Source organism: Streptomyces sp. NPDC059895, from assembly GCF_042731035.1.
Taxonomy (GTDB): Bacteria; Actinomycetota; Actinomycetes; order Streptomycetales; family Streptomycetaceae; genus Streptomyces.
Genome location: NZ_JBHWKO010000004.1, coordinates 57,333 through 288,018, shown reverse-complemented (window position 1 = coordinate 288,018; position 230,686 = coordinate 57,333). Strand labels below are relative to the sequence as shown.

Annotated in this window: 196 protein-coding genes, 7 tRNA genes and 1 riboswitch (2 of these 204 only partly in view); of the genes, 94 read left to right on the top strand and 109 right to left on the bottom strand. The window is 71.0% G+C overall.

Going from position 1 to position 230,686, the window contains the following annotated elements; genetic code table 11:
• A protein-coding gene (paaN, locus tag ACFV9M_RS07080) for a phenylacetic acid degradation protein PaaN (RefSeq protein ID WP_385069397.1) crosses the window boundary here: on the top strand, positions 1–1,240 show its 3' portion. 452 nt of this gene lie to the left of the window's left edge; only the last 1,240 of its 1,692 coding nucleotides appear in the window; its start codon lies off the left edge, out of view; the stop codon is at positions 1,238–1,240.
• Between the two features lie 11 nt (positions 1,241–1,251).
• On the opposite strand, the gene ACFV9M_RS07075 is transcribed toward paaN, so the two are convergent.
• From ACFV9M_RS07075 to ACFV9M_RS07065, 3 genes are read right to left on the bottom strand one after another with little or no spacing between them, the layout of a single operon-like run.
• Positions 1,252–2,034, bottom strand: a complete 783-nt coding sequence (locus tag ACFV9M_RS07075) for a TrmH family RNA methyltransferase (protein ID WP_385069395.1) — start codon at positions 2,032–2,034, stop codon at positions 1,252–1,254.
• Positions 2,031–3,251 (bottom strand): HTTM domain-containing protein, encoded by a 1,221-nt coding sequence (locus ACFV9M_RS07070; protein WP_385069394.1) that lies wholly within the window; start codon positions 3,249–3,251, stop codon positions 2,031–2,033. Before ACFV9M_RS07070 ends, ACFV9M_RS07075 begins: the two co-directional genes overlap by 4 nt.
• Positions 3,248–4,249 (bottom strand): DUF5819 family protein, encoded by a 1,002-nt coding sequence (locus ACFV9M_RS07065; RefSeq protein WP_385069392.1) that lies wholly within the window; start codon positions 4,247–4,249, stop codon positions 3,248–3,250. The genes ACFV9M_RS07070 and ACFV9M_RS07065 overlap by 4 nt, the downstream gene beginning before the upstream one ends.
• A gap of 550 nt (positions 4,250–4,799) precedes the next feature.
• Here ACFV9M_RS07065 and paaA point away from each other — a divergent pair.
• Genes paaA through ACFV9M_RS07040 form a run of 5 tightly spaced genes read left to right on the top strand, consistent with a single transcriptional unit; the run spans position 4,800 to position 8,473 of the window.
• Positions 4,800–5,855, top strand: a complete 1,056-nt coding sequence (paaA, locus tag ACFV9M_RS07060) for a 1,2-phenylacetyl-CoA epoxidase subunit PaaA (protein ID WP_385069391.1) — start codon at positions 4,800–4,802, stop codon at positions 5,853–5,855.
• Positions 5,852–6,139: a 1,2-phenylacetyl-CoA epoxidase subunit PaaB gene (paaB, locus tag ACFV9M_RS07055; RefSeq protein WP_385069389.1), complete on the top strand. Its 288-nt coding sequence runs from the start codon at positions 5,852–5,854 to the stop codon at positions 6,137–6,139. The genes paaA and paaB overlap by 4 nt, the downstream gene beginning before the upstream one ends.
• Positions 6,136–6,858, top strand: coding sequence for a 1,2-phenylacetyl-CoA epoxidase subunit PaaC (gene paaC, locus ACFV9M_RS07050; RefSeq protein ID WP_385069388.1), 723 nt, complete (start codon positions 6,136–6,138; stop codon positions 6,856–6,858). Before paaB ends, paaC begins: the two co-directional genes overlap by 4 nt.
• On the top strand, positions 6,852–7,394 hold the full coding sequence (gene paaD / locus ACFV9M_RS07045) for a 1,2-phenylacetyl-CoA epoxidase subunit PaaD (RefSeq protein WP_385069386.1): 543 nt from the start codon (positions 6,852–6,854) through the stop codon (positions 7,392–7,394). The genes paaC and paaD overlap by 7 nt, the downstream gene beginning before the upstream one ends.
• Positions 7,394–8,473, top strand: coding sequence for a 2Fe-2S iron-sulfur cluster-binding protein (locus ACFV9M_RS07040; RefSeq protein WP_385069385.1), 1,080 nt, complete (start codon positions 7,394–7,396; stop codon positions 8,471–8,473). Before paaD ends, ACFV9M_RS07040 begins: the two co-directional genes overlap by 1 nt.
• Before the next feature lie 234 nt (positions 8,474–8,707).
• Here ACFV9M_RS07040 and ACFV9M_RS07035 read toward each other — a convergent pair whose 3' ends face one another.
• The 4 genes from ACFV9M_RS07035 to ACFV9M_RS07020 all read right to left on the bottom strand — a co-directional run bounded on the left by ACFV9M_RS07035 (position 8,708) and on the right by ACFV9M_RS07020 (position 12,032).
• The gene (locus ACFV9M_RS07035; RefSeq protein ID WP_385069489.1) at positions 8,708–9,037 is read right to left on the bottom strand and encodes a rhodanese-like domain-containing protein; all 330 of its coding nucleotides are present in this window, start codon (positions 9,035–9,037) and stop codon (positions 8,708–8,710) included.
• A 161-nt stretch (positions 9,038–9,198) separates the two neighbouring features.
• On the bottom strand, positions 9,199–9,996 hold the full coding sequence (locus ACFV9M_RS07030; RefSeq protein ID WP_385069383.1) for a hypothetical protein: 798 nt from the start codon (positions 9,994–9,996) through the stop codon (positions 9,199–9,201).
• A 45-nt stretch (positions 9,997–10,041) separates the two neighbouring features.
• Positions 10,042–11,547: a DUF2252 domain-containing protein gene (locus ACFV9M_RS07025; protein WP_385069382.1), complete on the bottom strand. Its 1,506-nt coding sequence runs from the start codon at positions 11,545–11,547 to the stop codon at positions 10,042–10,044.
• 401 nt (positions 11,548–11,948) lie between these two features.
• Positions 11,949–12,032: transfer RNA gene (locus ACFV9M_RS07020), tRNA-Leu, on the bottom strand.
• A 482-nt stretch (positions 12,033–12,514) separates the two neighbouring features.
• Here ACFV9M_RS07020 and ACFV9M_RS07015 point away from each other — a divergent pair.
• The 6 genes from ACFV9M_RS07015 (at position 12,515) to pknB (ending at position 20,680) form a co-directional block, all read left to right on the top strand.
• Positions 12,515–13,393, top strand: coding sequence for an FhaA domain-containing protein (locus tag ACFV9M_RS07015; protein WP_385102350.1), 879 nt, complete (start codon positions 12,515–12,517; stop codon positions 13,391–13,393).
• Positions 13,394–13,403: 10 nt separating this feature from the next.
• Positions 13,404–13,916: an FHA domain-containing protein gene (locus tag ACFV9M_RS07010; protein WP_385063435.1), complete on the top strand. Its 513-nt coding sequence runs from the start codon at positions 13,404–13,406 to the stop codon at positions 13,914–13,916.
• Between the two features lie 140 nt (positions 13,917–14,056).
• A complete protein-coding gene (locus ACFV9M_RS07005; protein WP_385063437.1) occupies positions 14,057–15,589 on the top strand; it encodes a Stp1/IreP family PP2C-type Ser/Thr phosphatase in 1,533 nt (510 codons plus the stop codon).
• A 27-nt stretch (positions 15,590–15,616) separates the two neighbouring features.
• Entirely contained in the window at positions 15,617–17,056 is a 1,440-nt protein-coding gene (locus tag ACFV9M_RS07000; RefSeq protein WP_385063439.1) for an FtsW/RodA/SpoVE family cell cycle protein, read from the top strand.
• Positions 17,053–18,519 carry a peptidoglycan D,D-transpeptidase FtsI family protein gene (locus tag ACFV9M_RS06995; RefSeq protein ID WP_385063441.1) on the top strand — a complete coding sequence of 489 codons (1,467 nt, stop codon included), beginning with the start codon at positions 17,053–17,055 and terminating at the stop codon, positions 18,517–18,519. Before ACFV9M_RS07000 ends, ACFV9M_RS06995 begins: the two co-directional genes overlap by 4 nt.
• 169 nt (positions 18,520–18,688) lie before the next feature.
• On the top strand, positions 18,689–20,680 hold the full coding sequence (pknB, locus tag ACFV9M_RS06990) for a Stk1 family PASTA domain-containing Ser/Thr kinase (protein ID WP_385063443.1): 1,992 nt from the start codon (positions 18,689–18,691) through the stop codon (positions 20,678–20,680).
• A 110-nt stretch (positions 20,681–20,790) separates the two neighbouring features.
• On the opposite strand, the gene ACFV9M_RS06985 is transcribed toward pknB, so the two are convergent.
• The 6 genes from ACFV9M_RS06985 to ACFV9M_RS06960 all read right to left on the bottom strand — a co-directional run bounded on the left by ACFV9M_RS06985 (position 20,791) and on the right by ACFV9M_RS06960 (position 25,185).
• On the bottom strand, positions 20,791–21,567 hold the full coding sequence (locus tag ACFV9M_RS06985; protein ID WP_385063445.1) for a class E sortase: 777 nt from the start codon (positions 21,565–21,567) through the stop codon (positions 20,791–20,793).
• Positions 21,568–21,573: 6 nt separating this feature from the next.
• The gene (locus ACFV9M_RS06980) at positions 21,574–22,572 is read right to left on the bottom strand and encodes a class E sortase (protein ID WP_385063447.1); all 999 of its coding nucleotides are present in this window, start codon (positions 22,570–22,572) and stop codon (positions 21,574–21,576) included.
• The gene (locus tag ACFV9M_RS06975) at positions 22,569–23,207 is read right to left on the bottom strand and encodes an aminodeoxychorismate/anthranilate synthase component II (RefSeq protein ID WP_385063449.1); all 639 of its coding nucleotides are present in this window, start codon (positions 23,205–23,207) and stop codon (positions 22,569–22,571) included. The genes ACFV9M_RS06980 and ACFV9M_RS06975 overlap by 4 nt, the downstream gene beginning before the upstream one ends.
• Entirely contained in the window at positions 23,204–23,401 is a 198-nt protein-coding gene (locus tag ACFV9M_RS06970; RefSeq protein WP_385063694.1) for a hypothetical protein, read from the bottom strand. The genes ACFV9M_RS06975 and ACFV9M_RS06970 overlap by 4 nt, the downstream gene beginning before the upstream one ends.
• 202 nt (positions 23,402–23,603) lie before the next feature.
• Positions 23,604–24,329 (bottom strand): class E sortase, encoded by a 726-nt coding sequence (locus tag ACFV9M_RS06965; RefSeq protein ID WP_385063451.1) that lies wholly within the window; start codon positions 24,327–24,329, stop codon positions 23,604–23,606.
• Between the two features lie 67 nt (positions 24,330–24,396).
• Positions 24,397–25,185, bottom strand: a complete 789-nt coding sequence (locus tag ACFV9M_RS06960) for a DUF881 domain-containing protein (protein WP_385063453.1) — start codon at positions 25,183–25,185, stop codon at positions 24,397–24,399.
• Positions 25,186–25,325: 140 nt separating this feature from the next.
• Here ACFV9M_RS06960 and crgA point away from each other — a divergent pair, with 140 nt between their 5' ends.
• Entirely contained in the window at positions 25,326–25,580 is a 255-nt protein-coding gene (gene crgA, locus ACFV9M_RS06955; RefSeq protein ID WP_385063455.1) for a cell division protein CrgA, read from the top strand.
• A gap of 269 nt (positions 25,581–25,849) precedes the next feature.
• Here crgA and ACFV9M_RS06950 read toward each other — a convergent pair whose 3' ends face one another.
• Both ACFV9M_RS06950 and ACFV9M_RS06945 read right to left on the bottom strand, forming a co-directional pair.
• On the bottom strand, positions 25,850–26,743 hold the full coding sequence (locus ACFV9M_RS06950; protein ID WP_385063457.1) for a rhomboid family intramembrane serine protease: 894 nt from the start codon (positions 26,741–26,743) through the stop codon (positions 25,850–25,852).
• A 98-nt stretch (positions 26,744–26,841) separates the two neighbouring features.
• Positions 26,842–27,369: a peptidylprolyl isomerase gene (locus ACFV9M_RS06945; RefSeq protein ID WP_385063459.1), complete on the bottom strand. Its 528-nt coding sequence runs from the start codon at positions 27,367–27,369 to the stop codon at positions 26,842–26,844.
• A 336-nt stretch (positions 27,370–27,705) separates the two neighbouring features.
• Here ACFV9M_RS06945 and ACFV9M_RS06940 point away from each other — a divergent pair, with 336 nt between their 5' ends.
• Positions 27,706–28,410 (top strand): DUF5324 family protein, encoded by a 705-nt coding sequence (locus ACFV9M_RS06940; protein ID WP_385063461.1) that lies wholly within the window; start codon positions 27,706–27,708, stop codon positions 28,408–28,410.
• Between the two features lie 376 nt (positions 28,411–28,786).
• Here the strand turns inward: ACFV9M_RS06940 and ACFV9M_RS06935 are convergent.
• Positions 28,787–28,859 (bottom strand) — tRNA-Ala (locus ACFV9M_RS06935).
• Between the two features lie 184 nt (positions 28,860–29,043).
• Between ACFV9M_RS06935 and ACFV9M_RS06930 the strand changes: the two genes are divergently transcribed.
• Positions 29,044–29,592: a helix-turn-helix domain-containing protein gene (locus tag ACFV9M_RS06930; RefSeq protein WP_385063463.1), complete on the top strand. Its 549-nt coding sequence runs from the start codon at positions 29,044–29,046 to the stop codon at positions 29,590–29,592.
• Positions 29,593–29,806: 214 nt separating this feature from the next.
• Complete coding sequence (locus ACFV9M_RS06925; RefSeq protein ID WP_385063465.1) at positions 29,807–31,432, top strand: serine/threonine-protein kinase; 1,626 nt, start codon at positions 29,807–29,809, stop codon at positions 31,430–31,432.
• Here the strand turns inward: ACFV9M_RS06925 and ACFV9M_RS06920 are convergent.
• Complete coding sequence (locus ACFV9M_RS06920) at positions 31,396–32,742, bottom strand: hypothetical protein (RefSeq protein ID WP_385063467.1); 1,347 nt, start codon at positions 32,740–32,742, stop codon at positions 31,396–31,398. The two genes, ACFV9M_RS06925 and ACFV9M_RS06920, sit on opposite strands and share 37 nt — an antisense overlap.
• A 342-nt stretch (positions 32,743–33,084) precedes the next feature.
• On the bottom strand, positions 33,085–33,213 hold the full coding sequence (locus ACFV9M_RS06915) for a DLW-39 family protein (protein WP_003999697.1): 129 nt from the start codon (positions 33,211–33,213) through the stop codon (positions 33,085–33,087).
• Between the two features lie 349 nt (positions 33,214–33,562).
• On the opposite strand from ACFV9M_RS06915, the gene ACFV9M_RS06910 reads away from it, so the two are divergent.
• Positions 33,563–33,988 (top strand): DUF6344 domain-containing protein, encoded by a 426-nt coding sequence (locus tag ACFV9M_RS06910; RefSeq protein ID WP_385063469.1) that lies wholly within the window; start codon positions 33,563–33,565, stop codon positions 33,986–33,988.
• A 213-nt stretch (positions 33,989–34,201) separates the two neighbouring features.
• On the opposite strand, the gene ACFV9M_RS06905 is transcribed toward ACFV9M_RS06910, so the two are convergent.
• Positions 34,202–35,017, bottom strand: a complete 816-nt coding sequence (locus ACFV9M_RS06905; RefSeq protein WP_385063471.1) for a lipase family protein — start codon at positions 35,015–35,017, stop codon at positions 34,202–34,204.
• 426 nt (positions 35,018–35,443) lie between these two features.
• On the opposite strand from ACFV9M_RS06905, the gene ACFV9M_RS06900 reads away from it, so the two are divergent.
• Positions 35,444–36,208 (top strand): glycosyltransferase family 2 protein, encoded by a 765-nt coding sequence (locus ACFV9M_RS06900; RefSeq protein ID WP_385063473.1) that lies wholly within the window; start codon positions 35,444–35,446, stop codon positions 36,206–36,208.
• 92 nt (positions 36,209–36,300) lie between these two features.
• Here ACFV9M_RS06900 and ACFV9M_RS06895 read toward each other — a convergent pair whose 3' ends face one another.
• Positions 36,301–36,498, bottom strand: coding sequence for a ferredoxin (locus ACFV9M_RS06895; RefSeq protein WP_385063475.1), 198 nt, complete (start codon positions 36,496–36,498; stop codon positions 36,301–36,303).
• A 665-nt stretch (positions 36,499–37,163) separates the two neighbouring features.
• On the opposite strand from ACFV9M_RS06895, the gene ACFV9M_RS06890 reads away from it, so the two are divergent.
• Positions 37,164–41,357, top strand: coding sequence for a hypothetical protein (locus ACFV9M_RS06890; RefSeq protein ID WP_385063477.1), 4,194 nt, complete (start codon positions 37,164–37,166; stop codon positions 41,355–41,357).
• A 269-nt stretch (positions 41,358–41,626) separates the two neighbouring features.
• Here the strand turns inward: ACFV9M_RS06890 and ACFV9M_RS06885 are convergent.
• The 9 genes from ACFV9M_RS06885 to dnaA form a co-directional block, all read right to left on the bottom strand.
• Positions 41,627–41,703 (bottom strand) — tRNA-Ile (locus ACFV9M_RS06885).
• A gap of 88 nt (positions 41,704–41,791) precedes the next feature.
• Positions 41,792–42,604 (bottom strand): DUF3566 domain-containing protein, encoded by an 813-nt coding sequence (locus ACFV9M_RS06880; RefSeq protein ID WP_385063479.1) that lies wholly within the window; start codon positions 42,602–42,604, stop codon positions 41,792–41,794.
• A gap of 18 nt (positions 42,605–42,622) precedes the next feature.
• Complete coding sequence (gene gyrA, locus ACFV9M_RS06875) at positions 42,623–45,232, bottom strand: DNA gyrase subunit A (protein WP_385063481.1); 2,610 nt, start codon at positions 45,230–45,232, stop codon at positions 42,623–42,625.
• A 42-nt stretch (positions 45,233–45,274) separates the two neighbouring features.
• Entirely contained in the window at positions 45,275–47,359 is a 2,085-nt protein-coding gene (gyrB, locus tag ACFV9M_RS06870) for a DNA topoisomerase (ATP-hydrolyzing) subunit B (protein ID WP_385063483.1), read from the bottom strand.
• A gap of 402 nt (positions 47,360–47,761) precedes the next feature.
• Positions 47,762–48,292 carry a DUF721 domain-containing protein gene (locus tag ACFV9M_RS06865; RefSeq protein WP_385063485.1) on the bottom strand — a complete coding sequence of 177 codons (531 nt, stop codon included), beginning with the start codon at positions 48,290–48,292 and terminating at the stop codon, positions 47,762–47,764.
• Positions 48,293–48,311: 19 nt separating this feature from the next.
• Entirely contained in the window at positions 48,312–49,433 is a 1,122-nt protein-coding gene (gene recF, locus ACFV9M_RS06860; protein ID WP_385063488.1) for a DNA replication/repair protein RecF, read from the bottom strand.
• A gap of 53 nt (positions 49,434–49,486) precedes the next feature.
• Positions 49,487–50,362: a phosphogluconate dehydrogenase (NAD(+)-dependent, decarboxylating) gene (gnd, locus tag ACFV9M_RS06855; protein ID WP_385063490.1), complete on the bottom strand. Its 876-nt coding sequence runs from the start codon at positions 50,360–50,362 to the stop codon at positions 49,487–49,489.
• A gap of 191 nt (positions 50,363–50,553) precedes the next feature.
• Positions 50,554–51,684 (bottom strand): DNA polymerase III subunit beta, encoded by a 1,131-nt coding sequence (gene dnaN / locus ACFV9M_RS06850; protein ID WP_385063492.1) that lies wholly within the window; start codon positions 51,682–51,684, stop codon positions 50,554–50,556.
• A gap of 994 nt (positions 51,685–52,678) precedes the next feature.
• Positions 52,679–54,619 (bottom strand): chromosomal replication initiator protein DnaA, encoded by a 1,941-nt coding sequence (gene dnaA / locus ACFV9M_RS06845; RefSeq protein ID WP_385063494.1) that lies wholly within the window; start codon positions 54,617–54,619, stop codon positions 52,679–52,681.
• A gap of 378 nt (positions 54,620–54,997) precedes the next feature.
• Between dnaA and rpmH the strand changes: the two genes are divergently transcribed.
• The 9 genes from rpmH to ACFV9M_RS06800 all read left to right on the top strand — a co-directional run bounded on the left by rpmH (position 54,998) and on the right by ACFV9M_RS06800 (position 61,943).
• Positions 54,998–55,135, top strand: a complete 138-nt coding sequence (gene rpmH / locus ACFV9M_RS06840) for a 50S ribosomal protein L34 (RefSeq protein WP_003956500.1) — start codon at positions 54,998–55,000, stop codon at positions 55,133–55,135.
• 21 nt (positions 55,136–55,156) lie between these two features.
• Positions 55,157–55,528, top strand: coding sequence for a ribonuclease P protein component (rnpA, locus tag ACFV9M_RS06835; RefSeq protein ID WP_264932766.1), 372 nt, complete (start codon positions 55,157–55,159; stop codon positions 55,526–55,528).
• Positions 55,525–55,878: a membrane protein insertion efficiency factor YidD gene (gene yidD, locus ACFV9M_RS06830; RefSeq protein WP_385063496.1), complete on the top strand. Its 354-nt coding sequence runs from the start codon at positions 55,525–55,527 to the stop codon at positions 55,876–55,878. The genes rnpA and yidD overlap by 4 nt, the downstream gene beginning before the upstream one ends.
• 3 nt (positions 55,879–55,881) lie before the next feature.
• A complete protein-coding gene (gene yidC, locus ACFV9M_RS06825) occupies positions 55,882–57,144 on the top strand; it encodes a membrane protein insertase YidC (protein ID WP_385063498.1) in 1,263 nt (420 codons plus the stop codon).
• Between the two features lie 15 nt (positions 57,145–57,159).
• A complete protein-coding gene (locus tag ACFV9M_RS06820; RefSeq protein ID WP_385063500.1) occupies positions 57,160–57,672 on the top strand; it encodes a protein jag in 513 nt (170 codons plus the stop codon).
• Between the two features lie 118 nt (positions 57,673–57,790).
• Positions 57,791–58,507, top strand: a complete 717-nt coding sequence (rsmG, locus tag ACFV9M_RS06815; RefSeq protein ID WP_385063501.1) for a 16S rRNA (guanine(527)-N(7))-methyltransferase RsmG — start codon at positions 57,791–57,793, stop codon at positions 58,505–58,507.
• A gap of 263 nt (positions 58,508–58,770) precedes the next feature.
• The gene (locus ACFV9M_RS06810; protein WP_385063687.1) at positions 58,771–59,841 is read left to right on the top strand and encodes a ParA family protein; all 1,071 of its coding nucleotides are present in this window, start codon (positions 58,771–58,773) and stop codon (positions 59,839–59,841) included.
• Positions 59,838–60,938, top strand: coding sequence for a ParB/RepB/Spo0J family partition protein (locus ACFV9M_RS06805; RefSeq protein ID WP_385063502.1), 1,101 nt, complete (start codon positions 59,838–59,840; stop codon positions 60,936–60,938). The genes ACFV9M_RS06810 and ACFV9M_RS06805 overlap by 4 nt, the downstream gene beginning before the upstream one ends.
• A 387-nt stretch (positions 60,939–61,325) precedes the next feature.
• Positions 61,326–61,943, top strand: a complete 618-nt coding sequence (locus ACFV9M_RS06800; RefSeq protein ID WP_385063504.1) for a GNAT family N-acetyltransferase — start codon at positions 61,326–61,328, stop codon at positions 61,941–61,943.
• Positions 61,944–62,105: 162 nt separating this feature from the next.
• On the opposite strand, the gene trxA is transcribed toward ACFV9M_RS06800, so the two are convergent.
• The 7 genes from trxA to ACFV9M_RS06765 all read right to left on the bottom strand — a co-directional run bounded on the left by trxA (position 62,106) and on the right by ACFV9M_RS06765 (position 71,898).
• Entirely contained in the window at positions 62,106–62,435 is a 330-nt protein-coding gene (gene trxA, locus ACFV9M_RS06795; protein ID WP_189931557.1) for a thioredoxin, read from the bottom strand.
• A gap of 41 nt (positions 62,436–62,476) precedes the next feature.
• Positions 62,477–63,445 (bottom strand): thioredoxin-disulfide reductase, encoded by a 969-nt coding sequence (trxB, locus tag ACFV9M_RS06790; protein ID WP_385063506.1) that lies wholly within the window; start codon positions 63,443–63,445, stop codon positions 62,477–62,479.
• A gap of 167 nt (positions 63,446–63,612) precedes the next feature.
• A complete protein-coding gene (locus ACFV9M_RS06785; protein ID WP_385063508.1) occupies positions 63,613–64,578 on the bottom strand; it encodes a hypothetical protein in 966 nt (321 codons plus the stop codon).
• Positions 64,575–65,300 (bottom strand): RNA polymerase sigma factor SigM, encoded by a 726-nt coding sequence (gene sigM / locus ACFV9M_RS06780; protein ID WP_385063509.1) that lies wholly within the window; start codon positions 65,298–65,300, stop codon positions 64,575–64,577. The genes ACFV9M_RS06785 and sigM overlap by 4 nt, the downstream gene beginning before the upstream one ends.
• Before the next feature lie 19 nt (positions 65,301–65,319).
• Positions 65,320–67,008 (bottom strand): protein kinase family protein, encoded by a 1,689-nt coding sequence (locus ACFV9M_RS06775; protein ID WP_385063511.1) that lies wholly within the window; start codon positions 67,006–67,008, stop codon positions 65,320–65,322.
• 138 nt (positions 67,009–67,146) lie between these two features.
• Positions 67,147–69,468 (bottom strand): murein biosynthesis integral membrane protein MurJ, encoded by a 2,322-nt coding sequence (murJ, locus tag ACFV9M_RS06770; protein ID WP_385063513.1) that lies wholly within the window; start codon positions 69,466–69,468, stop codon positions 67,147–67,149.
• Positions 69,469–69,510: 42 nt separating this feature from the next.
• Positions 69,511–71,898, bottom strand: a complete 2,388-nt coding sequence (locus ACFV9M_RS06765; protein WP_385063514.1) for a DUF6049 family protein — start codon at positions 71,896–71,898, stop codon at positions 69,511–69,513.
• A 257-nt stretch (positions 71,899–72,155) separates the two neighbouring features.
• Between ACFV9M_RS06765 and ACFV9M_RS06760 the strand changes: the two genes are divergently transcribed.
• Positions 72,156–73,622, top strand: a complete 1,467-nt coding sequence (locus tag ACFV9M_RS06760) for a CCA tRNA nucleotidyltransferase (RefSeq protein WP_385063516.1) — start codon at positions 72,156–72,158, stop codon at positions 73,620–73,622.
• A gap of 127 nt (positions 73,623–73,749) precedes the next feature.
• On the opposite strand, the gene ACFV9M_RS06755 is transcribed toward ACFV9M_RS06760, so the two are convergent.
• From ACFV9M_RS06755 to ACFV9M_RS06740, 4 genes are all read right to left on the bottom strand, one after another.
• Positions 73,750–74,241, bottom strand: a complete 492-nt coding sequence (locus tag ACFV9M_RS06755) for a hypothetical protein (RefSeq protein WP_385063518.1) — start codon at positions 74,239–74,241, stop codon at positions 73,750–73,752.
• 122 nt (positions 74,242–74,363) lie between these two features.
• Positions 74,364–75,626, bottom strand: a complete 1,263-nt coding sequence (locus ACFV9M_RS06750; protein WP_385063519.1) for an MFS transporter — start codon at positions 75,624–75,626, stop codon at positions 74,364–74,366.
• A gap of 90 nt (positions 75,627–75,716) precedes the next feature.
• Positions 75,717–76,799, bottom strand: a complete 1,083-nt coding sequence (locus ACFV9M_RS06745) for an inositol-3-phosphate synthase (protein WP_385063521.1) — start codon at positions 76,797–76,799, stop codon at positions 75,717–75,719.
• A 44-nt stretch (positions 76,800–76,843) separates the two neighbouring features.
• Positions 76,844–77,527: a helix-turn-helix transcriptional regulator gene (locus ACFV9M_RS06740; protein WP_385063522.1), complete on the bottom strand. Its 684-nt coding sequence runs from the start codon at positions 77,525–77,527 to the stop codon at positions 76,844–76,846.
• A 384-nt stretch (positions 77,528–77,911) separates the two neighbouring features.
• On the opposite strand from ACFV9M_RS06740, the gene ACFV9M_RS06735 reads away from it, so the two are divergent.
• Complete coding sequence (locus tag ACFV9M_RS06735; protein WP_385063524.1) at positions 77,912–80,563, top strand: transglycosylase domain-containing protein; 2,652 nt, start codon at positions 77,912–77,914, stop codon at positions 80,561–80,563.
• A 122-nt stretch (positions 80,564–80,685) separates the two neighbouring features.
• Positions 80,686–82,194: a glycosyltransferase family 87 protein gene (locus tag ACFV9M_RS06730; protein WP_385063526.1), complete on the top strand. Its 1,509-nt coding sequence runs from the start codon at positions 80,686–80,688 to the stop codon at positions 82,192–82,194.
• A 76-nt stretch (positions 82,195–82,270) separates the two neighbouring features.
• Here the strand turns inward: ACFV9M_RS06730 and ACFV9M_RS06725 are convergent, their stop codons facing one another.
• The 3 genes from ACFV9M_RS06725 to ACFV9M_RS06715 all read right to left on the bottom strand — a co-directional run bounded on the left by ACFV9M_RS06725 (position 82,271) and on the right by ACFV9M_RS06715 (position 85,078).
• Positions 82,271–83,302: an alanine racemase gene (locus ACFV9M_RS06725; RefSeq protein WP_385063528.1), complete on the bottom strand. Its 1,032-nt coding sequence runs from the start codon at positions 83,300–83,302 to the stop codon at positions 82,271–82,273.
• 130 nt (positions 83,303–83,432) lie between these two features.
• A complete protein-coding gene (gene femX / locus ACFV9M_RS06720; protein ID WP_385063530.1) occupies positions 83,433–84,554 on the bottom strand; it encodes a peptidoglycan bridge formation glycyltransferase FemX in 1,122 nt (373 codons plus the stop codon).
• 212 nt (positions 84,555–84,766) lie between these two features.
• Positions 84,767–85,078 carry a hypothetical protein gene (locus ACFV9M_RS06715; RefSeq protein ID WP_385063532.1) on the bottom strand — a complete coding sequence of 104 codons (312 nt, stop codon included), beginning with the start codon at positions 85,076–85,078 and terminating at the stop codon, positions 84,767–84,769.
• Between the two features lie 286 nt (positions 85,079–85,364).
• Between ACFV9M_RS06715 and rpsF the strand changes: the two genes are divergently transcribed.
• The 4 genes from rpsF to rplI all read left to right on the top strand — a co-directional run bounded on the left by rpsF (position 85,365) and on the right by rplI (position 87,116).
• Positions 85,365–85,655: a 30S ribosomal protein S6 gene (gene rpsF, locus ACFV9M_RS06710; RefSeq protein WP_004950685.1), complete on the top strand. Its 291-nt coding sequence runs from the start codon at positions 85,365–85,367 to the stop codon at positions 85,653–85,655.
• 81 nt (positions 85,656–85,736) lie between these two features.
• Positions 85,737–86,327, top strand: a complete 591-nt coding sequence (locus tag ACFV9M_RS06705) for a single-stranded DNA-binding protein (RefSeq protein ID WP_385063534.1) — start codon at positions 85,737–85,739, stop codon at positions 86,325–86,327.
• An 87-nt stretch (positions 86,328–86,414) separates the two neighbouring features.
• Positions 86,415–86,651, top strand: a complete 237-nt coding sequence (gene rpsR / locus ACFV9M_RS06700; RefSeq protein WP_003949403.1) for a 30S ribosomal protein S18 — start codon at positions 86,415–86,417, stop codon at positions 86,649–86,651.
• A gap of 18 nt (positions 86,652–86,669) precedes the next feature.
• Entirely contained in the window at positions 86,670–87,116 is a 447-nt protein-coding gene (gene rplI / locus ACFV9M_RS06695; protein ID WP_385063536.1) for a 50S ribosomal protein L9, read from the top strand.
• Positions 87,117–87,363: 247 nt separating this feature from the next.
• Here rplI and ACFV9M_RS06690 read toward each other — a convergent pair whose 3' ends face one another.
• Positions 87,364–88,701: an MATE family efflux transporter gene (locus tag ACFV9M_RS06690; RefSeq protein ID WP_385063538.1), complete on the bottom strand. Its 1,338-nt coding sequence runs from the start codon at positions 88,699–88,701 to the stop codon at positions 87,364–87,366.
• Between the two features lie 470 nt (positions 88,702–89,171).
• Between ACFV9M_RS06690 and dnaB the strand changes: the two genes are divergently transcribed.
• The 6 genes from dnaB (at position 89,172) to ACFV9M_RS06660 (ending at position 97,461) form a co-directional block, all read left to right on the top strand.
• On the top strand, positions 89,172–90,647 hold the full coding sequence (dnaB, locus tag ACFV9M_RS06685) for a replicative DNA helicase (protein WP_385063540.1): 1,476 nt from the start codon (positions 89,172–89,174) through the stop codon (positions 90,645–90,647).
• Between the two features lie 197 nt (positions 90,648–90,844).
• Complete coding sequence (locus tag ACFV9M_RS06680; protein WP_385063542.1) at positions 90,845–91,564, top strand: TnsA-like heteromeric transposase endonuclease subunit; 720 nt, start codon at positions 90,845–90,847, stop codon at positions 91,562–91,564.
• Complete coding sequence (locus ACFV9M_RS06675; RefSeq protein ID WP_385063544.1) at positions 91,561–93,690, top strand: helix-turn-helix domain-containing protein; 2,130 nt, start codon at positions 91,561–91,563, stop codon at positions 93,688–93,690. Before ACFV9M_RS06680 ends, ACFV9M_RS06675 begins: the two co-directional genes overlap by 4 nt.
• Positions 93,687–94,130, top strand: coding sequence for a hypothetical protein (locus tag ACFV9M_RS06670; RefSeq protein ID WP_385063546.1), 444 nt, complete (start codon positions 93,687–93,689; stop codon positions 94,128–94,130). Before ACFV9M_RS06675 ends, ACFV9M_RS06670 begins: the two co-directional genes overlap by 4 nt.
• The gene (locus tag ACFV9M_RS06665) at positions 94,127–94,804 is read left to right on the top strand and encodes a TniB family NTP-binding protein (protein ID WP_385063548.1); all 678 of its coding nucleotides are present in this window, start codon (positions 94,127–94,129) and stop codon (positions 94,802–94,804) included. Before ACFV9M_RS06670 ends, ACFV9M_RS06665 begins: the two co-directional genes overlap by 4 nt.
• Positions 94,801–97,461: a TniQ family protein gene (locus tag ACFV9M_RS06660; protein WP_385063549.1), complete on the top strand. Its 2,661-nt coding sequence runs from the start codon at positions 94,801–94,803 to the stop codon at positions 97,459–97,461. Before ACFV9M_RS06665 ends, ACFV9M_RS06660 begins: the two co-directional genes overlap by 4 nt.
• A 37-nt stretch (positions 97,462–97,498) precedes the next feature.
• On the opposite strand, the gene ACFV9M_RS06655 is transcribed toward ACFV9M_RS06660, so the two are convergent.
• Entirely contained in the window at positions 97,499–98,344 is an 846-nt protein-coding gene (locus ACFV9M_RS06655; RefSeq protein ID WP_385063551.1) for an oxidoreductase, read from the bottom strand.
• Positions 98,345–98,449: 105 nt separating this feature from the next.
• On the opposite strand from ACFV9M_RS06655, the gene ACFV9M_RS06650 reads away from it, so the two are divergent.
• The gene (locus tag ACFV9M_RS06650) at positions 98,450–99,364 is read left to right on the top strand and encodes a LysR substrate-binding domain-containing protein (RefSeq protein WP_385063553.1); all 915 of its coding nucleotides are present in this window, start codon (positions 98,450–98,452) and stop codon (positions 99,362–99,364) included.
• A gap of 344 nt (positions 99,365–99,708) precedes the next feature.
• On the opposite strand, the gene ACFV9M_RS06645 is transcribed toward ACFV9M_RS06650, so the two are convergent.
• Positions 99,709–100,275, bottom strand: coding sequence for a dihydrofolate reductase family protein (locus ACFV9M_RS06645; RefSeq protein WP_385063555.1), 567 nt, complete (start codon positions 100,273–100,275; stop codon positions 99,709–99,711).
• A 321-nt stretch (positions 100,276–100,596) separates the two neighbouring features.
• Between ACFV9M_RS06645 and ACFV9M_RS06640 the strand changes: the two genes are divergently transcribed.
• A complete protein-coding gene (locus tag ACFV9M_RS06640; RefSeq protein ID WP_385063556.1) occupies positions 100,597–101,979 on the top strand; it encodes a serine hydrolase domain-containing protein in 1,383 nt (460 codons plus the stop codon).
• Positions 101,980–102,105: 126 nt separating this feature from the next.
• Here the strand turns inward: ACFV9M_RS06640 and ACFV9M_RS06635 are convergent, their stop codons facing one another.
• Complete coding sequence (locus tag ACFV9M_RS06635; protein ID WP_385063558.1) at positions 102,106–102,558, bottom strand: GNAT family N-acetyltransferase; 453 nt, start codon at positions 102,556–102,558, stop codon at positions 102,106–102,108.
• On the bottom strand, positions 102,545–103,036 hold the full coding sequence (locus ACFV9M_RS06630; protein ID WP_385063560.1) for a MarR family winged helix-turn-helix transcriptional regulator: 492 nt from the start codon (positions 103,034–103,036) through the stop codon (positions 102,545–102,547). The genes ACFV9M_RS06635 and ACFV9M_RS06630 overlap by 14 nt, the downstream gene beginning before the upstream one ends.
• Positions 103,037–103,179: 143 nt before the next feature.
• Here ACFV9M_RS06630 and ACFV9M_RS06625 point away from each other — a divergent pair, with 143 nt between their 5' ends.
• Positions 103,180–104,388: an MFS transporter gene (locus ACFV9M_RS06625; RefSeq protein ID WP_385063562.1), complete on the top strand. Its 1,209-nt coding sequence runs from the start codon at positions 103,180–103,182 to the stop codon at positions 104,386–104,388.
• An 83-nt stretch (positions 104,389–104,471) separates the two neighbouring features.
• Positions 104,472–104,891, top strand: coding sequence for a heme-binding protein (locus ACFV9M_RS06620; RefSeq protein ID WP_385063564.1), 420 nt, complete (start codon positions 104,472–104,474; stop codon positions 104,889–104,891).
• A gap of 82 nt (positions 104,892–104,973) precedes the next feature.
• Here ACFV9M_RS06620 and ACFV9M_RS06615 read toward each other — a convergent pair whose 3' ends face one another.
• The gene (locus ACFV9M_RS06615) at positions 104,974–105,840 is read right to left on the bottom strand and encodes a GNAT family N-acetyltransferase (RefSeq protein WP_385063566.1); all 867 of its coding nucleotides are present in this window, start codon (positions 105,838–105,840) and stop codon (positions 104,974–104,976) included.
• A gap of 683 nt (positions 105,841–106,523) precedes the next feature.
• Between ACFV9M_RS06615 and ACFV9M_RS06610 the strand changes: the two genes are divergently transcribed.
• Positions 106,524–108,062 carry a globin domain-containing protein gene (locus ACFV9M_RS06610; protein WP_385063568.1) on the top strand — a complete coding sequence of 513 codons (1,539 nt, stop codon included), beginning with the start codon at positions 106,524–106,526 and terminating at the stop codon, positions 108,060–108,062.
• A gap of 36 nt (positions 108,063–108,098) precedes the next feature.
• Here the strand turns inward: ACFV9M_RS06610 and ACFV9M_RS06605 are convergent, their stop codons facing one another.
• The 5 genes from ACFV9M_RS06605 to ACFV9M_RS06585 all read right to left on the bottom strand — a co-directional run bounded on the left by ACFV9M_RS06605 (position 108,099) and on the right by ACFV9M_RS06585 (position 111,826).
• The gene (locus tag ACFV9M_RS06605) at positions 108,099–108,581 is read right to left on the bottom strand and encodes an NUDIX domain-containing protein (protein ID WP_385063570.1); all 483 of its coding nucleotides are present in this window, start codon (positions 108,579–108,581) and stop codon (positions 108,099–108,101) included.
• Between the two features lie 87 nt (positions 108,582–108,668).
• On the bottom strand, positions 108,669–109,574 hold the full coding sequence (locus tag ACFV9M_RS06600) for a LysR family transcriptional regulator (protein WP_385063572.1): 906 nt from the start codon (positions 109,572–109,574) through the stop codon (positions 108,669–108,671).
• Between the two features lie 228 nt (positions 109,575–109,802).
• Positions 109,803–110,954, bottom strand: coding sequence for a cystathionine gamma-lyase (locus ACFV9M_RS06595; RefSeq protein WP_385063574.1), 1,152 nt, complete (start codon positions 110,952–110,954; stop codon positions 109,803–109,805).
• A complete protein-coding gene (locus ACFV9M_RS06590) occupies positions 110,951–111,442 on the bottom strand; it encodes a low molecular weight protein-tyrosine-phosphatase (protein WP_385063576.1) in 492 nt (163 codons plus the stop codon). Before ACFV9M_RS06590 ends, ACFV9M_RS06595 begins: the two co-directional genes overlap by 4 nt.
• Before the next feature lie 6 nt (positions 111,443–111,448).
• Positions 111,449–111,826, bottom strand: a complete 378-nt coding sequence (locus ACFV9M_RS06585; protein ID WP_385063578.1) for a phage holin family protein — start codon at positions 111,824–111,826, stop codon at positions 111,449–111,451.
• Positions 111,827–111,874: 48 nt separating this feature from the next.
• Here ACFV9M_RS06585 and ACFV9M_RS06580 point away from each other — a divergent pair, with 48 nt between their 5' ends.
• From ACFV9M_RS06580 to ACFV9M_RS06565, 4 genes are all read left to right on the top strand, one after another.
• On the top strand, positions 111,875–112,192 hold the full coding sequence (locus ACFV9M_RS06580) for a cupin domain-containing protein (protein WP_385063580.1): 318 nt from the start codon (positions 111,875–111,877) through the stop codon (positions 112,190–112,192).
• 184 nt (positions 112,193–112,376) lie between these two features.
• Positions 112,377–112,589: a DUF5326 family protein gene (locus ACFV9M_RS06575; RefSeq protein ID WP_385063582.1), complete on the top strand. Its 213-nt coding sequence runs from the start codon at positions 112,377–112,379 to the stop codon at positions 112,587–112,589.
• Between the two features lie 200 nt (positions 112,590–112,789).
• Positions 112,790–113,653: an IclR family transcriptional regulator gene (locus ACFV9M_RS06570; RefSeq protein WP_385063584.1), complete on the top strand. Its 864-nt coding sequence runs from the start codon at positions 112,790–112,792 to the stop codon at positions 113,651–113,653.
• A 98-nt stretch (positions 113,654–113,751) separates the two neighbouring features.
• Positions 113,752–114,198 carry an SsgA family sporulation/cell division regulator gene (locus ACFV9M_RS06565; protein ID WP_385063586.1) on the top strand — a complete coding sequence of 149 codons (447 nt, stop codon included), beginning with the start codon at positions 113,752–113,754 and terminating at the stop codon, positions 114,196–114,198.
• A gap of 116 nt (positions 114,199–114,314) precedes the next feature.
• Here ACFV9M_RS06565 and ACFV9M_RS06560 read toward each other — a convergent pair whose 3' ends face one another.
• On the bottom strand, positions 114,315–116,087 hold the full coding sequence (locus ACFV9M_RS06560) for a YibE/F family protein (protein ID WP_385063588.1): 1,773 nt from the start codon (positions 116,085–116,087) through the stop codon (positions 114,315–114,317).
• Positions 116,088–116,159: 72 nt separating this feature from the next.
• A riboswitch (TPP riboswitch) is annotated at positions 116,160–116,349 on the top strand.
• Between ACFV9M_RS06560 and thiC the strand changes: the two genes are divergently transcribed.
• Positions 116,342–118,138, top strand: a complete 1,797-nt coding sequence (thiC, locus tag ACFV9M_RS06555) for a phosphomethylpyrimidine synthase ThiC (protein WP_385063590.1) — start codon at positions 116,342–116,344, stop codon at positions 118,136–118,138. Its footprint overlaps the riboswitch before it by 8 nt.
• 132 nt (positions 118,139–118,270) lie before the next feature.
• Here thiC and ACFV9M_RS06550 read toward each other — a convergent pair whose 3' ends face one another.
• The 3 genes from ACFV9M_RS06550 to ACFV9M_RS06540 all read right to left on the bottom strand — a co-directional run bounded on the left by ACFV9M_RS06550 (position 118,271) and on the right by ACFV9M_RS06540 (position 122,066).
• A complete protein-coding gene (locus tag ACFV9M_RS06550; protein ID WP_385063592.1) occupies positions 118,271–119,155 on the bottom strand; it encodes a hypothetical protein in 885 nt (294 codons plus the stop codon).
• Between the two features lie 193 nt (positions 119,156–119,348).
• Positions 119,349–120,431, bottom strand: a complete 1,083-nt coding sequence (locus tag ACFV9M_RS06545) for a metallophosphoesterase (RefSeq protein WP_385063593.1) — start codon at positions 120,429–120,431, stop codon at positions 119,349–119,351.
• Positions 120,432–120,953: 522 nt separating this feature from the next.
• A complete protein-coding gene (locus tag ACFV9M_RS06540) occupies positions 120,954–122,066 on the bottom strand; it encodes a LacI family DNA-binding transcriptional regulator (protein WP_385063595.1) in 1,113 nt (370 codons plus the stop codon).
• Between the two features lie 440 nt (positions 122,067–122,506).
• Here ACFV9M_RS06540 and hisC point away from each other — a divergent pair, with 440 nt between their 5' ends.
• The 5 genes from hisC to ACFV9M_RS06515 all read left to right on the top strand — a co-directional run bounded on the left by hisC (position 122,507) and on the right by ACFV9M_RS06515 (position 131,301).
• Entirely contained in the window at positions 122,507–123,586 is a 1,080-nt protein-coding gene (gene hisC / locus ACFV9M_RS06535; RefSeq protein ID WP_385063597.1) for a histidinol-phosphate transaminase, read from the top strand.
• 308 nt (positions 123,587–123,894) lie between these two features.
• On the top strand, positions 123,895–125,400 hold the full coding sequence (locus ACFV9M_RS06530) for a cytochrome ubiquinol oxidase subunit I (protein WP_385063599.1): 1,506 nt from the start codon (positions 123,895–123,897) through the stop codon (positions 125,398–125,400).
• A gap of 20 nt (positions 125,401–125,420) precedes the next feature.
• Positions 125,421–126,425, top strand: coding sequence for a cytochrome d ubiquinol oxidase subunit II (cydB, locus tag ACFV9M_RS06525; protein WP_385063600.1), 1,005 nt, complete (start codon positions 125,421–125,423; stop codon positions 126,423–126,425).
• A gap of 59 nt (positions 126,426–126,484) precedes the next feature.
• Positions 126,485–130,024, top strand: a complete 3,540-nt coding sequence (cydD, locus tag ACFV9M_RS06520; protein ID WP_385063602.1) for a thiol reductant ABC exporter subunit CydD — start codon at positions 126,485–126,487, stop codon at positions 130,022–130,024.
• A gap of 212 nt (positions 130,025–130,236) precedes the next feature.
• Entirely contained in the window at positions 130,237–131,301 is a 1,065-nt protein-coding gene (locus ACFV9M_RS06515) for a peptidoglycan DD-metalloendopeptidase family protein (protein WP_385063603.1), read from the top strand.
• A 22-nt stretch (positions 131,302–131,323) separates the two neighbouring features.
• On the opposite strand, the gene ACFV9M_RS06510 is transcribed toward ACFV9M_RS06515, so the two are convergent.
• From ACFV9M_RS06510 to ACFV9M_RS06495, 4 genes are all read right to left on the bottom strand, one after another.
• Complete coding sequence (locus ACFV9M_RS06510) at positions 131,324–132,223, bottom strand: HAD hydrolase family protein (protein WP_385063605.1); 900 nt, start codon at positions 132,221–132,223, stop codon at positions 131,324–131,326.
• A gap of 214 nt (positions 132,224–132,437) precedes the next feature.
• Positions 132,438–133,340: an LLM class flavin-dependent oxidoreductase gene (locus ACFV9M_RS06505; protein ID WP_385063607.1), complete on the bottom strand. Its 903-nt coding sequence runs from the start codon at positions 133,338–133,340 to the stop codon at positions 132,438–132,440.
• A gap of 113 nt (positions 133,341–133,453) precedes the next feature.
• On the bottom strand, positions 133,454–134,002 hold the full coding sequence (locus ACFV9M_RS06500) for an RNA 2'-phosphotransferase (RefSeq protein WP_385063608.1): 549 nt from the start codon (positions 134,000–134,002) through the stop codon (positions 133,454–133,456).
• Positions 134,003–134,187: 185 nt separating this feature from the next.
• The gene (locus ACFV9M_RS06495; RefSeq protein ID WP_385063609.1) at positions 134,188–135,975 is read right to left on the bottom strand and encodes an SDR family oxidoreductase; all 1,788 of its coding nucleotides are present in this window, start codon (positions 135,973–135,975) and stop codon (positions 134,188–134,190) included.
• Between the two features lie 277 nt (positions 135,976–136,252).
• Here ACFV9M_RS06495 and ACFV9M_RS06490 point away from each other — a divergent pair, with 277 nt between their 5' ends.
• From ACFV9M_RS06490 to ACFV9M_RS06470, 5 genes are all read left to right on the top strand, one after another.
• Entirely contained in the window at positions 136,253–137,218 is a 966-nt protein-coding gene (locus ACFV9M_RS06490) for an ABC transporter ATP-binding protein (RefSeq protein WP_385063611.1), read from the top strand.
• Complete coding sequence (locus ACFV9M_RS06485; RefSeq protein ID WP_385063613.1) at positions 137,208–138,119, top strand: ABC transporter permease; 912 nt, start codon at positions 137,208–137,210, stop codon at positions 138,117–138,119. The genes ACFV9M_RS06490 and ACFV9M_RS06485 overlap by 11 nt, the downstream gene beginning before the upstream one ends.
• Positions 138,116–139,027 carry an ABC transporter ATP-binding protein gene (locus tag ACFV9M_RS06480; RefSeq protein WP_385063615.1) on the top strand — a complete coding sequence of 304 codons (912 nt, stop codon included), beginning with the start codon at positions 138,116–138,118 and terminating at the stop codon, positions 139,025–139,027. The genes ACFV9M_RS06485 and ACFV9M_RS06480 overlap by 4 nt, the downstream gene beginning before the upstream one ends.
• 10 nt (positions 139,028–139,037) lie before the next feature.
• A complete protein-coding gene (locus ACFV9M_RS06475) occupies positions 139,038–139,757 on the top strand; it encodes an ABC transporter permease subunit (protein WP_385063616.1) in 720 nt (239 codons plus the stop codon).
• A 380-nt stretch (positions 139,758–140,137) separates the two neighbouring features.
• A tRNA-Ser gene (locus ACFV9M_RS06470) sits at positions 140,138–140,224 on the top strand.
• 286 nt (positions 140,225–140,510) lie between these two features.
• Here the strand turns inward: ACFV9M_RS06470 and ACFV9M_RS06465 are convergent.
• The 9 genes from ACFV9M_RS06465 to ACFV9M_RS06425 all read right to left on the bottom strand — a co-directional run bounded on the left by ACFV9M_RS06465 (position 140,511) and on the right by ACFV9M_RS06425 (position 150,677).
• Positions 140,511–141,326, bottom strand: a complete 816-nt coding sequence (locus ACFV9M_RS06465; protein ID WP_385063618.1) for an HAD family hydrolase — start codon at positions 141,324–141,326, stop codon at positions 140,511–140,513.
• Positions 141,323–142,603 (bottom strand): serine--tRNA ligase, encoded by a 1,281-nt coding sequence (serS, locus tag ACFV9M_RS06460; protein WP_385063619.1) that lies wholly within the window; start codon positions 142,601–142,603, stop codon positions 141,323–141,325. Before serS ends, ACFV9M_RS06465 begins: the two co-directional genes overlap by 4 nt.
• A 545-nt stretch (positions 142,604–143,148) precedes the next feature.
• Positions 143,149–144,081: a prephenate dehydratase gene (pheA, locus tag ACFV9M_RS06455; RefSeq protein WP_385063621.1), complete on the bottom strand. Its 933-nt coding sequence runs from the start codon at positions 144,079–144,081 to the stop codon at positions 143,149–143,151.
• Between the two features lie 155 nt (positions 144,082–144,236).
• Positions 144,237–145,685: an iron uptake transporter deferrochelatase/peroxidase subunit gene (gene efeB / locus ACFV9M_RS06450; RefSeq protein WP_385063623.1), complete on the bottom strand. Its 1,449-nt coding sequence runs from the start codon at positions 145,683–145,685 to the stop codon at positions 144,237–144,239.
• Positions 145,686–145,693: 8 nt separating this feature from the next.
• Positions 145,694–147,643: a copper resistance CopC/CopD family protein gene (locus ACFV9M_RS06445; RefSeq protein WP_385063689.1), complete on the bottom strand. Its 1,950-nt coding sequence runs from the start codon at positions 147,641–147,643 to the stop codon at positions 145,694–145,696.
• A 110-nt stretch (positions 147,644–147,753) separates the two neighbouring features.
• Entirely contained in the window at positions 147,754–148,206 is a 453-nt protein-coding gene (locus ACFV9M_RS06440; protein ID WP_385063625.1) for a copper chaperone PCu(A)C, read from the bottom strand.
• The gene (locus ACFV9M_RS06435; protein ID WP_385063627.1) at positions 148,203–148,856 is read right to left on the bottom strand and encodes an SCO family protein; all 654 of its coding nucleotides are present in this window, start codon (positions 148,854–148,856) and stop codon (positions 148,203–148,205) included. Before ACFV9M_RS06435 ends, ACFV9M_RS06440 begins: the two co-directional genes overlap by 4 nt.
• Positions 148,857–148,934: 78 nt before the next feature.
• Complete coding sequence (locus ACFV9M_RS06430; protein WP_385063629.1) at positions 148,935–149,693, bottom strand: YcnI family protein; 759 nt, start codon at positions 149,691–149,693, stop codon at positions 148,935–148,937.
• 132 nt (positions 149,694–149,825) lie between these two features.
• Positions 149,826–150,677: a hypothetical protein gene (locus ACFV9M_RS06425; RefSeq protein ID WP_385063631.1), complete on the bottom strand. Its 852-nt coding sequence runs from the start codon at positions 150,675–150,677 to the stop codon at positions 149,826–149,828.
• A 300-nt stretch (positions 150,678–150,977) separates the two neighbouring features.
• On the opposite strand from ACFV9M_RS06425, the gene ACFV9M_RS06420 reads away from it, so the two are divergent.
• From ACFV9M_RS06420 to ACFV9M_RS06410, 3 genes are all read left to right on the top strand, one after another.
• A complete protein-coding gene (locus tag ACFV9M_RS06420; RefSeq protein WP_385063633.1) occupies positions 150,978–151,439 on the top strand; it encodes an ATP-binding protein in 462 nt (153 codons plus the stop codon).
• Between the two features lie 106 nt (positions 151,440–151,545).
• Entirely contained in the window at positions 151,546–152,493 is a 948-nt protein-coding gene (locus tag ACFV9M_RS06415) for an intradiol ring-cleavage dioxygenase (protein ID WP_385063635.1), read from the top strand.
• Positions 152,494–152,502: 9 nt separating this feature from the next.
• The gene (locus tag ACFV9M_RS06410) at positions 152,503–153,336 is read left to right on the top strand and encodes a triphosphoribosyl-dephospho-CoA synthase (RefSeq protein ID WP_385063637.1); all 834 of its coding nucleotides are present in this window, start codon (positions 152,503–152,505) and stop codon (positions 153,334–153,336) included.
• A gap of 334 nt (positions 153,337–153,670) precedes the next feature.
• Here ACFV9M_RS06410 and ACFV9M_RS06405 read toward each other — a convergent pair whose 3' ends face one another.
• The 3 genes from ACFV9M_RS06405 to ACFV9M_RS06395 all read right to left on the bottom strand — a co-directional run bounded on the left by ACFV9M_RS06405 (position 153,671) and on the right by ACFV9M_RS06395 (position 158,560).
• Positions 153,671–155,053 carry a PLP-dependent aminotransferase family protein gene (locus ACFV9M_RS06405; RefSeq protein WP_385063639.1) on the bottom strand — a complete coding sequence of 461 codons (1,383 nt, stop codon included), beginning with the start codon at positions 155,051–155,053 and terminating at the stop codon, positions 153,671–153,673.
• Positions 155,054–155,389: 336 nt separating this feature from the next.
• Positions 155,390–156,880, bottom strand: coding sequence for an aminopeptidase P family protein (locus ACFV9M_RS06400; protein WP_385063641.1), 1,491 nt, complete (start codon positions 156,878–156,880; stop codon positions 155,390–155,392).
• Positions 156,881–157,054: 174 nt separating this feature from the next.
• A complete protein-coding gene (locus ACFV9M_RS06395) occupies positions 157,055–158,560 on the bottom strand; it encodes a PP2C family protein-serine/threonine phosphatase (RefSeq protein ID WP_385063691.1) in 1,506 nt (501 codons plus the stop codon).
• A 512-nt stretch (positions 158,561–159,072) separates the two neighbouring features.
• Here ACFV9M_RS06395 and ACFV9M_RS06390 point away from each other — a divergent pair.
• Positions 159,073–159,738, top strand: a complete 666-nt coding sequence (locus ACFV9M_RS06390; protein WP_385063643.1) for a bifunctional DNA primase/polymerase — start codon at positions 159,073–159,075, stop codon at positions 159,736–159,738.
• A gap of 193 nt (positions 159,739–159,931) precedes the next feature.
• On the top strand, positions 159,932–160,636 hold the full coding sequence (locus ACFV9M_RS06385) for a hypothetical protein (protein ID WP_385063693.1): 705 nt from the start codon (positions 159,932–159,934) through the stop codon (positions 160,634–160,636).
• Between the two features lie 276 nt (positions 160,637–160,912).
• On the opposite strand, the gene ACFV9M_RS06380 is transcribed toward ACFV9M_RS06385, so the two are convergent.
• The 3 genes from ACFV9M_RS06380 to ACFV9M_RS06370 all read right to left on the bottom strand — a co-directional run bounded on the left by ACFV9M_RS06380 (position 160,913) and on the right by ACFV9M_RS06370 (position 163,974).
• Positions 160,913–161,878, bottom strand: a complete 966-nt coding sequence (locus ACFV9M_RS06380; protein WP_385063645.1) for a DUF5926 family protein — start codon at positions 161,876–161,878, stop codon at positions 160,913–160,915.
• A gap of 440 nt (positions 161,879–162,318) precedes the next feature.
• Positions 162,319–162,870 (bottom strand): ATP-binding protein, encoded by a 552-nt coding sequence (locus ACFV9M_RS06375; RefSeq protein ID WP_385063647.1) that lies wholly within the window; start codon positions 162,868–162,870, stop codon positions 162,319–162,321.
• A gap of 282 nt (positions 162,871–163,152) precedes the next feature.
• Positions 163,153–163,974 carry a glycerophosphodiester phosphodiesterase gene (locus tag ACFV9M_RS06370; protein WP_385063648.1) on the bottom strand — a complete coding sequence of 274 codons (822 nt, stop codon included), beginning with the start codon at positions 163,972–163,974 and terminating at the stop codon, positions 163,153–163,155.
• Positions 163,975–164,286: 312 nt separating this feature from the next.
• On the opposite strand from ACFV9M_RS06370, the gene ACFV9M_RS06365 reads away from it, so the two are divergent.
• The 4 genes from ACFV9M_RS06365 to ACFV9M_RS06350 all read left to right on the top strand — a co-directional run bounded on the left by ACFV9M_RS06365 (position 164,287) and on the right by ACFV9M_RS06350 (position 168,493).
• Positions 164,287–165,990, top strand: coding sequence for a trypsin-like peptidase domain-containing protein (locus tag ACFV9M_RS06365; protein WP_385063650.1), 1,704 nt, complete (start codon positions 164,287–164,289; stop codon positions 165,988–165,990).
• Between the two features lie 107 nt (positions 165,991–166,097).
• Positions 166,098–166,184, top strand: a tRNA-Ser gene (locus ACFV9M_RS06360).
• Positions 166,185–166,763: 579 nt separating this feature from the next.
• Complete coding sequence (locus ACFV9M_RS06355; RefSeq protein ID WP_385063651.1) at positions 166,764–166,886, top strand: hypothetical protein; 123 nt, start codon at positions 166,764–166,766, stop codon at positions 166,884–166,886.
• A 317-nt stretch (positions 166,887–167,203) separates the two neighbouring features.
• A complete protein-coding gene (locus ACFV9M_RS06350; RefSeq protein WP_385063653.1) occupies positions 167,204–168,493 on the top strand; it encodes a helix-turn-helix transcriptional regulator in 1,290 nt (429 codons plus the stop codon).
• A 430-nt stretch (positions 168,494–168,923) separates the two neighbouring features.
• On the opposite strand, the gene ACFV9M_RS06345 is transcribed toward ACFV9M_RS06350, so the two are convergent.
• Entirely contained in the window at positions 168,924–169,622 is a 699-nt protein-coding gene (locus ACFV9M_RS06345; RefSeq protein ID WP_385063655.1) for a tectonin domain-containing protein, read from the bottom strand.
• 309 nt (positions 169,623–169,931) lie between these two features.
• Here ACFV9M_RS06345 and ACFV9M_RS06340 point away from each other — a divergent pair, with 309 nt between their 5' ends.
• Positions 169,932–170,504, top strand: coding sequence for a GNAT family N-acetyltransferase (locus ACFV9M_RS06340; protein ID WP_385063657.1), 573 nt, complete (start codon positions 169,932–169,934; stop codon positions 170,502–170,504).
• A gap of 17 nt (positions 170,505–170,521) precedes the next feature.
• Here the strand turns inward: ACFV9M_RS06340 and ACFV9M_RS06335 are convergent, their stop codons facing one another.
• On the bottom strand, positions 170,522–171,406 hold the full coding sequence (locus ACFV9M_RS06335; RefSeq protein WP_385063659.1) for a bifunctional DNA primase/polymerase: 885 nt from the start codon (positions 171,404–171,406) through the stop codon (positions 170,522–170,524).
• Between the two features lie 338 nt (positions 171,407–171,744).
• Here ACFV9M_RS06335 and ACFV9M_RS06330 point away from each other — a divergent pair, with 338 nt between their 5' ends.
• From ACFV9M_RS06330 to ACFV9M_RS06320, 3 genes are all read left to right on the top strand, one after another.
• Positions 171,745–172,059: a hypothetical protein gene (locus ACFV9M_RS06330; protein WP_385063660.1), complete on the top strand. Its 315-nt coding sequence runs from the start codon at positions 171,745–171,747 to the stop codon at positions 172,057–172,059.
• Between the two features lie 386 nt (positions 172,060–172,445).
• A complete protein-coding gene (locus ACFV9M_RS06325) occupies positions 172,446–172,994 on the top strand; it encodes a SigE family RNA polymerase sigma factor (RefSeq protein ID WP_385063661.1) in 549 nt (182 codons plus the stop codon).
• Between the two features lie 144 nt (positions 172,995–173,138).
• Positions 173,139–174,794, top strand: coding sequence for a long-chain fatty acid--CoA ligase (locus ACFV9M_RS06320; protein ID WP_385063663.1), 1,656 nt, complete (start codon positions 173,139–173,141; stop codon positions 174,792–174,794).
• Between the two features lie 209 nt (positions 174,795–175,003).
• On the opposite strand, the gene ACFV9M_RS06315 is transcribed toward ACFV9M_RS06320, so the two are convergent.
• On the bottom strand, positions 175,004–176,269 hold the full coding sequence (locus tag ACFV9M_RS06315; RefSeq protein ID WP_385063665.1) for an MFS transporter: 1,266 nt from the start codon (positions 176,267–176,269) through the stop codon (positions 175,004–175,006).
• 181 nt (positions 176,270–176,450) lie between these two features.
• Between ACFV9M_RS06315 and ACFV9M_RS06310 the strand changes: the two genes are divergently transcribed.
• Entirely contained in the window at positions 176,451–177,053 is a 603-nt protein-coding gene (locus ACFV9M_RS06310; protein ID WP_385063667.1) for a TetR family transcriptional regulator, read from the top strand.
• A gap of 13 nt (positions 177,054–177,066) precedes the next feature.
• Here the strand turns inward: ACFV9M_RS06310 and ACFV9M_RS06305 are convergent, their stop codons facing one another.
• Positions 177,067–182,073: a PAS domain-containing protein gene (locus tag ACFV9M_RS06305; protein WP_385063669.1), complete on the bottom strand. Its 5,007-nt coding sequence runs from the start codon at positions 182,071–182,073 to the stop codon at positions 177,067–177,069.
• Between the two features lie 286 nt (positions 182,074–182,359).
• Entirely contained in the window at positions 182,360–182,839 is a 480-nt protein-coding gene (locus tag ACFV9M_RS06300) for an SSI family serine proteinase inhibitor (RefSeq protein WP_385063671.1), read from the bottom strand.
• Positions 182,840–182,995: 156 nt separating this feature from the next.
• On the opposite strand from ACFV9M_RS06300, the gene ACFV9M_RS06295 reads away from it, so the two are divergent.
• Both ACFV9M_RS06295 and ACFV9M_RS06290 read left to right on the top strand, forming a co-directional pair.
• Positions 182,996–183,086 (top strand) — tRNA-Ser (locus ACFV9M_RS06295).
• A gap of 208 nt (positions 183,087–183,294) precedes the next feature.
• A tRNA-Arg gene (locus ACFV9M_RS06290) sits at positions 183,295–183,367 on the top strand.
• A gap of 90 nt (positions 183,368–183,457) precedes the next feature.
• On the opposite strand, the gene xerC is transcribed toward ACFV9M_RS06290, so the two are convergent.
• The 7 genes from xerC to ACFV9M_RS06255 all read right to left on the bottom strand — a co-directional run bounded on the left by xerC (position 183,458) and on the right by ACFV9M_RS06255 (position 189,274).
• Positions 183,458–184,741: a tyrosine recombinase XerC gene (gene xerC / locus ACFV9M_RS06285; protein WP_385063673.1), complete on the bottom strand. Its 1,284-nt coding sequence runs from the start codon at positions 184,739–184,741 to the stop codon at positions 183,458–183,460.
• Positions 184,741–184,923 (bottom strand): helix-turn-helix domain-containing protein, encoded by a 183-nt coding sequence (locus ACFV9M_RS06280; protein ID WP_360723721.1) that lies wholly within the window; start codon positions 184,921–184,923, stop codon positions 184,741–184,743. The genes xerC and ACFV9M_RS06280 overlap by 1 nt, the downstream gene beginning before the upstream one ends.
• Positions 184,920–186,383, bottom strand: a complete 1,464-nt coding sequence (locus tag ACFV9M_RS06275; RefSeq protein ID WP_385063675.1) for a replication initiator — start codon at positions 186,381–186,383, stop codon at positions 184,920–184,922. The genes ACFV9M_RS06280 and ACFV9M_RS06275 overlap by 4 nt, the downstream gene beginning before the upstream one ends.
• 150 nt (positions 186,384–186,533) lie before the next feature.
• Entirely contained in the window at positions 186,534–187,241 is a 708-nt protein-coding gene (locus ACFV9M_RS06270) for a DUF2637 domain-containing protein (protein WP_385063677.1), read from the bottom strand.
• Positions 187,242–187,293: 52 nt separating this feature from the next.
• Positions 187,294–188,718 carry a cell division protein FtsK gene (locus tag ACFV9M_RS06265; RefSeq protein ID WP_385063679.1) on the bottom strand — a complete coding sequence of 475 codons (1,425 nt, stop codon included), beginning with the start codon at positions 188,716–188,718 and terminating at the stop codon, positions 187,294–187,296.
• Positions 188,715–188,927, bottom strand: a complete 213-nt coding sequence (locus ACFV9M_RS06260; RefSeq protein WP_385063681.1) for a hypothetical protein — start codon at positions 188,925–188,927, stop codon at positions 188,715–188,717. Before ACFV9M_RS06260 ends, ACFV9M_RS06265 begins: the two co-directional genes overlap by 4 nt.
• Positions 188,924–189,274 carry a hypothetical protein gene (locus ACFV9M_RS06255; RefSeq protein ID WP_385063683.1) on the bottom strand — a complete coding sequence of 117 codons (351 nt, stop codon included), beginning with the start codon at positions 189,272–189,274 and terminating at the stop codon, positions 188,924–188,926. Before ACFV9M_RS06255 ends, ACFV9M_RS06260 begins: the two co-directional genes overlap by 4 nt.
• A 171-nt stretch (positions 189,275–189,445) precedes the next feature.
• On the opposite strand from ACFV9M_RS06255, the gene ACFV9M_RS06250 reads away from it, so the two are divergent.
• Entirely contained in the window at positions 189,446–189,928 is a 483-nt protein-coding gene (locus ACFV9M_RS06250; protein ID WP_385063685.1) for a GntR family transcriptional regulator, read from the top strand.
• A 1,045-nt stretch (positions 189,929–190,973) separates the two neighbouring features.
• Here ACFV9M_RS06250 and ACFV9M_RS06245 read toward each other — a convergent pair.
• The 5 genes from ACFV9M_RS06245 to ACFV9M_RS06225 all read right to left on the bottom strand — a co-directional run bounded on the left by ACFV9M_RS06245 (position 190,974) and on the right by ACFV9M_RS06225 (position 197,761).
• Positions 190,974–191,333, bottom strand: a complete 360-nt coding sequence (locus ACFV9M_RS06245; protein WP_385069857.1) for an ASCH domain-containing protein — start codon at positions 191,331–191,333, stop codon at positions 190,974–190,976.
• Positions 191,330–192,445 carry a hypothetical protein gene (locus ACFV9M_RS06240; protein ID WP_385069855.1) on the bottom strand — a complete coding sequence of 372 codons (1,116 nt, stop codon included), beginning with the start codon at positions 192,443–192,445 and terminating at the stop codon, positions 191,330–191,332. Before ACFV9M_RS06240 ends, ACFV9M_RS06245 begins: the two co-directional genes overlap by 4 nt.
• A 651-nt stretch (positions 192,446–193,096) precedes the next feature.
• Complete coding sequence (locus ACFV9M_RS06235) at positions 193,097–193,537, bottom strand: hypothetical protein (protein WP_385069852.1); 441 nt, start codon at positions 193,535–193,537, stop codon at positions 193,097–193,099.
• 55 nt (positions 193,538–193,592) lie between these two features.
• On the bottom strand, positions 193,593–194,825 hold the full coding sequence (locus ACFV9M_RS06230; protein WP_385069850.1) for a helix-turn-helix domain-containing protein: 1,233 nt from the start codon (positions 194,823–194,825) through the stop codon (positions 193,593–193,595).
• 404 nt (positions 194,826–195,229) lie between these two features.
• Entirely contained in the window at positions 195,230–197,761 is a 2,532-nt protein-coding gene (locus tag ACFV9M_RS06225; RefSeq protein ID WP_385069847.1) for a helicase-associated domain-containing protein, read from the bottom strand.
• 75 nt (positions 197,762–197,836) lie between these two features.
• Between ACFV9M_RS06225 and ACFV9M_RS06220 the strand changes: the two genes are divergently transcribed.
• Entirely contained in the window at positions 197,837–198,865 is a 1,029-nt protein-coding gene (locus ACFV9M_RS06220) for a hypothetical protein (RefSeq protein WP_385069845.1), read from the top strand.
• A 56-nt stretch (positions 198,866–198,921) separates the two neighbouring features.
• On the top strand, positions 198,922–199,551 hold the full coding sequence (locus ACFV9M_RS06215; protein WP_385069842.1) for an HAD family hydrolase: 630 nt from the start codon (positions 198,922–198,924) through the stop codon (positions 199,549–199,551).
• Between the two features lie 136 nt (positions 199,552–199,687).
• Here ACFV9M_RS06215 and ACFV9M_RS06210 read toward each other — a convergent pair whose 3' ends face one another.
• Positions 199,688–199,939, bottom strand: coding sequence for a hypothetical protein (locus tag ACFV9M_RS06210; RefSeq protein WP_385069840.1), 252 nt, complete (start codon positions 199,937–199,939; stop codon positions 199,688–199,690).
• 165 nt (positions 199,940–200,104) lie between these two features.
• Between ACFV9M_RS06210 and ACFV9M_RS06205 the strand changes: the two genes are divergently transcribed.
• Positions 200,105–200,488 carry a cold-shock protein gene (locus tag ACFV9M_RS06205; protein ID WP_385069837.1) on the top strand — a complete coding sequence of 128 codons (384 nt, stop codon included), beginning with the start codon at positions 200,105–200,107 and terminating at the stop codon, positions 200,486–200,488.
• Positions 200,489–200,510: 22 nt separating this feature from the next.
• Here ACFV9M_RS06205 and ACFV9M_RS06200 read toward each other — a convergent pair whose 3' ends face one another.
• From ACFV9M_RS06200 to ACFV9M_RS06185, 4 genes are all read right to left on the bottom strand, one after another.
• The gene (locus tag ACFV9M_RS06200; protein ID WP_385069835.1) at positions 200,511–201,362 is read right to left on the bottom strand and encodes a 1,4-dihydroxy-6-naphthoate synthase; all 852 of its coding nucleotides are present in this window, start codon (positions 201,360–201,362) and stop codon (positions 200,511–200,513) included.
• Positions 201,352–202,071 (bottom strand): futalosine hydrolase, encoded by a 720-nt coding sequence (locus ACFV9M_RS06195; RefSeq protein ID WP_385069833.1) that lies wholly within the window; start codon positions 202,069–202,071, stop codon positions 201,352–201,354. Before ACFV9M_RS06195 ends, ACFV9M_RS06200 begins: the two co-directional genes overlap by 11 nt.
• 14 nt (positions 202,072–202,085) lie before the next feature.
• Entirely contained in the window at positions 202,086–202,598 is a 513-nt protein-coding gene (locus tag ACFV9M_RS06190) for a DUF2771 domain-containing protein (protein ID WP_385069830.1), read from the bottom strand.
• A gap of 100 nt (positions 202,599–202,698) precedes the next feature.
• Entirely contained in the window at positions 202,699–204,132 is a 1,434-nt protein-coding gene (locus ACFV9M_RS06185; RefSeq protein WP_385069827.1) for an MFS transporter, read from the bottom strand.
• A 301-nt stretch (positions 204,133–204,433) separates the two neighbouring features.
• Between ACFV9M_RS06185 and ACFV9M_RS06180 the strand changes: the two genes are divergently transcribed.
• The 3 genes from ACFV9M_RS06180 (at position 204,434) to ACFV9M_RS06170 (ending at position 210,516) form a co-directional block, all read left to right on the top strand.
• Positions 204,434–205,360 (top strand): DUF3027 domain-containing protein, encoded by a 927-nt coding sequence (locus ACFV9M_RS06180; protein WP_385069825.1) that lies wholly within the window; start codon positions 204,434–204,436, stop codon positions 205,358–205,360.
• A 614-nt stretch (positions 205,361–205,974) separates the two neighbouring features.
• A complete protein-coding gene (locus tag ACFV9M_RS06175) occupies positions 205,975–209,121 on the top strand; it encodes a sacsin N-terminal ATP-binding-like domain-containing protein (RefSeq protein ID WP_385069822.1) in 3,147 nt (1,048 codons plus the stop codon).
• A gap of 471 nt (positions 209,122–209,592) precedes the next feature.
• A complete protein-coding gene (locus tag ACFV9M_RS06170; protein WP_385069821.1) occupies positions 209,593–210,516 on the top strand; it encodes a hypothetical protein in 924 nt (307 codons plus the stop codon).
• 175 nt (positions 210,517–210,691) lie between these two features.
• Here ACFV9M_RS06170 and ACFV9M_RS06165 read toward each other — a convergent pair whose 3' ends face one another.
• Positions 210,692–213,058: an HAD-IC family P-type ATPase gene (locus ACFV9M_RS06165; protein ID WP_385070722.1), complete on the bottom strand. Its 2,367-nt coding sequence runs from the start codon at positions 213,056–213,058 to the stop codon at positions 210,692–210,694.
• A gap of 97 nt (positions 213,059–213,155) precedes the next feature.
• Positions 213,156–213,440 carry a DUF2530 domain-containing protein gene (locus ACFV9M_RS06160; protein ID WP_385070724.1) on the bottom strand — a complete coding sequence of 95 codons (285 nt, stop codon included), beginning with the start codon at positions 213,438–213,440 and terminating at the stop codon, positions 213,156–213,158.
• Between the two features lie 287 nt (positions 213,441–213,727).
• Here ACFV9M_RS06160 and ACFV9M_RS06155 point away from each other — a divergent pair, with 287 nt between their 5' ends.
• Complete coding sequence (locus ACFV9M_RS06155; protein WP_385070726.1) at positions 213,728–215,179, top strand: NCS2 family permease; 1,452 nt, start codon at positions 213,728–213,730, stop codon at positions 215,177–215,179.
• Between the two features lie 128 nt (positions 215,180–215,307).
• Here the strand turns inward: ACFV9M_RS06155 and ACFV9M_RS06150 are convergent, their stop codons facing one another.
• On the bottom strand, positions 215,308–215,490 hold the full coding sequence (locus ACFV9M_RS06150) for a ribbon-helix-helix protein, CopG family (protein WP_385070729.1): 183 nt from the start codon (positions 215,488–215,490) through the stop codon (positions 215,308–215,310).
• Positions 215,491–215,654: 164 nt separating this feature from the next.
• On the opposite strand from ACFV9M_RS06150, the gene ACFV9M_RS06145 reads away from it, so the two are divergent.
• Positions 215,655–216,092 carry a MarR family winged helix-turn-helix transcriptional regulator gene (locus ACFV9M_RS06145; protein ID WP_385070732.1) on the top strand — a complete coding sequence of 146 codons (438 nt, stop codon included), beginning with the start codon at positions 215,655–215,657 and terminating at the stop codon, positions 216,090–216,092.
• Between the two features lie 25 nt (positions 216,093–216,117).
• Entirely contained in the window at positions 216,118–217,479 is a 1,362-nt protein-coding gene (locus ACFV9M_RS06140) for an MFS transporter (RefSeq protein WP_385070735.1), read from the top strand.
• Positions 217,480–217,491: 12 nt separating this feature from the next.
• Here the strand turns inward: ACFV9M_RS06140 and ACFV9M_RS06135 are convergent, their stop codons facing one another.
• The gene (locus ACFV9M_RS06135; RefSeq protein ID WP_385070737.1) at positions 217,492–218,079 is read right to left on the bottom strand and encodes a Uma2 family endonuclease; all 588 of its coding nucleotides are present in this window, start codon (positions 218,077–218,079) and stop codon (positions 217,492–217,494) included.
• A 121-nt stretch (positions 218,080–218,200) separates the two neighbouring features.
• Here ACFV9M_RS06135 and thpR point away from each other — a divergent pair, with 121 nt between their 5' ends.
• Positions 218,201–218,773 (top strand): RNA 2',3'-cyclic phosphodiesterase, encoded by a 573-nt coding sequence (gene thpR / locus ACFV9M_RS06130; RefSeq protein WP_385070740.1) that lies wholly within the window; start codon positions 218,201–218,203, stop codon positions 218,771–218,773.
• Between the two features lie 288 nt (positions 218,774–219,061).
• Here the strand turns inward: thpR and ACFV9M_RS06125 are convergent, their stop codons facing one another.
• The 3 genes from ACFV9M_RS06125 to ACFV9M_RS06115 form a co-directional block, all read right to left on the bottom strand.
• Entirely contained in the window at positions 219,062–220,054 is a 993-nt protein-coding gene (locus ACFV9M_RS06125; RefSeq protein WP_385070743.1) for an aldo/keto reductase, read from the bottom strand.
• A 48-nt stretch (positions 220,055–220,102) separates the two neighbouring features.
• Positions 220,103–220,690, bottom strand: a complete 588-nt coding sequence (locus tag ACFV9M_RS06120; protein WP_385070746.1) for a Uma2 family endonuclease — start codon at positions 220,688–220,690, stop codon at positions 220,103–220,105.
• 138 nt (positions 220,691–220,828) lie between these two features.
• Entirely contained in the window at positions 220,829–221,506 is a 678-nt protein-coding gene (locus tag ACFV9M_RS06115; protein WP_385070749.1) for a GDSL-type esterase/lipase family protein, read from the bottom strand.
• Between the two features lie 88 nt (positions 221,507–221,594).
• Between ACFV9M_RS06115 and ACFV9M_RS06110 the strand changes: the two genes are divergently transcribed.
• The 6 genes from ACFV9M_RS06110 to ACFV9M_RS06085 all read left to right on the top strand — a co-directional run bounded on the left by ACFV9M_RS06110 (position 221,595) and on the right by ACFV9M_RS06085 (position 229,074).
• Positions 221,595–222,593: a WD40 repeat domain-containing protein gene (locus tag ACFV9M_RS06110; RefSeq protein WP_385070752.1), complete on the top strand. Its 999-nt coding sequence runs from the start codon at positions 221,595–221,597 to the stop codon at positions 222,591–222,593.
• A gap of 115 nt (positions 222,594–222,708) precedes the next feature.
• Positions 222,709–223,311, top strand: coding sequence for an MSMEG_1061 family FMN-dependent PPOX-type flavoprotein (locus ACFV9M_RS06105; RefSeq protein ID WP_385070753.1), 603 nt, complete (start codon positions 222,709–222,711; stop codon positions 223,309–223,311).
• A gap of 142 nt (positions 223,312–223,453) precedes the next feature.
• On the top strand, positions 223,454–224,332 hold the full coding sequence (locus ACFV9M_RS06100) for an ABC transporter ATP-binding protein (RefSeq protein ID WP_385070756.1): 879 nt from the start codon (positions 223,454–223,456) through the stop codon (positions 224,330–224,332).
• Positions 224,329–225,309 (top strand): ABC transporter substrate-binding protein, encoded by a 981-nt coding sequence (locus ACFV9M_RS06095; RefSeq protein ID WP_385070759.1) that lies wholly within the window; start codon positions 224,329–224,331, stop codon positions 225,307–225,309. Before ACFV9M_RS06100 ends, ACFV9M_RS06095 begins: the two co-directional genes overlap by 4 nt.
• 8 nt (positions 225,310–225,317) lie before the next feature.
• Complete coding sequence (locus ACFV9M_RS06090) at positions 225,318–227,384, top strand: iron ABC transporter permease (protein ID WP_385070762.1); 2,067 nt, start codon at positions 225,318–225,320, stop codon at positions 227,382–227,384.
• Between the two features lie 148 nt (positions 227,385–227,532).
• Complete coding sequence (locus ACFV9M_RS06085; RefSeq protein ID WP_385070765.1) at positions 227,533–229,074, top strand: cellulase family glycosylhydrolase; 1,542 nt, start codon at positions 227,533–227,535, stop codon at positions 229,072–229,074.
• Between the two features lie 38 nt (positions 229,075–229,112).
• Here the strand turns inward: ACFV9M_RS06085 and ACFV9M_RS06080 are convergent, their stop codons facing one another.
• The 3 genes from ACFV9M_RS06080 to ACFV9M_RS06070 form a co-directional block, all read right to left on the bottom strand.
• Positions 229,113–229,583 (bottom strand): hypothetical protein, encoded by a 471-nt coding sequence (locus ACFV9M_RS06080; protein ID WP_385070768.1) that lies wholly within the window; start codon positions 229,581–229,583, stop codon positions 229,113–229,115.
• Positions 229,584–229,790: 207 nt separating this feature from the next.
• A complete protein-coding gene (locus ACFV9M_RS06075) occupies positions 229,791–230,393 on the bottom strand; it encodes a 2'-5' RNA ligase family protein (protein WP_385070887.1) in 603 nt (200 codons plus the stop codon).
• A gap of 35 nt (positions 230,394–230,428) precedes the next feature.
• Positions 230,429–230,686, bottom strand: partial view of an XRE family transcriptional regulator gene (locus tag ACFV9M_RS06070; RefSeq protein ID WP_385070771.1) — the final stretch only. The gene runs 1,212 nt beyond the window's last position; 258 of the gene's 1,470 nt are visible here — the last part of the coding sequence; its start codon lies off the right edge, out of view — the gene reads right to left on this strand; its stop codon occupies positions 230,429–230,431.

Below are 230,686 nucleotides of genomic sequence, written 5' to 3'. Positions count from 1 at the left end.
CCAGGCGGGCGGCCCCCACGCCCAGGACCGCGGTCTGGAGGCGGTGGCGTACGCGTACGCCGAGCAGGCCCGCACCCCCGACGCCGCCGAGTGGACCAAGCCGCAGGGCAAGCGCGACCCGCTCGCGCTGAGCAAGCGGTTCACGCCCGTCCCGCGCGGCGTCGCCCTGCTCATCGGCTGCAACACGTTCCCGACGTGGAACGGCTATCCGGGCCTGTTCGCCTCCCTCGCCACCGGCAACGCGGTCCTGGTCAAGCCCCACCCGCGCGCGGTGCTGCCGCTCGCGCTCACCGTGCGGATCGCCCGCGAGGTGCTCGCCGAGACCGGCTTCGCCCCCGACCTGGTCGCGCTGGCCGCCGAACGGCCCGGCGAGGGCATCGCCAAAACCCTCGCCCTCCGGCCCGAGGTCAAGATCATCGACTACACCGGTTCGACGGCCTTCGGCGACTGGCTGGAGGCCAACGCCCGGCAGGCGCAGGTCTACACGGAGAAGGCCGGCGTCAACACGGTCCTCGTGGACTCCACCGACGACTACCAGGGCATGCTCTCCAACCTGGCCTTCTCGCTGTCCCTGTACAGCGGCCAGATGTGCACCACCCCGCAGAACCTGCTGATCCCCCGCGACGGCATCCGCACCGACGAGGGCCCCCGCGGCTACGACGAGGTCGTCACCGACCTGGCCCGCTCGGTCGGCGCTCTCCTCGGCGACGACGCGCGCGCGAACGCCCTGCTCGGCGCCATCGTCAACCCCGACGTCAAGGCCCGGCTCGAGGCGGCGGCCGGGCTCGGCGAGGTGGCTCTCGCCTCCCGCGAGGTGACCAACCCGGACTTCCCCGGCGCGGTCGTGCGCACCCCCGTGATCGTGAAGCTGGACGGCGCCAAGCCCGACGACGAGGCCGCCTACATGAGCGAGTGCTTCGGACCGGTCTCCTTCGCCGTCGCCGTCGACTCGTCGGCGGAGGGCGTCGAGCTGCTGCGGCGCACCATCCGCGACAAGGGCTCGATGACGGTCGGCGCGTACACCACGGACGCGGAGGTGGAGCGGGCCGTCGAGGAGGTCTGCCTGGAGGAGGCCGCCCAGCTGTCCCTGAACCTCACCGGCGGGGTCTACGTCAACCAGACGGCCGCCTTCTCCGACTTCCACGGCTCGGGCGGCAACCCGGCGGCCAGCGCCGCCCTCACCGACGGCGCGTTCGTCGCGAACCGCTTCCGGGTGGTGGAGGTGCGCCGGGAGGCCTGAGCCAGACCTGGCTAGACCAAGTCCGGCCCGGGACGGCCGGCCCGGAGATCCGTGCCCCCGCCGCCGGCGCTCCAGTGGTACAGCGTCATGGCCACGCTGGTGGCGAGGTTGTAGCTGGAGACCTGGGGGCGCATCGGCAGGGCGAGCAGCTGGTCGGCCCGCGCGCGGAGCGCGGCGGACAGCCCGCTGCGCTCCGAACCGAAGGCGAGGACGGCGTCGTCCGGGAGCTTCACACCCCGGAGGTCCTCGCCCTCCGGGTCGAGCGCGAACACCGGGCCGGGCGGCAGTTCGTCGACGGCCAGCCGCTCCACGGCGGTCGCGAAGTGCAGCCCCGCACCGCCGCGCACCACGGTCGGATGCCAGGGGTCGAGCGTGCCGGTGGTGACCACGCCGGTCGCCCCGAAACCGGCCGCCAGCCGGATCACGGCCCCCGCGTTGCCCAGGTTGCGCGGCTCGTCGAGCACCACGACCGGCGCGGTGCGCGGCAACCGGACCAGCGCCCGCAGACGCGCCTCCCGGGAGGGCCGTACGGCCAGGGCGGCCACGGCGGTGGGATGCGGTCGCGGCACCAGTGAGGCGTACGTCGCCTCCGGCACCTCCGTCAGCAGCCCGTCCAGCGTCCGCCGTACGTCGGGGGCGAGCTCGTCGGCGAGGGCGAGCGCCGCCCGCCGGTCGACGGCGACCGCCACCGGGATCTCGGCCCCGAACCGCACGGCGTGCTTCACGGCGTGGAAGCCGTCGAGGAGCACGGAGGCGTCCGCCGTACGGCGCCACAGGGCGAGGGGGTCGGTCATGCCGTGAAGCCTACGCGGCTGGGCTCGGCCTCCTCGGGCGTCCGCGCGCCCGGCAGCGGCTCCGCCGCGACCGCCCGGTCCCGCGACACGATGGCCACGCCCACGCGTGCCGCCCATCCGCCGAGCCGGCGCAGGAAGGACGTCGGCAGGAAGACCGCGTCCGCCGCGATCATCGCGAGCGAGAAGAACGGCAGCCCGAGGACCACGGCGATCGCCGCGTGCTCGATCATCATCACCACCAGCAGGACGTTCTTCACACGCCGGTTGAACAGGGTGAAGGGGAAGGCGACCTGCACGGCCACCGTCCCATAGGTCACCAGCATGACCATGGTGCCGCTGGAGGACAGCAGGTCGCCCAGGGCGGGCCAGGGCGAGAAGTAGTCCAGGTGCAGGGGGTAGTAGACGGCGGTGCCGTCCTGCCAGCGGGAGCCCTGGACCTTGTACCAGCCGGCCGTCGCGTAGATCAGACAGGCCTCCGCCATGATCACCAGCAGGGCGCCGTTGTGCAGGATGTTGGCGACGACGTCCAGCAGGATCCTGGGTTCCGCGGACCGCGTCAGGCGCCCCACGGCCCACCACAGGCCCTGCGCGGCCCACATCGCCCACAGGATCACCGGCACGACCGGATCGCCCTCCAGGCGTCCCGTCCCGGTCGCCACGACCAGCGCCAGCCCGAACACACCCCACAGGGCGGGCCCCACCCGGTCCGTGACCCGCTCACCCCGCGCGCGTGCCTCGGCCGCGCGCCTCGCCCGCCGCGCGTCCAGCGACCACACCTGGGCGCAGCGCGTGAACACGAGGTAGAGGGACATCAGGTGCATCACGTTGTCGCCGCCGTCGCCCACGAAGACACTGCGGTTCTGCAGCGACAGCACGCCCGCCATGAACAGCACCGACACCGTGCGGGTGCGCCAGCCGAGCAGCAGCAGCGCGCTCGCCAGCACCCCGCACGCGTAGACGAACTCGAACCAGACCCGCCCGTCCGACCACATCAGGGCCGAGAAGGCGCCGTTGCCGTCGATCAGCCGCCGGGCCAGCTCCCAGCTCCAGGGGCCGTCGGGGCCGTAGAGCTCCTCGCGGTGCGGGTACTCACGCAGCAGGAACAGCAGCCAGGTCAGGCTGAAGCCGATACGGACCACGGCGCTCTGGTACGGCCCGAGCGCGGTCCCCGTCACACGGGCTATCGCGGCGGACACCGAGAGGGACAACCGGTTCACCGCGCACCTCCCTCGGCGGCCGGAACCGACCACCAGGGCAGCACGCGGTACACCGGCCGCGAGGTGACCTGGTCGGAGACCCAGGGGGGCGCCGGCACGTTGGTGGTGCGGGAGCGGACCTGGACCCGCTCGACCACGCCGCCCTCCCCGGCCGCGCCGCCACGCTCCAGGCGACCGACGACGATACGGCGCAGGTACTCCTCGGACAGGGAGCTGCGCGTACCCACCGAGCGGTCGTCGGCGTCGTGCGAGCCCAGGTAGAAGTCCCAGGCGCGGCGCAGCTCGTTCTGCTGGGTGTGGCTGGGCACCAGGTTGCCGTCGATGGCCCGGCCGTCCTGCGCGGAGAGGTCGTACCAGCCGGTGGTGCGCGAGGAGCCGTCCGCCGTGCGGACGTCGGCGCGGACCTGTACGGCGATGTTCTGCTGGAGCGGGTTCGGCGCGAACAGCTTCCAGTTCTGCTCGAACTCCGGGTAGATCCAGTCGTCGATCGCCTCGCCGTGCGCCTTGGTGACCGTGTTGGACGGCGCCACGTGCAGGAACACCATGCCGACGTGCACACAGACGGTGACCGCGACGACCGCGAGCGCCAGGGCGGCAGCGATCTGGTAGCGGGGGGAGAGGGCGGCCACACCGGTGCGGGGGTCGGCTTCGCGGGCCGGGCCGGGGCGGTCGTCGGGACTTGAGCCGGGGCCGGGACGGGACTCGGGGCCCGGGCTTGAGCCGAGGCCGGGACGGGAGTCGGGGCCCGGGCCGGGGGCGTGGTCGCGCTCGGCAGGGGGCGTGAGGGCCGCCGCATCCTTGGCGGAGGCGCCGGGGCGGCCCCGGGGTATTCCGGCGGCGGGCAGGTGGCCCTCGCCCTCGGTGCCGGTGGCGGCCGGGTGGTGCTCGGGCGGTGGCCCTTCCGCGGGCCTGCCCGTCTCCGGACCCCGCACCGCCTCCACCTCCGCCTCCACCTCCGCCTCCCGCGGAGCGTCAGAGCCTCCGTCGTACGCGTTCATTCCGCCCCGTTCCCCGAATCCGGTCCGTGTTGACTGTGCGGCGTCGACTGCGCCGCGTCGACTGTGCGCCGCCGCGGCGGCCGATCCGGCCCTCCGTACGACCGCGGCCCCGTGGGCTCGACCGCACCCCCGGGATCGACCGCACCCCCGGGCACCCGCGCACGACCGCGCACAGCCGGACGGCTTTCGCACGACCGCGCACAGCGGGACGGCATTCGCACCACCGCGCACAGCCGGACGGCCTTCACACGGCCGTCGCACAGTCGTCGCACGGAACGGTACTCAGCCCCACCCGCTCCGCGCAGCCCTCCCCCCGGACCGACCCGTCCGGACTCGGGCGAAAGGCGTCCGCGGCACACCCCGGCGTCCACAACACCCAGGCGTCCACAGCGCCCGGCGCAGGGCGTCCGGCCGCACGTTGTCCACAGGCGGCCTCGCGGGTTTTCCACAGCGGTTGACACCTTACGACGGCCGTCTCACCATGGAATCGCACGAACCGAACGATCGGTCGGGAGAAGACCCGGCAAGAGCCCGAGTCGAGGGGGACCGCATGGCGACAGCAGCCGCACACCAGCCGGCCCGCACACACGAACAGACGGCCCATGGCACGACAACCGGCAGGGCCGACACCGGCGACCCCGGTGACACCACGGACGGCCGCCTGCGCGCCTTCGACGCCGCCGTGGCCGCCGACGAGCGCATCGAGCCGCGTGACTGGATGCCCGACGCCTACCGCGCCACCCTGGTTCGCCAGATCGCCCAGCACGCCCACTCCGAGATCATCGGCATGCAGCCGGAGGCCAACTGGATCACCCGCGCGCCGTCCCTGCGCCGCAAGGCGATCCTGATGGCCAAGGTCCAGGACGAGGCGGGCCACGGGCTGTACCTGTACAGCGCCGCCGAGACGCTCGGCACCGGCCGTGACGAACTGCTCGACAAGCTGCACACCGGCCGCCAGAAGTACTCCTCGATCTTCAACTACCCCACGCTCACCTGGGCGGACGTCGGCGCGATCGGCTGGCTGGTGGACGGCGCCGCCATCACCAACCAGGTCCCGCTGTGCCGCTGCTCCTACGGCCCGTACGCGCGCGCGATGGTCCGCGTCTGCAAGGAGGAGTCCTTCCACCAGCGCCAGGGGTACGAACTGCTGCTCGCCCTCAGCCGCGGCACCCCGGAACAGCACGCGATGGCGCAGGACGCGGTGGACCGCTGGTGGTGGCCGTCGCTGATGATGTTCGGTCCGCCCGACGACGAGTCCGCGCACTCGGCACAGTCCATGGCCTGGAAGATCAAGCGCCACTCCAACGACGGACTGCGCCAGCGCTTCGTCGACATCTGCGTCCCCCAGGCCGAGTCCCTGGGCCTCACCCTGCCCGACCCTCACCTGCGGTGGAACGAGGAGCGGGGCCACCACGACTTCGGCCCGATCGACTGGACCGAGTTCAAGGAGGTCCTCCGGGGCAACGGACCGTGCAACGAGCAACGGATCACCCAGCGCACACGGGCACACGACGAGGGCGCCTGGGTACGGGACGCCGCCACGGCCTACGCGGCCAAGCACAGCGGTGCCGCGGGCACCGGCGGGACGGGAGCACAGCGGGCATGACACACACCGACTGGCCCCTGTGGGAGGTCTTCGTACGCTCCCGTCGCGGCCTGGCCCACACCCATGCCGGCAGCCTGCACGCGCCGGACGCGGAGTTCGCGCTGCGCAACGCCCGCGACCTCTACACCCGGCGCGGCGAGGGCGTCTCGGTCTGGGTGGTCCCGTCCGCGGCGGTCACCGCGTCCTCGCCGGACGAGAAGGACCCGTTCTTCGAACCGGCCGCCGACAAGCCGTACCGGCACCCGACGTTCTACGAGATCCCCGAGGGGGTGAAGCACCTGTGACGACGACCGCGCATCCGCAGACCGCCGCCCTCGCCCTCGGTGACGACGCCTTGGTGCTCTCCCACCGCCTGGGGGAGTGGATGGGCCACGCGCCCGTGCTGGAGGAGGAGGTCGCCCTCGCCAACATCGCCCTCGACCTGCTGGGCCAGGCCCGCGTCCTGCTGTCGATGGCCGGTGACGAGGACGACCTCGCCTACCTGCGCGAGGAACGCGCCTTCCGCAACGTGCAGTTGGTCGAGCAGCCCAACGGCGACTTCGCCCACACCATCGCCCGCCAGCTGTACTTCTCCACCTACCAGCACCTGCTGTACGACCGGCTCGCCGCCGCGGAGGGCCCGTTCGCGGGGCTCGCGGCGAAGGCGGTCAAGGAGGTCGCCTACCACCGCGACCATGCCGAGCAGTGGACCCTGCGGCTCGGTGACGGCACGGACGTCAGCCACCGGCGGATGGGTCGGGCCTGCACGGCCCTGTGGCGGTTCACCGCGGAGATGTTCCAGCCGGTGGAGGGCGTCGACATCGACTGGCGGGGCTTGGAGACGGCCTGGCTGGAGTCGGTCGGGGACGTGCTGGGCCGGGCCGGTGTCGGTCTGCCCGAAGGGCCGCGGACCGGGGCGTGGAGCGCCGGCGCGGGCCGCCAGGGCCTGCACACCGAGCCCTTCGGGCGGATGCTCGCCGAGATGCAGCACCTGCACCGCAGCCACCCGGGGGCGTCATGGTGACGTCCACCCCGCTGGAGGCGGAACTCCTCGCGATCGCCGGCTCGGTGCCCGACCCCGAGCTGCCCGTGCTCACGCTCCAGGAGCTCGGCGTCCTGCGCGCGGTGCGCGTACGGGACGGGGACGCCGTCGAGGTCGAACTGACCCCGACCTACACCGGCTGCCCGGCCGTGGAGGCGATGTCCCTGGACATCGAGCGGGCCCTGCGCGACCACGGCGTGCGGGAGATCACCGTCCGCACGGTCCTCACGCCCGCCTGGTCGACGGACGACATCTCCGCCGAAGGGCGCCGCAAACTGCGGGAGTTCGGCATAGCTCCCCCACGCACCCGGCCGGCGTCTCCGCCCGAACCGGTCCCCCTCACCCTCGGCCCGACCCGCGGCCACCCACCGGCGCGCCCTGCCGACGACCCGATCCACTGCCCGCACTGCGGATCCGCCGACACCGAGCTGCTCAGCCGCTTCTCCTCCACCGCCTGCAAGGCGCTGCGGCGCTGCCTCGGCTGCCGGGAACCCTTCGACCACTTCAAGGAGTTGTGATGGCCCGCTTCCACCCGCTCCCCGTGGCCGCGGTGGACCGGCTCACCGACGACTCCGTCGCCCTCACCCTCGCGGTCCCCGCCGAGCTGCGCGCGGAGTACCGCCACGCCCCCGGCCAGCACCTGGCCCTCCGGCGCACCGTCGACGGCGCCGAGGTCCGGCGGACGTACTCCATCTGCTCACCCGCACCCGACCCGGGCGGCACCGGCCCGCTCGCCCTGCGGGTGGGCGTGCGACTGGTCGAGGGCGGCGCCTTCTCGGCGTACGCGCTCAAGGAGATCGCCGTCGGTGACGAGGTGGAGGTGATGACACCGGCGGGCCGCTTCACCCTGGAGCCGGCGCCCGGACTCTACGCGGCGATCGTCGGCGGCAGCGGCATCACCCCCGTGCTGTCGATCGTCTCCACCCTGCTGGCGCGTGAGCCCAACGCCCGGTTCTGCCTCGTACGCAGCGACCGCACGGCCGCCTCGACGATGTTCCTGGAGGAGGTCGCCGACCTCAAGGACCGGTATCCGGACCGGTTCCAGCTGGTCACCGTGCTCTCCCGGGAGGAGCAGCAGGCGGGGCTGCCGTCCGGGCGGCTCGACCGGGAGCGGCTGGCTGCACTGCTGCCGGCACTGCTGCCCGTGGCGGACGTGGCCGGGTGGTTCCTGTGCGGGCCGTACGGGCTGGTCGAAGGTGCGGAACGGGCGCTGCGCGAGCTCGGCGTCCCGCGCTCCCGCGTCCACCAGGAGATCTTCCACGTCGATCCCACCGCCTCCACCCGCGCCCCGGGCGGCAAGGGCGGGCTGGGCGCCCCCGCCCACGCCACGGTCACCGCCCGCCTCGACGGCCGCGGCGGCAGCTGGCCCGTGCGGGACGGGGAGTCGCTGCTGGAGGCGGTGCTGCGCAACCGCCCCGACGCCCCCTACGCCTGCAAGGGCGGCGTGTGCGGGACCTGCCGGGCCTTCCTGGTCTCCGGAGAGGTGCGGATGGACCGCAACTTCGCGCTGGAACCGGAGGAGACGCGGGCGGGCTATGTCCTCGCCTGCCAGTCGCACCCTCTGACGGAGACGGTGGAGGTGGACTTCGACCGCTGAACGGGCCGGGGCGAGGCGCCGGCCACGCCGGACCCTCTCCCGAACTCCGGCCGCCAGGAGGACTCATGACACTCCGTCATCTCCGCCCACCCCGTCACCCGACGGAGGAACACCGAAGGAACACCGGAGGAAGACCCGAGAAACACCGGAGAAACCAGCGGAACCCGCCTTAGAGGTGCCCAGAGGTGCCCTGGAGATGCCCCAGAGGTGCCCCAGAGGTGCCCTGGAGATGCCCTAGAGGACGAACCCCGGCTGCCCCTCGTCGGTCACGACCGGACGGCCGACCGCCGCCCAGTACTGCATGCCGCCGTCGACGTTCACCGCGTCGATGCCCTGCTGCACCAGGTACATCGTGACCTGGGCCGAACGGCCGCCGGAGCGGCAGATCACATGGACCCGACCGTCCTGCGGAGCCGCCTCGGTCAGCTCGCCGTACCGCGCGACGAACTCGCTGATGGGAATGTGCAGTGCCCCCTCGGCATGACCCGCCTGCCACTCGTCGTCCTCGCGGACGTCCAGCAGGAAGTCGTCGTCCTTGAGATCCCCGACCTCGACCGTGGGCACACCAGCTCCGAAACTCATACTCCCGACGCTACCGGACGGCACCCGCCCCCGACCGGCCCGCCGCCACCGCCCCGCTCCAGCGTGACCACCGCCACGCCGTCACCCTCACCGCCGTCACGGCCACCGCCGTCACGGCCACCGCCCCTCCCGGGCCCGGGCGACTACGCCACCAGCTCCGCCAGCTCGGCCTCCTTCTTCGCGACCTCCGCCAGCAGCTGGTCGGCGATCTCGTCGAGGAGACGGTCGGGATCGTCGGGGGCCAGCCGGAGCATCCCGCCGATCGCGCTCTCCTCCAGCTCGCGGGCGAGCATCGCGAGCAGTTCCTTGCGCTCGGCGAGCCACTCCAGGCGGACGTAGAGCTCCTCGCTGGGGCTCGGCTTGCGCTCCGCGGGCGCCGGACCGGCCGCCCACTCCTCGGCCAGGGCCCGCAGCGCGGCCTCGTCGCCACGGGCGTAGGCGGCGTTGACGCGGGTGATGAACTCCTCGCGCCGCGCCCGCTCCCTCTCCTCCTGTGCCAGGTCCGGGTGGGCCTTGCGGGCCAGCTCGCGGTACAGCTTGCGGGCCTCGTCGCTGGGCCGTACCCGCTCCGGGGGCCGCACGGGCTGCTCCGTGAGCATCGCCGCGGCCTCGGGGAACAGCCCGTCACCGTCCATCCAGCCGTGGAACAGCTCCTCGACCCCCGGCATCGGCAGCACCCTCGCCCGCGCCTCGGCCGCCTTGCGCGCGTCCTCCGGATCACCGCTGCGGGCGGCCCGGGCCTCGGCTATCTGTGCCTCCAGCTCGTCGAGCCGGGTGTACATCGGACCGAGTTTCTGGTGGTGGAGCCGCGAGAAGTTCTCGACCTCGACGCGGAAGGTCTCCACCGCGATCTCGAACTCGATCAGCGCCTGCTCAGCGGCCCGCACGGCCTGCTCGAGCCGCTCCTCGGGCCGCGCCTGCTCAGCTTCGGGGGTCGTCACCCGACCAGCGTAGGCCACGGGCGGGCGGGCGCCGTGACCCTCGCCTCACACGCCCGTCTCCGCCGCGATCCTCCCCGCCCGTACCGCCGCCACCAGGTCCGCGTGGTCCGCCTCCGTGCGGTCGGCGTACGCGACGGCGAACGCCGCCACCGCCTCGTCCAGCTCGTCGTTCTTGCCGCAGTAGCCGGCGACGAGGCGGGGGTCGGCGCTGTGGGAGTGGGCGCGGGCCAGGAGGGCACCGGTCATCCGGCCGTAGTCGTCGATCTGGTCGACGGCGAGGGCGGTGGGGTCGACGCTGCCCTTGCGGTTGCGGAACTGGCGGACCTGGAAGGGGCGGCCGTCGACGGTGGTCCAGCCGAGCAGGATGTCGCTGACGACCTGCATCCGCTTCTGGCCGAGGACCACCCGCCGCCCCTCGTGGCCCGCGTCCGGGGCGTCGAGGCCGGTGGCCGGCAGGTGCGGCAGCAGCGCCGACGGGCGGGCCTCCTTCACCTGGAGCACCAGCGGCTCTCCCCGGTGGTCCAGCAGCAGGACGACGTACGACCGGGTGCCCACGCTGCCCGTGCCGACGATGCGGAAGGCGACGTCGTGCACCGCGTACCGGGCGAGGAGGGGCGGGCGGTCCTCGGGGAGCGTGGTCACGTAGTGCTCCAGGGACGCGGCGACCGCCGCCGCCTCCGCGTCGGACACGCGCCGCAGCACCGGTGGGGCGTCGACGAAGCGGCGCCCCCCGTCGGGTGTGGGCTCGGTCGACTTCGCCGCGAACCGCCCGCTGGTGTTGGCCCGCGCCTTCTCCGAGACCCGCTCGAGGGTGCCGAGCAGGTCGTGGGCGTCGGTGTGGGAGACCAACTCCTCGTCGGCGATGGCGTTCCACGCGTCCAGCGCGGGCAGCTTCGCCAGCAGGCGCATGGTGCGACGGTAGGCGCCGGCCGCGTCGTGGGCCGCGCTGCGGCAGGTGTCCTCGTCGGCGCCGACCTCCCGGCCCGCGAGCACCAGTGAGGCCGCGAGCCGCTTGAGGTCCCATTCCCAGGGGCCGTCGACGGTCTCGTCGAAGTCGTTCAGGTCGATGACCAGGCGGCCGCGGGCATCGCCGTACAGACCGAAGTTGGCCGCGTGCGCGTCGCCGCAGATCCTGGCCCGGATGCCGGTCGTGGGGGTGCGGGCCAGGTCGTACGCCATGAGGCCCGCCGAGCCGCGCAGGAACGCGAACGGCGTGGCCGCCATCCGTCCCACCCGTATCGGGGTGAGTTCGGGGATGCGGCCCCGGTTGGACTCCTGGACCGCCGTCACCGCGTCCGGGCGGGAGGCGTCCAGGTCGAGTGCGGCGTGGGCCGCGCGCGGCACCCGGTCGCGCAGCGCCTTGCCGTCCTCCTTGGGAGAGCCCGCGGCGGGCCACTCGGCGAACCCGGGCACCCGCGGCAACCGCTCGTTCCCGCCCGCACCGGCCACCGCGGCCGCCCCGGTCCCGGCGCCCACGGCGTCGCCCGCGTCCGCACCCGGGGTCTCACCCACGGCCCGTCCCGCTCCGCCCTCGGTCACCTCGGCCACCATGACCGCCTCCCCCGCACGTCACGCGTCGTTCGTACACCGGCTCGTCGAGCCGAACATCAACTCGTGCCGACCGTACAGCTCGACGACGGAACCGCGTCAGGCCTTGTGGACAACTCCCGTCTGTGGACAACTCACCTCCCCCACACGGCTCACACCGGTGGACAACACCCCGCCCACCCCGCCGCCCGTCCCGTGAGATACCTCACGCGCGCGTACCCGCGCGCTGCCCCCGCGCCCGCCCACCACCCACCCACACCCACACCCACCACCCACCACCCACCGGGAACGGCTCGCCCTAGAACCCGATGTCCGGCCCCGAACACGGCGTCCGGCCCCCGGACCGAATCCGGCCCCGAACACGAAGAAGCCCCGCAGGTCTGAGACCTGCGGGGCTTCCGCTGTGCGCGAGGGGGGAGTTGAACCCCCACGCCCTTGCGGGCACTGGAACCTGAATCCAGCGCGTCTGCCTATTCCGCCACCCGCGCATTGGGTGTGTCCTCGGGCTTGTGGGCTTTTCGGCCCGGCGCCTTCCGACATGCAGAACATTAGCACGCTGGCGAGGGTGCGTTCACATCCCTTCTCCCTGGGCAGGGGGCCCTGGGCAGGGGTGCTCTGGGCAGCGGCGCCAGGACGCGCGGCAACCCGGGACGTCTCGGCGGCGACCGGTTCACGTATCAACCTCGTACCTATGACGGCCGTCTCCCCGGCAGCCGGGCCAGGTCCACAGTCAGGTGCGGGACACTGGTCCTCGGCCGCCTCTACGATCCTGGGCAGCAACAGGTACGGCCCCCGACCGAAGCAGGGGAACGGATCCTGGGCAGAAGCAGGTATGGAGGAGGGTGTCGACACCCGTCGACGGGGCCGACAGGGGGAACCAGCCGATTCACCGGCGCGTGGATACGATCAGTAAGCAGTACCAGGTAAGCAGCAGGACGCGGGACGCAAGTCACGACGGAGGAGGTGCCCCATGGGAGTCCTGAAGAAGTTCGAGCAGCGTCTCGAGGGTCTGGTCAACGGCACCTTCGCCAAGGTCTTCAAGTCCGAGGTCCAGCCCGTGGAGATCGCCGGAGCGCTCCAGCGGGAGTGCGACAACAACGCGACGATCTGGAACCGCGACCGCACGGTCGTACCCAACGACTTCATCGTGGAGCTGAGCGCGCCGGACTACGAGCGCCTCAGCCCCTACTCCGGCCAGCTCGGCGACGAGCTCGCCGGCATGGTGCGCGACTACGCCAAGCAGCAGCGCTACACCTTCATGGGCGGGATCAAGGTCAACCTGGAGAAGGCGGACGACCTCGACACCGGTCTGTACCGCGTGCGCAGCCGTACGCTCGCCTCCTCCAGCAGCCAGGCCCCCGAGCGGGCGCCCGCGGCCGGCGGCCAGCGCCCCGGCGGCCCCGGCTACCCGCCGGCCGCCTCGTCCGCCGCGCCGCCCATGCCGTCCTCCCCGCCGCCCGGCGCCCCCGGCGCCCGGCCCGGCGGCTACGGCTACCCGCCCGCGGCGGCCGGCCAGCGCCCCGGCGCGGCCGGCGGCGGCCCGGTCGGCGCACCGCAGCCCGGTTCCCGCACCCGCCACTGGATCGAGATCAACGGCACCCGCCACCAGATCTCCCGCGCCACGCTCGTGCTGGGCCGCAGCACCGAGGCCGATGTGCGGATCGACGACCCCGGCGTCTCCCGCCGGCACTGCGAGATCCGGACCGGTTCGCCCTCGACGATCCAGGATCTCGGCTCCACCAACGGCATCGTGGTGGACGGGCAGCACACCACCCGCGCTACGCTCCGCGACGGCTCGCGGATCGTCGTGGGCAGCACCACCGTTATCTATAGGCAAGCCGAAGGGTGAAGCGGGGGCAATGTCAGAGCTGACCCTCACGGTCATGCGGCTGGGTTTCCTGGCCGTACTGTGGCTGTTCGTGATCGTGGCCGTGCAGGTCATCCGCAGCGACCTGTTCGGTACGCGTGTCACCCAGCGCGGTTCGCGCCGGGAGAACGGACGGGCGCAGCAGGCCGCCCGGCAGGCCGCGCCCCCGCAGCAGCGCCAGCAGACCGGCGGCGGCCGCCAGCGCCGTAACGCCCCCTCCAAGCTGGTGGTGACCGAAGGCACCCTCACCGGCACCACCGTCGCGCTGCAGGGCCAGACGATCTCGCTGGGCCGCGCGCACGACAGCACGATCGTGCTGGACGACGACTACGCCTCCAGCCGCCATGCCAGGATCTACCCGGACCGCGACGGCCAGTGGATCGTCGAGGACCTGGGCTCCACCAACGGCACGTATCTCGACCGAACGCGGCTGACGACCCCCACACCGATCCCGCTGGGCGCGCCGATCCGTATCGGCAAGACCGTCATCGAGCTGCGGAAGTAGTGCTACATCATGAGTGAGCGCGAGCGGAGCGAGCACGCAGCGGCGGCCGGCACCCCGGGCCCCGGCGCGCTCCCGACCGGAGGGTGGGCAGTGTGGCTCGACACGACCGGCTGTACCCGGGGCCGACGGGCGAGGTGGGCATGAGTCTGTCACTGCGCTTCGCCGCCGGATCGCACAAGGGGATGATCCGGGAGGGCAACGAGGACTCCGGTTACGCCGGTCCGCGCCTGCTCGCCATCGCCGACGGCATGGGCGGCGCCGCCGCCGGTGAGGTCGCCTCCTCCGAGGCGATCTCCACGATCGTCGCGCTCGACGACGACGTGCCCGGCTCCGACGTCCTCACCTCGCTCGGTACGGCCGTGCAGCGCGCCAACGACCAGTTGCGCGCCCTGGTCGAGGAGGACCCCCAGCTCGAAGGCATGGGGACGACGCTCACCGCCCTGCTGTGGACGGGCCAGCGGCTCGGCCTGGTGCACGTCGGCGACTCGCGCGCCTATCTGCTGCGCGACGGGGTGCTGACGCAGATCACCCAGGACCACACCTGGGTCCAGCGGCTGGTCGACGAGGGCCGCATCACCGAGGAAGAGGCCACCACCCACCCCCAGCGCTCCCTGCTGATGCGGGCGCTCGGCAGCGGCGAGCACGTCGAGCCCGACCTGTCGATCCGCGAGGTCCGGGCCGGCGACCGCTACCTGATCTGCTCCGACGGCCTCTCCGGCGTCGTCTCCCACCAGACCCTCGAGGACACCCTCGCCAGCTACCAGGGCCCGCAGGAGACCGTGCAGGAGCTGATCCAGCTCGCGCTGCGCGGCGGCGGACCCGACAACATCACGGTGATCGTCGCCGACGTCCTGGACCTGGACACCGGTGACACCCTGGCCGGGCAGCTGTCCGACACCCCGGTCGTGGTCGGCGCCGTCGCCGAGAACCAGCACCAGCTGCACGACAACGGCATCATGCAGACCCCCGCCGGCCGCGCCGCGGGCCTCGGCCGCCGCGGCAACGGACAGGGCGGGGGCGGCGAGTTCGGCCCGCCCGGCTCCGGCGACGTGACCGGGTTCATCCCCACCGGCGGCTTCGGCGACTACACCGACGACGACTTCGTCAAACCGCGCAAGGGCCGCAGGTGGCTGAAGAGATCCCTCTACGGCGGTCTCGCCCTCGCCGTCATCGGCGGCGGCCTGTACGGCGGCTGGCGCTGGACGCAGACGCAGTACTACGTCGGCACCGCGGGCGAGCACGTCGCGCTGTACCGGGGCATCAGCCAGGACCTGGCCTGGGTGTCGCTGTCGAAGGTGGAGAAGGACCACCCCGAGATCGAACTCAAGTACCTCCCCGAGTACCAGCAGAAGCTGGTCGAGGCGACGATCGCCGAAGGCAGTCTGTCCACCGCCCGGAAGAAGATCGACGAACTCGCCGTGCAGGCCTCCGCGTGCCGCAAGCAGGCGGAGTCGGCCGAGCAGGCCACGAGCCCGAGCGAGAAGACCTCCAAGACCGGCGAGGGCGAGGCCGGAGGCACCACGGGAACCACTCCCTCCTCCCTCACGTCCAAGGCGACACCGAGCCCCTCGGTGTCCGCGTCCCCGTCCGCAACCGCGACCGCCACTCCCAGCCCCGGCCCCAGCCTCTCGGAGGAGGAGCAGAAGGTCGTCTCGCTGTGCGGTAAGCAGTAGGAAAGCCGTGAGAGGCCCCGTCACACGATGAGCAGTACAACCAACCCGCCGACGCACCACACGTCCACGATCGGCTCGATCGGTACGCCGAGCCGGCGCAACACCGAGCTCGCGCTGCTGGTGTTCGCCGTCGCCATCCCGGTGTTCGCCTACGCCAACGTGGGCCTCGCCATCGACGAGCAGGTGCCGTCCGGCCTGCTCAGCTACGGCCTGGGCCTCGGCCTGCTGGCCGGCGTCGCCCACCTCGTGGTGCGCAAGTTCGCGCCGTACGCCGACCCGCTGCTGCTGCCGCTGGCCACCCTGCTGAACGGACTCGGGCTCGTCGCGATCTGGCGGCTGGACCAGTCCGAGCTGCTGCAGTCCATCCAGCAGGCGGGCACCGCCGCGCCGCGCCAGCTGATGTACACGGCGATGGGCATCGCCTTCTTCATCGCCGTGCTGATCTTCCTCAAGGACCACCGCGTCCTTCAGCGCTACACCTACATCTCCATGGTCGGCGCGCTGATCCTGCTGCTGCTCCCGCTGGTGCCGGGCCTCGGCAAGAACATCTACGGCGCCAAGATCTGGATCCAGGTCGGCAGCTTCTCCATCCAGCCCGGCGAGTTCGCGAAGATCGTCCTGGCGATCTTCTTCGCCGGCTACCTGATGGTGAAGCGGGACGCGCTCGCGCTCGCCAGCCGCCGTTTCATGGGCCTGTACCTGCCGCGCGGCCGCGACCTCGGCCCGATCCTGGTGGTCTGGTTCATCTCGATCCTGATCCTGGTCTTCGAGACCGACCTCGGCACCTCGCTGCTGTTCTTCGGAATGTTCGTCATCATGCTGTACGTCGCCACCGAGCGGACCAGCTGGATCGTCTTCGGTCTGCTGATGTCCGCGGCCGGCGCGGTCGGCGTGGCCAGTTTTGAACCGCACGTCCAGCAGCGTGTCCAGGCCTGGCTCGACCCGATGAAGGAGTACTCGCTCTCCCGTGAGGGCGTCGTCGGCCACTCCGAGCAGGCCATGCAGGCGCTGTGGGCGTTCGGCTCCGGCGGCACCCTCGGCACCGGCTGGGGCCAGGGCCACTCCGAGCTGATCCGGTTCGCCGCCAACTCCGACTTCATCCTCGCCACCTTCGGCGAGGAACTGGGCCTGGCGGGCATCATGGCGCTGCTGCTGCTGTACGGCCTGATCGCCGAGCGCGGTGTGCGCACCGCCCTCGCCGCCCGCGACCCGTTCGGCAAGCTGCTCGCCATCGGCCTGTCCGGCGCCTTCGCGCTCCAGGTCTTCGTCGTCGCCGGCGGTGTGATGGGCCTCATCCCGCTCACCGGTATGACGATGCCGTTCCTGGCGTACGGCGGTTCCTCCGTCATCGCCAACTGGGCGCTCATCGGCATCCTGATCAGAATCAGCGACACCGCGCGCCGCCCCGCCCCGGCCCCCGCCGCCAACCCCGACGCCGAGATGACCCAGGTGGTCCGCCCGTCATGAACAAGCCCCTGCGCCGGATCGCGATCTTCTGCGGACTTCTGATCCTGACCCTGCTCATCCGCGACAACTGGCTCCAGTACGCCAAGGCCGAAGACCTGGCCACCGACGACGAGAACCGCCGCGTCAACATCGCGCGGTACGCCACCCCGCGCGGCGACATCATCGTCGACGGCAAGGCGATCACCGGCTCCGTCGAGACCACCAGCGGCGACTACAAGTACAAGCGCACCTGGACGAACGGCGCCATGTGGGCGCCCGTCACCGGCTACTCCTCGCAGGCCTTCGGCGCCAACCAGCTGGAGAAGCTGGAGGACGGCATCCTCACCGGCAACGACGACCGGCTCTTCTTCCGCAACACGCTCGACATGATCACGGGCAAGAAGAAGGAGGGCGGCAGCGTCGTCACCACCCTCAACGCCGCCGCCCAGAAGGCCGCGTACAACGAACTGGGCGACAGGAAGGGCGCCGTCGCCGCGATCGACCCGACCACCGGCAAGATCCTCGCGCTGGTCTCCACGCCGTCGTACGACCCGTCGAAGTTCGCGGGGACGTCCGACTCGGACGCCGAGGCTTGGCAGGCCGTCCAGAAGGAGAACAACGAGGACGACCCGATGCTGAACCGGGCGCTGCGCGAGACGTACCCGCCGGGTTCCACCTTCAAGGTCGTCACCGCGGCCGCCGCGCTGGAGAACGGCGTCGTCTCGGGCATCGACGAGGCCACCGACACGCCGGACCCGTACCAGCTGCCGCAGACCACCACGGACCTCACCAACGAGCACGGCGACTGCGAGAACGCCACCCTGCGCGAGGCCCTGCGGGTCTCCTGCAACACCGTCTTCGCGAAGCTGGCCGACACCGTGGGCAGCGAGAAGATGATCGAGCAGGCGGAGAAGTTCGGCTACAACAACCCGGAGCTGGACACCCCGGTCCGCGCCTCGGAGAGCGTCTACCCCGAGGACAACCGCCCGCAGAACGCGATGGACGGCATCGGCCAGGCCTCCAACGCGGCCACCCCGCTCCAGATGGCGATGGTCGCCTCGGCCGTCGCCAACGACGGCAAGCTGATGAAGCCGTACATGGTCGACCAGCTCAAGGCCGCCAACCTCGACACCATCGAGACGACCGAGCCGCAGGAGCTGTCCCAGGCGGTGTCGTCGGAGACCGCGCAGAAGCTCCAGCAGATGATGGAGACGGTCGTGAAGACCGGTACCGGTACGAACGCGCAGATCAAGGGCGTCACCGTCGGCGGCAAGACCGGTACCGCCCAGCACGGCCTGAACAACAGCGAGAAGCCGTACGCCTGGTTCATCTCCTACGCCAAGCTGTCCGACGGCAGCTCGCCGGTCGCCGTCGCCGTGGTCGTCGAGGACGGCTCCGCCAACCGTGACGACATCAGCGGTGGCGGTCTGGCCGCGCCGATCGCGAAGAAAGTGATGCAGGCAGTCATCGACAGCAAGAAGTGACCCCGATCACGTCGCCTACACATCGGTGCACGTTGCGATACCGGTCCTGTATCGGGTGACGGGCTTGGCCAGGTCACGCAGCGCCGTCCGGGTACGGTATGCCCGGACGGCAGCCTCCGGCCGCACATGTGTGCCGGTCGGGACCGACGGAGAGGGCTGGTAGGTAGCTATGGAAGAGCCGCGTCGCCTCGGCGGCCGGTACGAGCTGGGCCACGTGCTCGGCCGTGGTGGCATGGCCGAGGTCTACCTCGCGCATGACACCCGCCTCGGCCGCACCGTGGCGGTGAAGACGCTGCGCGCGGACCTCGCGCGCGACCCTTCCTTCCAGGCCCGGTTCCGCCGGGAGGCCCAGTCGGCCGCCTCGCTCAACCACCCCGCGATCGTCGCGGTCTACGACACGGGCGAGGACTACATCGACGGGGTGTCGATCCCGTACATCGTCATGGAGTACGTCGACGGCTCCACCCTGCGTGAGCTGCTCCACTCCGGCCGCAAGCTGCTGCCGGAGCGGACGCTGGAGATGACCATCGGCATCCTCCAGGCCCTGGAGTACTCGCACCGGGCCGGCATCGTCCACCGCGACATCAAGCCGGCGAACGTCATGCTGACGCGCAACGGCCAGGTCAAGGTGATGGACTTCGGCATCGCCCGCGCCATGGGCGACGCCGGCATGACGATGACCCAGACGGCCGCGGTCATCGGCACCGCCCAGTACCTCTCCCCGGAGCAGGCGAAGGGCGAGCAGGTGGACGCCCGCTCGGACCTCTACTCCACGGGCTGCCTCCTCTACGAGCTGCTGACCGTCCGGCCGCCGTTCGTCGGCGACTCCCCGGTCGCGGTCGCCTACCAGCACGTCCGCGAGGAGCCGCAGGCGCCCAGCGTCTTCGACCCCGAGATCACCCCCGAGATGGACGCCATCGTCCTGAAGGCGCTGGTCAAGGACCCGAACTACCGCTACCAGTCCGCTGACGAGATGCGCGCCGACATCGAGGCCTGCCTCGACGGCCAGCCGGTCGCGGCCACGGCGTCGATGGGCGCCGTCGGCTACGGGGGCTACCCCGACGACCAGGCCACCACGGCCCTGCGCTCCACGGACGCCGGCGCCACCACGATGCTGCCCCCGATGAGCCCGGACGACGGCGGCTTCGGCTACGACGACCGCCCCGACCGGCGCCGCCAGAAGAAGTCCAACACCTCGACGATCCTGCTGGTCGTCGCGGCGGTGCTGGTGCTCGTCGGCGCGATCCTGATCGGCAAGTGGGCGTTCACCGGCAGTGCCGAGGACCAGCCGTTCGAGGCACCGAACTTCGTCGGGCAGACCGCGGCACAGGCCCAGACGATGGCCACCAACGTCGACCTGAAGCTGGTGACCACCAAGGAAGCCTGCGAGGACACGCCGAAGGACAGCGTCTGCGAGCAGGACCCCGAGGCCGGCACCGAAGTCAACAAGGGCGACACGGTCAACATCGTCGTCTCGACCGGTGCGCCGAAGGTCGCCGTGCCCAGTGTCCTCGGCAAGACCCTCGAGGAGGCCAAGTCGACGCTGGAGGGCGACAAGTACCAGCTGGTCGTCGAGACCAAGGAAGAGGTCTCCTCGGAGGAGGCGGGCACGGTCATCGGACAGGACCCGGAGCTGGGCAAGGAGGTGGAGAAGGGGTCCACGATCACCCTCACCATCGCCAAGGCCGAGGAGAAGGCCACCGTCCCCGACGTCTCCGGCAAGACCTGTGACGAGGCCAAGGCGCAGATGGAGGCCAACAACCTCGTCGGCAGCTGCACCGAGGTCGACACCCAGGACCAGAACCAGGTCGGCAAGGTCATCCAGACCACGCCGTCGGCCAACTCCCAGGCCGACAAGGGCTCCACGGTCCAGATCCAGATCGGCCGCAGCACCCAGACCCAGGTCCCGGGCAACCTCCAGAGCCTGAGCCTGAAGGACGCCAAGAAGGCCATCGAGGACGCCGGCCTCACCGTCGGCAGCGTCACCGGCTCCAGCGACGACAACGCAGTCGTCGTCAGCTCCGACCCGCAGCCGGGCACCACGGTGAACAAGGGTCAGACGGTCAACCTGGTCGCCGCCGGCGGGAACAACGGCAACAACGACGGCGGGAACGGCGACGGCGGGACGATCTTCTTCGGCGGAAACGACGGGGAGGACTGACCCCGCTCCCACCGACGCGTCGGGCCCTGCCGGTCGATCCGGCAGGGCCCGTGTCGTTCGTGGTCAGCCGCTTTCCCCGGCGTTCCCTCGCAGGCGGCGCTGTCGCGAGGTCAGCGCAGTTCCTTCGGCGGCGTCCGGTCCGCGTCCACCTTCTCCACGCGCTCCAGCTCGCCCCACACCACGTACCGGTACCGGCTCGTGTAGACCGGCGTGCAGGTGGTCAGCGTGATGTACTTGCCGGCCTTCTTCCGGCCCGACTCCTTCGGGACGGCGCCGAGGACCTCGACGTTGTACTTCGACGTCTCCGGAAGGACGGCGTACACCGTGTAGACGTACCAGTTGTCCCGCGTCTCGAAGACGATCGGGTCGCCCTTCTTCAGCTTGTCGATGTTGTGGAACTTCGCGCCGTGGCCGTCGCGGTGGGCGGCCAGGGAGAAGTTGCCGTCCTTGCCGCTGGTGGGGAGCGTGGCCTTGACGGGGTCGGTGTAGTAGCCGGCGACGCCGTCGTTGAGGATCTTCGAGGAGGTGCCCTTCTCGACCAGGACCTCGCCGTTCTTCATGGCGGGCACGTGGAGGAAGCCGATGCCGTTCTTGGTGTCGAGCGCACCGGGGCCGGTGTCCTCGGCGGCCCAGGTGTCCCGGACCTTGTCGCCCTGCTGGTCCGCCCTGCGGTCGGCTATGACGTTGGTCCACCACAGGGAGTAGACGACGAACAGGCCGAGCACCAGCCCGGCCGTGATGAGGAGTTCACCGAAGACGCTCACCGCCAGGGCGATCCGGCCGCGGCGCCGCGGCGCGGGCGGGGACGTGTCGGTGTGCTCCGCGTGTTCGGCGTGTTCCGCGTGTTCCGCGTGCTCAGTGTCGTCGGTGGTCGCTGCCACGGTCATCTGCCCCTACTCGACGAGCGCATCCGGCTTGCCCTTGCTGCGCGGCCGTTCCTCGACCATCTTGCCCCAGACGATCAACCGGTACTTGCTGGTGAACTCCGGCGTGCACGTCGTCAAGGTGATGTACCGGCCCGGTCCGGTGAATCCGGAGCCCACCGGCACGGGTTCGAGGACGCTCACGTTGCTCGGCGAGGTCACCGGCAGCATCGACGCCATCTTGTAGACGTAGTACTCGTCCTGCGTCTCGACGACGATCGCGTCGCCGGGCTGGAGCTTGTTGATGTACCGGAACGGTTCGCCGTGCGTGTTGCGGTGGCCCGCGAGGCCGAAGTTGCCGGTCTTCGCGTCGGGCATGGCCGTCTCCAGCGCGCCCTCGCCGTAGTGCCCGACCATGCCCTTGTCGAGCACCTTCTTGTTGCTGATGCCCTCGGCGATCGGCACCACCACGTCCAGCTTGGGGATGTGCAGGATGGCGAATCCCTGCCCCGGCGAGAACGTCCCCGGGTTGCGTTTGCCGTTCGCCCAGTCGTCCTGGAGGCTGTTGGCCTCCTGGTCCGCCTGCGCGTGCGCCCGGACGTTCGTCCACCACAGCTGGTAGGTGACGAACAGCAGCATCAGCACGCCCGTGGTGATGAACACCTCGCCGACCGCGCGGCTGGCGATCACGGCCGCGCCGGGCTTGCGCGCCCGCGCCTGCCGGCGGGCCTCCACCCGGGAGAGCGGCCGCGACGGCGACTCCTCGGACCGAGTGGGCTCGGGGACCGCGCCCCCGCCGCCACGACGCCCGTGACGGCGCTTGGCGGCCTTTCTGCGGGCCGCTCGGCCACCGGCAGGGGTTCCAGGAGCCGGAGAGGCCGCCGAGGCTCCAGAACCGACCATGGGCTCGCCGCCGAACGCGGAGTCCGGTGACCGCGGTATCCGCAGGGCCACCGTCTCGTCGTCCAGGGGAGGCTCGTACGGCGGGCCGCCGTAGAGATCCTCGCGCTCGGGGCGCAGCGCGGTCACGCCGTGGCCCTGCCCACCACCGGCGCCAGGCCCGCCGACCTCGTCACCGCACCCTCGTCGCCGCACTCCACCAGCCAGTTGGCGAGCATCCGGTGCCCGTGCTCGGTCAGCACCGACTCCGGGTGGAACTGCACGCCCTCGACCGGCAGTTCCCGGTGGCGCAGGCCCATGATGATGCCGTCGTGGGTGCGGGCCGTGACCCGCAGCTCGTCGGGGACCGTCGCCGGCTCGGCCGCCAGGGAGTGGTAGCGGGTCGCCGTGAAGGGTGAGGGCAGCCCGGCGAAGACGCCCTCGCCCTCGTGCTCGACCGGCGACGTCTTGCCGTGCAGCAGTTCCGGGGCCCTGTCCACCACGCCGCCGTACGCCACCTGCATCGACTGCATGCCGAGGCAGACGCCGAAGACGGGTACGCCGGTCGTCGCGCAGTGGCGGACCATGTCGACGCAGACGCCGGCCTGCTCCGGCGTGCCCGGGCCCGGGGAGAGCAGGACGCCGTCGAAGCCGTCCTGCGCGTGGGCCGTGGAGACCTCGTCGTTGCGCAGGACCTCGCACTCGGCGCCCAGCTGGTACAGGTACTGGACCAGGTTGAAGACGAAGCTGTCGTAGTTGTCGACGACGAGAATGCGCGCGCTCACTGGTTGTCCACCGTCACATCGTTGAAGGGAAGCAGCGGTTCGGCCCACGGGAAGACGTACTGGAACAGGACGTACACCACAGCCAGAACCAGCACGATCGAGATCAGCGCCCTCACCAAGGCGTTTCCCGGCAGATGCCGCCAGATCCAGCCGTACATGCCGTCCCTTCCGTCGCACCACGGCACCAGACTCACGCCGTACACCACCAGACTAGGGCCTGTCGTTCGGATCAGGTCGCGGGATGCCGACGGTGCCGTGTCAACCGGGCGAGCGGGGTCTGGTGCGTGCGGCTGCAAGGCGGAGGAGGGCGGCGACGCGGAGCGTCGGCAACCGACGACAACGCCGCAGACGTGCGTGCCAGACCCCGCGTCCGCGGCGTGATCCGAACGACAGGCCCTAACGGCGCAGGGCCCCCGGTTCGCCTGCCTCCACGGGCTGGGTGGAGTCCAGGTGCGCCCAGACGATCAGCCGGTGACTGTGCCCCCACTCGGGGTCGCACGTGGTCAGCGTCAGATAGCGCCCGGGACGCGTGTACCCCGATTTACGGGGCACCGGATCGATCACCTCGACGTCCGTCGGCACGGTCCGGTAGGGCCCCCGGTCGATCCGGTACGTGAACCAGGTCGTCCCGTCCGTCAGCACCACCGCGTCCCCGGACCGCAGCTTCGGGAAGTCCTTGAAGGGGTCGCCGTAGGTGCGGCGGTGCCCGGCGACGGAGAAGTTCCCGGTCTGCCCCAGCCCCGCGGTGCCCGCGTAGTGGCCGAGCCCCTTCTTCAGGGTGCCGGTGTCCGTCCCTTCGAGCACGGGCTTGTTCCACGTGAAACCGAGCCGCGGGATGTACATGATCGCGAAGGGGCTGCCCGGCCGGTACGCGGCGGGCGGCACCGGGACGGACGAGGCACTCGGGGACTGCGGGGACGGTGAGGGCCGCGGGGACTGCGGGGACCGGGAGGAGTCCTGCGCCGGGTGCCGCGCCCACTGGTCGCGGAGGCGGTCGACCTGCTCGTCCATCACGTGGTCGGCCCGTACGCCTGTCCAGAAGAGCACGTAGACGACGAAGAGCACGATCACTGTGCCCAGGGTGACGCACAGCTCGCTGACGGTCCGGACGATCACGCGCACCGGCGGCTCCCAGGGAACGGCTACTCCGGCTGCTCCGCTTCTTCCGGGTGGTCCCGGCTGCCCGCGGCTACTCCACCGGCTCGGCGTAGTGCAGGTCCACTGTGCCCGAGTAACCCGGCAGCGTCACCGTCCCATCCTCGGTGACGTTCCAGCCGAGGCCGTAGACATTGACGTAGACCATGTAGTTCTGGATCGCCTGCGAGTCGGCGAGCGCCTTCTGGAGCTTCCCCGGGTCCCCGACCGCCTGGATCTTGTACGGCGGGGAGTAGACCCGGCCCTGGAGGATCAGGGTGTTGCCCACGCAGCGCACGGCGCTGGTGGAGATCAGCCGCTGGTCCATGACCTTGATGCCCTGGGCGCCGCCCTGCCAGAGGGCGTTCACCACGGCCTGGAGGTCCTGCTGGTGGATCACCAGGTAGTCGGGCTGCGGCTCGGGATAACCGGGGAGCTTGGCGGTGGCGTCCGGCGGGGCGTCGTTGAGCGTGACCGTGATCGCCTCGCCCTTGAGCTCCTGCGTGCCCGCCTGCGCCTCCAACCGGGCGAGTTTCTCGTCCTCGGCCTTGGTGCTGCCGTCGTCGGCCTCGGCCAGCGACTCCACGTCGTCGCGCAGGGCGGCGTTGGACTCGTCCAGTTCGCCGTTCTCGCGGCTGCGCTCCTGGATCAGGTCGGAGAGCTGCAGCAAGGACGCGTCCGTGCGGATGTTGGTGCCCTTGGCCGTGTTGAAACTGGTGACGAAGAGGAGTCCCGCAAGAGCGAACACACCCACGGTGAGCACCCGCACCGGCCGGAAACGGGGCCGGTGGCCGGGAGCGGAACCCGTTGAACCCGTCCCGGGGAAGTCGGCAGAATTGCTCAACGTACCCTTATCTCCTTCGGCGCCGTAGAAGCACTACGCTAACGGACGCCCGGGGGAGCCTCAGTGTCCCCTTGTACGCTGCCCCGAGCCCGACCCAGTTCCCTGCGCGGCCACGCAGCGCATCGACAGGAGAGACCCTCGTGCCGAAGTCACGTATCCGCAAGAAGGCCGATTACACGCCGCCGCCGGTGAAGCAGGCGACCGCGATCAAGCTGAACAGCCGTGCCTGGGTCGCGCCGGTGATGCTGGCCATGTTCCTCATCGGGCTCGCCTGGATCGTCGTGTTCTACGTGACCGACGGCTCCCTGCCCCTCGACCAGCTCGGCAACTGGAACATCGTGGTGGGCTTCGGCTTCATCGCCGCCGGATTCGGCGTCTCCACCCAGTGGAAGTAGCGGGCGGAAGCAGCAGGCGGACCACCCCTCCGCCCACCTCTGCCCAGGGGTATCCACCGAGTTATCCACAGCCGTTTTCCACAGTGGGGAAAAAGAACGACGATCTGTGGATAACCGGCCCGAGGTTGACGCCGGTGTGACGAACCCCAGCCCCTCGAAAAGCTGTTCGCCCCCTGCCTGACCTGCGAGAACACCGGTCAGTGACAGGGGGCACAGCTGTTCCCCCACCGTGTGCACAAGATCGGGCACACGCTGTGGACAACCTGCGCTCAAGTGAGCTGGCCGGTCCTCAAGAGGGTCATCACCACGGCCGCCACGAGCACCACCGCACAGGTGCCGAACTGCACCAGGGCACGCCGCTCACGCGGGGCGTGGACCATGCCGTAGCCGATGGCGACTCCGGCCACGAAACCGCCGACGTGGGCCTGCCAGGCGATGCTGCTCCACCCGAAGGTGATGATCCCGTTGATCACCAGCAGGGCGATGATCGGCCGCATGTCGTAGCGCATACGACGCATCAGGACGGCGGTGGCGCCGAACAGGCCGAAGATCGCGCCGGAGGCACCGAGCGAGGGCTGGTTCGGGGCCGCGAGGAGGTAGGTCAGGGCGCTGCCCGCGAGACCCGAGACGAAGTAGAGCGCGAGGTAGCGGACCCGGCCGAGGGCCTGTTCCAGAGGACCGCCGAGCCACCACAGGCTGAGCATGTTGAACAGGATGTGCATATAGCTGCTGTGCAGGAACATCGAGGTCAGCAGCCGGTACCACTGGCCCTGCGCGACACCCTGGACATCCTGGAGGGCCGGCACATAGGCCTGTCCGAGCAGATCGAACCGGTCGGTGAAGCGGTCGCCGACCGAGAGCTGCACCAGGAACGCGGCGAGGCAGAGGCCCATCAGGACCTTGGTGACGAGGCGGGGGTCGGCGGCGACGGTGCCGCCCGCGAGGGTCCGCGGCTGGGACGCCGAGGGCGCGTGCCCCGTGCCGGAACCGGTGCGGACGCAGTCCGGGCACTGGAAACCGACGGAGGCGCTGACCATGCACTCGGGGCAGATCGGGCGCTCGCACCGGGTGCAGCGCACGCCCGTCTCACGGTCGGCGTGCCGGTAGCAAGCGGGCAGGCCGCCGTGGGCGTCGTCCTGGCGGGTGCCCGGCGCCTGGTCCATGGGGTCCCCCAACGTCGTCGTCTGCAAGGCTGTGCCCCGCTCGTCACTACGGACGAGCGGGGCAGATGGTTCCCGACGGGAACCGGAGCGTCCTGCCGTCAGCGCTGCTCGACGACGACCGACTCGATGACGACGTCGTTGAGCGGGCGGTCGGTGCGCGGGTTGGTCTGCGTGCTCGCGATGGCGTCCACGATCTTCTGGCCGGCCGGGTCGGTGACCTCGCCGAAGATGGTGTGCTTGCGGGTCAGCCAGGCCGTCGGCGCGACGGTGATGAAGAACTGCGAGCCGTTGGTGCCCGGACCGGCGTTGGCCATGGCCAGCAGGTAGGGCTTGTCGAAGCGCAGGTCCGGGTGGAACTCGTCCTCGAACTGGTAGCCGGGACCGCCGGTGCCGTTGCCCAGCGGGTCACCGCCCTGAATCATGAATCCGCTGATCACCCGGTGGAAGACCGTGCCGTCGTAAAGCTTCGCCGAGGACTTCTCGCCAGTGGCGGGGTTGGTCCACTCGCGCCCGCCGGTGGCGAGCTCGACGAAGTTCTTGACCGTCTTGGGGGCGTGGTCCGGGAAGAGCCGGACCTCGATGTCGCCGTGGTTGGTCTTCAGGGTGGCGTACAGCTGCTCGGCCACGATCTGCCTTCCGTTGTCTTCCTGTAACACCCCGATCCTCGCACGCCCGGGACCGTACGTCGTCCGGCGCCCGTGTCCCGCGTCGGAAGAGGTCGCTCCGGGCACGCAAACGCGCCCCGGCCGTCCGGGGCGGGAGCGGGCGGAGCCGATCCGTGGCATTGTCGACGACAAGCTCCTGTTGCCCCGTATTCACCCCCTCTTGTATCCGATCACTACGACTCGGGACGTCCGGCAACCCGTATGCCTGTCCGCGCATGCCGAGGCGGCCGTCGGCAGGCATGATCCGTAAAAGGGTGGAAAGTCGAAATACCGTACGCCACCGAGGAGGAGGAACCCGTGACCCGCATCGACAGCGTGCGCGCCGCGACCGGTTCGGCGAAGGACAGCGTGCTGCACGCCGCGGAAGTGGTGGCGCCCTACGCCGACACGGCCAAGGAGAGGGCCGCGCTCTATGCGCAGGAGGCCCGCGTACGGCTCGCGCCCAAGGTGTCCCAGGCCGCCGTACAGGCCCGCGTGCAGTACGGCGCCCATGTCGCGCCCCGCCTGGAGCAGGCACGGGCGCATGTGCCGCCGAAGGTCGACCATGCCGCTCATGAGGCGGCCGCCCGGACGCGCCTGGCCGCTCGGCAGGCCGCCGAATACTCCCGGCCGAGGATCGAGCAGGCGAAGGCCGCGGCCGGGCCCGTGAAGGACGAGGCCGCCGCCCGGGGCATCGCCGCGCTGGCCGCGCTCCGCGGTCAGGTGACGCCCAAGGAGATCGAGAAACTGGTCCGCAAGCACCGGCGGCGGGCCCGGGCGGGCAAGCTCGCCAAGGCCTTGGCCGTGGCGGGCCTCGTCGGCTCGGGCGCTTACGCGGCCTGGAAGTGGTGGGACAAGCAGGCCAACCCGGACTGGCTGGTCGAGCCGCCCGCCGCCACGGAGGTCCCGGCCGCAGGCGGCCTGAACTCGGTGGGCGGTACCGGCGAGACGTCCGCCCTCGACCCCGAGGTCCAGGCCAAGGAGGCCGAGGAGGAGGCCGCGAACCGCGAGGACCGCAGCTGAGGCCTCGTCGTATACGACACGACGGACACAGTGACGACGTGGTGCCTACGCCGTACGGCGCGGTGCCGACGGTGTGGGGCGTCATGCCGGCGGTGTGCGGCGTGGCGCTGACGGTGTGCGGCGATCACGGAGGACCACAGCGACGTTTCACGTGAAACACCCCTTTGACCGCGTTTACGTGGCCGGAGGGGTGTTTCACGTGCGGGACGGTGACGCAGCGCGCTCGGGGCGACCCGTGGCGTATCCATGGCGAATCCGTGGCGCAGGGGCGCGTGCAGGAGCCGCATGCGGAGCTGTCACGCGGGGGCTGCCCCCGCGAAGAGCACGAAAAATGCCCTCCGAGCTGCGTTTCCGCAGTTCGGAGGGCATCTCCAGGTGGAGCCTAGGGGAGTCGAACCCCTGACATCTGCCATGCAAAGACAGCGCTCTACCAACTGAGCTAAGGCCCCTGGAAGAGAAGCGTCCAGCCGGAGAAACCCCATACCGGCGGGCGCCGCAGACCAGAGTACCGGGTCACCCCCCTGATTCCGCAAAAAGATTGGGGGTCCCCGCGCATGACCACGCTCCGTAAGATGCTCGGCGTGGTTCGCGGCAGCGAACCACGGTTTCTGGGGAAGCGATGGGGAGACGCACATGGACGCCGCACAGCAGGAAGCCACCGCGAGAGCGCGGGAACTGCAGCGGAACTGGTACGGAGAGCCGCTGGGGGCGCTCTTCCGCAAGCTCATCGACGATCTCGGTCTCAACCAGGCTCGTCTCGCGGGGGTACTGGGACTGTCGGCGCCGATGCTGTCGCAGCTGATGAGCGGTCAGCGGGCGAAGATCGGCAATCCGGCGGTGGTGCAGCGGGTGCAGCTGCTTCAGGAGCTGGCGGCCCAGGTCGCCGACGGCAGCGTCAGCGCCGCCGAGGCGACCGAGCGCATGGACGAGATCAAGAGGTCGCAGGGAGGCTCGGTGCTCAACAACACCACGCAGACCACCAGCGGTTCGGGGGCACCGACGGTCAAGCGCGTGGTCCGCGAGATCCAGTCGCTGCTGCGCTCGGTCGCCGCCGCCGGCGACATCATCGAGGCCGCCGACACCCTCGCCCCGACCCACCCGGAGCTGGCAGAGTTCCTCCGGGTGTACGGCGCCGGCCGCACCTCCGACGCGGTCGCGCACTACCAGTCCCACCAGAGCTGAGCCGACGGCCCGGAGACCGAAGGGGGTTCGGCGACCGGGCCGGCGGCAGGCAGGAGGGCGTCATCGCCCGTCACGGGGGTCCTGCCGCCCGGAAGGGGACGCACCACGCGTCCAGGGGGTCGAGTCACTCATCACGGAGGGGGTCCTGTCGCTCGTCTCGGGGGTAGCGAGGGACAGGAGGGGGAAACCGCAGGGGGAGGAGCGACGCACTGCCATGGGTGAGGTCTTCGCCGGACGGTACGAACTCGCCGACCCGATCGGCCGTGGAGGGGTGGGCGCCGTCTGGCGTGCCTGGGACCACCGGCGCCGGCGCTACGTGGCCGCCAAGGTGCTCCAGCAGCGCGACGCCCACGCCCTGCTGCGTTTCGTGCGCGAGCAGGCGCTGCGCATCGACCACCCCCATGTGCTCGCCCCCGCCAGCTGGGCCGCCGACGACGACAAGGTCCTGTTCACCATGGACCTGGTCGGCGGCGGGTCGTTGGTCCACCTCGTCGGCGACTACGGTCCGCTGCCTCCCGTCTTCGTCTGCACGCTCCTCGACCAGCTCCTGTCCGGGCTCGCCGCGGTCCACGCGGAGGGGGTCGTGCACCGTGACGTCAAGCCCGCCAACGTGCTCCTGGAGGCCACCGGCACGGCCCGGCCGCGGCTGCGGCTGTCCGACTTCGGCATCGCGATGCGCCTGGGCGAACCCCGCCTGACCGAGACCAACCTCGTGGTGGGTACGCCCGGTTACCTCGCGCCCGAACAGATGCTGGGCTTCGACCCCGACTTCCCCGCCGACCTGTTCGCCGTCGGCCTGGTGGCGCTCTATCTGCTGGAAGGTGCCAAGCCCGACGCCAAGGCACTCGTCCAGTACTTCACGGAACACGGCACACCCGGCGCGCCCCAGAACATCCCCGAGCCGCTGTGGCAGGTGGTGGCCACGCTGCTGCAACCGGATCCGCAGGCCCGCTTCCGTACGGCCACCGGGGTGCGCAAGGCGCTGGCGGCGGCCGCCGAGCTGCTGCCCGAGCCCGGCCCGGACGACGAGCAGATCGAGATCTTCGACCAACTCGGGCCGCTGCCGCCGGGATTCGGTCCCGAGGGCCCGCTGAAGCGCGCCTCCGGCATCACCGTGGCTCCGTCGGCCTTCGAAGGCGTCGAGGGCGCCTCACCGCAGCACGGCCCGGGTACGGGGTCCGTGGCGTACGGCCGGGGCACCGGCTCCAGCACGTCCTCCGCAGCGAGCGATCCGCGTCAGCCCGGTGGCCCGCCGGCCTCCGCGCCCACGCCCGGCACACCCGTCCCCTCCATGTCGGACACCGGCAGCTTCCATCTGCCGCCCCCTCAGCCCACCCGGACCCCCACGCCGACGCCCACGCCGGCTTCCACCTCCGAGCCCCCTCCCGCTCTCCCTCCACGACAGCACCACGCCACGGGCTCCCCGGACGTCTCCGCGGACGTCTCCGCGTACCACTCCGCGTACGACTCCACGTACGACTCCACGTACGCGCTGCACTCGGGTGGTCGGCGCACCGGCGCCTCCACCACGGCTGCGTACACGGCCCAGGACCCGCAGCCGCAGTCGCAGGCCAGGCCGTCGGGGCAGCCGGAGCCGGCGCCGCGGACCTTCTCGCCGCATCCGCATCCGCATCCGCCTTCGCCGCCCGCTTCGGCCGAAGGCCCCGCGTCCGCCGAGGTCCCCGCGTCCTCCTCCGGAAGGGCAGGGGCTAATCACCGGGGTCACCGCCGTGCCCGTGCGCCGCGCCGGCCCGGCCCGCCCGCGAAGGTGGCGCTGCCGCTGCTGCTGCTCGCGCTGGCCTGTTACGCCGTGGGGTTCTGGGCGTTGGCCCGGATCTGAGCGGAGGCCCGGCGCCGGGCCGTGACCGTCCACACGCCGAGCACCAGCAGCAGCGCGCTGCCTGTGCCGATACCGCCCACGGCGACCGCCCTCATGGCGGTGGCGCCGCCCCCGCCCGCGGCCGCGGTGCCCTCCGGCGCGCGGGCCGGGTCCCGCGCCCCGGCGTCGAAGACGTCACGCGGCACCGACTGCCCGGCGTACCCCGGCCCGGACCGGCCTGCCGCTCCGTCGACGCGGACGCGCAGCCTCAAGCCGTGGGGCCCGTCGCCGAAACGTTCGGCGACCTGCGCGGACAGATGCAGCACGAGGTAGTAGGAGCCGGCGAACCGCAGGCTGTCGGCGGGGTCGGTGGGGGCGTACCGGTTGCCGTACCGGACCGGCGGCACGGGGGCGAGGGAGGTCGACGTCTGTCTGCCGCCGTAGCCGACGCTCGTGTGTACGACCTCGGCGCGCACCGGGTTGTAGAGCGTCATGTCGAGCGCGGGCACCACGAACCCGTTGTCCTGCCCGGCGCTGTCCAGGTCGACGGTCGCGTACACCTGCTGCCCCCAGCCGACGGGCACCTTGTAGAAGAGGGTCTGGCCGGGGGTGAGCTCGTCGCGCCAGACGCCCTGTGACAGCGGGGTCGCCCCGGCGAAGCCCGATCCGCCCCGTAGGCGCACCGGCTCGGCGGCGAGCGGGGCAGGGGTGGCGGAGTTCCACGTCTCGGGCACACCCGTGGCTCCGGCCTTCTCCAGGGGCGGCTCGGAGACGGGCACCAGCTCCAGTTGCCAGGGCCGGTCGGACTCGGTGCCGGTGCCGGTGTCGGTGCGCTCGACGACGACGTAGTAGGTGCCTGCTTCCTGGCACAGTCCCAGGCCCGGCTGGATTTCCCGGGCGGCCCAGGCGGTGATCGGGTGCGGGCTGCGGGAGGCGCCGGTGGTCACGGAGTCGTAGGAACAGCCGACGCTGTCGGCGTTCTGCACGGAGACGCTGATCCCGTCGCCGCTCGCCAAGGTGGCGCCGGGGCGGGGGACGGCCGTGACGGAGACGTAGGTGTTCGAGGTGGCGTCGAGTTCGAGGCGGTAGTAGGCCTTGCCGCGGCCCGTGAAGGAGCTCCGGTAGGTGGTACCGGGTTCCAGGCGTACGGCGTCACCGGTGCCCGTCGCGGCCTCGGCGCTCCGAGCGGCGTCGTCGAAACCGTAGCCGTATGCGGAGTCGCGGTCGTTGTCGTCGCCGTGGCCGTAGGGCTGGGAGGGGACGGCCGCCACGGCAGCGGTCCCGGGGAGCAGCACCGACGCCACAAGGGTCACCGCCGTCACTGCCGTCACAGCAGCCACACGAGCCATGGCTGCCACAGCAACCGTCACCGCAGTCGCCACAGCGGTCGCCACAGCGGTCGTCGCAGCGGTCACACGGGGCATCGCGGCCGCTCGCCCTCCGGCGGTCCGCCGTCCCGCACGCCGGCCCATCCGCACGCCCCCTCGCCCTCGCCGGCACCGGGTCCAGCCAGACCCGGCCGTGGGCCATCCTGCCCCGTCGGCCCGGGCACCACCCGCGCATTCCGTACGGTCGTCCGAAACGTCCGCCCCTACACGGGGTCGGGATCCCGTGCAACACAAAACCCCGACCGCTGAGGCGGCCGGGGTCTGCTCAGTTTTCGGTGTCGGTGTTCACGAACCCGTGGGCACGGAGTCGGTCGCCTCCGTCCACAGATCCTGCTCGGCGCGATCCGCCTGGATCTGGCGGTACACGAGGAGCCCGCCGATGGCGGCCAGTGCGACCAGGAGAAGCTTCTTCACCGCGCGACCTCGTCTTTCGTTGACGTTGGGGACCTCTGGCGCCCGACTATACACACCGACCGATATCGATCGGTGACCTGCGTCGGCCCCTCAACTACCGCCCTCCGCGGCGCAGTCGCCGGGCCCGAGGAGGCCGGATCACCCCATCGAACCGGAGGGTGACCACCCCTCCACGGAGGGTGATTTCGCCCCACCTGCGCCGGACTCCCACGCTTTTCTTCACTTATGCGGCCATCCGAGTGGTGTTCATCCGAACATCGCGGCGGCGCGAGCGTTGCTCCACCACTTCGTTCCCCTCATACACATCATGAGGAAAGTACGCAAATCGCTCGACCCGAAAGTGAGGGACATGACCGAGAACCGGGTCATGAAGCTGTGGACCGCCATCGTCACCGCCTTCTTCGCCGTGTGCGCCGCGCTCGGATTCGTCACGACGACCGCCACGACGGCGGTGGCACAGACCGAGCCGGCACGCAACAGCGACAACGGAGGGCGCACCGTCCACCCGGCCGTGCCGGCGGTGTCCCCCTGGGCCTGGCTCCACGCGCGGTCCCTTCCCCCCACGATGAAACAGCGCATCCGCGCCGAGGCCCACGGCAAGTCGCCCAGCTGCCGCACCCGCCCCCTCCCGGAAGCGGACCCGGCCGAACCCGTCGCCGACGCGGCAGCCGCCCCGGCCGCCGTCCCGGACCAGCCGACCGAGCCCGCCACGACGTCCTGCGAGCCCGAAGTCCTCCCGAGCGGCCCCAAGGCGCCGATCCCGCTCCAGCGCTGAGGACGCGGCACCACCACCGACACGATGTAACGGCGACTTGCGTACAGCCTTACAGCGCGCACGAAGCAGGCCCGGCGGCTCCCAGGAGCCACCGGGCCTTCGCCGTGCCTGCCGGGCGGTGGGGCGGTGGCGGGCGATGGGGCGGTAGGGGGGTGGGGCGGTAGGGGGTGGGGCGTGGGCCGGGGCCCGGGGGCGCCGGGCGGGCCCCTCACATCAGCGCAGGTTCTTCTCCAGCAGGGCGACGTAGTGGTCGATGAAGTGGTCGCGAATGCCGTCGCCGGCCGGCGCGAACGGATCCGCGGTCGCGCCCCGCACCTTGTCGGCGAGCAGGCCGACCGTGGGAATGCGGTCGTGCAGCCTGCCGTCGGCGTCGAAGTAGCGGAGGGCCTCGACGTGGCGGAACGGCGTCGGCGGGACCTGGGGCACGATGTCGTTGTTGTTGACGAACCGGAACGTGCGTCCCTTGAGGGCGGTGTCGTAGGCGGTGGCCAGGGTGGCGTCGCAGGTACGCGGCTGGCCGTAGGTGTAGACGCCGTGCGGGGTCAGGTTGGGCGCCTCGAAGTACATGCGCGCGCCGGACAGCATCGCCAGGGCTCCGCCGAGGCTGTGCCCGGTGAACCACACCGACTGACCGTTGTCCTTGAACTCCGCGACCGTCTCGCGGATGTGCGGGTGCACGACGTCGAGCGCACGGTGGAATCCGACGTGCACATGCCCCTTCCCGGCCGGTCCGGGTACGGGCGGGGCGGTGGTGTCGGTGAGCCAGTCGCGGATCTGCTCCGGCTCGGTGCCGCGGAACGCGACGAGGACCATGTGCTCGCTGGCGGCGACGTAGGCCTGGGTGTCCTCGATCGGGAAGGGCATCGTGTGGGGCGCCGAGAAGTGGCGGAACCGGTCGAACTTCCACTCGCGGGCGAGCTGCTCGGCCTTCTGCGGGGGCTGGTAGGCGGCACGGGCGGCGTGCGCGAGCCAGTAGGCGTGCGTCGGCGAGTAGCCGGAAGCGGAGTGGTCCAGGGGCGCGACGGACACGGGCGTCTGCCTTTCGACGGTGTGGGGGGTGAGGGAGGAAAGGGACGGTCCGTGATGCTGGCAGGGCCTCGCGCCCCGGTCCGTGCGCGACATCCGGCTCCGTGGGCGGCGCGCGAAGCAGATCAGGGGCGTACGGGTACGCCTACGGGGCGCGCACAGGCACGCCTACGGGCACGCCTACGGGCACGCACAGGCACGCCCACGGTGCGCGTATGGGTCCGGCTGCAGGCCGCGTACGGGTCCGCCTACGGGGCCGCGGTACGGGTCCACCTACGGGGCCGCGGTACGGGTCCGCGGTACGGATGAGCCCACGACGCGTCCGTGTACGGGGAACACCCCGAGTACTCGCCCCTTCTGACGCCCCATAGGCTGGAAGAACGTGACGGAGTCACCCGTGACCACGCTCCCGGAAAGGTGGTGAGTGCCGTGAGTGCCGCCGTGAGCCGGCGCATCGTCGTCGTCACCGCAGTGCACGCCCCGTCCGCCCCGTACCTGCCGGAGGCCTACGCGTCGCTGTGCGACCAGGAGCTGCCCGACGGCTGGGAGTGGCACTGGGTGGTCCAGGAGGACGGCACCACGGACGAGGTCGCCCCGCACCTGCCGGAGGGCGACCCGCGCGTGACCTTCCGTCAGGGACGCCGGGGCGGACCGGGTGTCGCCCGCACCATCGCGCTCGCCCACGCCGAGGGCGAGTACGTGAAGGTCCTGGACGCCGACGACCGGCTCGCCCCGGGCGCCCTGGCCCGCGACCTGGCCGCTCTCGAAGGCGATCCGACGATCGGATGGGCGACGTCGCGCGTCCTGGACCTCCTGCCGGACGGCACGACGGCCGGCTTCCCGGGCGACCCGTCCGACGGGCCGATCGAACGCGGCGAGATAGTGGCCCACTGGACGGCGAACGACTTCCGGGCGCAGGTGCATCCGGCGACCCTGTGCGTACGGCGTGATCTGCTGCTCGCGCTGGGCGGCTGGATGGCGCTGCCGGCGTCGGAGGACACCGGACTGCTGCTGGCGCTCGACTCGGTGAGCCGCGGATGGTTCTCGGCGGAGGTCGGGCTCCTGTACCGGAAGTGGAACGGCCAGGCCACGGGGCAGGCGGCACACGTCGACCCGATCGAACGGGCGGCCCGCATGGCCGTCGTGGCGGCCCGGGCGCGAGCGCTGACGTCGCTGACGTGGAGCGGCCCCTGAGGGCGTCCCCGGGGTCTCCTCCCGGAACTCACCCGGGTTTTGACGGCCGGTTCCCGGGGGGTCTCCCTCGGCGGGGTCCTCGGCTCCTCCCCCTACGTTCCCGTCTCCTTGATGGCGATGGCCTGGGACGGGCACCGCTCGGCCGCCTCCCGCACCTCCGGTTCGTCCCCGGTCTCCTCGCGGCCCGGCAGGACGGCCCCGAGACCGTCGACCGCCGTGAAGACGGACGGCACCCGGTAGACGCACTCGCCGGAGCCGTAGCAGAGGTCGGGGTCCACGGAGATCCTCATGTGCCCTCCCGTCACGATGCGAACCAAGTGGCCTACAGGCGTGACTGCCCTCCACGCGGCTCCCTCAACCGACCGCGACCCCGATCCCCGACCTCGGCCCACGACCCCGATCCCCGACCTCGGCCCACGACCCCGATCCCCGACCGCGACCCGCGACCCGCGACCGCAGTCCACGACCGCGCGCCCCCGGCGGCGCCCCACCGGCGCCCGGTCAGCTCCCCACCGGCTCCCACACGCCGCACCGTTCGGCACCGGTCCCTCCCCTCGTGCGGACCGCTGCCGAACGGTGCGGGTGACGTCGGCCCGCGCCGTTGAGGCGTGAACCGAGGTAAGCCGGGAACCCGTGGCCCGGGTGGGGCAGCAGTCCGGTCGGGGGACTGCTTCTCGGGTCCCCGCGCGCTCAGGCGACGGGGATGTCGCGACCGTATGGGAACTCTGGCGAAATTTGGCCGGGAACATGCGGCGCCCTGGGCCGTCCCCGACCGCTGAGCTGGTGGCCTGTGCGGGCGACATCCGGTTGATGCGCCACTGCGACGCGATCCTGCCATTTTCGGCTCGCGCGGGGGGAGGTTCCGGCATCCGGTCTCCGGCTTAACCGCAGGTCAGCCATATAAAGTGAGTTTTCCGGACCGGATGCCGACTGCGGGGGAGTAAGGGGTGGAGACTTGGGTTCCGGCTCAGGGGCGCGCACGGCCTTCGCGGAACGTCTCGCGCTGCTGTACAGGGAGGCCGGCAACCCGCCGCTCAAGCGCGTGTCCGAAGCGGTCGCCCGCCTTCAGCGGGTCGACGAACGGGGGCGGCCCGTACGGGTGTCCGCCCAGCGGATCAGCGACTGGCGGCGGGCCCGCAACGTGCCCGCACAGTTCGCCGCCCTGGCGGCCGTCCTGCACGTGCTCATCCCCGAGGCGCGCCGTCTGCGCCCCGTACCGGTGTCCACGGGACTCTACGACCTGACCCAGTGGCAGCGTCTGTGGGAGCGCGCGGTGGCCGACCCGGTCGTCGACGGTCCCGAGACGGCCGAGGAGGAGAACCCCCCGGGCGACCCCCCGCCCGTCCCCGGCGGCGTCTGCCCGTACCGAGGGCTGGCCTCGTACCGCCAGGAGGACGCCCGCTGGTTCTTCGGCCGGGAGCGGAGCACGGAGGCCCTGGTCGCCCAACTCCGCGCGGCAGAGGAGACCGGGGGCCTGGTGATGCTCGTGGGCGCCTCGGGGGCGGGCAAGTCCTCCCTGCTGAGCGCCGGCCTGGTGCCCGCGCTGCGCGACGGCGCGCCGGGCGACGAGGGCAGCCGGAGCAGAAAGGTCCTCCACCTCGTACCGGGCGCCGATCCCCTCGCGGAGCTGACCCGCTCCCTCCCGGAACTCGCCCGGGCCCTCCCCGGCCTCCCCCAGCCCCCTCCCGACCCGGCCCGGGCCGCCCCGCCCGCACGGGACACCCCGGAGCCGGCGGCGCACGAACCCGGCACCCCGCACTTCGCCCGGACGGTACGCGCCGCCGTCACGGCCTGGGCGACGACGACGCACACCGCCCCCACGCCACCCCAGCCCACACCACCCCCGCCCGCGCCCTCCCCGGCCGCCACCGATCCCACGGCCTCCCCCACGCCCCCCACCCCGTCCACCCCTTCCCCTCCCTCCACCCCCTGCACCTCATCCACCCCCTCCACCACCTCCCCCCGCCCGGTCCTGATCGTCGACCAGTTCGAGGAGACCTTCACCCTCTGCCCCGACGAGACGGCCCGGCGGACCTTCATCCAGCTCCTCCACGCCGCCTGCACCCCCGACGCCCCGGGCGAACGGGCCCCCGTCCTCGTCATCCTCGGCATCCGCGCCGACTTCTACGAGCAGTGCCTGGGCTATCCCGAACTGGCCGACGCCCTGCAGCACCGGCACATGGTGCTCGGCCCGCTGACCACCGCGGAGCTGCGCGAGGCGGTCACCGGTCCCGCCAAAGCCGTGGGACTGGAACTCGAGCCCGGCCTGGCCGAACTGATCGTCCGTGAGGTCAGCGCCGACGGTCCTCGCGGCGCGCACGACGCGGGCGTGCTGCCGCTCCTCTCCCACGCGCTGCTCGCCACCTGGCAGCGACGGAAGGCGGGCAGGCTGACGCTGGCGGGCTACCGCGCGGCCGGCGGCATCCAGGGAGCGGTGGCGGCGACCGCCGAACGCGCGTGGTCCGGACTCGACCCGGCGGCCCGCACGGCGGCGCGGCTGCTCCTGCTCCGGCTGGTCCGGCTGAGCGAGGACACCCAGGCCACCCGCCGGCGCGGGACACGGCGCCAGCTGGCGTCCGAGTCGACGGACCCCGGCAAGACCGAGGAGTCCCTGGAGGCGCTGGTGCGGGCCCGGCTGGTGACGCTCGACGCGGAGACCGTGGAGATCACCCACGAGGCACTGCTGCACGCCTGGCCGCGACTGCGGGACTGGATCGACGAGGACCGCAACGGCAACCTGCTGCGCCAGCGCCTGGAGGAGGACGGCAGGGCCTGGGAGGAGTCCCAGCGCGACGCGTCGCTGCTCTACCGGGGTTCCCGTCTGGAACAGGCCCGCGCGTGGGCGCGGTCCGCCGGCGACACCTACCTGACCCGCGGCGCGGTGGAGTTCCTGGCCGCCTCGGTCAGGCTGCGCAGACGTATCGTCCTGCTCAGCCGTGCCGCGGTGTCGACCCTGGTCGTCCTCGCGATCCTGGCCGTCGGCGCGGCGGTCGTCGCCTGGCAGCAGCGCAACGACGCCGTGTTCGAGCAGGTCGTCGCCGAGGCCGACCGCGTCCAGTACACGGACCCCTCGCTGTCCGCGCAGCTCGACCTGGTCGCGCACCGCCTGCGACCGGACGACAAGGGCACCGTCAACCGGCTGGTCTCCATCGTCAACGCCCCGCTGGCCACCCCCCTCCTCGGCCACACCGGCGCCGTCTACCTCACCTCGTTCAGCCCGGACGGACGGCTCCTGGCGACCGCCAGCTACGACCGGACCGTACGGCTGTGGGACGTACACGACCCCGAACGCCCCGAACCGCTGGGCAAGCCCCTCACCGGTCACACCAGTTGGGTGAGCAGCGCGGTCTTCAGCCCGGACGGCCACACCCTCGCCAGCGCCGGCGACGACGGCACGATCCGGCTGTGGGACGTCACCGAACCCCGCCGCCCGAAATTGCTCGGCGCTCCCCTGACCGGCCACAAGGGCACCATCTACCTGCTCGCCTTCAGCCCGGACGGGCGGACCCTGGCCTCCGCCGGCGAGGACCGCACCGTACGGCTGTGGAACATGGCCGACCCGGCACGGCCGAAGGCGCTGGGCGCCCTGACCGGCCACACCGCCGCGGTGCGGTCGGTGGCGTTCAGTCCCGACGGACGGACGCTGGCGTCCGGCGGTGACGACGACACGGTCCGGCTGTGGGACGTGGCCGAACCGGCCCGGCCCGAGGCGCTCCGCACGCTGACCGGCCACACGGACCTCGTGCACTCCGTGGCGTTCAGCCCCGACGGGCGCGTCCTCGCCAGCGGCGGCGCGGACGACACCATCCGCCTCTGGGACGTCTCCGCCCCCCGCCGCGCCACCCAGCTCGGGCCGCCGCTCACCGGGCACACGGCGCCGATCTGGTCGGTGGCGTTCAACCCCGACGGCACCACGCTCGCGGCGGCCAGCGCCGACAGCACGGCGAGCCTGTGGAACGTCAGCGACCCGGCGTACCCGTCCCAGGTCGGTGAACCCCTGGCCGGGAGCAGCGGCGAGATGTACGCCCTGGGCTTCAGCCCCGACGGCCGGACCCTCGCCACCGGGAGCGGCGACAGCAAGGTCCGCCTGTGGTCGATCCCGACGTCCGACATGATCGGCCGCAGCGGGGCGTTCCGCCCGGACGGGCGGGTGTTCGCCACGGCCGCGCGCGACGGCAGCGTCCGGCTGTGGAACGTGGAGAGACCGCAACGGCCCGTCCTGCTCAACGAGCCGTTCATGCCCGGTGACGGCGGCCAGCGCTCACTGGTCTTCTCCCCCGACGGCCACACCCTCGCCGTGCTCACCGGCAGCCGCGCGGTGTACCTGTGGAACGTCACCGACCCGACCCGACCGGTCTCCTACGGCGCTCCCCTCACCCTGCGCACCCGCTTCATGGGCCCCGAGGCACTGGCGTTCAGCCCCGACGGCCACACCCTCGCCACCGCCTACGACGACCGCACCTTCCAGCTCTGGAACATCACCGACCCGTCCCGCCCCACCCACTACGGCACCCCCCTCACCGGCCACAAGGGCTATGTCAACGCCCTCACCTTCAGCCCGGACGGCCGGACCCTGGCGAGCGCCAGCGCGGACGGCACGATCCGCCTGTGGGACGTGACCGCCCCTCGCCGCGCCGCTCTCCTCGGCACGCCCCTCACCGGGCACCACGGCCCGGTCAACACCCTGGCGTACAGCCCCGACGGCCACACGCTGGCCAGCGGCAGCGACGACGACACGGTCCGCCTGTGGAACGTCACCGACCCCGACCGGGCCACTCGGCTGGACGCCACCCTCACCGGGCACACGGAAGCGGTCGTGTCCCTGACCTTCAGCCCGGACGGCCGCACCCTGGCGAGCGGCGGCAACGACAACACCGTCCGCCTGTGGAACGTCGCCGACCCCTCCACGGCGGCCCCCATCGGCCAGTCGATGAGCCCCAACGCCAAGACGGGCAACTTCCTCTCCTTCAGCCCCCAGAGCCCCATGCTCGGCGTCTCGAGCGGCACGGACACCGTGCGCCTGTGGAACCTGGACGTCGACGACGCCATCCGCCACATCTGCGCGACCACCCGCGGCGTCCTGACCGAGGCCAAGTGGCGGGAGTACCTCCCCCGCCTCTCCTACGAACCTCCCTGTGAAGACCCCTGACAGTGAAGTGATACCCGTCACAACGCCTGGCCGTGGAAGAGAGTTCCTCCCCCCGGCCAACCACCCTTGTTAGCCTTGGCCATAGCCCGGTCGCTGGTGCATCCCCCGTCGCCAGCGACCGGGCCTTCGCATGGCCGGGCCCGGCAGCTGTCCGCGCGACCGTCCTTGCGGACGCCGTCCAGGTGGACGCGGACGCAACCATCGAGGCCGTTGGTGTCAGCCGCATACGCAGAAGACCCCCAACCATAATCGGTTGGGGGTCTTCTCGCTGGTGGGGCTAACAGGATTTGAACCTGTGGCCTCATCCTTATCAGGGATGCGCTCTAACCAACTGAGCTATAGCCCCGCCGCGCTTTGCGGTGTGTGTTCCGCGCGCTGACTCCTGAAGATTAGCGCACGACCGGGGCAGTCCCAAAATCGGTGGTCGGGGCAGGTCACTCGTCCTCGGCCAGCGTCAGCTCGATGCCGCCCACGAAGCCCGCGGAGAGGTTGTAGATGAAGGCGCCGAGGGTCGCGAGGGCCGTCGCGAGGACGACGTCGATGACCGCGATGATCGACGTGAACATCAGGACGTGGGGGAGCGACAGGAACGACTGGAGGTCGAATCCGTTCGACTCGTTGGAGCCGGTCGCCTGCGAGATGGTGCCGCCGACCGTCGCGAAGACGCCCATCGCGTCCATGACCATCCACAGGACTGCGGCCGCGACGATGGTGCAGACGCCGAGCGCGATGGAGAGCAGGAAGCTCACCTTCATGACCGACCAGGGGTCGGCCTTGGCCACCCGCAGCCGGGCCTTGCGGACCCGGGGCGTGGTGCGGGCGCCGGTGCGCGGACGGCGTACCGCGCCGGCCGGGGCCGGCGTCTGGTACGCCTGCGGTGGGTGGTACGGCCCGGTGGGCTGCTTCTGCTGCCGCTCACCGGGCAACGGGGAGGCCCCCTTCTGGGTCTGCGGGCCTCGGGTGTCCGTCACGGTTCCCCCCTGGGATCCCTGGGATGACTGCGCTCCCTGTCCGTCGGACGAGGGCGAGTCGGCCGGGGACGCCTTGACCGGCTTCAGCTGGGTGGTGTGCGTGTCCGCCCCCCGCCCGTCGGCGCTCCGCGCATCGGTGGGATGCGCGTCCCCCGCCGGCGCGGCGGAGCCACGGCCGCCGTCGTCCGTCGCCTTGCCGGCAGACGTACCGGTGGAAGGGCCGTCAGAGGTGCCGGTCGGTGTACCGACCGAACCGGCGCCCGTGGCTCCGCTCACGATGACTCACTCCTCGTGCTACTCGGCCGAGGGCGCCTCACCCTCGTCCGTGCCGCTGGTCGCGGCGTCCTCGGCGGTCTCGTCGACGACGATGTCGCCGTCGACCTCCTCCGCCTCGCGCCCCGCCTCGGCGTTACGTGCGATGCCGACGACGGCATCGCGCTTGCCCAGGTTGATCAGTTGGACGCCCATGGTGTCACGGCCCGTCTCCCTGACCTCGTTGACTCGCGTACGAATCACACCGCCACCGAGCGTGATGGCGAGGATCTCATCGGTCTCCTCGACCACCAGCGCTCCGACGAGCGAACCACGGTCCTCGACGATCTTGGCGGCCTTGATGCCGAGGCCGCCGCGACCCTGGACGCGGTACTCGTCGACGGCGGTCCGCTTCGCGTACCCGCCGTCCGTGGCAGTGAACACGAACGTACCGGGTCGAACGACATTCATCGAGAGCAGTTCGTCGCCCTCACGGAAGCTCATGCCCTTGACGCCCGAGGTGGCGCGGCCCATCGGGCGCAGGGTGTCGTCCGTAGCGGTGAACCTGATCGACTGCGCCTTCCTGCTGATCAGAAGCAGATCGTCGTCGGCGGAGACGAGCTCGGCGCCGATCAGTTCGTCGTCGGAACCGTCCTCCCGCTCCCGCAGGTTGATCGCGATCACGCCGCCGGAGCGGGGCGAATCGTAATCCTTCAGCGGCGTCTTCTTGACCAGGCCGGCCTTGGTGGCCAGGACCAGGTACGGCGCGGCCTCGTAGTCGCGGATGGCGAGGATCTCGGCGATCGCCTCGTCCGGCTGGAACGCCAGCAGGTTCGCGACGTGCTGGCCCCGCGCGTCCCGGCCGGCGTCGGGCAGCTCGTAGGCCTTGGCGCGGTAGACGCGGCCCTTGTTGGTGAAGAACAGCAGCCAGTGGTGCGTGGTCGACACGAAGAAGTGGTCGACGATGTCGTCTTCCTTGAGCTTCGCGCCGCGGACGCCCTTGCCGCCGCGCTTCTGGGCGCGGTAGTCGTCCGTCTTGGTGCGCTTGACGTAGCCGCCGCGCGTGACGGTGACGACGATGTCCTCCTCGGCGATCAGGTCCTCGATGGACATGTCACCGTCGTAGGGCACCAGCTTGGTCTTGCGGTCGTCGCCGTACTTCTCGACGATCGCCGCCAGCTCCTCGCTGACGATGCCGCGCTGACGGACCGGGGAGGCGAGGATCTCGTTGTACTCGTTGATCTTCGCCTGGAGTTCGTCGTGCTCCTGGACGATCTTCCGGCGCTCCAGGGCGGCCAGCCGGCGCAGCTGCATCTCGAGGATGGCGTTGGCCTGGATCTCGTCGATCTCCAGCAGGCCCATCAGGCCCGTACGGGCGATATCGACGGTGTCGCTGCGCCGGATCAGCGCGATGACCTCGTCGATGGCGTCCAGGGCCTTCAGCAGGCCGCGCAGGATGTGGGCGCGCTCCTCCGCCTTGCGCAGGCGGAAACGCGTCCGGCGGACGATGACCTCGATCTGGTGCGTCACCCAGTGGCGGATGAACGCGTCCAGCGAGAGCGTGCGCGGCACACCGTCGACCAGCGCCAGCATGTTGGCGCCGAAGTTGGTCTGGAGGTCGGTGTGCTTGTAGAGGTTGTTCAGGACGACCTTGGCGACGGCGTCCCGCTTGAGCACGATCACCAGGCGCTGGCCGGTGCGCGACGAGGTCTCGTCACGGACGTCGGCGATGCCGCCGATCCTGCCGTCCTTGACCAGGTCGGCGATCTTCTGCGCGAGGTTGTCGGGGTTGACCTGGTAGGGGAGCTCCGTGACCACCAGGCACTGGCGGTTCTGGATCTCCTCGACCTCGACGACCGCGCGCATGGTGATCGAGCCGCGGCCCGTGCGGTAGGCCTCCTCGATGCCCTTGCGGCCCACCACCAGGGCGCCGGTCGGGAAGTCGGGGCCCTTGATGCGCTCGATCAGCGCGTCCAGCAGCTCCTCGTGGGAGGCCTCGGGGTTCTCCAGGTACCACTGGGCGCCGGCCGCGACCTCGCGCAGGTTGTGCGACGGGATGTTGGTCGCCATGCCGACCGCGATGCCGGCCGAGCCGTTGATCAGCAGGTTCGGGAAGCGGGCGGGCAGGACGGTCGGCTCCTGGGAGCGGCCGTCGTAGTTGTCCGTGAAGTCGACGGTCTCCTCGTCGATGTCGCGGACCATCTCCATCGACAGCGGCGCCATCTTGCACTCGGTGTACCGCATGGCCGCGGCCGGGTCGTTGCCCGGCGAGCCGAAGTTGCCGTTGGAGTCGACGAGCGGCATGCGCATCGCCCACGGCTGGGCGAGGCGGACCAGCGCGTCGTAGATCGAGGAGTCGCCGTGGGGGTGGTAGTTGCCCATGACGTCGCCGACGACGCGGGCGCACTTGTAGAAGCCGCGCTCGGGGCGGTAGCCGCCGTCGTACATGGCGTACAGCACGCGGCGGTGGACGGGCTTGAGACCGTCCCGGACGTCCGGCAGCGCGCGCGAGACGATGACGGACATCGCGTAGTCGAGGTACGAGCGCTGCATCTCCGTCTCGAGCCCGACGGGCTCGATGCGCATGGCGATCTCGCCGCCCTCGTCGGGGGTGACGGGGCCAGTGGGAAGATTCGGGGTCTCGTCGGCCATTGCTGGTGAGGATCCTTCCTGGTGCGGTCAGCTGAGACCGACTCAGATGTCGAGGAAGCGGACGTCCTTGGCGTTGCGCTGGATGAAGGCGCGGCGGGCCTCGACGTCCTCGCCCATGAGGACCGAGAACAGGTCGTCGGCCTGGGCGGCGTCGTCGAGGGTGACCTGGCCGAGGACGCGGTGCTCCTGGTCCATGGTCGTGATGCGCAGCTCCTCGGCGTTCATCTCGCCGAGGCCCTTGAAGCGCTGGATCGAGTCCTCGCGGATGCGCTTGCCGCGCTGGCGGCCCAGCTCGATCAGGGCGTCGCGCTCGCGGTCGGAGTACGCGTACTCCACGTCCTCGCGGCCCCACTTGATCTTGTAGAGGGGCGGGCGGGACAGGAACACGTGACCGGCCTCGACCAGCGGCCGCATGAAGCGGAACAGGAAGGTCAGCAGCAGGGTGTTGATGTGCTGGCCGTCGACGTCGGCGTCCGCCATCAAGATGATCTTGTGGTAGCGGAGCTTCTCGATGTCGAAGTCCTCGTGCACGCCGGTGCCGAAGGCGGAGATCAGCGCCTGGATCTCCTGGTTCTGCAGGATCTTGTCGATCCGGGCCTTCTCGACGTTGAGGATCTTGCCTCGGATCGGGAGGATCGCCTGGTACTGCGGATTGCGGCCGGACTTGGCCGAGCCGCCGGCGGAGTCACCCTCGACGATGAAGATCTCGCACTTGGTGGGGTCGTTCGACTGGCAGTCGGAGAGCTTGCCCGGCAGGGAGGCCGACTCCAGCAGGCCCTTGCGGCGGGTGAGGTCGCGGGCCTTGCGGGCCGCCACGCGCGCGGTGGCCGCCTGGATGCCCTTGCGGATGATGTCCGCCGCCTCGTTCGGGTTGCGGTCCAGCCAGTCGTTGAGGTGCTCGTAGACCGCCTTCTGGACGAAGGTCTTGGCCTCGGTGTTGCCCAGCTTGGTCTTGGTCTGACCCTCGAACTGGGGTTCGCTCAGCTTGACCGAGATGATCGCGGTCAGACCCTCGCGGATGTCGTCACCCGTGAGGTTGTCGTCCTTCTCGCGGAGCAGCTTCTTGTCGCGCGCGTACTTGTTGACCAGGTTGGTCAGTGCAGCGCGGAAGCCCTCCTCGTGGGTGCCGCCCTCGTGCGTGTGGATGATGTTCGCGAACGAGTACACGCCCTCGGTGTAACCGCTGTTCCACTGCATGGCGACTTCGAGGGAGAGGCTCTTCTCCTTGTCCTCCGCCTCCAGGTCGATGACCGTCGGGTGCACCACGTCCCCCTTGCGGGAGTTGAGGTACTTCACGAAGTCGACGATGCCGCCCTCGTAGTGGTACATGACGGTCTTGACCTCGGCGGTCTCGTCCGCGCCCGCCTCGTCCGCCCCGGACGTGGCCTTCGCCGACTCGCGCTCGTCAGTGAGTTTGATCGTCAAACCCTTGTTGAGGAACGCCATCTCCTGGAAACGCCGCGACAGCGTCTCGAAGGAGTACTCCGTGGTCTCGAAGATGTCGCCGTCGGCCCAGAAGGTGACCGACGTACCGGTCTCCTCGATCGCCTCGTGCCGGGCGAGCGGTGCCGTCGGGACGCCCATCTTGTAGTCCTGGGTCCAGCGGTGGCCGTCGGTGCGGACCTCGACCGACACCTTGGACGACAGGGCGTTCACGACGGACACGCCCACGCCGTGCAGACCGCCGGAGACCGCGTAGCCGCCGCCGCCGAACTTGCCGCCCGCGTGCAGCACGGTCAGCACGACCTCGACGGCCGGCTTGCCCTCGGAGGGCACGATGCCGACCGGGATGCCCCGGCCGTTGTCGACGACCCGTACGCCGCCGTCGGCCAGGATCGTCACGTCGATGGTGTCCGCGTGGCCGGCCAGCGCCTCGTCGACCGAGTTGTCGACGACCTCGTACACGAGGTGGTGCAGACCGCGCTCACCGGTGGAGCCGATGTACATACCGGGTCGCTTGCGGACCGCGTCCAGACCCTCGAGGACGGTGATGGCGCTGGCGTCGTACGAGGCCGTGACCTCGCCGTTCGAGGTCACGGCCTCGGCGTTGGCGCCGGCGTCGGTGGACGGGATGTTCTCGTTGGGGTTGCCGGAATCGGCCACGAAGCGCCCTTTCTGGCACAGCACGAGCCGAGCTCTGGGGGTCGCCCCTCTGGGGGAGGGTCGCCGGAGCGGCTGCGGCATGTTGCGTTGGTAAGCCTTGATCAGCGTTGCTCAGCTTGTCCCGGACGGTCCCCACGTTTGGGGGCGGGATTGGCTTCCAGTCTACCGGTAGCGCCGACAGTGATGGGGGTTTGCCGGTACCTGAGTCCGCATGTGCCGCCCTCAACCGGTCTCGCCCGACTCCCGATATACGGATGGGGGCTCCAAGAGGCTCACAGAGGCACTCAGCGCTTCCGGGTGTCAACCCTTGGCTACCGCACAGTCACGTCCGTATTCGCAACCGCGTGCGAGCCGTGCGCGCCCGGACGCGACGACGGCCGGGACGGTACGGACGGACCACCCCGGCCGGTGAAGAAGTGAGGTACGTCACCCGTAGGTGTCGCCGGGACCCGTACTGCCCGGGGCCCGCAGCGGGCCGTACCGACGGGCGGGGCCGCCGGGGCCCTGCACCCTGATCTGCCGCACCCTGCCGTGCCCCAGATCCTCGTTGAGGCGCGCGACCAGCGTCGGGGCGAGCAGCCGCAGGTTCGTCGCCCACGCCGTGGAGTCGCACCGCACGACCAGGACGCGTTCGTCCTCGTCGTACCGCTCCGGCACACAGTGGTTGGCCACGTCCTCGCCGACGATCTGCGGCCAGCGGCCCATCACGCCGCCCACCGCGGCCGGCGCCTCCCAGCCGCGTTCGGTGAGCAGCCGGTTGATCGCGGCGCCGAGCGCCATGGGATCGCGGCCGTCCGCCCGCGCGCCGGAGCGCAGGCCGCCCCCGCGCCGCGCCTGTTTCTTCTGCTGCGCCGCGTCCCCCCGCGCGCGTGCCTGCTCGCGCGCCGCCCGGAGCGCCACCCGGGCCAGGTCGACTCCGGAGGGCTGCGGGGCCTTCTTCGGTTCCTCGTCGCTCATACGCGTTCCACCGTGTCGCTCATACGCGTGCCACCGTCCCGTCCGACACGGCGTACCGGGCCCCCGTGAGGACGTGCGGCACGTCGTCGTCGACGGCGGCCGTCACGAGGACCTGCTCACCGGGCGCGACGAACTCCGCCAGCCGCTCACGACGGCGGGCGTCCAGCTCGGCGAAGACGTCGTCGAGCACCAGCACCGGCTCGTTGCCCTCGGCGCGCAGCAGGTCGTAGGAGGCCAGCCGCAGCGCGAGCGCGTAGGACCACGACTCCCCGTGGGAGGCGTACCCCTTGGCCGGCAGCTCACCGAGTTTCAGGACCAGGTCGTCCCGGTGGGGGCCCACGAGGGTGACGCCCCGTTCGATCTCCTGTTTGCGCACGTCGGCGAGCGCGGCCATCAGCTGTTCGTAGAGGTGCTCGCGCGTGTGCGCCTCGCCCGGCGCCGACGGCCTGTACTCCAGGGTGACCGGTCCGCCGCCCGGGGCCAGCTGCTCGTACGCCTTGTCGGCGAGCGGCTGGACCGCGGCCACCAGGTCGAGCCGCTGGGCGAGCAGCTCGGCGCCCACGCGCGCGAGGTGCTGGTCCCACACGTCGAGCGTGGACAGGTCCATGGTGCGGCCGCCGTGGCGGCGGGCCAGCGCGGCCGACTTCAGCAGGGTGTTGCGCTGCTTCAGCACGCGCTCGTAGTCGGAGCGCACGCCCGCCATGCGCGGGGAGCGGGCGGTGATCAGCTCGTCGAGGAAGCGGCGCCGCTCACCGGGGTCGCCCTTCACCAGCGCGAGATCCTCGGGCGCGAACAGTACGGTCCGTACGATGCCCAGCACGTCACGGGGCTTGACCTGCGAGGACCGGTTGATGCGGGCGCGGTTGGCCCGGCCCGGGTTCAGCTCCAGCTCGACCAGCTGCTGCCGCTCGCCCTGCCGCACCTGCGCCCGGATGACGGCGCGGTCGGCGCCCATGCGCACCAGGGGCGCGTCGGAGGCGACGCGGTGGCTGCCGAGGGTGGCGAGGTAGCCGACCGCCTCGACCAGGTTCGTCTTGCCCTGCCCGTTGGGGCCGACGAATGCCGTGACGCCCGGGTCGAGCGGGACCTCGACCCGGGCGTAGGAGCGGAAGTCGGCCAGCGACAGATGCGTGACGTGCATGGTCGTTCACCGACCTTCCCCGGGGGTTGTGGACCGCCGGGCGGCCCTGTGGACTACTTCTTCTCGACCGCGTGGCCGCCGAACTGGTTGCGCAGCGCCGCGATCATCTTCATCTGCGGCGAGTCCTCCTGGCGGGAGGCGAACCGCGCGAACAGCGAGGCGGTGATCGCCGGGAGCGGTACGGCGTTGTCGATGGCGGCCTCGACGGTCCAGCGGCCCTCGCCGGAGTCCTGGGCGAAGCCGCGCAGCTTGTCCAGGTGCTCGTCCTCGTCGAGGGCGTTGACCGCCAGGTCCAGCAGCCAGGAACGGATGACCGTGCCCTCCTGCCAGGAGCGGAACACCTCGCGCACGTCGGTGACCGAGTCGACCTTCTCCAGCAGCTCCCAGCCCTCGGCGTAGGCCTGCATCATGGCGTACTCGATGCCGTTGTGGACCATCTTCGCGAAGTGGCCCGCGCCGACCTTGCCGGCGTGCACGGAGCCGAAGTCACCCTCGGGCTTGAGCGCGTCGAAGATCGGCTGCACCTTGGCGACGTTCTCGGCGTCGCCGCCGTACATCAGCGCGTAGCCGTTCTCCAGGCCCCAGACGCCGCCGGAGACTCCGCAGTCGACGAAGCCGATGCCCTTGGCGGCCAGCTCCTCGGCGTGCTTCTCGTCGTCGGTCCAGCGGGAGTTGCCGCCGTCCACGACGACGTCACCGGGCTCCAGCAGCTCGGCGAGCTCGTCGATGGTCGACTGGGTGGCCGGGCCGGCCGGGACCATCACCCAGACGACACGCGGGCCCTCGAGCTTGCCCACAAGCTCTTGCAGGCTGTGGACATCGGCGAGGTCCGCATTGCGGTCGTATCCGATGACGGTGTGGCCTGCGCGGCGAATCCGCTCGCGCATGTTGCCGCCCATCTTGCCGAGGCCGACGAGACCGAGCTCCATCAGTTGTTCCTTAGGTCGCTGTGTGGCGTGTGAGGCACCTTCGTACCCCTGTCCGAGCCTAAACCCGGACCGTCACGCACACCTGTGGGCATACGCGCTCAGACGTACGGCTCCACCTGCGGCTTCTCCCCCACGGCCCGGCGGGTTGTCCACCGGTCTGTGGACAACCCGCCGGGCCCGGGAATCCGGTCTCAGCCGCTCAGACGCACCGGCATGATCAGGTACTTGTATGCCTCGTCCGCCTCGGCGTCCACGGCCGGCTTGCCGCTGAGCAGCGCGGGCTTGGTGGACGTCGTGAAGGAGAGCTGGGCCACCGGGGAGTCGATGGCGCTCAGGCCGTCCAGCAGGAAGGTCGGGTTGAAGGCGATCGAGATGTCGTCGCCCTCCAGCTGGGCGTCGACCCTTTCCACAGCCTGTGCGTCGTCGCTGGAGCCGGCCTCCAGGATGAGCACGCCCTGCTCGAAGCTGAGCCGCACCGGGGTGTTGCGCTCGGCGACCAGGGCCACGCGCTTGACGGCCTCCACGAAGGGCGCGGTCTCGATGACGGCGATGCTGTTGAACTCGGTCGGGAACAGCGTGCGGTACTTCGGGAGGTCGCCCTCCAGCAGCCGGGTCGTCGTCCGACGGCCGGCGCCCTCGAAACCGATCAGGCCCTCGCCCGAGCCGGAGCCGGACAGCGCCAGCGTGACGCTGTCGCCGCTGGTCAGCGCCTTGGCGGTGTCCAGGAGCGTCTTGGCGGGCACCAAGGCCACCGCGGAGGCGTCCGGGTTCTCCGGCTTCCACAGGAACTCGCGGACCGCGAAGCGGTAGCGGTCGGTGGAGGCCAGCGTGACGGTGTCGCCCTCGATCTCGATGCGCACACCGGTCAGGACGGGCAGCGTGTCGTCACGGCCCGCGGCGATGGCGACCTGGGCGGCCGCGGAGGCGAAGACCTCACCGGGGACCGTGCCCGTGGCGTTCGGCATCTGCGGCAGCGACGGGTACTCCTCCACAGGCAGTGTGTGGAGGGTGAAGCGGGAGGAGCCGCAGACCACCGTCGCCCGTACACCGTCTGTGGAGATCTCCACCGGTCGGTTGGGGAGGGCGCGGCAGATGTCCGCGAGCAGCCGGCCGGAGACGAGGACCGTGCCCTCCTCCTCGACCTCCGCTTCCACCGACACGCGTGCGGAGACCTCGTAGTCGAAGCTGGAGAGGCTGAGGGCGCCGTCGTCGGCCTTCAGCAGGAGGCCGGCGAGGACAGGCGCCGGCGGACGGGCCGGGAGGCTGCGCGCCGCCCAGGCAACTGCCTCCGCGAGTACGTCGCGTTCCACCCGGATCTTCACTCTTGCCGCCTCCTGCTGTTGCCGGCGCTTCTCGCCCTGCCTGGCCTTCGTCGTCTGTCTCGGTGTCGTCGGCCCCTGTGAGGGGAAGGACCACCGGGGACCAGTCTGACGCACCGCACTGACAGTAGGTGCCCCTCGGGGTCAAGTCGTGACCAGGGACAGCCGGAGCTCCGAGAGCGAGTTGTGCACAGGACCCCCTTCGAACCGGATTCCTGGCTCTCTCTAGTCGGGAGTAGTAGTAGGGCCTGTGGATACCGTGGATAACCGCGTCTTCGCAGCTCAGACGCGAGATTTTGTCCACGGGCCCTGTGGGCGGAGGCGGTGGACAACCGGGGTCATCTGTGGAGAACGGAAAGTTCTGCACACCCCGTACACAGGCAGAGGGGACTTCTCCCCAGACGCATCCCCAGGTTTACCCGTCTTTCCCACAGGCCAACCCGGCAGCTTCATGTGACGCCTTTCACTCAAGACGGTGAGGACGCCTCCGAGCTTGCCGAACAGTGGACAGGGGTGTGGAGAAGCCGACGATCGCTGGGGACAACCGGCTCGAGCCTGTGGGTTGCCGGTGGACAACTTCGTGCACAGGGTGTGGACCCTCGCTCTGTCCACACCCTGTGGATATCTTTCGTCCACGAATCCACAACCGGGTGACCTGGCCCGATGGTCCGTCAACAGGGTGGCCTGTGGACAGGATCTGGACAACTCCGCAGTCCCCAGCCTGTGGAGGGGAGAAAGTCACCGAATCTGTGGAGAGTGGCCGTAACCCGGCAGTTAATCGAACAGCGGGTGACCTCCTGGAGCGGCGCGCTCCCCCCGGGCACGGCCCGGGAAGCGTCCCCGGGCGCCCCCGCCGGCGCCTCTCCCACGGCACAGGGCGCCCGCCGGGGCGCGGTAGACGGGGGCGAGGGCGTTCCGGAGGCGGGCTCGTCGGGCATGGCGAAGGGCGCCCCGGGATCGCTCCCGAGACGCCCCTCGTAGGGTCCGTGCGGCCCGTTCAGCCGGCCTTGATGCGGTTGGTCAGCTCGGTCACCTGGTTGTAGATGGAGCGCCGCTCGGCCATCAGATTGCGGATCTTGCGGTCGGCGTGCATCACCGTCGTGTGGTCGCGGCCGCCGAACAGCGCGCCGATCTTCGGCAGCGACAGATCGGTCAGCTCGCGGCACAGGTACATGGCGATCTGCCGGGCGGTGACCAGGGCACGGCCCCGCGAGGTGCCGCACAGGTCCTCGACGGTCAGCCCGAAGTAGTCCGCCGTGGCGCTCATGATGGCCGTCGAGGTGATCTCGGGGGCCGAGTCCTCGCCCCCGGGCATCAGGTCCTTCAGGACGATCTCGGTCAGCCCCAGGTCCACCGGCTGCCGGTTGAGCGAGGCGAACGCCGTCACCCGGATCAGCGCGCCCTCCAGCTCGCGGATGTTGCGCGAGATCCGGGAGGCGATGAACTCCAGCACCTCCGGCGGGGCGTTCAGCTGCTCCTGCACCGCCTTCTTGCGGAGGATCGCGATACGCGTCTCCAGCTCCGGCGGCTGCACATCCGTGATCAGGCCCCACTCGAAACGGTTCCGCAGCCGGTCCTCCAGCGTCACCAGCTGCTTGGGCGGCCGGTCACTGGAGAGCACGATCTGCTTGTTCGCGTTGTGGAGCGTGTTGAAGGTGTGGAAGAACTCCTCCTGCGTCGACTCCTTGTCCGCGAGGAACTGGATGTCGTCGACGAGCAGGATGTCCATCTCGCGGTAGCGCTTGCGGAAACTGTCGCCCTTGCCGTCGCGGATGGAGTTGATGAACTCGTTGGTGAACTCCTCCGAGCTCACGTACCGCACACGCGTGCCCGGGTAGAGGCTGCGCGCGTAGTGGCCGATCGCGTGCAGCAGGTGCGTCTTGCCGAGACCCGACTCCCCGTAGATGAACAGGGGGTTGTACGCCTTCGCGGGAGCCTCGGCGACGGCGACCGCGGCCGCGTGCGCGAAGCGGTTGGACGCGCCGATGACGAACGTGTCGAAGAGGTACTTCGGGTTCAGCCGTGCCGTCGGCTCACCGGGGCCGCCCGCCGCGGGCTGTGCGCCCGACGGGCCAAGTCCGCCGGCGCCCGGCTGGCCGGGACCGGGCTGGCCCCCGCGGTGCGGGTGCCCGCCGGCCGACGGATCGGGCAGCTCACGCCGGACCGGGTCCCGCTGGTCGTAGTCGGGACGGTCGGGACGGGAGGACTCGTACTCGGAGCGCTGCTGCTCGTACGGGGACGGGTCGTAGGACGGGCGGTCCATCGGCTGGGGGCGGTAGTCCTGCGGAGGAGACCCGTAGGAGTCCTGACCGGACGGGCCGCCGTAGGTGTCCTGCGACCGGGAGGCGTAGGGGTCGCGCTCGGGGAAGCCGAGCCGCTGCTGCTGCCAGCCGTACTCGTCCTGGGCGGGGCGCGGCCAGGCGCCGGGCTCCGGTCGCTGGTACTCCGAGGGATAGGCCGGACGGGCTGTCGGCAGCTGGTCCTGGCGGGATCCCTGGTCCCCGGAGGGCGCCGGCATCTGGTCGCCGCGGTGCCGGCCGTAACCGTCGTACTGGCTGTCGTAGGGCGGCCGGTCGTAGGAGCCGTCGTAGGGGCCGGAGGGCCGTTCGGGTTCCTCGTAGCGCGGCGGGGCGGGGGGCGCGGGCGGCGTCGGCGGCTCGCCCGCGGAACCGTCGACGGTGATCGCGATACGGATCGGGCGGCCGCACTCACGGCTCAGGGTCTCGCTGACGATGGGGGCCAGACGGCCCTCCAGCACGCCCTTCGCGAACTCGTTCGGTACGGCGAGCAGGGCGGTGTCGGCCACCAGCGCCAGCGGCTGGCAGCGCCGGATCCAGTGCTCGTCCTTCGCCTCGACGCCCTGCCCGCGCCCCTCGCCGAGGAGCTGCTCCAGAACGCGTGGCCACACTGCGGCAAGATCGGCAGGTACGTCAGCCACAGGGCACGCTCTCTCACATGTCCCACGAACGGGTGATGGTGGGACGGATCGGTTTCACATCGGGGCGGGTCAGGGACAAGGGAACGAATCGGAGTCCAGCCACGGTAGTCAGCGCAGCGGGTACGGTTCAAGTTGTTGTCCCCAGGCTGTGGATAGTGTCTCCCGGTGGCCGCTGGTTTGACCGGATGGCGTAGCCGCGCGTACCGTAACCAGGTCGAGTTGTCGATGGCTGCTGCCGCCTGCCTCCGATGGGCACAGATCGCGTCAAAGGTGATCGGGAAGCGGTGCACTCGGGCGCTGAACGCGAGCTACTCGTGGGCGCACGGTGACAGCCAGGACGGCACCCCGCCACTACCGATTGATTTCTGGAGCCCCCGAGTGAGCAAGCGCACCTTCCAGCCGAACAACCGTCGTCGCGCGAAGACCCACGGCTTCCGGTTGCGTATGCGCACCCGTGCCGGCCGCGCGATCCTCGCGTCCCGCCGTAGCAAGGGTCGCGCCCGTCTGTCCGCCTGATCCCGGTCAGGTCATGCCGTCGTGCTGCCCACCGAGAACCGGCTGAGGCGGCGCGAGGACTTCGCGACCGCAGTACGACGGGGCCGTCGGGCCGGACGCCCGACTCTCGTCGTCCATCTTCGTAGCGGTGCCACGGACCCGCACGCGCCTGGGGAGAGCGCTCCCCCGACGCGTGCGGGTTTCGTCGTGAGCAAGGCTGTGGGAGGAGCGGTCGTCCGCAACACGGTGAAGCGCAGACTCCGCCATCTGATGCGCGACCGAGTCGCCCTCTTGCCCCCCGGTAGCCTGGTAGTCGTACGGGCGCTGCCCGGGGCGGGTGACGCCGACCACGCACAGCTGGCCCAAGACCTTGATGCCGCCCTTCAACGGCTGCTGGGAGGGGGCGCGCGATGAAGTACCCGCTGCTGGCCCTGATCAAGCTCTACCAGTGGACGATCAGTCCGCTGCTCGGGCCGGTGTGCAAGTACTACCCGTCGTGCTCTCACTACGGCTTCACGGCCATCGACCGGCACGGCGCGTTCAAGGGAACAGCCCTCACCGCCTGGCGCATCCTGCGGTGCAACCCGTGGTCGCTGGGAGGCGTGGATCATGTCCCGCCGCGCAAGCGCCCGCGGTGGCACGAGGCGCTGCGCGACACCTGGCGCGCACGCAAGGGCGGGCCCTCCGCCGCCGAAACGGCCACCGAGGAGAATCGTTCTTCGAGCCCGGCCGCAGAGACCCCGTCCCATGCCCAAGGAGCATGATTAGTGGACACGATCGCAAGCCTCTTCAGTTTCATCACCACACCCGTCTCCTGGGTCATCGTCCAGTTCCACACGGTGTACGGCTCCCTCTTCGGCCCGGACACGGGATGGGCCTGGGGCCTGTCCATCGTGTCCCTGGTGATCCTCATCCGGATCTGCCTGATCCCGCTCTTCGTGAAGCAGATCAAGGCGACGCGGGCGATGCAGACGCTGCAGCCCGAGATGAAGAAGATCCAGGAGCGCTACAAGAACGACAAGCAGCGCCAATCCGAAGAGATGATGAAGCTGTACAAGGAGACGGGTACCAACCCGCTCTCCTCGTGCCTTCCCATCCTGGCGCAGTCTCCGTTCTTCTTCGCCCTGTACCACGTGCTCAACGCCATCGCCAACGGTGACACCATCGGTGTGATCAACCAGGGCCTGCTGGAGAGCGCGCAGAAGGCGCACATCTTCGGCGCCCCCTTGGCGGCGAAGTTCACCGACAGCGCCTCGGACGTGGCCGCACTCGACGCCTCGCTGACCAGCGTCCGCATCGTCACCGCGATCATGATCGTCCTGATGTCGGCCTCGCAGTTCTTCACGCAGCGCCAGCTGATGACGAAGAACGTCGACACCACGGTGAAGACGCCGTTCATGCAGCAGCAGAAGATGCTGATGTACGTCTTCCCCATCATGTTCGCCGTCTTCGGCATCAACTTCCCGGTCGGTGTCCTCGTCTACTGGCTGACCACCAACGTGTGGACCATGGGCCAGCAGATGTACGTCATCCACAACAACCCGACCCCGGGTTCCAAGGCTCAGGCCGCCTACCTGGAGCGCCTGCACAAGCGCGTCACGCACCACGGCAAGACCCGTGGCCGCGGCGAGAAGGCCATCGTCAAGGCGATCGTGGCCAAGGGCCGGGACCGCAACGAGTTCGAGCGCAAGTTCATCAACGGTCTGAGCAAGGCGGGCCTCGCGGCCCAGGCCGACGGCACCGTGGCGAGGGGCGAGACCCAGATCGACACCCTGACCGAGGACGGCACGCCCCTGACGGCGGCGGCCGCCGCGGCCAAGCGCCAGCAGCCCAAGCGCCAGTCCAAGGCCCAGCGCCAGTCCGGAGGCCCCAAGGCGGCCGGCGAGACGACCTCGCTGACCAAGTCCGACGCTCCGCAGGACGCCAAGCCCGCCGGTGCCGCGAAGCCCGCCGGAGGTACCCGCAGCAAGGCCCAGTCCGGGCAGCGCAAGGGTGGCCCGCAGCGCCCCAAGTCCCCGTCCAAGAAGTAAGAAGGAGCCCATCCCGTGACGGAAGGCACCACCTCCGCCGCCGCCGAAGGTGCAGACACCCTGACCCGCCTGGAGCAGGAGGGCGAGATCGCGGCGGACTACCTCGAAGGTCTGCTGGACATCGCCGATCTCGACGGCGACATCGACATGGACGTCGAGGCAGACAGGGCCTCTGTGTCGATCATCAGCGACACGGGCACCCGTGACCTGCAGAAGCTGGTCGGCCGGGACGGCGAGGTGCTGGAGGCGCTGCAGGAACTGACGCGCCTGGCCGTGCACCGGGAGACCGGCGACCGCAGCCGGCTGATGCTGGACATCGCTGGCTACCGCGCCAAGAAGCGCACCGAGCTCTCCGAGCTGGGCGCCAAGGCCGCGTCCGACGCGAAGAACAGCGGTGAGCCGGTGAAGCTGAAGCCGATGACGCCCTTCGAGCGCAAGGTAGTCCACGACGCCGTCAAGGCGGCCGGTCTGCGCAGCGAGTCCGAGGGCGAGGAGCCGCAGCGCTTCGTCGTCGTGCTTCCCAACTGATTCGGTTCCACGACCCCCCCGGCCCCGTCTGTTGTGCAGGCGGGGCCGGTCTTTGTCAGCCTGGTAGTTCTGGTGATCGGCGCCGAGTACGCCGATGCGGTACGGAAGGACGGTCCCCGTGACGGAGGCAGCGGAGCTCCCCCCTGCGCCCGAGCAGGCACGCGAGGTATTCGGTGAGCGCTTCGCGGATGCGGTTCGGTACGCCGAGCTCCTGGCCGAGGCAGGAGTGCAGCGTGGGCTCATCGGGCCCCGGGAGGTGCCCCGCCTCTGGGAGCGGCACCTGCTGAACTGCGCGGTGCTCTCCGAGGCCGTACCCGAGGACGTGACGGTGTGCGACGTCGGCTCCGGTGCGGGCCTGCCGGGGATCCCCCTGGCACTCGTCCGTGAGGACCTGAAGATCACCCTGCTGGAGCCGCTCCTGCGGCGCACCAACTTCCTCACCGAGGTTGTCGAACTCCTCGGCCTGGACCATGTCACCGTCGTGCGTGGGCGCGCCGAAGAGGTCATGGGCAAGCTGCCACCGGTCCACGTGGTCACCGCCCGAGCGGTGGCACCGCTGGACCGCCTCGCCACCTGGGGCATCCCTCTGCTGCGCCCCTACGGCGAGATGCTGGCCCTCAAGGGGGACACTGCCGAGGAGGAGCTGAAGAGCGCGGCGACCGCGCTGAGCAAGCTGGGTGCGGTCAGCACATCGATCCTGCACGTCGGCGAAGGTGTCGTCGACCCGCTCTCCACGGTGGTCCGGGTCGAGGTCGGGGAGAGCCCCGGCGGGGTGCGCTTCGCGGCCAAACGGGCCAAGGCGGCGCGGACCGGCCGCGCCCGTCGCCGTCGCTGACCCGGTCACGATCGGCGGTACTCCACACAAGCTGCGCAATCTGCGCATGACGGAGTGTCGCGACAGTTCGGCCGCGGGCGCTGTGCATCGTGTTTCACGTGAAACGTCGCTCACTGCTGCACGGCATCATCAGCCGGGGCCGCGCCGCGGCCGAACCCCGCGACCGCAGGCCTCTCGGCTCACTCGACAAGGGGAGGGAGTTGTCCACAGAGGTGGGTTTCTCCACAGAAGACCAGGGCTCACTGGTTCATGACCCCGGAGACATGGGAGGCTCTGTTCATTGCGAGCCTGAAGTCGAGGAGAGTGAATCCTTGCGGTCCGACGCCAACATCGCGGGACCGATGACCGATCCGGTCCCCGGTCCCCGTACCGAGTCGATGGGGGAGGATGTTTCACGTGAAACACCGCCCCCGATGGACGACACTCCAATCGGTCGCGCGGCCCAACTGGCGGTGGAAGCTCTGGGTCGCGCCGGCGAGGGCCTGCCACGGCCCGAGCAGACGCGCATCGTCGTGGTGGCCAACCAGAAGGGCGGTGTGGGCAAGACGACGACGACCGTCAACCTTGCCGCCTCCCTGGCCCTGCACGGGAACCGTGTGCTGGTGATTGACCTGGACCCGCAGGGCAATGCGTCTACCGCCCTGGGCATCGATCACCATGCCGAGGTCCCGTCCATCTACGACGTGTTGGTCGACAGCCGTCCTCTCTCGGAAGTCGTTCAGCCGGTCCCCGATGTCGAGGGCCTCTTCTGTGCTCCGGCCACGATCGATCTCGCCGGTGCGGAGATCGAGCTGGTGTCCCTGGTGGCACGCGAGAGCCGGCTCCAGCGAGCGATCCAGGCCTACGAGCAGCCGCTGGACTATGTCCTCATCGACTGTCCGCCCTCGCTCGGCCTGCTGACAGTCAACGCGATGGTGGCGGGCCAGGAGGTCCTCATCCCGATCCAGTGCGAGTACTACGCGCTGGAGGGCCTGGGCCAGTTGCTCCGCAACGTCGACCTGGTACGGGGACACCTCAACCCCACCCTGCATGTGTCGACCATCCTGCTCACCATGTACGACGGCCGAACGCGTCTTGCGTCGCAGGTCGCGGAGGAGGTGCGCACCCACTTCGGCGACGAGGTGCTGCGGACGAGCATTCCCCGCTCGGTCCGCATCTCCGAAGCACCGAGCTATGGGCAGACGGTGCTGACGTACGATCCAGGTTCGAGCGGCGCCCTCTCCTATTTTGAGGCGGCCCGTGAGATCGCGCTGAGGGGCGTCGGTGTCAGCTATGACGCCACCCACGCCCACAACGGTGCACCGAACAATCCGAGCATGGAGGGGATCCAGTGAGTGAGCGACGGAGGGGGTTGGGTCGTGGTCTTGGCGCACTGATCCCCGCTGCCCCGACCGAGAAGACGCCGGCTGCGGCTGCGTTGGGAGGCGGCCCCTCGGCGTCCCCCGCAGCGGTTCCTCTGCTGACGAGTGACCGTGGAGTGGCCGCGGCACGGGTAGCGACACTGCCGCCTGTTTCACGTGAAACCGAGGAATCGGCGCCGCAGGCTGTGGGGGAGACACCTGCGCCTCCCCTGGGGGCTCACTTCGCCGAGATCCCGCTCGACGCCATCACGCCGAACCCGCGCCAGCCGCGTGAGGTCTTCGACGAGGACGCGCTGCACGAACTGATCACCTCCATCAAGGAGGTCGGTCTCCTCCAGCCCGTCGTCGTACGGCAGCTGGGCCCCGGGCGCTACGAACTCATCATGGGGGAGCGGCGCTGGCGGGCCTGCCGTGAAGCGGGCCTGGAGGCGATCCCCGCGATCGTGCGGGCCACGGAGGACGAGAAGCTCCTCCTGGACGCCCTCCTGGAGAACCTCCACCGGGCGCAGCTGAACCCGCTGGAGGAGGCAGCCGCCTACGACCAGCTCCTCAAGGACTTCAACTGCACCCACGACCAGCTCGCGGATCGCATCGGCCGGTCCCGCCCGCAGGTCTCCAACACCTTGCGTCTGCTGAAACTCTCGCCCGCGGTCCAGCGCCGGGTCGGGGCCGGGGTGCTCTCCGCCGGTCATGCCCGCGCGTTGCTCTCCGTCGAGGACTCCGAGGAGCAGGATCGGCTGGCGCACCGGATCGTGGCCGAGGGGCTGTCGGTGCGTGCCGTCGAGGAGATCGTGACCCTCATGGGATCGCGGCCGCAGACCCCTCAGCGTTCCAAGGGCCCCCGTGCCGGCGGCCGGGTCTCCCCGGCGCTGTCCGAGCTCGCCACCCGGCTCTCGGACCGCTTCGAGACACGGGTGAAGGTCGACCTGGGACAGAAGAAGGGCAAGATCACCGTCGAGTTCGCCTCCATGGACGACCTGGAGCGCATCCTCGACAGCCTTGCCCCCGGAGAGGGACCCGTGCTGCAGAAGGGACTCGTCGAGGGCGAGTCCGAGGCGACGGAGGACTGAGCCGTCCTGCTGGCGGACCTCACCTCACGCGGTCGGGCAACCGTTCCGTAGCCGGGTCGAGGGGCCCGTAGCCGGGTCGAGGGTCCCGTGGAGGGCCGTTCGAGCGAGCCGTGTCCGGTGTGTGCCGGACACGGCTCGCTCTTTGCTTTCATGCAGTATCGAGGCAATCGCTTCGTGGATACGATGCGTGGGGAGTATGGCGCATCCACCGAGCAGAACCTCTGAGGGGGAGGCGGAGGCCATGCGAACGATGAGCCGGACCGGACTGGTGAGTGCGGGACTGGGACTGGGCGCGGTCGGAGGCTTCGTCGGCAGCCTGCTCAGGGAACGGAGCGCTCTGACAGCCGCCCGCGATGCCGCGGGCGAAGGAAGCGAGGAACAGCCTTCATGGGGCGTCGGCTCGTACCGCTCACGCTGGACAACCTCAAGGACCTCCCCCAGCGCTGCCGCTCGTGTGTCTTCTGGGAACTGGATCCCGTCAGCGGAAAGGCCGCGCTGAGCGAGGGAACGGCCGTCGAGGAGAAGGAGGCCTGGATCTCCGCCGTCCTGCTGGACTGGGGCTCCTGCGGCCGGGTCGTCTACGTCGACGACGTGCCTGTCGGCTTCGTGCTCTACGCCCCGCCCGCGTACGTGCCTCGGTCGACGGCGTTCCCCACCAGCCCGGTGTCCCCGGACGCCGTGCAGTTGATGACGGCGTTCATCATGCCCGGCTACCAGGGCCAGGGGCTCGGCCGGGTGATGGTGCAGACAGTGGCGAAGGATCTGCTGCGCCGAGGATTCAAGGCGATCGAGGCGTTCGGTGATGCCCGGTGGAAGGAACCCGCCTGTCTTCTTCCCGCCGACCATCTGCTGGCGGTGGGCTTCAAGACGGTCCGTCCGCACCCCGCTCACCCACGGCTGAGACTGGAACTGCGGAGCACGCTCTCCTGGAAGGAAGACGTGGAGATGGCCCTCGACCGTCTGCTGGGAGCGGTTCAGAAGGAGCCGGCGCTGCGCCCACTGTGACGGCGCTGCGGCCGGTGGGACAGGTGCTGACTGCGGCCGGTGGCACCGCCTTTGAGAATTCCTGAACACGCAGCATGGACAGACGAATGGGCCAGCCCGTCGGGGCTGGCCCATTCGTGTTTCACGTGAAACATCGACCGACGAACTGCCGGCCCCTGAACATCACTCGGCGATGAAGTCCTCGAGGTCGCGGACGATCGCGGCCTTCGGCTTGGCGCCGACGATGGTCTTGGCGACCTCGCCGTTCTGGTAGACGTTCAGGGTCGGGATCGACATGACGCCGTACTTGGCGGCCGTACCCGGGTTCTCGTCGATGTTGAGCTTGACGACCTCGATCTTGTCGCCGTACTCGTTGGCGATCGCCTCGAGGGACGGAGCGATCTGGCGGCACGGGCCGCACCAAGCAGCCCAGAAGTCCACCAGGACGGGCTTGTCGCTCTTGAGGACGTCCTGCTCGAAGGAGTCGTCGGTCACGTTCTTCAGGTCGGCCACGGCGGGCTCCTTTAACTGGTGTGCGGTGGGGCGGGAGGAGGTCAGACGGCGGTCTTCTCGGGCTCGGCCTGCTCCTCGTCGGCGAGGGCGGCGAGGAAGCGCTCCGCGTCGAGAGCGGCGGAGCAGCCGGTGCCGGCTGCGGTGATCGCCTGGCGGTAGGTGTGGTCGACCACGTCGCCGGCGCCGAAGACACCGGTCAGGTTCGTCCGGGTGGAGGGCGAGGCGACCTTGAGGTAGCCCTCCTCGTCCAGGTCGAGCTGACCCTTGAAGAGCTCGGTGCGCGGGTCGTGGCCGATCGCGATGAACAGGCCGGTCACCGGCAGGTCGGAGAGTTCACCGGTCTTGAGGTTGCGCAGCTTCAGGCTCGCCAGCTTCTGGTCACCCTGGATCTCGGCGACCTCACTGTCCCAGACGAACTTGATCTTCGGGTCGGCGAAGGCGCGCTCCTGCATCGCCTTGGAGGCACGCAGGGTGTCGCGGCGGTGGACGATCGTCACCGACTTGGCGAAGCGGGAGAGGAAGGTGGCCTCCTCCATCGCGGTGTCGCCGCCGCCGATCACGGCGATGTCCTGGTCCTTGAAGAAGAACCCGTCGCAGGTGGCGCACCACGAGACACCGCGGCCGGAGAGGGTGTCCTCGTTCGGCAGGCCGAGCTTGCGGTGCTGCGAGCCGGTGGTGACGATGACGGCCTTGGCCCGGTGGACGGTACCGGCGGTGTCCGTGACGGTCTTGATCTCACCGGTCAGGTCGACGGAGACGACGTCGTCGGGAACGAGCTCGGCACCGAACCGCTCGGCCTGGGCGCGCATGTTGTCCATGAGCTCGGGGCCCATGATGCCGTCCCGGAAGCCGGGGAAGTTCTCCACCTCGGTGGTGTTCATCAGTGCACCGCCCGCGGTGACGGCGCCTTCGAAGACCAGCGGCTTCAGTGACGCGCGCGCGGTGTACAGCGCCGCGGTGTAGCCGGCGGGCCCGGAGCCGATAATGATCACGTTACGGACGTCGCTCACGGCTTGATTCCTCGTCTCTGGTCAACGTCGTTCGACCGGGGGGAGCCTGACTGAACTCTCACCCCACCCAACGGATCCTAAGGGGCGCGCATTCCCGGTGTGGCCGGGCACACGGTGGTCTGACACCGTACGGGATACCACGCGGGAGAGAGCCGATGCCTGCGCCGTCAGCGGCGGGTGTAGGTGTCCTTCAAGAGCACCTCGGCCGGGCCGGCCGACGCCTGCTCCACACAGGTCGCGTCCATGAGGTAGGCGGTGACCTTGGTGCTGTCGGACGTGGGCAGGACGACGAGGAGAGCATCCTTGCCGCGGTACGTGCCGGGCTCGGTGGCGAGTGCTGCTTCGCTCCGGCCGATGCCCTTCTGAACGCATGGAGGGACCGACGGCTCTTGCAGAAGCGTGGGCCCCTTGACCTCGGGCTCGGTCTGCGCTCCCAGCTCATCCGGATTACTGGACCCCGCGGCCTCGGCGAGGAGGTTCGTGACGCGTTGCTCCAGGCTGCTCGCGGCGAAGGTGTCGACGACTGTGGACGACGGTCCTGCCGGGGTCCCGGAGTCGGCATCCTCGGTCAGGGAGGACACCAGGACCGAGCCGAGCCCCAGGGCGGCCACGGCGAGCACGGTGCCCAGGGCGGCGACCTTACGGCGCCCCTGCTTCGTACGCGCCTTGCGGCCTGGTCCGGTGGCGGAGCTGCGGGCGTGCCCTGCGGGGCGGGACGCGGCTGGTGATGTTTCACGTGAAACATGTGCCGCGGGGTCGGGGGCCGGCTCGGGGGCCGGTTCCGTGACGGGAGCCCGATCCTTGGGAGCGAACTGATCCGTGGAAGCGAGCTGATCCATGGAGGGGGTGTGGCCCGTGCCCGTGGCGTCGGGTGCGGTGGCGTCGAGCAGGGCTTCCGCGGCGAGTGCGGCGTCGATGCGGTGGGCGACGTCGTCCGGCATGCGCGGTGCTCCGGGCAGGGTGCCCAGGAGGCCACGGATCTCCTCCAGCGACGCGTGGACGTCCGCGCACAGGACGCACGCGTCCAGGTGCCTCCGGACGTCGGCACAGCGGGACGGGGGCAGTAGGCCCTCGGTGAGGTCGGAGATCTCCTCGACGTCCGGGTGTCCGGTCGTGTCCGTCGTCGATGTCACGCTCGCCCACCTCCGCCCTTCACAGCAGCTGAATCGCCCGTCCCGGCGCCGTCCGGTCCCTCGTCCCGAGGTTCCGCTGCGGGTGGGACGGATGTCCCCTGCGCCCGGTTCCGTCCCGCGGCGTCTTCCCGCTCGTCGTCGGGGCTTCCCGACCTGAGATGGGTGAGCAGCGGCAGCAGCTTGGCTCTCCCCCGGGCACAGCGGCTCTTCACCGTTCCGGGCGGGACGTCGAGCACACGGGCGGCCTCGGCGACCGGGTAGCCCTGCATGTCGACGAGGACGAGCGCGGCGCGTTGGTCGGGCGGCAGCGTGCCGAGGGCTTCCAGAAGCTGGCGGTGCAAGTCGTTGCGCTCCGCCGGGGCCGAGGCCGCCTCGTGCGGCTCCAGCAGCTGCTCCAGGCGTTCGTTGTCGTCGACGGGTGAGGTCTTGCGGGAGGCCACCTTGCGGGCCCGGTCCAGGCAGGCGTTCACCGTGATGCGGTGCAGCCAGGTCGTGACGGCCGACTGGCCACGGAAGGTGTGGGCGGCCCGGTAGGCGGAGACGAGGGCGTCCTGGACCGCGTCAGCGGCTTCCTCACGGTCTCCCAGGGTCCGCAGGGCCACCGCCCACAGCCGGTCGCGATGGCGCCGTACGAGCTCCCCGAAGGCGTCGGGATCGCCGTCCACATGACGGGCGAGGAGGTCCTGGTCGCTTGCGTCGCCGTACGCGGTGCCTTCAGCCATCGGCCCCCTCCCCTCAGCGTCAGCCGGTCACCTTGACGTCCGCCACCCGGCCACGGTAGGTGCCCTCTTCGGTCAGCGGCAGCTTGGTCAGCCAGACCAGAAGGTAACGGCTCTCGACCGCTTGCGTGGGCTGAAGCGTCACCGTCGTACCGGTGCCCGTGGCGACCTTCGTATAGCCGTTGAAGGCCGTGGGGGCTGCGGAGGCCGCGCCTTCGGGGGCGGTGAGCAGCTGGACCGACGTCTCCCCCACGAAGGTGACGGTCACCTTCTCGACCTGCTGGACCTTTCCGAGGTCGAGGATGATGCCGAGGCCCTTCTTCAGGTTCCCGAAGGCGGCACCCTGGTAGTAGTCCGTCTGCCAGTACGTTGAGGTGCTGTCGTCGTACGCCTTCCCTATGTCGGAGGGCTTCTCGGAACCGTCTCCGAACGGGTCGAAGTCCTGTGCCCCGCTGATGGCGATCGGCACACTGGCCGGCTTCGACGGGCTCTTCTCGTTGCTCTCCGTCGTCTGGGTCTGGTTGGTGTCGTCGGACTCGCCCCGGTCCATCAGGGCGTCCGCGAGCTGCCAGCTGCCGAGGCCGAGGGCGGCGATGAGCAGGGCGGAGACCGCCCACTTCAGGGCCTTGCCGGTGCGGCTCTGCAGCGGGGGCGGCGGAGTCGGCACCGGCTGGGTGACGCCCGGCGCGGCGGGTCGCCCGTAGGTCCCCTGCTGGTACGTCGTGCGCTGGTACTCCGGGGGTGCCGTGAAGGCGGGCTCCGGCGGGCGGATGCGGGGCATCTCACCGATCGCCTTCACCAGCTCCTCCGGCGTGGTGCACGCGGCCTCGTGCCGGGACGCGGTCGCCCCGTCGTTGGCGAGTGCGCGCATCGCCAGCTCCGACAAGCCCCGGTGGACGCCGGCACGTACCTGGTCGGGAGGGATCAGCCCGATGTCCTTCGGCAGCCCCGACAGGCCGTGGGCATCGCTCTCGTACGGCCAGCGCTGGGTGAGGACCGCGTACAGGAGGGCGCCGATCGCCTCCGTGTCGGTGCGCTGGGGGGTGTCGGAGGAGATACCGCGCAGCGCGGCGTTCACGGCGAGGCCGCGGATGCGCCACTGGCCCGTGGAGGTCCGCAGCACGGCGTTGGGGTTCAGACGCAGGTGCGCGAGCCCCTCACGGTGGGCGGCCGCCATCGCGGAGGCGATCTGGCTGACCATCTGGTAGGCGTCGTGCGGCTCCAGCGGCCCGGCGGCCAGGAGCGTGGTCAGCTCGGTGGCGTCCGGCAGCCACTCGTGGACGACGTAGACGAGGTCGTTGTCCTCGACGGCGTCCAGCACCTGGACGAAGCGGGGGTCGCCGAGCAGCGCGGAGGAGCGGGCCGCGGCCAGCACCGAACGGGCCCGGACGTGATCCGCGGGCAGGACATGGACGCCGACGGCGCGACGGAGTTTCTCGTCGACCGCACGCCAACTGCTGAAACCGTCCAGACGGGTGACACAGTCCTCGAGGCGGTAGCGTCTGGCGAGTTTGTGCCCGCTGTGCAGTTCAGGCGCCGAGGCCTTCCCGGAACGCTCCGTCCCACCGCTCCCCTGTGCCTCGTCGCTGTCCGTGTCCCGCTCCCGGTTCTGGGCCACCCCGTCGGCCGTGGACTGGTCCGCCTCCGCGGTCAGCGGCTTGTCACCGCTGTTGTCTGCCACGTCGACGGCAGCCGTACTCCGTTCCGCCACCGTCGTCCCTGCCTCCCCATCCGTTGCGCGCCGTCCGACCTCGTGCGCGCCGTCCGACGCCGAAACCAATTGTGCCCACAGTCCGCCGCTATGCACGACACGCGGCGGCCGACGATGGTTGTGCGCCTACCCCCTGCCTCAGCGACCCAGGCGTCCGCGGACCATGCCGACGAGCGAATTGAGCTCCTCGATGCGCATGCGGCGGGCGGCGACGTAGAAGATGCCGAGCAGAACGGCCCCACCGGCCAGCAGCGCGGCGAAGGAGCCGAGGACCCCCTGGCCGAGGCTGTGGCCGATGCCGTAGCAGGCGGCGCCACTGAGCAGGGCGGCCGGAACGGAGGCGATGCACAGCCGCGCGTACGTCCGCAGGACACGGGAGCCGTCCAGATCGCCGCCGAGCCGCTTGCGCAGCCGGTTCCAGGCGACGCCGACGCCGATCGCGTAGGCCAGGCCGTAGGAGGCGGACATGCCGACCACGGCCCAGCGAGGAGCGAGCACGAAGTAGCAGACCGCCGAGGCGCCGGCGTTGACCGCCGCCACGATGACCGTGTTGTAGAAGGGGGTGCGGGTGTCCTCGTAGGCGTAGAAGGCGCGCAGCACCACGTACTGCACGGAGTAGGGGATCAGGCCGAGGCCGAAGGCCATCAGCATGAAGCCCATGTTCGTGGCCTCGCTGGCGCCGGAGGAACCGAAGATCAGCGTGCACATCGGGATGCCGAGGGCGAGGAAGCCGAAGGCGATCGGCACGATGGCGACGGCCGTGGTGCGCAGACCCTGCGAGATGTCGTCGCGGACCGCGCCGCTGTCGCCCTCGGCCGCCGAGCGGGACAGCCGGGGCAGCAGCGCGGCCATCAGGGAGACCGTGATGATGGCCTGCGGCAGGCCCCAGATCAGCTGGGCGTTGGCGTAGGCGGCGAAGCCGGTGCCGTCGACGGGCGAGTCCTTGCCCGCCGCCGTGGACAGCTGGGTGACGACGATGGCACCGGCCTGGTTGGCGAGGACGAACAGGAAGGTCCACTTGGCGAGGGTGACGGCCTTGCCGAGGCCGTGGCCCCTCCAGTCGAAGCGCAGCCGCAGCCGGAAGCCGGTCTCCCGCAGGTACGGGATCATCGCCAGCGCCTGGACGACCAGGCCGAGCAGGACGCCCACACCGAGGAGCCGCTGGCCCTCCGGCGGGATCGTCGTGACCTCCATGCCCGAGGCTGCCGCCGAGCCGTAGACCCAGATGAACATGCCCAGCGTGACGATGATGACGATGTTGTTCAGGACCGGCGTCCACATCATCGCGCCGAACCTGCCCCGCGCGTTGAGGATCTGCCCCATGACGACGTGGACGCCCATGAAGAAGATCGAGGGCAGGAAGTAGCGGACGAAGGTGACGCCGACCTCGTTGGCGGCGGGGTCGCTGGCCACGGGGTCGGACAGGAGGCGGATCAGGAAGGGGGCGGCGGCGACCGAGGCGACCGTGAGCAGGCCGAGCGCCACGACGACCAGCGTCAGCAGGCGGTTGGCGAAGGCCTCGCCGCCGTCCTCGTCCTCCTTCATGGCGCGGACGAGCTGGGGCACGAAGACCGAGTTCAGGCCGCCGCCGACGGTGAGGATGTAGATCATCGTCGGCAGCTGGTAGGCGACCTGGAAGGTGTCACCGAGCAGACCGACGCCCAGCGCGGAGACGATCAGCGCGGAGCGGATGAAGCCGGTGAGACGCGAGACCATCGTGCCCGCCGCCATCACGGCGCTGGACTTCAGCAGGCCCGCGGCGCGGCCGCCCTTCTTCGCGGCGGGGGCAGCGGCGGCAGGCGCAGCGGCCGCGGGGGCGGCGGCAGCGGGGGGAGTCGCGGTCAGGTTCATGGTCACTTCGGCCCCGGGCGAGGGGTTCCCGGGCACCGACGCACCGGCGGCGGACGGAGTCCCGTACTGCGGTGCAGCTCCCTGGGCGCCCGGGGCAGCGGTAGGGCCCGGTACCGCCGCCGGGTGCTCCGTCAGCGGGTGGCCACCGGCCTGCTGGTCCCGGAAGAGGTGCGCGAAGGCGTCGGGCTGGCGCTGCTCCTCGCCGGAGTGCGAGACCAGGTCGTCCACGCCCACGAACTGGGTCGTGCGGGGGTCGTCGCCGTACGGCAGGTACTGGTTCGGGCCGTCCGGCTCCGGCGCCGGCGTCTGGGCCCACACACGCGGGTCGGGAGCATACGGTGACTGCTGCGGCTGGGCGTACAGCGGCTGCTGCGGCTGGTACGTCCCCGGTGGCGGCGGGGGGTGCGCGGCACGGTCGTAGAGCGCCTCGGCGACCGGGTCCTGAGCGGCGAGGTCCTGGGCGCGGTAGGGGTCCTGGTCGTAGGCGTCCTGGAGGTACATGTCCGCGGGGTGCTGCGGCGGTACCTGGCCGTGCTCGGGCGGCGGGCCCTCGGGGTGGCCCGAGCTGCCCGCGGCCTGGCCGCGGTCACCGTCGTACGGCGCGTTCATGGTTACCCCACCTCATCGTTCCGGGCCCACCGGCCACGACATTCAACGGTCCACTCTCTCACCCGTCCGGGACGGGTCGTTGCTTTCCGCTACGGTGTCCGGAGTCCCGTCACTCGGCTGCACCGGGCCCTCTGCCCCGTGCCGGACAGTGGATTCTTCGGCGGGACGGGCCTCGGCCTCCGGAAGCAGCGCGCCGGTGTCCTCGCCCCCGACCGACTCGTCGGGGGCGTCCTCCTCGGCCTCGCGGGCCGCGGCCCGCTTGCGCTGGGTGTACATGCGGAAGCCGGCCAGTACGAGCAGCAGGACACCGCCGCCGATGACCAGCATCACGGTGGCCGTGATCTCGGTGACCTTCACGTCGAAGGTGACCGGCGCGCCGTACTCCCGGCCGTCCTCGGTGTAGAGCTGGGCGACCACCGACGTCTGGCCGTTGACGTTGGCGGAGGTCGGGAACTTCACCGTCGTGCTGTGCCCGCCGGAGACCGCGATGAGCTGCTCCGCGTAGGCCTCGCCGCCGATCTCGAGCCGGGTCGGATTGGTCGAGGTGAGCCGCAGCACCAGGTGCTCGACGCCCTGCACCAGGTTGTTCTGCACGGTGACGGGGATCGTGGCGCTGCGTCCGGAAAGCTTGGTATCCGACTTCTGGATCAGCTTCACCTGGTCGGCGAGCGTGTCGAGGTAGCTCTGCACGCCCTGCCGGAAGGAGCTCGCTTCCGTGCTCCGGCCCCGCCACGACGCGGACATCTCACGGTTGACGGCCCGGCCGAACGGAGTCACCACCCGGGACTCGTCGGTGAGGATGACCTTGAAGTTGTCGAGCTTGTCCTGGGTCGCCGCGATCTCCTCGAAGGCGGTCCGGGGCAGTTCCTGCTTGCGCAGCGTGGCGCGGTACTTCGTCCGCGACGGCACCTTCGTGGTGGCCGCGGCGTCGGGCTTGGCCGCGGCCGCCGCCGTGAGCTGCTGGGACTGTGACCAGGTGCCGTCCTGGAGGGCGGTGACCGCCGCCGCCATCGTCTGGGCCTGGCTCGCGGTCGGCATGCGCTGCGGGGAGACGACGATGCTGCGCTCCTTGCCCGTCTCCAGGTTCAGCGCGAGGCTCTGCGCCAGGAACTCCTGCACGGCGAGTGTGGACGAGGAGGCCCTCGTCAGATCGCCCTCGAACGCCGTCGACAGCTCCGCGTCCGCCACCACCGCCGTGGTGCCACCGCCGATGGGGCGGGCCGCGGACGGCGTGTACGACAGGCTGCCCGTCTCCTTGAGGCTGTCGCTGCGCGCGATCACCTTGTCCGCGCCGGCCGAGGTGGCGACCTTGACGATCGACGGGTCGACGGCGCCCTCCACCGGCCAGGCGAAGTCGGTGCTCGGGGTGACGTGCAGCACGGTCTCCACCGTGGTGGCGGCGACGTCGGTGGCTGCCTTGAGCTGGCTCAGCGAGCCCGTGACCCCCGTGCCGTTGTGGGCCAGGGAGGCCAGGTCCGGGTCGGCGAAGGGGAGGGCGACGACCTCCTTGCCGTCGACCGCCTTCTGCAGCTGCGCGAGCCACTGCTTGGCGAGGGCCTGGTGGCTGCCGGCCGTGGTGGTGGCGCCGTCGCCGCGGACGTCGTAGCGGCCGGCCATGGCGTCGACGGACGCGAGGAGGTCCGGGTCGATCACCCAGGTCACGTCGAGGTCCTTGCCCAGGCTCACCATCTGGTCGAGGCGGCCGCCGGGCGAGATCTCCTCGGCGAGGTCGTCATTGAGGAAGACCGGCGTCTGCTGTTCGTTGGAGCCGGTCTCCGCCGTCATGTGGACGGTCGACATCAGCGGCCACAGCACGGTCGTCCTCGTGGCGGTCTTCGCCTTCTCGGGCTGCCACGGCAGGAAGGTCCGCTGGATGCCCAGTAGCTGCTCCCACGGCTTCGCGGCGGTCTCGCCCGAGAGCGAGACGCCGAGGGGATAGACCCCGTCGTCTCCCAGGTCGAGCTCGCCGACCGGTACGGAGATGCTGAAGCGCTGGGGGACGCCCGGGCTGAGCTCGGCGAACGTGGCGACGTACTTGCCGCCGACCTCGGTCCCGGTGGCGCCCGAGAGATCGTCGGCCTTCTCGGCCATGGTCGCGATCGCCGAGCGGGTGGTCAGCTCGGACCCCACCCGCAGGTCCACCTGGGCGTCGGTGACCGCCTGCTTGCCGTTGTTGGTCACCGTGCCGGACACCGTCAGCGTGTCCCCGTCGGTCGGGACGCCGGGGCTGAGCGAGTCGACGGCGACGGCCACCGTGCCCGTGCCGGAGGCCTCCGCGGCCGAGGCACGGCCTTCGGCGTGCGCCGAGGCGGCGGGCAACTGGAGCAGACCGGCCAGCAGGGGCGCCCCCGCGAGCAGCGCTCCGGTGCGCCGCAGCCACCGGCGGGCAGGTGAGGGAGCCATCCCCGGGAAGTCTGCCGCCTCGGCCACGCGTTCGTCCGTCCCTCGTCGTCGTCAGTGGTCGTCGGAAAGTGCGTCCACGCATGGTAACGATGCGCGCTGAGGGTAAGTGCCGCGGACCGCTCCACAAGATCGCAGGAGACGGACCGGTCGTCCTCTATGTGCACGTATAAAGAGGAGCGGTCGACTACGTCACGAGCGCAAGTCTTGGGTGGCTATCGGGTGATGTGTCCCCTCGCCGTAAACGGGGCGCCCGCGGCTTGCCGAGGCACGTACCCTCTTCTGTTGTGCCGAACGCCAACGAAGACAACCTCAGTGCCCTGACCCAGGTGCAGCACCGCGCGGTGAGTGAGCTGCTGCGGGTCGCTCCTGTCGCCGACGACCTCGCCCGCCGTTTCCAGGAGGCCGGGTTCTCACTCGCCCTGGTCGGCGGCTCGGTCCGGGACGCGCTGCTCGGCCGGCTCGGCAACGACCTGGACTTCACGACGGATGCCCGACCCGAGGACATCTTGAAGATCGTCCGTCCGTGGGCGGACGCCGTGTGGGAGGTCGGGATCGCCTTCGGCACCGTCGGCGTGCAGAAGGACGCTCGCGTCGGTGACACGGACCGACGCTTCCAGATCGAGGTCACCACCTACCGGTCGGAGGCCTACGACCGGACGTCCCGCAAGCCCGAGGTGTCCTACGGCGACTCCATCGAGCAGGACCTCGTCCGGCGTGACTTCACCGTGAACGCGATGGCCGTGGCACTCCCGGAGAAGAAGTTCATCGACCCGCACGGCGGCCTGGAGGACCTGGCGGCCCGTGTGCTGCGTACGCCGGGCACGCCGGAGGAGTCCTTCTCCGACGATCCGCTGCGGATGATGCGTGCCGCTCGTTTCGCCGCCCAGCTCGACTTCGAGGTCGCCCCGGAGGTCGTGACGGCGATGACGGAGATGGCCGGCCGCCTCGACATCGTCTCCGCCGAGCGGATCCGGGACGAGCTGAACAAGCTGGTCCTCTCCGCGTATCCGCGCAAGGGGCTGAGGCTTCTGGCGGACACGGGGCTCGCCGAGCACGTTCTGCCGGAGCTGCCCGCGCTGCGGCTGGAGAGTGATGAACACCACCGGCACAAGGATGTCTACGAGCACACGCTGATCGTTCTGGAGCAGGCGATGGCGCTGGAGGGTGACGGTCCCGACCTCACGCTGCGTCTGGCCGCGCTGCTGCACGACATCGGCAAGCCGCGCACCCGTCGCTTCGAGAAGGACGGCCGGGTCTCGTTCCACCACCACGAGGTGGTCGGCGCGAAGATGACCAAGAAGCGCATGACGGCGTTGAAGTACTCCAATGAGCTGGTGAAGGACGTCTCCCGGCTGGTCGAGCTCCACCTCCGCTTCCACGGGTACGGCACCGGCGAATGGACCGACTCCGCCGTGCGCCGCTATGTGCGGGACGCGGGTCCGCTGCTCGAACGTCTCCACAAGCTGACCCGCTCGGACTGCACCACGCGGAACAAGCGCAAGGCGGCCGCGCTCTCACGCGCCTACGACGGGCTGGAGGAGCGCATTGCCCAGCTGAAGGATCAGGAGGAACTCGACGCGATCCGTCCGGACCTCGACGGCAACCAGATCATGGAGATCCTCGGTGTCGGCCCCGGCCCCGCCGTGGGCAAGGCGTACAAGTACCTGCTCGAACTGCGCTTGGAGAACGGTCCGCAGGAGTACGACGCGGCGGTGGCGGCGCTCAAGGAGTGGTGGGCCGAGCAGGCCTGACACCGTGAAACGGGGTCATGTTTCACGTGAAACATGACCCCGCATCCGAGCCGTAGACGGTCGGCGCACACAGCGAGGGGCGATGTTTCACGTGAAACATCGCCCCTGCCGTATAGGTGCGCTACGACTACTGGACTTCCTTGAGGCAGAGGACCACGTTGTGGCCGCTGCCCACCTGGTAGTAGGAGATCGTCGCCTCCTGGACGGTCTCGCACTTGGTGTCGTCGCTGGTGTCGTCGAACTTCTCGACGACCTCGAACTCGGCCTCGCTCGACGAGCAGTCGACCTCGTTGAGGTCCGGGCTGGTCTCCGTGCCGTCGTTGTGCATGCAGGACCCCACCGAGGTGGTCTCGGCGTCCGTCCGGTCGGCCCACCAGCCGATGCCGAACTTCACGCCCAGGGCGAGTATGGCGACCGCGATGACGCCCAGGATGCGCAGCACCTTCTTGCCGCCCCGGCCCGTCGGCGCGGGCGGCGGAGGCACGGGGGCGCCCTGGTTCGGGAACGGCGCGTACGGCTGCTGCGGCGGGACTCCCGGCTGGCCGGGCTGCTGCCCCGCGGGGCCGGTGGGCGTCTGGGCGTACGGGTTCTGGCCCTGGGGTGGCGGCGGAGTGGTCATCTGGGGGTCCCCCTAGAACATGCATGCGCGTGGCGCGTGGCGCGAAATAAGACCCCCGTAAAGTACAGGCCACCACTGACAACCCTGTAGCCCAGGAGCGGGCTGTGGCATTTATGTGACACTTACCGGGCTGTGAATCTGGACATACCCACAGCAACTCCCCCGTAGACAACGGCGACCACGACGACCAGGGCCACCGAACGGCCGTCCGGCGGGAGCATCAGGGCGGCGAGCGCCGCCGCGCCCACGAAGGCGACGTTGAAGAGCACGTCGTAAACGGAGAAGATCCGGCCGCGGAACCCGTCGTCGACCGAGGACTGCACGATCGTGTCCGTGGCGATCTTCGCGCCCTGGGTGGCCAGCCCCAGCACGAACGTCGCGGCCAGCAGCGGAACCGTGGCGAAGGGGAGGCCGAGGGCCGGCTCCAGGACCGCGGCGGTCCCTGCGCAGACGACGATCCAGCGGGCCGGCCCGAGCCGTCCCGCCGCTGCCGGCGTCACGACGGCCGCGGTGAAGAAACCGGCGCCGGAGACGCCCAGCGCCACTCCCAGCAGGGCGAGGCCGTCCTCGGTGTCGGACGTCAGGGCGTACCGGCACAGCATCAGCAGCATGACCAGCAGGGCGCCGTAGCAGAACCGCATCAGGGCCATCGCGCCGAGCGCCCGGGCGGCTGCCCGGCGGGGCGGCTCGGCGAGATGCCGTACACCCGCCACCAGATCGCGCACGGTCCCGGCGAGCGCCGTCGTGAGCCGGGGCTGGACGAGCGCACGGTCGGGCCCCAGCAGCTCCCGCCCGATGCGCAGCGCCGCCAGCGCCCCGCACAGGTACAGCGCGGCGCCCAGCAGGACGACGGCGGCGTCGGAGTCCGCGCCCGCCAGCCGTAGGACGAAGGCGAGGCCGCCACCCGCCGTCGCGGCCAGCGTTCCGGCCGTCGGGGAGAGGGAGTTGGCCAGCACGAGACGCTCGGTGTCGACCACGCGCGGCAGCGCGGCGGACAGGCCGGCCAGCACGAAGCGGTTGACCGCCGTGACGCACAGCGCGGAGACGTAGAAGAGCCAGTCGGGGACCTGGCTGACCATCAGGACGGCCGTCAAAGACGCCAGAACGGCACGCAGGAGGTTCCCGTGGACGAAGACCTGGCGGCGGCGCCAGCGGTCCAGCAGGACGCCGGCGAAGGGGCCGACCAGTGAGTAGGGCAGCAGCAGCACCGCCATCGCGGAGGCGATCGCGGTGGCCGAGGTCTGTTTCTCCGGGGAGAAGACGACGTACGTGGCGAGCGCGACCTGGTAGACGCCGTCGGCGCACTGCGACAGCAGCCGTACGGCGAGCAGGCGCCGGAAGTTGCCCCAGCGCAGCAGGACGCGCAGATCACGGACGACGGCCATGGGGCACAGCCTCACATACGGAGAGGGCCCCCGGGTCATGTGACCCGGAGACCCTCTTCAGCCCTGGCAGGAGCGACTCAGCGACGAGCTCTAGCGCTCGACCTCACCCGCGATGAACTTCTCGACGTTCTGGCGGGCCTCGTCGTCGAAGTACTGGACCGGCGGGGACTTCATGAAGTAGCTGGAGGCCGACAGGATCGGGCCGCCGATGCCGCGGTCCTTGGCGATCTTCGCGGCGCGCAGGGCGTCGATGATGACACCCGCGGAGTTCGGGGAGTCCCAGACCTCGAGCTTGTACTCCAGGTTCAGCGGGACGTCACCGAAGGCGCGGCCCTCGAGGCGGACGTACGCCCACTTGCGGTCGTCGAGCCAGGCGACGTAGTCGGACGGACCGATGTGGACGTTCTTCTCGCCGAGGTCCCGGTCGGGGATCTGCGAGGTGACGGCCTGCGTCTTGGAGATCTTCTTGGACTCCAGGCGGTCACGCTCGAGCATGTTCTTGAAGTCCATGTTGCCGCCGACGTTCAGCTGCATCGTGCGGTCCAGGACGACACCGCGGTCCTCGAACAGCTTCGCCATGACGCGGTGCGTGATGGTGGCGCCGACCTGGGACTTGATGTCGTCACCGACGATCGGGACGCCCGCCTCGGTGAACTTGTCCGCCCACTCCTTGGTACCGGCGATGAAGACCGGGAGGGCGTTCACGAAGGCGACCTTGGCGTCGATGGCGCACTGGGCGTAGAACTTCGCCGCGTCCTCGGAGCCGACGGGCAGGTAGCAGACGAGGACGTCGACCTGCTTGTCCTTGAGGACCTGGACGACGTCGACCGGCTCCTCGGCGGACTCCTCGATGGTCTGGCGGTAGTACTTGCCGAGACCGTCGAGGGTGTGGCCGCGCTGGACCGTGACACCGGTGCTGGGCACGTCACAGATCTTGATGGTGTTGTTCTCGGACGCGCCGATGGCGTCCGAGAGGTCCAGGCCGACCTTCTTCGCGTCCACGTCGAACGCGGCGACGAACTCGACGTCACGGACGTGGTACTCGCCGAACTGGACGTGCATCAGGCCCGGGACCCTGGACGCCGGGTCGGCGTCCTTGTAGTACTCCACGCCCTGCACCAGCGACGCGGCGCAGTTGCCCACGCCGACGATGGCTACGCGAACCGAACCCATTCCGGTTGCTCCCTGTGTGTACGAGTGAGGCCCTGAGTGGGCGCTCACGTGGCGGTGTCGTCGGGCGTATCCGTCCCGGGGATCTTCCCGGGACGGGGCAGGCCGCCCGTCGCTCCAGATGTGGTGTCCTGCTGAGCGGTCTCCCCGGAGGCGGAACCCCTCAGGTCCCGTCCGGCCCGCTCGCTCTCGATGAGCTCGTTCAGCCAGCGCACTTCGCGCTCCACGGACTCCATACCGTGGCGCTGGAGCTCGAGCGTGTAGTCGTCGAGGCGCTCCCGGGTGCGCGCCAGGGAGGCGCGCATCTTCTCCAGACGCTCCTCCAGCCGGCTGCGGCGGCCCTCCAGCACGCGCATGCGCACATCGCGGGACGTCTGTCCGAAGAAGGCGAAGCGAGCGGCGAAGGTCTCGTCCTCGTACGCGTCCGGGCCCGTCTGCGAGAGGAGTTCCTCGAAGTGCTCCTTACCTTCCGCCGTCAGCCGGTAGACGATCTTGGCGCGGCGGCCCGTGAGAGGAGCGGTGAGGGCGTCTTCCGGGCTGTTCCCCGCCTCCTCGATCAACCAGCCGTTGGCGACCAGCGTCTTGAGGCAGGGGTAGAGCGTCCCGTAGCTGAACGCGCGGAACACACCCAGTGACGTATTGAGTCGTTTGCGCAGCTCATAGCCGTGCATCGGGGACTCGCGGAGCAGGCCGAGGACGGCGAACTCGAGGATGCCGGAACGCCGGCTCATACGTCGCCTCCTCTCTGCCGCCACCCGTGACGACGGGTGCCCGATGCCTTTATGCCGCGCTGATGTATCGACTCGATACATCACGACGATAGAACGGCCTTCCGGAAGCGACAAGAGGGGGGATGGTGAACGGGATCACATCGGTGATTCATCGGAGGAGAGTTGCCCGATTTGAGGCGAACCTCGGCCCAAGGCGGGTTTTGACGGTGCGTAGTCTGTGCGCCATGCACACCACCGGGACTCACGTGACGCCGGGGGGCGTCGATGTCCCCGGTGCCGTACGGGTGAATGCGCGACCGACCGCATCCGTACTTCGGGGGGACAGGAAACCAGCCGCCGTTTCCAGGCGCGCGCGGGTGCGCCTGCCCGAGGAGTAATCGTTCGATGAGCGAGCACCGTCGCAAACCGCCGCAGCCGCAGGGAGGCGGACGTGCCGCGGCCCGACGCGGCCAGTCCGGCCCGACCTCCGGCCGCCGTGCGGCACCGCGAGGCGCCACCGGGTCTCCGTCCGACTCGTACGAGTCGGACGCCCACGGCTCGGGAGGTGAGGAGCGGTCGTACGGTGGCCGCGCCGAGGCCCGGCGCGCGGCACAGAGAGGCGCGGGCCGCCGAGGCGGGCCGTCCGGACCGCCGGGCCGCGGCCGGGCCGCGCCCGGCAGGAAGCGCCTGATCGACTATCCGCGCGCCGACAAGGACGGCTGGCAGCGCTGGATGCCGTCCTGGAAGCTGGTGGCCGGCCTGTTCATCGGCTTCGTCGGCAGCATGGTGGCCGTGGCCGGCATCGGGTACGCCATGGTGAGCGTCCCGAAGGTCGACGAGACGGCGACGGCGGAGAACAACGTCTACTACTGGAAGGACGGCAGCCAGATGGTTGCCACCGGTGGGGAGACGAACCGCCAGATCATCGATCTCTCGCAGATCCCCGAGGCGATGCGCTGGGCGGTGATCTCGCAGGAGAACAAGACCTTCTACGACGACAGCGGCATCGACCCCAAGGGCATCGCGCGCGCCGTCTTCAACATGGCCCGGGGCGGTCAGACACAGGGTGGTTCGACGATCACCCAGCAGTACGTCAAGAACGCCATGCTGAACGACCAGTCCCAGACGATCTCCCGCAAGTTCAAGGAGATCTTCGTGTCGATCAAGGTGGGAGCCGAGGTCGACAAGGACGAGATCATGGCCGGCTACCTGAACTCGGCGTACTACGGGCGCAACGCCTACGGGATCCAGGCCGCCGCTCGCGCGTACTTCGACAAGGACGCCATCAAGCTGAACGAGGGCGAGTGCGCCTTCCTGGCCGCCGTGCTGAAGGGCGCCACGTACTACGACCCCGCGGGCGCGGTGTCCATCGACGCGGCGGCGACGCCGCAGGCCAACCGCAAGCGGGCGCTGATCCAGATGCAGGACACGCTCGACAAGATGGTCGAGTACAAGCACCTCGGCTCCTCGGTGCGGGCCAAGTACACCAAGCTCCCCGACGTGAAGAACCCGCGCTCGAACACGCAGCTGAGCGGCCAGATCGGCTACCTCGTCGACCTCGCCAACAGCTACGTGGTGACCCACAGCGACGAAACGGGCATCACCCAGGAAAAGCTTCAGCAGGGCGGCTTCTCGATCTACACGACCTTCGACAAGGCCAAGGTCAACGAGCTCACCCAGGCCGTCACCAAGGTCTACAAGGCCAAGATCGATCCGGAGAAGCGCCCGGACACGGACACGCACGTCCAGTTCGGCGGGGCGTCCGTGAACCCGGAGACCGGCGCCATCGAGGCGATCTACGGCGGTGAGGACGCGACCAAGCACTTCACCAACAACGCCGACCAGACCGGTGCCCAGGTGGGTTCGACGTTCAAGCCGTTCGTCCTCGCGGCCGCGATGACGTGGGGCGTACGCGACCCCGATCTGGGCTCGTCGCAGGCCCAGGACGAGCGCACCATCGTCTCCCCCAAGAGCCTGTTCAGCGGACAGAACAAGCTCAAGATCAAGAACTATGACGGCACGGTCTGGAAGAACGAGGACGGTGAGGAGTGGCTGCAGACCAATGACGGCCAGGTCTCCTACGGCACCGCGCCCGACTACAAGATCGACCTGCGTGAGGCGATGCGCGAGTCGGTGAACTCCGCCTTCGTGCAGCTGGGCATGGACGTCGGCCTGGACAAGGTCAAGGAGGCCGCCACCAGCGCCGGCGTGAAGGAGAGCACCCTCGCGGGCACCACCTTCCCGTCGTTCTCGATCGGCATCTCCGACCCGAGCGCGATCCGCATGGCGGGCGCCTACGCCACCTTCGCGGCCAGCGGCAAGCAGCGCGACCCCTACTCCGTCCAGAAGGTCACGAGCAAGGAAGGCGTGATCTACACCCACGAGACCGAGACAGTGCAGGCGTTCACCTCGAAGGTCGCCGACAACGTCACGGACGTCCTCAAGACCGTGGTGGAGGAGGGCACGGGCACCAACGCCCAGCTGTCCGGGCGTGAGGTGGCCGGCAAGACCGGTACCACCGACGGCAACAAGTCGGCCTGGTTCGTCGGCTACACACCGCAGCTGTCGACCGCGATCACCATGTTCCGGTACGACGACGACGAGACGAACAAGGACCGCGAGTTCCTGGAGATGTTCGGAACGGGTGGCGAGGAGAAGATCCACGGCGCCTCGTTCCCCGCACAGATCTGGCACGACTACATGGAGGAGGCCATGGACGGCCTCCCCGTGAAGAAGTTCCCGACCCCCGAGCCCATCGGAGAGGTCCTCAACGAGGACCCGGAGCCGTCTCCCAGCCCGTCGGTCACCGAGACCGAGGAAGAGGAGGAGAGCCCGTCTCCGTCGCCGACTCCCACCGAGACGGAGACCGAGCCGTCGCCGACCCCGAGCGAGACGTGCACCACCTTCTTCAGCTGCGAAGACTCCACGGGAGGCACGAGCAGCGAGGGTCAGGACGGTGGTACGGGCGAGACAAGTGCGTCGCCGTCCGAATCGGAGAGCGAGGACAGCAGTAGAGGCAATCAGAACGGCGAAATCTTCGGAGGACCCGAGAGTTAGCCGCTCTATCACCCGAGACGGGTGTTTCACGTGAAACATGCGCATGTTTCACGTGAAACGAGGGCCGTCCCACCGCATCAGGTGGGGCGGCCCTCGGCTTTTTCCTAGGTCCGTACGGCAGGATGTGGCGCATGCCCAGTGCAGAATCGACGCCAGCGCGCGTGCACGAGCCGGACCCGGTACGGCCGACCAGGGACGACGAGATCGCTGCGGTCGGCAGCGAGCTGATCGGCGGCCCCCTCGGACGACGAGCTCTGACCGGGACGTCGTGGCTGACCCCCGTGCGGGTCGTCGCGCTCGTGGCGATCGGGATGTTCGCTCTAGGAATGGTCCAGAAGGCGCCCTGCTACAACGGTGCGTGGTTCTTCGGTGCCAGTTCCCAGTACACCCACGCCTGCTACTCGGACATCCCGCACCTCTACCAGGGACGCGGTTTCGCCGATGGGCTGGTGCCGTACTTCGACAAGCTCGCCGGCGACATGGAATACCTCGAATACCCGGTGCTGACCGGAGTGTTCATGGAGGTGGCCGGCTGGCTGACTCCGGGCAGCGGCAGCATCCAGCACCAGGAACAGTGGTACTGGATGGTCAATGCCGGGATGCTGATGGCATGCGCGGCCGTCATCGCCGTCTGTGTGGCCCGTACGCACGGCCGGCGGCCCTGGGACGGTCTGCTGGTCGCCCTGGCCCCCGCCTTCGCGCTGACCGCCACCATCAACTGGGACCTGCTGGCCGTCGCCCTGACGGCCGCGGCGATGCTGATGTGGGCGCGGGGCCGGTCACTCGCCTTCGGCGTCCTGCTGGGGCTCGCCACGGCCGCCAAGCTCTATCCGGTCTTCCTCCTCGGGCCCCTGTTCGTGCTGTGCTGGCGAGCGGGGAAGTGGCGGCAGTTCGGCACCGCCCTCGGGGGCGCGATCGTCGCCTGGCTGGTGGTGAACCTGCCGGTGATGCTCTTCGCCTTCGACGGATGGTCGAAGTTCTACACGTTCAGCCAGGAGAGGGGGGTGGACTTCGGCTCGTTCTGGCTGATCCTCGCCCAGAACTCCGGCGACCCGCTCACCACGGACAGCGTCAACACCCTGGCGACCCTCCTGGTCCTGGTGTGCGCCCTGGGTGTCGCCGGACTCGCGCTCACCGCTCCGCGCCGCCCCCGGTTCGCTCAGCTCGTGTTCCTGATGGTGGCCGCGTTCATCCTCACCAACAAGGTCTACTCGCCGCAGTACGTCCTGTGGCTGGTGCCGCTGGCGGCACTGGCCCGGCCGAAGTGGCGGGACTTCCTCATCTGGCAGGCCTGCGAGGTGGCGTACTTCCTGGGGATCTGGATGTACCTCGCGTACACGACCAGCGGAGAGGCGCACAAGGGTCTGCCCACCGACGGCTACCACTGGGCCATCGGCGTCCACCTGCTGGGGACGCTGTACCTGTGTGTCGTGGTGGTGCGGGACATCCTGATGCCCGAGCGGGATGTGGTGCGGCAGGCCGGGGACGACGACCCCTCGGGCGGTGTGCTGGACGGCGCGGACGACGTCTTCGTCCTCGGCGCGGCGGCCCGGGCTTACCAGCACGTGGCGCCCTTCGACGGGCCGCAGGTGGAGTGGGGCAAGGAGAGCACGGCCGACGGTTCGCCCTGAGCGAACAGCGTGCTGCCCGGCCATGCGAAAGGCCGTACCCGGGCCCCGGGTACGGCCTTTCGCGTCGCTCAGGGCTTCAGCGGTCCATGAGCCGGTCGAACTGCGTGGTGGTGTGCCGCAGATGGGCCACCAACTCGTCGCCGACCGTCGGTTCGGGGGCGTCCGCCGGGACGAAGAGGATGGACACCTGCATGTGCGGCGGCTCGGCGAACCAGCGCTGCTTGCCGCCCCAGACGAACGGCGAGAGGTTCCGGTTCACCGTCGCGAGGCCGGCTCGGGCGACGCCCTTGGCCCGGGGCATGACCCCGTGCAGGGCCTTCGGAGCCTCCAGGCCCACCCCGTGCGACGTACCGCCCGCCACGACCACCAGGAAGCCGTCGGAGGCCGCCTTCTGCTGGCGGTAGCCGAAGCGGTCGCCCTTGGCGACGCGCGTGACGTCCAGGACAGCCCCGCGGTACTCGGTGGCCTCGTGGTCCCCCAGCCACAGCCGCGTGCCGATCCGGGCGCGGAAGCGGGTCTGGGGGAACTGCTGCTGAAGCCGGGCGAGTTCCTCGGCCTTGAGGTGGCTGACGAACATGGTGTGCAACGGCAGCCGGGCGGCACGCAGCCGGTCCATCCAGCCGATGACCTCCTCGACGGCGTCGGAGCCGTCGGTGCGGTCCAGGGGCAGGTGGATGGCGAAGCCCTCCAGCCGGACGTTCTCGATGGCGGAGTGCAGCTGGGGCAGATCCTGCTCGCTGATGCCGTGCCGCTTCATCGAGGACATCACCTCGATCACCACGCGGGCGCCCACGAGCCCGTAGACGCCGTCGATCGACGACACCGAGCGCACGACCCGGTCGGGCAGCGGCACGGGCTCCTCGCCGCGTCGGTACGGCGTCAGCACCAGCAGGTCACCGCCGAAGAAGTCCTTGATGCGCGCGGCCTCGTACGTCGTGCCGACGGCGAGGATGTCCGAACCCAGCCGGGTGGCCTCCTCCGCCAGCCGCTCGTGCCCGAAGCCGTAGCCGTTGCCCTTGCAGACCGGGACGAGCCCCGGGAACTGCTCCTGCACGTGCTTGTGGTGCGCCCGCCAGCGCGCGGTGTCGACGTAGAGGGTGAGCGCCATGGCCGGACCTGGAACCTTTCTCGTGGCTGCGGTGTGTCAGAGGTGAGGAAGCTGTAGGAGCCGACGGACGCCGTGGAAGTGACCGGAGCCGTCGAAGCCGTTGGAGCCTTCTGCGGGGGAAGACGCGTGCTCAGCGGCGCGACATGTAGATGTCGAGCGCCTTGTGGAGCAGCTTGTTCAGCGGGAAGTCCCACTCGCCGAGGTACTCGGCCGCCTGCCCGCCCGTTCCGACCTTGAACTGGATCAGGCCGAACAGGTGGTCCGACTCGTCCAGCGAGTCGGAGATGCCGCGCAGGTCGTAGACGGTCGCGCCGAGCGCGTAGGCGTCGCGCAGCATCCGCCACTGCATGGCGTTCGAGGGCCGGAACTCCCGGCCGATGTTGTCGGAGGCGCCGTAGGAGTACCAGACGTGCCCGCCGACGATCAGCATCGTGGCCGCCGACAGGTTCACGCCGTTGTGGCGCGCGAAGTACAGCCGCATGCGGTTGGGGTCCTCGGTGTTGAGGGCCGTCCACATGCGCTGGAAGTACGACAGCGGGCGGGGCCGGAAGTGGTCGCGCACGGCCGTGATCTCGTACAGCCGCTGCCATTCCTCGAGGTCGTGGTAACCGCCCTGGACGACCTCGACGCCGGCCTTCTCCGCCTTCTTGATGTTGCGGCGCCACAGCTGGTTGAAGTTCTTGTGGACCTCTTCAAGGGAACGGTTCGCCAGCGGCACCTGGTAGACGTAACGGGGCTGGACGTCACCGAAGCCGGCGCCGCCGTCCTCGCCCTGCTGCCAGCCCATCCGGCGCAGCTTGTCGGCCACCTCGAAGGCGCGCGGCTCGATGAAGTCGGCCTCGATGTCACGCAGCCGCTTCACGTCCGGGTTCTGGATGCCCTGCTTGATGGAGGTGGCCTCCCAGCGCCGGATGATCACCGGCGGGCCCATCTTCACGGAGAAGGCGCCCTGCTGCTTGAGGTGCGCGAGCATGGGTTCCAGCCACTCGGTCAGGTTGGGCGCGTACCAGTTGATGACCGGACCCTCGGGCAGATAGGCGAGGTAGCGCTTGATCTTCGGCAGCTGGCGGTAGAGCACCAGACCGACACCGACGAGCTCGCCGGTCCTGTCGTCGAACCACCCGAGGCTCTCGGAGCGCCACTCGGCCTTGACGTCGGCCCAGGCCGGAACCTGCATGTGGCTCGCCGACGGCAGGCTCTGGATGTACGCCAGATGCTGCTCGCGACTGATCGTCCTCAGGGTCAGGCTCATTCGGGGCGCTCCTCGGGCTGGTGTGTCCCCATGGGTACAGGGGCTCCGGCTCTCGCGCCGAAGCCTACTGCGCCGTGCGAGCGGCCGGTCTGGGCGTACGGCAGCTTCCCCCCCGGCCCCATGGGCGGCCGGGGCGGTCCGCGGGGCGCGCAGTGGTCCTGCGCGCCGTGATCAAGGACGGTTGTACGCCGGTGCGGCCGGCGCCGGTCAGGTCACCACAGTCCGCCGAAGAGGCCGCCGTGCGCCATGCCGAGGAAGAAGCCGATGCCGGAGGCACCGAGGCCCAGGATCAGACCGAAGCGCTCACGGGTGGTCTCGGAGATCCACTGTCCGTAGGCGCCGGTGAAGATCCCCGCCATACCGGTCCACGAGCTGATGAGATGGAGGTTGTGGAACATCGCCGTGACGAAGGAGATCACTCCGAGCACCAGGGTCACCGCCATCAGGGCATCCTGGACGGGGTGGGGCCGGTCGTCGGTGGCGAGGAGGGATCCGGCGGTGTTGGGTCGCAATGCCTGTGCCATGGGGCACCTCCTGCGGAAAACGGCGCATCGTAGCGCCATACACACCCGATGTGTACAGATTGGCGGTCCCCCCGGCCGGATTTCAACCGGAAGCCGCTGTGCAGGTAGTCTGTAGCGTCTGCACCGGTGTCTGCCCAGGCACAGCCAGGGACTCCGCCCAGCTCACATCGGGGACGTCGCAAGCCGACCCCGATTGTCAGTGGCGGCCGATACCGTTGCGTACGCATCACAACCCTCCTGCCACGGAACGACCGTGGCCGCTGAGTCCGAAGGAGGTGGGTTCCACATGCGTCACTACGAGGTGATGGTCATCCTCGACCCCGATCTCGAGGAGCGCGCTGTCTCCCCGCTGATCGAAAACTTCCTCTCCGTCGTCCGTGAGGGCAACGGAAAGGTGGAGAAGGTCGACACCTGGGGCCGTCGTCGTCTCGCGTACGAGATCAAGAAGAAGCCCGAGGGCATCTACTCGGTCATCGACCTGCAGGCCGAGCCTGCGGTCGTCAAGGAGCTCGACCGCCAGATGAACCTGAACGAGTCGGTCCTCCGGACCAAGGTCCTCCGTCCCGAGACCCACTGAGCTCCGTCGCTCAGCTGATCTCGGGAATCTGAGTAGCAGCACAAGCAGCCAGCAGCAGCAAACCCGCCGAGAGGTTCCCCCATGGCAGGCGAGACCGTCATCACGGTCATCGGCAATCTTGTCGACGACCCCGAGCTGCGCTTCACCCCCTCCGGTGCGGCGGTCGCGAAGTTCCGTGTCGCGTCCACTCCTCGCACCTTCGACCGCCAGACGAACGAGTGGAAGGACGGCGAGAGCCTCTTCCTCACCTGCTCGGTCTGGCGTCAGGCGGCGGAGAACGTCGCCGAGTCGCTCCAGCGAGGCATGCGCGTAGTCGTGCAGGGCCGGCTGAAGCAGCGGTCCTACGAGGACCGCGAGGGCGTCAAGCGCACGGTCTTCGAGCTGGACGTCGAGGAAGTCGGCCCCAGCCTGCGCAACGCCACGGCCAAGGTCACCAAGACCAGCGGCCGCGGTGGCCAGGGCGGTTACGGCGGCGGTGGCGGCCAGGGTGGTGGCGGCGGCTGGGGCGGCGGCCCCGGTGGCGGCCAGCAGGGCGGCGGCGCTCCCGCCGACGACCCGTGGGCGACCGGCGCTCCCGCCGGTGGCGGCCAGAGCGGCGGTGGCGGCGGTGGCGGCTGGGGTGGAAACTCCGGCGGCAGCGGCGGCGGCTACTCGGACGAACCCCCCTTCTAGGCCCTCGGGCCCTCGGTCAGCGGACCGGTCGGGCCCAGGTCGAAGGCGGGTTGTATCCCAACTTCTTGATCACACAGGAGAATCACCATGGCGAAGCCGCCTGTGCGCAAGCCGAAGAAGAAGGTCTGCGCTTTCTGCAAGGACAAGGTCACGTACGTGGACTACAAGGACACGAACATGCTGCGGAAGTTCATTTCCGACCGCGGCAAGATCCGTGCCCGTCGCGTGACCGGCAACTGCACGCAGCACCAGCGTGACGTCGCCACGGCCGTCAAGAACAGCCGTGAGATGGCGCTGCTGCCCTACACCTCCACCGCGCGCTAAGGGAAGGGTGACCGAAACATGAAGATCATCCTCACCCACGAGGTCTCCGGCCTCGGTGCCGCGGGCGACGTCGTCGACGTCAAGGACGGTTACGCTCGCAACTACCTGATCCCGCGGAAGTTCGCGATCCGCTGGACCAAGGGTGGCGAGAAGGACGTCGAGCAGATCCGTCGCGCTCGCAAGATCCACGAGATCCAGACCATCGAGCAGGCCAACCAGGTCAAGGCCCAGCTCGAGGGCGTGAAGGTCCGTCTGGCCGTTCGCTCCGGCGACGCCGGTCGTCTCTTCGGTTCCGTCACTCCGGCCGACATCGCCTCGGCGATCAAGGCCGCCGGTGGTCCCGACGTCGACAAGCGCCGCATCGAGCTCGGTGCGCCGATCAAGACGCTGGGCGGCCACGAGACGTCCGTGCGTCTGCACCCCGAGGTGGCCGCCAAGGTCGCCATCGAGGTCGTCGCGGCCTGATCGCCGCACTCGGCTTGAACAGCCTCGGCTGAACAGCTGGGAAGGGGCCGCATCCGCAAGGGTACGGCCCCTTCCGCGTGCGCGCGGCCTTCTGCAGGTGCGGAGCCCTGCCTCAGGCGTGGTGCTCTTCCTGCCTCGGCTGCGGTGCGGTTCCTGGTGCACCGGCTGGGCATCCTCAGCGCGTGTTTCACGTGAAACACCCGATTCAGGGGAGTCGTCCAGCGAGTGGCGTATTCAGAGGGATCGTTCAGCGAGTAGCGCCGACGACCACCCAGCGTCCGGAGCGGGCGCGCAGCCAGAGCGTCAGCATCCGGACCGCCATCATCAGCGTCATCGCTGCCCACAGGGCGGTGAGACCACCGTCGAGAAGCGGTATCAGCAGGGCCACCGGGGCGAAGACGGCCAGGGTGAGGACCATCGCCCAGGCGAGATAGGGGCCGTCGCCCGCGCCCATCAGCACGCCGTCCAGGACGAAGACGATCCCGCAGATCGGCTGGGACAGTGCCACCATCAGGAGGGCGGGGAACGCTGTGTCCTTGACGATCTGGTCGCCGGTGAACAGGGGCAGGAACAGCGGCCGACTGATGATCACCAGTAGCCCGAGCACGACACCCACGGCGATGCCCCACTCCACCATGCGGCGGCATGCGGCACGGGCGCCCTGGGCGTCGCCGGCGCCGAGACAGCGTCCGATGATGGCCTGCCCGGCGATGGCGATGGCGTCCAGGGCGAAGGCGAGCAGGCTCCACAGGGAGATGATGATCTGGTGCGCCGCGATGTCGGCGTCTCCCAGACGTGCGGCGACCGCGGTGGCGATCATCAGGACGGCCCGCAGGGACAGGGTGCGCACGAGCAGGGGGACGCCGGCCTGGGCGGAGGCCCGTATGCCGGCGGCGTCGGGTCGTAGCGAGGCGCCGTGGCGTCGGGCACCCCGGACGACGACCACGAGGTAGGCCGCGGCCATGCCGCACTGGGCGATGACGGTGCCCCAGGCGGAGCCCGCTATGCCGAGACCGGCACCGTAGACCAGGCCCGCGTTCAGGACGGCGTTCGCGACGAATCCGGCTATGGCGACATAGAGGGGTGTCCTTGTGTCCTGGAGGCCGCGCAGGACACCGGTCGCGGCGAGGACGACGAGCATGGCCGGTATGCCCAGGGCCGAGATGCGCAGATAGGTGGTCGCGTAGGGGGCCGCGGTGTCCGAGGCACCGAAGAGCTCCACGAGTGCCGGTGCCGTGGGCAGCACGGCCGCGATCACGGCGGCGCCGAGCAGCAGGGCCAGCCAGATGCCGTCCATGCCCTGGCGGATGGCGGCCGGGAGGTCGCCCGCGCCGACGCGGCGGGCGACGCCTGCGGTAGTGGCATAGGCGAGGAAGACGAAGACGCTGACGGCGGTGGTCAGGAGCGCGGAGGCGACGCCGAGACCGGCGAGCTGCGCGGTGCCGAGGTGGCCCACGATGGCGCTGTCGGCCATGACGAAGAGGGGCTCTGCGACGAGTGCGCCGAAGGCGGGTACGGCCAGTGCGACGATCTCTCGATCGTGCTGTCTCCGGGTGGCCCGGGTGGTCGCGGGAGCCGATGTCATGGGCACCAATCTAATCGTCCACAGGTAAGAGATGCAATCCGCTAGTGGTCCTTACGAGTCGTCTCGACGCGTGTCCTTTCGCGCACCGTTCGAAGCGATCTTGCGCCGACTGGGCAAGTTTTTCTTCTGCACAGCCGGTGGACGGTAAAAGTGCAGGTCAGAAAGGTCGTGTAGGGCTGGTAGAGGGCTTGTTCACAGCGCTGTCCACCGGGTCGTGCACAGGTTTGGCGAAGTTCTCCACAGCATCTGAGTCGTCGTCCACAGGGGCTGTGGATAACCAGATTGGCTGACGGTGCCCGCGGGCCTACGGTGGTCCGGCGCCCGCTCCGCTCGTCGGCTGTGGAAACTCGCAATTCCGACCCGCATAACCCTTCGCAGAAAGCGGAGTTGGGTCTCTCAGTTGTCAGTGCCGTGCCGTAGGAATGAGACGCACGGCGAGGTCCGCACCGCGGACGGGAGGAGGTGGCTCGGTGAGCATTTCCGAGCCCTTGGACGATCCGTGGGCCGACAGCGGTCCCAGTGATCGTCTGCCCCCCGCCAGACGGCGCGGTGAAGGCGGTCGAGGCCGGGACGAGCAGCACGACCGCGGCCGCGACAGCGGCGAGTGGGACGGCGGGGCGGCCTTCGAGCGGGTACCCCCGCAGGACCTCGACGCCGAGCAGTCGGTCCTCGGCGGCATGCTTCTGTCCAAGGAAGCCATCGCCGACGTCGTCGAGGTCCTCAAGGGCCACGACTTCTACAAGCCCGCCCACGAAACGATCTTCCAGGCGATCCTCGACGTCTATGCGAAGGGCGAGCCGGCCGACCCCATCACCATCGCCGCCGAACTCACCAAACGCGGCGAGATCAACAAGGTCGGCGGCGCATCGTATCTGCACACCCTCGTCCAGACGGTCCCGACGGCGGCGAACGCCGAGTACTACGCGGAGATCGTGCACGAGCGCGCGGTCCTGCGCCGTCTGGTCGAGGCCGGGACCCGCATCACGCAGATGGGATACGCGGGCGACGACGACGTCGACGAGATCGTCAACCGGGCCCAGGCGGAGATCTACGCCGTCACCGAACAGCGCACCAGCGAGGACTACCTTCCGCTCGGCGACATCATGGAGGGCGCCCTCGACGAGATCGAGGCGATCGGTTCACGCAGCGGTGAGATGACCGGTGTTCCCACGGGCTTCACCGACCTCGATTCCCTCACCAACGGTTTGCACCCCGGTCAGATGATCGTCATCGCGGCCCGTCCCGCCATGGGTAAGTCCACGCTCGCCCTGGACTTCGCCCGGGCCGCGTCGATCAAGCACAACCTGCCGAGCGTCATCTTCTCCCTCGAAATGGGCCGCAACGAGATCGCGATGCGTCTGCTGTCCGCCGAGGCCCGTGTCGCCCTGCACCACATGCGCTCCGGCACGATGACGGACGAGGACTGGACCCGGCTGGCCCGCCGGATGCCCGAGGTGTCGTCCGCACCCCTCTACATCGACGACTCCCCCAACCTGTCGATGATGGAGATCCGGGCGAAGTGCCGCCGGCTCAAGCAGCGCAACGACATCAAGCTCGTGATCATCGACTATCTCCAGCTGATGCAGGCCGGCGGCTCCAAGCGCTCCGAGAGCCGTCAGCAGGAGGTGTCGGACATGTCCCGGAACCTCAAGCTCCTGGCCAAGGAGCTGGAAGTGCCCGTGATCGCACTCTCGCAGCTCAACCGAGGCCCCGAGCAGCGCACCGACAAGAAACCGATGGTGTCCGACCTGCGTGAGTCCGGCTCCATCGAGCAGGACGCCGACATGGTGATCCTGCTGCACCGCGAGGACGCGTACGAGAAGGAGTCGCCGCGCGCGGGCGAGGCGGACATCATCGTGGGCAAGCACCGTAACGGCCCGACGGCCACGATCACCGTCGCGTTCCAGGGCCACTATTCGCGCTTCGTGGACATGGCGCAGACCTGATCGCGCCGTGTTGTAGGGTCTCAAATCCAGCTTCATAATCTCAGGGTCAGCTGCATATGGATGGCATTTATGCAGCCATCGTGAGACTCGCAGCTTGGGGCGTTCACTCTTCTGGGTGATGTAAGGGGTGTCCTCTCCACGCGGGGAGCGACCGCTGGCACCTTGGCTACACGGGCAGTCACTCGTGGGCTGGGGGTGTGGTGGACGTTGCTGTGACGGTGAGCGTGCGTCGTCAGAACGGTCAGGTCGTTGAAGATCGCTTCTGGGGCACGGAGCCCATCAAATCTTTGGCTTCGGCCATGCCCTGGCGGACGTTCCGTTGGTACAAGGGCCAGAAGCACTACTCGGGCACCTACTGGTCGGCGACGATGCGCGATCACGTGATCTACGAGTCGCGACTGGAGCTGTCGCGGTTGCTCTTCGCTGATTTCGATTCGTCCGTACGCGGCATCGTGGCTCAGCCCTTCTTGCTGAAGACGGTGATGGAGGGGAAGGTCCGCAGGCACATCCCGGACTACCTCCTGCTCACCCGGGAGGTGCCGGTGGTCGTCGACGTCAAGCCGCTTCACCGGTTGTCCAAGCCGGAGGTGGCGTTCACCTTCGGCTGGACTCGGCGGGCGGTGGAATCACGGGGATGGGCGTACGAGGTCTGGAGCGAGCCTCCGGCTGTGAAACGGGAGAACATCCGGTTCCTGGCGGGCTATCGAAGGGACTGGCTGTTCAGCCCCGAGGTCCTGGAAGACCTTCGGGGAGCTGAGCTCGATGGTGTCCCTCTGGGGCAGGCCACCTGCTGTCTGCCGAATCGTTCGGAGCCTCAAGTCCGCTCCGCCATCCACCATTTGCTCTGGACGCGGTCTCTCGTTACCGATCTCGATCGGCCGCTCAGCCCTTCTCACGTTCTGAGGCGGGCGGCATGAGCAGGGCGGGGGCTCGGGTCGGGGTCGGTACGCGCTTCCGCTACGACGGAGAGACCGTCGAGGTGGTGGAGATGGCCGCGACGACGGCAGGCAACGAGGTGGTCCTGAAGGACGGCCAGGGACGATTGCTGCGGCTGTCACTCAAGGAACTTCTGTTCTCCGACCGTGCCGCTGTCCGTCCAGACGGCCCAGGACCGTCAGCTGACGATGAAGAAGAGATCGCTTCGGTCGTACTGGGACAGCTCGACAGTTCAGCACGGGCGAAAGTTCTTGAACGCGCCGAGCATGTCCGCGAGGTTCTGACGGGATTCCGGTCTGGAGTTCCGGAACTGGCACGCGATGGTGAGCCCCGCCCGGACTTTCGCCCGGAGCGACCGTTGGAGGTGCGATACACAGCCAAGGCCGATGAGCTGGGGGTATCACTTCGCACTGTCAAGCAGTGGGTCGCTGATTTTCGTCGTCGTGGAGAGGCTGGGCTCGCGCCGAAGAAGTCAAAAGGAAAGCCACACTCCGGAGTTGATGACCGGTGGGTGGAGACCGCGGTGGAGGTGATGGTCGAGCACGCTGACCAGTCGCGGCCGTCGAGGACGATGGTGATCGAGCGGACCCGGGCTCGGGTGATCGCGCGGTTCGGCGAGGATGTGGTGCCGCAGCCGAGTCGGGCGACGGCGTTTCGGCTGCTGGAGGAGCTGGAGCGACGACATCCGCTGTTCCGGCTGAGTACGAAGCGCAACCGGGATATTGCCGGTCGGCCGGAGGGTCAGTACGGCAAGCTGCGGCCGACACGGCCGGGCGAGTACCTGCTGATGGACTCCACCCGCCTGGACGTCTTCGCGTTCGACCCGCTGACGCTCAAGTGGGTTCAGGCCGAGCTGAGTGTCGGGATGGACTGGTACACCCGCTGCATCACGGGGATCCGGCTGACGCCGGTCTCGACGAAAGCGGTGGACGTCAGCGCGGTGCTCTTCCAGTCGTTCCGGCCGAGGCCGGCGGGGCGGGACTGGCCGCGACACGCGGTCTGGCCCGAGCACGGCATCCCCCGCACCGTCCTGGTCGACGTCGAGGGCGCCAGTGGACCGGGCCTGGCCTCGCCGCCCCTGGTTCCCGAGACGCTGGTGGTCGACCACGGCAAGGTCTACGTCTCGGAGCATCTGACCAGCGTCTGCCACCGGATGGGCATCTCCATCCAGCCGGCCCGGCTACGGACGGGCCGGGACAAGGGGCCGGTGGAGCGCTATTTCCGGACCCTGCGGGAGGGGCTGCTGCAGGTGCTGCCCGGCTACAAGGGGCCCGACATCCACTCGCGGGGCGAGAGTCCGGAGGACGATGCGTTCTTCTTCCTCGACGAGCTTGAGGCGATCATTCGGGAGTGGACCGCGACGGTCTATCACTGCAGGCCGCACTCCAGTCTGGTAGATCCGGGCCTGCCGGGTCTGCGGATGTCTCCGGCGAAGATGTTCGAGCACGGCATGGCGCGGGCGGGTTACATCGAAGCACCCCGCGACCGGGACCTCGCTTACGAGTTCCTGAAGACCGAGTGGCGCACGATCCAGCACTACGGTGTCGAGATTGGCCGTCGCCGCTACAGCGGCCCCGGCCTGAAGGGCCTGAGTGGTCTCCGGAGTCCGTACGACGGCCCGGTCAAGAATGGCTGGCCGTTCCAGGTGGACCCCGACGACATCACCCGGATCTACTTCCGTGATCCGGCCACCCGGGCCTGGCACACGCTGCTCTGGGAGCACGCGCCGTCGACCGAGATGCCGTTGAGTGAGGACGCGTTGACATTCGCCCGGCAGTTGGCTGCCTCGAAGTATCGCTTTCCCGACGACCGGCTTGCCGTCGCCGACTTGCTGGAGCGGTGGAACCTCGGGCTGGGCACCACGATCACCGAGCGGCGCATGGCCCTGCGGCTCTCGCGAGAGCAGGCCGCCATCGAACTTCCGGAGAGTGAGGCGGAGACGGTCGTCTCGCTTCCGTCCGTACGCAAGGCCCTTGGCCAGGACAACGAGACCGCAGAACCGCAGGAGCCCGACGTGGCGACGGAGACGGGGGACGACGACGAGGCCGATCTGGAGGACCTCGCCAAGGAGGACGACTTCTACGCTGATGCTCTGGAGGACGTGTGAACGACAACGCCGTTCCGGAGCCGGACAATCTCGCCCTGTCGCGGAAGGAGGACTTCAAGGCGTTCGCCGAGAGCCCTCGCCGCAGTCGGCCCGATCTGCTGACGCGCAAGCAGCTGAAGTCTCTGGACACGCAGGCGCGGGCGGACTACGACCGTCAGCGCCGGAAGTGGCACGCGAACATCGGCCCGGTCAAGACACCACAACTGGCAGAGCGCCACGAGGACTTGTGGGACATCGTCGACAGCAACGAGCAGGATGGTGACAAGGCCAAGGGGGCGGTGGCCGTCGACGCGTTCCCTGGGCTGGGCAAGACGACCTCGGTGCTTGCCTTCGCCCGCGACTTCCACCAGCGGGAGATCGAGGAGTCGGGCCCGTTCACCAGCCAGGGGCACGAGCGGATCCCCGTCTGCCGGGTCGGGCTGACCGGGAACACCGGATGAAGGATCTCAACCGGGCCATGCTGGAGTTCTTCGGCCATCCCGGACAGGTGCGTGGCACCACCGCCCAGTTCGGACGGCGGGTGCTGGACTGCGTGTTGTCCTGTGATGTCCGACTGGTGGTTCTGGACGATCTGCACTTTCTGAAATGGGGACAGAAGAGCGGCATCGAGGTGAGCAATCATCTGAAGTGGATCGCCAACGAGTTCCCGGTAACGTTGCTTATGGTGGGGGTCGAACTGGCGGAGAAGGGCCTGTTCGGCGAGGGAACGAACGGCCGCGACACGGCTCTGGCCCAGACTGGCCGCCGCACCACCCGCCTGGGACTGCGTCCGTTCACCATCGAAGCGGAGGCCGGGCGCCGGGAATGGCGGCAGATGCTGCTGGCCCTCGAACAGCGCCTCGTGCTCACCGACAAGCACCCCGGCATGCTCGCGGACGACCTGTCGGACTACCTCTTCGCCCGCAGCACCGGACACATCGGTTCGCTGATGACGTTGATCAACCGCGGCTGCCAGCGGGCGGTCCGCACTGGCGCCGAACGCCTGGACCAGGAGCTGATGGATCGGGTGAAGAACGACGAGGCGTCCGAGGCCGCCCGCCTCGAACTTCAGGCCGCGCTGGAGAAGAAGCGGCTGACCAGCCGTCCACGGTCCCGGGGACGACGAGCCGCATGAAGCCGTCGGCCCGCACCCTGCCGATCCGGCTGCCTCCACTGCCCGGCGAGGCCCTGGACTCCTGGCTGGAGGCGACGGCACGGCGGATGGACACCACGCTTGGTGATGTTCTGCTGTACTTCGGTTTCCCGGTCCGGCAGCGGGCCGGAAACCAGTTCCGGGGCATCCCGGCGGACTGGACTATCTTCCTCGACGAGCGGTTGACCGCTGCCGTCGCGCACGCCACTGGGACGGCCCCGGAGGCGGTCACTGCCCTGACTCTGGCGCACTATGACGGACGGGCCCTGCAGATGAGTGCCGGAGGCCGGGCCGTGTTACGGCATGTCCTTTGGGGACGCGGACGGGGATCCCGGTTCTGCCCGGACTGCCTCCACTCCAGCGGTGGGCGCTGGCAGTTGTTTTGGAGGCTTGGCTTCTCCTTCGCCTGCACCCGACACCGCCGCCTTCTGGCGGACGGCTGCCCGCACTGCGGGCAGGTTCCGCGGCAGCGGCCCCGTTCCGGCCGGTCCGTCCCTCAACCAGAACTCTGCGGCAATCCGCCAATCCGCCCCGGCGGTCCGATCACGGCTGGCTGCGGCACCGATCTCACCCGCGCTTCGACGCTTCTCCTGCCTCCTGGCCATCCAGTTCTCATGGCGCAGGACCGGGTGATGGAGATCATCGACGGGCCGACGGCTGCCTTCGGCCCCTACCGGGCTGTTCCCCAGTCGGCACCGGCGGTGCTGGCCGATATCAGGGCCCTGGGCATCCGGGTCCTGAGCGATCTTCCCGCGGCTGCCCTGCGTGAACAGATGCCGGCCGACATCGCAGAAGCGCACCTCGCCATTGATCCGGTCGTTCCGCGCACGGAACAGGCGGCGGACCGCCCGGGGTTCATGTCCCCGCCGCGAGCCGTGGATGCTGCGGTCGCGGTGACCATGGCCCTGGGCATCCTGGAACAGCCAGGAGTCCATCCGGCCGGCGAGGCCCTGCGGGGCCTGCTGGAAGCAGTACGCGAAGAAGACACGCAGATCTCGGCTACCAGCATCGACGACTGGGGCCGGGGCATCAGCCCGGTGCTGCAGTCCGTGCACCTGGCCGCCCTCGCCCTTTCTCTCCGCCCCAGCGAGCACCTCCGCTACCGCATCACGACCGAGACTCCCCGCAGGCCGACAAGGACCACTCGGGATATCGAGCAGCGAGCCAGGAAGATCCCCACGATGTTCTGGCCGTCCTGGACGGTCCGGCTCACACCGCCTGAAGGAATCCATGCACGAGTCCTGGCCCCCGTCCTCGCGGCCCTGCTGCTGATCCCGGACAGCCGCACCTCCTTGGACCAGGCCGCCGGGCTGGTCGGCGACGTCACCGACGGCATCGAGATCTCACGCCTCCTCCAGGCACTCGACGACCTTCCACAATGGCCGGACATCGTCACCGCCCTGGACCGGCTCGCCGACCACCTCGACACCGACGACACCCCCATCGACTACGGCCGGCGCCGACTCCTGGACTACACCGGCCTGCTTCCCCACGACCGCTGGCTGGAGATCTGCCGCGGCACCGGAACACCACCAGGGACCGGCCGACGCGAACGCGTCGCCCGCAGCCAGCTCTTCCGCCGCCTCAGCGGCCTGCCCGCCGAATCTGTCCCTGACGACCTGGGTGGGCTCGACAGCGCGGAGTTCCGGGCGATGTCCTTGCGGTTCACCGCGCTTCAGACCCCCGAACTCGCAAACGCCCTTCAGCAGGAAGCCCTCGGTTTCCTTGCCTCTCACCACATCCACGACGAGCCCGTGATCTGGCAGCCTCCAACCGCCCTGCTGGCCGGGCTCTACCTTCCCGGACCCAACCCAGCGCACATCGACCTGTCCCGCCTGCACCAGCTCGTCCGAGAACGCCAGCACCCCGTTCAGCACGCCTCCCAGGTCCTCGGCACGACCGTCGAGGCCATCCGGCATGTTCTAGACGAACACCCAGCCCCCGCACCCCCGCCGACGAAGAACACATCCAGAGCCACCGGCCGCATCCGGCACCAGGCCCGGCAAATCATCCCGGCAGAGCGCTTCACCCAGCTCTACTTCAACGAACGCCGCTCTCTCCAGCAGATAGCCGCCCTCACCGGCTTCTCCCGCAAGGTGCTGACCGAGCTTGCGCGGGAGTACGGCGTCCCGCTCCGCGACGGACCGCAGGACTACAGGTCCAGGGGAACCGTCGAACGGGAATGGCTGGTCGAGCAGTACGTCGTCCGCCGGCGGACCTTGCCTGATCTCGCCGGTGAGATGGGCATGAGCACTGCGAACATGGCGCGGTGGGCCCACGCCCATAACATCCCTCTCCGGCCCCGCGGCGGAGGAAGCCACAACGCCGCTCTTCGCACGGCAGACCAGGCGACCGCCGCCCCGATCGTCCTGCGTGAAGCTCTCACAAGTCCCCACGCGTGGCAGCGACTCGAACGCTTCGTGGCGGCACTGCGCTATCCCACGATCGGCGAGGCAGCCAAAGCACTCGGCACCACCCAGTCCGCGCTGACAACTCAAATCACCCACCTTGAACGTGACCTCGGACAGCACCTACTCGAACGAGCTGAACGGGGCCGAGCCATGAAGGCGACATCTTTTGGAAAGCGTGTGGTCGCGGCGGCCAGAGAGATCCTTGCGGAGGAAAAGACAAGGCAGTGAATTCACCGAGCCCAGGGTCCTCCCCCCTACCCGGCTGTCAGTCCGTGTCGAAGTCCGTCCCCCGTGAGACCTCCTCCCACTCGGTGAGCTCGGCCCGCACGGAGTCCAGGTGTGCGGTCAGGAAGTCGACCGCGTCGCCGCCGAGGGCAAGCCGGAGCGGGGTCTTCTCGGTGTTCAGAACCAGCCGGATCGCCGCTGCGGCCTTCGCCGGGTCGCCCGGCTGGCTGCCGTCGCTGCCCTGCACCATCTGCCGGGTCGCGCCGACCTTCTCCATGTACGCCGGGTTCTCCTCGGAGAAGTACGCCGCGCCCTTGCCGAACAGGTTGGTACGGAACGCGCCGGGCTCCACGATCAGCACCTTGATGCCGAAGGGCGCCACCTCGTCGGCCAAGCCCTCCGACAGCTGCTCCAGCGCCGCCTTGGTCGCGCTGTACGCGGAGAATCCAGCGAAGGACAGTTGCCCGCCGAAGCTGCTGATGTTCACGACTGATCCACTGCCCCGTTCCCTCATCTGCGGCAGTAGCGCCCGGGTCAGACGCGCAGGGCCGAACACGTGCAGCTCGAACAGGTCGCGCAGCTCCCGGTCGGTGGTCTCCTCGAACGCCCCTACCTGGGTGCGGCCGGCGTTGTTCACCAGCACGTTCACCCTGCCGTATCGGGCCAGGACGTCGGCGGCCACCACATCGATCCGCTCGCCGTCGGTGACGTCCAGGCTGATCGCCTCGACACGGTCCGGGTACGCGGCGACCAGGTCGTCCAGCGCCTCGGTTCGCCGGGCGGTGCCGATCACCGTGTCACCAGCGGCGACCGCGGCCTCCGCGATGGCTCGCCCGAAACCGCTGCTCGCGCCGGTGACCAGCCAGACCTTGGTGTCCTCGCTCATCTTCATCTCCCTCGTCAACTGCCGTTCGGGGCTGCCCGTCGACAGGTTCGATCCTTCGCCAGGCACCTGGGCAGCGTCCAAGACCCGTTGTGATAACCATGAGTTATGAACGTCCATGGGCGTGATCTGCGCTACTTCACCTCGGTCGCCGAGGAATTGAGCTTCACTCGCGCTGCCGAGCGGCTGTTCATCTCCCAGCCCGCGCTCAGTAAGCAGATACGGATGCTGGAGAAGCAACTCGGCGGTGTCCTGTTCGAACGGGACCGGCGGACAGTGCGGCTGACCGCGATGGGGGAAGCCCTGTTACCGCACGCCCGTGCGGTGCTGGCCGCCTGGCAGGCCGCGGAGGCTGCGGTGGAGGAGGCGAAGACCGCCGAGCGGTGCACTCTGGTGATCGGCATGTCCACCAGCCCGGGCCGCGGGCTGCTGCCCGCTCTGCGGACCCGTCTTGTCTCCCGGCATCCGGACGCGCAGCCCGTTTTGCGCCAGGTCAACTGGGCAGACCCCAGCGCCGGGTTGGCGGATGGATCCAGCGACGTCGCCTTCGTCTGGCTGCCGCTTCCGGACGAGGACCGTTACCAGTATGCGGTGGTAGCCCGCGAGCCTCGGCTGGTCGCGATCCCGGACGGACACCCCTTGGCGGCGCGGGCCGCGTCCGACCCTGAGGGAAAGGTGGACTTCACCGACCTGCTTGAGGAGCCCTTCCTCGCCCTCCCCCCGGAGGCCGGCCCGCTACGGGACTACTGGCTTGCCCTGGACGCCCGGGACGGTCGACAGCCGTGGATCGGCGGGGTGGTGGCCAGCGCCGAGGAGACCCACGAGGCGGTCGCCAGCGGCCAGGGGGTGGCGCTGCTGGCCACCGGTAACGCCCCGCTGGTCGTCCGGGACGAGGTGATCGCCGTGCCGGTCAGGGGTATTTCCCCGTCTCAACTGGCGGTGGCGGCCTGCCAGGACGACAAACGGACGCTGGTTCTCGCCTACCTTGCCGCTGCGCGACAGGTTGGGGCCACAACCTGTTGATTAGGCGCCTAGAGCGTGGTTGATCTCGCCGGCCTTGCTCTCACGGCATGTCCAGGCGACACCGCCGACCTCATGAGCTTTGCAGCGAGCAGTGGAACATGCTGCGGCGCTCCTGCGAAACCATGGTCGGTGCCCGAGGAAATGACATGACCGTGAGACAGAAGGCATGCCAACGGTCGTGAGACAACGCGAGAAGCCGCAGGTCATAGCGTCGGGCTATGCCATGGCCGGCGAGATCCTACACCGGTTGTAGGGTCTCGCGGCTGATGCCGTGATCTCACGGGCCGTGTCGTACCGATGTCGTATAGGACATCACCGTGAGACTAGCGCGTGGGTGCTGCTGGTCAGCGCCTCGTCTCGTACCTGGTCAGGACCACGCCGCCGGGAAACGTCCGCGTCTCCACCAGGTTCAGGTTCACCCAGCTGTCCAGCGCGGTGAAGAACGGCGTGCCGCTGCCCACCAGGACCGGATAGGCGGCGATCGCGTACTCGTCGATCAGGTCGGCGCGCATGGCCGCCCCGGCGAGCGTTGCGCCGCCGATGTTCATGGGGCCGCCGTCCTCGGCCTTGAGCCGGGTGATCTCGGCGATCGCGTCGCCGGTGACCAGGCGGGTGTTCCAGTCGACCTTGTCGATCGTCGAGGAGAACACCACCTTCGGCGTGTCCCGCCAGTTCCGCGCGAACTCGATCTCCGCCGGGGTGGCGCCCGGCTGCTGGTCGCCGGTCGGCCAGTAGGAGCTCATCGTCTCCCACAACTTGCGCCCATACAGCGACAGGCCACTCGCCCGCTCGTGGTCGAGCCACCACTGGAACAGCTCGTCGCTCGGCGGTCCGCTCCAGCCGATGTCGTCGCCGGCCGCGGCGATGTAGCCGTCCAGGGTCAGGTTCATGCCGTAGATCAGTTTCCGCATGGCTCAGCCTTCCGTTCGCGGGCGTCCGGCGTATGGACCAGCGCGGCGCGGGAAACTCATCGGTGCGCGATCTGGGCTCGCCGGTAGCCCTCGTGCTCGGGGCTCAGCGTGGTGTACTCGGCCGACTCGGGAAAGCCGCCTGATCTCGACCTCCCCCTCGCGAGGAAATGCCACGGATTTGAGACTGATCATGGGTGACAAGGCCGTGAGGCAGCCAAGGACGCCCAGGGCACGCAAGATCGACGTGTCACGAGCGGCGAGACCCTACACCGGGGGCGAAATGAACTCGACGTCCGCGTTCCGTCCGGATGGACTGGGGCCATGACCACTTTTCAGGAAGAGCTGCTCCCCGGCACCCGGCGTGCGCTGGCGCACCGCATCGCCGTGGCCCAGACCGACGGGCGGACGCCGTCGCTCGTCGCCGCCGTCGTAAGGGACGGGCGGGCGGTCTGGCACGGGGCACGGACCTCCATCGACGGACACGCACCCGACGAGACCGTGCAGTACCGGATCGGTTCGATCACCAAGACCTTCACGGCCGTTCTCGTGCTGCGGCTGCGCGACGAGGGAGCGCTCGACCTCGAGGACCCGCTGGAGAAACACCTGCCGGGCACCGGTGCGGGGGAGGCCACCATCGCGCAACTCCTGGCGCACACCGGGGGACTGGCGGCCGAGACGCCCGGGCCGTGGTGGGAACGGACGCCGGGCACGCTGCGTCCGGAACTCGCCGACGTCCTCGTCGATCAGCCCCTGCTGCATCCGGCGGGGCGCCGGTTCCACTACTCCAACCCCGGCTACGGCCTGCTGGGCGCCCTCGTCGAGGAGATCCGCACAGCGCCCTGGGACGAGGTGCTACGGCGGGAAGTGCTCGAACCTCTGGGCCTGAGCCGTACCGGCATGCGGCCACGGCATCCGCATGCGGGTGGCTGGGCGGTGCACCCGTGGGCCGATGTGATGCTGCCCGAGCCGCTGGAGGACTTCGGACGGATGGCCGCGGCCGGTCAACTCTGGTCGACGACCGGCGATCTGGCGCGGTTCGCCGCCTTTCTTGCCCGTGGGGACGACCGGGTCCTGAGCGAGGAGAGCCTTCGGGAGATGCGGACCCCCGCAGCGCCGGCGGAAGTCACGGACCAGGTGGACGGCAGCGGCTACGGGCTGGGACTGCGGATCGAGCACCAGGACGGGCGGCTCCTCGTCGGCCACTCCGGGTCGGTGCCCGGATTCCTGGCGAGCCTCATGCTGAGCGTGGCGGACGACGTCGCAGCGGTGGTGCTCACCAACTGCACCTCCGGCCCGGCGGTGTCCTCGGTCGCCTCGGATCTCGTGCGCATCGTGGCCGAGGCCGAGCCGAGGATTCCCGAGCCCTGGCGGCCGATGCGGGAGGTCGATCCTTCCGTCCTCGAACTGGCAGGCCAGTGGTACTGGGGCACCACCCCCTTCGCCCTTCGCCTCACGGCCGACGGACTCCTCTCCCTGGGGCCGCTCACCGGCGGGGGACGGCGCTCACGGTTCCGCCGGGAGGGTGAGGCCTGGAAGGGGCTGGAAGGGTACTTCGCCGGGGAGGTCCTCCGGGCCGTGCGGCGCCCGGACAGCACGGTGGACCATCTGGACCTCGGGTCCTTCGTCTTCACGCGCCGGCCTTACGACGACCGGGCCGATGTGCCCGGTGGCGTCGACCCGGACGGCTGGCGGGGGATCGGCTAGCCGCCACTGAGGCGGGTCCACGGGTGTGCGGCTCCGCGGATCTCCGTGACTGCGGCTCGGCGGCTCTGTTCCACGTGAAACAGAGCCGCGTTCCCTTCGGGGAGTGGGCCGCCACCGGAGGGGCTGTCAGAGCTGAAGCTTGAACCCCACGTGCGAGGCCTGGAATCCCAGCCTCTCGTAGAAGCGGTGGGCGTCGGCGCGCGTGTTGTCGGAGGTCAACTGCACCAACTGGCACCGCGCGCGGCGGGATTCCTCGATGGCCCACTCGATGAGACGTGTGCCCAGACCGCTGCCCCGCTCGTCGGCGTGGACGCGCACGCCCTCGATGATCGACCTGGTCGCCCCGCGCCGGGACAGGCCGGGCACGATCGTCAGCTGGAGGGTGCCCACGACGCGGCCGTCGCGGACGGCGACGACCAGACGCTGGTTCGGGTCGGCGCTCAGCCGTTCCAGAGCGGCCAGATACGGCGCGAGGTCGTCCGGAGATTCGCGTAGGGCACCCAGCGGGTCGTCCGCGAGCATGCCGACGATCGCAGGGACGTCCTCGGCGACGACGGCGCGTATCTCAAGATCCTCCATGGTCGAACCCTAGCTGGACGGCGGCAGGAGCCTTCAGCGTTTCCACGACCCGCACCAGCGGAGCCAGCTCCGCATTCCTCGCCGCCTCGTCGAGGGCCTCGCGCAGTGCCGCATCGTTGGTCGGGCGGGCCTCGCCGAGCAGCTTCAGGCCGGCCTCGGTGACATTGGTGTAGATGCCACGGCGGTCGGTGGGGCACAGATAGCGCTCGAGCAGCCCCCGGTCCTCGAGCCGGGAGACCAGCCGGGTGGTGGCGCTCTGGCTCAGGACCACCGCGTCGGCGACCTGCTTCATCTGGAGGTGGCCGCCGTCCCCGTCGTGCTGGCGGCTGAGCACGTCGAGCAGGGAGTACTCGCGCACGCTCAGATCGTGCCGGGCCTGCAGCGCGCGTTCGATGTGGGCCTCGATCCTCCCGTGCAGCAGGGAGAGGGCGCACCAGCCCTGGGCGAGGGCGGTGAGCGCGGGGTCCGTCGCAGTCATGGGTCCTCTTCCTCCGTCCCGGAGCGGCTGACCCCAGGATAGAGCACTCCCGCAATAGTCGGCGGTTGCCTATAGGCGGCGTGTGCAACTATTGTGAACGCACGCAAAGCGCACCTGCAATCTTCTGGAAGGTGTACCCCACCATGCCTCTCGCGCTCCTGGCCCTCGCGATCGGGGCCTTCGGCATCGGCACCACGGAATTCGTGATCATGGGCTTGCTGCCCGAGGTCGCGGGCGACTTCGGGGTCTCCATCCCCACGGCCGGCTTCCTCGTGACCGGCTACGCGCTCGGCGTCATGTTCGGCGCCCCGCTGATGACCGTTCTCGGCACCAAGGTGTCCCGCAAACGGATGCTGATGGTGCTGATGGGCCTGTTCATCGTCGGCAACCTGCTGTCCGCCGTCGCCCCGGCCTTCTCCGTCATGCTGATCGGCCGCGTGGTCGCCTCGCTCGCGCACGGCGCCTTCTTCGGCATCGGCTCCGTCGTCGCGGCCGACCTGGTCGCGCCGGACAAGAAGGCCGGCGCCATCGCCATGATGTTCACCGGCCTCACCGTGGCCAACGTCGTAGGCGTCCCGCTGGGCACCCTCGTCGGGCAGAGCGTCGGCTGGCGCGTCACCTTCGGCATCGTCGCCGCCCTGGGGGTGATCGGCCTCGCCGGCATCGCCAGGCTGGTCCCCGAGATGCCCCGGCCCGAGGGCGTGCGCCTGCGCCACGAACTGGCCGCGTTCAGGAACGCCCAAGTCCTGCTCGCCATGGCGATGACCGTCCTGGGGTTCGGCGGGGTCTTCGCGGCCATCACCTACATCGCGCCCATGATGACCCATGTGGCCGGCTTCGCCGACGGCTCCGTCACCTGGCTGCTGGTCCTCTTCGGCCTCGGCATGGTCGGCGGCAACCTCGTCGGCGGCAGGTACGCCGACCGCGCCCTGATGCCGTTGCTGTACGTCTCCCTGGGCGCCCTGGCGGTCGTCCTGGCCCTCTTCACCCTCACCGCCCATCACAAGGCCCTCGCGGCCGTCACGATCGCTCTGATCGGCGCCCTGGGCTTCGCGACCGTCCCACCGCTGCAGAAGCGGGTCCTCGACCAGGCGCACGGCGCTCCGACGCTCGCCTCGGCGGTCAACATCGGCGCCTTCAACCTGGGCAACGCCCTGTCCGCCTGGCTGGGCGGTCTGGTCATCACCGCCGGTCTGGGCTACACCGCCCCCAACTGGGTCGGTGCCGTCCTCGCCGCGGCCGCTCTGGTCCTCGCCGTCGTCTCTGCCGCGCTGGAGCGCCGGGACAGCGTGCCGAGCGCCGTCGTCGCGGCTTCCGCTCCCACCGAGCGGCCGGCCGCCGTCTCCCACTGAATCGTCCGGTGTGCGGGGCCGAGGCCGTTCCCACGCCCCCGGTTCGTCCCTTCCCGAGAAACACCCGCAAGGAGAACCTTTCCGTGAGCACCACCACCGTCGCCCCCCTGACCATCCGTGACGCCGAGGTCCTTGTCGAGGCGGCTCGCCGCGCCGCCGAGGCTGCCGGGGTCACGGTCAGCGTGACCGTCTTGGACGCGGGCGGTCATCTGCTGGCCTTCCGCCGGGACGACCGGGCTGTGCTGATCTCCGGTGAGACGAGCACCCGCAAGGCCTACACGGCACTCCAACTGGACACGGCGACCGCCGACCTCGTGGACGCCGTGCAGCCCGGTGGCCTCTTCCACACCCTGCCCACCGCGCTCGACCGGCCGCTGCTGTTCATCGCCGGTGGCGTACCGCTCCACCGCGATGGCCGTCTCGTCGGCGCGATCGGGGTCGGCGGCGGGGCACCCGAGCAGGACCACGGCTTTGCCGCGGCCGCCGTGGAGTCCCTCGCCTGACGGGGCCGTTTCCGCGGAGCGCACACGGAGAACGCCGGTTCTCCCAGCGAGAGGGAACCGGCGTTCTCGGTCTCAGCGGGTGCTATCCGGCCGCCACGGTCAGCGGAGCGAACCGTCGGCTCCAGTCACCCGGCAACTCCGTGGTCCCGTAGGTCATGACGGTGTTGAAGGCGACGGACCGCAGACCCCGCTCCTTCACCCAGGCCAGCAGATCCGTGTGGCGCACGTCGATGTCCGTGCGCAGGGGCCGGTCCGTGTGTGCGGCGAGCGCGGTGACGAGTGCCATGGCCGTCTCCGTGTCCCGCGCGATGAGCGGCCCCACCACATGGGTGTCCATGTTGGGCCAGGCGGCCGCGTAGCCGATGATCCGGCCGTTGTCCTCGGCGACCCGCATCTGGTCGGCGAAGGCGGGCAGTCGCGCGATCACGAGGGTGCGGTCGGTACCGAACACCTCCTCGTCGAGCCGGAGGATGGCGGTGAGATCCTCGGCCGTGGCCGCACGGGTGAGGACACCGGGCTTCTGACCGCCGGGTGTGAAGTGCCCCAGCACCATCTCGGCACGTCCCGTGGCCTTGAACCCCAACTCCTCGTAGAGCGGCAGGCCGTTCGGGGTGGCGTGCAGGGTCAGCGGGGTAGTGCCCATCTCGGCGACGACGTGCCGCATCAGGTGTCGTCCGACGCCTTGACGGGCGTACCGTTCGGCGACCAGCACCATGCCGATGGCGCCGAGAGCAGGACGTCCGTGCGGGCCGTACTCGGTGACGACGCAGGCACCGAGGAGGCCGCCGCCGGGGTCGTCGATGCCGAACCCCTTCCCGGCGCTGAGGAGAAGGCCCCACTTGTGCTCCTCGCGCGGCCACCCCCGGTCCTCGGACAAGTCGGCGCAGGCGGTGAGGTCGCGGTGCGTCAGACGGCGGACGGGAAGAGAGGGGGGAAGAGGTGTCGACACGCAGGTCAGGCTGTCCGACCGGTGCCCTCGGCGTCCACCTCTTTCGCCGGGTGAAGCCGTGCTTTTGGCCATGTCGTGACCCGCTCCCCGGCGGTGGCGGGCCGGCGGGCGTTTCACGTGAAACGCCGCTCCCCTGATCCCGGACAAGGACTCGCTCATGAAGTGACCGTTTCCAGGGCGGTCGACGCGGTCATTCAGCGGCCCGGACCGATGACTTACCTGGGGAAAGATCTGTGGAATGCCTATGAATGGGCATGCTGCGTCCGGTAATTGGAGGAATTGACGGTTCGTTCCCCGGCTGCCTCCGAGGGGAGGGAAGGGGGGACTTGTGTGCGGGGCCGCGCCCGGTATGGTCGACTCCGGTTCGTGTTCGGGAGGTGCGGCGCGAGATGCGGTACATCTCTTCCGCACGAGCCGAGAACAGGGTAATGAAGCCTGACGGGACGGAGAGTTCGAAGACCCGCGATGTCGGGTAATGGGGGCGAGTGGTCTGTAAGGGGTGGGATGCTGCGACGAGGAGACTGCGGCCCATGTCGCACTCTCGCCTTCACGACCGTATGCGGCCGGGGCACGTGTGGACCGCGGCCATATCGGTCGCAGGACGGAACGGAACCGGAATAGCTAGCCGTCTGCGGGGGAAGCAGGCACCTTCCGATCGTGGAAGTGCGTAGACCGACCGAGAGATGTTCGAGGCGAGGCACACCATGGACGCTCCGACCACCAGGTCGGCCGACAACGGCACGTCCGGCGGCGGGGACGGCTGGTTCACGCCGCGCAAGCAGCCGGCGTCGGCTGCCGACAGCGAGCGGGCACCCTCCGAGGGCCGCCGGCTTGCCGCGCTCCGTCCCATGGGCAGGGGCACGGAGGCGTCGGCGGACGAGACACTCCGGAGCGAGGCCGCCGAGCCGAACGCCCGCACACCCGGTCAGGACCCTCGACCGGAGGATTCGCCCCGACCCGCGCATCCTTCCCCACCCGAGACTTTCGCCGGTGTCCGGCCTGAGCGGGCCGTCGAGCCTCGGGGGCCCGTCCCGCCCGCGACCACCGAAGGGCACCGCGTCCCCGGGCACCGCGTCCCCGCCCAGCGGTCCGCCCCCGCCGGGAACGCCTCTCCGGACGCCCTCCTCATCCGCCGCACCATGGACGAGGTGGCACCCGTCGCCGACAAGGTCACCTCGTACTTCTACGCGCTGCTCTTCGTCCGCCATCCCGATCTGCGCTCCCTCTTCCCGCCCGCCATGGACACCCAGCGAGACCGGCTGCTCACAGCCCTGCTCACCGCCGTCGAGCACATCGACAACACCCCGGTCCTGGTGAACTACCTGCAGAACCTCGGCAGAGGCCACCGCAAGTACGGAACCCGCCCCGAGCACTACCCGGCGGTCGGCGAGTGCCTCATCGGGGCGCTGAGCAAGTACGCCGCATCCGTCTGGGACGGCGAGACGGAAGCGGCCTGGGTCCGGGCCTACACGACGATCTCCCAGGTCATGATCGACGCGGCGGCCGCCGACGAGCTGCGCGCGCCGGCCTGGTGGCACGCGGAGGTCGTCTCCCGCGAGCTCAGAACCCCGGACATCGCCGTTCTCACCCTGCGGCCCGACCAGCCCTATCCCTTCCTCGCCGGGCAGTACGCCGGTGTGGAGACACCATGGTGGCCACGGGTCTGGCGGCACTACTCCTTCGCCTCGGCGCCCCGCTCCGACGGGCTGCTGTCGTTCCATGTGAAGGCCGTTCCGGCGGGCTGGGTCTCCAACGCGCTGGTCCACCGTGCCCGACCCGGGGACGTCGTCCGGCTGGGTCCGCCGGCCGGCTCGATGACCGTCGACCACACGCGGGACAGCGGACTGCTCTGTGTGGGCGGTGGTACCGGCATAGCCCCCATCAAGGCCCTGGTCGAGGATGTCGCCGAGCATGGCGCCCGCCGCCCGGTAGAGGTCTTCTACGGCGCCCGCAGCGATCACGACCTGTACGACATCGACACGATGCTCAGGCTCAAGCAGTCCTACCCCTGGCTGGAGGTGCGCCCCGTGATCGACCGGGACGGTCTGCTCCAGCTTCCCGCCGCCATACGGACCTTCGGCCCCTGGACCGAGTACGACGCCTACGTATCCGGCCCGCCCGGCATGATCCGTAAGGGGGTGGATGCCCTGCGCGGCGTCGGCATCCCGGTGGACCGCATACGGCACGACTCGGTCGAGGAGCTTGTCGCGGCCGGACAGTGAACCGGCGGGCCCGGCGTCACCGCAGGCCGGCCGCGGTCACCCCAGATCAGGCGCGTGCATCGCGCGGACGCCCTCGATATTGCCGTCGAGGTAGTGCCGCAGCGACAGCGGAACAAGGTGCACGGAGGCGATGCCGACCCGGGTGAACGGCACGCGCACGATCTCGTATTCGCCGAGGGGCTCGTCGACCTCGGGGCCGTGCCGCAGGGCCGGGTCCATGGATCCCAGACGGCAGACGAAGAAGTGCTGCACCTTCACTCCGGTCGCGCCTCCGTCCGCGCCGATGTGCTCGACGGTGTCGACGAAGCAGGGCACCACATCGGTGATCTTGGCGCCGAGTTCCTCGTACACCTCTCGGTGCAGGGCGTCGACGACGGTCGTGTCCTCCGGCTCGACCCCGCCCCCGGGCGTGACCCAGTAGGGATCGATACCGGGCTTGGTGCGCTTGATCAGGATCAAATCGTCACCGTCCAGCAGAACGGCGCGGGCGGTGCGCTTGACCACGGGTCGGACGGTCATGGGAGAAATGTGGCCCGGCTGGTTCCACGTGAAACATCGCGAAACGTCACCGGCCGAGCCCGGACCGTGAGGCCCTGCCCCGCCCGCTCAGCACCAGTCGGCCGCCGTCCTGAGCAGCCAGTCATGGGCCCGAGCGATGTGCGGCATCGCGAGCGTGCCGGTGCGCACCACCAGGACGTATGTCCGCAGCGGCGGCACCGCGGGCTCATGCAGCGCGACGACGTCACCCCGGTCCAGCGCTGCCGCGCAGAGGTAGCGGGGCAGCACTGCCAGGCCGGCGCCCGCGATGGCACACGCGAGGACCGCGCGCAGGTCGGGAACGATGACGGTGCCCGACGCGGCGGGGCGCGAGTCGAAGACGGACGCCCAGTAGCGGGAGACGAAGGGCAGCGACTCGTGGACCTCGACCACGGGGAGGTTCTCCAGAGCGGTTGCGCCCGTGCGGCGCAGGTTCTGGGCGCCGATGTCCTCGGCCCGGCTCGGAGCGGCGACAAGGACGTGCTCCTCGTCGCACAGCGGGGTGGCCGTGAGGAGGGCACCGCGCGGCCGGAGCGTGCCGATGGCGAGGTCATGGTGTCCGGAGGCCAGCCCCTCCAGGACCTCCTCGGCGGTTCCGAACGAGGCACGCAGCTCGAACCCCTGTCCGTCGTCGCGGGTCAGCTCCGTAAGTGCGGGAAGCGCTCGCTCCGCGGTGAACTCGGGAGGCCCGGCGAGATGGAGCGTGCGCACGGAGGACTCGTCGTCCAGACCGGTCTCGGCGATCTCGACCAGGGCGTCGAGATGCGGGGCGGCCTTGTGGGCGAGTTCGTCCCCGATGGTCGTCGGCGTGACGCCACGGGCCTGCCGCAGGAACAGGGGGCGCCCCAGCTGTCGCTCCAGCGTGCGAATCTGGGAGGTCACGGCAGGCTGGGACAGGCCCAGCAGAGCGGCGGCGCGGGTGAAGGAGCCGGCCCGGTGCACGGTCACGAAGGTACGCAGCAAGGCCAGATCCATGGCACGCGTCCCCTTCCTTTGCCCGTCTTCCGGCCCTGAGGCAGGGCCCAACTATAAATAAGTCGATAGGCCCCTGTCGCTACTGTGATTGGACACTGACACAGAGTCAATTAGCCTTGGTCGCGCGGTTCTTCGCGCGCGGAGCCGTGGACGGTCCGAGCCACGAGGGGGGAGGCTCGGACCGTCCGATGGACGTAGCGGGACACCGTCGGGGCGTCCGTGCACCGTTCAGCGCCCCGACTCCTCCAGCGCTCGCAGCACATCCGCCACCAGGTCCTCGGGATCCTCGGCGCCGACCGAGAGCCGGATGAAGCCCTCCGGTACCGCGTCCCCGCCCCAGCGCCCGCGCCGCTCGGCCGTCGACCGCACGCCCCCGAAACTCGTCGCGTCGTCCACCAGCCGCAGTGCCTCCAGGAAACGCTCGGCACGCGCGCGCGTGGCCAGCGTGAAGGAGACCACGCACCCGTGACGCCGCATCTGCCGCGACGCCACCGCGTGGGACGGATCGCCGGCCAGCCCCGGATACCGCAACCCGGTCACCCCGGGCCGCCCCCGCAGCGCCTCGGCGACGGCCAGGGCACTGGCGCTCTGCCGGTCCACACGCAACTGCAGCGTCGCGATCGACCGGTGCGCGAGCCAGGCCTCCATGGGCCCCGGAATCGCCCCGACGATCTTGCGCCAGCGCCGTACGGCCGTCATCGCCTCCCCGGCGTGCCCGGTGACGTACCCGAGGAGGACGTCGCCGTGTCCGGTGAGCTGCTTGGTACCGCTGGCCACGGAGAAGTCCGCACCGAGCTCCAGCGGACGCTGTCCGAGCGGCGTCGCGAGCGTGTTGTCGACGGCCACCAGGGCGCCACGCGCGTGCGCCGCCTCGACGAGCCGCCGGATGTCGCACACGTCGAGCCCGGGGTTCGACGGCGACTCGATCCACAGGAGCCTCGCGCCGTCGAGGGCGCCGAGCTGGGCGTCGCCACCGGTCGGGGCGGTGCGCACCTCGATGCCGTACGCCTCCAGTTGGGCGCCGGCCAGGGGCAGCGCCTGGTACCCGTCGCTCGGCAGCACCACGGCGTCCCCGGTGCGCAGCAGGGAGAAGAGCACCGACGAGATCGCGGCCATGCCGGAGGCGAACACGAGCGTCTCGACGCCGTCCCGCCCCGGTGCCTCCAGCTCGCCGATGGCGCGCTCCAGATGCGTCCAGGTCGGGTTCTCGTCACGGCCGTAGGTGTACGGGCCCGTGGGCTCGCCCGGCAGGTGGAAATGGGCGGCGAAGACCGGACCCGGCAGGGTCGGCTCGTACTTCACCGGCTCGGGCAGGCCCGCCCGCACGGCGCGGGTTCCCTCGCCCGCGGGGAGGACGCCGTCCCCTGCGGAATCGTTCATGCCACGCGTCCTTCCACGTCCTCGCGGACCGAGGCGAGCAGGCCGTCGCTCGCCCGCTCCACCATCTCCAGGCACTCCTCGAAGCCGTCCAGGCTCCCGTAGTAGGGATCAGGAACGTCGAGATCGTCGCCCGCGGCGGGGTCGTAAGCCCGCAGCAGGCGCACCTTGCCGGCGTCCTCGTCGGTCGGCGCGAGACGGCGCAGTTCCCCGAGGTGGCCGGCGTCCAGGGCGATCACCAGGTCGAGGCGGGCGAACCAGGAGCGCTCGAACACCCGCGCCGTGTGGGCCAGGGCGTAGCCATTCTCCTCGAGGACGGACAGGGCGCGCGGGTCGGCGCCCTCACCCTCGTGCCAGCCGCCCGTACCGGCGCTGTCGACCTCGACCAGTTCGTCGAGGCCGGCGTCCGCCACGCGCGCGCGGAAGACCGACTCGGCCATCGGGGAGCGGCAGATGTTGCCGGTGCAGACGAAACACACGCGGTAGGTCATCGCGGCTCAGTCCTTGTCGGGAAGGACGACGTCGAGCGCCCAGGAGACGACGGAGACGATCAGACCGCCGAGGACCGCGGTCCAGAATCCCTCGACGTGGAAACTCAGGTCGAGCTGCTCCGCCAGCCACGAGGTGAGCAGCAGCATCAGCGCGTTGACGACCAACGTGATCAGGCCGAGCGTGAGGATGAAGAGCGGCAGGGTGAGCACCTTCATGACCGGCTTGACCAGGGAGTTGACGAGTCCGAAGAGCAGCGCCACCAGGATCAGGGTGCCGATCTTCCTGCCGGTGCTGTCACCGGACAGGGTGATCTTGTCGAGCAGCCAGACGGCGACCGCCAGGGCACCCGCGTTGGCGATCGTCTTGACTACAAAATTCTTCATGTGTCTGATCGTGGCAGAAGAGATCGGCTGCGAGCGTGGACGAGGGCGATGAAGGCATTCCGGCTGGACGAACTGGAGGCGGAGCGAGCCGCCAACGACGGTGCCTACCTGCAGTTTCTGCGGGAGCGGAACATGTCGGTGGGGCTGTACGCGCTCGATGCCGGCGATCACGATCCACAGAACCCACACCAGCAGGACGAGGTGTACTTCGTCGTGAGCGGCCGGGCCTCCCTGACCGTGGGTCTGGAGACCACCCAGGTCGCGCGGGGCAGCGTCGTGTACGTGCCGGCCGGGGTCGCCCACAAGTTCCACCACATCAGCGAGGACCTGCGCGTCCTGGTCGTGTTCTCGCCCCCCGAGGGGTGATCGCCTCCGCCCGTGAGCCGATGCGCTGCTCGGGGTTCCCTAGGGGACCGGTCAGGGGAGGACAAGGGGTGCGAGGCCCCCGTCGGCACATCCTCCGGACCTAGCATCGACGGCAGGACGTCGAAAGGATCCGGCTCGCCACAGGAGCCGGACATCGGCCCGGACGAGAATGAGGACGAGGGAGATGCAAGAGATCTTCGCGGGACTGCCGTGGTGGGTGAAGTGGGTGGCGGTGCCGGTCATCGCCCTGGTCGTGTTCGGCGGCCTGATAGCGAGTGTCGTCGGCTTCGTGATCGGCCTGCTCTTCAAGCTGCTGGTCTTCGTGGCGCTGGTCGGCGGACTCGTCTACGTCGTCAGGAAGTTCACGTCGAGTTCCACCTCGCGCGGCGACTGGTGAGCGGTACGGGAGACGGGTGACCGGTAACAGCGATCGCCCGTTCCCTCGGCCGGGGGAAGTTTCCGGCACGGCCGGTCCGCGAGCGGTGGCGGACGGTTAAAGTCCGGAGCCCGACGCGGGGACGGACGACCCCGCGAGCGGCGTATCCCCCCGCCCGTGTTTCCCGCACGGTCCGCCCTCTCGCGCTCCGGGAGTGACCCTTGGCCACGGTTGACACCGCATCATCAAATCCGTTCGCGCCCCCCACCCGGCCGTGCTCCACCGCACCCCCGCACCAGCGCCCGCCGAACGGCCGCGTCCCCGAGCAGCCGCATCCCGGGGCCACACTCATCGGTTCCGTGCAGCGCGCGATGCGTCTGCTGGAGACCGTCGCCGAACACGCCTGCGGGGCTCCGGCCAAGCAACTGGCCCGTGAGACCGGCCTCGCGCTCCCCACGGCGTACCACCTGCTGCGCACCCTCGTGCACGAGGGCTATCTGCGCCGTGACAAGGGGCTGTTCTTCCTCGGGGAGTCAGCCGTGCGGCTCGGCAGCAGTGGAGCCGCGCAGAAACGTCGCAGCACGGTCGTCGACACCCTCGCCCACTGGCGCGATTCGATCGGTGTGCCGGTGTACTACGCCGTGTACCGCGACGGTGAGATCGAGGTCATGTGCGTGTCCGACACCCCGGGCAATCCGGCGGTCGAGGAGTGGGCCGACTTCCGCGAGACCGGTCACGCGCACGCCATCGGCCAGTGCCTGCTCTCCCAGCTCGACGAGGACTCCCGCCGCGACCACCTGGACCGCTACCCGGTGCAGTCCATCACCCCGTACACGGTCCGTGACGAGCATGTTCTGATGCGGCGACTGGCCCGTGTACGCAGGATGGAGACAGTCGTCGAACGGCAGGAGTACGCGCTGGGCACGGTCTGCGCCGCCATCCCGATCACCGTGGGCACGACCGCGGCCACGATGGCCATCTCCCTGCCCGCCCATCAGGCGGACCGGCTGCCGTCGGCGGCACGGCAGCTGCAGAACGAGGTCGGACGGATGCTGGGATCGCTCGCGATCTCTATCAGCATCTGAAAACTCACTCCTTGTGATCTGTCGTACACGTTCAGCAAGATGCCCTGACAGTCAGGGGTTTATTCCCAGCCAATCGACGGCCATGACGGGGTAAGGCGATGAGAGAGTCCGTGCAAGCAGTCCAGGCAGAGGTCATGATGAGCTTTCTCGTCTCGGAGGAGCTCTCGTTCCGCATCCCCGTGGAGCTGGGCTACGCCACCTGTGATCCTTACGCCGTCCGGCTCACTTTCCACCTGCCCGGTGACGCCCCGGTGACATGGGCGTTCGGTCGGGAGCTGCTCATCGACGGGGTGGGCAGACCGTGTGGCGAGGGGGATGTGCGGGTCTCCCCGGTGGACCCGGACTCTTTGAGCGAGATCCTGATCCGACTTCAGGTCGGGAGTGATCAGGCGGTGTTCCGCTCCTCGACGGCGCCGCTGGTCGCCTTCCTCGATCGCACGGACAAGCTGGTGCCATTGGGTCAGGAGGGTGCATTGGCCGATTTCGACGCCCATCTGGACGAGGCGCTGGACCGGATCCTGGCGGAGGAGCAGAGCGCCGGCTGAGCGGTGCGCACGGGAACGGTGGCGTAACGCTTCGGCAGGGGCCGAGTCATTGCAGTAACGCTTCTGCTGGGCGCGTCCGAGCCGGGCGCCGCTGCCGGCTCGGACCGCTGGTCGCGTCAGCGCTTGCGCCGTCTTCCCCTGCCGCCCCGGAGGGCCGGGCCCGTCGCACCGGCCGCCGCGGAGTTCGCCGCCGTTCCCGGTGCCGCCCCGGGTGCCGTCGCGGTGGCCGGGCCGGCCCCGGTGCGGTCGGCCGACACCACCAAGGCCGCGAGGGCCGTGGTCACCGGCACCGACGCGACCAGGCCGATCGAGCCCACGAGTGTGCGCACGATCTCCTCGGCGACCAGTTCGCTGTTGGCAACCGTGCCGACGCTGCTCTGGGCGATCGAGAAGAGCAGCAGCAGAGGCAGCGCGGCACCGGCATAGGCGAGGACGAGCGTGTTGACCACCGACGCGATGTGGTCGCGGCCGATCCGGATGCCGGCCCGGTACAACCCGCGCCAGCCCATCGACGGGTTGGCCTCGTGCAGCTCCCAGACCGCGGACGTCTGGGTGACCGTCACATCGTCCAGAACACCGAGTGAACCGATGATGATGCCGGCGAGCAGCAGACCGCTCATGTCGATCGACGGATACAGCCCGTGGATCAGACCGGTGTTGTCGTCCGTGTTACCGGTCAGGGCGGCCCAGTCGATGAACCATGAGCCCAGGAAACCGATCAGCAGCAGCGAGATGAGTGTCCCGAGCACCGCGACCGAGGTGCGGGCCGAGAGTCCGTGACACAGGTAGAGCGCGATCAGCATGATCGCGCTCGCTCCCACGACCGCCACGGCCAAGGGGTTCGAGCCCTGCAGGATCGCGGGCAGGATGAAGAAGTTGAGGATCAGGAAACTCATGGCCAGTGCCACCAAGGCCATTACGCCCCGCAGCCGCCCGACGAGGACGACGGCGACGGCGAAGATGGCGGCGAGCACCGCCAACGGGACACGGCGGTTCACGTCGGTGACCGAGTACTGCAGGTCCTTCGGCGCGGAGGGCTCGTAGGCGACCACGACCTTCTGGCCCTCGTGCAACTGCCGTGACTGGTCCGGCTGCACGATCTCCGTGAACGTACGGCCCTTGTCGTCGCCGGTGTCCACCCGGATCGTCGCCCGCTTGCAGGTGCCGTTCTCCTGCTGCTGCGCGGAGGAACCCTCGGCCGTCGAGGTGTCGCCGGTGGCGGTGGCGCCCGAGGCGTTCACCGACGAGCAGCTGACGCTCACGACCTTGGTGACCGTCGCATGCTGCGTCTGCCGGTCGAAGCCCACCCCGGTGCGCTCGTGCGCCGGAGCACCGCCGGGCCACAGCACGACCAGGCCGGCGAGCACGGCCACGGCGAACGGGATGAGAACGGCCGCGATGACCTTGCGCAGGTGCTGGGAGACAGGGGCGGCCGGGCCGTGGCTGTGCGAGTGCCCGTGTCCTCCGCCCGAGCCCGGACCGTGCCCTCCGCCGCCGCCAGGACCCGGGCCATGCCCACCGCCCGGACCACTGCCGTGACCACCGCCGTGACCACCACCGGGTTCCTCACCGGGGCCATGCCCATGGCCGTGCCCGCCGTTGTGGGCGCCGCCCGGTCCGTGCCCGCCACTGGTGGGAGCGCCCGGTCCGTGCCCGCCACCGAAGCCAGGGCGACCGTCGCCGTACCCGGACCCTTGGGCGCGCCCGCTTTGGGAAGGCGGGCGGCCGGCCCCGAGACCGGTACCAGGAGCGGTCCCGGGGCCGTGAGGGGCGCCCGGACCTGAAGCTGGGTGCGGATCTGGCCCTGGACCGGAATCAGGGCCGTTTCCGGCACCCGGTCCGCGAGGCGGCTCGGGTGGTGGGTACGGGGGCTGGTGTGTCGTGGTCACCGACCGATCATCGCAAGAACGACAGGGGCCCCCTGTTCACCGCGCCCGAATTGCCGCTAGCGTGGGGGCAACCTTTGCACACGCGGGAGCTCGGAGCACCGGGCTGAGAGGGCGCTGACCTCCGTCTTTGCGATGTTTCACGTGGAACGTCACTGGAACCGAGTGATGTTTCACATGGAACGTCGGCCGACGGTAGCCGCTGCGTCGACCGCTGAACCTGTTACCGGGTAATGCCGGCGTAGGGAGTAGGTCTTATGACCATCAAGGACGCACGCACGCCTGCCTCCACGCAGATCTCTGCCGAGATCTCCGCCAACGGGGAGGCCGGGAAGTCCATCGGCTGGCACAAGGCGTATGTCGAGGGCGCGCGCCCCGACCTGCGGGTGCCGGTCCGTCAGGTGCACCTCAGCAACGGGCAGTCGGTGACGCTGTACGACACGTCCGGCCCGTACACCGATCCGCTCGTCGAGACCGACGTCCGCAGGGGCCTGTCGCCGCTGCGGGAGAACTGGATCACCGCCCGCGGCGACACCGAGGAGTACGCGGGCCGCCCCGTCCGTCCCGAGGACGACGGCATCAAGCACACCTCGCCGCGCGGCGGCCTGCGAAACCTCGACGCGGTCTTCCCCGGACGGCCCCGGCTGCCGCGCCGTAGCCGGGACGGCAAGGCGGTCACCCAGCTCGCGTACGCACGCCGCGGCGAGATCACGCCCGAGATGCAGTACGTGGCCCTCCGGGAGAACGTGGCGCCCGAGGTGGTCCGCGAGGAGATCGCGGCGGGCCGTGCGGTCCTGCCCGCGAACGTCAACCACCCCGAGATCGAACCGATGATCATCGGCAAGCGGTTCCTGGTGAAGGTCAACGCCAACATCGGCAACTCGGCGGTGACGTCCTCCATCGAGGAGGAGGTCGAGAAGATGACCTGGGCGACCCGGTGGGGTGCGGACACGGTCATGGACCTGTCCACCGGTCGCAACATCCACACCACCCGTGAGTGGGTGCTGCGCAACTCCCCCGTTCCCATCGGCACGGTGCCGCTGTACCAGGCGCTGGAGAAGGTCGACGGCAGGGCCGAGGAACTGACCTGGGAGATCTACAAGGACACCGTCATCGAGCAGGCCGAGCAGGGCGTGGACTACATGACCGTCCACGCGGGCGTCCGCCTGCTGTACGTCCCGCTGACCGCGAACCGCAAGACCGGCATCGTCTCGCGCGGCGGTTCGATCATGGCGGCGTGGTGCCTGGCCCACCACAAGGAATCGTTCCTCTACGAGCACTTCGAGGAACTCTGCGAGATCCTCGCCGCCTACGACGTCACGTACTCGCTCGGCGACGGTCTCAGGCCCGGTTCGATCGCCGACGCCAATGACGAGGCGCAGTTCGCGGAACTGCGCACCCTCGGGGAACTCAACCGGATCGCAAAGCGTTTCCATGTTCAGACGATGATCGAGGGCCCGGGACATGTCCCGATGCACAAGATCAAGGAGAACATCGACCTTCAGCAGGAGATCTGTGATGAAGCTCCGTTCTATACGCTCGGCCCGCTGACGACGGACGTCGCGCCGGCGTACGACCACATCACCTCCGGTATCGGTGCCGCGATGATCGCCTGGTGGGGCACGGCCATGCTCTGCTACGTCACGCCGAAGGAGCATCTGGGCCTGCCCAACCGTGACGACGTCAAGACCGGCGTCATCACGTACAAGATCGCCGCTCACGCCGCCGACCTCGCCAAGGGACACCCCGGTGCGCAGGAGTGGGACGACGCGTTGTCCGACGCCCGCTTCGAGTTCCGCTGGGAGGACCAGTTCAATCTGGCCCTCGACCCGGACACGGCCCGTGAGTTCCACGACGAGACCCTGCCGGCCGAGCCGGCCAAGACCGCTCACTTCTGCTCGATGTGCGGGCCGAAGTTCTGCTCGATGAAGATCTCCCAGGACATCCGCCGTGAACACGGCGGATCGCGCGCGGAGATCGAGGAAGGGATGGCGCAGAAGTCGCAGGAGTTCGCGGCGGCGGGTAACCGTGTCTATCTGCCGCTGGCGGACTGACGCCGGGCTCTCAGCGGCTCGGGGCGGTGCGAGGCCATCCGCGGGCCGAGGGCGTGGGCCGGGCCCCAGCCGGTCTGTGCCCAGCCGGGTGTACGGCTTGCGTCCCCTTCGGCGGGGGCGCAAGCCGTGGGCCTATTCCGGCTGGTGCTCGGGCCCTCCGAACTCCGGGCTGGTGTAGTCCGGGCTGGTGTAGCTCGGGCGGGAGCCGGTCGAGCGTCCGTCGTCCGGGCTGCTGAAGCCCGGACGGTCGTAGCCGATCTTCGGCAGACGGCCGGTGGGCGCTTGCGGGGTCGGGTCGCTGTGCAGTGCGGCGGCCGTGCCCGGGTGGGCGAGGGCCTCGCGCAGGAACGGAAGTATGCCCCGTTCCAGCAGGGCTTCTCGCCAGGCTTCCCTGGCGCGGGCCACCTCCTCGCTCAGTTCGGCGTACGGACCGGCCTCCAGGGTCGGCCGGTTGCGCAGGGCGGTGAGGAGGAGTCCCACGGCGGCGACGAGGATGGCGGCCGCGGCGATGGCGCCGAACGCCCAACCGGTGGTGAGCATGGCTTGGGCGAACGACTGTCCGGGGTCGAGCATCCTGAGGACGTAACCGACGAGCAGGAAGATCACCGCGGCGGTGCCGGCGAGGACGGGGGTGAGGACGGCGGCGATGGCGACGGCGCCCGCCCCGGCGGCCTCGGCGGCCTGGGCCGCGTCCCCCATGGTGGCGGCGAGCCCCATCCCGCCCACGCCCGGCTCGCTGTGACCGGAGTCCTGGGTGGGTGAGGACGGGGTGGACGGCGCCGGGTGGCGCAGTTCCTCGCGGACCTTCACGTAGTGCTGGTACTCGGTCGCCGCGGCCGCCGTGATGAGAGCGGTGGCGTTGAGCGCCATGGTGCGCAGTTGTTCGGCGGTGAGCCGCTGTCCGGCAGCGGTCGGTTCCGGTTGGTGTGGTGCGGAGCGCAGCGCCTCGTCGAGGACCCGCTCGTACTCCTGGCGGTCCTCGCTGTGCAGGTGCTGCGGAACGCTGTTCATGTGCATCCCCCGATGCTCCGTAGGGCTTGGGGCTCGCATGCCAACGAGCCGTCGGGCAGAAACGGAGGGGAGCCTGCTACGGATAAGTCGATGGTAGAGCGGCGACGGCCCGGGGTGACAGGGGGTTTGCCGAAATTGGCCCCTGGCCTGCGGGGTCACCGGGCGCGTCCGACGCGGGGGACGGCGGGCGCGTGAACGGTCAGTCGGTGAGCGGCAGTTGCTGGACCAGCAGCTTTCCGGCCATCGTCACGCCACCGTCCATCGCGATGGCCAGTCCGTCCGCGTAGACGTGCGGTCCCTCGACCACCGGGCCGGCCGCGTCGTCATCGTCCTCGGAACCGACCTCGCCCGTCAGGTACGGAATCGGGCTGTGGCCGTGAACGATGCGGGTGCCGCCGTACGTATCCAGCAGGGAGCGGACGGCGTCGGCGCCGCCCTCGTCACGGAAGGAGAAGCGCTTGGTGAACTTGCGGAACAGATCCCACACTTCGTCCGCGTCGTTGCGGGTGAGCGTCTCGCGGACGGTGTCGTTGACCGCCTCGATCGAGTCGCCGTAGTCGAGATAGGCGGTGGTGTCGGAGTGGACGAGCAGGTGGCCGTCGACCTCCTCGACGGCGTCGAGGCGGGCCATCCACTGCAGATGGTGGTCCTGGAGGCGGTCCATGTCGGACTTCTGGCCGCCGTTGAGCAGCCAGGCCGCCTGGAAGGTGGCGGTGCCCGCACCGGAGTTGACCGGGGTGTCGCCGAAGCGCTTGGCGCCGAGGAGGAGGAGCTCGTGGTTGCCCATGAGGGCCTTGCAGTAGCCGCCGGCGGCGGCGGCCTCGGCGGACAGCCGCATCACGAGGTCGATGACGCCGATGCCGTCCGGACCGCGGTCGGTGAAGTCGCCGAGGAACCACAGCCGGGCGGTGCCCGCGCACCACTGGCCGGCCGCGTCGATCAGGCCCTTCTCCTGCAGGGCGGCGACCAGCTCGTCGATGTAGCCGTGCACGTCACCGACGACGAACAGCGGACCGGGGCCGTTCGCGGGCAGCGGGGCCTGGACGGTCGCGGGGTCCACGGTCACCTGGAGGGTGTCGCCCCGGTTGATGACAGGCAGATCGCGCTGGGTGGGCGTGTAGCCCTCCGGGTGGTCCAGCGGCTCATCGAGGGGAGGCACGGCGTTCCCGGGATGGGTGCTGTGGGCGTACGGACCGGTCTCATGGACGTACGCGGGCACCCGGAAGTCGCGCAACGTCGCCGTCCGCTCCACCTCGGGTCCCTGACCGGCCCCCTGAGTCATCAGACCCCTCCACCATCGCGCCGCATCTGCACCGCCTCGGACTGCCTGGTCCCAACGGCCCGCGGTGCCGTGGGCCCATCATAGGAATGCGGATCGTGCCGTGTGATGACCCAGGGGTGGTGAATCGGAGCAAGGCTCCAGTTCACCGCGGCTTTCGCCCCGATTGGGGCGGGCTTAGGCAGTCCGCACGCACCTGGCGCACACCGTGCCCACACCCTCGCCCCACGCACCCCTGACGTCACGATCGGAGTCCAGGGTACGTATGAAGGCTCCCCGAGGCCGAATCCGCGCCCAGCCGTCGCTCGTGTCCTGGTTGCCGTCGCCGGTGTCCGGGACCGCTGCCGCGGCGTCGGAAGCCTCCTGTCGCCGCCTCCTGCCGCCGCTGCGGGCCGTCCGGCGCCCGCGGCGGCGGCCCGCGGTACGCAGTTCCCATCCCAGACGCCGGTCTTCCGGGGCCTCGTCGCGCGCCCGGCACCCGGACGGCCCCGGAGGAGGCCCCGTGGGCGACGCGTCCGCGGGCCGTTACGTCTCCTCGGGCGCCCGCGGTGGACTGACCGTCGTCCGCTGTGTGCGTCGCTGGGACGAGGTACGCACGATCAGTTCGGTCGGTATCACCTGCTCGACGGGCTGGTCCGCTTCGACGCCCTCGATGGCGTCGATGAGGAGCTGCACCACGGCCGTGCCGATGCGGCGCGGCTTCAGGGAGAGCGTGGTGATGGGCGGTTCGGTGCTGGCGTACACGGTGGACTCGCTGCAGCACACCAGCAGCAGGTCCTCCGGGACGCGCAGCCCGTAGCGGCGGGCGGCGGCGAGCAGGTCGGTGCCGTTGGGGTCGAACAGGCCGTAGACGGCGTCGGGGCGGTCGGGGCGGGCCAGCAGCCGGTCGGCGGCGACGGCGCCCGCGCACGGGTCATGGGCGGGGTAGGCCTCGTAGACGGGGTCCTGGCCGACCCGTTCGCACCAGTGCAGGTAGGCGCTGGTGGACAGGTGGGTGTACGTGTCGGTGGTGGTGCCGGTGAGCAGGCCGATGCGGCGGGCGCCGGCGTCGGCGAGGTGGTCGAGGATGTCGAGGACGGCGGCCTCGTGGTCGTTGTCGACCCAGGCGGTGACCGGGAGCGCGCCGACCGGCCGACCGTCGGAGACGACGGGTAAACCCTGCCGGACCAGCTCGCTGACCACGGGATCCTGGTCGGACGGGTCGATGACGACCGTGCCGTCCAGGGCGACGTTCGACCACACGTCGTGGCGGGAGGTCGCGGGCAGGATGACGAGCGCGTAGCCGCGGGCCAGGGCCGCGGAGGTCGCGGCGCGCGCCATCTCGGCGAAGTACGCGAACTCGGTGAAGGTGAAAGGTTCATCCCCGTACGTCGTCACGGTCAGACCGATGAGGCCGGACTTGCCGGTACGGAGGGTTCGGGCCGCGGCCGAAGGGCGGTAGCCCAGTCGGTCGGCGACCTCGCGGACATGGCGTCGGGTGGCGTCGGGGAGCCTGCCCTTGCCGTTGAGGGCGTCGGAGACGGTCGTGATGGAGACTCCGGCGGCGGCGGCCACGTCCCTGATGCCCGCCCGGCCCGGCCGACCGCCTCGGCGTGAAGTTTCCGCGCGGCTCACCTGGTGCTTCCCTGCTGCTGTCATGGCGAGCCGATAGTAGGGCTCATCCGGTGGGGTAGGGCGGACGCATATGCACGCGTTGACAGGCACGTTTCTGCATGGCTGTTGGTGGTCATGTGCCTTTGAAAGAAAGCCTTTTCGCGGGTCCCATGCCAGGACGTGGGGTGTGGGCATGGATGAGCCTGCCAACGCACCGATGTCTCGAAGAGGTCTCAACTCACCTGCACGAGGGACGCGCGCCACGGAGCGAGCTACCGGCGCGTAGATATATGTAGGGAGCGCCCCCGTTTCGTACGCCTTGGTGCGGTGATGCCACTGATGCGGCGGGCCGGCACGGCTCCGGGGCCGGAGGCGGTGCGCGGGATGCCGGTGCCCGAGTGCTCGGCCGGAGCTGTTCGCAGCCGCGCCGAATCCTCTTAAGGTGAGCAGTATTGAACCCGGTGGTGGTCACGAGGAGGACTGCGGTGAGCGAGACAAGCCCCAAGCTGCGCGCCGAGCTGGAGGGGATCCCCACCTACAAGCCGGGCAAGCCGGCCGCGGCCGGCGGCCCCGTGGCCTACAAGCTGTCCTCCAACGAGAATCCGTATCCGCCGCTGCCCGGCGTGATGGAGACGGTCACGGCCGCCGCCGCGTCCTTCAACCGCTACCCGGACATGGCCTGCACCGGCCTGGTGAACGAGCTCGCCGAGCGTTTCGGCGTGCCCGTCTCCCACCTGGCGACCGGCACCGGCTCGGTCGGGGTCGCCCAGCAGCTGGTGCAGGCGACCGCGGGCCCGGGTGACGAGATCATGTACGCCTGGCGGTCGTTCGAGGCGTACCCGATCATCGCTCAGATCAGCGGTGCGGCCGCGGTGCAGGTGCCGCTGACGCCGGGGGATGTGCACGACCTGGACGCGATGGCGGACGCGATCACCGAGCGGACCCGGCTGATCTTCGTCTGCAATCCCAACAACCCCACGGGCACCGTTGTGAAGCGGGCGGAGCTGGAACGGTTCCTCGACCGGGTGCCCGGTGATGTGCTGGTCGTGCTGGACGAGGCCTACCGCGAGTTCATCCGCGACCCCGAGGTGCCGGACGGTGTGGAGCTGTACCGGCAGCGGCCGAACGTCTGCGTGCTGCGCACCTTCTCCAAGGCCTATGGCCTCGCCGGGCTGCGCGTCGGATTCGCGATCGCCCACGAGCCGGTGGCGGCGGCGCTGCGCAAGACGGCGGTGCCGTTCGGTGTGAGCCAGCTCGCACAGGAGGCGGCGATCGCCTCGCTGCGGGCCGAGGACGAGCTGTTCGGCCGGGTCGGCTCCCTGGTCTGTGAGCGCCAGCGGGTGGTCGAGGGACTGCGGGAGCAGGGCTGGACGGTGCCGGAGACGCAGGCGAACTTCGTGTGGCTGCGGCTCGGTGAGCACACGGTCGCTTTCGCGGCGGCGTGTGAGCAGGCCGGTGTCGTGGTCCGGGCGTTCCCCGGCGAGGGCGTGCGGGTGACCGTCGGGGAGACGGAGGCCAACGACATCTTCCTGAAGGTGACGGAAGGGTTCCGTAAGGAGCTGTAGGGCGGTAGGGCGGCTCCGTACGGGCGCGGCCCCGTACCCCTGTGGGCCCGTACCCCTGTGGGGGCCACCCCTGTGGGGTCCGCACGGGCGTGCGGGGTGGCGTCGCTGCTGTCGTGGGCGCTTCGGTTTCACGTGGAACCGAGGCGCCCTTTTGTATGCCCGTCATCGCTCTCCTTCGCCTTGTCTTCGCAGGTCAGGACGGCCTTCGCGCTTAAGGGGCCCCCGCCCGCCGAGGCTCGAACGGCTATGCGTCATAATTGCTTGTGAATGTGAACGCTTTCACAAGCGGTGAGGTAAGGAGCGGCGACGTGGACCTGGCTTTGGCGCCGGAGACTCTGGCGCGCTGGCAGTTCGGCATCACGACCGTCTACCACTTCCTGTTCGTCCCCCTGACGATCTCGCTGGCCGCTCTGACGGCCGGCCTGCAGACGGCATGGGTGCGCACGGAGAAGGAGAAGTACCTCAGGGCGACGAAGTTCTGGGGCAAGCTCTTCCTGATCAACATCGCGATGGGCGTGGTCACCGGCATCGTGCAGGAGTTCCAGTTCGGTATGAACTGGTCGGACTACTCCCGCTTCGTCGGTGACGTCTTCGGCGCTCCCCTGGCCTTCGAGGCCCTGATCGCCTTCTTCTTCGAGTCCACCTTCATCGGCCTGTGGATCTTCGGCTGGGACAAGCTGCCGAAGAGGATCCACCTGGCGTGTATCTGGATGGTCTCGATCGGCACGCTCCTGTCGGCGTACTTCATCCTCGCGGCCAACTCGTGGATGCAGCACCCGGTGGGCTACCGGATCAACGAGGCGAAGGGCCGCGCCGAGCTCACCGACTTCTGGCGGGTCCTCACCCAGAACACCGCGCTCAACCAGGTGTTCCACAGCTTTTCGGCGGCGTTCCTGACAGGCGGCGCCTTCATGGTGGGTATCGCCGCCTACCACCTGATGCGCAAGAAGCACGTCTCCGAGATGCGCACATCGCTCCGGCTCGGCCTGGTCACCCTGGCGGTCGGCGGTCTGCTCACCGCGGTCAGCGGGGACACCCTCGGCAAGGTCATGTACGAGCAGCAGCCGATGAAGATGGCCGCGGCCGAGGCGCTCTGGGACGGCGAGGAGCCGGCACCCTTCTCCGTCTTCGCGTACGGGGACGTCGACAAGGGGCACAACAAGGTCGCCCTGGAGATACCCGGCCTGCTGTCCTTCCTGGCCCACAGCGACTTCGAGTCGTACGTGCCCGGCATCAACGACACCAACAAGGCCCTTCAGGAGAAGTTCGGCCCCGGTGACTACAAGCCCATCGTCCCCGTCGCCTACTGGGGCTTCCGCTGGATGATCGGCTTCGGCATGGCGTCCTTCTCCCTCGGCCTGCTGGGCCTGTGGCTCACCCGGAAGAAGTTCATGCTGCCGGCCGCCCTGCGGACCGCGGACGACGAAGTGCCGCGGCTGGTGCTGCTCAAGAAGCCGCTCGGGACGAGGCTCACCCGGCTGTACTGGCTCCTGGCGCTCTGGACGATGGCCTTCCCCCTGATCGCCAACTCCTGGGGCTGGATCTTCACCGAGATGGGCCGCCAGCCCTGGGTCGTCTACGGCGTGATGCAGACCCGCGACGCGGTCTCCCCCGGTGTCTCCCAGGCCGAGATCCTCACCTCGATGATCGCCTTCACCACGCTGTACGCCGTCCTCGCCGTCATCGAGGTCAGGCTGCTCGTGAAGTACGTCAAGGCCGGCCCGCCCGAGCTCACCGAGGCCGACCTGAACCCGCCCACGAAGATCGGCGGCGAGGCCCGTGACGCCGACAAGCCGATGGCCTTCTCGTACTAGGCCGAGGGAGCTGCACAGTCATGGAACTGCACGACGTCTGGTTCGTCCTCATCGCCGTCCTGTGGATCGGCTACTTCTTCCTGGAGGGCTTCGACTTCGGGGTCGGTGTCCTCACCAAGTTGCTCGCCCGCAACCGGCCCGAGCGGCGGGTGCTGATCAACACCATCGGCCCGGTGTGGGACGGCAACGAGGTGTGGCTGCTCTCGGCGGGCGGCGCGACCTTCGCCGCCTTCCCTGAGTGGTACGCGACACTCTTCTCCGGTTTCTACCTGCCGCTGCTCCTCATCCTCATCTGCCTGATCGTGCGGGGCGTCGCCTTCGAGTACCGGGTGAAGCGCCCGGAGGAGAGGTGGCAGCGCAACTGGGAGCACGCGATCTTCTGGACGTCGCTCCTGCCCGCGTTCCTGTGGGGTGTGGCCTTCGGCAACATCGTGCGGGGCGTGAAGATCGACCGGGACTTCGAGTACGTCGGCGGCCTGGGGGACCTGCTCAACCCCTACGCGCTGCTCGGCGGTCTGGTCACCCTGACCCTCTTCACCTTCCACGGGGCGGTCTTCACAGCCCTCAAGACTGTCGGTGACATCCGGGAGCGGGCGCGGAAGCTGGCGTTCAAGGTCGGCCTGGCGACCGCCGCCCTCGCGCTGGTCTTCCTGCTGTGGACGCAGGCCGACCACGGTGACGGCAAGAGTCTCGTCGCGCTGGTCGTGGCGGTTGCCGCGTTGGTCGTGGCGCTCGTGATGAACCAGGCCGGACGTGAAGGATGGTCGTTCGCGCTGTCCGGGGTCACCGTCGTGGCCGCCGTGACGATGCTGTTCCTGACGCTCTTCCCGAACGTCATGCCGTCGACGCTCAACGAGGACTGGAGCCTCACGGTGACCAACGCCTCGTCGAGCCCCTACACCCTGAAGATCATGACCTGGTGCGCGGCTGTGGCCACGCCGGTCGTGATGGTCTATCAGGGGTGGACCTACTGGGTGTTCCGCAAGCGGATCGGTACGCAGCACCTCGCTGAGACTGCACACTGAGTCCGATTCGGGGCATGTTTCACGTGAAACATGCCCCTTGAGAAGAGGGTGTGTTTCACGTGAAACCGATCGACCCCCGTCTGCTCCGCTACGCACGGGCCACCCGTCTCTTCCTGGTGGCGGTCGTCGGTCTGGGCGCCGCCGGATCGGTGTTGGTCATCGCGCAGGCGATGCTCATCGCCGAGGTGGTCGTCGGCGCGTTCCAGCGGGGGCTGTCCGTCGCCGACCTCGGCACGCCGCTGATGCTGTTGGCGGCCGTCGCGATCGGCCGCGCCCTGGTCTCCTGGCTCACCGAACTCGCCGCGCACCGCGCGAGCGCCGCTGTGAAGTCGGAGCTGCGGGGGAGGCTGCTGGAGCGTGCCACGGAGCTGGGGCCGGGGTGGCTGAGCGGGCAGCGCACGGGTTCGCTGGTCGCCCTCGCCACACGCGGTGTGGACGCCCTCGACGGCTACTTCTCGCGGTATCTGCCGCAACTGGGCCTCGCGGTGGTGGTGCCGGTGGCCGTGCTGGCGCGGATCGTGACCGAGGACTGGGTCTCCGCCGCCATCATCGTCGGCACCCTGCCGTTGATCCCGCTCTTCATGGCGCTGATCGGCTGGGCCACGCAGTCCCGGATGGACCGTCAGTGGCGGCTGCTCTCCCGGCTGTCGGGCCACTTCCTGGATATCGTGGCCGGGCTGCCCACCCTGAAGGTGTTCGGACGGGCCAAGGCGCAGGCGGAGTCGATCCGGCGCATCACCGGCGAGTACCGGCAGGCGACCATGCGGACCCTGCGGATCGCCTTCCTCTCGTCGTTCGCTCTGGAACTGCTGTCCACGCTCTCCGTCGCCCTGGTCGCCGTGACGATCGGCATGCGACTCGTCCACGGCGAGATGGAGCTGTACATCGGCCTGGTCATCCTCGTGCTCGCCCCGGAGGCGTATCTGCCGCTGCGGCAGGTCGGGGCGCAGTACCACGCCGCCGCCGAAGGACTCGCGGCGGCCGAGGAGATCTTCGCCGTACTGGAGACACCGGTGCCGGCCTCGGGCACGGGCCCGGTACCGGGGGGTGAGGTCGCCTTCAAGGGGGTCACGGTCCGCTATCCCGGACGGTCAGCCGACGCCGTCACCGAGGTGACCTTCACCGTCCGCCCGGGGGAGACGGTCGCTCTGGTGGGTCCGAGTGGAGTGGGCAAGTCGACCCTGCTGAACGCCCTCCTGGGCTTCGTACGGCCCGCCGAGGGACGGATCCGTGTCGGGGGAGTCGATCTGACCGACCTGGACCTTGAGCAGTGGCGGTCCCGGATCGCCTGGGTGCCGCAGCGTCCGCACCTCTACGCCGGGACGATCGCCGAGAACGTACGGCTGGCGCGTCCCGACGCCGATGACGCCGCCGTCCGGCGGGCGCTGTCGGACGCGGGGGCGCTGGAGTTCGTCGACGCGCTGCCCGCCGGGGACCGGACGGTGCTCGGCGAGGACGGAGCCGGGCTGTCCGCCGGACAGCGGCAGCGGCTGGCCCTGGCCCGGGCGTTCCTCGCGGACCGGCCGGTGCTGCTGCTGGACGAGCCGACGGCGGCCCTGGACGGGGAGACCGAGGCGGAGATCGTGGCGGCCGTGCGGCGGCTCGCGGCCGGGCGGACCGTGCTCCTGGTGGTGCACCGGCCGGCGCTGCTGGCGGTGGCGGACAGGGTGGTGCGGCTCGCGGTGGCGGACCGGACGACGGTACGGCCGACGGCGGCTGACCGGGTGGCGGGGACGGCGCAGGCCGAGGTGCGCGGACGTGTCGAGGAGGCCTCCGAGAGCATTCCCGCACCGGCGGCGGCAGCGCACGTCTCCACCTGGTCCGGTCCCCACACGCAGCCGAAGGCCGTCGGCGGTGTCCTCGCCCGGGTCCGCGCCATGGCCGGGGCGCGGCGCGGCCGGCTCACCCTCGCCCTGCTGCTCGGCAGCCTGGCCCTGGGCAGCGCCGTCGGGCTCATGGCCACCTCCGGGTGGCTCATCTCGCGGGCCGCGCAGCAGCCACCGGTGCTGTACCTGATGGTGGCCGTGACGGCGACCAGGGCCTTCGGGATCGGACGGGCCGTGTTCCGCTACGCCGAGCGGCTCGTGTCGCACGATGCCGTGCTGCGCATGCTGGCCGAGACCCGTGTCGCCGTCTACCGGCGGCTGGAACGGCTGGCGCCCGCCGGACTGCGCACCGCCCGCCGGGGCGATCTGCTGACGCGGCTCGTCACCGATGTGGACGCCTTGCAGGACTACTGGCTGCGGTGGCTGTTGCCGACCGGCGCGGCCGTCGTCGTCTCGGCCGGATCCGTCACGTTCACCGCGTGGTTGCTGCCCGAGGCGGGGGCGGTGCTCGCGGCGGGGCTGCTGGCGGCCGGGGCGGGCGTGCCGTTGATCACCGGCGCCGTGGCACGCCGGGCGGAGCGTCGGCTCGCCCCTGCCCGGGGCGTGCTCGCCACCCGTACGGCGGACCTGCTCACCGGGACCGCCGAGCTGACCGTCGCCGGTGCCCTGCCCGCCCGCGCCGCCGAGGTACGGGCGGCCGACTCCGTGCTCACCCGGATCGCCTCGCGCGCGGCCACCGCCACCGCGCTCGGCGACGGCCTGACCGCGCTCGTCTCCGGCCTGACCGTCGCGGCCTCCGCCCTCGTCGGCGCCCAGGCGGTCGCCGACGGGCGACTGGGCGGCGTCACGATGGCCGTCGTCGTCCTCACACCGCTGGCCGCCTTCGAGGCGGTGCTCGGGCTGCCGTCGGCCGTGCAGTTCCGTCAGCGGGTGCGCCGCAGCGCGGAGCGGGTGGTCGAGGTCCTCGACGCGCCCGAGCCGATGCGTGAGCCGGAGCGGCCCCGGAAGGCGCCCGTGTCGCCGTTCCCGCTCGTCGTCAAGGATCTCGTGGCCCGGCACGCCGGTCAGGACCGGGACGCGCTCGCCGGTGTCGGCCTCACCCTGGCGCGGGGACGCCGGATCGCCGTCGTGGGGGCCTCCGGCTCCGGCAAGACGACGCTCGCGCAGGTGCTGCTGCGGTTCCTGGACGCCGGGGCAGGGTCGTACACGCTCGGCGGGGTCGACGCGTACGCCCTGGACGGCGACGACGTACGGCGGTTGGTCGGGCTGTGCGCGCAGGACGCGCATCTCTTCGACAGCTCCGTGCGCGAGAACCTGCTGCTGGCGAGGAAGGACGCCACCGAGGACGATCTGAGGGACACGCTGGCGCGGGCCCGGCTGCTGGAGTGGACCGACGGTCTGCCCGACGGGCTCGACACGTTCGTGGGCGAGCACGGCGCCCGGCTGTCCGGCGGGCAGCGGCAGCGGCTCGCGCTGGCCCGCGCGCTCCTCGCCGACTTCCCCGTCCTGGTGCTGGACGAGCCCGCCGAGCACCTCGACCTGGCGACCGCGGACGCGCTCACCGCGGACCTGCTGGCCGCCACCGAGGGCCGTACGACGCTTTTCATCACGCATCGGCTGGCCGGTCTGGAAGCGGTGGACGAGGTGGTCGTGCTGGACGCGGGCCGGATCGTGCAGCGCGGCACGTACACCGAACTGGTCGCCGAGGAGGGGCCGTTGCGCAGGATGGCCGAGCGTGAGGCGGCGGCGGAGGAGTGGGCGGGGGCACGCTGACCCCGAGCGGGGCCTGGGCGGGCGGCGGTGACCCCGGTCTCCGTCGTGACCCGAACAGGCGACGCCGCCCAGGCTGCTTCCCCGGTCGTCCGGGCGTCGGGTGCGCGCGGGAGCCGGGTGGGTCACCGTGCTGAGCCATTCGGGGCGGGCGGTCCCCCAGGCGTACGACTTGAACAGGACCGCCGCCGGGCCGGCACGACACGATCGCTGACATGCGCTCATCTCGCCGTCGCCCTCTGCTTGTCCCGGCCCTGCTGTGCGCGGCCGTGGTGCTCGCGGCACTGCCCACCGCCGCCGGCGGCGCACCCGGCAGGGAGGGATCCGACCCGTACTCCGGCGTCAGCGCGCGGGTAGTGCGGCTGTACCGGGACGCGGCCGTGGCCACGCAGCGGTACGAGACGGCGCGGCTCAAGGCGGAGGCTCAGCGGGCCCGGGCCCAGCGGCTGGAGGAACTCCTCGACCGCGAACGGCAGAAGATCGCTGTCCTCCGCGCGGACCTGGGGCGTATCGCGCGCGCCCAGTACCGCAGCAGCGAGGGACTGTCGGCCGCCGCGCACATAGTCCTGGCCCGTGACCCCGACGCGTGGATGCGTGGTCAGCGTGTCTTCTCCCGGACGGCCGAGGCCGTCGACAACGTGATCGCCAGGAACCGGAGGGCCGAGGCACGGCTGGCCGTCGACGAGGCGAAGGCCGCCGCGGCCTGGCAGGTGCTGGAGCGGCACAACACCGAACTCGCCGTGCTGAAGGAGGGCATCGAGCAGAAGCTGGAACAGGCGCGGTGGGAGTTGCAGGGGCAGGCGGACGCCTCGGTGGCGGCCGGTTCGTGCCGCGGTGCCGTACGTTTCGACCAGCCGTCGCCGCGCCGCACCCAGGAGTGGGTGACGCCCGTCGAGGCGTACACCCTGTCCGCGAGCTTCGGCAGCGGAGGTGACCACTGGGCGAACCTGCACACCGGGCAGGACTTCGCGGTGCCGATCGGGACGCCTGTGCGGGCGGTCGGCGTGGGCCTTGTGGTGCGGGTGTCGTGTGGGGGCCCGTTCGGCATCGAGGTGGTGCTCCAGCACGCCGACGGCTACTACACGCAGTACGCCCACCTCGCGGCCGTCACCGTCGACCAGGGCGAGCAGGTGGTCCCCGGGCAGTGGGTCGGCCAGTCCGGCACGAGCGGCAACTCCACGGGGCCGCACCTGCACTTCGAGGTGCGGGTCACACCGCAGGCGGGATCGGCGGTGGACCCGGTGCCCTGGCTGTCGGCACGTGGGGCGTCCGTCGATTAGGGCGCTCGCCGGGGGGCGTGTCTCAGCGGGAGGGCCGGACCCGTTCGGCGACCAGCTGCTCGATGACGACGGCCACCCCGTCGTCGTTGTTGGCGACCGTCTGGCCGGAGGCCGCCGCGACGACGTCCGGGTGGGCGTTGCCCATGGCGTACGACCGGCCCGCCCAGGTGAGCATCTCGACGTCGTTCGGCATGTCCCCGAAGGCGACGACCTCCTCGTGGGAGATACCGCGCTCGGCGCAGCACAGGGCGAGGGTGCTGGCCTTGGAGACCTCGGGTCCGCTGATCTCCAGCAGGGCGCTGGGGCTGGAGCGGGTGACGTTGGCACGGTCGCCGATGGCGAGGCGCGCGAGGGTGAGGAAGGCGTCGGGATCGAGCGTGGGGTGGAAGGCGAGGATCTTGAGTACCGGCTCGCCGGCGCCGGGCGCCTCCGGTCCCAGCAGCCGCTCGGCCGGCGCGAGGGCGTCGGGGACCTCCAGGTGCATCTTCGGGTACTCCGGCTCCTGGTAGAAGCCGTAGGTCTGCTCGACGGCGTACATCGTCCCGGGCGCCGCCTCACGCAGCAGCCGTACGGCGTCCAGCGCGTTCTCCCGGGCCAGCTCGCGCACCTTCACGAACCGGTGGGCGCCGGGGCCGCCGTGCAGGTCGACCACGGCGGCGCCGTTGCCGCAGATCGCGAGGCCGTGCCCGTGGACGTGCTCGCTGACGACGTCCATCCAGCGGGCCGGACGGCCGGTGACGAAGAAGACCTCGATACCCGCCTCCTCGGCCGCTGCCAGGGCCGCTACGGTGCGTGGGGACACCGACTTGTCGTCCCGCAGCAGGGTGCCGTCGAGGTCGGTGGCGATCAGCCGGGGCGGGAGAGTGGCGGCAGGGGTCTCGGGCTGTCGAGTCGCTGAGGTCACCGGGCCATTCTCCCGCATGCTCCCGCACGCCCGTGCGGGACTCCGCACGGATGAGGCCTCGTCGGCCGTCCGGTGCGGGCCGCGGAGCCGCGAGGGGCGGCCGCCCGCCGAGGTCGGCTCGGCGGGCTGGCCTGTGCGCTGTCGAGGTCGGCTCGGCGGGCTGGCCTGTGCGCTGCTGAGGTCGGCTCGGCGGGCCGGCCAGTGCGCTGCCAAGGCACCCACGCAGCCGAAGTCAGCGCAGTTGCCCCGGGGCCTCCATGGCGATCTGCTCGAAGAGCTTCTCGTCGGCCGCGAAGTCGGAGTCAGGGATCGGCCAGTGGAGCACGAGCTCCGTGAAGCCGAGCTCCTGGTGCCGTCCCGCGAAGTCGACGAAGGCGTCCAGGGAGTCCAGCGGGCGGCCGCGGTCCGGGGTGAACCCGGTGAGCAGGATCTTGTCGAGCTCCTGAACGTCCCGTCCGAGGGCCACACAGGCGTCCGTGAGCTTCTCGATCTGGTCGCGGAGGGCCTGCACCGACTGCTCCGGGGTTCCGGTCTCGTACAGCCGGGGGTCGCCGGTGGTCACCCAGGCCTGTCCGTGCCGGGCCGCCAGCTTCAGCCCGCGCGGGCCGGTCGCGGCGATGGCGAAGGGCAGCCGGGGCCGCTGGACGCAGCCGGGGATGGTGCGCGCCTCGTGAGCCGCGTAGAAATCGCCCTCGTACGACACGGAGTCCTCGGTGAGCAGCCGGTCGAGCAGGGGCACGAACTCGGCGAAGCGGTCGGCGCGCTCACGCGGGGTCCACGGCTCCTGGCCGAGGGCGGTGGCGTCGAAGCCGGTGCCGCCCGCGCCGATGCCCAGGGTGACGCGACCGCCGGAGATGTCGTCCAGGGAGATCAGTTCCTTGGCGAGGGTGACCGGGTGCCGGAAGTTCGGCGAGGTCACCAGCGTGCCGAGACGCAGGCGGTCGGTGATCGACGCGGCGGCGGTGAGCGTCGGGACGGCACCGAACCACGGGCCGTCGCGAAAGCTGCGCCAGGACAGGTGGTCGTAGGTGTACCCGGTGTGGAAACCGAGCTGCTCGGCACGTGTCCAGGACGTGGCACCGCCTTCGTTCCAGCGGCGGTGCGGGAGGATCACGGTACTCAGTCGCAGACTCATGACCTCGAGCGTAGGCGGCCGACCCCGTTTCACGTGAAACGATCAGCGCTCTTCCTGTCCGTGGCGTGGCCCGTGAGGGGCGACGCCCGTCGGGCTCGACGTACGCCGCACGCTCAGTGCGTCTCCGGAAAGCGCAGATACCGCGGCGGCACGGCCTTCGTCAGCCACACCCCGTTGGCGCTGACGTGGAAGACGTGCCCGTCGCGGTGCATGGCTTCGGCGTCCACGGAGAGCACCACCGGCCGGCCGCGCCGGGCACCGACCCTGGTCGCCGTCTCGCGGTCGGGTGAGAGGTGCACGTCGTGCCGGTTCATGGGGCGCAGGCCCTCGGCCCGGATCGCGTCCAGGAAGCGGTCCACGGTCCCGTGGTAGAGAAACGGCGGCGGTGTCGCCGGCGGCAGACCGAGGTCCACCTCGACGCTGTGGCCCTGGCTGGCCCGGATGCGGGTGCCCTCGACCGCGAAACGCTTCTTGTCGTTGGCGGCGACCACGTGGTCCAGTTCGTCCCGGGTGATGGGGAAGCCGTGGGCCGCGGCGGCCGCGATCAGTGTCTCGATCTCGACCCAGCCGCCGTCGTCGAGCCGGAGGCCGATGCGCTCGGGCCGGTGGCGCAGGTGTTTGGAGAGGTACTTCGACACCTTCACCACGCGTCGTTCGTCCATCCGCCCAGCATGACGGGCGAGACGTGCATCACGCATTTTGTTTTACGCCCGAGGTTTGGTCCACAAGCAACCCGAGTTATCCACAGGGGAATTGGCGTCTCTGTGGACAACTGACCTCACGCGGCGTCCGGTTCGAGCAAAGTCGTCCCCTCTCAAGCCTGTTGACGGTTCGTCCCCGAACCCCCTCACCCCAGCGGCCGGATTCGGGCCAGACGTCTCAACACCCCCGGCGCGAAACGCGACAACGCGTGCACACCGCGCGCCTCGGGTGTCACCGCGACCACCGCCTCGTCGCGCAGCACCGCGCGCAGGATCGCTCGGGCGACCTTCTCCGGAGGGTAGTTGCGCAGTCCGTACGCCCGCCGGGACCGCTGCCGCCGACGGTCCTCCTCCTCCGCGTCGACGCCGACGAACCGCGCCGTGGACGTGATGCCGGTGTTGACCAGGCCGGGACAGACCGCGGTGACGCCGATGTCCTGCCCGGCCAGTTCGGCGCGGAGGCACTCGCTCAGCATCAGGACGGCGGCCTTGGACGTGCTGTAGGCGGGCAGCACCCGTGAGGGCTGAAAGGCGGCGGCCGACGCGACGTTGACGATGTGGCCTCCCTGGCCGCGTTCGGTCATCTGCCGGCCGAAGAGACGGCAGCCGTGGATGACGCCCCAGAGGTTGACGTCCAGGAGCTTGCGCCAGTCCTCGGGTGTGGTGTCGAAGAAGGAGCCCGACATCCCGATTCCCGCGTTGTTCACCAGTACGTCCAACGCGCCGTGCGCGGCGAGTACTTCGTCGGCCAGCTTCTCCATCGCCCGTTCGTCGGACACGTCCACCTGCTTGGCCCAGGCCTCCGGTGCGCCGGCCGGACGGGATGCCGCGGCGGTGCGGGCCGCGGCGTCCGCGTCCAGGTCCACGGCGATCACACGGGCGCCGGCCTCGGCGAAAGCGAGGGCCGTGGCCCGTCCGATGCCACTGCCCGCACCGGTGACCAACACCAGCTGACCGCCGAAGCGTTCGGCGGACGGGCCGCCGGCCCGCCTTCCTCCCTCCGGCTCCGCGGCGCCGCGACCGGTGCCGCCCTCCGCCTCCACCGCGGTCACGAACTCCGCGATCCAGGCCGAGACCTGATCCGGCCGGGTGCGCGGGACCCAGTGCCGCGCGGCCAGCGTCCGCCGCGTCAACCGGGGCACCCACTGCTCCAGTTCGTCGTACAGCCGCCGCGACAGATACGCGTCGTCCAGGGGCGTGATGAGCTGCACGGGAGCGTGCGCGTGCGCGTCGGACCGGGGGCGGCGCATCCGGGGCCGTACGTTGTCGCGGTACAACCAGGCGCCGTGGGCGGCGTCTTCGGGCAGCGAGGACGTCGGGTAGTCGCCGGCCGGGACCTTCTCCAGTCGTCGCAGGACGCCCGGCCAGCGCCTGCCGAGGGGCCCGCGCCAGGCGAGTTCGGGCAGAACGGGCGTGTGCAGCAGGTACACGTACCAGGACTTGGCTCCCTGGCCGAGGAGTTGGCCGACCCGGCGCGGAGTGGGCCGGCGCAGACGCCGGTCGATCCAGTGGCCGAAGTGGTCGAGGGACGGGCCGGACATCGACGTGAAGGAGGCGATCCTGCCCCGGGTCCGCTCGACCGTGACGAACTCCCAGCCCTGGACGGAACCCCAGTCGTGGCCCACCAGATGGACCGGACGGCCGGGGCTGACCGCGTCGACGACCGCCAGGAAGTCGTCGGTCAGCTTCTCCAGGGTGAAACCGCCCCGCAGCGGTGCGGGCGCGGTGGAACGGCCGTGGCCGCGGACGTCGTAGAGGACCACGTGGAAGCGGTCGGCCAGCCGGGACGCGACCTGCGACCACACCTCCTTGCTGTCCGGATAGCCGTGCACCAGGACGACCGTCGGCCGCTCGGGGTCGCCGAGTTCGGCCACGCACAACTCGATCCCGCCGGTCGGCACCCGGCGCTCGCGCGCACCCTCCAGCAGCGTCACTCCGCCTCCACCTCCACCTCTCCCTCGTCCCGGACCTCTCTCCGTCACGACCCGGGCGGGCGGCGACGGCTGCGCTACGCGTCCGTGACGTGACCCCGCCGAATCTGGCACTTGTTAGAGAAAGCGTCAATAGTGTGGACGTCGAGCAGTCGATCACCACCCCTCACCCTCAGGCAGGGGTTCCCCTACGGACCCGTACGCCTGAGGTCGGACGCGAGAACGGCTCTGAGGTCTGACGCCTCGCGTGGTGTGCGTCACTACCTTCGACAGTGTGACTGTGATCGCGACCGAAAGCCTGAGCAAGCGGTTCCCCCGGGTGACCGCGCTCGACCGGCTGTCCGTGGACGTCGGACCCGGTGTGACCGGACTCGTCGGCGCCAACGGAGCCGGCAAGTCCACGCTCATCAAGATCCTGCTGGGTCTCTCGCCCGCCACGGAGGGCCGCGCCGCGGTGCTCGGCCTCGACGTCGCCACCGAGGGCGCCGCCATCCGTGAACGCGTCGGCTACATGCCGGAGCACGACTGTCTGCCGCCCGACGTCTCGGCCACCGAGTTCGTCGTGCACATGGCGCGCATGTCGGGCCTGCCGCCGACGGCCGCGCGCGAGCGCACCGCGGACACCCTGCGCCACGTCGGCCTGTACGAGGAGCGGTACCGCCCCATCGGCGGCTACTCGACCGGCATGAAGCAGCGCGTCAAGCTCGCGCAGGCCCTCGTCCACGACCCGCGGCTGGTCTTCCTCGACGAGCCGACCAACGGCCTCGACCCGGTCGGCCGCGACGACATGCTCGGCCTGATCCGCCGCATCCACACCGACTTCGGCATCTCGGTCCTGGTCACCTCGCACCTGCTGGGCGAGCTGGAGCGCACCTGCGACCACGTCGTGGTCATCGACGGCGGCAAGCTCCTGCGCTCCAGTTCCACCACCGACTTCACCCAGACCACGACCACCCTCGCGATCGAGGTCACCGACACGGACGAGCACCCCGACGGCACCCGCGCGGTGCGCGAGGCGCTCCGCGAGCGGGGGGCCGACGTCCTCGACGGCCACAGCGGCCTGCCGGGCTCCGGCCACATCCTGCTGCTGACCGCACGGGGCGAGGAGACGTACGACCTGGTGCGGGACACGGTCGCCGACCTCGGCCTCGGCCTGGTCCGCATGGAGCAGCGCCGGCACCACATCTCCGAAGTCTTCAAGGACAGCGACGAGCAGCGGAAGGAGGCCGTCGGCCATGGCGGTTGAGCAGCACCCCGTCACCTCCCCGTCAGGTGACCAGAGCCGCATCCACGACATCGGCTACCGCGGTTACGACGGCCCGCGCCTGGGCCGCGCCTACGCCCGCCGGTCCCTCTACTCGCAGTCCCTGCGCGGCGCCTACGGCCTCGGCCGCTCGGTGAAGTCCAAGGTGCTGCCCATGCTGCTGTTCGTGGTGATGTGCGTGCCCGCGGCCATCATGGTCGCCGTCGCGGTCGCCACGAAGTCCAAGGAACTCCCCCTGGACTACACCCGGTACGCGATCGTCATGCAGGCCGTGATCAGCCTGTACGTCGCCTCCCAGGCACCCCAGTCCGTCTCGCGCGACCTGCGCTTCAAGACCGTGCCGCTGTACTTCTCACGTCCGATCGAGACCGCCGACTACGTGCGCGCCAAGTTCGCCGCGCTCGCGTCGGCGCTGTTCGTCCTCACCGCCGCGCCGCTGCTGGTGCTCTACGTGGGCGCCCTGCTGGCCAAGCTCGACTTCGCCGACCAGACCGAGGGGCTCGCCCAGGGACTGGTCTCCGTGGCCCTGCTCTCCCTGCTCCTCGCCGGGGTCGGCCTGGTCATCGCCGCCGCCACCCCCCGCCGCGGCTTCGGCATCGCGGCCGTCATCGCCGTCCTGACCATCTCCTACGGCGCGGTCTCCACCCTCCAGGCCATCGCAGAGGTCCAGAACAGCACCGGTGCCATCCCCTGGATCGGCCTGTTCTCGCCGATCACGCTCATCGACGGGGTGCAGTCCGCCTTCCTCGGCGCGACCTCGGCGTTCCCCGGCGGGATCGGCCCCTCGAACGGCGAGGGCGTGGTCTACGTCCTCGTCACCCTCGGCCTGATCGCCGCCGCCTACGGCCTCCTGCTGCGCCGCTACCGGAAGGCGGGCCTGTGACCACGCTCTCCCTCGACCACGTCTCCCGCTGGTTCGGCAACGTGGTCGCCGTCAACGACATCACCATGACCATCGGCCCGGGCGTCACCGGCCTGCTCGGCCCGAACGGCGCCGGCAAGTCCACCCTCATCAACATGATGGGCGGCTTCCTCGCCCCCTCCACCGGCACCGTCACCCTCGACGGACAGCAGGTGTGGCGCAACGAGCAGATCTACCGGCACATCGGCATCGTCCCCGAACGCGAGGCGATGTACGACTTCCTCACCGGCCGCGAGTTCGTGCTCGCCAACGCCGAGCTGCACGGCCTGGGCGACAGGGCCGCCCGGAAGGCGCTGGCCACCGTCGAAATGGAGTACGCCCAGGACCGGAAGATCCAGACGTACTCCAAGGGCATGCGCCAGCGCGTCAAGATGGCGAGCGCCCTCGTCCACGACCCGTCGCTGCTGCTGCTCGACGAACCCTTCAACGGCATGGACCCGCGCCAGCGCATGCACCTCATGGACCTGCTGCGGCGCATGGGCGACGAGGGCCGCACGGTGCTGTTCTCCTCGCACATCCTCGAGGAGGTCGAGCAGCTCGCCCGGCACATCGAGGTCGTCGTCGCCGGACGCCATGCGGCCAGCGGTGACTTCCGCAGGATCCGCCGCCTGATGACCGACCGCCCGCACCGCTACCTGGTGAGGTCCAGCGACGACCGCGCCCTCGCGGCCGCGCTGATCGCCGACCCGTCGACGTCCGGCATCGAGGTCGACCTCGCCGAGGGCGTGCTGCGCGTCCAGGCCGTCGACTTCGGCCGCTTCACGGCCCTGCTGCCGAGGGTGGCGCGCGACCACGGCATCCGCCTGCTCACGGTCTCGCCGTCCGACGAGTCCCTCGAGTCCGTCTTCTCGTATCTGGTCGCGGCGTAGGAGGCCGAAGATGTACGACCCCACTGTCGCCCGGCTCACCTACCGGGCCCTGCTCGGCCGTCGCCGGGCCCTCATCCTCGGCGCGCTGCCGCTGCTGCTGATCGCGATCTCCCTGGTCGTGCGCGGCCTCGCCGGCGCCGACGACCAGACGGCCTCCGACCTGCTCGGCGGGCTCGCGCTCGCCACCATGGTGCCGATCATCGGCGTGATCGCGGGCACCGGCGCGATCGGCCCGGAGATCGACGACGGCTCCGTGGTGTACCTGCTGTCCAAGCCGCTGAAGCGGCCCACGATCATCTTCACCAAGCTGATCGTGGCGATCGCGGTGACGATGGTCTTCTCGGCGCTGCCGACGCTGATCGCGGGCTTCGTCCTCAACGGCAACGGCCAGCAGATCGCCGTCGCCTACACGGTGGCCGCGCTGGTCTCCTCCATCGCCTACGCCGCGCTGTTCCTGCTGCTGGGCACGGTGTCCCGGCACGCGGTGGTCTTCGGCCTCGTCTACGCCCTCGTCTGGGAGGCCCTGTTCGGGTCCCTGGTGCCGGGCGCGCGCACGCTCAGCGTCCAGCAGTGGTCGCTGGCGGTCGCCGACAAGGTCGCCGGCGGTGACCTGATCGTCTCCGACGTCGGCCTGACGACGGCGACGGTCCTGCTGGTCACGGTGACCGTACTGGCCACCTGGTACGCGGGGCAGAAGCTGCGGGCGCTGACGCTGGCGGGCGAGGAGTGAACGACGCGGGCGGCGCCGGCGGACACCGTACGGCGCCGCCCGCGGCCCGTGCCTCTCGTACGGGCTTCTCGCCCAGCCGTTTCGCCCAGCCGTTTCGCTCGCCCAGCCGTTTCGCTCGCACAGCCGTTTTATTCAGTGGCGCGCGGTGCCTCCGGACGGCACAGTGGTCGTGTCCGCAGGCGCCGGGACGGAACCGGCCTCACGTACGGGGAGAGGAGCGGGACGATGTCCCTGCACGGCAGTCCGTTCCGCTTCCGACAGGGCAGCCCCCAGCGGGCTCCGGAGTAGTTACCCCTCCGTCGAGCTCGCCCCACACGGGGGACTGCCCGGGGCGGCCGCTTCGAGCACGCGATGTCGCTCTCGCGTGAGGCCGCCCACCCGGAGGATTGGCCGAGTGGTAAGGCACCGGCTTGCTAAGCCGTGGTCGGGTTGGAAGGCCCGCGCACGTTCGATCCGTGCATCCTCCGCGAGACGTTGTCACTGGGACTGGGCCGGGGTCTTGGCCGGCGGTACGGAGAAGGCTGCGGGCTGCGGGGCGGGGTCGGGGGTTCTTCGGGTGCGGGAGCGTCGGGGCCGGTCGCGCAGTTCCCCGCGCCCCTGATCACCTGCGACGATCTGGGCGATCGAGTGGTGCGGTTGCCCCGCGCCCCTGATCGCCCGCGGCGTTCGGGGCGTTCGGGGCGTGCGGTTCCCCGTGCTCCTGGCTCCTGATCGCCTGCGGCGATCGGGGGCGATCAGGGTCCCCCTGGTCCGTCAGCCCAGCAGTCTTTCGAGCACGAGCGCGATGCCGTCCTCCTCGTTGGAGGACGTCACCTCGTCGGCCACCGCGGTGAGTTCCGGATGGGCGTTGGCCATGGCCACGCCCCGGGCGGCCCAGGCGAACATCGGGATGTCGTTGGGCATGTCGCCGAAGGCGATCGTGTCGGCGGCCTTCAGGCCCAGGCGCCGGGCGGCGAGGGAGAGACCGGTGGCCTTGGACAGGCCGAGGGGGAGCAGCTCCACGATGCCCGCGCCGGCCATCGCGACGGTGACGAAACCGCCCGCTGCCTGCCGGGCCGCCTCCGCCAGCTCGTCGTCGGAGAGCTCGGGGTGCTGTATGTAGATCTTGTTGAGCGGCGCGGACCACAGGTCCGACGCGTCGGTGAACGGCGTCGCCGGGAGCTTGCCGGTGACCGCGTAGCCGGGGCCGACGAGCACCTCTCCGTCCAGGCCGTCGCGGCTCGCCGCCAGGTACAGCGGACCGACCTCCGCCTCGATCTTGGCGAGGGCGACCCCGGCCAGCTGCCGGTCCAGGGTCACCGACGTCAGCAGGCGGTGTGTGCCGGCGTCGTAGACCTGGGCGCCCTGGCCGCAGACCGCGAGGCCGTCGTAGCCGAGGCTGTCGAGGATGTGCCGGGTCCAGGGGACGGCGCGGCCGGTCACGACGATGTGGGCGGCCCCCGCCGCGGTGGCCGCGGCGAGGGCGTCACGGGTGCGCCGAGAGATCGACTCGTCGGAGCGCAGCAGCGTCCCGTCGAGGTCGGTCGCGATCAGTCGGTAGGGGAAGTCCGGTGCGGCGGCCTCGCTCACTTGGCGGCCACCGGCTCCAGGACCTCTCGGCCGCCGAGGTACGGGCGCAGCACCTCCGGCACGCGCACGGAGCCGTCGGCCTGCTGGTGGTTCTCCAGGATCGCCACGATCGTGCGCGGAACGGCGCACAGCGTGCCGTTGAGCGTGGCCAGGGGGCGGACCTTCTTGCCCTCGCGGACCCGGATCTGCAGGCGGCGGGACTGGAACTCGGTGCAGTCCGACGTCGAGGTCAGCTCGCGGTACTTGCCCTGGGTCGGGATCCACGCCTCGCAGTCGAACTTGCGGGCGGCCGAGGAGCCGAGGTCACCGGTGGCGACGTCGATCACGCGGAACGGCAGCTCCAGCGAGGTCAGCCACTGCTTCTCCCACTCCAGCAGGCGCTGGTGCTCGGCCTGGGAGTCCTCCGGGGTGACGTACGTGAACATCTCGACCTTGTCGAACTGGTGCACACGGAAGATGCCCCGGGTGTCCTTGCCGTGCGAGCCGGCCTCGCGGCGGAAGCAGGGGGAGAAGCCCGCGTAGCGCAGCGGCAGGCGCTCGGCGTCGATGATCTCGTCCATGTGGTACGCGGCGAGAGGGACCTCGGAGGTGCCGACGAGGTAGAGGTCGTCCTTGTCGAGGTGGTAGACGTCCTGGGACGCCTGGCCGAGGAAGCCGGTGCCCGCCATGGACTGGGGGCGCACCAGCGCCGGGGTGAGCATGGGGGTGAAGCCGGCGGCCGTCGCCTGGGCGATCGCCGCGTTCACCAGCGCGAGCTCCAGCAGGGCGCCGACGCCGGTGAGGAAGTAGAAGCGCGAGCCGGAGACCTTCGCGCCGCGCTCGACGTCGATCGCGCCGAGGAGCTGGCCGAGCTCCAGGTGGTCCTTGGGCTCGAAGCCCTCGGTGGCGAAGTCGCGGATCTCGCCGTGCGTCTCCAGGGTGACGAAGTCCTCCTCGCCGCCGACGGGCACGTCGGGGTGGACGAGGTTGCCGAGCCGCAGGAGCAGCTCCTGGGTCTCCTGGTCGGCCGCGTCGCGTTCGGTGTCCGCCGCCTTGACGTCCGACTTGAGCTGCTCGGCGCGCTTCAGCAGCTCGGCCTTCTCGTCCGCGGAGGCCTTGGGGATGAGCTTGCCGAGCTGCTTCTGCTCGGCGCGCAGCTCGTCGAAGCGGACGCCGGACGACCTGCGCCGCTCGTCGGCAGACAGGAGAGCGTCGACGAGCGCGACGTCCTCTCCACGGGCGCGCTGGGAGGCGCGCACACGGTCGGGGTCCTCACGGAGCAGGCGAAGGTCAATCACGTGCTCAAGGCTACCGGTGCGGGGTGACGGCTCACGACTCACTATTGCGGGACACGGCTTACCTAGCGATTTGGGTCGATTGCCTGGTGTGTTTGCGTCGGCCGGCCGGAGTGCGCCGATCGGAGTGCTTTGTTCCCCGGGGCGGAGCGGGCGTCCGGCGCCGGGGCGACTCGATCGCCTTGCGGAGAACGGGACTTGGGGGCCCGTTGTCCACAGGGATCCACACCCGGGAAGAGTTATCCACAGGCTGTGCGAAAAATCTGTGGACATCGGAATCGATCATTCCTGAGGCGGCTCATGGACCGCACAATTCCTTGGTCAAACCGTTCTCGCGCCCACTTTCGGGTGGAAATGGGTCGCCCCAAAGGGTCGATCGAAGGAAGCGGGTAGACGAAGGGTGATCTGTCGGGCCGGGACCACCCTTGTGGCCCGAAGGGCGATTTGTCGACTGAAGGGCGCTTCGTTGTCGACTTGTCCCCAGGTCGAGAAGCCGCCCTGTGGATAACTTCTGTGGACAACGAAGACACGCCGGTAGGACCGGTGGGTCAGAAACGGCCGTCCTGGCAGCGCGCGACCCAGTCCGCCGCCGACACGAACTCCTCGTCCGAGGTGCCGGGCAGCGGAGCCCGCACTTCGGCCGCGGTGATGTTCGCGCGCGGGTACGAGCCGAGGAAGCGCACATCGCGGCAGATCCGCTTGAGGCTCATGAGCGCCTCGGCCATCCGCCGGTCGGTGATGTGGCCGGCGGCGTCGATGCAGAAGCAGTAGTTGCCGATGCCCGCGCCGGTCGGCCGGGACTGCAGCACCATGAGGTTGATGCCACGGGTGGCGAACTCGCCCAGCAGGTCGCGCAGGGCGCCGGGGTGGTCGTCGCGCTGCCACAGTACGACGGACGTCTTGTCGGCCCCCGTCGGAGCCGCGGGCCGGGCCGGACGGCCCACCAGCACGAACCGCGTCTGCGCGTTCTCCGCGTCGTGGATCTCGGTCTCCAGGGACTCCAGGCCGTACCGGGCCGCCGCGAACTCGCCCGCGAAGGCCGCGTCGTAGCGGCCCTCCCGCACCAGACGGGCGCCGTCGGCGTTCGAGGCGGCCGACTCCCACACCGCGTCCGGGAGGTTCGCCTTCAGCCAGTTGCGTACCTGCGGCTGCGCGGCCGGGTGTGCGGTGACCGTCTTGATGTCCGACAGTTCGGTGCCGGGACGGACCAGCAGCGCGAAGGTGATCGACAGCAGCACCTCGCGGTAGATCATCAGTGGCGCGCCGGCGACCAGCTCGTCGAGGGTGGTGGTGATCCCGCCCTCGACGGAGTTCTCGATCGGCACGAACGCGGCCTCGGCCTCTCCCGTGCGCACCGCGTCCAGGGCGGACTGTACGGAGACGTACGGGATCAGCTGTCGGGTGGCCGTTTCGGGCAGCGTGCGCAGGGCGACCTCCGTGAAGGTGCCCTCGGGGCCGAGGTACGCGTAGCTCGCTGGCATGACCTCACCCTAATGGCCCTTGCGGAACCGGACGTACGCATCTCACGCCTGCCGCTCCCCCGAGTGAATCCGCGTGACCTCGACAGCTCCCGGAAAAGGCTTTCGACACGTCTCGCGATGCCTCTCGCGGGACTCGGGCGGCGGCTGCTTCTCCCTCACGCCTCCAGCAGCCGCTGCCCCACGTACTCCCCTTTCGCCGCCCCGCCCGGCACCGCGAAGAGACCGCTCGCCTCGTGGCGGATGTACGCCGACAGGGCGTCCCCGCGGTCCAGCTTGCGCTGCACCGTGACGAAGCCGCGCAACGGGTCCGCCTGCCAGCAGACGAAGAGGAGCCCCGCGTCCGGCACCCCGTCCGCGTCGATGCCGTCGTGGTACGAGAACGGCCGCCGCAGCATGGCCGCGCCCCCGTTCTGGTCGGGGCGGGTGATCCGGGCGTGCGCGTTGAGCGGGACGACCAGGTCGCCGTCGGCGTCGGTCTTCTCCAGGTCCATCTCGGTCGTCTCGGTGCCTCCGGTCAGCGGCGCCCCGTCGGATTTGCGGCGCCCGATGACCTGCTCCTGGGCCTTGAGCGACAGCTTCTCCCAGTCGTCGAGGAGCATGCGGATACGGCGTACGACGACGTAGGAGCCGTGGGCCATCCAGGCGGGGTCGTTCGAGCCGGACGCCGGCACGAAGATCCGCTCGTCGAAGTCGGCGTCCGTCGGCCGGGGATTGCGGGTGCCGTCCATCTGGCCCATGAGGTTGCGCGTGGTCATGGGGTGGGCGGTGGCGCCCGGCGTGCGGTTGAAGCCGTTCATCTGCCAGCGGACGGTGGCGGCGCTGCCCGCCTCCTTCTGGATCGCGCGCAGGGCGTGGAAGGCCACCAGTGCGTCGTTGGCGCCGATCTGCACCCACAGGTCACCGTTGCTGCGGGACTTGTCGAGCTGGTCGGCGGAGAAGTCCGGCAGGGGGTCCAGGGCGACCGGGCACTGCTTCTCCAGGCCGGTGCGGGTGAAGAAGCTGTGGCCGAAGCCGAAGGTGACGGTCAGCCCGGAGGGACCGGCGTCCCGGGCCACGCCGGTGTCGTCGTGCGGTGCCTCCTCGCCCGCCATCAGGCGCCGGGCCGTCTCGGACCAGCGGCGCAGCAGCGCGGCGGCCTCCTTGCGGCCGGCTCCGGCGGCGAGGTCGAAGGCGACCAGGTGCCCGCGGGCCTGGAGGCCCTGGGTGATGCCGGGCTGATGTTTCACGTGGAACATCGCCTGCTCGGAGCCGATCGAGGACAGCGGGGTCGCCTGCGCGGGCGCGGCGGCATACCCGGCGCCCGCGCCCGCGGCACCGAGTACGAGTCCGGTGGCGCCGGCGGTACCGAGCAGCTTGCGCCGGGACAGGTTCCCGGGAGCGGAGGTCGCTGCGGCGGCCTCCGCGGAGACCGCCTCGGGTCCCGTCCCGGCATCGGCCCTGGAGCCGGCCCTGGAGCCGGTCTTGGAGCCGGTCTTGGAGTCGGCTTTGGAGTCGGCTTTGGAGCCGGTGCGGGAACCGGTCCTTTTGAAGCTGGTCCTGCGGTCGGTTCCGGTGTCGGCGTCGGCGTCGGGCGTGCGGGCCGCCCCGGTGGACTGGTCGGGCATGGTGCGGTTCAGCCGATCTGCGCGTTCTTGGAGACGGTCACCTGGTCGATGTCGGAGGTCCGCACGGTCACGGCGATCTTCCATTCGCCGGCCATGGGGATCTGCACTCCGTCCGCCGACCAGTGGCCGGTGGTGATGTGGTCGGGCGTGACGGGCAGCGGCCCGACGTCCTTGGCCTCGAGCGTGAAGGCGAGCTTCACTTCGGGGACGTCGAAGGCGCGGCCGTTGGGGCGGGTGACGTAGACGTGCATGACGTTGGCGCCGGTCCGCGCGGGGTCGAGGTTCACGCTGACCACGCCCTGGCCGTCGGTGCCGCCGGTGTCGAAGGACATGTCGAGGGTCAGGGCGCCGGAGCCGGCCGTCGGGGACGACGAGGAGGCCGCCGTGGCCGCCCTGGCCTCCTGCTCCGTACGGCCGGGCTCGGTGGACGTCAGCGCGGTGGTGACGGCGAGCAGCACGACGGCGACGCCCGCCTCCGCGAGCACCGAGCGGCGCAGGCCGAAGCGGTTCGGGTCGGCGTCGCGCTGCCGCTTCTGCCGCGCGGCCTCCACGGCGGCCCGCTGCCGGGCGAGCTGCGCGGCCCGCTTGCCGTCCTTGTCGCGGGCTCCGGCACCGGCCGTGCCCTTCCCCGCCGCGGTGGTGCCGGTCGCCGTCCTGCCCGTCGCCGTGGCGCCGGTCGCCGCCTCGTCGGAGGACACCTTCACGGAGGCGGGTTCCCGCGCCGCGGACCGCGCCGCGACGGACGCCTTCCCGGAGGCAGCCACGGGCGCCGTCCCCGTCATCCGTGCCGTCCACCGCCGTGAGATCCAGGCGAGGCCGACCAGCAGCGCCACCAGTCCGATCTTGACGAGCAGGAGCTGCCCGTAGCGGGTGTCGGTGAAGGCCGACCAGGATCCGAGCTGGCGCCACGACTGGTAGACGCCGGTCACGACCAAGGCGAGCACGGAGGCGAAGGCGACCTGCGAGAAACGGCGGACGGCCGGCGCCTCGACCGGTGTGTCCGAGCGGTACAACGCCACGAGCAGCGCGCACAGCCCGCCCAGCCAGACGGCGACGGCCAGCAGGTGCAGGACGTCCACGGGCATCGCGATGCCGGGCTGAAGTCCGGTGGAGGCATGCTCCGCCATCGCCCAGCTCGCCGCGAGACCGGCGGCCACGACCGAGCCGCCGACGGCCAGTCCGAAGGTCAGGTCCCGCTTCTCCTCGTCCTCCCGCTTGTCGTACGCGCCGAACAGCACGGCGATGAACAGTGCGGCCGCCGCGAGCAGCAGCAGCCGGGAGACCAGCGCGGCGCCCGTCTTCGTCTGGAGGACCTGCCCGAGCAGGTCGAGGTCGACGATGTCGGCGACTTTCCCGGTGCCGGTGTAGGAGCCGCGCAGGAGCAGCAGGAACAGGGTGGCCGCGGTGAGCGCGAGCCAGCCGGAGACCACGAGCCGCTGCACGGCCCGCACCCCCGTGCCGCGCGGCCAGCAGGCCAGCACGAACACGGCCCCGCCGACCATGACGAGGTAACCGGCGTAGGACGCGTACCGCCCGAACCCGTACAGCCCGCCGACGACTCCGCCGCCGGCCTCCTGCGCGGAGACCGAGACGCTGGTCTTCGAGGGGGAGCCGATGGAGAAGGTGTAGGCGCCGGCGACGGGGTGGCTGTCGGCGGACACCACCTGGTAGGTCACCGTGTACGTGCCGTCGGGCAGCCCCGAGTGCAGTTGCACGGCGTAGGTGGTGCCGCTGACGTTGGACGGCTCGCCGGTGTCGGCGCGGGTGCCCTTGGGGTCGAGGACGCGCAGGGAGTCGCCGTTCATCGCGACCTGTTCGGAGAAGGTCAGCGACACCTGTGCGGGTGCCGTGTCGACCACCGCCCCCTGCGCGGGGTCGCTGCCGGTCAGCGCGGCGTGCGCGGACGCCGGTCCGGCGCCGGCGAGGAGCGCGCCGGCGACGGCGAGGAACAGCAGCACCAGTGTCCGCGCCCCGGCCGCCGCGGCGGTACCCGGCCTGCGGGTCCTGGGCGTGCCGTTGGGCCTACGGGCACCGGGGGCGATGGTCTGGCTCACGGTGGTCCCCTCCCTCAGTTCCCGGTCTTCGGGGTGTAGGTGGCGGCTTCCACCGGCATCTCGACCTCGACGGTTCCGGACTCGGTGAAGTGCAGTTCCACGGTCACCTTCTCGCCCAGACTGGGCCGGTGCGTCAGCTTCTCGAACATCAGGTGGTTCCCGCCGCTGGCGAGCACGACCCGGCCGTGCGCGGGCACGTCGAGGGAGTCGACCTCCTCCATCGCCCCGTCGACCGTCTCGTGGACGGTCACGCTGCCGGCGATGTCGCTGCTGACGGAGGTCAGTTCGTCCTTCGTCCCGCCCTCGTTGGTGATCGTCAGGAATCCGGCCGCCATGGAGTCGGAGACCGGCTGCGGCAGGTAGGCGCCGCTCACGGACAGGTCGGCCGCGGAGGCGTCGGATCCGCAGCCCGCGAGGACCAGGCTTCCGGCCAGGACGGCGGTGGCGCAGGCGGTGAACCGCCTCACGGGTTCTGCCCCTTGATGATCTTGGGCAGGTCCTTGGTGTAGTCGTCGACCGTGGCGTCCTCGCCGTAGAGGAGGTAGCCGGCGTCCGTCTTGGGGGAGAAGGCGATGACCTGGGTGCCGTGGGTGGAGACCGTCTTGCCGTTCTTGTCCTTGTGCGGCGCCTCGATGGAGATGCCGAGGGTGCGGGCGGCGGTCTGGATGGTGGTGAAGTCACCGGTCAGTCCGACCACCCGCGGGTCGATGCCCTTCAGCCAGGCGCCGAGCGCGGCGGAGGTGTCGCGGTCCGGGTCGGTGGTGACGAACACCACGCGCAGCTCGTCCTGTTCGGCGTCGGACAGCTGCTTCTTCGCCACGGCGATGTTGCTCATCGTCAGCGGGCAGACGTCGGGGCAGTTGGTGTAGCCGAAGTACAGCAGCGTCGGGTGGCCGGCGGTCTCCTCGCGGAGGTCGTACTGCTTGCCCTGGGTGTCGGTCAGTACCAGGTCCGGCTTGGTGAAGGGCTGGTCGAGCACGGTCGCGGCCTGCTGCGAGCCGTCCTCGGCGACGGCGGCGACGGGGCTGGAGCCGCTGTCGTCGCTGCTGCCGCAGGCGGAGAGGGTGAGGGAGGCGGCGGCGAGCAGTGCGGCCGCGGCGAACGTCGTCTTACGCATGGATGAAAAGTCCCAGATGTGATGATTCTGGTGCGCGCCGGGGTCCTGGCCCCGGCGCGCACCACGGACGGCCTGACGTCAGGAGGCGTCGCCGGTTCCGGTCCGGCGGCGGCCGGCGAGCACGCCGTACGCCACGCCGGCGGCGCCGACGACGATGCCGACGACGCCCAGGACGCGGGCGGTGGTGTCGGTGCCGCCGGAGGAGTCGGAGGCCTCGGTCGTCGCGGCGGCCGCCTCGGTGTCGTCCTCCTCGGTTGCGGAGGCGGAGGCGGAGGCGGAGGCGTGGGCGTGGTCGTCGTCGGCCGCGTCGGACAGGGTGAGCACGGGAGCCGGGGTGTCGGGCTCCTCGGCGCCCTCCTCCTGCACCTCGATCCAGCGCACGACCTCCTTGTTGGAGTACGTCTGGATCGCCTTGAAGACGACCTCGTCGGTGTCCTCGGGCAGCGCGCCGACGGAGACCGGGAACTGCTGGATGTAGCCGGGCTGGATGCCCTTGTCCTCCGCGGTCCAGGTGACCTTGGAGACGGCCTCGGTCACCTGCTGCCCGTGCAGCTCCAGCGGCTTGGCCAGCTTGCTCTTGGTGACGACGATCTTCCAGCCGGGCAGCGACTGCGGCAGCACCGAGGCGAGCGGCGTGTCGGTCGGGAAGTTGATCTCCAGCTTGGTGGTCGAGGCGTTGTCGCGCTCATTGGGGACGCGGAAGTTCACCAGGGCGTACCCGCCCTTGGCGGCCGTTCCCTCCGGCTGCACGGTGACGTGCGCGAAGGCGGGCGAGGACAGCACGAGAACGGCGGAGCCGGCGACGGCAGCGGTGGCGGCGAGACGAGAGATCTTCATGACGGCGAAGCACTCCACTTCGAGTGAGGTCTGCGGTGAGGTGGGGCGTGGGCACGGGAAACGTGCGCACGCGCGCGTGCCGCACGACGGCGGCCCCTCCCGGTGTGTCGTGGAGTGACGGGTCGCGTCGCGTCAGGCAGCGAGGACGAGGAGCGCGGCGGCCGGCGGACCGCGCCTGATCACCGTGTGCTGGAGTGCGTCGGCGGACGGCTCGAGAGGCGTGGACAGGGCGGTGCGCGGGGGGCGAGGGCACCACGCGGGCGCCGCGGGCAGCCCCGCGAGCAGGGCGCGTACCAGCGCGAGCGCCCCACACAGGGCCCGTACGAGCGCGCCTTCGGCGACGCCGTGCGCCGACAGGTCCATCAGCCGCAGCAGGGCGGTGTCGCCGCGCCGCAGCAGCCATCCGGCGGCCACCGCGGCGAGGACGTGGCCGAGCAGCATCGGCAGGGAGGGCAGCAGCGACGCCGACGAGCCGGCGGTGGACAGGGCGTCCGCGGGATGGTGCATGGCACTCATGCCGGCGTCACCGCTCCCACTGCCGGCGGCGCTGCCGGTGCCGTTCCCGTAGACCCGTGCCTCGACGAGGATCCGCTGGGCCTGGGCGGGGCTGAGCGCCGCGGCCGTGGTGCCGCACAGCAGCCGTGCGGCCTGCTCGACCAGTGTGGCGTCGGAGGCGGCCGTCGTGGTCGACGCCACGGCCGTGGTGCCGTGCTGACCCAGCCCGAACAGCGTGTGCAGCACGGTCTGCCCCACGGCGAGCAGCGCGGCGATGCCGGGAAGGGAACGCTCACGCCCGGCGAGCGGCACGACGACCGCGAGGGCCCCGGCGAACCCCGCCCCCAGCGTCCACAGCGGAACGGCGGCGCAGGCGGCCATCGAGTGCCCGGCCCCGGCCAGCACGACGCAGACCGCGGCGAACACCGCGGCCCGCAGCAGCCGGAGAGAACCTCCGGAGCGCGCCGAGCGCCGGTGGGGGTCAGTCATGGCGGGCTCATCATCCCACTGGCCTTATGGCGCCCACACAGCAGGTCCGCAACATTCCGGTGGTCCGGAAGATCACCTTTGTGTGGACCGTGGCGGCCGTGGGGATGGCTGTTCCGGAGGAACCAGTGGGACCGGAGTCCCGTGAGACCGGCCTCCCGGGCTCCTCAAACGCCCGCATACACCGATTTGGCGCCGCCGCGCATCCCCCATATGGGCGGCGTCACGCGGGATTCGCGCTTACCGACGGGTCCGGGCGGCAATACCTATCGGTATGTCGAGCCGCGGCCAGGAGGCTGGAGCATGAGCATCTGGTGGTCACTCCATCTGCGGCGCGAGGCCGCGAGCGTGCCGCTCGCCCGGCGCCTGTTGCTCGGCACCATGGAGACGGCGGGCGTCGACCCGGACGTCTCCTACGACCTCTCCGTCGCCCTCAGCGAGGCCTGCGCCAACGCCGTCGAGCACGGCGGCGCGGCGCACGGCGGCTGTTCGGAGGCGTACCGCGTCACCGCCTACCTCGACGGCGAGAAGTGTCGCATCGAGGTCGCCGACTCCGGCCCGGGCTTCACCGCCGAGCGACAGGTGCGCCCCTTCCAGGCCTACGAGGTGTCCGGCGCCGACGACGAGACGGGCCGTGGCCTGTTCCTCATCCAGGAGCTCGCCGACCACGTCCACATCAGCAACAAACCGGGTCGGACCGGGGCGGTGGTGAGCTTCGACAAGATCCTCAAGTGGCGCAAGGGTGCTCCGCTGATGGCCGTGTGACGCGGTGCCCGACGCAGGCCGGCCGTCTTCAGGTTCCACAGTTCTCACAGCCTGCCCACAGCCTCACCCCACTTCCCTGACGGGTGGCGTTCCTACGTTCGTTCTCATGACGGGAAACCACGAGAACAAGACGATCACCAGGCGCCGCGCCCTGGCGGTGACCGGTGGCACGGCCGCCGCCGGTGGGCTCGCCGTCGTCGGCTACCAGTCGGCGTTCGCCGACACGGGCGCGGAGAGCGAGGCGACGGCGTCGGCCACGGCCTCGGCGACCTCGACCGGCGGCAGCTGCATGACGCTGATGTCGAGCGTCACGGAGGGCCCCTACTACCTCGATGGTGCCTTGGTGCGCAAGGACATCACCGAGGGCAAGAGCGGCATCCCGCTGACCCTGCGCCTGACCGTCGTCGACGCCACCGACGGCTGCACCCCGGTCCCGGGAGCGGCCGTGGAGATCTGGCACTGCGACGCCTGGGGCTACTACTCCGGCTACACCACCGCCAACCCCGGCGGCTCGGCCCCCGCCGAGAGCGAGGACGGCTCGACCGCGAACGACGCCACCTACCTGCGCGGCTACCAGATCGCCAACGCCAACGGGGTCGTCGAGTTCGAGACGATCTTCCCCGGCTGGTACACGCCGCGCACCTGCCACATCCACCTCAAGGTGCACACCGGCGGCCAGAAGGAGGACGGCACCTACGAGGGCGGCAAGGTCAACTACACCGGCCAGCTGTTCTTCGACGACGACATCGCCCAGGAGGTGTTCACCCTGGAGCCCTACTCGAAGCACTCCGGCACGTACACCGAGCTCGCCGACGACATGGTCTACGACGACGGTGGCGCCTCCAGCGGCCTGCTCACCCTCAAGGCCGTCAAGAAGGCCGACCCGTCCAAGGGCTACAAGGGATTCCTGACCGTCGGCATCGACCCGGACGCCGAGAACACCGGCGCGGGCGGCGGCGGTGGCGGCGAGGGCGGCACGCCGCCGGGCGACGCCCCGACCGGCACCCCGCCGAGCGACGCCCCGTCGGCCTCGACGTCCTCCTCGTCCTCGTAGGACATGGCCGTGACGAGCCGTGAGGACGAGGCGCTCGCACAGGCCGCCGTGTCCGCGCTGACCGGGCAGCTCGCCCTGGCCCCCAAGCCCGGGTTGCCCGACCCGCGTGATCTCACCGCCCGCGTCACCCGCGTCGACCACCGCGCCCTGCGCTGGTCGGCGAAGGCGCTGGCACCCGGCCTCGCTGCCATGGCCGCCGCCGCCCGCCGCACCGGCGAACCCACGCCCCGGCTCCGCGCCGAGCTGGGCGCGATCGGACGGTGCGCCGAGCACTCGGTGGGACTGGCCGGCGGCGGGCACCGGGGCGCGCTGTGGACGCTGGGCCTGCTGGTCGCGGCAGCCGCCCTCGATCCCCGCGCGCGGGGCGCCGAGGTCGCCGCCACCGCCAAACGCATCGCCGCCCACACCGACCGGGCCGCCCCGCGGCGTCCGTCGCGGGGCTCGACGATCTCGGCGAAGTACGGCGCGGCCGGCGCCCGCGGCGAGGCCCGGGCCGGCTTCCCGCACGTCCGCCGTGCGCTGGACGCGTTGGCCAAGGCCCGCACCGCGGGCGCCGGAGAGCCCCAGGCCCGCCTCGACGCGCTGCTCACCGTGATGTCCACCCTCCAGGACACCGAACTCCTCCACACCGCCGGCCCGGTGGGCCTGCGGCACGTCCAGGCGGGGGCCCGTGCCGTCCTGGAAGCGGGCGGTACGGCGACGGCGGCCGGCCGCGAGGCCCTGTCGGCGTTCGACGCGGACCTCCACGCGCGCGCGTGGAGCCCGCGGGGGAGCGCGGGACTGCTGGCGGGGGCGCTGTTCGTGGACGGGTTGCCGGTGCACACGCGCGCGCGGGCTGCCTGATCCCGCCCGGCGGGGACGTGCGGGTACGCGCCCGGACGTGCGGGTACTCCGCGCGGACCGCCCGCTCCGGCGCGGCGGGACGGGACGGCACCCGCCTCCGTCCGGGCGCGGCCGCACGCTCCCGGTTACGCCTCCGTCCGGGCCGCACCCGCACGCTCCCCGGCACACCCCGCGGCATCCCGGGATGACCGATCGAGGCGCGTCTCAGCAGTTCGCCTCAGCAGTCCCAATCAGCAGCCCGAGTCAGCAGTCCGCCTCAGCAGTGCGAATCAGCAGCCCGAGTCAGCAGTCCGCCCCAGTAGTCCGCCGCAGTAGTCCGAACCAGCAGCCCGACTCAGCTCCCGTTGCCGTCCAGCACCTTCACCAGCACGTCCAACGCGTCCGGATACGCGCGCTCCCGGGGTGTTCCGTAGCCGACCACCAGCCCCTGGGGGCGTGTCCCGGCGCCCTCGCCGGGCGTGTGCCAGTGCTCGCCGAGGCGCCCGACCGCGAGCCCCTCCGCCTCCGCGCGCGCCACCGCCTCCTCCTCGTCGCGGACCTCCACCAGCGCGTGCAGCCCGGCCGCGATCCCGCGTACGCCCCGGCGCGCGCCCAGCCGGTCCAGGAGCAGGTCCCGGCGGCGCCGGTACCGCAGCCGGCAGGCGCGCACATGGCGGTCGTAGGCGTGGCTGTCGATCAGTTCGGTGAGCGCGAGCTGGCCGATGGACTCGGTGTGGTGGTCGCTGTGCAGCTTGGCGTCGGCCACGGCGTCGACCAGGTGCGGCGGCAGCACCATCCAGCCCAGGCGCAGCGCGGGCCCGAGCGTCTTGGACGCGGTGCCCAGGTAGACGACCTCCCCCGGTGCCATTCCCTGGAGCGCGCCGACCGGCTGCCGGTCGTAGCGGAACTCGCCGTCGTAGTCGTCCTCGACGATCAGTGCGCCCCGCGTGCGCGCCCAGTCCGTCAGCGCCCGCCGCCGTGCGGGGTGCAGGGTCACCCCGGTCGGGTACTGGTGCGACGGCGTGACCACCACGGCCCCGGCGTCCCTGAGCTCCCGCACGCACACCCCCCGTTCGTCGACCGGCACCGGCACCACCTCGCCGCCGTTGTGCCGCACGACCTCCCGGTGGAAGGGCAGCCCCGGGTCCTCCATGGCGACCCGCGTGCCCTCCAGCACCCGCGTGAGCAGCGCGAGGCCCTGGACGGACCCGGAGGTGACCACGATCCGCTCCGGCGGCGCGACGACGCCCCGCGCCCGCCCCAGGTACCGCGACAGCGCCGTGCGCAGTTCCATCCGCCCCCGCGGATCCCCGTAGTCGTAGGCCAGCGAGGGTGCCGTCGCGATGGCGCGGCGCAGCGCCCGCAGCCAGGCGGCCGCCGGGAACGCCCCGACGTCCGGGCTGCCGGGCCGCAGGTCGAAACGCGGTTCACGCGCGCGTGCGCGGGCGTCCGGCGGCTCGGCGGTGACGGAGGGCAGCGCGGCGACCCGGGTGCCCGAGCCCTGCCGGGCCGTCAGGTATCCCTCGGCGACGAGCTGGTCGTAGGCGGCCTTCACGGTGTTGCGCGAGAGGCCGGCCTCGGCCGCGAGCCGCCGGGTGGCGGGCAGCCGTGTCCCGGGCGTCAGCCGTCCGTCCCGCACGGCGTCGCGCAGCGCCCGCTCCAGCCCGGCCCGCCGCCCTTCGCCGTCGTCGGACTCCAGTAGCAGATCGACTCCGACACCGGGCCAGAAGTCGTTCACGTGGTCCCTCCCCCTAGGTACGTGGTCCGCGGACGATCCGGCCATGGCGACGACCGGTCACGGCGACGACCGGTCACGGCGACGACCGGTCACGGCGACGACCGGTCACGGCGACGACCGGTCACGGCGATGGCCGGACACGGCGGGTGACCGGATACCGCGGTGACCGGACACCGCGACGGCGGGGCCGGCGCCCGTCCGGACACGGCGATGGCCGGGCACCTCACCAGTACCCGGCCATCGCCTCCGTATCGGGCCGGCGCGAAGCCGTCCGGCACCAGGCCCGGCCGGGAGCCGTCCCGGTGTCGGGCCCGGCGCGAAGCCGTCGTCCCGGTGTCAGGCCCGGAGCGACGCCATCCAGGTCTCGACCTCGTCGGAGCGCCGGGGCAGCCCGTCGGACAGGTTGCGGTTCCCGTCCTCCGTCACCAGGATGTCGTCCTCGATCCGGACCCCGATCCCGCGGTACTCCTCGGGCACGGTCAGGTCGTCGGCCTGGAAGTACAGTCCGGGCTCGACCGTCAGCACCATGCCGGGCTCCAGCACGCCGTCCACGTACGACTCGGTCCGCGCGGCGGCGCAGTCGTGGACGTCCATGCCGAGCATGTGCCCGGTGCCGTGCAGCGTCCAGCGCCGCTGGAGGCCGAGTTCGAGCACCCGCTCCACGGGTCCCTCGACGAGCCCCCACTCCACGAGCCGCTCGGCCAGCACCCGCTGGGCGGCGTCGTGGAAGTCCCGGTACTTCGCGCCCGGCTTGACCGCCGCGATCCCGGCCTCCTGGGCGTCGTACACGGCGTCGTAGATCTTCTTCTGGATCTCGCTGAACCGGCCGTTGACCGGCAGCGTGCGCGTGACGTCGGCCGTGTAGTACGTGTGCGTCTCCACGCCCGCGTCGAGCAGCAGCAGCTCGCCCGAGCGCACGGGCCCGTCATTGCGCACCCAGTGCAGCGTGCAGGCGTGCGGGCCGGCCGCGGCGATCGTGCCGTAGCCGATGTCGTTGCCCTCCACGCGCGCGCGGAGGAAGAACGTGCCCTCGATGTAGCGCTCGGAGGTCGCCTCCGCCTTGTCGAGGACCTTGACCACGTCCTCGAAGCCGCGGACCGTCGAGTCGACGGCCTTCTGCAGCTCGCCGATCTCGAAGTCGTCCTTCACCAGGCGGGCCTCGGAGAGGAAGACGCGCAGCTCCTGGTCGCGCTCGGCGGTGACCTTGTCGGTCAGCGCGGCCTCGATGCCGGCGTCGTGGCCGCGCACGACCCGCACCGGGCCGGTGGCCTCGCGCAGCGTGCCGGCCAGCTCGCGCACGTCCGCGGCCGGGAGGCCGTACAGCTTCTCCGCCTCGGTGAGGGAGTGGCGGCGGCCGACCCACAGTTCGCCCTGGCCGGAGAGCCAGAACTCGCCGTTCTCGCGGTCGGAGCGCGGCAGCAGGTAGATCGTCGCGGAGTGGCCCTCCCCCTGCGGCTCCAGGACGAGGACGCCGTCCTCGGTCTGGTTGCCGGTGAGGTACGCGTACTCGACGGAGGCGCGGAACGCGTACTCCGTGTCGTTCGAGCGGGTCTTCAGGTTGCCCGCGGGAATCACGAGGCGCTCGCCCGGGAAGCGCGCGGAGAGCGCGGCCCGGCGGGCGGCGGTCTCGGCGGCCTGGGGGATCGGCGCCAGGTCACGCAGCTCCGTGTCGGCCCAGCCGGACTTCATGTTCTCGGCGAGCTCGTCGGACACGCCCGGGTACAGGCCGTTCTTGCGCTGCTTGATCGGCTGCTCGCCCGCGTCGTCGGCGGCATCGTCCAGAACAGCTTCCGGGGTCTCCGGAATGAGCTCTTCGGCCACGTTCATCCTCCTAGGTACGGCACTAGGCCCATCGTACGGTCGTACAGAAGGGGGCCCAGGGCCCGTGTACCTGTTACCCGGCTGTCCCGGGCCGGCCGGCGTGCTGCTGCTCAGCGCGCCGCCGGCGGGAACGACGTCCGCCGCGCGGCGTCCTGCTCGCGGCGTTCTCCGCGCGGCGTCCTACTCGAAGTGCGCCGCCAGCAGGACGACGTCCTCCGCGCCGCCCGTGGCGTCCCGCCCCTCGGGCAGCACGGTCCGCAGCACGTGGTCGGCGATCGCGCCGGGGTCGTGCCGGAGCGCCCTGGGGACGCCGGCCGCGGCCGCGTGCAGCCGGGCGAAGGCCCGGTCGACGGGGTCGCCGGTGCGGTGCAGCAGTCCGTCGGTGTAGAGCAGCACGGTCTCGCCGGCCTCCGCCTCCAGCTCCAGGCTCGGCGCCTCCCAGCAGGCGAGCATGCCGAGCGGCGCGGAGACGGAGGTCTCGACGAACTCCGTGCGCCGCGCGCCGACCAGCAGCGGCGGGCAGTGACCGGCGCCGGCCAGGGTGATCTTGCGCAGCTCGGGCTCGCAGTAGGCGAAGAGGGCGGTGGCGGAACGGGCGGGCTCGGTCAGCCGCAGCAGCAGCTCCAGGTCGGACAGGACGGCGACCGGGTCCTCGCCCTCCATCACGGCGTACGCCCTCAGGGAGGCGCGCAGCCGGCCCATCGCGGCGACCGCGCTCGGCCCGGACCCGCTGACCGAGCCGACGGCGAGGCCCAGGGCCGCGTCCGGCAGCGGCAGCGCGTCGTACCAGTCGCCGCCCGCGCGCGGCCCGGTGCGGTGCCGGGCGGCGAGCTGGACGCCGGCCACCCTCGGCAGCCGCGAGGGCAGCAGCTCGTCGGCCATCGTCGCCATGGCAGCGCGTGTGCGCTCGACCTCGACGATCCGGGCGAGGTGCTCGGCGGCGTGGCGGACGTACAGGCGGGCCAGGTGGCGCCGGCGCTCGACCGGTTCGGCGGGTTCGTCGTAGAGCCAGACGGCGGCGCCCAGCCGGCCCGCCCCGGCGGCGGTGAGGGGCAGGGTGTAGCTGGCGGCGTAGCCGAGGCGGGCGGCGACCTCGCGGTGCCGCGGGTGCAGGCCGTCCTCGGCGAACAGGTCGGGCTGGGCGATCCCGTCCTCGCCGCCGGGCAGCCCGTCGAGGATCCGGCCATGGGGCAGGGCGCCGCGCGGCACGGTCTCGATGTGGCCGAGATCGGCGCGTCCGAGGCCGAGGCCGATCGTGGTGTCCGGGCCGAGGCCGTCGCCGGGCTCCAGGACGACGAGACCGCGCCGGGCCCCCACGAGGGCGGCTCCGGCGCGCAGCAGTTCCTGGAGGGCGTCGGTCAGGGTGTCCGTCCGGGCCAGGCGCTCGGTGAGCTCGTGGAGCGTGGTGAGGTCCGAGACCCAGCCGGCGAGGCGGTCCTGGAGGAGCGCTCCCGCGGCGGGAGGAACCGGTGGGGCGGCCGGGGCGGCGGGCGCGGGCGCGACAGTGTGGGCGGGAGAGGGAACCGTTGAGTCGATTCCAGCCACTTTCGAAGGGTGAGGGGCGTTCATGGTGTCCGGCTCTCGGACCGTTGCGTATTGCGCGAAAGCATCGCAAACCCCCATGTCATTCTGCGCCGCTAGCGGTGTCTCCACATGTACACGCACTCGTGAGGGGATGTCCAGCATTGTCCTGCGGGGATCGCTGGTGTCCGTGGGGCCAGTGGGGTTGTCGCGCACGTTGATCCGGCTCCCTTGCGAAAAAGCAAAGTTGGCGCAAAACTGCCTCGGGTAAACGGTTATTGCGGTCGACTGGCCTTGCTCCACGGAGCGTCACAGCGGTCGTGATGGGTACGTACTCGGTAAGGACCAGGGGTCGTTGGGGGCCACCCGGAACCTGGTGACCGACCCGGGCGTCTTAGCCACCGACGACCGTGCCCCATCCTCCCGTGGCGGAGGCGGAGAGAACCACGCGCACGGCAAAACGCCAGACTTCGCCACCCCACGCCATGCCCATGCTCGAGATGGGCGCAGTATGGACGGACTGGCCGCGGAAGCAGCGGACGATCGAACCCCAGGGGTTCCCCTTGTCCACGGCAGGGGTGTGATGCGCCAACAGGTACGCACAGTGAAGTGATCGACACATGGTGTGATGTGGCCCACGGTGTTGCCAGCGGTGCAACGGAAAGGAACGAGCGCTCATGCGCGAGATCCTCGGAAGGCGACGCAGGCTCCTGTCCCGGCGCAGCGACGAGGGGCCTGAATTGATCGACGCGGCCCTGACCTTCGCGACGGAATGGCAGTGGCCCGTGCTCCCGGGCGTGACGGCGGACCCGCAGGGACGTTCCCGCTGCGGCTGCCCCGACCCGGAGTGCTCGGTGCCCGGCGCTCATCCCTTCGACCCCGGCCTCCTCGCGGCCACGACCGACGCCCGCATGGTGCGCTGGTGGTGGACCAACCGCCCGACGGCGCCGATCGTCCTGGCCACCGGGGGCCCGGCCCCCTGCGCGGTCAGCCTGCCCGCCCTCGCAGCCTCCCGCGCGCTCGTGGCGCTGGACCGGCAGGGCATGCGGCTCGGCCCGGTCGTCGCCTCGCCCACCCGCTGGGCGATCCTCGTCCGGCCCTACTCGATGGAGCAGTTGGGCGAGCTGCTGTACGCCAAGGACTTCGTGCCGGGCTCCCTGCGCTTCCACGGCGAGGGCGGCTACCTCGCCCTCCCTCCGTCCGGGACCGGCCAGGGGGAGATCCGCTGGGAGCGCGCTCCGCTGCCCGGCTCGGCCTCGCCCTGGGTGCCCGACGTGGAGGCCGTGGTGGACGAGGTCGTCGATGTCCTCACTCGTACGGGTGTGAGCGCGCCCGAGTTGTGAGGGTGTCGGGCGTGCGCGGAGGGGACGCCCGACTTCGCTCGTTATCTTCCGCTCCATGAACCTTCGTCTGCTCGCCCTCGGGGGCGCTGTGGTGTGCGCGGTCGCACTTCCTCTGGCCATGGCGTCCGCGGGATCCGTGGGGGACGGCGGGGGGCCGGCGGTGCGGCTGCCCGCGGTGACCGATCGCGGTGCGGTGACCGAGAGCCGTACGGACTCCGGTGGCCGTGACTCCGAGAGCCGTACGGGCACCGGGGGCGGTACGGACGGCGAGCGGCCCACGGACGGCGGCCGGGACGCGGACGGCGGCCGGGACGCGGACGGCGGCCGGGACGCGGACGGCGGCCGGGACGCGGACGGCGACCGCGGTACGGCGGCGGAAGGCCGGACGGCGGCGGAGGAACGAACGGGGGCGGAGGGCCGGCGCCGTACGGAGGTGGACTCCCGTGCGGACGCCAAGGCCGTCCCCGCCGAGCCGTCCCGCTCCCCCCTGCTGCTCGGCCTCGGCCTCGGCCTGGCCACCGCGGCCCGCTGCGGTCCCGAACTCAGCTCCCCCGACGGTGTCGAGGCGCAGACCTGTGTGCTGATCCAGGGCGAGGACACATGGGCGCGCACGTACTACCGCAACGCGACCGGCCGGTCCCTGGACGCCGTCCTGAGCTTCATGGAACCGAGGGGGCGAACGGTGCGGATGCGCTGCGCGGTGGGCGCCGACGACGAGCCGGGGACCTGTGAGACGCCCCGTGAGCGCCTCCGGGGCGGGCCGGCGGAGTACACGGCGATCGCGGAGTTCGCCGCGGCGGGCGGTGCCGGGCCGCTGCTGTTGCGCTCCGGCAGCAACTCGTCCGGTGACTCGTCCAGCGACACGTCCGGCAACTCATCTGTTGAGAAGGGGAGTTGAGGACGATCAGCTTCCGTGGCGGCGCGCCGGGGCATGGAAAGACCCGGTTGCTGGCGACGGGGGATGCACCAGCAACCGGGCTACTGGAACGGTAACAAGAGATCGGCTCAAGGCAAATTCGATCTCTTGTCTTCATCTCCTTTCCGGACACCGGCAGATGGCCGCTTCCGGCCTCGACTCGCCCTGTTCGCCCGGCAGTTGTGAGCGGGGTCACGTCGGTCGGCGGTGGCGGCGTGCTGACCGGTCGGTCAGCACGCCGGTGTCCGGGACCGCGGGTCAGCTGAGCGTCACCTGTCGGTTGGTCAGCCCGCCGCGCGCGCGGCGCTCGTCGGCGGTGAGCGGAGCGTCCGAGGCCAGGGCCGTCGCGAGACGCTCGGCGAACTCCGCGGCCGGCTTCTCCACGTCATCGGCCGAGACCCCGCTCGGCAGGTCCCACACCGGCACCGTCAGGCCGTGCGCCCGGAAGGAGCCCACCAGCCGGGTGCCCTCGCCCAGGCTCGAACGGCCCGCCGCGTGCAGCCGCGCGAGGGCGTCCAGAAGCCGCTCCTCCGCGTGCGGCATGACCCAGCGCAGGTGGTTCTTCTCCGGCGTCTCGCACCAGTAGGCGGCGTCCACGCCGGTCAGCTTCACGGTCGGGATCGCCGCCGCGTTGGCCCGCTCCAGGGAGGCGGACACCTCCGGCGTGGCGTTCTCCGGGTCCGGCACCCAGAACTCGAAGCCGGTGTGCACAACTGGCTCGAACGCGCCTTCGAGGTCGAGCAGGTCCTGCATCCGCGGGCCGTCGGCCGGGGCGCGGCGGCCCTGCACGGGCGTACCGGGCTGCGCCTCGAGGGCGCGCTGGAGCGTGTCTGCGAGGTCGCGGCTGAGGTCGCCCGACGCCGTGTCGTTCTGCAGGCCGAGCAGGACCGAGCCGTCGTCGCGGCGCAGCGCGGGCCAGGCCATCGGCAGGACCGTGGCGAGCGTGACCGACGGGACGCCCTCGGGCAGTCCGTCCTTGAGCGTCAGCTCGACGGTGGCGGCCGGGACCAGTTCGCGCAGCGCCACCCAGTCGCACTCGTTGGGCAGGCCCTCGAACGGACGCTGCACCAGCTCGGTCACGGCGTGCGCGGCGGCCCGGCCGTGACAGGCCTTGTAGCGGCGTCCGCTGCCGCAGGGGCACGGTTCCCGGGCACCGACGACCGGGATCTCCCCGTCGGTGATCTGCGGCCGGCCGGCCTTCGTCTGGGGTCGCTTCTTGGCCATCTGGGTGTCTCCCGGGTACGGCTCGTCTGGTACGGCGGGAGCCTAGCCGCTCGTACGCTCCGTCACGGGAACCTGTGGACAACGGCCGGGCTCGTGGACACGGGAGAGTGCCCGGAGGTGACTGCGGATGGCCCTGAGACGGCGGAACGAGAGCCCTTGGGCCGAGTCGTCGGCTCACGTCCCCGGCCTTGGCCCCCGGCCTTGGTCCCCGGCCGTGGTCCTCAGCCGTGGTCCTCAGTCTTCGGCGTCACGCTTCGTCCTACGCCCTCGGTCCCCAGCCTGGGCCGTCAGCCCTGGCCCACGGTCCTGGCCACTGGCCTGGGCCACGGCGCAAGCCATGGCCCACAGCCTTGACCACAGCCTTGACCCGCAGCCCTGGCCGTCGGTCCAGGTCGACGGTCCAGGTCGTCAGTCCCGGCCCTGGTCGTCAGTCCCGGCCGTCAGTCCAGGTCGTCGAACGTGTCCGCGAAGTCCAGACCAGGGATGGACATCACGGCGGGGGCCGTGATCCGGGAGGCGAAGTCGTCGCGTCGGCCGCCGGCGTCGGGGTCGTGCACGTCGTCGTGGACGACGACCCACACCGTGACCTCGCCCCGGGCGTCGTCGCGTACGCCCCAGTCGTCGGACAGAGCCGTGATGATGTTGAGTCCGCGGCCGCCGTGCGCGGTGACCGAGGGTGTCGCCGGGGACGGTCGAGTCGGACCGCCGCCGTCGGTCACCTCGACGACCAGGCGGCCGCCGGTGTCCACGCTCCAGGCGGCCCGCACGTCACCGTCCCCGGTGAGGGCGTCGCCCAGGGGCCGACCGTGTTTGCACGCGTTGCTCAGAAGCTCCGACAGGATCAGTACGGCGTCGTCGATGACCGCTTCCGACACCCCGCCCCTGCGCAGTTGGTCGCGCATGCGGTGTCTTGCCTTCCCCACGCCCGCAGGGCCATGGGGTACGGCCATGCTCGACGACGTGGGCACCTCCTGTGCCACCACCAACGCCACCCCCGAGACCTCCTTCGCCCCACGCCACGGTGTGGATGCCCCATTGGCCTGTACCGGAAACCGGCCAATCCATGTGCTGTGGGGCACTCGCGACGATCGAATACGGACCGAACGCGCCGGAGCACTCCCCGTGACGGCACGGTCTGCGGTGGCTGGATTATTTCGGTATGGCTGATAACGGAGGATCCTTCAGGTGGCCAGTGTGGTCAAGGGGTCTGAGAGGGACTTGTGCGACTTCTGTGGTTTCTCTCGGAGGTTCCCCCCGCCGCCGGGCCGCTCGTCTCAGCCCCGGTTCAGCCGGTGCAGCACCGCGCGCGGGCGGTTGGTGATGATGGCGTCGACGCCCAGCTCGACACAGAGGTCGACGTCCTCCGGCTCGTTCACGGTCCACACGTGCACCTGGTGGCCGGCCCGCTTCAGCCGTCGCACGTAGGCGGGGTGGCTGCGCACGATCCGGATCGACGGGCCGGCGATGCCCACGCCCGCGGGCAGCCGTCCGTCACGCAGCCGGGGCGAGACGAACTGCATCAGATAGACCGTCGGCAGCGTCGGCGCGGCGGTCCGCACGCGATGCAGGGAGCGGGCCGAGAAGCTCATGATCCGCACCGGGGACTCGGCCGGCGTGGCCGGCGCGTCCAGGCCGAAACGCTTCAGCAGGAGCAGCAGCCGTTCCTCCACCTGCCCGGCCCAGCGGGTGGGGTGCTTGGTCTCGATGGCGAGCTCGACCCGGCGCCCCGCGTCGGCGACGAGCGCCAGCAGCCGCTCCAGGGTCAGCACGGAGGTCTCCTCACGGTCCTCGGGCCGGACCTCCCAGTCGGGCTCCTCGCGCGCGTCCCGTGCTTTCCAGGAGCCGAAGTCGAGGGCCGCGAGGTCGGCGAGCTCCAGGGCGGAGACGGCACCGCGGCCGTTGGACGTACGGTTGACCCGGCGGTCGTGCACACAGACCAGATGGCCGTCCGCGGTCAGCCGTACGTCGCATTCGAGGGCGTCCGCACCGTCCTCGATCGCCTTCTTGTACGCGGCCAGAGTGTGCTCGGGGGCCTCTTCGGAGGCTCCTCGGTGGGCGACGACCTGGATCGTGTGCTGCTGCCGTGCGTGGGTCACCGCGTCATGGTGCCACCGGGGCGGGGTACGCGTCCGGCGAAGGGAATGCGGGCGTCGGGGACCGGTCTTCTGAGAACCCTCTGAGAACCACCTGAGATGTTCAGATGAAGTGCCCGAATTGCAGAATATTGCCCCATATAAAGAATGGCCATGAACCCACAGCCACCGCTTATGGTGCTCTGACGGCCCGTGGGAAAAGCTGAGACGTACAAAAGCACATGCACAGCTGCAGCGCGCCGGGTCGACGAAGAGCGTGAACGAGCGTGACCGAGTGCGACCGAGGACAACAGCCGTGGATCGAGGAGAAGAGCTGTGAGCACCGAGAACGAGGGCACCAACGAGGGCACCACGGTTCCCCCGGCCCCGTCCGCACCCCCCGTGCCGGTGGATTCTCCCTCGGCCGCCCCCCAACCGCAGACTCAGGCACAGCAGCCGCCGCAGGCGCAGCCGCCCGTGCCCGACGCCGGCGCGCCCACCACCCCCCTGCCGCCGGCGCCCGTGAGCGCGGCGCCGGCCGCGGCCGGCGCGCCTCAGGGTGACTGGCCTCCGCCCACCGTTTCCCAGGGCGCCGTCGCGCCCGGCCCGTCCGCGCCCGAGGCCCACTGGCCGCCGCCCCAGCCACCGGCCGCTCCGACGTACGCCGACGGTTTCGGCGGGACTCCGGGGCAGCCCGGTCACCCGCAGCAGCCCGTTCACCCGGAGCAAACCGCTCACCCCGAGCAGCCCGGTCACCCCGGTCACTCCGACCACACCGCCCCCTCCGACTACGCGGTCCACGCGGTCCACGCGGCCCCCACCGACCACGCGGCCCCCACCGACCACGCGGCCCACGCCGCCGGTGAGCCGGTCTGGGGCGCCGCCTACCAGCAGCCCACGCCCCCCGCGCCCCCCAAGGCCCGTCGCGGTCGCGGCGCGCTGGCCGCCGCGGTCCTGGTGGCCGCGCTGGTCGCCGGCGGCCTGGGCGGCGGTCTCGGCTACACCCTCGCCAAGAACGACGACGACTCCGGCTCCACCACCGTCTCCGCCACCGACAGCGGCGGCTCCGTCAAGCGCGACCCCGGCACGGTCGCCGCGGTCGCCGCCACCGCGCTGCCCAGCACGGTCACCATCGAGGCCGAGTCCAGCAGCGGTGAGGGCGGCACCGGCACCGGCTTCGTCTTCGACACCCAGGGCCACATCGTCACCAACAACCACGTGGTGGCGGACGCGGTCGACGGCGGCAAGGTCACGGCCACCTTCCCGAGCGGCAAGAAGTACGACGCCGAGGTCGTCGGCCATGCCGAGGGCTACGACGTGGCGGTCATCAAGCTGAAGAACGCCCCCTCGGACCTGAAGCCGCTGACGCTGGGCGACTCCGACAAGGTCGCCGTCGGTGACTCCACCATCGCGATCGGCGCGCCCTTCGGCCTGTCCAACACGGTGACGACGGGCATCATCAGCGCGAAGAACCGCCCGGTGGCCTCGTCCGACGGCACCGGCAGCTCCTCCTCCTACATGAGCGCCCTGCAGACGGACGCCTCCATCAACCCGGGCAACTCCGGCGGCCCGCTGCTGGACGCCAAGGGCAACGTCATCGGCATCAACTCCGCGATCCAGTCCACCGGCAGCGGCGGCATGGGCGGCACCAGCCAGTCCGGCTCGATCGGCCTCGGCTTCGCCATCCCGATCAACCAGGCCAAGTACGTCGCCCAGCAGCTGATCGAGACGGGCGAGCCGGTGTACGCCAAGATCGGCGCCTCCGTCTCCCTGGAGGACGCCGCGGGCGGCGCGAAGATCACCGACGAGGGCCAGAGCGGCTCCGCCGCGGTCGAGTCGGGCGGCCCCGCCGACAAGGCCGGCCTCGAGCCCGGCGATGTCATCACCAAGCTCGACGACACGGTCATCGACAGCGGCCCGACCCTCATCGGCGAGATCTGGACCCACGAGCCCGGCGACAAGGTCACCATCACCTACGAGCGCGACGGCAAGTCCCACACCGTCGAACTCACCCTCGGCTCTCGCGAGGGCGACAGCTGATCCCGGGCCACGCGCGCGTACCTCCCCGGTTCGGCGACGACTGAACCACACGCGCGCGTGCCCACCCGTTACTCTTGTCCCCGCGCCGCGGACCACTCACGGCGCGGGGAGGCGTGCCCGAGCGGCCGAAGGGAACGGTCTTGAAAACCGTCGTGGCAGCGATGTCACCGTGGGTTCAAATCCCACCGCCTCCGCGCTGAGAGCAGTGAGCACGGCCCCTGACCTGGACATTCGGTCGGGGGCCGTTCGCGTGGTCGGACTCTGTGACTGCCCGGTGTCGTTCCCCCGTGGTTCTTCGCACGATCTGTTGCGTGATGGCTCGGCCGAACCGGAGGGGCGGCGGACGAGACGCGTCCGTCCAGGGGAGAGTCCCGTACGAATGATCATCGCTGGCGGCTTCAGCTCGAGTGACCGACGCCACAGGAGCAAGATTCGACGGATGCGGCAAGCATCGCGCCTGCGTCAGATGTCGTAGACGGACTCCCCACTATGACCCCGCCATGCCGCACCCATCTCCGGATCGATGTCCCCCAACAGGCGTTACTCGGCCACATGTTCGCTGGTAGCAGCCGTGAAGATCGGCACGCAAGGAATTGACCGTCCGTCAAAGAGCAATTCGGGTCCGGAGTTGATGCTGGTCGCATCGTTCAGGGACCGGTGTTGTCTACGGAACCCGGTAAGCTCATCCCAACATCTTTCTCGCGGCGCAAACCGTCGATCGGGTAACCCGATCGGGGCCGATCGGCTCCGTGACCGAGAGGAAGGTGCCGCGTATGGACAACCCGCCGGAGGGCGGGGAGCGTAACAACCGGAAGATCGTCAAGAAGGTTTCGATCTGGCTGGCGCTCAAGGCACTGGGTGCCTGGCTGCGCCACCTGATCAACAGCCAGCTCTAGACGTGTAAGGCCCCCTGCTGCAACAGAGGGCCTTCCGGGAGTTCACTCCCACACGCCGGCCCTGTGCCCCCGCCTACGGCGTCATGAACCGTGGAGGTACAGGGCCTCTTTCGCAACCGATACACGTGGACCGTGGTCCCTAAACCGTGCGGCCAACGGGCTCTAACATCGCGCGTTTCCGCTGGGGCATCTACTGGTTCTGCCGCTAAAAGACTCAGCAGTACTGGTCAACCCCGAGGGGAAGTTGACAATGCGAGACGACCCTCAGCTCGGATGGTACCTCTAAACGGCTCCCGGCGACGAGAAAGAGCACACGGATGGCACGGGGTCTGGCTGATTTCAGCCCCTCTGCGCTGCGCATGTACCGGATGAACGTGAACGGTCGTTCCGGGATGGAGGCGATGACCGCCGACGCGCTGGCACGTGCTGTCGGGGCGACGAAGGCACAGATCCTCGCCTACGAGAACGGGCACCGAGTGCCAGACCCACCGCGGGTGCGGGCCCTCGCCCGGGCGCTGAAGGTCCATCCGTGGCAACTCATGAACTTCGACGGGCACAACTCCTGGACGCTCGCGGATTACCGGCGCGGCGCCGGTCTGCGCGCTCAGGACGTGGTGAGCCGTCTTGGGGTCTCCCCCAAGAACTACCGAAGGTTCGAGAACGAGGGCATCGTCCCCAGCCGTCGTCCTCGGTTCGTGGACGAGGTCGCCGCCGCCCTGGGTATGCCTCGCAGGCTGCTGGAGCGGGCCATCGACCAGGCGCCGGCAGTGCAGCGTCGTCAGGCTCGTGCATTCGAGCTGGTCGTGGCCATGGCCGAGCGCTATGTCCCCAGGCCCGGCCCCTGGCGGGGGCCCGCACTCGATGACCCGAACCTGGTCGAATTGGCTGCGTCGTACGGCCGCCCCGTGCAGCGCATACGCCGTGTTCTCACATATGAACTAGGTGAACTGCGACAGAAGCAGGTGCGCGCCATGCGCGAGCGCATCATCGCGGACTATGACACCGATCGTCGTCGGCAGACCGGTGCACAACAGGCCATGGAGCGCTGGAACGAGGTGTCCGACAGAAACCTGGTTCGGATACCGCGGCGTCTGGAGCAGTTCCACCGCACGGCTCAGCCGTCAGACGTCTGGCAGCTCCTGGTCGACCTCTACAACGTCGATGCGTCGGTGCGCTCTGATGCCGGTATCTGGGCAGTCATGAAGCTTCTCTGCTCGGATCCCGAGGTGTTGCCGCCCTATCTGGTTGAGCGACACACGGTCGAGGACGTGGCGGTCTGCCGCCTTTCTGCCGCCGGGGCAAGTCACGTCAGTACGTTCGGTGGGTTGTACACGGCGCTCTACCCGGGCGTCCGCCGCCCCATCCGTATGACGTCGCGCGGCGTTGCGAAGAGAAATCCCGGCGGACCGGAGACGTTCTCGATATCCAACCAGCCCGAGCGCCTGGTGGTACCGCAGCCGCTTCTGGAGTCCGCGCGCATCGTGGCCACGGACACCAAGAACGTCATCCGTCTGAGGCTCAGTGCCCGGTTCGACCTCATGGTGGGCACCAACTCCCTCTCGCTGGTCGCCACGGACGAGTTGTTCCCCACCGACGGCGAGGGCTGAGCAGCACTCTGCCCCTGGCGGAACCTGCGGCGGAGCATGGACCGAGTCCGAGTCCGAGCACGCGCACGGCCCCCGACCGACTACCCAGGTCGGGTCGGGCACGGCTGGGGCACGGTGTGCCGGCCTCAGCCACGCCACCGACGCCGCCTACCGGAGTGAGTGGTGACGGCCGACCCGTGATGACGGTGCCTAGCCGCAGCCCCCGCCGCACTGGCAGGAGCTGCCGGACTGGCAGCCGCACGTCCAGTTCGGACCGCACTGACAGCCGGAAGCGAGCGGCTGACCGAGGGTGGGTGCTGCCGCCTTCGTGTGCTCCATGGTGTCTCCTTCTGGTCAGCCCGTTGCCGACCTGCTCAGGACGTCGAGCGTGGACGGCAAGGGCTCTGCCCGTGGAGAGCAGAGCCTTTGCCGTGTTGTGCTGCCGGCGAGGTCAGCTCGGCTGGTCTCCGGTGTAGCGGTAGATCCCGCCGCCGGAGTTGACGTGCCACACGGTGCCGTCGGCGGCGACGCCGATGTCGACCGCGCCGCCCGGGATGCCGATCCACGGGTTGGCGTCGTGCCCGGTGTACCGGTAGATCTGGTGGGAGGAGTTGACGCCCCAGACGTGGGTCCTGGACCCGACCGAGATGCGGGACAGACCGCCGGAGATGTTGACCCAGGGGGTGGAGCCCTGGTCCCCGGTGTAGCGGTAGATGGCGCCGGCGGAGTTCACGCACCACACGGTGCCGTCGGCGGCGACGCCGATGTCGACGGCACTGCCGGGGATGTTGATCCATGGGTTGGCGTCGTAGCCGGTGTACCGGTAGATCTGGTGGGAGGAGTTGACGCCCCAGACGTGGGTCCTGGAGCCGACCGAGATGCGGGTCAGGCTGCCGGAGATGTTGACCCAGGGGGTGGAGTTCTGGTCCCCGGTGTAGCGGTAGATCCCGCCGCCGGAGTTGACGTGCCACACGGTGCCGTCGGCGGCGACGCCGATGTCGACGGCGCTGCCGGGGATGTTGATCCAGGGGTTGGCGTCGTAGCCGGTGTACCGGTACAGCGCGTTCGAGGAGTTGACGCCCCAGACATGGGTCCTGGATCCGACCGAGATCGCCGAGAGACTGCCGGAGATGTTCTTCCACTCAGCCAATTCGTGTGCCCTTCGCTTCGGAGGTCGCAACCGGGTACTTGGTACGCGCCGAGGGCGCCCAAACGACCGCGTATAGCGTCGAGCCGCGCAAATAATCTGAAAATGGATGTTTATCTCTGGTCACCCGCCTGGCGTACAAGGCCCGGGTGGGCTCCGCGGGGCGCACGAGACCGGAAGTGCCGTAACTCACAAGAGTGTCAGGGAGGCCTTCTGTTGACCCCACGCGGTCGCCGCTCGCCACCGACGGACGGCCGGTTCCGGTGTGGGGCGCGGGGGGCGTACCCCGTCCGCCGTGGGTAGGGTCCCGGCATGTACCCGGTCACCCGCTCCGGTACACGGTTGAACCTCCGCGAACTCGCCGTCGAGGACGTCGACGCGGTGCACGCCGTCTACGGCAGCCCCGCGGCGACCGCGCACCTGTCGTTCGAGCCGCGCACCCGTGACCAGGTCGCCGGGATCCTGGCCCGGGCCGTCGCCGCCGCGACCGCGATCCCGCGCACGGAGTACGCGCTTGCCGTGGTCGAGCGGGCAACGGACCGGCTGATCGGGTTGGGGCGTCTGGCCGCCGACCCGCACCAGCCGGGCGGAGCCACCATCGGCTTCGCCCTGCGTCCGGACGCCTGGGGCGTGGGGTACGGCGTGGAGACGGTGCGGTTGCTGCTCGGCGTCGGGTTCGAGGAGCTGGGCCTGCACCGCGTCTGGGGAGCGAGGTCGCCGCTCAACGAAGCCTCCGCCCGGACGATGGCGGCCGTCGGCATGGTCGAGGAGGGCGTGATCCGCGAGCACGTGCTGAAGGCCGGGGCCTGGCGGGACTCCGTCGTGCACGCGATGCTCGACCGCGAGTGGCGGTCCGCCGGCAGCGGGACGTCGACGGAGCGGTGACGTGGACGGCGGCGGGATCAGGTGTCCCGTCCTCGCCCTGTCAGGCGTCGCGCCGACGCCACCGTCGTTCGAGCCTCGCGCTCCGTCAGGCCGGTGCGGACGGCCGCGGCGACGAGGGGTTCGGCGAGTGCCGGGCCGATGCCGTCCTCGTAGGCCCGGCAGGCCGCCCAGAACAGCCGGGTGTTGCGCCGGCCCTCGTGGGCGGCGAGGACGAACCGGACCAGGCCGCGCCCGTGGGCGCCGCCCGCCGCCGGGGGCGTGGAGGGGCGCGGGCGGGGCGGAGGGAGCAGCAGGCGCAGGAGGGCGCGCGGGCAGCGCGCGGGGGCGAGGTGCGCGGTGCCGGGGGCGGTGGCGTACACGCCGCGTGCGGTGCGGGAGCCGGGGCCGACGAGGTAGCCGCCGGCGCCCCGGATGTCGATGCCCGGGGCGAGGCGGCCGGCCGAGTTGGGGACGACGACGCCCGGTGGGCCGGTGAGCCAGAGGTGGCGGCCGCCGGAGGGGGTGAGGACGACGACTGTGGGCGGGATGGTGAAGAGGTGGCGGAGGGCCAGTTCGCGCAGCGCGGCCGTGGAGTCCGCGCCGGGCTTGGTGTCCAGGTCGACGCCGATCAGGTGGTGCGGGGGCAGACCGCAGGCGATGCCGTAGCCGGTGGCCCAGGGGGCGGCGGCGAACAGTGCGCGCAGGTGCGCCGGGTCGGTGGTGGCGTCGTGCACGCCGTGGCCCGGTCGGCCGCACTCGCCGTGGCAGCGCGGGGCGGCGGGGTCGTCGCGGTGGGGGGAGCGCAGGGCCGGGAGTTTCGTCCGGGACAGGGGGATGACGGCCAGGCCGCGTTCGGCGGCCGCCAGGGCGTGGGCGAGGGCCGGCGGGGTGGCCTGCCGGGGATGCCGGTCGATGGTGGCCATGCCTCCATGTTCGTACTTATGTTCGAAAAGCGGAAGAGGGGGTGGATGGCGACGCGCCGAAGGGTGCCCGGGTCGGCCGGAAAGGTGGCGGAACGCTTCACCTCTTGCGGGGCTTGGGGAGTGGGCGTCCGGCTTGCCCGGGGTCACGGCGTGCCGGGCAGGAAAAGTGGCGCAAGGGGTTTATCGACTTGTCATCACGCTTGCGTGCGAATGGCGCTGTCCGGGGTGGTTCGCCGGGATGCGGTGGGCAACTCTGGTCTCGCGACGTCGTCACCGCGCCGGGACGGTCGGCCAACTGCCTGGCGGAAAACCCTCATCCATGGTTCTGGAGGAACAACATGGCAAGCATCCGTACCGCCCGCGTCATCGCCGCCGTCTCCGCCCTTCCGCTGGCAGCCGCCCTGTTCACCGGCGTCGCGGTGGCGGACAACGGAGGCTTCGCGGACGACGGATCGAACGCGGGTGTCGCCAGCGTCGTGGGCAGCGGCGTCGGCGACGACAACAACGGCAACTCCTCCACCACGCAGCAGAACGCGGTCGGGGCGGGGGCCTCGAACCAGAGCAACACCGCGCAGGTCGACGACTCCGCCTTCACGGCCGTCAACCAGGGCAACAGCAACGTGGTGCTCACCTTCGCCCCGCTGTGGGGGTGACCTGAGGGGCCGGTGTCCGGCCCCCGACCCTCGTGTCGGGTGTGCTTCGTGGGGTGAACGCGTGTCTGCGTCTGCGCGGCGGTACTTCGGTACCGTCGCGCGGACCCGCGTTCACCGCCGTGACGGCTTCCGGCTCGCGACGGCCGCCCCTGCCGCCCCCGCCGCCCCGGCCGCCCCCCAGGGGTGAACCCCGGTGCGTGCCTCCCGCTCGTCCACCCTCAGGAGGTGGGGCGTGCCCCACCCCCCAGGGGTGAACCCCGGTGCGTGCCTCCCGCTCGTCCACCCTCAGGAGGTGGGGCGTGCCCCACCCCTACAACCTGAGGGGGACTCCGTTTCGGCACCTGCGGGCGATCCGCCGGACCGGGAGCGGCTCCTAGCGTGGAGTCATGACCACACCCGTCTGCACCAGCGCCTCGAAGGGCATGACGCGGCCCTCCCCGTACCCGTCCTTCTCGTCGTACGTCAGGGCCCGTCAGCCGGTGCTGCTGCGCACCGCCCGGTCGCTGACGGCGAACCCGAGCGACGCGGAGGACCTGCTGCAGACCGCGCTCGCCAAGACGTACGTCGCGTGGGAGCGGATCGAGGACCACCGGGCGCTCGACGGCTATGTCCGCCGGGCCCTGCTGAACACGCGTACCTCGCAGTGGCGCAAGCGCAAGGTCGACGAGTTCGCCTGCGACGAGCTGCCGGAGCCGGAGCCGCAGCCCGGGGACGGCGACCCGGCCGAGCGGCAGGCGCTGCACGACGCGATGTGGCGGGCGATCATGAAGCTGCCCTCCCGGCAGCGGGCGATGGTCGTCCTCAGGTACTACGAGGACCTCAGCGAGGCGCAGACCGCGGACGTGCTCGGCGTCTCGGTGGGCACGGTGAAGTCGGCGGTGTCCCGGGCCCTGGGCAAGCTCCGCGAGGACCCCGAACTGGACGTCGCCCGGTGAGGCGGCACGGCGCGGACGCCTCGCGCGCCCCGAACGTGACTTGATCGATCGGCGCCTCCTAGTGACATACCACGCGGTATGTGCGCAGAATCAGCGCAACCGTTACCACCGCGTAGGCAATGTCGCCGCACCTGGGAGGACGCCGTGCTGAGCACCATGCAGGACGTACCGCTGCTGATCTCGAGGATCCTGACCCACGGGTCGACGATCCACGGCACCTCGCAGGTGACCACCTGGACCGGTGAGGGCGCCCCGCACCGCCGCTCCTACGCCGAGATCGGCGCCCGCGCGGCCCAGCTGGCGCACGCCCTGCGCGAGGACCTCGGGGTCGTCGACGACGACCGGGTCGCGACCCTGGCCTGGAACAACGCCGAGCACGTCGAGGCCTACTTCGCGATCCCCTCCATGGGCGCGGTCCTGCACACCCTCAACCTGCGCCTGCCCCCGGAGCAGCTCACCTGGATCGTCCACCACGCGGCCGACAAGGTCGTGATCGCCAACGGGTCGCTGCTGCCGCTGCTGGCCCCGCTGCTCCCGCACCTGAAGACGGTCGAGCACGTGGTCGTGACCGGCCCCGGCGACCGCTCCCTCCTCGCGGGCGCGAGCGTCCGGGTGCACGAGTACGAGGACCTCATCGCCGGCAAGCCGACCTCCTACGACTGGCCCGAGCTGGACGAACGCCAGGCCGCCGCGATGTGCTACACCTCCGGCACGACCGGTGACCCCAAGGGTGTGGTCTACAGCCACCGTTCGATCTACCTGCACTCCATGCAGGTCAACATGGCCCAGTCGATGGGCCTGACCGACCAGGACACGTCACTGGTCGTCGTGCCCCAGTTCCACGTCAACGCCTGGGGCCTGCCGCACGCCACCTTCATGACCGGCGTGAACATGCTGATGCCGGACCGCTTCCTCCAGCCCGCGCCGCTCGCCGAGATGATCGAGTCGGAGAAGCCGACCCACGCCGCCGCCGTCCCCACCATCTGGCAGGGACTCCTCGCGGAGCTGACCGCCAGGCCGCGCGACGTCTCCACCCTCACCCAGGTCACCATCGGCGGCTCGGCGTGTCCGCCCTCCCTGATGACGGCCTTCGACGACCTCGGCATGCGCGTCTGCCACGCGTGGGGCATGACGGAGACCTCCCCGCTGGGCACCATCGCCCGTCCGCCGGCCCAGGCGGTCGGCACCGACGAGGAGTTCGCCTACCGCCTCACCCAGGGCCGCTTCCCGGCCGGCGTCGAGGCCCGTCTCACCGGCCCCGGCGGCGAGCGCCTCCCCTGGGACGGCGAGTCCGCGGGCGAACTGGAGGTCCGCGGTTCCTGGATCGCCGGCGCCTACTACAACGGCTCCGACGCCGAACCCCTGCGTCCCGCCGACAAGTTCAGCGAGGACGGCTGGCTGAAGACGGGCGACGTCGGCACCATCTCCCCCGACGGCTTCCTCACCCTCACCGACCGCGCCAAGGACGTCATCAAGTCCGGCGGCGAGTGGATCTCGTCCGTCGAGCTGGAGAACGCGCTGATGTCCCACCCGGACGTCGCCGAGGCGGCCGTCGTCGCCGTCCCCGACGACAGGTGGGGCGAACGCCCGCTGGCCACGGTCGTGCTGAAGGAGGGCTCCACCGCCGACTTCGAGACCCTGCGCGCCTTCCTCGCCCAGGAGGGCAGGATCGCCAAGTGGCAGCTCCCGGAGCGCTGGACGATCATCGAGGCGGTTCCGAAGACGAGCGTGGGCAAGTTCGACAAGAAGGTGCTGCGCCGGCAGTACGCGGAGGGGGCGCTGGACGTCACGCGGCTCTGAACGGCGCACAGCCACCGGCGGACACAGCCCCTGGGCGGCCCTCGAAGGCCCGCCCAGGGGCTGCTGCGATTCGGGCCGCCGCCATCACGGCCGTACGGTCACCGCCGCGTCGTCACGGCCGTACGGTCACCGCCGCGCCGTAACGCCGTACGGTCACCGCCGTACCGTCACGGTCCTAGCGTCGCCGCCGTACCGTCACGGTCCTACCGTCACCGCCGTACCGCGGTGGCCCCCCATCCCACCGCCAGCCACACCCCGGCCACCGCGACCACGCCGCTCCAGCCCCAGTGGGTGAAGGCGAGGCCGGCCAGGGCCGAGGCGGTGGCGCCGCCGGCGAAGCCCGCGACGACGTAGGCGCTGTTGGCGGTGGCCGGCTCGGAGGTGGTGGTGAGCGCGAGGGTCTGGTTGGCGACGTGGGAGGCGACGAGGGCCGCGTGGATGGCGATCGCGGCCACGAAGAGCGCCGGCATCACCTGGCCGCCCAGCCAGAACAGCGGCACGGACACGGCGGCGAGCAGGTACGCGGTGCGGACGACCCGGGCGGCGCCGAAGCGGTCGACCAGACCGCCGGCGAGCGGCGCGACGAGGCTGGCGGCGAGGCCGAAGAGACCGAAGAGGCCGGCGGTCGCGGTGGACAGGCCGTAGGGCCGGCCGGTCAGCAGCAGCGCCAGCGAGGTCCACAGTGCGCTCCAGGCGCCGTACATGCCGGCCTGCCGCACGCACGCCCGCCACAGGTCGGACGAGTGGCGCACCAGGCCGGGCATGTCGCGCAGGCCGGTGAAAAGCCCGCCCTCGCGCCGGCGGCCGCGTTCGGAGGGCAGGGCGGCGGCGGTCAGCAGGCCGAGCGCGGTGGTGAGGACGGCCGCGCCGATGAACACCGCCCGCCAGCCGAAGGCCTGCCCGGCGAGTCCGCCGAGGACGCGGGCCGCGACGATGCCGGTGAACAGCCCGGCGACGACCGCGGCGACATGGCGGGCGCGGTGGTGGGCGGGGGCGCGTTCGGCGACCAGCGGGACGAGCAGCTGCGGGACGACGGTCGCCGCGGAGGCGATGAGCACGGCGGCGGCGAGTGCGGTGGTCCCGGCGGCCACGGCGCCGGTGACCAGCGCGGCCGCGGCGACGAGGGACAGCACGGCGACCAGCGGGCGCCGGTTGACACGGTCCCCGAGCGGGGCGAAGAAGAGCAGGCCGGCGGCGTAGCCGAACTGGGCGACCGAGGCGATCCAGGCCACGGCCGACGGCGTGGAGCCGAAGTCCCGGGCGATGAGCGGGAGCAGCGGGGCCGCGACGTAGATGTTGCCGGCCGTGACGGCGGTGCACAGGGCGATGAGGGGGAGGAACAGGCGGCCGGAGAAGAGGCCGGTGCCGCCCTCGGCGGGCGCCGGGGCCGGCCGGGCCCTGCGGCCCTGCTCGGTGTCCTGGACCCCCGGGGCCTGCGGGGCCTGTCGGGTCTGCTGCGGGGTGGCGGACGGCATGGCGGCGGTTTGCTCCTTCGAGCCGGCACTGGTGCTGAGCGCTGAGCGCTGAGCGCTGAGCGCTGCGCACTGAGCACCAGTAACTAACCAGTTGGTTGGACAAGGGGAGGAACAGTCTCGGACGGCCGTCCATTCCCTGTCAACCAACCAGTTGGTTACTTGGCGTGGCTACCATGTCCCCATGGCAACGAGCAGCCCCCGCACCACCACCCCTCGCGACCCCGAGGCCACCAAGGCGCGCATCTTCGAGGCCGCGGTCGCCGAGTTCGCCCGGTACGGCATCGCGGGCGCCCGCATCGACCGCATCGCCGCCGAGGCCCGGGCCAACAAGCAGCTCATCTACGCGTACTTCGGCAACAAGGCGGAGCTGTTCACGCAGGTCCTCGGCCGCTGCATGGTGGACCTCGCCGCCTCCGTCCCCGTCGACCCGGACGACGTCGAGGGCTGGATGGACCGGCTGATGGACTACCACGCCACCCATCCCGAACTCCTGCGTCTCCTCTACTGGGAGGGCATCGAGTACGGCACCGCCCACCTCCCCGACGAGACGGAACGGCAGGAGCACTACGCCCGCAAGGTCGCCGCCGTCCAGGACGGCCAGGACCGCGGGGTGATCAGCGACGCGATTCCCGCCCGCGACCTGATGTTCCTGCTGGTCGCACTGGCGAACTGGGCCACCGCCGTACCGCAGATGAGCCGCATCCTGGTGGGCGGCGGGGACGACGACCACGCCCGCCTGCGCGCCTCCGTGAAGGAGGCGGCCCGCAGACTGGTAGCCCTCTAGCTAGCCCTCTAGCTCAGTTGGTGCCGATCCGCGCGAGCAGGTCCACGATCCGGGACTGGACCTCCGTACTGGTGGACCGTTCCGCGAGGAACAGCACCGTCTCGCCGGAGGCCAGCCGGGGCAGGTCCGCCTGGTCGACGGCGGCCGTGTAGACGACCAGCGGGGTGCGGTTGAGCTGCTGGTTCGCCCGCAGCCAGTCGACGATCCCGGCCCGGCCCCGGTGCACCTGCATCAGGTCCATCACCACCAGGTTCGGCCGCAGTTGCGAGGCCAGCGTGACCGCGTCCGCGTCGCTCGCCGCCCGTGCCACCTGCATCCCGCGCCGCTCCAGCGTCGCGGTCAGCGCCAGCGCTATCTCCGCGTGCTCCTCGATCAGCAGCACCCGCGGCGGATGCTGCTCACTGTCCCGCGGCGCGAGCGCCTTCAGCAGAACGGCGGGATCGGCGCCGTACGCCGCGTCGCGCGAGGCCTGTCCGAGCCCGGCCGTGACGAGCACCGGCACCTCGGCGGCCACCGCCGCCTGCCGCAGCGACTGCAACGCGGTCCGTGTGATCGGTCCGGTCAGCGGGTCCACGAACAGCGCGGCCGGGAAGGCGGCGATCTGCGCGTCGACCTCCTCGCGCGAGTGCACGATGACGGGCCGGTAGCCGCGGTCGCTGAGCGCCTGCTGGGTGTGCACGTCCGGCGCCGGCCACACCAGCAGCCGACGCGGGTTGTCCAACGGCTCCGGCGGCAGCTCGTCGTCCATCGGCTGCGGGCGCGGCGGATCCGCCACCTCGACGGCACCACCCGGACCGTCGAGCGGCTCGGGCCCCTCGGCGGCGTTCTCGTCCGGCGCTCCTATGGCGTACGACCGGCCGACGCCCTCGGTCCCGGGCGCGGGCCGCGCCTGTCCGGGCAACGGCTGCCCCGTGAGGGAGGGCTGCGGGACGACCGGCTGCGGAGCGGCAGGCGCCGCCGCTGCCTGGGGCCCGACGGCCCGCGGTACGGATGCCCGGGGCTCGGAGGCCTGCGGCACGGGCGCCTTCGGCACGCCGGGATGCGGTACGGCGGGCTGGTCGGCCGACGGGTGCGGACGGGCCGTCTGCTCCGGTCGCGCGGCCGGGTCGGGCGGCGTGCCCAGCTTGCGCCGCCGCCCGGAACCGCCGGGGGCGTGCGGGGCCGGGGTGGCCGTGGACGGGGGCACCTGCGCCTGCGGGGTCTGCGGGACATGCGGGACGTGCGGGGCCTGCGGGACCTGGGCGGTCTGGCGGGTGAAGGGCACGCCCTGGCCGAGGGTGCGGACACTGATCGCCCGGCCCTGCGTGGAGTTGGGGTCCACGGCCGCGGCGGCTGCGGCCGCTGCCGCGGCAGCCGCGGATTCGGCGGGCAGCGGCTGCGCGGCCCGCGTCTGTGCCCGAGCCTGCGCTTGTGCCTGCGCCTGTGCGACGGCCTCGGGGGGGAGCGGGGTGCCCGTGCTCGGGGTGTTGGTGCCCGACGGCGCGGTGCCCGGGGCCGGCGCCGCGGGCTGCTCGGTCGCGGGAGCCGGGACTGCCTCGGCGGGCAGCGGCTGCCCCGGAGCGGGCGGCCGGCCTGCGGGGGCCTGTGCGCCGGGGGCCTGGGCGGAGTCCTGCGGGGGCGCGCCGGCCTGCCCCGACGCCGGCGGCAGCGGAGCGCCCGCGGGCTGAGCGGGGGTCGGCCGAGCGAGGCCGGCCGGTTGTCCGGCGACCGGCTGACCGGGAGCCGACGGCTCCGGCAGGGGCTGCGCGGGCACCGGCTGACCGGGCACCGGCTGCGCGGGCACCGGCACGGCCTGCCTGCCTGGAGCCGCGCCACCCTGGGAGCGAACCGCCTCACCGGCCCCACCGGGCTGCTGTCCGGCCGCGGCCCGCTGCCCCGGCACGGGCACCGTTCGACCGGGACCGTCCTGGACCTGGGGCTGCGCCTGGACCTCGGCCGACTCCGCCGCCGGCGGGGACACCGCCCTGCGCCGACGGCCGGTCGGGGCGTTCGTCGGATGCGGCTGCGGCGGAGTGTGGTCGTCGGCCTGGTCGTGCGGTACGGCGTCGTGCCGGCCGTGGTCGGCCGACGCGTCGTCGGCCACGCCCTGAACGGGCGCCACGGCCTGCGGAGGAACGGGCACCTGCCCCGGCACCGGCAGCCCGGGAACGGGAACGGAACCGGGAACGGGAACGGGAGTGGGCACCGGCTGACCGACGACGGGCACCGGCTGCCCGGGAACGGGCACCGGCTGCCCGGGAACGGGCACCGGCTGCCCGGGAACGGGCACCGGCTGCCCGGGAACAGGCACCGGCTGACCTGGAACAGGCACCGGCTGACCTGGAACAGGAAGCGGCTGCCCGGCAAGGGGAACCGCAGTGCCCCCTGGTGCCACGGGAGAGACCCCGGGCGGCAGGGGAGATGCCCCGGGCGGCAGGGGAGAGCCCCCGGGCGCCACAGGGGAGCCCCCAGGCGGCATGGTGCCCGGAACCTGCCCCACGGCCCGCGCCTCGACGGCAGCGCCCGGTCCGTCGGACGCCCGGTCCGCCTCGGCCGGCGGCAGGGCGAACACCGTGCGGGGCCCCGCCTCCTGCGCGGCGGCACGTTCCGTCGCCGCGGCCAGCGCGCGCCGTCGGCGTCCCGTCGGCTCCGAGCCCTCCGCGGGGTCCTGCGCCTCGCCGCCCGCGACCGCGGGCAGGGCGGCCGGCAGGGCCTGCGGTTCGTCCGTGGCGCGCCGGGCTCGCCGGCCGCCGGGCTGGGGCACTCCCTGCGGCGGAACGGTGCCGCCGAGGCCCGTACCCGACGCGGCGGTCCCCGCCGCGTGTTCGGCGGCCGTCACGACGGCCCCCTCGGCCACCCCGGTGTCGGCGCCGCCGCCCTGTCCGGCGCCCTGTCCGGCCTGTTCGGCCGGTCGCCCTCGCCGCCGCCCGCTTCCTCCGGACTCACCGGTTCCGTCAGGGGCCTCCACGTCGTCCACCGGACCGGCGGCCGAAGCCTCGTCGGCAGCCAGGGCACGCCGGCGACGCCGTCCGGTCGGCGCGACGGACTCCGCCTCGACGCCGTCGGCCGCGCCGGCGCCCGCGCCCGCGACCTCGCTCTCCAGGAAGGCGTCGACGGACGACCGCCGGGCCCGCCGCCGCCCCGCGCCGGAACCGTGTCCGGCCTCGGCACCCTCAGCAGCGCCCGCTTCCGTCATCTCGGGAGGCATCGCCGGTGCCACGGCGGGTGCAATGGCGGGTGCCATGGCCGGTGCCGGTGCCGGTGCCGGTGCCGAAGCCGTCGCCGGCACCGGGCCCTGTACCGGTGCCCCGCCTTCCGCCGCCGGCAGGGCGAACGCGCCGCCGCCGGCCGCGACGGCCTGCCCGGCGGCGACCGCTCCCGCGCCCCCGCCCAACGGCACTTCGAGGACGTACGCGCTGCCGCTCATCCCCGGCACCTCGTGCGTCTGGAGCACACCGCCGTGCGCCCGCACGATCCCGCGCACGATCGGCTCGTGCACCGGGTCGCCCCCGGCGTACGGCCCACGCACCTCGATCCGGACCACCTCACCGCGCTGCGCGGCGGCGACCACGACCGTGCTGTCCATGTAACCGCCCGTCGAGACGGGCGCGTTGCCGGTGGCGTCGACGCCCGCGACGTCGGCCACCAGGTGCGCGAGCGCGGTCGCGAGGAGCCGCGCGTCGACCTCGGCCTCGATGGGCGGCGCGTGCACGGCGAACTGCACCCGTCCCGGCCCGACGAGCTCGACGGCCCCGTCGACACCGGCGGCGACGACGGCGTCGAGCATCACCTTCGTACGGCTGATGTCCTCGCTGCCGGCGTCGAGCCGCTGGTAGCCGAGGACGTTGTCGATGAGGGTGGTGATGCGCGCGTAGCCCGCAGAGAGGTGGTGCAGCACCTGGTTGGCCTCGGGCCACAGCTGCCCCGCGTCGTCCGCGGCGAGCGCGGACAGCTCGCGGCGCAGCTCGTCGAGGGGTCCGCGCAGCGACCGCCCCAGCAAGGTCAGCAACTGCTCGTGCCGGGCGGCCAGGGCCTCGTACCGGTCCTTCTCCCGCTCCCCCAGGGCGGCGTAGCGCTCCTCGCCGGCGGAGAGCTCCTCCGCGTGCCGCTCGCGCAGCTCCTCCAGCTCGGTGACGTGCTGCTGGCGCAGGGCGGTGAGGTCGGAGGCGTGCTCCTCGGAGAGCCGTTCCAGCTCGTCGGCGTGCTTCTTCGCGAGGGCGTCCTTCTCCTCGGCGAGGGCGTCGAACGGCCGCCGGTCGGTGAAGGTCATCACGGCACCGACCAGCTGGTCGCCGTCCCGCACGGGCGCGGTCGTCAGATCGACGGAGACCTTGTCCCCCGACTTCGACCACACCACCTGCCCGCGCACCCGGTGCTTGCGCCCGGACCGCAGGGTGTCGGCGAGCGGCGACTCGTCGTACGGGAAGGGGGAGCCGTCGGCGCGCGAGTGCAGCATGAGCGTGTGGAGCTCCTTGCCGCCGAGATCGCTCGCCCGGTAGCCCAGGATCTGAGCGGCGGCCGGATTGACGAGCACGATCCGCCCGTCGGTGTCCGTCCCCACGACCCCCTCGGACGCGGCCCGCAGGATCATCTCGGTCTGCCGCTGGGAACGCGCCAGCTCCGCCTCGGTGTCGACGGTTCCCGACAGGTCGCGTACGACGAGCATGAGCAGCTCGTCGCTGGCGTAGCCGTAGCTGTCGTAGGCCTGCTGCCCGTTCTCCAGGTTCGCGCTGGTGACCTCGACCGGGAACTCGCTGCCGTCGGTGCGCCGGGCGACCATCCGCGTCGGCTTGGTCCGGCCGCGCGGATCCATGTGGTCGGGCCGCCGCATGGACCCCGGGATCAGCTTGGAGTCGAACTGCGGCAGCAGATCGAGGAGCCCGCGCCCCACGAGCGCGGTACCGGGCGCCTCGAACGCCTCCAACGCGATCGTGTTCGCGTTCACGACGGTTCCGTTGGCGTTGACCAGCAGCAACGCGTCGGGAAGTGCGTCGAGTATGGCTGCGAGGCGAGCAGCGCCTCGGGATGGCCTGCTGCTCACGAGTCGCTTCCTCCCTGTTACCGCACCTTGCCGACCGCTCGGGTCATCTTGCCAACCGTCCCGCAGCGTGTCACGCGAGGGAGTCTAAGGGCTGGGGCAGCGCTCGGGGCGCCGGATGAGAGGGAGCTCGCACGACGAAGTGACGCAGAACCCGTGACCACGCGCTCCGGTTTCGCCGGATCTTCGCGCCACGTTTACGGGACGGGTGCTTCCGCCATGAGCGAGCTGTGCGAGCGGCGGCCGCCGCTCGCACCCGACACGAACACCGGGGCTCCGGGACGGACCCTCACCGCGCGACGGCCGGCCCCACGTCCGGCAGCAGCGGCACGAACCGGTCCCACCGCTCGATCTCGCACCCGTCGCGGCGGTCGTACGTCGCGTCGACGCTCCGCCCGGCCCACCGCCCGGTGACGCGTGCGGTGGCCGGCCCGCCGTACAGCATGGTGCACATGCTGCCGTCCGGCACCGGCGCGAAGGCGTCCTTGCCCCACCGCGTGTTCCGGTCCACCGCCCGGCAGGCACCGGACGCGTCCGGGTGGCTTCCGCGGTCCGGACGGCAGTACACCTGGAACGTCCCGTCCAGCCCCCGCCCCGCTCCCCTCACGGTGACCGTGAGGTGATCCCCTTCCCCCGGCGACGCGTGCGCCGCGGACGGTCCGGGGCCGACGGCCGGCGAGCCGAGGAGGACGGAAACGGCGGAGAGGGTGAGGCCGAGCCGCCGAAACGGCGTGACCTGGACCGCGGTGTCGAGCGCGACGGGCAACATGCCCTGACTAACGCCCCGCCCGCGGCGACGTTCCGCCCCGCGAGGTCTTTGCCCTTCGGCCCGACTGCCTAGTACCGTAGAGGCCGATTGGTGACACGACGCTCGACTGTGTCATCATCTGCACGCACCACTCGCACACACGCGAGCGGATGTGCTGGAGGCGTCGCCTAGTCCGGTCTATGGCGCCGCACTGCTAATGCGGTTTGGGCCTTAAAGCCCATCGAGGGTTCAAATCCCTCCGCCTCCGCCCTCACCCGAAGCCCCGGTCCTCCCGACCGGGGCTTCGTCGTTGCCGCGCCGAAGCCCCGGAACCCCCCTGTGGGGCGTTTTCGCAGGTCACAAGGGGTGTGGGAATCGGATTTCACATGACGGCGGCAGTCATGTAATGTTCTTCCTGTCGCCGCGAGCGGGCCGGAAGGGCCGGGAGCGGAAAGACAAAAAAAGAAGAATGACAAGCACTCGTAGCTTAACGGATAGAGCATCTGACTACGGATCAGAAGGTTGCAGGTTCGAATCCTGCCGAGTGCACAGCAGACCAGAGGCCCTGTGGAGCAATCCACAGGGCCTCTGGCTTTTGCCTTGACGGCAGTGTTTGACGGCAACCGGGTGACGGGCCGATCAGACGGCGACCGGGACACCGGCCGGGCCGTCGTCATCGTCCGGATCATCGCCGTCACCCCTCAGGGCGTCCCCGACGCGATCGAAGGCCGAGCGCTGCGAGTCGAGCCGGACGAAGGTGTAGATGTCCATGGTCACGCGGATCGAGCTGTGGCCGAGGACTTCCATGATCATGCGAGCGTCGGCGCCCTGTTCGTGGAGGAGTGACGCACAGGTGTGGCGCAGGTCGTGGAAGCGGACCTTGCGGACGCCGGCCCGGAGGCACAGCACCTCGAAGGAGCGGTTCAGGTTCCGCGGCTCGATCGGCGTTCCGTTCTTCGTGGTGAAGACAAGGCCCTGACCCGTCCCCTTCCAGTTGTTGCCCGCTCCCTTCCGGTCGGCGATCTGCTGGGCGCGCTGAGCCCGGAGCGCGGTCACGCACTCGGCCGGCAGGGCCACGCGCCGGGCCGAGCGCTGCGTCTTCGGAGCGACGATCAGCAGCTCGCCGCCGACCCGTTGCAGAGCCTGCCGCACGGTGAGGACGCCTTCGTGGAGATCCACGTCCGACCAGCGCAGCCCGAGCAGCTCGCCGCGCCGCAGACCGATGCGGACCGCCAGCTCGTACGCGGCCCAGAGCCGGTTGTCCCGCGCCGCCGCCAGGAGCTGACGCCCTTCCTTGGCGGTGAGCGGTTCGATCTCGCGTTTCGTTCCCATGCTCAGCTCGACGTTCCGGGCCACGTTGCGCGGCAGCTCGTCCTCACGCACAGCGTGCTGAAGGGCAGCTCGCAGGATCACCAGCAGGAAGCGCACGGTCCTGTCAGAGGGGAGCTTCTTGCAGCACTTGCCGAGGGCGCAGCAGCGCCGCTTGTGCTCCGGCCGCTTCCTGTCCTTGCCCTGTGCGCAGCACTGGCAGGTGACGGCCGTCTTCGAAAGGAAGGCGCGAATGTCGCGGGCAGTGAGCCGGACCAGCTTCTTGCGGCCGAAGTCCGGGGTGACGTAGTTGCGGACGAGGGACTCGTAGTTCACGTAGGTCGTCCGCCGAACCTTGCCCTGGGCGACGTTCGCCAGCCAGTACGCCAGGTACTCGGCAACGGTCATCTTGTTGGTGGCGACCGGGAGGCCGCTGAGGGAGTTGGCCTTGAGCTTGGTGAGCTTCTCGTGGGCGTCGTCCCAGGTCTTGCCGTAGACGATGCGCCGCTTGTAGGTGCCGTCTGTCGTGAGGACGTACGCGCTTCCCTCCCAACGTCCGTCCTTGCGGAGGTAGATGGTGCCCTCGTTGTTGGGGTTCTTCTTCGGCTTGGTCATCAGGCGGCTTCCTGCTCGGTGCGGAGGGATATGTAGGCGTTCACGGCGGCTTCGCTGATGCGTCGGCAGCGGCCGATCTTGAAGGAGGCGAGTTCGCGGGAGCGGATCAGGTCGTGGACCTTCCAGCGGCTGATACCGAGACGCTCGGCGACCTGGTCCACGGTGAGCACGGCCGTCGTCATGCGGGCACCAGCCCTTCTTTCTTGGCGCGTTGGGAGTGGGCGATGTCGTGGCGGACCTGGGCGGCGAGGAGCTCTTCGCCGGGGCGGTAGCCGCTGCTGAGGTAGGTCCATGAGGAGTCGGTGACGAGGGTGGTGTTCTCGTCGTCGACCGGGAGGCCGGCGCGGATGCGAGCGGCTTCGGCTTGGGCGATGCGCCAGGCTCGGCGTACGTCGCGGAGGGCGCCGAGGGTGGTCGAGTAGGCGCGTGACTTGCTGGAGAAGTGGCTGCGGAAGCCGAGCATGTGGGCCCACTTCCAGAGCTTGAGGTCGGCGAACTCGGGAAGGTGGCCGAGAGCCCAGGCGGTGCGGATCATCTGCCGCGCGTGCTGCTGTACCGGGAGGCTGGTGAGGGATTCGGCCTGGCCGGAGCCGTCGCAGTCGGCGCAGAGGTCGCGGAAGCCGTCGGGGCCGCGTACGTAGCCGCGTCCGGCGCAGGGGCGGCACACGAGGGTGCGGTCTACGGTGCCCGCGCCCTCGGCGTTCTTGGTGGCGTACTTGGCGACGTATCCGGCGACCTTGGCGTCGGTGAGTTCGCCGTCTCCCAGGGCGGAGATCTCATCCACCTGGAACCGGTCGCCCCACCGGATGACCCGCTCGCCGACCGCGTCCGACTCGATGATGAGCCGGGCCCGCTCGACGGCCAGGCCGACGGCGACGCGGAGCGCGTCGAAGGTGGCCCAGGCCGGGGGCGAGGTGGTGTGGCCGTCGGGACCGTCGAAGCGGACGACCGCGTGGAAGTGGACCAGGCCCCGTTGCTGATACTCGGCGACCTTGGCGAAGGAGACCCGGAGAGCGGTGTTCAGCGCCTTCTGCGTCATGCCCAGGTGCTCTGCGAGGGCGCGGCGCAGGTAGGTCGTGAAGCGTGCCCACAGGGCTCCGGCGTGCGCGTTCCACAGCACGGCGCCGGTGTAGTCGTAGCTCTCCGGGTGGAGAGGAGTGCCAAGGTCGGGAGCGTCTTCGGCGTGGCTCTCGCCGCAAGCGCAGGGGCGAGGCGTGCCCGCGGCGGTCGTAGGGCGGTTGTGGACGGGGCCGAAGGACGGGGCGGTGAGGGTGACGAAGGCGCGCGGGTGGTCCCGCACGGCTTCGGCGACGTTCTTGCCGCCGGACAGTCCGGCCTTGATCAGGTGGTAGGTGTCGGCCGCGTAGAGGCGGGAGCAGGCCGGGCAGCGGGAGGCGCGGCGGTTGCCGCAGGTGGTGAGGAGACGGCCGGAAGGTTCGTCCTCGGAGCGGTAGGAACGGACGATCTGCTGGGTGGCCTGGTCGGTGGTGATCGTCCAGCCGCGCAGGTTGACCGGGCTGGTGCAGCCGCGCAGGCTGCGGACCTGCTCTGTCACACGGTCGAAGTCGTCGGTGTTGGCCAGTTCGACCAGGTCCCGCAGGCCGGGGCTGATGATGTGGCGCAGGTCGAGGGGGCGGCGCATGACTGGCAGGGCGTCCTTTCTGGCGCGATGGTGAGACCTGCGGGCAGCAGCGATTCAGTGCGCTCGGGCTGCTGCCCGCAGGCATGGCAGGTCGAGCCCAGGAGCGGGCGACGGTGGGAGCTGCCGGGACGGCCGGCGGAGGGCGCGGTCCTACAGGGCCGCGTGGAGGGCAGTGGCCATGGACAGGCCGATGCCGAGTCGCGTCTTGAGCTGGGCCGCTGTGATGGGTTCGCCGTGCTCGGTGTGGTGGGACGCGGCGATCGAGCGTGCTTCGGTCAGCAGTGGCTCAGGCACCTTGATCGCAGGCGAGGCGGGAGCCGGGGCGACGACGACGGGAGCGACCGGTACGAGGGTCTGTTCTGGCGTGACGGGCAGTGGCGTAGGGGTGGCCGGTTCGGGCGTCGTATCGGCTTCCGGCCGCATCTCGTCCGGGGCCGAGTCCGATTCGGCCGGGCCGGTGACTGCGTGGAATGCGCGTAGGAGCTGCGGGCCGACGGCTCCCCAGCCGAGGAGGAGCAGCGGAGCCACGGCGTCGACTGCGGCTCGGCCGTAGTGGCCGGCGGCGACGGGCTCGGCGACGTTGAGGGCCAGGGTCAGCAGTCCGGAGAAGTGCATGAGCCGGGTGGCCGCCGTCATCTGTTCGGCGGGCAGGCCCCGGAGGGAGAGGTAGCGCAGGGCGACCAGGAGGCCGACCACGGACAGGTCCACCATCGGAGCGATGAGCGGTGCGATCGGGGCCGGGACGCCCAGGCGGAGGGCGAGAGACCAGACGTTGCCGAAGGAGAAGACGAACGCCAGGGCGGCAATGACGATCATGACGGCGGTGATCGTGCGCTGCGTGATCCGGTCCTCTGTCATGGATGTTCACCTCCTCTCGGGTGGCGTCGTGAGCGTGCAGGGCCAGAGGTGATCAGATTGCTTCGGCGTCGGCCTTGATCAGGTCCAGGTCCCTCGTGGAAGGGCCGAGGACGGCTTCGAGGAGGGTGCACGGGTCAGCGGTGAGGCCCGCGGTCTGCTCGGCGATGCGGGCCGCGTCGGCGTCCGGCACGTACGGCGTGCGGATGCGGGGGAAGCCCGGTTGGGACTGGTGGTTCATGGACGCGACGCCGACATAGGTGGGGTCCTGGAGGTTGATCGGGTTGGCGTCCGGCCATTCCCGGATCTCCTCGCCGAGCGCGGCCACGGCGGCTTCAGCGGTCTTCTGCGCGAAGCTCAGGCCCACAGGGCAGACGTCCCGGATGAAGGTCGGGATCGCGTCGCCGGTGGACTTCTGGGTGGTCAGGATGACGAGCAGGCCCACGGAACGGCCCTTCTTCACCAGGTCTTCGACGAGTCGGGCGTTCTCGGCCGCCAGCGCGGCGAGCTTCTTCGTCTTCGGGTCACTGCCCTTGTGATCGCGGAAGTAGGTGTGGGCTTCGTCGACGATCAGCACGATCAGCACGATCAGCGGCCAGCGGTCGGACGGGCCGACGTCCCACATGGACTTCACGCCGAGCACCGAGCGCACCGAGGCCGACCGGGCACGGCGAAGCTCCACGAGGTGGCGGAACAGCTTGTTGGCTTCTTCCAGGTCATCGCCCACGAAGGCGAACATGCGCTGTACCCAGTCGGCGTAGTCGCCCTCGTACGCCGCTGAGACCTTGCCGTCCGCGCAGGCGAACTGCACCGCGGGCGAGGGAGCCCAGTCCGACAGAAGCCGGTTGACCAGGCTGGTCTTCCCGAAGCCGGGCAGGCCGGCCACGGTCACGCCGGGGACCTGCGTGAGGTTCACGGAGACCGGTTGGGCGTACTCGTCCACACCGAGGTCCCACCGAGCGGTCTCGTCCGGCACGTCACCCGTGGGGTGGTGCTCGGTGGGGAACTTCAGCGGGTCCAGGCGCACGCCCCGGATGACGACTTGCCCCGGCCGGTCCTGCGTTACGGCCACCCGTGTGCACCGCCAGGCGTCCGCCAGATGTGGGGCAGCCTTCTGGAACTGTTCGAGGCCCACACCGGGCAGGCACTGGGCCCGCGCGATCACTCCATACGCGTCGTGCGTCACCTTCAGAGCCGGTATGAGGACGCGCGGCTTGATGGGCTTGCCGTTCGTGTTCGCCAGCGTTGCCATCGCGGTCGGCATCTTGTCCGTGGCCGACAGCTTGAGCATCGGTGCCAGCCGCTTCCAGCCCCACCGCACACGGACGGCCTGCCGGATGGACTGGCGGGTCATGGCGTCGGCGCGCAGGTAGCGGACTACCCACCACAGCGCCCAGCCGACGATCACGGCGAGCACCAGGACGACGACGAGGGGCGTGTGACTGACGATCCCTTCAGCCGGGGCGTTCTGCGCTTTCACGCTTGGTTCTCCTGCGGGTTGTGGAGGAAGGTCACGAGGGCCGATTCGAGGGCCGCCCGATCCGCGGAGGAATCGAGGCGGGGGTAGCCGTAGGCGACGAGGACAGCCGCCACCGAGTTCACGAGAGATTCGGTGAACCGGGCACCCGGCCCGGCGTGAGGCAGCGGGTAGCTGTGCTCAGCGCCGGACCGGTAAGCCGTGTCGCTCACGCCGCCTCAGCGGTCGGGGCGACCAGGTCCAGCCGATCGGCGCGGTAGGCGATGCCGTCCGACAGCGAGCCGTTGAAGATGCGCGCCCACGGGGTGGCGAACAGTTCCACCGGCATGACCGGGACACCGGGCCGGAGGCCGTTGGGGAGACCGGTCTCCGGGACGGTGATCTTCAGGGCTTCGGCGCGGCCCTCCTCCATGAAGAAGAGGGTGATCGTGTAGAGCTTCGCGCCAGTCTCGCGATCGGTCGCGAACTGCGTCTTCTCGGCGTCCGCGTACTTCGGCACCGGCAGGGTGCCGACCATGAACGACGAGGTGGGGAGCAGGCCAACACGGATGCGTGCCATGGGAGTTGCGTCCTTTCGGTTGCGCTCCACCAGGGCGGTGAAGCGTGATCACCATTGAACATAGCTGACCTAGCAGTATCAAGTGAGTGGGGTGAGCTAGGTGTCATCTGGCATAGGACACCTATGTCAGTGGGGTGTGCTAGGCGTGCTAGGACTCGTTACTCTTGGGCCATGAGCCCCGCGCCAGAGAGCAAGCAGGACCGCCGGCCGCCGTATCAGCACGCTGCCGACGAGCTTCGGCGCGAGATCTTGCAGGGGCGGATCAAGCCGGGCGAGCAGCTGCCGGCCATTCGCGAGCTACAGGAACGCTTCGGCGTGGCCAACATGACCATGAGGTCCGCGCTCAACGTGCTGCGCGACGAAGGCTTGATCTACACGATCCATGGTCGGGGCAGCTTCGTTGCGGACCACGATGCTGGCGGCGAGTCCTCAGCGAACTACAACGCACCAGCGTGGTACTTGGGAAACAAGGGCGAGAAGCCCAGCCAGGCAGAGCGGGCGGAGGGAAGGCCCGACGACGCTGAAGCCGCCGGCGCCACCCTCACTGAAATGCTCACGGCACTACGAGACGAGATCCGTTCCCTCAGCGCTGATCATCAGGAACTGCGGCGCGAGGTCGAGGAGCTGAAGGCTGCCCAGCAGGCGAAGCCGTAGCCCGGAGCTTGGCCACTTCCTCTCGCAGCTCTCTGGTTTCCCTACTGAGGCGACCGACCATGGCCCGCATGTCATTGATCAGCTCGGTCACCTGTTCCATATCCCCGACGTAAATGCTGGTCAACCCCGTTTCGTTGTCCTGTATGTGCTCGGTCATCGCTCCCCGATTGCCGCCGTGCCGTCGTTGCGTACGTGCTAGCTCGAACCGCCGGGGCACTGCTTGATGGCTTGGCCGGCGGGGCCTCTGACGCAGGTCCAGAGCGTGTTCACGGTGTGGTCGCGTGTCCCGCGCGCTGCTCGACCGATGCCCTGCCCTGCGGAGCTGTTCAGAGTTTCTTTACTGGATCAAGGCGGCCCGCCTACGGCGGCCCGCGCGCGCTGGCGGCCGTGGGCCGCCGCCGCTCCTTGTCTCCGCCACCGCTCCGGCGGCCCCCACCCGCTCAGCGCGCAGCCATGCCGAGGCGAACAGGCAGACCAGGAAGCAACGCGACCACTCCGAGCACCAGGACCAGGCCGACACCGACCAAGCGAGACCGCGCCATCCGACCAGTCCGCGCTTCGCAGCCGTTGGACTCCAAAGCAGCAAGCAGGCCCAGGCGCCAGGCCCTTCGTCGGCAACGCCCAGGCCGGGAAGGGGTCGAGGGCCGTGACGGATAGAGGAAGCGTGGCTGGGGCCGGCGGAGGGTTGCTGGAGACACACGTGACGGGTGCTCGTTCGACGCACCCGCCGCCGTGGCTGACTTTCGGTGGTGCAGGTCAGAACTGGGATGCCGACAAACGGACTTCAACAGGGACCCTCTCAAACTGGCAAGTGGGGTAAGTGGGTTGCAGCCGCACCCGCGTTCGAGCACGCCGACCGCCCCGGTACCATCGGCACCGGGGTCCTGAGCAGGGATTCCAAGACCGGACCACCCCGGATCGCTGTCCAGGCTGAGGGGTGGTCCGGTCTCTTCTTGTGGGCGTCCGCCGCCCGCAGCATGGGCACGAGCGGCGGACAGGAAGCCGCAAGCAGTCCCCTCGGGGGAGCGGGGACCGTGCAGCGGGCTTACTGGGGCGGCAGCTCGATTGCGATGGCGAGAGCGCCGAGCGCTTCCTTCTCCGCCGGGTAGATATCGCGGATGTTGGCGAGCTGCTGCTCGCGGGAGGAGGCCGGGTTGACGTTCGCCGGGCCCTCCCCGTCAAGCAGCTCCTCGAACGACTTGTACTCCGTGACCCGCTTCACCAGGACGTCACACGTCTCTTCGGTGCCCTTGATACGGAAGCGGATGACATCTCCAGCGGCCAGGTCTTCGAGGTGGGGGTACTTCACCCGCACCTCGATCGTCTTCTGACCAGCGGCGACGAGGTGGAAGTAACGGCGATAGAGGTTCAGTTCACGGACGCGCACGGCGGCAGTCTCCGTCATGGGGCGGGAACGCTCCTTGCTGTTGCAGCGGACATGAGCCGGCCGAGTTCACCGGCCGAGTACGAGCGGAAGAAATGGCGTGGGTCGGCGAGTAGCACGTCGCTCAGACCGAGCAAGCGATCGATGTACTCTCCCAACGAGCCCGGCCACTCGCGGGTGTCGAGCATCCACGGGGCCACACCGTCGGGCAAGGGCACGCGCCCCTCACGGATGAGGGACTTGGACAGCTTCGCGCCCGTGTCCGTGACGATCTGGGGGCAGAAGAGCCGGGCGGTCATCTGTCCGCGAGTGAGGCCCACCGCCTGTAGGGCGCCGTCGACGAGAAGGCAGCCGGGCATCCAGTCGCCGCCCTTGACCATGACGTTCAGAGTGCCGTCCCGCCCAGCGATGGCCAGTTCCTTGACGAGGTTGCGGTACAGCGTGGCGAGGTCGAGGTATCCACCCGTCGCGGGTTCGATGACGACCTCGTATGCGCCGTGGTGCAGGCACACAGCCGAGATGGTTGCCCGCTCGAAACCGTCATCCCGAACGCGGGTCCGCTCGGCGTACTTCTCAGCCCATCCGCATCCCGGGCGCGGGCAGGGAACGCGAACGTGCGGCACACCGGACGACGGAGACAGGTGCCAGCGCGCGGCGTCCAGGCGGGGCAGCAGGAGCAGCCAGGTACGGCGGAAATGCTCGCCTGCCTGCTGCTGGCTGTAGGTCTCGACGGAGTACGGCACGTCCAGGCGCTCGGACAGCGCGGTGAACAGCGGGCGGTACAGCTTGTCGACCTGGTCGGCGATGCCCACCTCGCCCAGGGCGTGCGCGTAGGCCCGCTGGTAGCGGTGACCGGTCTCCTTGTCGGTCACGATGGCGTACGGGGCGTTGTCGAGCGCGCCGAACTGGACTTCAGCCGGTACGCCGAACCTGTCCCGGATCCGGGCCGCCGTGGCGAACGTGAGCGACTGAACCAGCGACGTGCCGACGTGCGGTGCTCCGTTGATCTGCGTTCCCACCACGAACACGATGCGCTCCGGAGCCACCTGGGCGATGTGCGGCCTCAGCAGGTCCTCAGCTTTCGTCAGCGCGTTGGCGAGCACGGTGTTCGGCGATACGGGATAGATGGTCACCGCGTCTTCCCCTCGGTAGATGGGCAGGACAGCGCCGCAGAGCGGCGGGTGTGCGTTCAGCGGTTCAGCTGCGATTGCGCGGTGGACCCGCCCCCGCGCCGGGGGGGAACCGGAAAAGACGCGGGGGCGGGAGTCATCGGGTCGGACGACGCCCGCGGGGACCTCGGTGACGGCCTGCCCTCACCGAGGGGTGGGGTAGGCCCCCGGCCGGGGCAGGATGCTGCGGGAGGCGAGGCCGGCGAGTCGGCAGCGGGTACACGCGGAGGCAGTACCGGGCGTCGTAGTCCGCCACGGTGAAAATGAACGCGCGGCCCGCGGCGAGGGCGCAAAGAGCTTGCTCGTACGCCGGATCGCTGTCCGCCCACGCTCGTAACTCGAGATCAGGGCGCGGGACTTCCGGGCCCGCAAGGAGGAGCGGCGCGTCACGCAGGCCCCGGGCCCCGATGTCCGGGGACAACAGCCGCGCGAAACGGTGCGCGGACGCTCTCAGCCACCGTGCCGCGAGGCGTGGGGAACGGCCGCGATAGGTGGAGAGCAGGACCTCGCGGGAACCGCTGAGGTCATAGGCAGTGGCCTCACACCGGAATGCGACGGGAGGTCGCACGAAGGCACGTGCAGAGGCCGGTGGGGCGAGCATCAGCACGTCCGGCCTCACCGCCGACGATCCTGAGCCGATTCCCTCGCCTTGATCATGCGGTCGAGCTGGTTGTAGTACAGCTCGACTTGCGCAGGGGTGAGGACGAGCATCGACTCGCAGACGCCGCCGTCCTCGTAGTGGACGGTCACCGCCATGGCGGCTTGCTGCGCACGCGGGTCGTACACGGCGTCGCGCTTCACGGGTGTGACGTGCGTGACCGGAACCGGCACGGGGCGGAGGGTGCTTCCGTCGGACCTCGCGCGCCAGTCCACGCCTCCGCCGGGCGGACGGAGTTGGTAGGACGCCGAGCTGTCGCTTGGCAGGGCGACGACGACCCCGATCGTTCCCGCCTTGGCCAGATCGATGGCGAGGTCGCCAAGGCGGGGATGGAAGGGGCTGCCTGCCCGCAAAGCAGTCTGGGACGCGGGGAGTTGCTGCGAGGTTCGATCGGCCATGCCCCGAAGCTAGGTGGGTGCTCGGGGCCCAATATGAACCACAGGAATACGACCCCTAGCCGTCGAGGTGGAAGCGGTCTGACATGCGACGCAGCTTCTCACGCGTGCTCGCCCGCTCGGCGTACACGATGCTGCGCAGGGTTGACCGGGCGATGGGATGGTTCCGGACGAGCTGAGGGGCGATGACCTCGGCCTTCTCCAGTTCCTTCAGCGCCTTGTCCCGGTTCCCATCCCACAGCCACGCGCGGGCCAGGTCCATGTGGTGATGCCCTTGACGGGAGTTGGGAAGAGACGCGATCAACTCCTTACTAGTGCGCCGGTTGATCGACAGCGCCTCACGTTGCTCATGCATCTCCAGGGCGACGCTGATCGCGTGGATCTGCACGTTGCCCGGCGAGAAGGTCAGGCTGTGACGGTCGTACACCGGAGGGCCGGCGGCTTCCTGCATCCGCTTGGCTGCACTCCGCGCGTGCTTGATCCGGTCCTTCGCTTCGGCCTTGCGACCAGCGCGCGCGGCAGAGACAGCAGCGCGCAGTTGCAGTGTCCCCCAGGCCCGAACGGCCAGCGGCTCACCGCGGTCGTACTCCCGCTGCACACTGCGAATCGCCTTGTCGGACAAGGCCACAGAGTCGTCCCAGTCCGCCGTAGCCCACATGTCCCACACGCGCATCCAGTCGGCGACGGCAGGCATTACAGGGTCGCCAGACAGCCGTGCGGCCCATGCAGCCCGTTCGCATGCCATGGCGATCAGCTCCAGGTGTCCAAGGGCGTGCGCGGCGGTGTGGGCGAACTTGCAGCACACCGCGTAGATGGCGTACGCCTCTTCCTGCTCGTGGCCCGTGGCTACTTCGGCCAGGGCGCGCGCCTCACGGAACAGGTCGGGGAGCACCTGCACGATCGCCACGTTCGCGGCGGCGTCGCGGAGGCGATGCAGACGAGTGGTTTCCTGCCACAGCTGACCGGCTGGGCGGGGGGTTCCGTCGAAGACGGGAGCGAGGTCGTAACGGCGCAGCTCCCGCATGATCGCGGCAGCAGACACCTGCCACTGATTCTCGGCGGGAGTGGTGCTGTTGTACGGACGCCCGATCAGGTCGTTCGGATGTACGTGCAGTTCCGAGGCGAGCAGGTTGAGCAGGCCGACGCGGTCGAGTTCGATGTGCCCGCGTTCCATCTTGGACACCCAGCCCTGTGTCTTGCCCAGGGCGGCGGCGAGGTCGGCTTGCGTCATGCCGAGGCGGAGCCGTGCGCGACGTGCGCGACGACCGATCTCTTCGGCTTCTTCCAGCATCAGCGCGCCCCCCTAGGGGTGAGGCGCCGGCGTTCCAGCGGGCGGCGAGGCATCGTGCTCCATCCATCAGGGCTTGTCCCCTTGACGGTACCCAGGTCGGGGGTCGGGTGTGGAGTGCCCAGGACAGGAAGTGGCAGCCTGCGAGGTTCGGACACTGACCAGGCAGACCGCTCCACAGCTCGGACCTATCCGCTAGTGTGCGCATCGCACCTGATCGTATGGACGATCAGCGGTCCGTTCACGTACGCACATCCCTTCCGCACGGCCAAACGTCCAGTGTGCCTCACCCGAGGGGAAAGCGGTCGGCCGTCGGCCATGGTCGGCCGTCGTCCGCGGCCGGTCGTCCGCCGCGGTCGGTCGTCCGCCGCGGTCGGACATTCGCCGCGGCCGGTCGTCCGCCGCGGTCACTCGTCGGCCAGCTCCGCCACCCCCGTGATCCGGTGCAGCGGGTACGTCCGCACCTCGTCCGCCGTGTGGTCGTACGCCGTCACGAAGCCGCCCTCCACCCGGACCGGGGCGATGACGCGCTGGCTGGCGCCGCCCTCGGCGTTGACGTAGCCGATCCACAGGGCCTCGCCGGTGAGGACGGCGGCCTGCACGGTGGCGAGGGTCTCGGCGGAGCTGGTGCGGGGGAGTTCGCCGGGGGCGAGCGGGGCGGCGTCGGTGGGCTTGCGGGGGGCCGTGGAGGCCAGGTCGCCCGCCCGGACCGCGCGGATCGCCGCCGTGAGGAGCGTGGCGTCCGGGACGGGCGGGCCGTCGGGCACCGGCTCGGGCGCCGTGCGCGGCGGGGTGCGGTGGGCGTGCGCCCGGGCGATCAGGACGTCGCCCTCGGCGGACTCGGCGGCGGGCGCGAAGCCCATCGCCCGCAGCCCGTCGAGGAGGGCCGCCGGGTCGGCCTGGGCGGCCAGCACGGTCGGCGCGAGGCGGCGCAGGCGCAGGCCGGCGGAGCGCTTGTCGGCGAGGATCTCGTTCAGCAGGGCGTCGTCGTCGCAGCGGACGTACGCGGAGGCCGCGCCCACCCGCAGGTGGCCGTGTCTGCGGGCCACGTCGTCGATCAGGTAGGCCAGCGGCTGCGGCACCGGCGTACGGGAGTGCTCGGCGAGGAAGGCGTGCAGGTCGGAGGCGGTCCGGCCGGCGTCCAGGGCACGGCGTACGGAGGCCGGCGTGAACCGGTAGACGGTCGCGCCGCCCTTCGACTCCACGTCCGCGAGGACGTCCAGCATGTCGGCGAGCGGGCGCCGCAGCGGGCCGGGGGCCACCGCGGTGAGGTCCGCCTGGAGCAGGACGTGGTCCAGCGGTTCGGGCAGCAGCGGGGCGACGAGGCGGGCGGCGGCCGCGACGGCGACGGCCTGCTCGGGAGGGGAGAGCGGGGCCGGGGCGCGCGGGGCCGGGGCGGGCTCCGCGGCGGCGTGAGCGGTCGGGCCGGGGGAGGCCGGCGCACCGGCCGGCGCCGCCCCCAGCAGGGCCCGGCCGTGCGCCGACAGCGCGCCCCGGCCGGTGACGCCCAGCAGTTCGGCCTCCGCCAGCGTCCACCGGCCGAGCCGGGACCGCAGGTCGTCCTCGCCCGCCGTCCCCTGCGGGCCCCGCAGCGGCCGCTCCCAGCGCAGCCGGCCGAGCACCGCCTCCGCGTCCGGCGCGCCGCCCTCCGGCAGCCCCGCCAGCAGCGTCAGCACCCGGTGGCGCACCTCCGGCGCGGCCGAGCGGTCCAGTCCCGGGCCCAGCGCCGACAGCGCCCGGTCCTTCGCGTCCCGGCCGCCCACCAGCCCCGACGTCCGGGTCGCCACCAGCCACGCCTCGGCGAGCCGTGCCCACCGCTGTGCCGCCGGACGCTCCCGCCACTCGTCGTACGCCGGGGTCGCCGCGTACCGCTCGTCGGCCTCCCCGTCGGAGGCGAGCAGCCCCGCCGCGTACGCCAGTTCCACCCAGAACGCGGCCACGGGCTCGGCGACGTCCAGCGCGACGGCGGTCCGCTTCAGGTCGCGGACGCTGAGTCCGCCCGCCCGCAGCACCGCGGGCCCGCCTTCGTCCCACTCCTTCAGCAGCTCCTCGACGGTCGCCAGCGCCGTGTACGCCTGGCCCGCCGCCGTCGCGTCCACATCCTGTGGACGGTGGGTGACGGCCGGCTCGACGGCCGGCGGGAGCGGCTCGGGCGTCCGGTGCGCGCGGCCCGCCCGCAGGTGCAGGGCGACCTCGCGGGGCAGCACCACGGTGCCGGGCGCGGTCGGCAGCAGCAGCCCCCGGTCGAGCAGCCAGCGCAGCCGGGGCGCGGGGTCGGCGGTGACCTGGCCGTACGGCGGTCCCCACACCAGCCGGTCCAGGACGTCGAGGGAGTCGGCGGGCGCCCGGCCCAGCAGCGCGCCCAGCTGCGCACGGTCCGTGAACAGGCCGGTCAGCGCGGCGACCGCGGACACGGAGTCATGGGTCGACGGCAGCCCGACCGCCGACACGATCTCCTGGACGCGGCCCGGCGACATCCCCGCGGTGGCCTCCCGCACGGACGGGCCGAGACCCGTCGGGGAGGGGTGCTGCGGGGACGGCGCCAGCAGTTCGCGGGCGGTGCGGACCAGGCGCAGCCGCTCGTCGTCGCCCCAGACGAGGGCCTGCTCGCGCAGGGCGGCCACGGCACCGGGCAGCGCGCGGGCGACGGCCCCGTCGGCCGCGTCCCCGGCCATCAGCCCGAGCAGTTCGCCGTACGTCGCCGGGTCCCCGGCCACGGCCAGCGCCTCCGCCGTCTGGAGCGCGAACCGGTCCAGCCGCTCCAGCGCGCGCACGACGGAGGCGCGGGTCCCGGCACGGGTGGCGAGCTGGGTGAGGTCGGTGGGGACCGGGGTGATGAGGTCGGGGCGACGGCGCAGCAGAGCGGCCAGGGAGTCGTCGTCCCGTGCGCGCAGCGCCTCCGCGAGGGACCGCGGGGCCGGAGGGTCCTCGGTGCTCATCCCACCCACGGTAGCGGGTCGCCTCCCTGGGCCGAGGTGACGTGGTCCCGGCGGTCCGCGCGATAGCGTCCTCCCGTGGGGATCGAGAGCGACCAGGTCGTCTACGAGTATCTGAGCCGCGTCGGGGACGTGGCGCAGCAGCGGCAGTTGTCCTCGGCCACGCGGATGCGGCTCGTGTCGGATCTGCGGAACGAGATCGACCGCCGGCGGGCCAGGGCGCCCGTCGACAGTCCCGCCGCCGTCCGCCGGATCCTGGACCGCCTGGGCACCCCGGACGAGATCGTCGCGGCCGCGGCCGGCGACCGCCCGGAGACGCAGGCCCCGCCGGCCCCGCAGGCGCCGTCGGCGCCCTCCGTGCCCGTGCAGCGGGACCGCGGGCCGGAGCGGCCCAAGGGGGCGAAGAGCTGGTGGGGGGTGGCGCTTCCCCGTCAGCGGTCCGAGGGGGAGGCGGCCGCGGCCCCGGACGCGCCGTCGCCGCCGCACCTGGCCGGTGCGCACGAACTCGGCGACGGGGTGGAGGGCCCGGACTGGTGGCGGCGGGACGGCGGCCTGCTCGGGCTGGACGACTCGGTGCCCGGGTTCGTCGGCGGTGTCGAGATCCCGGCCATGCTGAAGCCCCCGCCGCCGCCCGGGGACGCGCGGGACCCGGCGGGCGCGGCGCCGGGAGCGGGCGCGGCGGCGGAAGCGGGGAAGGCGGGCGGGGCGGGGGAGGCCGGTGAGGCTCCCGCCCGGCGCCGCCGTCTCCTGCCCGCGCCGCGGTTCGCCGGCGGGTGGAGCAACCCCCTCCTCCTCGTCGCCGTGGCGTGCCTCGGCGTCGGCGCGCTCATCGGCGAGTGGCGCGTGATGATCGTGGGCTGGCTCATCGCCTACGCCTCCCGCCGGCTGACCGAGCGGGAGACCAAGTGGGCGGTGATGATCCTGCCGGGTCTGGCGGTCGCGGCCGGCTTCGCCTGGCTGTGGGGACGCAGCACGGGCCGCTGGGGCGCCCCCCTGGCCGAGGGCGGGATGAACGACGCCGTCGGCACGACCCTGCCCTGGGTGATCCGGGGCGCGGCCGTGGCCTCGGCCCTGTTCCTGCTCTGGCGTTCCCAGCGCCGGAAATGAGACGTCCTGTCCCGGACGGGCCGAAGGCCGCGGGGCGGACCGGCACAATGGCCCATATGGCTTCCTCCGGTTCCCCCGCGCCGACCGTCGGCTTCGACCTCGACATGACCCTGATCGACTCCCGTCCGGGTATCCACGCCGCCTACACGGTGCTGGCCGAGCGGACGGGCGTGTACATCGACGCCGATCTGGTGGTCACGCGGCTGGGGCCGCCGCTGGAGGAGGAGCTCGCGCACTGGTTCCCGGCGGAGCGGGTCGCGGACGTGGCCGGCCTCTACCGCGAGCTGTACCCGTCCTACGCGATCACCCGCACCCTCGCGATGGCCGGCGCCCGGGAGGCGGTGGACGCCGTGCACGCGGCGGGCGGACGGGCGGTCGTGGTGACCGCGAAGTGGGAGCCGAACGCCAAGCTCCACCTGGAGCACCTCGGCATCGACGCCGACGCGGTCATGGGCGACCTGTGGGCCGAGCAGAAGGCGGCGGCGCTGCGCGAGCACGGCGCCGGCGTCTACGTGGGCGACCACGTCGGCGACGTCCGGGGCGCCCGCGCCGCGGGCGCGCTCGCGGTGTCCGTGGCGACCGGCCCGTGCGACGCGCGGGAACTGGCCGCCGCCGGCGCCGACGTCGTCCTGCCGGACCTGACGGCGTTCCCGGAGTGGCTCACCGGCCACCTCGCGGCACTCTAGGCCGACAGGGTCCAGCCCCTGTCGTCACCTGCCCGCCGTCACCTGCCCGCCGTCACCTGCCCGCCGTCACCTTCCGGTCGTCACCTTCCGGTCGTCACCTTCCGGTCGTCACCTTCCGGTCGTCACCTTCCGATAATCACCTTCCGGTCGTCCGTGCCTGCCGGCGTCCGGCCGCGGCGGACCGCAGGACACCCGCTCCCGCGACGAGGAACCCGACGCCCATGAGCATGCTCAATCCGAACATGTACGTCGGAAAAGGCGTCGTGCCGAAGAACAGCGGGGCCACGGTGACGAGAGTGGCCACGGCGCCGATGAAGAAGACGATGGCACCGGCACGGATCAGTCGGTCACCGGGCGCGGCGGAATTCGTTTGGGTTTTGTCACGCACCCGACCAGGGTAGTTCCCAGCGCGAGGGAACGACCGGGCGACGTCTTGTCACCGGCCCCAAGACCATTAGCCTTGGTACCGGCGGGTCATGGTCGACCCGCTGTAGTGCTATCAAGAGCCGTTTTCCGAAGCAGTTTTCCGACGAGTACGAGGACGAGGACAGACGTGCCTACCGGCAAGGTCAAGTGGTTCAACAGCGAGAAGGGCTTCGGCTTCCTCTCCCGCGACGACGGCGGTGACGTCTTCGTCCATTCCTCGGTCCTCCCCGCCGGAGTCGAGACCCTGAAGCCGGGACAGCGCGTGGAGTTCGGCGTCGTGGCCGGACAGCGCGGCGACCAGGCCCTCTCCGTCGTCCTCCTCGACCCGACCCCGTCGGTCGCCGCCGCCCAGCGCAAGAAACCGGACGAACTGGCCTCCATCGTCCAGGACCTGACGACCCTCCTCGAGAACATCACCCCGATGCTGGAGAAGGGCCGCTACCCCGAGAAGGCCTCCGGCAAGAAGATCGCCGGACTGCTGCGCGCGGTCGCCGACCAGCTGGACGTGTAGGGCCTGCCCTGACGCACCCGGCTCAGGGGAACGCGAGCGCCTCCGGGCCGAGGGGCGGCACCAGCCCCTCGGCCGCCGCCCGCGCGAGCAGCCCGCGCACGGCCGCGTAGCCGTCCTCGCCGAGGTCCGCCGTGAACTCGTTGACGTACAGCCCGATGTGCTGGTCGGCGACGGACGGGTCCATCTCCTGGGCGTGCTCCATGACGTACGGGCGGGACACCTCGGGGGTGTCCCAGGCGGCGCGCACGGAGGCGCGGATCGCGTCGGCCAGCCCGGTCAGGGCGGCGGCGCCCAGCGACCGCCGGGCGATGATCGCGCCGAGCGGGATGGGCAGGCCGGTCGTGGACTCCCAGTGCTCGCCCATGTCGGCGAGCTTGTGCAGCCCGTAGGTGCGGTACGTGAAGCGCGCCTCGTGGATCACGAGCCCCGCGTCGACCTTCCCGTCCCGTACGGCCGGCATGATCTCGTGGAACGGCATCACGACGATCTCGCCCACCCCGCCGGGCACGGTGTCCGCCGCCCAGAGGCGGAACAGCAGGTACGCCGTCGACCTCTCGCTCGGCACGGCGACCGTCCGGCCGGTCAGGTCGGCCCCCGGCTCCCGGGTCAGCACCAGCGGCCCGCAGCCCCGCCCCAGCGCGCCCCCGCACGGCAGCAGCGCGTACGTGTCGAGGACGTACGGCAGCACGGCGTACGACACCTTCAGCACGTCGTGCTCGCCGCGTTCCGCCATGCCGTTGGTGACGTCGATGTCCGCGAACGTCACGTCCAGCGCGGGCGCTTCGGGGACGCGGCCGTGGGCGAGGGCGTCGAAGACGAAGGTGTCGTTGGGGCAGGGCGAGTACGCGATCCGCAGCTGCTGCTCAGTGGTCATGTCGATGCCAACTCTCCAGGACGGGTGCGAGCTTCCCGAAGGCCGTGGTGAGCGCGTCCAGCGCGTCGGCGATGCGCCAGGCCGCGCGGTCGCGGGGGCCGACGGGGTTGGAGACCGCGCGGATCTCCAGGACGGCGGTGCCGTGCGCGGCGGCCGCCTCGGCGACGCCGAAGCCCTCCATCGCCTCGGCGAGGGCCCGCGGGTGGCGGGCGCGCAGGGCGGCGGCCCGGGCGGCGGTGCCGGTGACCGTCGAGACGGTCAGGATCACGCCGGTGCGGGCGCCGGTCGCGGCCGCGGCCCTGCGGACCAGGGACCGGGGCGGGACGTGGGTGACCGTTCCGAAGCCCAGCTCGGTGACCGGCAGGAAGCCGTCGGCGGTCTCCGCGCCCAGGTCGGCGGCGGTGATCAGGTCGGCGAGGACCAGGGAGCCGACCGGCGCGTCGGGCGGGAAGCCGCCGGCGATCCCCGCCGAGACCACGAGACCGTACCGCCTGCCGTCGAGGGCGGCGGCGGTCAGCGCGGCGGAGACGGACGCGGCGGCCAGGGCGGGCCCGACACCGGCGGCGAGGAGGTCGTAGCCGTCACCCACACGGTGCAGGGTGACGCCGGGCCGGTGTTCCGCACGGCCGGGTACCTCCCCGAACGCCCGTGCCACCGCGTCCCGCTCCGCCGGGACCGCGGTGGCCACGAGGATGCGCGGGCCGGTCACCGGGGCGGACGTGGTCAGTCGTCCTTCTCGAGCTTGAAGGACCACAGGCCGGTGACCGTCTGGCTGTCCTTCTTGCCGTCGCCCGCCTTGATGGAGACCAGGGTCGAGTCGCCCTGGGCGCCGTACTGGGCGTTGAAGAACACGCTGCCGGGGATCGTGCGGTACGTCTTGTCGCTGTCCTCGGTGAGCGGCTGACCGTTCATCAGGATCGTCCAGCGCTTCTCGGCGACGTCGGGGTCGACGCCGAAGCGGACCGTCTCGTCCGGGTCGACGCTGATCGACGCGATGCCCTTGTCCGCCAGGCACTTCGTCAGCGCCGCGGGCTGCAGGGCCTCGCCCTCGCCGCCGCAGGTGGCCTCCTCGCTGACCGAGGACTGGCCGACGGTGATCGTGGACAGCGGCGTCGGCTTGTCACAGGCCGACAGGACGAGCAGTCCGGCGGAAACGGCGCCGGCGGCGGCGACGGCGCGGCGGCGTCGTACGGCGCGGTGAACATCAGCGGCTTCGCCGCGGGGCAGCGTGGTCATGGCCGAAGGCTATCGGGCACCTCGGGCGGTCCCTCTACGTGGGGGGCGGCGTGGCCGTGTGTTGCGCCACGCGCCCCACGCGTCGCACCAGCCGCACGGATCACGCCAGGTCCGTCCGCGGGGGGCCGCTGCGCCGGGCCGAGCCGAGCAGGCCGCGGACGGTCGTCAGCCAGCCGGCCGCCACGACGGCCGCCGCCACCGACAGGCCCAGCGCGCCGTTCAGCGGCATCGCGATGCCGACCGCGCCGCCGAACACCCACGACATCTGCAGCAGCGTCTCCGAGCGCGCGAACGCCGACGTCCGCACCAGCTCCGGCACGTCCCGCTGGATCAGCGCGTCCAGGGACAGCTTCGACAGCGCCTGCGAGAAGCCGGCGACCGCCGCCAGACCCGCCACCAGCAGCGCCCCGAAGAACACGGCCGCCGTGACCACCGCGGCCAGCACGACCGCCACCACCGTCACGATGATCAGCTCCGGCGCCCGGGACCGCAGCCACGCCCCCACCGCCGTACCCAGCGCGTTGCCCGTGCCCGCCGCGACCGCCACCATGCCCAGCGACACCGCCGCGCTCTGCCCGGTCAGCGGGTGCTCGCGCAGCAGGAACGCCAGGAAGAAGGTCAGGAACCCCGACAGCCAGCGCAGGGCGGCGTTCGCCCCGAGGGCGTGCGTGACGGCGGTGCCGACCGTCCTGAGCCCCGGACGCTTCACCGGCCTGCGGTGCGGGCCGTGCAGATGCTGCTCGTCGGCGGCGAGCAGCGCGGTGTCCTCGCCCTTCGCCGAGTCGACCTTCCGGGGCAGGGAGAACGACAGGAACGTCCCCGCGACGAAGATCACGAAGGCGCCGTAGAGCGGGTAGCGCGGGCCGAGGAACTGCAGGCCGGCGGCCGCGGGCGCGGCGATGCCGGTGGCCAGCAGGCCGCCCAGCGTCACCCGGGAGTTCGCCTTCACCAGGGAGAACCGGGGCGGCAGCAGCCGGGGCACCACGGCGCTTCTGACCACGCCGTACGCCTTCGAGGCGACCAGCACGCCGAGGGCGGCCGGGTACATCTCCAGGCTGCCGGTGACGACCGCGCCGGACAGGACGAGGGCGAGCAGGGCGCGGGCGGCCATCGCGCCCGCCATCGCCGCCCGGCGGCCGTGCGGCAGGCGGTCCAGGAGCGGGCCGATCACCGGGGCCAGGACCGTGAACGGCGCCATCGTGATCGCCAGGTACAGGGCGACGCGGCCCCGGGCCTCGTCGGTGGGGACCGAGAAGAAGACCGTCGACGCGAGGGCGACGGTGATCATCACGTCACCGGCGCCGTTCACGCCGTGCAGTTCGATCAGCTTGCCGAGGCCGGACTCACCGGCGCCGTGCGCGTGGGTGGCCTTGCGGATGCCGCGAGCGGTGCCGGTGAACGGGAGGTGCAGGGCGCGGCCGACCGCGCGGACGGACCCGCTCATCCGGCCCGAACCGCTCACCGGGCTCCTCCCTTTGTGCCCCTTCGTCCCACCTGTACCGGTGGCTCCCCGGGGTGTCCTCGCGGTTGCCACCCCGTCATAGTGCCCCGAGAAAGACGTGTGTAGTGCGGTTACCGCGCGTATGGCCGTGTGCCGTGCGGCCGTCGTACACGGGAAACAGGGGCTCGGAGCACCGTGGAGGCACCGTCGGTGTGGGCTGGGAGCGCGCGAACAGGTAGCGTGCGTATCTCAGCCATCCCGCACAATGGATGGCACAGGTGCGCCCGAGCGCGATCGGACGCAGACGTCGACGCGGTCCCGAGGTCCGCTCCGTCCGCTCCACCGCCGGAGGCAATCCGCACCCTGGAGACGGCGTAGGAGAGAAGCGATACCTGTGAGCGCAGCGACCACGCGAAGCCGCACCCCCGACCGCCTGTGCGCCGAGGCCGTCGACCTCGCCCGCGCCGCGGCAGAGGAGGCCGCCGCGCCCGGCGTGGTCGGGGAGCACGTCGGTGTGCTCTCCGAAGGCGACCGCGTGGTGACCCACTTCTTCGACTGCCGGGAGCTCGGGTACCGGGGCTGGCGCTGGGCGGTGACGGTCGCGCGGGCGTCCCGCGCGAAGATCGTGACGCTGGACGAGGTGGTGCTGCTGCCCGGCCCGGACGCGGTGCTGGCACCGGAGTGGGTGCCGTGGAGCGAGCGGCTGCGCCCCGGCGACATGGGCCCCGGCGACCTGCTGCCGACGGACGCGGAGGACCTGCGTCTGGAGCCCGGGTACAGCGGCGAGGACGTGCCGCCGCCCAACTCCGCCGTCTCCACGGAGATGGCGGACCTGGTGGAGGCGGAGGACGCGGAGGTCACGGCGGGCCCGCCGGCGAAGCTTCCGACGGCGCCGTCGCGGGGTTCGGTCGCGGCGGTCGCGGAGGAGCTCGGCATGCGCCGCGCCCGGGTGCTGTCGCGGTACGGGCTGCACACCGCCGCGGACCGCTGGGAGGAGGCCTTCGGGCCCAAGACGCCCATGGCGCAGGCCGCCCCCGCGTCCTGTGTCAGCTGCGGTTTCCTCACGCCCATCGGAGGCTCCCTCGGGCAGGCCTTCGGCGTCTGCGCCAACGAGTTCTCCCCGGCGGACGGCCGTGTCGTCTCGCTGGCCTACGGCTGCGGCGGCCACTCCGAGGCCGCCGTCATGCCGAAACCGCCGCAGCCGCCCGCGCCGGTGATCGACGAGACGAGGGTGGACCCGTTCCCCCTGCGCCCGTCGGCCGACTCCGGGTCGGTACCGGCGGTGGCGGACGAGGAGTCGGCCGAACTGGGGCACTCCTAACCACGATCCGGCACCGGCACCGGCCGGCTGCCCGGCCGGTGGGCCGTCTCCCGGGCCGGTGGGCTTTTCCTCGGTCGGTGGGCTGTCTCCCGGCCGGTGGGCCTTTCCTCGGCCGGCGGGCCGTCTCCCGGCGGCCGGCTGCTGCTTCCCGGCCGATCGGTCTCGACGCCGGAGGGCCGACCCACCAGCCCGTCCGGCGCTTGAGGACGAGGCCCGTCCAGGGCCGAAGCGGGGTTCGGGGGCGGCGGCCCCTGGGAGGTCGTGCGCGGTCGTCGGCGGGGTGTGCGCGGGGTTCGGGGGCGGCGGCCCCTGGGAGGTCGTGCGCGGTCGTCGGTGGGGTGTGCGCGGGGTTCGGGGGCGGCGGCCCCTGGGAGGCTGTGCGCGGTCGTCGGCGGGGTGTGCGCGGGGTTCGGGGGTGGCAGCCCCTGGGAGGCTGTACGCGGTCGTCGGCCGGGTGCGTGCGGGGTTCGGGGCGGCAGCCCCGAGGGGCGGCCCGGGCCACCCCGGCCGGGTGCCCGGCGTCAACCCGGCGGGGCGGCAGCCCGAGGCCGACGCGTCGCACTCTCCGGCGCGCGGTACCTTCGAGCCCACGCCGATGAGGAGAGTGAACCGACGTGAGCAAGTTCGTGCGGCCGGCAGCTGAGGGCGCGGACCCCTTCGGTACGGCGCGTCTGCGCCGCGGAGTGCTGGACGCCTGGGCCACCAGCCCCGCCCGCTTCCGGGAGGACGCCAACGCCGAGGAGGACCTGGTCCTCGGCGGCTACCGGGACCGGCTGGTCGTGGAGCTCGCTCAGAACGCCGCCGACGCGGCCGCCCGGGCCGGGGTCCCGGGCCGGCTCCGGCTGACGCTGCGCGAGCAGGTCCTCGTCGCCGCGAACACCGGCGCGCCGCTGGACGCCGCCGGTGTCGAGTCGCTCGCCACCCTGCGCGCCTCCGCCAAGCGGGACGCGCAAGCGGTCTCGGTGGGCCGGTTCGGCGTCGGCTTCGCCGCCGTCCTGGCCGTGACCGACGAGCCCGCCGTCGTCGGACGGCACGGCGGGGTCCGCTGGTCCCTGCCGGAGGCCCGTGTGCTGGCCTCCGAGACCGCCCGGCACAGCCCCGGGCTGGGCGACGAGATCCGGCGCCGGGACGGGCACGTACCGCTGCTGCGGCTGCCGTTCGCCGCCGAGGGCACCGCTCCGGACCCGTACGACACCGCCGTCATCCTGCCCCTGCGCGACGCGGCCGCCGCCGATCTCGCCGAGCGGCTCCTCGCGGCCGTCGACGACGCCGTACTCCTCGCGCTGCCCGGGCTGGAGGAGATCGCGGTGGAGATCGGGGACGCGCCCGCCCGCGTCCTGCGCCGGTACACCGACGGCGCCCTCACCGTCGTGGAGGACTCGCGGGACGGGACGACCCGCTGGCGGACCGCCGGCGGCCACGGCCCCCTCACCCCCGACCTGCTCGCGGACCGGCCGCTGGAGGAGCGGCTGAGGCCGCACTGGTCGGTGACGTGGGCCGTGCCCGTCGACGCCGAGGGGGCGCCCGCCCGCCCGCGGACCAGCCCCGTCGTGCACGCGCCGACGCCCAGCGACGAGCCGCTCGGCGTGCCCGCCCTGCTCATCGCCTCCTTCCCCCTCGACACCACCCGCCGCCACGCCGCGCCGGGGCCGCTCACCGACTTCCTGGTGCTGCGGGCGGCGGACACGTACGCCGAACTGCTCGCCGACTGGCGGCCGGTGACCGCCGGGGCCGTCGACCTCGTGCCGGGGCCGCTCGGCAAGGGCGAACTGGACGGGGCGCTGCGCCAGGCGATCCTGGAGCGGCTGCCGCGCACCGCCTTCCTGCCGCCCGCCGTGCGGCCCGCCGAGGACGACGGCGACCTGCCGGAGGCCCTGCGCCCGCGGGACGCCGAGGTGGTGGAGGGGGCCGGCGCCGACACCGTGCGCGTGCTGGCCGAGGTGCTGCCGACGCTGCTGCCCGCCGGGCTGGAGCGGCGGGTGGAACTGCGCACCCTGGGGGTGGCCCGGATCCCGCTCGCCGACGCCGTCGACCGGCTGGCGGGGCTGGAGAAGGCCCCGGAGTGGTGGCACCGGCTGTACGAGAGCCTCGCCGGCGTGGATCCCGACCGGCTCTCGGGGCTGCCCGTGCCGCTGGCCGGGGACGCCTCCCCGGCGTCCGGCGCGGCGCGGACCACGATCGGCCCCCGCCAGGTGCTGCTGCCCACGGCGGAGTCGGCGGGCGTCGACGCGGGGGTCCTCACCCGGCTCGGCCTGAAGATGGCCCACCCGGACGCCGCCCATCCGCTCCTGGAGAAGCTCGGGGCGCTGCCCGCGACCCCGCGCGCCGTCCTGACCACCCCGCAGGTGCGGGCCGCCGTCGCCGCCTCCCTGGACGAGGACGGCGGTGCCTGGGACGAGGACGCCCCGGACGCCGAGGAACTCGCCGACACCGTCCTCGCCCTGGTGCGCGACGCCGCTCTGGAGCCCGGTGACGAGCCCTGGCTCGGCGCGCTCGCCCTGCCGGACGAGGACGGCGAACTCGCCCCGGCCGGTGAACTCGTGCTGCCCGGCAGCCCGTTCGCCCAGGTGATCCGGGACGGCGAACTGGCCTGCGTGGACGCCGAACTGGCCGAGAAGTGGGGCGAGCAGCCCCTCGCCGCGTGCGGTGTGCTCGCCGACTTCGCGCTCGTCCGCGCCACCGACGTCGTCCTCGACCCCGACGAGCTCGAACCCCGGGAGGGCGACTTCGCCGAGCCCGACGACGCCGGACTGCTGGACGCCGTCGACGTGTGGTGCGAGGACGTCCTGGACCGCTTCCCGGACACGCCCGTGCCCCCGGTCGCCACCGAGCTGGTCGCCGTCCGCGACCTCGACCTGGTCGACGACGACCGGTGGCCGCAGGCGCTCGCCCTGCTCGCCCAGCCGCCCCTGCGCGACGCCCTGACCCAGCCGGTGCGCGTCCTGCTGCCCGACGGCACGCACGAGGTCGTACGGCCCTACACGGCCTGGTGGCTGCGCGGGCACCCGGTGCTCGACGGGCGGCGTCCGGCGGGGCTGCTCGCCTCCGGCGGGGACCCGCTGCTGCGCGGGCTGTACGACGAGGCCGACGCCACCGGCTTCGACGACGAGCAGGTGCTGCGGGCGCTGGGCGTGCGGACGTCCGTGGCGGCCCTGCTCGATGAGCCGGGCGGTGCCGCCGAACTGCTGGACCGGCTCGCCGACCCGGAGCGGCCGGTCACCGCCGCCCAACTGCACGGGCTGTACGGGGCGCTGGCCGAGCTGGACCCGGACCGGGTGACCCTGCCGGACGAGGTGCGGGCCGTCGTCGACGGGCGGGTGGAGGTGGTGGACGCGGCCGACGCGGTCGTCGTCGACTCGCCCGACCTGCTGCCGTTCACCGAGGGCGTCCCGCTGCTGCCCGTGCGCCCCGCGCGCGCCGCCGAGCTGGCCGAGCTGTTCCAGGTGCGGCGGCTGAGCGAGTCCGTGACGGGCGAGGTCGGCTCCGAGGGCACCGAGCACGACGTGCCGGACCCGGTGCGGGTGCTGCTCGGTCCGCGGACGCCGGACACCTACGTCGAGCACGGGGAACTCGTCGTCGACGGCGTGGAGATCGACTGGCGGCTGACGGACGACGGCGTCCTGCACGCCTCCACCCTGGAGGGCGTCGCCGCGGGGCTGGCCTGGGCGGCGGGCCAGTGGCCTCGGCGGTTCGAGGTCGCGGCACTGCTGGAGGACCCGTCGCGGACGGGCGAACTGGCACGGGACCGCTGGTTCGACTGACGTCCTTCTACGCGTCCCGCACATTTCCTCCGTTTAACGTGCAACCGTTCGGCGGGGTGGTGAGTCTCATGCGGTGAAGCGGCGCGAACAGCCGCTTCACCGAGCACTCGGGCCCCGCCGGACGCATCCGCCCCGCGGGCCCCTGAACACGGGGGACACCACATGCGCATCCGCACCGCCGTCGCCGCCTCGCGCGGCGCCCTCGCCGTCACCGGACCGTCCGCGGTGACGGCCGCGAGCGGCTCCGCCGACGGCGCGAGCGGCTTCGCCGACGTCAAGTAGGAGCGCGGGCGCGGAGCCGGGCGAGGCCAAAACGACGGTCCCCCGAGCGGGACCGGTCAGGTGACGGCCCCGCGCCGTACAACCATTCCCCCGCGTCAGACATCTCATCCTGCGAGCCGACAGGCTCGCGTCCACTCGGGCTCACCGGAGGCACCCTCCCGGACAGCCCCTTCTTCACTTGGGACATGCATGCGCATACGTGCCACCGTGGCCGCCGTCACCGGCGCCCTGGCCCTTTCCGCCCTTGCCGTGCCGGCCGCGCAGGCCGCCGACACCGAGCCGAGCAAGGCCGACTCCTTCAAGGCCGCGCACGAGGCCGCCTCCGGCCGGAGCACCTTCGCCGGCGAGACCGCCGCCGAGGGCGAGCCCTACGTTCTCAACGCCAAGTTCTCCGCCGTCAAGGTCAACAACGGCAAGCCGATCGTCGCCGGCACCACCGGCAGGGTCAGCGTCCCGGTGACCTACACCCTCACGCACTCCGCGGACGTCGACCCCACCGCGGCCGACACCGAGCTGGACGTCGTCCTGTACCGCGGCAGCTCCGTCGACAACGCCTCGAACATCCTCTTCGGGGACGACTGGCCGGTCTGCACCAACGTCTCGACGACCGTCTCCACCTGCAAGGGCACCGTCGACGTCTACCCGGGCGAGGAGCTGACCAACGCCGACGCCACCACCTTCAAGGCGGTCGGCTACGTCATCGACTGGAACGACCAGGACGTCTACTCCGACGTCATCGACTGGACCAAGGTCGGTTACACCGAGCAGGACGCCCTGACCACCGCCAAGCTCCAGCGCCTGTCGAAGCTGACGGTCAACGCCTCCCCGGAGCCGGTGACCAAGGGCAAGACCATCACCGTCACCGGCAAGCTGACCCGCGCGAACTGGGACAGCGGCACGTACACCGGTTACTCCGGCGTCTACGCGCAGCTCCAGTTCCGCAAGAAGGGCTCCACCACCTACAGCACGGTGAAGAGCGTCAAGACCACCTCGACCGGCGGTCTGAGCACCACCGTCAAGGCCTCGGTCGACGGCTACTACCGCTACAGCTTCGTGGGCACCACGACCGCCCCGGCGGTCAAGGCCGCGGGCGACTACGTCGACGTCCGCTGACGCGACGTCCGCTGAAGCCCCATCCGCTGAAGCGACACTCGCTGAAGCGACACGCGCTGAAGCGAGGTCCGTCGCATCGCGGCGGCCGAGTCCCGAGGGACGCACCGTGAAGGGCCCGCACCCCGCAGCCGGCGGGGTGCGGGCCCTTCCGCGTCCTCCCGGCGGCCGCCGGGAGTCAGGCGGGCGCCCGGCGGTCGACCTGTCTCCAGACGATCTCCAGGGCGGCCGCCGCCACGACCGCGACACCCACCGCCACCCAGGGCATCGTCACCCCGACCAGCTTCAGCGCGAAGAAGTCCTGGAGCCACGGGACCACCAGCACCACCAGGAACCCCGCGCCCATCGTGGCCACCAGGGCGATCCGCCACCAGGTGTACGGGCGGGCGATGATCGCCAGGACCCACAGGGTGATCAGGAACAGCGTGAGCGTCGCGGCGCTCGTCTCGGCGTCCAGCGCCCCCGGCCCGGTGTAGTGGCGCCGGGCGATCAGGTACGTGGCGAAGGTCGCGAGGCCCGCCAGCACCCCGCCCGGCACGGAGTACCGCATCACCCGGCGCACGAAGTGGGGGCGGGCCCGCTCCCGGTTGGGGGCGAGGGCGAGGAAGAAGGCCGGGACGCCGATGGTGAGGGTGGACAGCAGGGTCAGGTGGCGGGGCAGGAACGGGTACTCCACCTGCCAGCACACCACCAGCAGCGCCAGCAGCACCGAGTAGACCGTCTTCACCAGGAAGAGCGTCGCCACGCGCGTGATGTTGCCGATGACCCGCCGGCCCTCCGCCACCACCGACGGCAGCGTGGCGAAGCTGTTGTCCAGCAGCACGATCTGGGCGACGGCCCGGGTCGCCTCGGAGCCGGACCCCATCGCGACGCCGATGTCCGCGTCCTTCAGCGCGAGGACGTCGTTGACGCCGTCCCCGGTCATCGCGACCGTGTGCCCGCGGGACCGGAGGGCGCCGACCATGTCCCGCTTCTGCCGCGGGGTGACCCGGCCGAACACGGTGGCCTCGTCCAGGGCCCGCCCCATGCCGTCCCGCTCGGCGGGCAGCCGGCGCGCGTCGACCGTCCTGGCGTCGAGCCCCAGCTTGGCGGCCACCGCGCCGACCGAGACCGCGTTGTCGCCGGAGAGCACCTTGGCGTGGACGTCCTGCTCGGCGAAGTAGCGCAGGGTGTCGGCGGCGTCCGGGCGCAGCCGCTGCTCCAGGACGACGAGGGCGGTGGCGCGGGCGCCGCGGGCGACCTCGTCGTCGTCGAGGTCACGGGCGGCGCGGGCGAGCAGCAGCACCCGCAGGCCCTGTTCGTTGAGCCGCTCGGTCTCGGCGAGGGAGGGGTCGTCGGCGGGCAGCAGGACGTCGGGGGCGCCGAGCAGCCAGGTGCTGGTCTCGCCGTCGCCCTCGCTGAAGGTGGCGCCGCTGTACTTGCGGGCGGAGGAGAAGGGCAGCGACTCGGTGCAGCGCCAGTCGTCGCTGTCCGGGCAGGCGTCGATGATCGCCTGGAGGGAGGCGTTGGGGCGCGGGTCGGACTCGCCGAGCGCGCCCAGCACCTGCCGTACGTAGGTCTCGTCGCTGCCGTCGAGGCCGCGGACCTCGGTGACGTCCATGCCGCCCTCGGTGAGGGTGCCGGTCTTGTCCAGGCAGACGGTGTCGACGCGGGCGAGGCCCTCGATGGCCGGGAGTTCCTGGACGAGGCACTGCTTGCGGCCGAGGCGGATCACGCCGATGGCGAAGGCGACGGAGGTGAGGAGGACCAGGCCCTCCGGGACCATCGGGACGATCCCGCCGACCGTGCGGGCGACGGAGTCCTTGAGGTCGTTGCCCTTGACGACGAGCTGGGTGACGACCAGGCCGATCGCGGCGGGCGCCATCATCCACGTCACGTACTTGAGGATGGTGGAGATGCCGGAGCGCAGCTCGGAGTGGACGAGGGTGAAGCGGGAGGCCTCCTCGGCGAGCATGGCGGCGTAGGCCTCGCGGCCGACCTTGGTGGCCCGGAACGCGCCGCCCCCGGCGACGACGAAGCTGCCGGACATCACGGTGTCGCCGTGGCGTTTGACGACGGGGTCGGCCTCGCCGGTGAGCAGCGACTCGTCGATCTCCAGGCCGTCGGCCTCCGCGCAGACGCCGTCCACCACGATCTTGTCGCCGGGCCCGATCTCGACGACGTCGTCCAGGACGAGGGCGGAGGTGGCGACCTCGACGGCGATCCCGTCGCGGCGGACGGTCGGCCGGGCCTCGCCGATCACCGCGAGGGAGTCGAGGGTCTGCTTCGCCCGCCACTCCTGGATGATCCCGATGGCGGTGTTGGCGAGGATCACGAACCCGAACAGGCCGTCCTGGATCGGCGCCACGACCAGCATGACCAGCCAGAGCACGCCGATGATCGCGTTGAAGCGGGTGAGGACGTTGGCCCGGACGATCTCCCCGACGGTGCGGCTGCTGCGCACGGGGACGTCGTTGACCTGACCGCGCGCGACGCGCTCCGCGACCTCGGCACTGGTGAGCCCGGTCGCCGTACGGGCCGGGGCGGCGGCGTCGGTATGGGTCATGGAATCGACGGTACGTGCGGATCCGGGCGTTCACCCGCCGGATGCCCGGAAGATCCGACCTCGGGAGGAGGGCCGTCGTGCGCTGGTACTACTCGGCCTACTCGGCCCCGGACGTTTCCTTCGGGGCCGCGGCGTCCCGGGCGGCCGCGCCCTTGAGGGCCGCGTCCCTGCGGCGGACGTACCAGACGCCGATGAGGCCCAGGCCGCCGCCCGCCAGGCAGGTCCACAGCCACCACAGATGGCCGTGGTCGTCGAACCAGCCGTAGAAGGGGAGCTGGACGAGGAAGAGGGCGAACCAGAGGATCGTGCCGCCGGTGATGGTGGCGACCACGGGCCCCTCCAGGGGCTCCGGCGCCTCGTGCCTCGGTGTCCACTTCGCCATGTCCACAGCTTACGAGGCGCGGGGGCCGGCCCGCGGCCCGCGGCCACCGCTTCCGGCTCGCGGGGGAGGGCGGCCGTGACCGGCGGGGACGGTGGCCGTGACCGGCGGGAACGGCCGTCGCGACGGCCGGGGGACGGCCGGTGGACGGCCCGCGGCGCGCGGGTCTACGCGCGGAGATAGCGATCACGGTCTCATATGTTCATACTGAAACCGTTTGTGCCTGTTCACTTATGTTCGTAGGAAGCGCCAAAGCGGCTGGGGGAAGCCCGCTGGTGATGAGGTTACGCATGTCCACCTCGGCCCCCGCCAAGGTTCCCACGCCCGAAGGACCGGGCGGCGCGCCCGCGTACGGCGCACTCGACCGGTACTTCCGGATCTCCGAGCGGGGCAGCTCGCTCGCCCGTGAGGTGCGCGGCGGTTTCGCCACCTTCTTCGCGATGGCTTACATCATCGTGCTCAACCCGATCATCCTCGGCAGCGCGAAGGACATGTACGGGCATCAGCTCGACAACGGCCAGCTGGTCACCGCGACCTGCCTGACCGCCGCGTTCACCACGCTGCTGATGGGCGTCATCGGCAACGTGCCGATCGCGCTGGCCGCCGGTCTCGGCGTGAACTCCGTCGTCGCGCTCCAGCTCGCGCCCCGCATGTCCTGGGCGGACGCGATGGGCATGGTGGTGCTGGCCGGTTTCGTGGTCATGCTGCTGGTCGCCACCGGTCTGCGCGAGCGCGTCATGAACGCCGTGCCGTTCGGGCTGCGCAAGGCCATCTCGATCGGTATCGGCCTGTTCATCATGCTGATCGGGCTCGTGGACTCCGGGTTCGTCACCCGGATGCCGGACGCCGCCCAGACCACCGTCCCGCTCCAGCTGGGCGCCGACGGTCACCTCGACGGCTGGCCGGTCCTGATCTTCGTCCTCGGTGCGCTGCTCACCCTGGCCCTGATCGTCCGCAAGGTGCCCGGCGCGATCCTGATCTCGATCGTCGCCATGACCGTCCTGGCGCTGGTCGTCAACGCCGTCGCCACGGTGCCGTCCTGGGGCCTCACCGTCCCGCAGTGGCCCGGCAACCCCGTCGCCACCCCCGACTTCGGTCTGATCGGCGAGGTCAGCCTCTTCGGCGGGTTCTCCGAGGTCGGCGTGCTGACCGGGATCCTCTTCGTCTTCACCGTGCTGCTGTCGTGCTTCTTCGACGCGATGGGCACGATCATGGGCGTCAGTGACGAGGCCAAGCTGACGGACGCGCAGGGCCAGATGCCGGGCATCAACAAGGTCCTCTTCGTCGACGGTCTCGCCGTCGCCGCCGGCGGTGCCAGCTCCTCCTCCGCCACCACCGCCTTCGTGGAGTCCACGGCCGGCGTCGGCGAGGGCGCCCGCACCGGCTTCGCGAACCTCGTCACCGGTGGTCTCTTCGCCGTCGCGCTCTTCCTGACCCCCGTCGCGACGATGGTCCCGTCCCAGGCCGCCACCCCGGCCCTGCTCGCGGTCGGCTTCCTGATCCTGGCGAACTCCGTCAGGGACATCGACTGGGCGGACTACACCATCGCCATCCCGGCCTTCATCACGATGGTGATGATGCCGTTCACCTACTCGATCACCAACGGCATCGGCATGGGCTTCATCACCTTCGTGGTGCTGCGCCTGGCGGCCGGGCGGGGCCGGGAGGTCCCGGCGGCGCTGTACGCGGTCTCGGCCGTGTTCGCCTTCTACTACCTGATGCCGGCCCTCGGCCTCACCTGAGCCCGACGCCGGCCCTCGGCGTCACCTGAGCCCGACAGGGCCCGACGCCGGCCCTCGGCCTGGCCTGAGCCCGACAGGGCCCGACACCGGCCCCGGGCCGGGCGTGAGCCCGGTGGCGGGCCGCGGGGTCAGGTGAGCCCGTGGAACTTCTCCGTCTCCTCGACGGCGGTCTGGAACCGCTCGTCGAAGTCATCCCGAATGAGCGTCCGGACGACATAGTCCTGGACGCTCATTCCCCGTTTGGCGGCGTGGTGCCGGAGCCGTTCGAGCAGGTCGTGGTCTATTCGCAGGCTGAGCACACTGGTCCCCATGGGTACGAGGGTCGCGGCCCGGTTCCGTCCGGTGGGTGGCGTTCCGCACTCCTATCACCCGTATGAGTGACTTCCGGCGGTGGCTGAGAATGAGTGGCGGGCATCACGGGCAAAGACGCTCCCCCCGGTAGTCCTTAGCCAGGGTAATGAGTTACGCTAAAGAGATGCCGGACCTTAGCCATGGCGACGACGCGGCCGCCGTCAACTCCCTGCGCTCCGCCGTGATGCGGCTGTCGCGTCGGCTCAAGCACCAGCGGGTCGACGAGTCGCTGAGCCCGACCGAGATGTCGGTGCTCGGCACCCTGTCCCTCTGCGGCAGCGCCACCCCGGGTGAGCTCGCCCGCAAGGAGCATGTGCAGCCGCCCTCGATGACCCGCATCGTCGCCCTGCTGGAGGCCAAGGGCCTGGTCCGGCTGGAGCCGCATCCGGAGGACCGGCGGCAGAAGGTCGTCACCAAGACCGAGCAGGCCGAGACCATGCTCGAGGAGAGCCGCCGCAAGCGGAACGCGTTCCTCGCCACGCTGGTCGACGGCCTCGACGAGGACGAGTGGGCGAAGCTGCGCGCGGCCGCCCCCGTGCTGGAGAAGCTCGCACACCTGTAGGCAGTCCACGAGGAGGCGAACCCTTTTGAGTACGGGATCCGGAGCAGACTCCGCCCCCGCACCGACCACCCACGATTCCCCGCCCGCCCCCGACACCCCCCGCAAATCCTCGATGTTCGGTGCCCTGAAGGTCAGGAACTACCGCCTGTTCTTCGGCGGCCAGGTCGTCTCCAACATCGGCACCTGGATGCAGCGCATCGCCCAGGACTGGCTGGTGCTCAGCCTCACCGGCTCCGCCACCGCCGTCGGCGTCACGACGGCCCTGCAGTTCCTGCCGATGCTGCTGTTCGGCCTGTACGGCGGCGTCCTCGTCGACCGGCTGCCCAAGCGCCGCACGCTGCTCGGGACCCAGTCCGCGATGGCCGTCACCGGTATCGCGCTCGCGCTCCTCACCCTCTCCGGGCACGTGGAGGTCTGGCACGTCTACGTCGCCGCCTTCGCCGTCGGTCTCGCCACCGTCCTGGACAACCCGGCCCGCCAGTCCTTCGTCAGCGAGATGGTCGGCCCGGATCAGCTCCAGAACGCGGTGAGCCTGAACGCCGCGAACTTCCAGTCCGCCCGCCTCGTCGGCCCGGCCGTCGCCGGCGTGATGATCACCGGCGTGGGCACGGGATGGGCGTTCCTCTTCAACGGTCTGTCCTTCGTCGCGCCCATCGCCGGCCTGCTGCTGATGCGCGCCCGCGAGCTGCACGTCGTCCAGCGGGCGCCGCGCGGCAAGGGCCAGCTGCGGGAGGGGCTGCGGTACGTGGCCGGGCGTCCGGATCTGACCTGGACGATCGTCCTGGTCGGGTTCGTCGGCACCTTCGGCTTCAACTTCCCCGTCTACCTCTCCGCCTTCGCCGACGACGTCTTCGACGCGGGCGCGGGCTCCTACAGCCTGTTCAACACGCTGATGGCGTTGGGCTCGGTGGCCGGCGCGCTGCTGGCGGCCCGGCGCGGCACGGCCAGGATGCGGGTGCTGATCGCGGCGGCGGTGGCGTTCGGCCTGGTCGAGCTGGTCGCGGCGGCGGCACCCTCGCTGTGGCTGTTCGCGCTGCTCATGGCCCCGATCGGGATGTTCGGCATGACGGTCAACGTCACCGCGAACACCAGCATCCAGATGGGCACCGACCCGGCCATGCGCGGCCGTGTCATGGCGCTGTACATGATGGTCTTCCTCGGCGGTTCGCCGGTGGGCGCGCCGATCGCGGGCTGGATCACGGACGCGTACGGCGTCCGGGCCGGTCTGGCGGTGGGCGGCGCGATCGCCGCGCTCGCGGCGGCGGCCATCGGCCTGGTCCTGGCCCGGGTGGGCAACCTGCGCCTGACGGTGGGCTGGCGCCGCGGGCACCCGACGGTGCGGTTCGTGCCGCGGGAGCGGCGGGAGGAGCTGGCGGCGGCGGCCTGACCGGCGGGGGCGTCAGTCCCGGGGGAACCCGTCGGTCTGGAGGGTGAGGCCGACGACGGTGCCGGTGAGGTCGACGTCGTCCCCGAAGGAGACGATCGTCTCGATCGCGTAGTCGTCGTCCTTGGGGTGGACGTAGAGGCGGCACCTGCCCTGATACGGGTCGACGATGAGGTACACGGGGACTTCCGCCAGCGCGTAGGCGGTCTTCTTGGGGCCGTAGTCGTTGGCGGCCGTGCCCCGGGAGATGACCTCGGCGACGAACTCGACGTCCTCATGGCGCCAGCGGCCCTCGTCGTCCTTCGCGGCGGAGGCCCTGAGCACGGCCACGTCCGGACAGAACCCGTTCTCGTGGCCGGGGAAGTCGATGCGTACGTCCGAGAAGACCTTCACGTCCGTCCCGAACCTGGCGTCGACGGCCAGCACGATGCGCCGGATGATCTCCCAGTGGGTTTCGCGCTGCGGCGTCGTATGGACGTTGCCCCCGACGATCTCGACCCGGAATCCTTCGGGGACGGGCATCCGCTCAAGGCGCTCGAACCACTCGTCCAAGCGCTTGGTGTTGGCATCGGCCATGGCGATCCTGTCGTCTACGACGGTCATCGTGGCGCTCCTCCCCGGCTGCCCCGTGGGCGGGCGCGGCCGCGCGGTACAACGATACGCACGGTGACCGGGACACGCCCGGACGCGCGTGGTGGCGGTCACACTGGCTCACACTGGCTCCATGAGACTTTTCGCCGCCGTCCTGCCCCCGCGGGCCGTCACGGACGAACTCGCCGCCGAGGTGGCCGTGCTGCGGAGGCTGCCGGGGGCGGACGGGCTGCGCTGGACCGGCCTGCCCGGCTGGCACTTCACGCTCGCCTTCTACGGCGAGGTCGACGAGGACGTCGTACCGGAGCTGTCGGCGCGGCTGGAGCGGGCGGCGCGGCGCAGCGCGCCGTTCGAGCTGGCGTTGCGGGGCGGCGGGCAGTTCGGGCGCGGGCGGGCCCTGTGGACCGGGGCGGCGGGGGACGTGGCCGCGCTGCGGCTGCTGGCCGGCCGGGCGGAGGCGGCGGCCCGCAAGGCCGGCCTGGACCTGGGGGAGCACCGCCGCTACCAGGCCCATCTGACGCTGGCCCGCAGCCGGGACGCCGTCGACGTCCGGCCGTACGTCGAGGCGCTGCGCGCCTTCGCCGGCCGGACGTGGACCGTGGAGGAGCTGGTCCTCGTCCGCAGCCGCCTGCCCCGGTCCGGGGTGCCGGGCGAGCAGCCCCGCTATGAGCCGGTCGGGCGCTGGGCGCTCGGGGGCGACCGTTAGGCTCGAAGGGTGGACCCGAAGACCCGTAACCGGATCATGGCCGGTGTGCTTGTGCTGATGTTCGTCGTGGTGGCGGTGGCGGCGGCGCTCGGAAAGTAGCGGTGCGGTCGCGCTCCGCGGGGGCGGGGATCCGTGCGTCGTGGTCGGCCGCGGGCCGGTGGGGGCTGGTCGCGCGGTTCCCCGCGCCTCTGGTGGGGTGTGGCCTTGCGGTGTTGCCAGGTGCGCCCCTGGTGGGGTGCCTTTGCGGCGTCGGCAGGTGCGCCCCTGGCGGGGTGTGCCCCCAAGGCGTCACCAGGCGAAGGCCTCCGGGGACGGGCCCGGGCCCGGGAAGATGTCGTTCAGGTCGGTCAGGAGGTCCTCGGTGAGGTCCAGGTCGACCGCGCGGACGGCGGAGGCGAGCTGCTCGGCGGTGCGCGGGCCGACGATCGGGCCGGTCACGCCGGGGCGGGTGAGCAGCCAGGCGAGAGCGACCTCACCGGGTTCGAGACCGTGCTTGTCGAGCAGGTCCTCGTAGGCCTGGATCTGGGCGCGTGCGGTGGGGTCGGCGAGGGTGGCGGCGGCCCGGCCACTGGTCCGGCGTCCGACCTCGGCCTCCTTCTTGATGACCCCGCCGAGCAGGCCGCCGTGCAGCGGCGACCAGGGGATGACGCCGAGCCCGTACTCCTGCGCGGCCGGAATGACCTCCATCTCGGCGCGCCGCTCGGCGAGGTTGTAGAGGCACTGCTCGCTGACGAGGCCGATCGTCCCGTGCCGGCGGCCGGCGATCTCGTTGGCCTGGGCGATCTTGTACCCGGGGAAGTTGGAGGACCCGGCGTAGAGGATCTTGCCCTGCCGCACCAGCACGTCGATCGCCTGCCAGATCTCCTCGAAGGGAGTGGCGCGGTCGATGTGGTGGAACTGGTAGAGATCGATGTAGTCCGTCCGCAGCCGCTTGAGGCTGGCGTCGACGGCCCGCCGGATGTTCAGCGCGGAGAGCTTGTCGTGGTTGGGCCACGCGTCGCCGTCCGCCGCCATGTTGCCGTAGACCTTGGTGGCGAGGACGACCTTGTCGCGGCGGTCGCCGCCCTGCGCGAACCAGTTGCCGATGATCTCCTCGGTGCGGCCCTTGTTCTCACCCCAGCCGTACACGTTCGCCGTGTCGAGGAAGTTGAGGCCGGCGTCCAGCGCCGCGTCCATGATGGTGTGACTGTCGGCCTCGTCGGTCTGGGGGCCGAAGTTCATGGTCCCGAGGACCAGTCGGCTGACCTTGAGGCCGGTGCGTCCGAGCTGCGTGTACTTCATGACCGCCCAGCCAACGGCTTGGAGTGCGCTCCATGCAAGAGGGGGCGGTCAGTCGCGGGGGAACTCGCCGGTGGTGAGGACGAGGCCGACGGGGGTGCCGGTGAGGTCGAGGTCCTTGCCGAAGGCGACCGTCGTCTCGACCTGGTAGTCGCCCTCCTTGGGGTCGGTGTAGAGGTGGCACCGCCCCTGGTAGGGGTCCGCGATGACGTAGACGGGCACCTCGGCGGTGGCGTACGCGGTCTTCTTCGGGCCGTAGTCGTTGGCGCCGGTCCCCTTGGAGATCACCTCGGCGACGAACACCACGTCCTCGTGCCGCCAGCGGCCGTCCTCCGTCCTGGCGGCGCCCTCGGCCACCACGGTCACGTCGGTCGCGAACCCGTTGAGGTGCCCCGGGTAGTCGATGCGCACGTCGGACTTCACGCGGGTGCGCGGGTATTTCGTCCGCAGTTGCTCGACGATGTCCAGGATGATCTCCCAGCGGGTGTCCCGCTGCGGCGACATGTGGACGGTCCCCTCGACGATCTCGACCTTGTATCCCTCGGGGACGGGCATCTTCTCGAGCCGCTCGAACATCTCGTCGAGCGTGTCCGCGTTGTCGCTCTCGGCCATCGCGATCCTGTCGTCTAGGACGGTCATCGTGGCGCTCCTCACCGGCCGCACCGTCGACGCGTGCGGCCGCGCGGTACAACGATACGCACGGTGACCGGGTCACGCGGCGGCCTCACCGTGCCCGTGCGGTCAGCCGGTCCTGTGCGGTCAGCCGCGCCCGTGCGGTCAATCGGTCCCGTACGGTCCGCCCACGTCCCACCCCTGGTACATCGCCTCCGCGAACGCCGCCGCGATCTTGTGCTCGCCGCTCGCGTTGGGGTGGGTGCCGTCGTAGGTGTCGCCGTGGATGTCGTACGACGGCGGGATCGAGGCCAGCAGCAGCGGGGAGGCCGCTTCGTCGAGGTCGGCGGCCGTCTTGCCGAGCAGTTCGTTGAAGCGGGCGACCTGCTCGGCGAAGGGCTCGTCGGCGGCGGCGCGGATGTTGGGGATGACGGGGAGGAGGACCATGCTCACTCGCGGGTTCGCCGTCCGGGCGGCGGTGATGAAGGCGCGGACGTTCTCCGCGGTCTGCTCGGCGTTCGTGTAGAAGCCGAGGTCGATCAGGCCCAGGGAGACCAGCAGCACGTCCGCCCGGCCGGCCCGCACCGCCTCGCCGATCAGCGGGGCCATGTGCAGCCAGCCCTCGCCCCAGCCGGCCAGGTGCCGGCGGGGGAAGCCGGGGTCGGCGTACGCGTACGAGACGGGCGCGTCCGCCGCCTTGTCGTACAGCGTCTCGCGGGGGCCGACGAAGGTGAAGGGGCCGCCGTACGTCGCGCACAGGTGCTGCCACAGGCGGTGGCGCCACGTGTGTTCACCGGCGCTGCCGATCGTCATCGAGTCGCCGACGGGCATCAACCTGAGCATCCGCTCATCATGGTGGATCGGGGAGACGCGTGGGGTGTGAGGCCCGCCACGACCCCTCCGGAGCCGGGCGGGGTGGCAGTCTTGGGGGATGCGCCGACCGTTCGCCCTGCTCGCCGGGGCCCTGCTCGTGGCCGCCTGCGCGGTGCCCGCCTCCGCGGTGCCCGCCTCCGCCGCCGACGGGGACGAGGGCTTCACCGTCGAGGACCCCCGCATCACCGAGTCCAGCGGACTGGCGGCCTCCCGTCAGCATCCCGGTGTGTACTGGACGCACAACGACCAGGACACCGGCGCCTACCTCTACGCGGTCGACAGCGGCACCGGCGAGACCGTCGCGAGGATCACGATGACCGGCGTGGGCACCCCCCGCGACATCGAGGCGATCGGCATCGGCCCCGACGACCGGATCTACGTCGGCGACATCGGCGACAACGACGGCGTCGAGTGGGACCACGTGTGGATCTACGAGCTGCCCGAGCCGAAGACGCTGAAGGACCAGGCGGTCCGCGCCACCCAGTACGTCGTGCGGTACTCCGACGGGCCCCGCGACGCCGAGTCGCTCGTCGTGCACCCGAAGACCGGGCGCGTCTACATCATCGACAAGCAGGAGGACGGCGGGCACCTGTACGCGGGGCCGGCCCGGCTCTCCGCGTCCGGCACCAACGTCTACGAGCCCGTCGCCCCCATCGACCTGTGGGCCACCGACGCCGCCCTCTCCCCGGACGGCGGCCGGCTCGCCGTCCGCGGCTACTTCGGCGGCATCCTCTACGACTGGAACGACGGCACCCCCGAGCGGCTGGAGCGGCTCGACGTACCCCTGCAGCGGCAGGGGGAGTCCGTGACGTACTCGGCCGACGGCTCGAAGCTGCTGTACGGCACCGAGGGCACCGCCAGTGAGGTGCGGGCGCAGGACGCGCCCGGCGCGTCGGAGGACTCCGAGTCGCCCTCGGGCAGCGGGAGTCCGGGGGCCTCCGGCAGCGGCGACGACGGCGGCGAGGGAACGGGCGGCACCGTGCGGACGGGCGCCTTCGCCCTGGCCGTCGTGTGCGCCGCCGTCTTCGGCCTGCGGCGGCTGCGGCGCCGCGGCTGAACAGGACCGCGGACCCGGACCTTTGACCCCGGATCAGTAAGGTAAGGCGAACCTAACATCAGATAAGGTTTTGTTTGCAACTACCTGTGAGGCGTACACATCTGGGGAGCCGGCCTTGCCGCACACGAGCGAGACCGCGGGACGGACCGCGGGACAGACCGCGGGACGGACCGCGGGACACGGGCCCGACGCCGTGACCGAGGAGGGATGGACCGAGCTCGGGTCCCCCGCCGAGCTGCGCGCACTGCTGGGCGAGCCGTGGCCCGTGGTGATCGAGAAGGTCCACGACCGGCTCACCGACAAGGACCTGGAGATCCTGGCCCGTTCGCCCTTCTGTCTGCTGGCCACCTCCGACGCGCGGGGCAACTGCGACGTCTCCCCGCGCGGTGACGGCGCGGGCTTCACCCATGTCCTCGGGCCCGGCCGGATCGCCCTGCCCGACCGGCCGGGCAACCGGCGCGGCGACAGCTTCCACAACATCCTCCAGAACCCGCACGCCGGTCTGCTGTACCTGGTTCCCGGCGGCAAGGAGGTCCTGCGCGTCAACGGCCGGGCCCGCGTCCTCACCGACGCCCCGTTCTTCGACGCCATGGCCGAGGAGGGCCGGCGCCCCACGCTGGCCCTGGTTCTCGACATCGACGAGATCTACCTGCACTGCCCGCAGTCGCTGCGCCGTTCGGGCGTGTGGGACCCGGCGTCCTGGCCGCCGGTCGGCTGAATCCTGACCGCCGGTCAGCTGACTTCGGGACACCGGTCGGCTGAATCCGGGCCGCCGGTCGGCCGAGTCCGGCGTTCCGGCCGGAAGTTCGATATCAGGACACCCTGTCGAAAATGATTTAGGTGAGGCTAACCTTGCCTGTGTGAGATCTGGTGAAGAAGCAGCCGGCACCCCCCGTCTGCGCGGTCATGAACTGTCGGCCACGGGCGTGACCGTGTCGTACGACGGCACCGACGTCGTGCACGACGCCGCGGTCGCGCTCCGGCCCGGCGAGGTGACCGTCCTGGTCGGCCCCAACGGCAGCGGGAAGTCGACGCTCCTGCGGACGATCGCCCGGTTGCAGCGCGCCCGCAGCGCCACCCTCAGGATCGACACCGACACCGACGCCCTCGCCCTGACGGCCCGTGACTTCGCCCGCCACGTCGCCCTGCTGACCCAGGGCCGGCCCACGCCCGGCGGACTCACCGTGCGGGACGTCGTCGAGTTCGGCCGCTACCCCTACCGGGGGCGCTTCGGCCGGCCCGACCCGGACGCCCCGGCCGCCGTCGACCGGGCGCTCGCCCTCACCGGCGTCACCGGGCTCGCCGCGCGCGGCGCCGACCACCTGTCCGGCGGGCAGTTGCAGCGGGTGTGGCTCGCGAGCTGCCTCGCCCAGGAGACCGGCGTCCTGCTCCTCGACGAGCCGACCACCTACCTCGACCTGCGCTACCAGGTCGAACTCCTCGACCTGATCCGCGACCTGGCGGACGACCACGGCATCGCCGTCGGCGTCGTCCTGCACGACCTCGACCAGGCGGCGGCCGTCGGCGACCGGATCACCCTGCTCGAGGCGGGCCGGATCGTCGCCGACGGCCCGCCCGAGGACGTCCTGACACCGGAGCGCCTCACCGCCGTCTACGGCATCCGCATCGACGTCGACACCGACCCCCTCACCGGCCGGCTGCGCACCCGCCCGATCGGCCGCCACCACACGCGGGACACGCGTGGCACTCCCAGCGAAAGGCTCGGCACCACCTCATGAGACGACTCCTGCTGACCGCGGCGACCACGGCCGCCGCGGCGCTCACCCTCGCCGCGTGCGGCACCACCGAGCCCGCCGCCGACAAGGCCGAGAAGACCTCCGAGGCCATCACCCTCACCGACGCCACCGGCGCGAAGGTCGAGCTCGACGGCCCGGCCACCAAGATCGTCACCACGGAGTGGAACGTCACCGAGAGCGTCCTGTCGCTCGGTATCGACCCCGTCGGCGTCGCCGACGTCAAGGGCTACAAGACCTGGGACACCGCCGTCCCGCTGAAGAGCGAGCCGAAGGACATCGGCACGCGCGGCGAGCCGAGCATGGACACCGTCGCCTCCCTCGCGCCCGACCTCATCGTCGCCACCACCGACCTGACCGCCGCCGCCGTGAAGCAGTTGCGCGAGGTCGCCCCGGTCCTGTCGGTGAAGTCCGCCGACGGCACGGGCCAGATCGAGCAGATGCTGGAGAACGTCGACCTCATCGCCGAGGCCACCGGCACCACCGACAAGGCCAAGACGCTCCGCGCCGGCTTCGAGGCCAAGGTCGCGGAGGGCAAGAAGGCCCTCACCGACGCCGGTCTCGCGGGCGCCCAGTACGCCTTCGCCGACGGCTACGTCACCTCCAACCAGGTCACCCTGCGCCCGTACACCGGCACCTCCCTCATCGGCGAGGTCAACGAGCAGCTCGGCCTGAAGAACGCCTGGACGGTCGAGGGCGACGCGGCGTACGGCCTCGGCTCCACCGACGTCGAGGGCCTCACCGACCTTCCGGACGACGTCCGGTTCGCCTACATCGGCAGCGACGAGGACGCGAGCAGCACCCCCTTCACCGGCGCGCTCGCCAAGAACGCCGTGTGGACGTCCCTGCCGTTCGTGAAGGCCGGCGACGTGCACCGGCTGCCCGACGGCATCTGGATGTTCGGCGGTCCCGGGTCGATGGAGGCGTACATCGACGCCGTCGTCGACGCGCTGACGAAGTAACGCGCCCCATGGCCGTCACCGCAACGACCCCCGCCACCCGTCCGTCGACGGCCACGTCCCGGACGGGCGCGGCCGCGGTGACGGCCGGGCTCGTCCTCCTGGTCGCCGTCCTCGCCGTCGTCGACATCACCCAGGGCACCGCCTCCGTCGGACCGGCCGAGGTGTTCAAGGCCCTGACCGGCCGGGCCGATCCGGCCGACGCGTCCGTCGTGATCGCCTCCCGGCTGCCCCGGATGACCGCCGGCCTCCTCGTCGGCGCCGTCCTCGGCGTGGCCGGCGCCGTGCTCCAGGCCGTCAGCCGCAACGTCCTCGCCTCCCCCGACACCCTCGCGGTGAACGCCGGTTCCTACCTGGCGCTCGGGCTGGTCGGCGCGACCGGCGTCTCCCTGCCGATGCTCGCCTCCTCCGGCGTCGCCTTCGCCGGCGGGCTCCTGGCCGCGGCCGTCGTGCTCGCGCTGTCCGGCCTCGGCACCGGCACCGTACGGCTGGTCCTCGCCGGCACCGCGCTGGCGCTGGGCCTGAACTCCGTGACGGAGGGCCTGCTCCTGCTGTTCCCCGAACAGACGGAGGGCCTCTACCAGTGGAACCAGGGCAGCATCGGCCAGAACGGCTTCGACGGCGTCCTCCAGATGCTGCCCGTCGCCGTGATCGGTCTCGCCGGACTGCTGCTGACGGCCCGCCGGGTCGACGCGCTCGCCCTCGGCGACGACGCCGCGCGCGGACTGGGCGTCCCGGTCCGCGCCACCCGCGTCACGGTCGTCGTGCTGGCGGCGCTGCTGTCCGCGGCCGCGGTCACCCTCGCCGGGCCCATCGGCTTCGTCGGCCTGTGCGCACCGGCCCTGGTCCGTCCGCTCTCCCGCCGCTACCGGGGCTTCTTCCGCGCCCGGACGACCCTGCCGGTGGCCGGTCTGGTCGGCGCCGGGCTGGTCCTCGGGTCGGACGTGCTGCTGCGGGCCCTCGTCCCCGCGGACACCGCGGTCGCCGTGCCCACCGGTGTCGTCACCAGCCTGGTCGGCGCGGTCTTCCTGGTGGTGATGGCGCTGCGGCTGCGGGACACCTCCGGCGCCGAGGCCCCGGACCGGATGCGCATCCCGAGCCGCACGGCGTTCCTCGTCACGGTGGCCGCCCTCGTCGCCGTCGCCGTCGGCGTGACGATCGCCGGCGTCCTGCTGGGCGACAGCAAGCTCCTGCTCGGCGACGTCGCCAACTGGGCGCAGGGGCGGGCCGGGCGGGCCGTCTCCTTCGTCCTGGACACCCGGATGCCCCGCGTGCTCGCCGCCCTGTGCGCGGGCGGGGCGCTCGCCCTGGCCGGCACGCTGGTGCAGGCCGTGACCCGCAACCCGCTCGCCGAACCGGGCGTCCTCGGCGTCTCCGGCGGAGCCGCGCTGGGCGCCGTCCTGCTCGTCACCACCGTGCCCGTCGCCGGCACCTGGAGCGTCGCGGGCGCCGCCTTCGCGGGCGCCGCCGCGGCCTCCGTGATCGTCTTCGGGCTCGCCGCGCGGGGCGGCTACCAGCAGAACCGGCTGGTCCTCGTCGGCGTCGGTGTGGCCGCCGGGACGACGGCGCTGATCAGCCTGCTCATCGTGCTCACCGATCCGTTCAACGCCACGAAGGCGCTGACCTGGCTGTCCGGTTCGACGTACGGGCGGACCCTGCCGGACGTCGCGCCCGTCGCGCTCGTCCTGGCGCTGGGCCTCGCCGTCGCGGTCGCCCGGCGCACCGAGCTGGACCTCGTCTCCCTGAACGGCGACACCCCGCGCCTCCTCGGCCTGAGCCTGTCCCGGACCCGGCTCGGCTTCCTGGTGGTGAGCGTCCTGCTCAGCGCGACCGCCGTGGCCTCGGCCGGCACCATCGGCTTCGTGGGCCTCGTCGCACCACACGCGGCCCGCGCCCTCGTGGGCCGCCGGCACGTCCGCGTGGTCCCGGTCGCCGTCCTCCTCGGCGCCGCGCTCGTCTGCACCGCCGACCTCCTCGGCCGCACGGTCATCGCGCCCGCCCAGTTGGGCGCGGGCCTGATGACGGCGGTGATCGGGACACCGTACTTCCTGTATCTGCTGGTGCGGAGCCGGCGGTAGGTCCGTGGGGAGACTCGTCCCCTCGGGGCGAGTCTCCCGCCCCGCTTCTTGACGTGGCCATGCAGCGTTAGTTTCCTGGGGGGTGCGCGGTGTGTGGGAGCGCTCCCATATGTTCCGGGCCCGCGCCTCCCCGAGAGGAAGCAACGCCATGTTCCGCAGCATGCGCAGAGCGCTGTGCGCCGTGGTCGCGGCCCTGCTGTTACCGCTGGCGGCGGGCGCGCAGAGCGCCCGCGCGGCCGAACCCGACACCGCCGTATCGGCGGCCGACGCCGGAGCCGGCTACTGGCACACCAGCGGCCGTCAGATCCTGGACGAGGCCGGGCAGCCGGTCCGGATCGCCGGCATCAACTGGTTCGGCTTCGAGACCGCCAACCACGTCGTCCACGGCCTGTGGGCCCGCGACTACAAGAGCATGATCGACCAGATGAGGTCGCTGGGTTACAACACCCTCCGGCTGCCGTTCAGCGACGACATCCTCAAGAGCGGCACCCTGCCGGACAGCATCGACTTCTCCGGCGGCAAGAACGCCGACCTGGCGGGCCTGACCTCGCTCCAGGTACTGGACAAGATCGTCGGGTACGCCGGCCAGTCCGGCCTCAAGGTCGTCCTGGACCGGCACCGCCCGGACGCGGCCGGGCAGTCCGCGCTCTGGTACACCTCGGCGGTCCCGGAGTCGACGTGGATCGCGAATCTGACCTCCCTCGCCTCCCGTTACGCCGGTGACGCCACCGTCGTCGGCATCGACCTGCACAACGAGCCGCACGACCCCGCCTGCTGGGGCTGCGGCGACACGGCCCTGGACTGGCGCCTCGCCGCCGAGCGGGCCGGCAACGCCGTCCTCGCCGTCAACCCCGACCTGCTGGTCTTCGTCGAGGGCGTGCAGTCCTTCAACGGCGTCTCGGGATGGTGGGGCGGCAATCTGATGGGCGTCGCCCAGTACCCCGTCCGCCTCGACGTCCCGAACCGGCTCGTCTACTCCGCCCACGACTACGCGACGAGCGTGGCCCAGCAGAGCTGGTTCAGCGACCCGTCGTTCCCGTCCAACATGCCCGGCATCTGGGACAAGTACTGGGGCTACATCTTCCAACAGAACATCGCCCCGGTCTGGCTCGGCGAGTTCGGTACGACCCTCCAGTCGACGGTCGACCAGCAGTGGCTGGCCGCCCTCGTCGACTACCTGCGCTCGACCTCGGCGTACGGCGCCGACTCCTTCCACTGGACCTTCTGGTCCTGGAACCCCAACTCCGGGGACACCGGCGGCATCCTCAAGGACGACTGGACGACCGTGGACACGGTGAAGGACGGCTACCTGGCGAGCATCAAGTCGGCGGGCTTCGACCCGGGGGACGGCGGTACGGACCCCTCGGACCCCGAGGACCCCGGCTCTTCGGCGGCCTGCGCCGCCGCCTACACCGTCACCAGCGACTGGGGCAGCGGCTTCAACGCCGACGTGAAGGTCACCAACACCGGGACGACGCCGATCACGTCCTGGCGGGTGACCTGGACCTGGCCGGGCGCCCAGCAGGTCACCAGCATGTGGAACGCGTCGTACACGCAGAGCGGGGCGACGGTGACGGCGGTCAACGCGGCCCACAACGGGTCGGTCGCGACCGGGGCGTCGACGAGCTTCGGCTTCGGGGGCGCGCCCGGGGGCGGGGGCGTGCCGAGCGTGAGCTGTACGGCGGCGTGAGGGAGGGGCGCCCGGTGGCCGTGCCGCCGGGCGCCCCTTCATGCCGCCAGGGGGCAGGGGAGGCGGGCGTTCTCCCGGTTCGGAGAACAGGTCACGAGGGCCAGGGACAGGTACGAGGGCCGCTCCAGATAGAACCCGAGCGACACGTCGTGGCCCGACCCCAGCCGGCCGGCGGCGGAGGCGACGAGGGCGGCCAGGTGACGGGCGTCGCGCTGGGCCTCGGACGCGAACCGGGTGACGTAGGCGTTCACCTGTGTACCGAGCCAGGCCGCCGCCTCCGCCGGGTCCGGCCAGGTCCCGCGCACGAGCGAGCGCGGCTTGACGAGCCAGTACGCGGTCTCCAGCGGCGGCAGGTCCGACGTGGGGAACTCCGCGGCCACCTCGCGGTAGCGCTGGATCAGCTCGGGCCGGCTGCCGGGCGGGGGCGGATCGGGGTGCGGCGGCCGCCGCAGGGCTTCCTGGTCGAAGCGGGCCTTGGGGCCGGTCCACAGGTAGGCGTGGTGGTGCACCGTTCGTCCTGTTCGGTGGATTACCTGGCCGGTCCGGCCTGTTCGAGGGTGGGTCGGAACCGCTGGCGGGGAGGCAGGGTTTTCAGATGGGCAGCCCGAACGACCGGCTTTGCTGGGCGAAGTGGTAGACGCCGATGGCGTAGCGAGGTGAAGGGCGCTCGGTGGTGGTCACTGGGCGCCCTGGCCGGTGACCACCACCGGCCGTGGTCAGCCGAGTGGCACCGTGGCGAAGGACTCCCACTCGTACATCTGGTGGTCGCGGTGCAGCACGATCAGCTCCGCGTTGGTGATGCGCGCTTGAGCAGCCGGGAGTTCGAGGCTGTCGAGAATGCGTGCAACCGGCTCGGCAGGGCCGTCGGCTGCGCTGTACGCGACCGAGACATGCGGAGTGAACCCGTCCGCCTGTTCCGGGACGTCGTCGAGGACATCGCCGATCGCACCACGGACGGCGTCACGCACCGCACGCACGGGTTCCTCGGGATGGACGCGTAGGAGGACCGCTTCGGGATGGAGGTCCGCCGGACCGACCCGCAGGTCGAAGGCCGGCACGGAGGCAAGACGCTTTCGGGCGGCCTCCACGACCGCTTGGACGTCCGACGTCCTGGCTTCGCCGACGAAACCGATGCCCTGCATCGTCAGGTGCAGCCACTGGTCGGGGATAGGGGTGAGGACGGGGCCGAGAGGTGCCAGCCCTACCCGGTACTGCCCGGCTAGCCGATGCACGTCGTCCTGACCCTCAAACGTCAGGTGCCAGGTGTAGAAGCGGCGGCCCACGCTCCAACCTGGCCGCCACCACCAGTGATTCCGCATGATCTCGGGTTGAGACTTCATGAACTGAGATTTCATCAGGCCGCGTCGCCTCCTGACGAGAGTGCGAGGTTACGGGGAACGGAGTCGAGGCAGAACTCCTCGATGGCCGCGCGCAACCCGACAGAGGCGGAGCTGGCGTGGTGGGAACGGCCGGAGATCAGCTCGCGCAGTCGGCGTGTGACGGGTGCCAGGCGATGGTTCGGAGGGAGAGCGAGAACGGGGGCCAGGGCTTCCAACGCTCCCTCTGCCTCCCCTGGGACCAGGTGTGAGGCGGCCTTGCAGATGTGGATCTG

Coding starts and splice junctions, on each gene's coding strand:
- ACFV9M_RS06735 (WP_385063524.1), top strand. CDS start 77,912: ATGAGCGAGCACCGTCGCAAACCGCCGCAGCCGCAGGGAGGCGGACGT.
- ACFV9M_RS06635 (WP_385063558.1), bottom strand. CDS start 102,558: ATGGAGGATCTTGAGATACGCGCCGTCGTCGCCGAGGACGTCCCTGCG.
- ACFV9M_RS06145 (WP_385070732.1), top strand. CDS start 215,655: ATGCCGGACCTTAGCCATGGCGACGACGCGGCCGCCGTCAACTCCCTG.
- paaD (WP_385069386.1), top strand. CDS start 6,852: ATGGTGACGTCCACCCCGCTGGAGGCGGAACTCCTCGCGATCGCCGGC.
- ACFV9M_RS06585 (WP_385063578.1), bottom strand. CDS start 111,826: ATGAAGAATTTTGTAGTCAAGACGATCGCCAACGCGGGTGCCCTGGCG.
- ACFV9M_RS06250 (WP_385063685.1), top strand. CDS start 189,446: ATGAGCCCCGCGCCAGAGAGCAAGCAGGACCGCCGGCCGCCGTATCAG.
- ACFV9M_RS06075 (WP_385070887.1), bottom strand. CDS start 230,393: ATGCGGAATCACTGGTGGTGGCGGCCAGGTTGGAGCGTGGGCCGCCGC.
- ACFV9M_RS06705 (WP_385063534.1), top strand. CDS start 85,737: ATGGCAGGCGAGACCGTCATCACGGTCATCGGCAATCTTGTCGACGAC.
- ACFV9M_RS06110 (WP_385070752.1), top strand. CDS start 221,595: ATGCGCCGACCGTTCGCCCTGCTCGCCGGGGCCCTGCTCGTGGCCGCC.
- ACFV9M_RS07040 (WP_385069385.1), top strand. CDS start 7,394: ATGGCCCGCTTCCACCCGCTCCCCGTGGCCGCGGTGGACCGGCTCACC.
- rpsR (WP_003949403.1), top strand. CDS start 86,415: ATGGCGAAGCCGCCTGTGCGCAAGCCGAAGAAGAAGGTCTGCGCTTTC.
- ACFV9M_RS06120 (WP_385070746.1), bottom strand. CDS start 220,690: ATGACCGTCCTAGACGACAGGATCGCGATGGCCGAGAGCGACAACGCG.
- ACFV9M_RS06500 (WP_385063608.1), bottom strand. CDS start 134,002: ATGGACGAACGACGCGTGGTGAAGGTGTCGAAGTACCTCTCCAAACAC.
- ACFV9M_RS06590 (WP_385063576.1), bottom strand. CDS start 111,442: ATGACCTACCGCGTGTGTTTCGTCTGCACCGGCAACATCTGCCGCTCC.
- gyrA (WP_385063481.1), bottom strand. CDS start 45,232: ATGGCCGACGAGACCCCGAATCTTCCCACTGGCCCCGTCACCCCCGAC.
- ACFV9M_RS07005 (WP_385063437.1), top strand. CDS start 14,057: ATGAGTCTGTCACTGCGCTTCGCCGCCGGATCGCACAAGGGGATGATC.
- ACFV9M_RS06270 (WP_385063677.1), bottom strand. CDS start 187,241: ATGACAGAGGACCGGATCACGCAGCGCACGATCACCGCCGTCATGATC.
- ACFV9M_RS06550 (WP_385063592.1), bottom strand. CDS start 119,155: ATGCACATGAACAGCGTTCCGCAGCACCTGCACAGCGAGGACCGCCAG.
- ACFV9M_RS06085 (WP_385070765.1), top strand. CDS start 227,533: ATGTTCCGCAGCATGCGCAGAGCGCTGTGCGCCGTGGTCGCGGCCCTG.
- paaB (WP_385069389.1), top strand. CDS start 5,852: ATGACACACACCGACTGGCCCCTGTGGGAGGTCTTCGTACGCTCCCGT.
- thiC (WP_385063590.1), top strand. CDS start 116,342: ATGACCATCAAGGACGCACGCACGCCTGCCTCCACGCAGATCTCTGCC.
- ACFV9M_RS06230 (WP_385069850.1), bottom strand. CDS start 194,825: ATGCTGGAAGAAGCCGAAGAGATCGGTCGTCGCGCACGTCGCGCACGG.
- ACFV9M_RS06865 (WP_385063485.1), bottom strand. CDS start 48,292: ATGAGCGACGAGGAACCGAAGAAGGCCCCGCAGCCCTCCGGAGTCGAC.
- paaA (WP_385069391.1), top strand. CDS start 4,800: ATGGCGACAGCAGCCGCACACCAGCCGGCCCGCACACACGAACAGACG.
- ACFV9M_RS06485 (WP_385063613.1), top strand. CDS start 137,208: ATGGCGGTTGAGCAGCACCCCGTCACCTCCCCGTCAGGTGACCAGAGC.
- ACFV9M_RS06595 (WP_385063574.1), bottom strand. CDS start 110,954: ATGAACGATTCCGCAGGGGACGGCGTCCTCCCCGCGGGCGAGGGAACC.
- ACFV9M_RS06740 (WP_385063522.1), bottom strand. CDS start 77,527: ATGAGCCGGCGTTCCGGCATCCTCGAGTTCGCCGTCCTCGGCCTGCTC.
- ACFV9M_RS06730 (WP_385063526.1), top strand. CDS start 80,686: ATGTGGCGCATGCCCAGTGCAGAATCGACGCCAGCGCGCGTGCACGAG.
- ACFV9M_RS06755 (WP_385063518.1), bottom strand. CDS start 74,241: ATGACCACTCCGCCGCCACCCCAGGGCCAGAACCCGTACGCCCAGACG.
- ACFV9M_RS06650 (WP_385063553.1), top strand. CDS start 98,450: ATGAACGTCCATGGGCGTGATCTGCGCTACTTCACCTCGGTCGCCGAG.
- ACFV9M_RS06155 (WP_385070726.1), top strand. CDS start 213,728: ATGTCCACCTCGGCCCCCGCCAAGGTTCCCACGCCCGAAGGACCGGGC.
- xerC (WP_385063673.1), bottom strand. CDS start 184,741: ATGACCAAGCCGAAGAAGAACCCCAACAACGAGGGCACCATCTACCTC.
- ACFV9M_RS06565 (WP_385063586.1), top strand. CDS start 113,752: ATGAGAGAGTCCGTGCAAGCAGTCCAGGCAGAGGTCATGATGAGCTTT.
- ACFV9M_RS06255 (WP_385063683.1), bottom strand. CDS start 189,274: ATGGCACGCATCCGTGTTGGCCTGCTCCCCACCTCGTCGTTCATGGTC.
- ACFV9M_RS06745 (WP_385063521.1), bottom strand. CDS start 76,799: ATGGGTTCGGTTCGCGTAGCCATCGTCGGCGTGGGCAACTGCGCCGCG.
- ACFV9M_RS06245 (WP_385069857.1), bottom strand. CDS start 191,333: ATGACGGAGACTGCCGCCGTGCGCGTCCGTGAACTGAACCTCTATCGC.
- ACFV9M_RS06125 (WP_385070743.1), bottom strand. CDS start 220,054: ATGAAGTACACGCAGCTCGGACGCACCGGCCTCAAGGTCAGCCGACTG.
- ACFV9M_RS06430 (WP_385063629.1), bottom strand. CDS start 149,693: ATGAAGATCTCTCGTCTCGCCGCCACCGCTGCCGTCGCCGGCTCCGCC.
- ACFV9M_RS06645 (WP_385063555.1), bottom strand. CDS start 100,275: ATGCGGAAACTGATCTACGGCATGAACCTGACCCTGGACGGCTACATC.
- efeB (WP_385063623.1), bottom strand. CDS start 145,685: ATGCCCGACCAGTCCACCGGGGCGGCCCGCACGCCCGACGCCGACGCC.
- cydB (WP_385063600.1), top strand. CDS start 125,421: ATGGAACTGCACGACGTCTGGTTCGTCCTCATCGCCGTCCTGTGGATC.
- ACFV9M_RS06395 (WP_385063691.1), bottom strand. CDS start 158,560: ATGCTGGACATCCCCTCACGAGTGCGTGTACATGTGGAGACACCGCTA.
- ACFV9M_RS06415 (WP_385063635.1), top strand. CDS start 151,546: ATGACGGGAAACCACGAGAACAAGACGATCACCAGGCGCCGCGCCCTG.
- ACFV9M_RS06380 (WP_385063645.1), bottom strand. CDS start 161,878: ATGGCCAAGAAGCGACCCCAGACGAAGGCCGGCCGGCCGCAGATCACC.
- ACFV9M_RS06630 (WP_385063560.1), bottom strand. CDS start 103,036: ATGACTGCGACGGACCCCGCGCTCACCGCCCTCGCCCAGGGCTGGTGC.
- ACFV9M_RS06190 (WP_385069830.1), bottom strand. CDS start 202,598: ATGACCACGCTGCCCCGCGGCGAAGCCGCTGATGTTCACCGCGCCGTA.
- thpR (WP_385070740.1), top strand. CDS start 218,201: ATGAGACTTTTCGCCGCCGTCCTGCCCCCGCGGGCCGTCACGGACGAA.
- ACFV9M_RS06115 (WP_385070749.1), bottom strand. CDS start 221,506: ATGCTCAGGTTGATGCCCGTCGGCGACTCGATGACGATCGGCAGCGCC.
- ACFV9M_RS07000 (WP_385063439.1), top strand. CDS start 15,617: ATGAGCAGTACAACCAACCCGCCGACGCACCACACGTCCACGATCGGC.
- pknB (WP_385063443.1), top strand. CDS start 18,689: ATGGAAGAGCCGCGTCGCCTCGGCGGCCGGTACGAGCTGGGCCACGTG.
- ACFV9M_RS06315 (WP_385063665.1), bottom strand. CDS start 176,269: ATGCCGTCCGCCACCCCGCAGCAGACCCGACAGGCCCCGCAGGCCCCG.
- ACFV9M_RS06200 (WP_385069835.1), bottom strand. CDS start 201,362: ATGACCACTGAGCAGCAGCTGCGGATCGCGTACTCGCCCTGCCCCAAC.
- yidD (WP_385063496.1), top strand. CDS start 55,525: ATGAAGTACCCGCTGCTGGCCCTGATCAAGCTCTACCAGTGGACGATC.
- recF (WP_385063488.1), bottom strand. CDS start 49,433: ATGCACGTCACGCATCTGTCGCTGGCCGACTTCCGCTCCTACGCCCGG.
- ACFV9M_RS06930 (WP_385063463.1), top strand. CDS start 29,044: ATGGACGCCGCACAGCAGGAAGCCACCGCGAGAGCGCGGGAACTGCAG.
- gnd (WP_385063490.1), bottom strand. CDS start 50,362: ATGGAGCTCGGTCTCGTCGGCCTCGGCAAGATGGGCGGCAACATGCGC.
- ACFV9M_RS06275 (WP_385063675.1), bottom strand. CDS start 186,383: ATGCGCCGCCCCCTCGACCTGCGCCACATCATCAGCCCCGGCCTGCGG.
- ACFV9M_RS06510 (WP_385063605.1), bottom strand. CDS start 132,223: ATGCGGGAGAATGGCCCGGTGACCTCAGCGACTCGACAGCCCGAGACC.
- ACFV9M_RS06750 (WP_385063519.1), bottom strand. CDS start 75,626: ATGGCCGTCGTCCGTGATCTGCGCGTCCTGCTGCGCTGGGGCAACTTC.
- ACFV9M_RS06540 (WP_385063595.1), bottom strand. CDS start 122,066: ATGACAGCAGCAGGGAAGCACCAGGTGAGCCGCGCGGAAACTTCACGC.
- ACFV9M_RS06655 (WP_385063551.1), bottom strand. CDS start 98,344: ATGAGCGAGGACACCAAGGTCTGGCTGGTCACCGGCGCGAGCAGCGGT.
- ACFV9M_RS06810 (WP_385063687.1), top strand. CDS start 58,771: ATGGGAGGCTCTGTTCATTGCGAGCCTGAAGTCGAGGAGAGTGAATCC.
- ACFV9M_RS06135 (WP_385070737.1), bottom strand. CDS start 218,079: ATGACCGTCGTAGACGACAGGATCGCCATGGCCGATGCCAACACCAAG.
- rpsF (WP_004950685.1), top strand. CDS start 85,365: ATGCGTCACTACGAGGTGATGGTCATCCTCGACCCCGATCTCGAGGAG.
- ACFV9M_RS06625 (WP_385063562.1), top strand. CDS start 103,180: ATGCCTCTCGCGCTCCTGGCCCTCGCGATCGGGGCCTTCGGCATCGGC.
- ACFV9M_RS07025 (WP_385069382.1), bottom strand. CDS start 11,547: ATGGTGGCCGAGGTGACCGAGGGCGGAGCGGGACGGGCCGTGGGTGAG.
- ACFV9M_RS06505 (WP_385063607.1), bottom strand. CDS start 133,340: ATGAGTCTGCGACTGAGTACCGTGATCCTCCCGCACCGCCGCTGGAAC.
- ACFV9M_RS06800 (WP_385063504.1), top strand. CDS start 61,326: ATGGGGCGTCGGCTCGTACCGCTCACGCTGGACAACCTCAAGGACCTC.
- ACFV9M_RS06925 (WP_385063465.1), top strand. CDS start 29,807: ATGGGTGAGGTCTTCGCCGGACGGTACGAACTCGCCGACCCGATCGGC.
- ACFV9M_RS06325 (WP_385063661.1), top strand. CDS start 172,446: ATGACCACACCCGTCTGCACCAGCGCCTCGAAGGGCATGACGCGGCCC.
- ACFV9M_RS06350 (WP_385063653.1), top strand. CDS start 167,204: ATGGCACGGGGTCTGGCTGATTTCAGCCCCTCTGCGCTGCGCATGTAC.
- ACFV9M_RS06910 (WP_385063469.1), top strand. CDS start 33,563: ATGACCGAGAACCGGGTCATGAAGCTGTGGACCGCCATCGTCACCGCC.
- murJ (WP_385063513.1), bottom strand. CDS start 69,468: ATGAACGCGCCGTACGACGGTGACCGCGGCCAGGCCGCGGGCAGCTCG.
- ACFV9M_RS06475 (WP_385063616.1), top strand. CDS start 139,038: ATGTACGACCCCACTGTCGCCCGGCTCACCTACCGGGCCCTGCTCGGC.
- rplI (WP_385063536.1), top strand. CDS start 86,670: ATGAAGATCATCCTCACCCACGAGGTCTCCGGCCTCGGTGCCGCGGGC.
- ACFV9M_RS06515 (WP_385063603.1), top strand. CDS start 130,237: ATGCGCTCATCTCGCCGTCGCCCTCTGCTTGTCCCGGCCCTGCTGTGC.
- ACFV9M_RS06355 (WP_385063651.1), top strand. CDS start 166,764: ATGGACAACCCGCCGGAGGGCGGGGAGCGTAACAACCGGAAGATCGTC.
- sigM (WP_385063509.1), bottom strand. CDS start 65,300: ATGGCTGAAGGCACCGCGTACGGCGACGCAAGCGACCAGGACCTCCTC.
- ACFV9M_RS06335 (WP_385063659.1), bottom strand. CDS start 171,406: ATGGCCACCATCGACCGGCATCCCCGGCAGGCCACCCCGCCGGCCCTC.
- ACFV9M_RS06215 (WP_385069842.1), top strand. CDS start 198,922: ATGGCTTCCTCCGGTTCCCCCGCGCCGACCGTCGGCTTCGACCTCGAC.
- ACFV9M_RS06725 (WP_385063528.1), bottom strand. CDS start 83,302: ATGGCGCTCACCCTCTACGTCGACACCGCGCGCTGGCGGGCGCACCAC.
- ACFV9M_RS06690 (WP_385063538.1), bottom strand. CDS start 88,701: ATGACATCGGCTCCCGCGACCACCCGGGCCACCCGGAGACAGCACGAT.
- ACFV9M_RS06235 (WP_385069852.1), bottom strand. CDS start 193,537: ATGGCCGATCGAACCTCGCAGCAACTCCCCGCGTCCCAGACTGCTTTG.
- ACFV9M_RS06575 (WP_385063582.1), top strand. CDS start 112,377: ATGCAAGAGATCTTCGCGGGACTGCCGTGGTGGGTGAAGTGGGTGGCG.
- ACFV9M_RS06170 (WP_385069821.1), top strand. CDS start 209,593: ATGCGCATACGTGCCACCGTGGCCGCCGTCACCGGCGCCCTGGCCCTT.
- ACFV9M_RS06995 (WP_385063441.1), top strand. CDS start 17,053: ATGAACAAGCCCCTGCGCCGGATCGCGATCTTCTGCGGACTTCTGATC.
- ACFV9M_RS06400 (WP_385063641.1), bottom strand. CDS start 156,880: ATGAACGTGGCCGAAGAGCTCATTCCGGAGACCCCGGAAGCTGTTCTG.
- ACFV9M_RS06600 (WP_385063572.1), bottom strand. CDS start 109,574: ATGGATCTGGCCTTGCTGCGTACCTTCGTGACCGTGCACCGGGCCGGC.
- ACFV9M_RS07075 (WP_385069395.1), bottom strand. CDS start 2,034: ATGACCGACCCCCTCGCCCTGTGGCGCCGTACGGCGGACGCCTCCGTG.
- ACFV9M_RS06435 (WP_385063627.1), bottom strand. CDS start 148,856: ATGCGTAAGACGACGTTCGCCGCGGCCGCACTGCTCGCCGCCGCCTCC.
- ACFV9M_RS06225 (WP_385069847.1), bottom strand. CDS start 197,761: ATGAGCACCGAGGACCCTCCGGCCCCGCGGTCCCTCGCGGAGGCGCTG.
- ACFV9M_RS06095 (WP_385070759.1), top strand. CDS start 224,329: ATGAGACGACTCCTGCTGACCGCGGCGACCACGGCCGCCGCGGCGCTC.
- ACFV9M_RS06605 (WP_385063570.1), bottom strand. CDS start 108,581: ATGACCGTCCGACCCGTGGTCAAGCGCACCGCCCGCGCCGTTCTGCTG.
- ACFV9M_RS06895 (WP_385063475.1), bottom strand. CDS start 36,498: ATGAGGATCTCCGTGGACCCCGACCTCTGCTACGGCTCCGGCGAGTGC.
- ACFV9M_RS07065 (WP_385069392.1), bottom strand. CDS start 4,249: ATGAACGCGTACGACGGAGGCTCTGACGCTCCGCGGGAGGCGGAGGTG.
- ACFV9M_RS06425 (WP_385063631.1), bottom strand. CDS start 150,677: ATGACTGACCCCCACCGGCGCTCGGCGCGCTCCGGAGGTTCTCTCCGG.
- ACFV9M_RS06150 (WP_385070729.1), bottom strand. CDS start 215,490: ATGGGGACCAGTGTGCTCAGCCTGCGAATAGACCACGACCTGCTCGAA.
- ACFV9M_RS06160 (WP_385070724.1), bottom strand. CDS start 213,440: ATGGCGAAGTGGACACCGAGGCACGAGGCGCCGGAGCCCCTGGAGGGG.
- ACFV9M_RS06165 (WP_385070722.1), bottom strand. CDS start 213,058: ATGACCCATACCGACGCCGCCGCCCCGGCCCGTACGGCGACCGGGCTC.
- ACFV9M_RS06985 (WP_385063445.1), bottom strand. CDS start 21,567: ATGACCGTGGCAGCGACCACCGACGACACTGAGCACGCGGAACACGCG.
- ACFV9M_RS06310 (WP_385063667.1), top strand. CDS start 176,451: ATGGCAACGAGCAGCCCCCGCACCACCACCCCTCGCGACCCCGAGGCC.
- ACFV9M_RS06610 (WP_385063568.1), top strand. CDS start 106,524: ATGTTCGAGGCGAGGCACACCATGGACGCTCCGACCACCAGGTCGGCC.
- ACFV9M_RS06545 (WP_385063593.1), bottom strand. CDS start 120,431: ATGACTCAGGGGGCCGGTCAGGGACCCGAGGTGGAGCGGACGGCGACG.
- ACFV9M_RS06580 (WP_385063580.1), top strand. CDS start 111,875: ATGAAGGCATTCCGGCTGGACGAACTGGAGGCGGAGCGAGCCGCCAAC.
- ACFV9M_RS06390 (WP_385063643.1), top strand. CDS start 159,073: ATGCGCGAGATCCTCGGAAGGCGACGCAGGCTCCTGTCCCGGCGCAGC.
- ACFV9M_RS06300 (WP_385063671.1), bottom strand. CDS start 182,839: ATGTTGCCCGTCGCGCTCGACACCGCGGTCCAGGTCACGCCGTTTCGG.
- ACFV9M_RS06640 (WP_385063556.1), top strand. CDS start 100,597: ATGACCACTTTTCAGGAAGAGCTGCTCCCCGGCACCCGGCGTGCGCTG.
- ACFV9M_RS06675 (WP_385063544.1), top strand. CDS start 91,561: ATGAGCAGGGCGGGGGCTCGGGTCGGGGTCGGTACGCGCTTCCGCTAC.
- ACFV9M_RS06090 (WP_385070762.1), top strand. CDS start 225,318: ATGGCCGTCACCGCAACGACCCCCGCCACCCGTCCGTCGACGGCCACG.
- ACFV9M_RS07010 (WP_385063435.1), top strand. CDS start 13,404: ATGTCAGAGCTGACCCTCACGGTCATGCGGCTGGGTTTCCTGGCCGTA.
- ACFV9M_RS06660 (WP_385063549.1), top strand. CDS start 94,801: ATGAAGCCGTCGGCCCGCACCCTGCCGATCCGGCTGCCTCCACTGCCC.
- ACFV9M_RS06715 (WP_385063532.1), bottom strand. CDS start 85,078: ATGGCACAGGCATTGCGACCCAACACCGCCGGATCCCTCCTCGCCACC.
- ACFV9M_RS06280 (WP_360723721.1), bottom strand. CDS start 184,923: ATGACGACGGCCGTGCTCACCGTGGACCAGGTCGCCGAGCGTCTCGGT.
- ACFV9M_RS07015 (WP_385102350.1), top strand. CDS start 12,515: ATGGGAGTCCTGAAGAAGTTCGAGCAGCGTCTCGAGGGTCTGGTCAAC.
- pheA (WP_385063621.1), bottom strand. CDS start 144,081: ATGCCAGCGAGCTACGCGTACCTCGGCCCCGAGGGCACCTTCACGGAG.
- ACFV9M_RS06330 (WP_385063660.1), top strand. CDS start 171,745: ATGGCAAGCATCCGTACCGCCCGCGTCATCGCCGCCGTCTCCGCCCTT.
- ACFV9M_RS06950 (WP_385063457.1), bottom strand. CDS start 26,743: ATGGACCAGGCGCCGGGCACCCGCCAGGACGACGCCCACGGCGGCCTG.
- ACFV9M_RS06665 (WP_385063548.1), top strand. CDS start 94,127: ATGAAGGATCTCAACCGGGCCATGCTGGAGTTCTTCGGCCATCCCGGA.
- ACFV9M_RS06340 (WP_385063657.1), top strand. CDS start 169,932: ATGTACCCGGTCACCCGCTCCGGTACACGGTTGAACCTCCGCGAACTC.
- ACFV9M_RS06420 (WP_385063633.1), top strand. CDS start 150,978: ATGAGCATCTGGTGGTCACTCCATCTGCGGCGCGAGGCCGCGAGCGTG.
- femX (WP_385063530.1), bottom strand. CDS start 84,554: ATGAGCCTGACCCTGAGGACGATCAGTCGCGAGCAGCATCTGGCGTAC.